General features: G+C 68.1%; 211 protein-coding genes, 1 pseudogene and 1 riboswitch (2 of these 213 only partly in view). Of the genes and pseudogenes, 106 read left to right on the top strand and 106 right to left on the bottom strand.

Features of this window, described 5'->3' with window-relative positions:
- The 5 genes from GON06_RS05015 to GON06_RS04995 all read right to left on the bottom strand — a co-directional run.
- Positions 1-1649 carry the 5' portion of a heavy metal translocating P-type ATPase gene (locus tag GON06_RS05015; RefSeq protein ID WP_198346625.1) on the bottom strand. 433 nt of this gene lie to the left of the window's left edge, so 1649 of the gene's 2082 nt are visible here — the first part of the coding sequence; the start codon lies at positions 1647-1649; the stop codon falls past the left edge of the window.
- A gap of 447 nt (positions 1650-2096) precedes the next feature.
- A complete protein-coding gene (locus tag GON06_RS05010; protein ID WP_157311194.1) occupies positions 2097-4469 on the bottom strand; it encodes a heavy metal translocating P-type ATPase in 2373 nt (790 codons plus the stop codon).
- Between the two features lie 36 nt (positions 4470-4505).
- A complete protein-coding gene (locus tag GON06_RS05005; RefSeq protein WP_157311193.1) occupies positions 4506-4715 on the bottom strand; it encodes a heavy-metal-associated domain-containing protein in 210 nt (69 codons plus the stop codon).
- A 119-nt stretch (positions 4716-4834) separates the two neighbouring features.
- Complete coding sequence (gene putP, locus GON06_RS05000; RefSeq protein WP_157311192.1) at positions 4835-6349, bottom strand: sodium/proline symporter PutP; 1515 nt, start codon at positions 6347-6349, stop codon at positions 4835-4837.
- A gap of 117 nt (positions 6350-6466) precedes the next feature.
- Positions 6467-8215 (bottom strand): FAD-binding protein, encoded by a 1749-nt coding sequence (locus GON06_RS04995; protein WP_157311191.1) that lies wholly within the window; start codon positions 8213-8215, stop codon positions 6467-6469.
- A gap of 71 nt (positions 8216-8286) precedes the next feature.
- Between GON06_RS04995 and GON06_RS04990 the strand changes: the two genes are divergently transcribed.
- Positions 8287-9219 (top strand): LysR family transcriptional regulator, encoded by a 933-nt coding sequence (locus GON06_RS04990; RefSeq protein ID WP_157311190.1) that lies wholly within the window; start codon positions 8287-8289, stop codon positions 9217-9219.
- A gap of 24 nt (positions 9220-9243) precedes the next feature.
- On the opposite strand, the gene GON06_RS04985 is transcribed toward GON06_RS04990, so the two are convergent.
- Complete coding sequence (locus GON06_RS04985) at positions 9244-10023, bottom strand: DeoR/GlpR family DNA-binding transcription regulator (RefSeq protein ID WP_442923183.1); 780 nt, start codon at positions 10021-10023, stop codon at positions 9244-9246.
- 23 nt (positions 10024-10046) lie between these two features.
- Here GON06_RS04985 and GON06_RS04980 point away from each other — a divergent pair, with 23 nt between their 5' ends.
- Positions 10047-10427, top strand: coding sequence for a DUF4406 domain-containing protein (locus GON06_RS04980; protein ID WP_232528161.1), 381 nt, complete (start codon positions 10047-10049; stop codon positions 10425-10427).
- Between the two features lie 38 nt (positions 10428-10465).
- On the opposite strand, the gene GON06_RS18960 is transcribed toward GON06_RS04980, so the two are convergent.
- The 7 genes from GON06_RS18960 to GON06_RS04945 form a co-directional block, all read right to left on the bottom strand.
- Entirely contained in the window at positions 10466-13372 is a 2907-nt protein-coding gene (locus GON06_RS18960) for a helix-turn-helix transcriptional regulator (RefSeq protein ID WP_198346613.1), read from the bottom strand.
- Positions 13373-13529: 157 nt separating this feature from the next.
- On the bottom strand, positions 13530-13751 hold the full coding sequence (locus GON06_RS04970; RefSeq protein WP_157311188.1) for a hypothetical protein: 222 nt from the start codon (positions 13749-13751) through the stop codon (positions 13530-13532).
- A 149-nt stretch (positions 13752-13900) separates the two neighbouring features.
- Positions 13901-15289, bottom strand: coding sequence for a tripartite tricarboxylate transporter permease (locus tag GON06_RS04965; protein ID WP_157311187.1), 1389 nt, complete (start codon positions 15287-15289; stop codon positions 13901-13903).
- Positions 15289-15717 carry a hypothetical protein gene (locus GON06_RS04960; RefSeq protein WP_198346612.1) on the bottom strand — a complete coding sequence of 143 codons (429 nt, stop codon included), beginning with the start codon at positions 15715-15717 and terminating at the stop codon, positions 15289-15291. Before GON06_RS04960 ends, GON06_RS04965 begins: the two co-directional genes overlap by 1 nt.
- Before the next feature lie 11 nt (positions 15718-15728).
- Positions 15729-16673, bottom strand: a complete 945-nt coding sequence (locus tag GON06_RS04955) for a hydroxymethylglutaryl-CoA lyase (RefSeq protein ID WP_157311186.1) — start codon at positions 16671-16673, stop codon at positions 15729-15731.
- On the bottom strand, positions 16670-17947 hold the full coding sequence (locus tag GON06_RS04950) for a hydroxymethylglutaryl-CoA reductase, degradative (protein ID WP_157311185.1): 1278 nt from the start codon (positions 17945-17947) through the stop codon (positions 16670-16672). Before GON06_RS04950 ends, GON06_RS04955 begins: the two co-directional genes overlap by 4 nt.
- Before the next feature lie 184 nt (positions 17948-18131).
- A complete protein-coding gene (locus GON06_RS04945) occupies positions 18132-20003 on the bottom strand; it encodes a helix-turn-helix domain-containing protein (protein WP_157311184.1) in 1872 nt (623 codons plus the stop codon).
- A 189-nt stretch (positions 20004-20192) separates the two neighbouring features.
- Between GON06_RS04945 and GON06_RS04940 the strand changes: the two genes are divergently transcribed.
- The 3 genes from GON06_RS04940 to GON06_RS04930 all read left to right on the top strand — a co-directional run bounded on the left by GON06_RS04940 (position 20193) and on the right by GON06_RS04930 (position 25835).
- Positions 20193-23009, top strand: a complete 2817-nt coding sequence (locus GON06_RS04940) for an immune inhibitor A domain-containing protein (protein ID WP_157311183.1) — start codon at positions 20193-20195, stop codon at positions 23007-23009.
- A gap of 209 nt (positions 23010-23218) precedes the next feature.
- On the top strand, positions 23219-25228 hold the full coding sequence (locus GON06_RS04935; protein WP_157311182.1) for an MDR family MFS transporter: 2010 nt from the start codon (positions 23219-23221) through the stop codon (positions 25226-25228).
- Position 25229: 1 nt separating this feature from the next.
- The gene (locus GON06_RS04930; protein WP_157311181.1) at positions 25230-25835 is read left to right on the top strand and encodes a TetR/AcrR family transcriptional regulator; all 606 of its coding nucleotides are present in this window, start codon (positions 25230-25232) and stop codon (positions 25833-25835) included.
- A 63-nt stretch (positions 25836-25898) separates the two neighbouring features.
- Here the strand turns inward: GON06_RS04930 and GON06_RS04925 are convergent, their stop codons facing one another.
- Positions 25899-26276 carry a VOC family protein gene (locus GON06_RS04925; protein ID WP_157311180.1) on the bottom strand — a complete coding sequence of 126 codons (378 nt, stop codon included), beginning with the start codon at positions 26274-26276 and terminating at the stop codon, positions 25899-25901.
- Positions 26277-26343: 67 nt separating this feature from the next.
- Here GON06_RS04925 and GON06_RS04920 point away from each other — a divergent pair, with 67 nt between their 5' ends.
- A complete protein-coding gene (locus tag GON06_RS04920; RefSeq protein WP_157311179.1) occupies positions 26344-27063 on the top strand; it encodes a TetR/AcrR family transcriptional regulator in 720 nt (239 codons plus the stop codon).
- Between the two features lie 15 nt (positions 27064-27078).
- Here the strand turns inward: GON06_RS04920 and GON06_RS04915 are convergent, their stop codons facing one another.
- Positions 27079-27699: a M15 family metallopeptidase gene (locus GON06_RS04915; RefSeq protein ID WP_157311178.1), complete on the bottom strand. Its 621-nt coding sequence runs from the start codon at positions 27697-27699 to the stop codon at positions 27079-27081.
- An 87-nt stretch (positions 27700-27786) separates the two neighbouring features.
- Between GON06_RS04915 and GON06_RS04910 the strand changes: the two genes are divergently transcribed.
- The 3 genes from GON06_RS04910 to GON06_RS04900 all read left to right on the top strand — a co-directional run bounded on the left by GON06_RS04910 (position 27787) and on the right by GON06_RS04900 (position 30319).
- Complete coding sequence (locus tag GON06_RS04910; RefSeq protein WP_332837164.1) at positions 27787-28452, top strand: response regulator transcription factor; 666 nt, start codon at positions 27787-27789, stop codon at positions 28450-28452.
- Positions 28442-29527: a sensor histidine kinase gene (locus GON06_RS04905; RefSeq protein ID WP_198346611.1), complete on the top strand. Its 1086-nt coding sequence runs from the start codon at positions 28442-28444 to the stop codon at positions 29525-29527. The genes GON06_RS04910 and GON06_RS04905 overlap by 11 nt, the downstream gene beginning before the upstream one ends.
- 123 nt (positions 29528-29650) lie before the next feature.
- A complete protein-coding gene (locus GON06_RS04900; RefSeq protein WP_157311177.1) occupies positions 29651-30319 on the top strand; it encodes a DNA alkylation repair protein in 669 nt (222 codons plus the stop codon).
- A gap of 34 nt (positions 30320-30353) precedes the next feature.
- Here the strand turns inward: GON06_RS04900 and GON06_RS04895 are convergent, their stop codons facing one another.
- From GON06_RS04895 to GON06_RS04885, 3 genes are all read right to left on the bottom strand, one after another.
- Positions 30354-31439, bottom strand: coding sequence for a hypothetical protein (locus GON06_RS04895; protein WP_232528159.1), 1086 nt, complete (start codon positions 31437-31439; stop codon positions 30354-30356).
- A 286-nt stretch (positions 31440-31725) separates the two neighbouring features.
- On the bottom strand, positions 31726-32841 hold the full coding sequence (locus GON06_RS04890) for a hypothetical protein (protein WP_198346610.1): 1116 nt from the start codon (positions 32839-32841) through the stop codon (positions 31726-31728).
- 18 nt (positions 32842-32859) lie between these two features.
- Positions 32860-32936, bottom strand: a riboswitch (ZMP/ZTP riboswitch).
- A 209-nt stretch (positions 32937-33145) separates the two neighbouring features.
- Entirely contained in the window at positions 33146-34891 is a 1746-nt protein-coding gene (locus GON06_RS04885; RefSeq protein WP_157311176.1) for a glycoside hydrolase family 35 protein, read from the bottom strand.
- Positions 34892-34987: 96 nt separating this feature from the next.
- On the opposite strand from GON06_RS04885, the gene GON06_RS04880 reads away from it, so the two are divergent.
- A complete protein-coding gene (locus tag GON06_RS04880) occupies positions 34988-36013 on the top strand; it encodes a LacI family DNA-binding transcriptional regulator (protein WP_157311175.1) in 1026 nt (341 codons plus the stop codon).
- Between the two features lie 208 nt (positions 36014-36221).
- On the opposite strand, the gene GON06_RS04875 is transcribed toward GON06_RS04880, so the two are convergent.
- Positions 36222-40583 (bottom strand): endo-alpha-N-acetylgalactosaminidase family protein, encoded by a 4362-nt coding sequence (locus GON06_RS04875; protein ID WP_332837163.1) that lies wholly within the window; start codon positions 40581-40583, stop codon positions 36222-36224.
- A 167-nt stretch (positions 40584-40750) separates the two neighbouring features.
- Here GON06_RS04875 and GON06_RS04870 point away from each other — a divergent pair, with 167 nt between their 5' ends.
- Positions 40751-41788 (top strand): FUSC family protein, encoded by a 1038-nt coding sequence (locus tag GON06_RS04870; protein ID WP_157311174.1) that lies wholly within the window; start codon positions 40751-40753, stop codon positions 41786-41788.
- A gap of 196 nt (positions 41789-41984) precedes the next feature.
- Here the strand turns inward: GON06_RS04870 and GON06_RS04865 are convergent, their stop codons facing one another.
- A complete protein-coding gene (locus GON06_RS04865; protein ID WP_198346609.1) occupies positions 41985-42635 on the bottom strand; it encodes a TetR/AcrR family transcriptional regulator in 651 nt (216 codons plus the stop codon).
- Between the two features lie 70 nt (positions 42636-42705).
- Here GON06_RS04865 and GON06_RS04860 point away from each other — a divergent pair, with 70 nt between their 5' ends.
- On the top strand, positions 42706-43524 hold the full coding sequence (locus tag GON06_RS04860) for an SDR family NAD(P)-dependent oxidoreductase (RefSeq protein WP_157311172.1): 819 nt from the start codon (positions 42706-42708) through the stop codon (positions 43522-43524).
- A 198-nt stretch (positions 43525-43722) separates the two neighbouring features.
- Here GON06_RS04860 and GON06_RS04855 read toward each other — a convergent pair whose 3' ends face one another.
- Entirely contained in the window at positions 43723-45363 is a 1641-nt protein-coding gene (locus GON06_RS04855) for a SulP family inorganic anion transporter (RefSeq protein WP_157311171.1), read from the bottom strand.
- Positions 45360-45758: an ArsR/SmtB family transcription factor gene (locus GON06_RS04850; RefSeq protein ID WP_157311170.1), complete on the bottom strand. Its 399-nt coding sequence runs from the start codon at positions 45756-45758 to the stop codon at positions 45360-45362. Before GON06_RS04850 ends, GON06_RS04855 begins: the two co-directional genes overlap by 4 nt.
- Positions 45759-45809: 51 nt before the next feature.
- On the opposite strand from GON06_RS04850, the gene GON06_RS04845 reads away from it, so the two are divergent.
- Entirely contained in the window at positions 45810-46169 is a 360-nt protein-coding gene (locus tag GON06_RS04845; RefSeq protein ID WP_157311169.1) for a zinc ribbon domain-containing protein YjdM, read from the top strand.
- A gap of 22 nt (positions 46170-46191) precedes the next feature.
- On the opposite strand, the gene GON06_RS04840 is transcribed toward GON06_RS04845, so the two are convergent.
- A complete protein-coding gene (locus GON06_RS04840; RefSeq protein WP_198346608.1) occupies positions 46192-46605 on the bottom strand; it encodes a protease inhibitor I42 family protein in 414 nt (137 codons plus the stop codon).
- A 66-nt stretch (positions 46606-46671) separates the two neighbouring features.
- On the opposite strand from GON06_RS04840, the gene GON06_RS04835 reads away from it, so the two are divergent.
- The 4 genes from GON06_RS04835 (at position 46672) to GON06_RS04820 (ending at position 50866) form a co-directional block, all read left to right on the top strand.
- A complete protein-coding gene (locus tag GON06_RS04835; RefSeq protein WP_157311167.1) occupies positions 46672-49167 on the top strand; it encodes a DEAD/DEAH box helicase in 2496 nt (831 codons plus the stop codon).
- Positions 49168-49232: 65 nt separating this feature from the next.
- On the top strand, positions 49233-50306 hold the full coding sequence (locus GON06_RS04830) for a M4 family metallopeptidase (RefSeq protein WP_157311166.1): 1074 nt from the start codon (positions 49233-49235) through the stop codon (positions 50304-50306).
- Positions 50281-50634, top strand: coding sequence for a protealysin inhibitor emfourin (locus tag GON06_RS04825; RefSeq protein ID WP_232528157.1), 354 nt, complete (start codon positions 50281-50283; stop codon positions 50632-50634). Before GON06_RS04830 ends, GON06_RS04825 begins: the two co-directional genes overlap by 26 nt.
- 4 nt (positions 50635-50638) lie before the next feature.
- Complete coding sequence (locus GON06_RS04820; RefSeq protein WP_157311165.1) at positions 50639-50866, top strand: hypothetical protein; 228 nt, start codon at positions 50639-50641, stop codon at positions 50864-50866.
- Here GON06_RS04820 and GON06_RS04815 read toward each other — a convergent pair.
- From GON06_RS04815 to GON06_RS04795, 5 genes are all read right to left on the bottom strand, one after another.
- A complete protein-coding gene (locus tag GON06_RS04815) occupies positions 50863-51753 on the bottom strand; it encodes a hypothetical protein (protein ID WP_157311164.1) in 891 nt (296 codons plus the stop codon). The genes GON06_RS04820 and GON06_RS04815 overlap by 4 nt on opposite strands.
- A gap of 48 nt (positions 51754-51801) precedes the next feature.
- Complete coding sequence (locus GON06_RS04810) at positions 51802-52335, bottom strand: hypothetical protein (RefSeq protein WP_157311163.1); 534 nt, start codon at positions 52333-52335, stop codon at positions 51802-51804.
- A 104-nt stretch (positions 52336-52439) separates the two neighbouring features.
- Entirely contained in the window at positions 52440-53237 is a 798-nt protein-coding gene (locus tag GON06_RS04805) for an alpha/beta fold hydrolase (protein ID WP_157311162.1), read from the bottom strand.
- A gap of 170 nt (positions 53238-53407) precedes the next feature.
- Positions 53408-54388: an SRPBCC family protein gene (locus tag GON06_RS04800; protein WP_157311161.1), complete on the bottom strand. Its 981-nt coding sequence runs from the start codon at positions 54386-54388 to the stop codon at positions 53408-53410.
- A gap of 2 nt (positions 54389-54390) precedes the next feature.
- The gene (locus GON06_RS04795) at positions 54391-54765 is read right to left on the bottom strand and encodes an ArsR/SmtB family transcription factor (protein ID WP_157311160.1); all 375 of its coding nucleotides are present in this window, start codon (positions 54763-54765) and stop codon (positions 54391-54393) included.
- 76 nt (positions 54766-54841) lie between these two features.
- Between GON06_RS04795 and GON06_RS04790 the strand changes: the two genes are divergently transcribed.
- Positions 54842-56461, top strand: a complete 1620-nt coding sequence (locus GON06_RS04790) for an SDR family oxidoreductase (protein ID WP_157311159.1) — start codon at positions 54842-54844, stop codon at positions 56459-56461.
- On the opposite strand, the gene GON06_RS04785 is transcribed toward GON06_RS04790, so the two are convergent.
- From GON06_RS04785 to GON06_RS04735, 11 genes are all read right to left on the bottom strand, one after another.
- Complete coding sequence (locus tag GON06_RS04785) at positions 56419-57519, bottom strand: winged helix DNA-binding domain-containing protein (RefSeq protein ID WP_157311158.1); 1101 nt, start codon at positions 57517-57519, stop codon at positions 56419-56421. The genes GON06_RS04790 and GON06_RS04785 overlap by 43 nt on opposite strands.
- Before the next feature lie 166 nt (positions 57520-57685).
- Positions 57686-58597 (bottom strand): family 43 glycosylhydrolase, encoded by a 912-nt coding sequence (locus tag GON06_RS04780; RefSeq protein WP_157311157.1) that lies wholly within the window; start codon positions 58595-58597, stop codon positions 57686-57688.
- A 100-nt stretch (positions 58598-58697) separates the two neighbouring features.
- Positions 58698-59735 (bottom strand): LacI family DNA-binding transcriptional regulator, encoded by a 1038-nt coding sequence (locus GON06_RS04775; RefSeq protein ID WP_332837162.1) that lies wholly within the window; start codon positions 59733-59735, stop codon positions 58698-58700.
- A complete protein-coding gene (locus tag GON06_RS04770) occupies positions 59722-61641 on the bottom strand; it encodes an alpha-L-fucosidase (protein ID WP_157311361.1) in 1920 nt (639 codons plus the stop codon). Before GON06_RS04770 ends, GON06_RS04775 begins: the two co-directional genes overlap by 14 nt.
- Positions 61638-62612 (bottom strand): glycoside hydrolase family 43 protein, encoded by a 975-nt coding sequence (locus GON06_RS18640; protein ID WP_157311155.1) that lies wholly within the window; start codon positions 62610-62612, stop codon positions 61638-61640. The genes GON06_RS04770 and GON06_RS18640 overlap by 4 nt, the downstream gene beginning before the upstream one ends.
- Positions 62613-62647: 35 nt before the next feature.
- On the bottom strand, positions 62648-63640 hold the full coding sequence (locus GON06_RS04760) for a hydroxyacid dehydrogenase (protein ID WP_157311154.1): 993 nt from the start codon (positions 63638-63640) through the stop codon (positions 62648-62650).
- A complete protein-coding gene (locus tag GON06_RS04755) occupies positions 63640-65769 on the bottom strand; it encodes a glycoside hydrolase family 36 protein (protein ID WP_332837161.1) in 2130 nt (709 codons plus the stop codon). Before GON06_RS04755 ends, GON06_RS04760 begins: the two co-directional genes overlap by 1 nt.
- Positions 65766-66578 carry a carbohydrate ABC transporter permease gene (locus tag GON06_RS18955; protein ID WP_198346606.1) on the bottom strand — a complete coding sequence of 271 codons (813 nt, stop codon included), beginning with the start codon at positions 66576-66578 and terminating at the stop codon, positions 65766-65768. The genes GON06_RS04755 and GON06_RS18955 overlap by 4 nt, the downstream gene beginning before the upstream one ends.
- A gap of 149 nt (positions 66579-66727) precedes the next feature.
- On the bottom strand, positions 66728-67702 hold the full coding sequence (locus GON06_RS04745) for a carbohydrate ABC transporter permease (RefSeq protein WP_157311152.1): 975 nt from the start codon (positions 67700-67702) through the stop codon (positions 66728-66730).
- Between the two features lie 32 nt (positions 67703-67734).
- Positions 67735-69066 carry an ABC transporter substrate-binding protein gene (locus GON06_RS04740; RefSeq protein WP_157311151.1) on the bottom strand — a complete coding sequence of 444 codons (1332 nt, stop codon included), beginning with the start codon at positions 69064-69066 and terminating at the stop codon, positions 67735-67737.
- A 250-nt stretch (positions 69067-69316) separates the two neighbouring features.
- Positions 69317-72721, bottom strand: coding sequence for a hypothetical protein (locus tag GON06_RS04735; protein WP_157311150.1), 3405 nt, complete (start codon positions 72719-72721; stop codon positions 69317-69319).
- 174 nt (positions 72722-72895) lie between these two features.
- Between GON06_RS04735 and GON06_RS04730 the strand changes: the two genes are divergently transcribed.
- The 3 genes from GON06_RS04730 to GON06_RS04720 all read left to right on the top strand — a co-directional run bounded on the left by GON06_RS04730 (position 72896) and on the right by GON06_RS04720 (position 75116).
- Positions 72896-73069: a hypothetical protein gene (locus tag GON06_RS04730; protein WP_198346605.1), complete on the top strand. Its 174-nt coding sequence runs from the start codon at positions 72896-72898 to the stop codon at positions 73067-73069.
- A gap of 46 nt (positions 73070-73115) precedes the next feature.
- Positions 73116-74153, top strand: a complete 1038-nt coding sequence (locus GON06_RS04725) for an FUSC family protein (RefSeq protein WP_332837160.1) — start codon at positions 73116-73118, stop codon at positions 74151-74153.
- Positions 74154-74300: 147 nt separating this feature from the next.
- A complete protein-coding gene (locus tag GON06_RS04720) occupies positions 74301-75116 on the top strand; it encodes a hypothetical protein (protein WP_157311149.1) in 816 nt (271 codons plus the stop codon).
- On the opposite strand, the gene GON06_RS04715 is transcribed toward GON06_RS04720, so the two are convergent.
- On the bottom strand, positions 75085-75831 hold the full coding sequence (locus GON06_RS04715; protein WP_157311148.1) for a LuxR C-terminal-related transcriptional regulator: 747 nt from the start codon (positions 75829-75831) through the stop codon (positions 75085-75087). The two genes, GON06_RS04720 and GON06_RS04715, sit on opposite strands and share 32 nt — an antisense overlap.
- 171 nt (positions 75832-76002) lie before the next feature.
- On the opposite strand from GON06_RS04715, the gene GON06_RS04710 reads away from it, so the two are divergent.
- Together GON06_RS04710 and GON06_RS04705 are read left to right on the top strand one after the other, a co-directional pair.
- Complete coding sequence (locus GON06_RS04710) at positions 76003-76674, top strand: hypothetical protein (protein ID WP_157311147.1); 672 nt, start codon at positions 76003-76005, stop codon at positions 76672-76674.
- A 70-nt stretch (positions 76675-76744) separates the two neighbouring features.
- Positions 76745-77668 carry an aminoglycoside phosphotransferase family protein gene (locus tag GON06_RS04705; protein WP_157311146.1) on the top strand — a complete coding sequence of 308 codons (924 nt, stop codon included), beginning with the start codon at positions 76745-76747 and terminating at the stop codon, positions 77666-77668.
- A gap of 24 nt (positions 77669-77692) precedes the next feature.
- On the opposite strand, the gene GON06_RS04700 is transcribed toward GON06_RS04705, so the two are convergent.
- The 9 genes from GON06_RS04700 to GON06_RS04660 all read right to left on the bottom strand — a co-directional run bounded on the left by GON06_RS04700 (position 77693) and on the right by GON06_RS04660 (position 86058).
- Complete coding sequence (locus tag GON06_RS04700) at positions 77693-78532, bottom strand: hypothetical protein (protein WP_198346604.1); 840 nt, start codon at positions 78530-78532, stop codon at positions 77693-77695.
- A gap of 24 nt (positions 78533-78556) precedes the next feature.
- Positions 78557-79429 (bottom strand): 3-methyl-2-oxobutanoate hydroxymethyltransferase, encoded by an 873-nt coding sequence (gene panB, locus GON06_RS04695; RefSeq protein WP_332837159.1) that lies wholly within the window; start codon positions 79427-79429, stop codon positions 78557-78559.
- Between the two features lie 67 nt (positions 79430-79496).
- Complete coding sequence (panD, locus tag GON06_RS04690) at positions 79497-79889, bottom strand: aspartate 1-decarboxylase (RefSeq protein ID WP_157311357.1); 393 nt, start codon at positions 79887-79889, stop codon at positions 79497-79499.
- The gene (gene panC / locus GON06_RS04685; protein ID WP_157311145.1) at positions 79889-80740 is read right to left on the bottom strand and encodes a pantoate--beta-alanine ligase; all 852 of its coding nucleotides are present in this window, start codon (positions 80738-80740) and stop codon (positions 79889-79891) included. Before panC ends, panD begins: the two co-directional genes overlap by 1 nt.
- Positions 80737-81723, bottom strand: a complete 987-nt coding sequence (locus GON06_RS04680) for a DUF2520 domain-containing protein (protein WP_157311144.1) — start codon at positions 81721-81723, stop codon at positions 80737-80739. The genes panC and GON06_RS04680 overlap by 4 nt, the downstream gene beginning before the upstream one ends.
- A 129-nt stretch (positions 81724-81852) precedes the next feature.
- Positions 81853-83709: an ABC1 kinase family protein gene (locus GON06_RS18630; RefSeq protein WP_232528155.1), complete on the bottom strand. Its 1857-nt coding sequence runs from the start codon at positions 83707-83709 to the stop codon at positions 81853-81855.
- A gap of 11 nt (positions 83710-83720) precedes the next feature.
- Positions 83721-84287 carry a PadR family transcriptional regulator gene (locus GON06_RS04670; RefSeq protein WP_157311143.1) on the bottom strand — a complete coding sequence of 189 codons (567 nt, stop codon included), beginning with the start codon at positions 84285-84287 and terminating at the stop codon, positions 83721-83723.
- 74 nt (positions 84288-84361) lie between these two features.
- The gene (locus tag GON06_RS04665; RefSeq protein WP_157311142.1) at positions 84362-85552 is read right to left on the bottom strand and encodes an MFS transporter; all 1191 of its coding nucleotides are present in this window, start codon (positions 85550-85552) and stop codon (positions 84362-84364) included.
- A 146-nt stretch (positions 85553-85698) separates the two neighbouring features.
- Positions 85699-86058 (bottom strand): MerR family transcriptional regulator, encoded by a 360-nt coding sequence (locus GON06_RS04660; protein ID WP_157311141.1) that lies wholly within the window; start codon positions 86056-86058, stop codon positions 85699-85701.
- 56 nt (positions 86059-86114) lie between these two features.
- Here GON06_RS04660 and GON06_RS04655 point away from each other — a divergent pair, with 56 nt between their 5' ends.
- The 9 genes and pseudogenes from GON06_RS04655 (at position 86115) to GON06_RS04620 (ending at position 91652) form a co-directional block, all read left to right on the top strand.
- The gene (locus tag GON06_RS04655; protein ID WP_157311140.1) at positions 86115-87008 is read left to right on the top strand and encodes an aldo/keto reductase; all 894 of its coding nucleotides are present in this window, start codon (positions 86115-86117) and stop codon (positions 87006-87008) included.
- A 34-nt stretch (positions 87009-87042) separates the two neighbouring features.
- Positions 87043-87339 carry a DUF503 domain-containing protein gene (locus GON06_RS04650; protein ID WP_332837158.1) on the top strand — a complete coding sequence of 99 codons (297 nt, stop codon included), beginning with the start codon at positions 87043-87045 and terminating at the stop codon, positions 87337-87339.
- 64 nt (positions 87340-87403) lie between these two features.
- On the top strand, positions 87404-87634 hold the full coding sequence (locus GON06_RS04645; protein WP_157311139.1) for a FitA-like ribbon-helix-helix domain-containing protein: 231 nt from the start codon (positions 87404-87406) through the stop codon (positions 87632-87634).
- Positions 87631-88023, top strand: coding sequence for a type II toxin-antitoxin system VapC family toxin (locus GON06_RS04640; RefSeq protein WP_157311138.1), 393 nt, complete (start codon positions 87631-87633; stop codon positions 88021-88023). Before GON06_RS04645 ends, GON06_RS04640 begins: the two co-directional genes overlap by 4 nt.
- 448 nt (positions 88024-88471) lie before the next feature.
- Positions 88472-88573: pseudogene (locus tag GON06_RS19150) on the top strand (DUF2510 domain-containing protein); the annotation flags it as partial.
- 51 nt (positions 88574-88624) lie between these two features.
- A complete protein-coding gene (locus tag GON06_RS04635; protein ID WP_232528265.1) occupies positions 88625-89140 on the top strand; it encodes a hypothetical protein in 516 nt (171 codons plus the stop codon).
- Positions 89137-89379 carry a hypothetical protein gene (locus GON06_RS04630; RefSeq protein ID WP_157311136.1) on the top strand — a complete coding sequence of 81 codons (243 nt, stop codon included), beginning with the start codon at positions 89137-89139 and terminating at the stop codon, positions 89377-89379. The genes GON06_RS04635 and GON06_RS04630 overlap by 4 nt, the downstream gene beginning before the upstream one ends.
- 296 nt (positions 89380-89675) lie before the next feature.
- A complete protein-coding gene (locus GON06_RS04625) occupies positions 89676-91145 on the top strand; it encodes an SIR2 family NAD-dependent protein deacylase (protein WP_157311135.1) in 1470 nt (489 codons plus the stop codon).
- Positions 91146-91400: 255 nt separating this feature from the next.
- Positions 91401-91652, top strand: coding sequence for a hypothetical protein (locus GON06_RS04620; RefSeq protein ID WP_157311134.1), 252 nt, complete (start codon positions 91401-91403; stop codon positions 91650-91652).
- On the opposite strand, the gene GON06_RS04615 is transcribed toward GON06_RS04620, so the two are convergent.
- Positions 91653-92063 (bottom strand): very short patch repair endonuclease, encoded by a 411-nt coding sequence (locus GON06_RS04615; protein ID WP_157311133.1) that lies wholly within the window; start codon positions 92061-92063, stop codon positions 91653-91655. It abuts the gene before it with no gap.
- Positions 92064-92201: 138 nt separating this feature from the next.
- Here GON06_RS04615 and GON06_RS04610 point away from each other — a divergent pair, with 138 nt between their 5' ends.
- The 9 genes from GON06_RS04610 (at position 92202) to GON06_RS04570 (ending at position 103347) form a co-directional block, all read left to right on the top strand.
- Positions 92202-93356 carry a DNA cytosine methyltransferase gene (locus GON06_RS04610; RefSeq protein ID WP_332837157.1) on the top strand — a complete coding sequence of 385 codons (1155 nt, stop codon included), beginning with the start codon at positions 92202-92204 and terminating at the stop codon, positions 93354-93356.
- 162 nt (positions 93357-93518) lie between these two features.
- Complete coding sequence (locus GON06_RS04605; protein ID WP_157311132.1) at positions 93519-96326, top strand: Z1 domain-containing protein; 2808 nt, start codon at positions 93519-93521, stop codon at positions 96324-96326.
- Positions 96323-97294 carry a PD-(D/E)XK motif protein gene (locus tag GON06_RS04600; RefSeq protein ID WP_157311131.1) on the top strand — a complete coding sequence of 324 codons (972 nt, stop codon included), beginning with the start codon at positions 96323-96325 and terminating at the stop codon, positions 97292-97294. The genes GON06_RS04605 and GON06_RS04600 overlap by 4 nt, the downstream gene beginning before the upstream one ends.
- Positions 97291-99198: a hypothetical protein gene (locus GON06_RS04595; protein ID WP_157311130.1), complete on the top strand. Its 1908-nt coding sequence runs from the start codon at positions 97291-97293 to the stop codon at positions 99196-99198. The genes GON06_RS04600 and GON06_RS04595 overlap by 4 nt, the downstream gene beginning before the upstream one ends.
- A complete protein-coding gene (locus GON06_RS04590; protein WP_157311129.1) occupies positions 99185-100081 on the top strand; it encodes a hypothetical protein in 897 nt (298 codons plus the stop codon). The genes GON06_RS04595 and GON06_RS04590 overlap by 14 nt, the downstream gene beginning before the upstream one ends.
- A 2-nt stretch (positions 100082-100083) precedes the next feature.
- Positions 100084-100809 (top strand): hypothetical protein, encoded by a 726-nt coding sequence (locus GON06_RS04585; protein ID WP_157311128.1) that lies wholly within the window; start codon positions 100084-100086, stop codon positions 100807-100809.
- 49 nt (positions 100810-100858) lie between these two features.
- Entirely contained in the window at positions 100859-101185 is a 327-nt protein-coding gene (locus GON06_RS04580) for a nucleotide pyrophosphohydrolase (protein ID WP_157311127.1), read from the top strand.
- On the top strand, positions 101182-102891 hold the full coding sequence (locus GON06_RS04575; RefSeq protein WP_332837156.1) for a DNA/RNA helicase domain-containing protein: 1710 nt from the start codon (positions 101182-101184) through the stop codon (positions 102889-102891). Before GON06_RS04580 ends, GON06_RS04575 begins: the two co-directional genes overlap by 4 nt.
- Positions 102892-102993: 102 nt before the next feature.
- Positions 102994-103347 carry a VOC family protein gene (locus GON06_RS04570; RefSeq protein WP_157311126.1) on the top strand — a complete coding sequence of 118 codons (354 nt, stop codon included), beginning with the start codon at positions 102994-102996 and terminating at the stop codon, positions 103345-103347.
- Positions 103348-103356: 9 nt separating this feature from the next.
- Here the strand turns inward: GON06_RS04570 and GON06_RS04565 are convergent, their stop codons facing one another.
- Positions 103357-103908: a TetR/AcrR family transcriptional regulator gene (locus tag GON06_RS04565; protein ID WP_232528153.1), complete on the bottom strand. Its 552-nt coding sequence runs from the start codon at positions 103906-103908 to the stop codon at positions 103357-103359.
- A gap of 200 nt (positions 103909-104108) precedes the next feature.
- On the opposite strand from GON06_RS04565, the gene GON06_RS04560 reads away from it, so the two are divergent.
- On the top strand, positions 104109-105104 hold the full coding sequence (locus GON06_RS04560; protein WP_157311125.1) for an SDR family NAD(P)-dependent oxidoreductase: 996 nt from the start codon (positions 104109-104111) through the stop codon (positions 105102-105104).
- 158 nt (positions 105105-105262) lie between these two features.
- On the opposite strand, the gene GON06_RS04555 is transcribed toward GON06_RS04560, so the two are convergent.
- Complete coding sequence (locus tag GON06_RS04555) at positions 105263-106123, bottom strand: SDR family NAD(P)-dependent oxidoreductase (RefSeq protein WP_157311124.1); 861 nt, start codon at positions 106121-106123, stop codon at positions 105263-105265.
- A gap of 116 nt (positions 106124-106239) precedes the next feature.
- On the opposite strand from GON06_RS04555, the gene GON06_RS04550 reads away from it, so the two are divergent.
- The 3 genes from GON06_RS04550 to GON06_RS04540 all read left to right on the top strand — a co-directional run bounded on the left by GON06_RS04550 (position 106240) and on the right by GON06_RS04540 (position 108960).
- Positions 106240-106563 carry a DsrE family protein gene (locus GON06_RS04550; RefSeq protein WP_157311123.1) on the top strand — a complete coding sequence of 108 codons (324 nt, stop codon included), beginning with the start codon at positions 106240-106242 and terminating at the stop codon, positions 106561-106563.
- 76 nt (positions 106564-106639) lie between these two features.
- The gene (locus tag GON06_RS04545) at positions 106640-107161 is read left to right on the top strand and encodes a hypothetical protein (protein ID WP_157311122.1); all 522 of its coding nucleotides are present in this window, start codon (positions 106640-106642) and stop codon (positions 107159-107161) included.
- A gap of 128 nt (positions 107162-107289) precedes the next feature.
- Positions 107290-108960, top strand: coding sequence for a hypothetical protein (locus GON06_RS04540; RefSeq protein ID WP_157311121.1), 1671 nt, complete (start codon positions 107290-107292; stop codon positions 108958-108960).
- A 27-nt stretch (positions 108961-108987) separates the two neighbouring features.
- On the opposite strand, the gene GON06_RS04535 is transcribed toward GON06_RS04540, so the two are convergent.
- Positions 108988-110283 carry a phytase gene (locus tag GON06_RS04535; protein WP_198346603.1) on the bottom strand — a complete coding sequence of 432 codons (1296 nt, stop codon included), beginning with the start codon at positions 110281-110283 and terminating at the stop codon, positions 108988-108990.
- Positions 110284-110414: 131 nt separating this feature from the next.
- On the opposite strand from GON06_RS04535, the gene GON06_RS04530 reads away from it, so the two are divergent.
- On the top strand, positions 110415-111938 hold the full coding sequence (locus tag GON06_RS04530) for an ATP-dependent DNA ligase (protein WP_157311120.1): 1524 nt from the start codon (positions 110415-110417) through the stop codon (positions 111936-111938).
- 57 nt (positions 111939-111995) lie between these two features.
- On the top strand, positions 111996-112655 hold the full coding sequence (locus tag GON06_RS04525) for a hypothetical protein (RefSeq protein ID WP_157311119.1): 660 nt from the start codon (positions 111996-111998) through the stop codon (positions 112653-112655).
- Positions 112656-112698: 43 nt separating this feature from the next.
- Here the strand turns inward: GON06_RS04525 and GON06_RS04520 are convergent, their stop codons facing one another.
- Complete coding sequence (locus tag GON06_RS04520) at positions 112699-113550, bottom strand: LysR family transcriptional regulator (RefSeq protein WP_157311118.1); 852 nt, start codon at positions 113548-113550, stop codon at positions 112699-112701.
- Positions 113551-113620: 70 nt separating this feature from the next.
- On the opposite strand from GON06_RS04520, the gene GON06_RS04515 reads away from it, so the two are divergent.
- On the top strand, positions 113621-114946 hold the full coding sequence (locus GON06_RS04515; RefSeq protein WP_157311117.1) for an FAD-binding oxidoreductase: 1326 nt from the start codon (positions 113621-113623) through the stop codon (positions 114944-114946).
- A gap of 180 nt (positions 114947-115126) precedes the next feature.
- Here the strand turns inward: GON06_RS04515 and GON06_RS04510 are convergent, their stop codons facing one another.
- A complete protein-coding gene (locus GON06_RS04510) occupies positions 115127-115870 on the bottom strand; it encodes a formylglycine-generating enzyme family protein (protein WP_157311116.1) in 744 nt (247 codons plus the stop codon).
- A gap of 107 nt (positions 115871-115977) precedes the next feature.
- Between GON06_RS04510 and GON06_RS04505 the strand changes: the two genes are divergently transcribed.
- Both GON06_RS04505 and nhaA read left to right on the top strand, forming a co-directional pair.
- Complete coding sequence (locus GON06_RS04505; protein WP_157311115.1) at positions 115978-117360, top strand: plasmid pRiA4b ORF-3 family protein; 1383 nt, start codon at positions 115978-115980, stop codon at positions 117358-117360.
- A gap of 124 nt (positions 117361-117484) precedes the next feature.
- A complete protein-coding gene (nhaA, locus tag GON06_RS04500) occupies positions 117485-118786 on the top strand; it encodes a Na+/H+ antiporter NhaA (protein ID WP_157311114.1) in 1302 nt (433 codons plus the stop codon).
- 166 nt (positions 118787-118952) lie between these two features.
- Here the strand turns inward: nhaA and GON06_RS04495 are convergent, their stop codons facing one another.
- Together GON06_RS04495 and GON06_RS04490 are read right to left on the bottom strand one after the other, a co-directional pair.
- Positions 118953-120128, bottom strand: a complete 1176-nt coding sequence (locus GON06_RS04495) for a Cmx/CmrA family chloramphenicol efflux MFS transporter (protein ID WP_157311113.1) — start codon at positions 120126-120128, stop codon at positions 118953-118955.
- A 194-nt stretch (positions 120129-120322) separates the two neighbouring features.
- Positions 120323-120799: a septum formation family protein gene (locus GON06_RS04490; RefSeq protein ID WP_157311112.1), complete on the bottom strand. Its 477-nt coding sequence runs from the start codon at positions 120797-120799 to the stop codon at positions 120323-120325.
- 24 nt (positions 120800-120823) lie between these two features.
- Here GON06_RS04490 and GON06_RS04485 point away from each other — a divergent pair, with 24 nt between their 5' ends.
- Together GON06_RS04485 and GON06_RS04480 are read left to right on the top strand one after the other, a co-directional pair.
- The gene (locus GON06_RS04485) at positions 120824-128020 is read left to right on the top strand and encodes an RHS repeat-associated core domain-containing protein (protein WP_332837195.1); all 7197 of its coding nucleotides are present in this window, start codon (positions 120824-120826) and stop codon (positions 128018-128020) included.
- A 4-nt stretch (positions 128021-128024) separates the two neighbouring features.
- On the top strand, positions 128025-128480 hold the full coding sequence (locus GON06_RS04480; protein WP_157311110.1) for an Imm26 family immunity protein: 456 nt from the start codon (positions 128025-128027) through the stop codon (positions 128478-128480).
- 472 nt (positions 128481-128952) lie between these two features.
- Here GON06_RS04480 and GON06_RS04475 read toward each other — a convergent pair whose 3' ends face one another.
- The 3 genes from GON06_RS04475 to GON06_RS04465 form a co-directional block, all read right to left on the bottom strand.
- Positions 128953-129114 carry a hypothetical protein gene (locus GON06_RS04475; protein ID WP_157311109.1) on the bottom strand — a complete coding sequence of 54 codons (162 nt, stop codon included), beginning with the start codon at positions 129112-129114 and terminating at the stop codon, positions 128953-128955.
- Between the two features lie 908 nt (positions 129115-130022).
- Positions 130023-130379 carry a hypothetical protein gene (locus tag GON06_RS04470; RefSeq protein ID WP_157311108.1) on the bottom strand — a complete coding sequence of 119 codons (357 nt, stop codon included), beginning with the start codon at positions 130377-130379 and terminating at the stop codon, positions 130023-130025.
- Positions 130376-130981, bottom strand: coding sequence for a hypothetical protein (locus GON06_RS04465; RefSeq protein ID WP_157311107.1), 606 nt, complete (start codon positions 130979-130981; stop codon positions 130376-130378). The genes GON06_RS04470 and GON06_RS04465 overlap by 4 nt, the downstream gene beginning before the upstream one ends.
- A 133-nt stretch (positions 130982-131114) precedes the next feature.
- Between GON06_RS04465 and GON06_RS04460 the strand changes: the two genes are divergently transcribed.
- The 5 genes from GON06_RS04460 to GON06_RS04440 all read left to right on the top strand — a co-directional run bounded on the left by GON06_RS04460 (position 131115) and on the right by GON06_RS04440 (position 135432).
- Positions 131115-131408 (top strand): hypothetical protein, encoded by a 294-nt coding sequence (locus tag GON06_RS04460; protein ID WP_157311106.1) that lies wholly within the window; start codon positions 131115-131117, stop codon positions 131406-131408.
- A gap of 721 nt (positions 131409-132129) precedes the next feature.
- Positions 132130-132561 (top strand): hypothetical protein, encoded by a 432-nt coding sequence (locus GON06_RS04455; RefSeq protein WP_157311105.1) that lies wholly within the window; start codon positions 132130-132132, stop codon positions 132559-132561.
- A 327-nt stretch (positions 132562-132888) separates the two neighbouring features.
- Positions 132889-133506, top strand: coding sequence for a hypothetical protein (locus GON06_RS04450; protein WP_157311104.1), 618 nt, complete (start codon positions 132889-132891; stop codon positions 133504-133506).
- On the top strand, positions 133503-134021 hold the full coding sequence (locus tag GON06_RS04445) for an RNA polymerase sigma factor (protein WP_157311103.1): 519 nt from the start codon (positions 133503-133505) through the stop codon (positions 134019-134021). The genes GON06_RS04450 and GON06_RS04445 overlap by 4 nt, the downstream gene beginning before the upstream one ends.
- Positions 134022-134439: 418 nt before the next feature.
- A complete protein-coding gene (locus tag GON06_RS04440) occupies positions 134440-135432 on the top strand; it encodes an IS481 family transposase (protein WP_332837155.1) in 993 nt (330 codons plus the stop codon).
- A 293-nt stretch (positions 135433-135725) separates the two neighbouring features.
- Here GON06_RS04440 and GON06_RS04435 read toward each other — a convergent pair whose 3' ends face one another.
- Positions 135726-135938 carry a hypothetical protein gene (locus GON06_RS04435; RefSeq protein WP_157311102.1) on the bottom strand — a complete coding sequence of 71 codons (213 nt, stop codon included), beginning with the start codon at positions 135936-135938 and terminating at the stop codon, positions 135726-135728.
- A gap of 497 nt (positions 135939-136435) precedes the next feature.
- Here GON06_RS04435 and GON06_RS04430 point away from each other — a divergent pair, with 497 nt between their 5' ends.
- Positions 136436-136741 (top strand): hypothetical protein, encoded by a 306-nt coding sequence (locus tag GON06_RS04430; protein WP_157311101.1) that lies wholly within the window; start codon positions 136436-136438, stop codon positions 136739-136741.
- Positions 136742-136908: 167 nt separating this feature from the next.
- A complete protein-coding gene (locus tag GON06_RS04425; RefSeq protein WP_157311100.1) occupies positions 136909-137226 on the top strand; it encodes a hypothetical protein in 318 nt (105 codons plus the stop codon).
- A gap of 68 nt (positions 137227-137294) precedes the next feature.
- On the opposite strand, the gene GON06_RS04420 is transcribed toward GON06_RS04425, so the two are convergent.
- Positions 137295-137750, bottom strand: coding sequence for an SOS response-associated peptidase (locus GON06_RS04420; RefSeq protein ID WP_232528151.1), 456 nt, complete (start codon positions 137748-137750; stop codon positions 137295-137297).
- A 428-nt stretch (positions 137751-138178) separates the two neighbouring features.
- Positions 138179-138442 (bottom strand): hypothetical protein, encoded by a 264-nt coding sequence (locus GON06_RS04415; protein ID WP_157311099.1) that lies wholly within the window; start codon positions 138440-138442, stop codon positions 138179-138181.
- Between the two features lie 480 nt (positions 138443-138922).
- Here GON06_RS04415 and GON06_RS04410 point away from each other — a divergent pair, with 480 nt between their 5' ends.
- On the top strand, positions 138923-139471 hold the full coding sequence (locus GON06_RS04410) for a hypothetical protein (RefSeq protein ID WP_157311098.1): 549 nt from the start codon (positions 138923-138925) through the stop codon (positions 139469-139471).
- Between the two features lie 116 nt (positions 139472-139587).
- Here GON06_RS04410 and GON06_RS04405 read toward each other — a convergent pair whose 3' ends face one another.
- Both GON06_RS04405 and GON06_RS04400 read right to left on the bottom strand, forming a co-directional pair.
- Positions 139588-140064, bottom strand: coding sequence for a toll/interleukin-1 receptor domain-containing protein (locus GON06_RS04405; protein WP_332837154.1), 477 nt, complete (start codon positions 140062-140064; stop codon positions 139588-139590).
- Between the two features lie 586 nt (positions 140065-140650).
- Positions 140651-141109 carry a hypothetical protein gene (locus GON06_RS04400; RefSeq protein ID WP_157311096.1) on the bottom strand — a complete coding sequence of 153 codons (459 nt, stop codon included), beginning with the start codon at positions 141107-141109 and terminating at the stop codon, positions 140651-140653.
- 144 nt (positions 141110-141253) lie between these two features.
- Between GON06_RS04400 and GON06_RS04395 the strand changes: the two genes are divergently transcribed.
- The gene (locus GON06_RS04395; RefSeq protein ID WP_157311095.1) at positions 141254-141700 is read left to right on the top strand and encodes a hypothetical protein; all 447 of its coding nucleotides are present in this window, start codon (positions 141254-141256) and stop codon (positions 141698-141700) included.
- Between the two features lie 155 nt (positions 141701-141855).
- Here the strand turns inward: GON06_RS04395 and GON06_RS18490 are convergent, their stop codons facing one another.
- From GON06_RS18490 to GON06_RS04375, 4 genes are all read right to left on the bottom strand, one after another.
- Positions 141856-142128 (bottom strand): hypothetical protein, encoded by a 273-nt coding sequence (locus GON06_RS18490; RefSeq protein ID WP_198346601.1) that lies wholly within the window; start codon positions 142126-142128, stop codon positions 141856-141858.
- Positions 142129-142259: 131 nt separating this feature from the next.
- Complete coding sequence (locus GON06_RS04390) at positions 142260-142439, bottom strand: hypothetical protein (RefSeq protein WP_157311094.1); 180 nt, start codon at positions 142437-142439, stop codon at positions 142260-142262.
- 191 nt (positions 142440-142630) lie between these two features.
- The gene (locus GON06_RS04385; RefSeq protein ID WP_157311093.1) at positions 142631-142975 is read right to left on the bottom strand and encodes a hypothetical protein; all 345 of its coding nucleotides are present in this window, start codon (positions 142973-142975) and stop codon (positions 142631-142633) included.
- 312 nt (positions 142976-143287) lie between these two features.
- Positions 143288-143740: a VOC family protein gene (locus GON06_RS04375; RefSeq protein ID WP_157311091.1), complete on the bottom strand. Its 453-nt coding sequence runs from the start codon at positions 143738-143740 to the stop codon at positions 143288-143290.
- 99 nt (positions 143741-143839) lie between these two features.
- On the opposite strand from GON06_RS04375, the gene GON06_RS04370 reads away from it, so the two are divergent.
- From GON06_RS04370 to GON06_RS04360, 4 genes are all read left to right on the top strand, one after another.
- Positions 143840-144811, top strand: a complete 972-nt coding sequence (locus tag GON06_RS04370) for a helix-turn-helix transcriptional regulator (RefSeq protein WP_157311090.1) — start codon at positions 143840-143842, stop codon at positions 144809-144811.
- A 62-nt stretch (positions 144812-144873) separates the two neighbouring features.
- On the top strand, positions 144874-147183 hold the full coding sequence (gene purL / locus GON06_RS04365) for a phosphoribosylformylglycinamidine synthase subunit PurL (RefSeq protein WP_332837153.1): 2310 nt from the start codon (positions 144874-144876) through the stop codon (positions 147181-147183).
- A 27-nt stretch (positions 147184-147210) separates the two neighbouring features.
- Positions 147211-147354, top strand: coding sequence for a hypothetical protein (locus tag GON06_RS18480; protein WP_198346599.1), 144 nt, complete (start codon positions 147211-147213; stop codon positions 147352-147354).
- A gap of 194 nt (positions 147355-147548) precedes the next feature.
- A complete protein-coding gene (locus tag GON06_RS04360) occupies positions 147549-149780 on the top strand; it encodes an esterase-like activity of phytase family protein (protein ID WP_157311089.1) in 2232 nt (743 codons plus the stop codon).
- A 49-nt stretch (positions 149781-149829) separates the two neighbouring features.
- On the opposite strand, the gene GON06_RS04355 is transcribed toward GON06_RS04360, so the two are convergent.
- A complete protein-coding gene (locus GON06_RS04355; protein ID WP_157311088.1) occupies positions 149830-150762 on the bottom strand; it encodes a helix-turn-helix domain-containing protein in 933 nt (310 codons plus the stop codon).
- A gap of 58 nt (positions 150763-150820) precedes the next feature.
- Positions 150821-151936, bottom strand: coding sequence for an alpha/beta hydrolase (locus tag GON06_RS04350; RefSeq protein WP_157311087.1), 1116 nt, complete (start codon positions 151934-151936; stop codon positions 150821-150823).
- Between the two features lie 146 nt (positions 151937-152082).
- Here GON06_RS04350 and GON06_RS04345 point away from each other — a divergent pair, with 146 nt between their 5' ends.
- The 3 genes from GON06_RS04345 to GON06_RS04335 all read left to right on the top strand — a co-directional run bounded on the left by GON06_RS04345 (position 152083) and on the right by GON06_RS04335 (position 153764).
- The gene (locus GON06_RS04345; protein WP_157311086.1) at positions 152083-152403 is read left to right on the top strand and encodes a cupin domain-containing protein; all 321 of its coding nucleotides are present in this window, start codon (positions 152083-152085) and stop codon (positions 152401-152403) included.
- A gap of 84 nt (positions 152404-152487) precedes the next feature.
- Positions 152488-152832: a TraR/DksA family transcriptional regulator gene (locus GON06_RS04340; protein WP_157311085.1), complete on the top strand. Its 345-nt coding sequence runs from the start codon at positions 152488-152490 to the stop codon at positions 152830-152832.
- Positions 152833-152960: 128 nt separating this feature from the next.
- Positions 152961-153764 carry a hypothetical protein gene (locus tag GON06_RS04335; RefSeq protein WP_157311084.1) on the top strand — a complete coding sequence of 268 codons (804 nt, stop codon included), beginning with the start codon at positions 152961-152963 and terminating at the stop codon, positions 153762-153764.
- Between the two features lie 46 nt (positions 153765-153810).
- Here the strand turns inward: GON06_RS04335 and GON06_RS04330 are convergent, their stop codons facing one another.
- Entirely contained in the window at positions 153811-154356 is a 546-nt protein-coding gene (locus GON06_RS04330; RefSeq protein WP_157311083.1) for a hypothetical protein, read from the bottom strand.
- Positions 154357-154527: 171 nt separating this feature from the next.
- Here GON06_RS04330 and GON06_RS04325 point away from each other — a divergent pair, with 171 nt between their 5' ends.
- Positions 154528-155700, top strand: a complete 1173-nt coding sequence (locus GON06_RS04325) for a winged helix DNA-binding domain-containing protein (RefSeq protein WP_157311082.1) — start codon at positions 154528-154530, stop codon at positions 155698-155700.
- A gap of 99 nt (positions 155701-155799) precedes the next feature.
- On the opposite strand, the gene gnd is transcribed toward GON06_RS04325, so the two are convergent.
- The 3 genes from gnd to GON06_RS04310 form a co-directional block, all read right to left on the bottom strand.
- Complete coding sequence (gene gnd, locus GON06_RS04320; RefSeq protein WP_157311081.1) at positions 155800-156861, bottom strand: phosphogluconate dehydrogenase (NAD(+)-dependent, decarboxylating); 1062 nt, start codon at positions 156859-156861, stop codon at positions 155800-155802.
- 57 nt (positions 156862-156918) lie between these two features.
- Complete coding sequence (locus tag GON06_RS04315) at positions 156919-158064, bottom strand: hypothetical protein (protein ID WP_157311080.1); 1146 nt, start codon at positions 158062-158064, stop codon at positions 156919-156921.
- 139 nt (positions 158065-158203) lie between these two features.
- Positions 158204-160465 (bottom strand): glycoside hydrolase family 3 C-terminal domain-containing protein, encoded by a 2262-nt coding sequence (locus GON06_RS04310; protein ID WP_157311079.1) that lies wholly within the window; start codon positions 160463-160465, stop codon positions 158204-158206.
- Positions 160466-160567: 102 nt separating this feature from the next.
- On the opposite strand from GON06_RS04310, the gene GON06_RS04305 reads away from it, so the two are divergent.
- Positions 160568-161146, top strand: a complete 579-nt coding sequence (locus GON06_RS04305; protein ID WP_157311078.1) for a TetR/AcrR family transcriptional regulator — start codon at positions 160568-160570, stop codon at positions 161144-161146.
- Positions 161147-161242: 96 nt separating this feature from the next.
- Here GON06_RS04305 and GON06_RS04300 read toward each other — a convergent pair whose 3' ends face one another.
- Both GON06_RS04300 and uxaC read right to left on the bottom strand, forming a co-directional pair.
- A complete protein-coding gene (locus GON06_RS04300) occupies positions 161243-162484 on the bottom strand; it encodes an alkaline ceramidase (RefSeq protein ID WP_157311077.1) in 1242 nt (413 codons plus the stop codon).
- Positions 162485-162502: 18 nt separating this feature from the next.
- On the bottom strand, positions 162503-163978 hold the full coding sequence (uxaC, locus tag GON06_RS04295) for a glucuronate isomerase (protein WP_157311076.1): 1476 nt from the start codon (positions 163976-163978) through the stop codon (positions 162503-162505).
- A 142-nt stretch (positions 163979-164120) separates the two neighbouring features.
- Here uxaC and GON06_RS04290 point away from each other — a divergent pair, with 142 nt between their 5' ends.
- On the top strand, positions 164121-165443 hold the full coding sequence (locus tag GON06_RS04290; protein ID WP_198346598.1) for a mannitol dehydrogenase family protein: 1323 nt from the start codon (positions 164121-164123) through the stop codon (positions 165441-165443).
- A gap of 11 nt (positions 165444-165454) precedes the next feature.
- Positions 165455-166513: a LacI family DNA-binding transcriptional regulator gene (locus GON06_RS04285; RefSeq protein ID WP_157311074.1), complete on the top strand. Its 1059-nt coding sequence runs from the start codon at positions 165455-165457 to the stop codon at positions 166511-166513.
- 196 nt (positions 166514-166709) lie between these two features.
- Here the strand turns inward: GON06_RS04285 and GON06_RS04280 are convergent, their stop codons facing one another.
- From GON06_RS04280 to GON06_RS04255, 6 genes are read right to left on the bottom strand one after another with little or no spacing between them, the layout of a single operon-like run.
- A complete protein-coding gene (locus GON06_RS04280) occupies positions 166710-168179 on the bottom strand; it encodes a polysaccharide lyase 6 family protein (RefSeq protein WP_157311073.1) in 1470 nt (489 codons plus the stop codon).
- A 50-nt stretch (positions 168180-168229) separates the two neighbouring features.
- Positions 168230-169555: an alpha-L-fucosidase gene (locus GON06_RS04275; protein ID WP_198346629.1), complete on the bottom strand. Its 1326-nt coding sequence runs from the start codon at positions 169553-169555 to the stop codon at positions 168230-168232.
- The gene (locus GON06_RS04270; RefSeq protein ID WP_157311071.1) at positions 169552-170304 is read right to left on the bottom strand and encodes a tyrosine-protein phosphatase; all 753 of its coding nucleotides are present in this window, start codon (positions 170302-170304) and stop codon (positions 169552-169554) included. The genes GON06_RS04275 and GON06_RS04270 overlap by 4 nt, the downstream gene beginning before the upstream one ends.
- Positions 170305-170311: 7 nt before the next feature.
- Positions 170312-171178 (bottom strand): carbohydrate ABC transporter permease, encoded by an 867-nt coding sequence (locus GON06_RS04265; RefSeq protein ID WP_157311070.1) that lies wholly within the window; start codon positions 171176-171178, stop codon positions 170312-170314.
- Positions 171175-172143: a carbohydrate ABC transporter permease gene (locus GON06_RS04260; protein WP_332837152.1), complete on the bottom strand. Its 969-nt coding sequence runs from the start codon at positions 172141-172143 to the stop codon at positions 171175-171177. Before GON06_RS04260 ends, GON06_RS04265 begins: the two co-directional genes overlap by 4 nt.
- On the bottom strand, positions 172140-173462 hold the full coding sequence (locus GON06_RS04255; RefSeq protein WP_157311069.1) for an ABC transporter substrate-binding protein: 1323 nt from the start codon (positions 173460-173462) through the stop codon (positions 172140-172142). Before GON06_RS04255 ends, GON06_RS04260 begins: the two co-directional genes overlap by 4 nt.
- Before the next feature lie 148 nt (positions 173463-173610).
- On the opposite strand from GON06_RS04255, the gene GON06_RS04250 reads away from it, so the two are divergent.
- The 4 genes from GON06_RS04250 (at position 173611) to GON06_RS04235 (ending at position 177758) form a co-directional block, all read left to right on the top strand.
- On the top strand, positions 173611-174618 hold the full coding sequence (locus tag GON06_RS04250) for a hydroxyacid dehydrogenase (protein ID WP_157311348.1): 1008 nt from the start codon (positions 173611-173613) through the stop codon (positions 174616-174618).
- A 90-nt stretch (positions 174619-174708) separates the two neighbouring features.
- A complete protein-coding gene (gene manD, locus GON06_RS04245) occupies positions 174709-175947 on the top strand; it encodes a D-mannonate dehydratase ManD (protein ID WP_157311068.1) in 1239 nt (412 codons plus the stop codon).
- 57 nt (positions 175948-176004) lie between these two features.
- Positions 176005-176949 carry a Gfo/Idh/MocA family protein gene (locus GON06_RS04240; RefSeq protein ID WP_157311067.1) on the top strand — a complete coding sequence of 315 codons (945 nt, stop codon included), beginning with the start codon at positions 176005-176007 and terminating at the stop codon, positions 176947-176949.
- A gap of 113 nt (positions 176950-177062) precedes the next feature.
- Positions 177063-177758 (top strand): SGNH/GDSL hydrolase family protein, encoded by a 696-nt coding sequence (locus tag GON06_RS04235; protein ID WP_157311066.1) that lies wholly within the window; start codon positions 177063-177065, stop codon positions 177756-177758.
- 118 nt (positions 177759-177876) lie between these two features.
- Here GON06_RS04235 and GON06_RS04230 read toward each other — a convergent pair whose 3' ends face one another.
- Positions 177877-178533: a class F sortase gene (locus tag GON06_RS04230; protein WP_157311065.1), complete on the bottom strand. Its 657-nt coding sequence runs from the start codon at positions 178531-178533 to the stop codon at positions 177877-177879.
- Positions 178534-178742: 209 nt separating this feature from the next.
- On the opposite strand from GON06_RS04230, the gene GON06_RS04225 reads away from it, so the two are divergent.
- The 17 genes from GON06_RS04225 to msrA all read left to right on the top strand — a co-directional run bounded on the left by GON06_RS04225 (position 178743) and on the right by msrA (position 193540).
- Positions 178743-181286, top strand: a complete 2544-nt coding sequence (locus GON06_RS04225; RefSeq protein ID WP_157311064.1) for a helix-turn-helix transcriptional regulator — start codon at positions 178743-178745, stop codon at positions 181284-181286.
- Positions 181287-182252: 966 nt separating this feature from the next.
- Positions 182253-184091 (top strand): Ig domain-containing protein, encoded by a 1839-nt coding sequence (locus GON06_RS04220; protein ID WP_157311063.1) that lies wholly within the window; start codon positions 182253-182255, stop codon positions 184089-184091.
- 300 nt (positions 184092-184391) lie between these two features.
- On the top strand, positions 184392-184670 hold the full coding sequence (locus tag GON06_RS04215) for an NADPH-dependent FMN reductase (RefSeq protein WP_157311062.1): 279 nt from the start codon (positions 184392-184394) through the stop codon (positions 184668-184670).
- 9 nt (positions 184671-184679) lie between these two features.
- Positions 184680-185489, top strand: coding sequence for an SDR family NAD(P)-dependent oxidoreductase (locus tag GON06_RS04210; RefSeq protein ID WP_157311061.1), 810 nt, complete (start codon positions 184680-184682; stop codon positions 185487-185489).
- A 39-nt stretch (positions 185490-185528) separates the two neighbouring features.
- Positions 185529-185948, top strand: coding sequence for a DUF1003 domain-containing protein (locus GON06_RS04205; RefSeq protein ID WP_157311060.1), 420 nt, complete (start codon positions 185529-185531; stop codon positions 185946-185948).
- A gap of 65 nt (positions 185949-186013) precedes the next feature.
- Positions 186014-186895: an ester cyclase gene (locus GON06_RS04200; protein WP_157311059.1), complete on the top strand. Its 882-nt coding sequence runs from the start codon at positions 186014-186016 to the stop codon at positions 186893-186895.
- Between the two features lie 41 nt (positions 186896-186936).
- The gene (locus tag GON06_RS18620; RefSeq protein WP_157311058.1) at positions 186937-187416 is read left to right on the top strand and encodes a cupin domain-containing protein; all 480 of its coding nucleotides are present in this window, start codon (positions 186937-186939) and stop codon (positions 187414-187416) included.
- A 49-nt stretch (positions 187417-187465) separates the two neighbouring features.
- Positions 187466-187888 (top strand): DUF302 domain-containing protein, encoded by a 423-nt coding sequence (locus tag GON06_RS04190; protein ID WP_157311057.1) that lies wholly within the window; start codon positions 187466-187468, stop codon positions 187886-187888.
- Positions 187889-187898: 10 nt separating this feature from the next.
- Complete coding sequence (locus tag GON06_RS04185) at positions 187899-188630, top strand: hypothetical protein (RefSeq protein WP_157311056.1); 732 nt, start codon at positions 187899-187901, stop codon at positions 188628-188630.
- Between the two features lie 770 nt (positions 188631-189400).
- Positions 189401-189898, top strand: coding sequence for a carboxymuconolactone decarboxylase family protein (locus GON06_RS04180; protein WP_157311055.1), 498 nt, complete (start codon positions 189401-189403; stop codon positions 189896-189898).
- A gap of 68 nt (positions 189899-189966) precedes the next feature.
- Positions 189967-190299: an antibiotic biosynthesis monooxygenase family protein gene (locus tag GON06_RS04175; protein WP_157311054.1), complete on the top strand. Its 333-nt coding sequence runs from the start codon at positions 189967-189969 to the stop codon at positions 190297-190299.
- A 30-nt stretch (positions 190300-190329) separates the two neighbouring features.
- Positions 190330-190719: a cupin domain-containing protein gene (locus GON06_RS04170; protein ID WP_157311053.1), complete on the top strand. Its 390-nt coding sequence runs from the start codon at positions 190330-190332 to the stop codon at positions 190717-190719.
- Between the two features lie 57 nt (positions 190720-190776).
- Positions 190777-191367: a molybdopterin-dependent oxidoreductase gene (locus GON06_RS04165; protein WP_157311052.1), complete on the top strand. Its 591-nt coding sequence runs from the start codon at positions 190777-190779 to the stop codon at positions 191365-191367.
- On the top strand, positions 191364-192104 hold the full coding sequence (locus GON06_RS04160; protein ID WP_332837151.1) for an FAD-binding oxidoreductase: 741 nt from the start codon (positions 191364-191366) through the stop codon (positions 192102-192104). The genes GON06_RS04165 and GON06_RS04160 overlap by 4 nt, the downstream gene beginning before the upstream one ends.
- Positions 192104-192352 (top strand): DUF6510 family protein, encoded by a 249-nt coding sequence (locus GON06_RS04155; protein WP_157311051.1) that lies wholly within the window; start codon positions 192104-192106, stop codon positions 192350-192352. The genes GON06_RS04160 and GON06_RS04155 overlap by 1 nt, the downstream gene beginning before the upstream one ends.
- A gap of 181 nt (positions 192353-192533) precedes the next feature.
- Positions 192534-192998, top strand: a complete 465-nt coding sequence (gene msrB, locus GON06_RS04150) for a peptide-methionine (R)-S-oxide reductase MsrB (RefSeq protein WP_332837150.1) — start codon at positions 192534-192536, stop codon at positions 192996-192998.
- Positions 192995-193540: a peptide-methionine (S)-S-oxide reductase MsrA gene (msrA, locus tag GON06_RS04145; RefSeq protein ID WP_157311050.1), complete on the top strand. Its 546-nt coding sequence runs from the start codon at positions 192995-192997 to the stop codon at positions 193538-193540. The genes msrB and msrA overlap by 4 nt, the downstream gene beginning before the upstream one ends.
- A gap of 69 nt (positions 193541-193609) precedes the next feature.
- On the opposite strand, the gene GON06_RS04140 is transcribed toward msrA, so the two are convergent.
- Genes GON06_RS04140 through GON06_RS04125 form a run of 4 tightly spaced genes read right to left on the bottom strand, consistent with a single transcriptional unit; the run spans position 193610 to position 195961 of the window.
- Positions 193610-194191 (bottom strand): DUF305 domain-containing protein, encoded by a 582-nt coding sequence (locus GON06_RS04140; protein ID WP_332837149.1) that lies wholly within the window; start codon positions 194189-194191, stop codon positions 193610-193612.
- A 59-nt stretch (positions 194192-194250) separates the two neighbouring features.
- Positions 194251-194685, bottom strand: a complete 435-nt coding sequence (locus GON06_RS04135) for a hypothetical protein (protein ID WP_157311049.1) — start codon at positions 194683-194685, stop codon at positions 194251-194253.
- A 56-nt stretch (positions 194686-194741) separates the two neighbouring features.
- On the bottom strand, positions 194742-195482 hold the full coding sequence (locus GON06_RS04130) for a hypothetical protein (RefSeq protein ID WP_157311048.1): 741 nt from the start codon (positions 195480-195482) through the stop codon (positions 194742-194744).
- 8 nt (positions 195483-195490) lie between these two features.
- Entirely contained in the window at positions 195491-195961 is a 471-nt protein-coding gene (locus GON06_RS04125; protein WP_157311047.1) for a MarR family winged helix-turn-helix transcriptional regulator, read from the bottom strand.
- Positions 195962-196056: 95 nt separating this feature from the next.
- Here GON06_RS04125 and GON06_RS04120 point away from each other — a divergent pair, with 95 nt between their 5' ends.
- The 3 genes from GON06_RS04120 (at position 196057) to GON06_RS04110 (ending at position 198779) form a co-directional block, all read left to right on the top strand.
- Positions 196057-197523, top strand: coding sequence for an MFS transporter (locus GON06_RS04120; protein WP_157311046.1), 1467 nt, complete (start codon positions 196057-196059; stop codon positions 197521-197523).
- A gap of 213 nt (positions 197524-197736) precedes the next feature.
- On the top strand, positions 197737-198096 hold the full coding sequence (cmtR, locus tag GON06_RS04115) for a Cd(II)/Pb(II)-sensing metalloregulatory transcriptional regulator CmtR (RefSeq protein WP_157311045.1): 360 nt from the start codon (positions 197737-197739) through the stop codon (positions 198094-198096).
- Positions 198093-198779, top strand: a complete 687-nt coding sequence (locus GON06_RS04110) for a cation diffusion facilitator family transporter (RefSeq protein ID WP_157311044.1) — start codon at positions 198093-198095, stop codon at positions 198777-198779. The genes cmtR and GON06_RS04110 overlap by 4 nt, the downstream gene beginning before the upstream one ends.
- A gap of 27 nt (positions 198780-198806) precedes the next feature.
- Here the strand turns inward: GON06_RS04110 and GON06_RS04105 are convergent, their stop codons facing one another.
- The 5 genes from GON06_RS04105 to GON06_RS04085 form a co-directional block, all read right to left on the bottom strand.
- Entirely contained in the window at positions 198807-200252 is a 1446-nt protein-coding gene (locus GON06_RS04105; RefSeq protein ID WP_157311043.1) for a lipase maturation factor family protein, read from the bottom strand.
- A gap of 96 nt (positions 200253-200348) precedes the next feature.
- Complete coding sequence (locus GON06_RS04100; RefSeq protein ID WP_116242478.1) at positions 200349-200735, bottom strand: RidA family protein; 387 nt, start codon at positions 200733-200735, stop codon at positions 200349-200351.
- Between the two features lie 35 nt (positions 200736-200770).
- The gene (locus tag GON06_RS04095; protein ID WP_157311042.1) at positions 200771-201502 is read right to left on the bottom strand and encodes an IclR family transcriptional regulator; all 732 of its coding nucleotides are present in this window, start codon (positions 201500-201502) and stop codon (positions 200771-200773) included.
- 3 nt (positions 201503-201505) lie between these two features.
- Positions 201506-203095 (bottom strand): N-acyl-D-amino-acid deacylase family protein, encoded by a 1590-nt coding sequence (locus tag GON06_RS04090; protein ID WP_198346596.1) that lies wholly within the window; start codon positions 203093-203095, stop codon positions 201506-201508.
- A 5-nt stretch (positions 203096-203100) separates the two neighbouring features.
- Entirely contained in the window at positions 203101-204354 is a 1254-nt protein-coding gene (locus GON06_RS04085; RefSeq protein WP_157311041.1) for an alanine racemase, read from the bottom strand.
- Between the two features lie 77 nt (positions 204355-204431).
- Between GON06_RS04085 and GON06_RS04080 the strand changes: the two genes are divergently transcribed.
- Positions 204432-205340, top strand: a complete 909-nt coding sequence (locus GON06_RS04080; RefSeq protein WP_198346595.1) for a sugar kinase — start codon at positions 204432-204434, stop codon at positions 205338-205340.
- A gap of 13 nt (positions 205341-205353) precedes the next feature.
- Positions 205354-205956, top strand: coding sequence for a bifunctional 4-hydroxy-2-oxoglutarate aldolase/2-dehydro-3-deoxy-phosphogluconate aldolase (locus GON06_RS04075; RefSeq protein WP_157311039.1), 603 nt, complete (start codon positions 205354-205356; stop codon positions 205954-205956).
- Positions 205957-206026: 70 nt separating this feature from the next.
- Here GON06_RS04075 and GON06_RS04070 read toward each other — a convergent pair whose 3' ends face one another.
- A complete protein-coding gene (locus GON06_RS04070; RefSeq protein ID WP_157311038.1) occupies positions 206027-207382 on the bottom strand; it encodes an MFS transporter in 1356 nt (451 codons plus the stop codon).
- A gap of 164 nt (positions 207383-207546) precedes the next feature.
- Between GON06_RS04070 and GON06_RS04065 the strand changes: the two genes are divergently transcribed.
- The gene (locus tag GON06_RS04065) at positions 207547-208257 is read left to right on the top strand and encodes a helix-turn-helix transcriptional regulator (RefSeq protein WP_198346594.1); all 711 of its coding nucleotides are present in this window, start codon (positions 207547-207549) and stop codon (positions 208255-208257) included.
- A complete protein-coding gene (locus GON06_RS04060; RefSeq protein WP_157311036.1) occupies positions 208254-208673 on the top strand; it encodes a rhodanese-like domain-containing protein in 420 nt (139 codons plus the stop codon). Before GON06_RS04065 ends, GON06_RS04060 begins: the two co-directional genes overlap by 4 nt.
- A gap of 63 nt (positions 208674-208736) precedes the next feature.
- Here the strand turns inward: GON06_RS04060 and GON06_RS04055 are convergent, their stop codons facing one another.
- The 4 genes from GON06_RS04055 to GON06_RS04040 form a co-directional block, all read right to left on the bottom strand.
- On the bottom strand, positions 208737-209648 hold the full coding sequence (locus GON06_RS04055; protein ID WP_157311035.1) for a glycine betaine ABC transporter substrate-binding protein: 912 nt from the start codon (positions 209646-209648) through the stop codon (positions 208737-208739).
- 53 nt (positions 209649-209701) lie between these two features.
- Positions 209702-210619: an ABC transporter permease gene (locus tag GON06_RS04050; protein WP_157311034.1), complete on the bottom strand. Its 918-nt coding sequence runs from the start codon at positions 210617-210619 to the stop codon at positions 209702-209704.
- Positions 210619-211947, bottom strand: coding sequence for a quaternary amine ABC transporter ATP-binding protein (locus GON06_RS04045; RefSeq protein WP_332837148.1), 1329 nt, complete (start codon positions 211945-211947; stop codon positions 210619-210621). Before GON06_RS04045 ends, GON06_RS04050 begins: the two co-directional genes overlap by 1 nt.
- A 275-nt stretch (positions 211948-212222) precedes the next feature.
- Positions 212223-213509: a class I SAM-dependent methyltransferase gene (locus GON06_RS04040; protein WP_332837147.1), complete on the bottom strand. Its 1287-nt coding sequence runs from the start codon at positions 213507-213509 to the stop codon at positions 212223-212225.
- Positions 213510-213607: 98 nt separating this feature from the next.
- Here GON06_RS04040 and GON06_RS04035 point away from each other — a divergent pair, with 98 nt between their 5' ends.
- From GON06_RS04035 to GON06_RS04025, 3 genes are read left to right on the top strand one after another with little or no spacing between them, the layout of a single operon-like run.
- Entirely contained in the window at positions 213608-213988 is a 381-nt protein-coding gene (locus GON06_RS04035) for a GntR family transcriptional regulator (protein ID WP_332837146.1), read from the top strand.
- Positions 213985-214899, top strand: a complete 915-nt coding sequence (locus GON06_RS04030) for an ABC transporter ATP-binding protein (protein WP_157311032.1) — start codon at positions 213985-213987, stop codon at positions 214897-214899. Before GON06_RS04035 ends, GON06_RS04030 begins: the two co-directional genes overlap by 4 nt.
- Complete coding sequence (locus tag GON06_RS04025) at positions 214899-215585, top strand: hypothetical protein (protein WP_157311031.1); 687 nt, start codon at positions 214899-214901, stop codon at positions 215583-215585. The genes GON06_RS04030 and GON06_RS04025 overlap by 1 nt, the downstream gene beginning before the upstream one ends.
- Positions 215586-215587: 2 nt before the next feature.
- Here the strand turns inward: GON06_RS04025 and GON06_RS04020 are convergent, their stop codons facing one another.
- Entirely contained in the window at positions 215588-215839 is a 252-nt protein-coding gene (locus GON06_RS04020; RefSeq protein ID WP_157311030.1) for a DUF4242 domain-containing protein, read from the bottom strand.
- A 131-nt stretch (positions 215840-215970) separates the two neighbouring features.
- Here GON06_RS04020 and GON06_RS04015 point away from each other — a divergent pair, with 131 nt between their 5' ends.
- On the top strand, positions 215971-218064 hold the full coding sequence (locus tag GON06_RS04015; RefSeq protein ID WP_157311028.1) for a DUF5107 domain-containing protein: 2094 nt from the start codon (positions 215971-215973) through the stop codon (positions 218062-218064).
- A 137-nt stretch (positions 218065-218201) separates the two neighbouring features.
- Here the strand turns inward: GON06_RS04015 and GON06_RS04010 are convergent, their stop codons facing one another.
- Positions 218202-218777 (bottom strand): winged helix-turn-helix domain-containing protein, encoded by a 576-nt coding sequence (locus tag GON06_RS04010; RefSeq protein ID WP_198346593.1) that lies wholly within the window; start codon positions 218775-218777, stop codon positions 218202-218204.
- A gap of 73 nt (positions 218778-218850) precedes the next feature.
- Between GON06_RS04010 and GON06_RS04005 the strand changes: the two genes are divergently transcribed.
- On the top strand, positions 218851-220221 hold the full coding sequence (locus tag GON06_RS04005) for an MFS transporter (RefSeq protein WP_157311026.1): 1371 nt from the start codon (positions 218851-218853) through the stop codon (positions 220219-220221).
- 107 nt (positions 220222-220328) lie between these two features.
- Here GON06_RS04005 and GON06_RS04000 read toward each other — a convergent pair whose 3' ends face one another.
- Positions 220329-220892, bottom strand: a complete 564-nt coding sequence (locus GON06_RS04000) for a winged helix-turn-helix domain-containing protein (RefSeq protein ID WP_198346592.1) — start codon at positions 220890-220892, stop codon at positions 220329-220331.
- A 73-nt stretch (positions 220893-220965) separates the two neighbouring features.
- Here GON06_RS04000 and GON06_RS03995 point away from each other — a divergent pair, with 73 nt between their 5' ends.
- Positions 220966-222306 carry an MFS transporter gene (locus GON06_RS03995; protein WP_157311024.1) on the top strand — a complete coding sequence of 447 codons (1341 nt, stop codon included), beginning with the start codon at positions 220966-220968 and terminating at the stop codon, positions 222304-222306.
- A gap of 15 nt (positions 222307-222321) precedes the next feature.
- Here GON06_RS03995 and GON06_RS19040 read toward each other — a convergent pair whose 3' ends face one another.
- The 5 genes in view from GON06_RS19040 to phnD are tightly spaced (each overlapping or abutting the next) and all read right to left on the bottom strand, a layout consistent with a single transcriptional unit that may run on beyond the window.
- Positions 222322-222930, bottom strand: a complete 609-nt coding sequence (locus GON06_RS19040; RefSeq protein ID WP_332837145.1) for a TetR/AcrR family transcriptional regulator — start codon at positions 222928-222930, stop codon at positions 222322-222324.
- Positions 222927-223688 (bottom strand): tyrosine-protein phosphatase, encoded by a 762-nt coding sequence (locus GON06_RS03985; protein ID WP_157311022.1) that lies wholly within the window; start codon positions 223686-223688, stop codon positions 222927-222929. Before GON06_RS03985 ends, GON06_RS19040 begins: the two co-directional genes overlap by 4 nt.
- Positions 223685-224530 carry a phosphonate ABC transporter, permease protein PhnE gene (gene phnE / locus GON06_RS03980; protein ID WP_157311020.1) on the bottom strand — a complete coding sequence of 282 codons (846 nt, stop codon included), beginning with the start codon at positions 224528-224530 and terminating at the stop codon, positions 223685-223687. The genes GON06_RS03985 and phnE overlap by 4 nt, the downstream gene beginning before the upstream one ends.
- Positions 224514-225350: a phosphonate ABC transporter ATP-binding protein gene (locus GON06_RS03975; protein ID WP_157311018.1), complete on the bottom strand. Its 837-nt coding sequence runs from the start codon at positions 225348-225350 to the stop codon at positions 224514-224516. Before GON06_RS03975 ends, phnE begins: the two co-directional genes overlap by 17 nt.
- Positions 225347-225408: the 3' end of a phosphate/phosphite/phosphonate ABC transporter substrate-binding protein gene (phnD, locus tag GON06_RS03970; RefSeq protein WP_157311016.1), read on the bottom strand. The gene runs 841 nt beyond the window's last position; 62 of the gene's 903 nt are visible here — the last part of the coding sequence; the start codon falls outside the window, past its right edge; it ends in the stop codon at positions 225347-225349. The genes GON06_RS03975 and phnD overlap by 4 nt, the downstream gene beginning before the upstream one ends.

The raw sequence follows: 225408 nt of genomic DNA, 5'->3' as shown, positions 1-225408 counted from the left end.
AACACGCGCTCGATGCCCAGTTCGGATGCCACCGCATGCGCGACGGCCTCGGCGTCGCCGGTGATCATGACGACCTCGACGCCCTTCGCCCGCAGAGCCTCTACCGCCTCGCGCGACTCGGAGCGGATCTCGTCGGCCAGCTTCAGCCCGCCGATCACCTGTCCGTCGCGCACGACGTGCAGGATGATCGCGCCGTCGGCGCGCCAGTCCGCGGCATCCGGCACCTCTGACGCACCGAGTTCCTCGAGCAGACGCGGACCGCCGACGCGCACCTCGTGCCCGTCGACCGTCGCCGTCACGCCGACGGCGGGCGACGATGTGAAGCCGGTCGCCTTCGCGACCGTGAGGTCGGATGCCGCGCGCACGATCGCCTTCGCGAGCGGATGCTCGCTGTCGGCCTCGGCGGCCGCGGCGAGCGCGAGCACCTCGTCCGACGTGTGATCGCCGACCGGCGCGACACCGGTCACGGTGGGCTCGCCCTTGGTGAGAGTGCCGGTCTTGTCGAACAGCACCGCGTCGATGTCGCGCATGCTCTCCAGCGCCAACCGGTCCTTGACGAGCACACCGGCCCGCGCTGCCCGCTCGGTGGCGATCGACACGACCAGCGGGATGGCGAGCCCGAGGGCGTGGGGGCAGGCGATCACGAGAACGGTGATGGTGCGGATGACTGCCTCGTCGGGCAGCCCGATGACCGACCACACGACCGCGGTGATCGCCGCCGCGCCGAGCGCGAACCAGAACAGCCAGGCCGCCGCGCGGTCGGCCAGCCGCTGCGCGCGCGAGCTGGACGCCTGCGCGTCGGCGACGAGCTTGCGGATGCCCGCCAGTGCGGTGTCATCGCCGGTGGCGGTGACCTCGACGCGCAGCCCGGAGTCGGTCGCGACGGTTCCGGCCGTGACCTGATCGCCGGTGCCGCGTGAGACCGTGCGGGACTCTCCGGTGAGCATGGACTCGTCCATGTCGGCGCGGCCGTCGACGATCCGCCCATCGGCAGGGACGCTGCCTCCGGGGCGCACGATGACGACGTCGCCGACGCGCAGGTCGGACGGGGAGACCTTGGTGATCTCGTCGCCGTCGACGCGCTCCGCCTCGTCCGGCAGCAACGCGGCCAGCGAGTCGAGCGCGGAGCTGGTCTGCGCCAGCGAGCGCATCTCGAGCCAGTGCCCGAGCAGCATGATGACGATCAGCAGCGCGAGCTCCCACCAGAACTCGAGCTCGTGATGCAGTATCCCCAGGCTCGCGCCCCAGGACGCGAGGAACGCGACAGTGATCGCGAGACCGATCAGCAGCATCATCCCTGGCTTGCGCGCCTTGAGCTCGGACACCGCGCCGGTGAGGAACGGGCGTCCACCCCAGACGTACATGACAGTGCCGAGCACCGGAGCGATCCACCGCGCCCAGGTCGGAACCTCGTAGCCGAGGATCATCGCGAACATCGGCGACAGGGCGACGACAGGGACGGCGATGATCAGGTTGATCCAGAACAGCCGCCGGAACTGCCCGACGTGGTCCCCGTGACCCGCGTGACCGGCATGGTCACCGTGGCCGGCATGCTCCTCATGGCCGCCGTGATTCTCGTGGCCGGCGTGTGCCGTGTGATCCTCGTGACCGGCGTGGCCGCCATGGGCGTCGTGGCCCGCGTGCCCCATCTCGGTCGTTGAGCGAGCGGTGCGAGACGAAACGTCGTGACCGGCGTGAGCGTCATGACCGGCGTGCATGTCGTGTCCCGCGCCGTGCGAGTGCATGTCATGACCGGCGTGGGCGTCGTCCTCGGCATGCCCGGCGTGATCCTCATGCGCGCGCGGGGAGCGTTTCGTCACTTCGTCTCGCTCCGCTCGCTCAGTACGGCGCTCGTCGCTCAACGACCCGGCGCGCCCGGCGTGCATGTCGTGGCCCTCGTGCTTGTCCATGTTCATCACAACGAACATACCCCCCTGGGGTATTCCCGACAAGACCTTTCCCTCCCAGGTCGCAATTCGTGTCGCTTCGCCCCGCGTTCAGCGACACGAATCGCGACCTGGGCGAAGGAGAGGCGGGCATTCCGACGCGAGCTGCGATCCGAACACGCCGACCACGCCGACCACGGACGCCCCGACTCAGCGGAATCGGCGCAGCCGCAGGCTGTTCCCCACCACGAAGACGCTCGAGAAGGCCATCGCCGCGCCCGCGATCATCGGGTTCAGCAGCCCCAGCGCCGCGAGCGGGATCGCCGCGGTGTTGTACGCGAAGGCCCAGAACAGGTTGCCCTTGATCGTGCCGAGCGTGCGCCGCGACAGCCGGATCGCGTCCGCCGCCGCCCGCAGGTCGCCCCGTACGAGGGTGATGTCGGATGCCTCGATCGCGACGTCCGTCCCCGTGCCCATCGCCATGCCGAGATCGGCCTGCGCGAGCGCGGGAGCGTCGTTCACGCCGTCGCCGACCATCGCGACGATCCTGCCCTCGCCCTGCAGTCGGGCGACGACCGAGAGCTTCTCCGCCGGCAGAACCTCGGCGATGACCTCGGAGATGCCGACCTGTGCGGCGATGTGCCGCGCAGCCGCCTCGTTGTCGCCGGTGAGGAGGATGGGCGTGAGCCCGAGCTTCACGAACGATGCGACCGCCTCAGCCGAGGTCTCCTTCACACGGTCCGACACGACGATCACGCCGCGCGCCTCGCCGTCCCAGGCCACGAGCACCGCCGTCTGGCCGGATGCCTCGGCCTGCGCCTTGGCGTCGAGCAGATCCTGCGAAGGGTGGACTGCCCAGTCCTCGAGGAGTGAGAGCCGCCCGACGAGCACCGCGTACCCGTCGACGACGCCGGTGACACCTCGCCCCTCCACGTTCTGGAAGGACTCGACCTCGGGCAGCGCGACTCCACTCCCGCCACCCGTCGACGCTCCGGTCTCACCTGTTGCGGGTGCGACACCCGAAACACCCGCAACCGGTGAGACCGGAGCAGGAATGGCGCCACCGGCCGAAGGGGTTTCGCCCCGCTGCGCACGCTCAACCGCCGGAGACTGGACTGCGTGCTTCGCGATCGCCTGGGCGATCGGGTGCTCGCTGGCGTCCTCGACCGCGCCGGCGAGGCGCAGCAGCTGCGCAGCATCCGTCCCGTCGGCAGGAATCACGGACGCCACCGACATGCGCCCCTCGGTCACGGTGCCGGTCTTGTCGAGCACGATCGTGTCGACGCGGCGGGTGGACTCGAGCACCTCCGGCCCCTTGATGAGGATGCCGAGCTGCGCGCCGCGTCCGGTGCCGACCAGCAGCGCGGTCGGGGTCGCGAGACCCAGCGCGCACGGGCAGGCGATGATCAGCACGGCGACGGCGGCGGTGAAGGCCATGCTCCAGTCGCCTGTGATCACGGCCCAGGCGACGAGCGTGACCAGGGCGATGCCGATGACGATCGGCACGAAGACGCCCGAGATGCGGTCGGCGAGGCGCTGTACCTCTGCCTTGCCGGACTGCGCGTCCTCCACCATCCGCGCCATCTGCGCGAGCTGGGTGTCGGAGCCGACCCGTGTGGCACGCACCACCAGGCGTCCGCCGGCGTTCACCGTGGCGCCGGTCACGGCGTCACCCGGGCCGACCTCGACGGGCACGGACTCGCCGGTGATCATCGACGCGTCGACGGCACTCGTGCCTGTCGAGACGACGCCGTCGGCGGCGATCTTCTCGCCGGGGCGCACGACGAACTCATCTCCGACGCGCAGCTCCTCGATGGGGATGCGCCCCTCGACGCCGTCCCTCAGTACCGCGACATCCTTCGCGCCGAGCTCGAGCAGGGCTCGCAGCGCTGCTCCCGCCTGGCGCTTGGCGCGCTTCTCGAAGTAGCGACCGGCGAGCACGAACGTCGTCACACCGGCGGCGACCTCGAGGTAGATGTTGCCGGCGCCGTCGGTCGGCGTCACCGTCCAGGAGAAGCCGTGCGTCATGCCCGGCATCCCGGCCGTGCCGAAGAACAGCGCGTACAGCGACCACAGGAACGCCGCCGACGTGCCGAGGCTGATCAGCGTGTCCATGGTGGCGGCGCCGTGGCGCAGGTTCACCCAGGCGGCACGGTGGAACGGCCACGCTCCCCACACGATCACGGGGGCGGCGAGGGCGAGTGACGCCCACTGCCAGTAGGTGAACTGCAGTGCGGGGATCATCGCCAGCAGGATCACCGGCACGCTCAGCACGGCCGAGCCGATCAGTCGCTGCCGCAGCGAGCGCAGCTCGGGATCCTCCGCATCCGCTCCGTCATCGGCGCGCTCCTTCAGCGCCGCAGGCACCTGCGCGGTGTAACCGGCGTTCTCGACCTCGGCGATCAGCACCGCCGGGTCGAGATCGCCGTCGACGCTGACCTGCGCCTTCTCGGTCGCGTAGTTGACCGTCGCGGTGACCCCGTCGATCCTGTTGAGCTTCTTCTCGATGCGCATCGCACAGGACGCACACGTCATCCCGCCGATGGCGAGTTCGATGCGGTTGTCTGCTGCTGCGGTGCTCATGGTTCGGATGCTCCAGTCTCGATGGATGGGTGGGTGTCAGGCGGCGACGGCCGCGTAGCCGGCCTCGTCGACGGCCGCGATCACGGCGTCCGCGTCGACGGATGCCGCGGAGGTGACGATGAGCTTTCCGGTCTGCGCGCTGACGTCGACGCCTTCGACACCGGCGACCTGCTGGACCTCCTTGCGGACGGACATCTCGCAGTGCCCGCAGGTCATCCCGGTCACCTGGAACTCGGTCGTGGTCATGGTTCGCACCTTTCTGTAACTGACTCCAGAGTACCCCCCTGGGGTACCGTCTCACCAGCATACAAGAAGATACCCCCATGGGGTATTCCCGCAGGGGTATCTTCTTTCATGGCGGCAGGTCAGGGAGTGTCGCCCACCGCGTGCGGACGCGGCACTGCCAACATCGTCCCGGTCTGGGTGAACTCGTCCTGGATCTCCTCGTTGTGCTTGTAGGTGAACAGGCTCACCACGATCGCCGCGATGAACGCGAGCACGAACCCCGGCAGCAGCTCGTACAGACCGGTGTTCAGCGGCTTCCAGATGAACACCGTCGCGGCGCCCACGAACATGCCGGCCAGCGCGCCCCAGTTGGTGAGCCGGCGCCAGAACAGGCTCAGCAGGATGATCGGGCCGAACGCGGCGCCGAACCCGGCCCACGCGAACGACACCAGGCCGAGCACCGTGTCGTTCGGCGTGATCGCCAGCAGGATCGCGATGATCGCCACGACCAGCACGGCCATCCGCCCCATCAGCACGAGCCGCTTCTGCTCGGGTGCGGTCTTCTTGAACACCTTGTAGAGGTCCTCGACGAGCGCCGACGAGCACACCACCAGCTGACTCGACACCGTGCTCATGATCGCCGCGAGCACGGCCGCGAGCACCAGTCCGGCGACGAACGGATGCAGCAGGGTGCGCGACATCACCAGCACCACGGTCTCCGGATCGTCGAGCGTGATGCCCTTGCTCGCCATGTAGGCGACGCCGACGATGCCAGAGATCACCGCGCCGACCATCGACACGACCATCCAGGAGATGCCGATGCGGCGCGCGCTCTTCGCCTCCTGCGGCGAGCGCAGCGCCATGAAGCGCACCACGATGTGCGGCTGGCCGAAGTAGCCGAGGCCCCAGGCCAGTGCCGAGACGATCGCCAGCACCGTGCCGCCGGTGACGGTCTCGGTGCCCATCAGTGACAGGAAGCCCGGGTCGCGTTCGGAGTCGATCAGCGTCGCGGTCTCGTCGATGCCGCCGATCGCGATCACCGCCGCCACCGGCACGACGATCAGCGCGACCACCATCATCAGTCCCTGGACCACGTCGGTGAGGGAGGCGCCGAGGAATCCGCCGAACAGCGTGTAGAGCAGTGTGATCCCGCCGACCAGCAGCATTCCCCACAGGTAGTCACCGTTGAAGGATCCCTCGAAGAACTTGCCCGCGGCGACCATGCCCGACGAGATGTACAGCGTGAAGAAGACCAGGATGACGACGCCGGAGAGGATGCGCAGCATCCGCGTCCTGTCCCGCAGCCTGTTCTCGAAGAAGCTGGGGACGGTGATCGAGTTGCGCGACACCTCGGTGTACGCGCGCAGGCGCGGAGCGACCAGCAGCCAGTTCAGGTAGGCGCCGATGGTCAGGCCGATCGCGATCCACGCCTCGATCAGGCCGTTGAGATAGATGACGCCCGGCAGACCCATCACGAGCCATCCGGACATGTCTGCGGCGCCGGCGCTGATCGCTGCGACCCACGGCGGCAGGTTGCGGCCGCCGAGCATGTAGTCCTCGTGATCATCGGTGCGCTTGAACGCGAACCATCCGATCAGGAGCATCCCGGCGAAGTACACCCCGAGAGCCACGTAGGTGAAGATCGAATCGGACATCATCGTCCCTTCCGCGATGCGGCGCACCGCTTCGACCCCCACCCTGCCAAAGCAGGCGGGCGAGCGCGATACCCGAGACGGCGCGGCGGCAGCTCGGCCCGCCGCGCCGCCGCCGGATCACTCGACGAGCTTGCCCTGGACCGAGTCGGATGCCGCCTTCTCGGCGAGCTCGCGGAACGAATCCGGCGCCTCGGGCAGCGGCTCGAACTCGACGCCGCCGCCGGGCGTCCAGATCATGTTGCCGCGCAGCGCGGGATCGGTCTCGGGGAAGTCGGCGCGGTTGTGGCATCCGCGGGTCTCCCGGCGTTCGATCGCCGACTCGAGGGTGGCGCGGGCGGCCAGCAGTGAGCCGAGCAGATCGAAGGCGTGCGCGAGATCGTCGAAGCCTGCGATGTCGGGATGCGCGGTGACGTTCTTCGCGCGCTCCTCGAGGACGGCGAGCTCGGCGAGACCCGCGCGGAGGGATTCCTCAGTGCGGATGACGCCGGCATGCGCGGTCATCAGATCGCGCACGGCGCGCTGCAGCCGCCGCGGCGTCTCGGTGCCGGTGCTGTGCAGGAAGCCCTCCAGCTCGGCGCGCGCCGCGGCGACGGCCTCCGGATCACGTCGCACCTCGGTGCGACCGCGCACGTAGTCGGCCGCGGTCTCGCCGGTGATCCGTCCGTAGACCATGAGCTCGATGAGCGAGTTACCTCCCAGCCGGTTCGCTCCGTGCAGGCCGCTGGATGCCTCGCCGATGGCGTACAGCCCCTCGACTCCGGTGCCGTGGTCCTCGGCTCGCACCCACACGCCGCCCATCGAGTAGTGCGCGGTGGGCGCCACCTCCATGGGCTGCTCGGTGATGTCGAGCATCTGCAGATCGATCATCGCCCGGTACAGGCGCGGCAGCTTCTCGAGGACCTGCTCGCGCGGCAGGTGCGAGACGTCCAGCCAGACGCCGCCCTTCTCGGTGCCGCGACCCTCGGCGATCTCGGTGTAGTTCGCCAGGGCGACCCGGTCACGGGTGGACAGCTCCATGCGCTCGGGGTCGTAGCGCTCCATGAACCGCTCGCCCAGGGCGTTGGTGAGGATGCCGCCCTCGCCCCGCGCCGCCTCGGACACGAGCGTGCCGGCCGCGTCGTCGGGTTCGAGCAGCCCGGAGGGGTGGAACTGCACGAGTTCGGCGTCGCGGATCCGCGCGCCGGCGAGAGCAGCGAGCCGGAACGAGTCACCGGTGTTCTCATCGCGCCGCGAGGACGTGTACCGCCAGATGCGGGTGTGCCCGCCTGCGGCGAGGATGACCGCGTCGGCGTGGATGACGATCGGGGTGCCGTCGACGATGTCGAAGCCGTAGGCGCCGAACACCGTGCCGTCCGCGGTGAGGATGCGCGTGATGTAGATCGTGTCGATGATGGGCACTGCGAGTTCGGCGGCGCGGCGCACGAGCGTGCGCTGGATCTCGAGACCGGTGTAGTCGCCGGCGTAGGCGGTGCGGCGGTAGGTGTGCGCGCCGAAGAAGCGCTGGCTGATGCGTCCGTCGGCCTCACGCGCGAAGGGCATCCCCCACCGCTCGAGGTCTTCGATGCCGCGAGCGGCGTTGCGCGCGACGACCTCGACGATCTCGGGATCGGCGAGGAAGTACGACTCGCGCAGGGTGTCGGCGGCGTGCTGCTGCCAGGAGTCCTCGGGGTCCATGGTGCCGAGCGCGGCGTTGATGCCGCCGGCGGCGAGCGTGGTGTGGGCGTCGTGCTTGCGGCGCTTGCCGACGGCGAGTATCTGGATGCCGCGTTCGGCGAGCTCGATGGACGCGCGGAGGCCCGCGCCACCGGTGCCGATGACGAGGACGGAGGTGGTGAGGTGACGTTCTGCATGCGGGGAGGAGAGCATGCGTTCCACGCTAGGAACCTGCGTTGAATCCCGCCAATGCATAGTTCAACTGGTTTCGATACGTTTGACGCATGAGACTCGAGGAACTGCGCTCGTTCGAGGCAGTCGCGCGTCTGGGGCACTTCACCCGCGCCGCCGACGAGCTGTATGTGACCCAGCCGTCACTGTCACGGCAGATCCAGGCGCTGGAATCCGACCTCGGCGCCACGCTGTTCCAGCGCGACCGCACCGGTGTCGCGATCACCACCGCCGGCGAGGCGCTGCTGCCGATCGCCAGACGGATGCTGGCCGACGCCGACGCCGCACGGCAGGAGATGGACGAACTCGCGGGGCTGCGGCGCGGCCGCATCCGGCTGGGCGCACCGCCGACGCTGTGCGTCTCGGTGGTGGCCGAGGTGATCGCCGAGTTCCGGCGCGCGCATCCCGGCATCGACCTGCACATCACGGAGGCGGGATCCCGGGCCCTCGTGGAGGCGCTCGGAGAGGGCGCGCTCGATCTCGCCCTGACCATCACGCGACCGAACGTGCGCAGCGATGCCGCCGTCGAGCGCGTGCCGCTGTTCACGGAGGAACTGGTCGTCGCCTCCGCCACCGATGCGACAGGGGTCCCCGCCCGCCTCACGGTCCGCGAGCTGGCGGCGCTGCCGCAGGTCGCTTTCAACCGCAGCTACGACCTGCGGGTCGCCACGGATGCCGCATTCGAGGCGGCCGGCCTGACGCCGATGATCGCCGTGGAGGGCGCCGAGATGGACGCCGTGCTGCGCTTCGTGGCCCGAGGGATCGGTGTGGCCGTCGTGCCGGCGACCGTACTGCTCGGCAGGCCGGAGCTGCGCGCCTCGCAGCTGAGCGATCCGTCTCTCACCCGCACGGTCAACCTCTCGCGGCGCGCGACGGTGCGGCCGAGCGCCGCGGTCGCGGCGATCGAGTCGACGATCTTCGAGGTCGTGGCCACCCTCACGCATGAGAGCAGCGCCCTGCGCGATCGCATCACGCCGGTGCGCTGACGCTCCCGAGGTGAAGGGGCGCTCTCAGCCGGCGTGCAGGAGTCGGACGCCGGCCTCGGACAGCTGTCGCGAGATCGGATGCCCGCCGGGCTGATCGGTGATGACCCCGGCGACCTCGGCAAGCGAGAGGACCGTGTAGCGGGAGGCGGTGCCGAGCTTCTCGTCGCTGCCGAGCACGTACGTCTCCGCCGCGCGTGAGGCGAGGTGGCGCTTCATGGCGGCTTCTTCGGCGTCTCCGGTGGTCAGCCCGGCGGTCGGATGGATGCCCGTCACCCCGAGGAAGAACAGGTCGGCACTGATCCGGTTCGCCGCCTCGACGGCGGCAGCACCACAGGCGACGGCCGAGTGCTTGAAGACCTGTCCGCCGAGCAGATAGATCTCGGCCTGATGCTCGAGCAGTGCGGAGGCGACGGTCGGGCTGTGCGTGATGATCGTGCAGGGGAAGGTCTTCGGCAATGCGTGGACCATCGCGAGAGTCGTCGTTCCGCCGTCGAGGATGATCGTCGCCCCCGGCTCGATCAGGGAGACGGCGGCCGCGGCCACGCGCGCCTTGCTCTCGGGTGCGACTCGCGTGCGCGTGGCGTAGTCGACCACCGCAGGCGAGGCGGGCAGCGCGCCACCGTAGACGCGCACCGCCAGACCGGCGGCATCGAGTTCCCGCAGATCCCGACGGATGCTGTCTTCGGACAGACCGAGCTCGGCGGCGATCTCCTTCGCGACGATTCGCCCGTCCGTGCGCAGCCGTTCCAGCAGCAGATCCTTCCGCGCCGCAGCGAGCATCCACATTCCTTCCTGTTTCTGCACGTTTTTGCTGTATCGTGCATGTTATGAGCAAGCCTATGTTGATTCTGATCGCAGGTCCGTACGCCTCGGGGACGAATGGGGACCCCGTGCTGATGGCCCGCAACCTGAAGCGCCTCGAGGAGGCCGCCTGGCCGATCTTCCAGGCCGGCCATGTGCCGATGATCGGCGAGTGGGTCGCACTCCCCGTGCTGTCGAGCGCAGGAGCCGAGGGGCCCGCCGATCCGCTCGCGGCCGAGGTGATGTATCCCACGGCGGAGCGCCTGCTGCAGCACTGCGACGCCGTTCTGCGTCTGCCTGGGGAGTCGCGCGGCGCCGACCAGGATGTCGCCATCGCGCAGGACCGCGGCATCCCCGTCTACTACGCGCTCGACGAGATCCCGAACGCGCAGGCTGCGGCAGCCTGACAGAGGCCGGCCGCGCGGCACAGCCGTTCTCCGTCGGGCTAGACCCCGACCCCGGCGCGCAGCCGCGCGGCGGCTTCGGTGCGGGAGGCGACGCCGAGCTTGCGCAAGATGGAGGAGACGTGCACGCTCACAGTCTTGATGCTGATGAACAGCTGGTCGGCGATCTCGCGGTTGCTGCGCCCCTCGCTGATCAGGTCGAGCACCTGACGCTCGCGCTCGGTCAGCTCAGCCCCGTCGCCGCGCGAGTGGCCGTGGGCGAGACCGGATGCCGCGGTGAACTCGGCCACGTCCCTCGCGAGGCGGACGTGTCCGACTCGCTCGGAGATCGCTGACGCCTCGGCCAGAGCCTCGGCCGCCTCGGCGCGGTCGCCGCGCTCGGCCAAGACGGCCTTCGCGAGCTCCAGCCGCACCAGCACGGCGTGCAGGACCGGCGCGTCCGTATCGTCGGCGTGCGGGAGCGCCCCGCGCAGCGCATCCGCTGTCGGGTGCAGCAGCGCCCGCAGCACGGGGCCCCAGTGCGGGTGCTGCAGATCATCGGGCAGCGCGTCCCACGCGGCGACGAGGCGGTCCGCCAGCGCGGCGGCACGTGCGTGCTTCCCGTCGGCGCGCAGCGCCGCGACCGTCCATCCACTCTCACCGAGCAGCCGTGCGAAGTGCGCGGGCAGGTCTCCTGGTGCGTCGAGCAGCCCGTCGAGGAGGTCCGCCGCCGCGTCGTCGCGCCCCGCATTCAGTTCGATGTCGAGCGCGGACTTCAGGCGGGCGTACCAGACCTGGGTCTCCACCTCGGCGGCCGCATCCACCCTGGCTCGCCACTCGTCCCGCAGCGAGACGGCCTCGTCGATGCGTCCGCGCCAGGCGAGCGCCTTGATGCGCGACGCCGTCGTGTACACCCGGAAGATGCGGTGCGTGCGGACGGCCAGATCATTCGCGAGCAGCTCCTCGGCGCGGTCGATCGCCCCCAGCTGCTGCAGGGGCTCTACGAGGTTCTGAGTGAGGATCGAGCCGCTCGTGCGCTCCAGACCGAGAGCGCGCGCATGCGCAACGCCCTCCTCAGCGACCCTGATCGCTTCGTGGTTTCGCCCCAGCAGACAGAGGGCGTCGGAGTAATTGACCCGATACTTCAGCTTCGAGGAGTTGTCTACGGCGTGCTCCCACGCGCGCCGGAACCACGCGTACGCACTGTCGAGGTCACCGCGCTCCATCTGGCAGACCGCGATGAGGTTCGCAGCGATCGAGATCACAGAGTGGGATCCGATGCTCTCGCCGATCCGGATCGCGTCGGAGGCCGCCTCCTCGGACTCGTCGAAGCGCGCGCTGATCATGAGACGGCCCGCGAGCAGGACCAGCACCGACGCCCGCAGCGCCTGGTCATCGAAATCGTCGTCCATCAGCGCGAGCGACTTCTGGGCGTACTCGATCGCCCCTGGTCGCCCGGCGTTCTGCAGGTACTGTGCCTTGTCGCGGAGGAGTCGCACGCGCAGACCGAGCTCGGTGCGCTCATCCGCCTCGGCGAGGGCGAGGTCGACGACGCTCAGCGCTCGCTCGGTGTCGCCGGCATTCCGCAGGATCGACCCCACCTGTACGAGCAGGGCGATCCTCGGCATGCCGACCAGCTCCTCCGCATCCGGCACCTGATCCCACAGTTCCAACGCGAGTTCGCCGAACCGCGCCGCGGAGGAGAACGCGTACGCGGTGCGCGCCTGGGCCATCGCCCGCACCGCGGCGTCGAGAGCACGGCGCGGGTCATGCGCTTGGTGCCAGTGGAACGCGAGTTCGGAGGCGCGGTTGCACTCGTCGGCCGGTCGCGCCTCGAGGGCCTCCGCATACGCGCGGTGCAGACGCCCCCGCTCCCCGGGGAGCAGGTCGTCGTGCACGGCCTCGCGCAGCAGCGCATGCCGGAAGCCGTACGCGTCGTCGTCCCGTACAGCGAGGATCGACGCGACCATCGCCTCGCGCAGGGCCTCGTCGAGGCGCTCGTCGGGCAGGCCGGCGAGGGTGGCGAGCAGGTCGTGCGACACCGATCCGTCAGAGGCGGATGCCAGTCGCACCACACGCTTCGCGTCGTCGCCGAGCCCGTCGAACCGGGCGAGCAGCACCTCGCGCAGTGTGTCGGGGATCGGCCCGTCGGCGTTGCAGGAGAGTTCCTCCACGAAGAACGGCACACCCTCAGATCGCTCGAGCATGCGGGCGAAGGCGGCGTCGTCGACGCCCCCGCGCAGCGCCTCGGCCAGGATCCGCACCGCGGAGGCGTCGAGGCGCTCCAGGCCGATGCGGTCGAGCAGGCGGGCGCGCTCGGCACCCGCCAGGAAGGACCGCACGGCACCGCCCCTGCCGACCTCGTCGGTGCGGCAGGTGAGTATGAACATCACGCGCTCGCGCGCGAGCGCGCGCAGGAGGAAGGAAAGGATCGAGAGAGTAGCCGGATCGGCCCAGTGCAGGTCTTCGACGACCACGACGAGCGGATGCTGCCGCGCAGCGGCCTCGAACACGTCGGCGATCGCCTCGCCCAGTCCTTCGGGCGCGATCGCCGAGCGGTCGATGGGCCCTTCGCCGAGCTCGGGGAGCAGCAGTCGCAGCGCGGCGCGGCCGGGCCCCGCTGCCTGGGCGGACGGGTCGTCCAGAGCGTCGAGCGCTCCGCGGACGATCGCCGGGAGCGGCCCGTACGGCACCGGCATGGAACCGTAGTCGAGACACCAGCCGGTCAGCAGCGTGGCATGCCCGTCGAGCCGCTGCGCGAACTCCGCCAGCAGCCGGGTCTTGCCGATGCCCGCCTCGCCGCCGACGAGGACGGATGCCGGCTCACCGCCGCCCGCGCGCTCGAACGCCTGCTCGAGCAGCGCGAGCTCTGCATCGCGGCCCACCATCGTGGCGGACGGAGAGATCAGCGGCATCCCCCCATCGTGCCACTGGCCACCGACGTCGGCGCCGGGCGTGACGACGCTCATGGCAGAACCTGCATCCGGTTCGTCGTCGCGGGCCGGGCCGTGCTCCGGTCGCGCGTCGTCCCGGAGCGCGCGCGTCCCCGGCATCCGGGTCGCACCTCGTCACGGAATCCGCGGCGCAGAGCGGGACGAAGCGCGACCTGAGCCTGCTGCGCTCCGGTCATGCCGCCGCGGGGCAGTTCACGCACGGCGTGACGTCGCGAGCGACGGATGCGGCGGTGCGGCGAGCGGTCTTCGCCGGACGCATCCGACGGGTCGTGCCCTGCTCGCGCTCCTGGGCGTCGAGGCGCTCCCGGATGACGCGGCGGCGTTCCGTGGCACGGACCAGCTGCTCGTTCTCGATCGCGAAGACGGTCTGGGTGAAGTAGGGGTGCTCGTACATTGCAACTCCTCGTTTGTTGTGCATCCCTACACTCCGCTCTGAGGCGGGAGGGCTGCATCGGGAGGAATCCCTATCTACGGAGGAGGACCGCCTCAGACGGCGAGAGGGGCCGCCGCGTCCGCGACGACCCCTCTCCGAAAATGCCCTGTTCAGCCTGCGAACAGTGCCGAGATCGCCGGCACCGTGAGCGCAGCGACGTAGTACCCCATGAACTGGACGCCGGTGTGCATCTGGAACAGTTTGCTCAGCAGGCCGCCGACCAATCCGATCGTGATCGAGACGAGCAGGGCGATGATGCCCCCTTCGTACAGGCAGATCACGGCGATCAGGCCGGCGAAGGCGCCGATGATCGCCTCATGCGACACCTTGCGCATGATCCAGGAGGCGGCGCGGTGCGCCTGGGTCATCGCGAACGGATACGTGATCAGCACGGCGATCAGCACGGCGACCAGACCCAGCACCAGGAACTGCCAGGGCTGCAGCATGTCGTGCAGGTTGTTCGTCGCGCCCGTCTCGGCGTCGATCGTGAACACCGGCGGCGCGTTGAAGAGCGGGTTCGCCGGACCGGCCGCCATCGGCGAGAGCGGCAGTCCGATCGCGATCAGCGGGATGAGGGTCTCGGCGATGTAGGTCGACTCCGTGGTGCCGTTCTTCACCGTCATCATCGTGGTGAGACGACGGTAGCCGTTCTTGATGCGCCCGCCGAAGAGCTCGCCCATCAGGACGGTCATCGCGACAGGCGAGAACACGAAGGTGGCGCTGGAGACCACCGCGGCACCCGCCGTGGCGCCGATCTGACCGCGGTCGAGCACGCCGATCGGGTTGGGCATCCGCCCCTTCCAGGTGCGCACGTCGGCAGCCAGCTCGAACGTGCGCGGCGCCTCCCGCCGCATGCTCGCCCGGCCTGCGGGGCTCGAGGCGAGGACCAGGTCGGCGATCAGCGGGCCGATCGCGATGCCGAGGAAGAAACTGATCGACAGCCCCTTGCCGAGCACGCCGGTGGCGAAGGTCTGCAGGCCGACGACGATCAGCACGAACGGGATCAGGGCCATCAGCGCCGCCCATCGTCCCTTCGACAGCACGGCGATCAGCACTGCTGCGATGAGGAACAGCCAGGGCGCGACCGCGCTGATGGCATCCGAGAAGGGCGTGATGATCCAGGCGAAGAGCACGGCGAGGGGCACGGAGATCACGGCGGCGATGACGCCACCCGAGATCGCCTTGCGCAGCGCGATGTGCGGCACGCCGAGTTCGCGCAGCATCTGCGCGTCCCGGAGCAGCGGCGCCGCCATGGTGTCCCCGGGGATGCCGAGCAGCGTGGTGGGGATGGCGTGCGTGATGTGCTTGGCCGAGATCGCCGCCATGAAGAAGGCGAAGACGCCCGCCGGCGGCACGCCGAGCAGGATCACGAGCAGGGTGAGGGGCGCGACCGTGGCGGTCTCGTCGGTGCCGGACACGAGGCCGATGAGAGCGAACACGATCGTTCCCAGGAGGGCCATGCCGATGGCCCAGAGCGCGGGCTCGAGGAAGAGCTCCATCAGGAGGCGCTCCCTTCGCGCTGCTGGTTCTTGCGATGCTGCGCGACGAGGTCGTCGTAGAGCCCGAGTTCCTTCACCTCGTTGAGCGTCGCTGCGGGCAGCTCGTCCGGGTCGCCGAGCGGTCCGAGCTCATCCTCGATCGCGTCCATGACGGCCTCGCGGTTGCCGGATCGGGTCTCGCCGATCACGACGACGCGCTTCGGTGCGAACAGCCGCGCGGAGATCACCGCGGCGACGATGCACGCGGCGAGTCCGACGACCAGCGCGTACGACCGCCCGAGGGCGTCGCCGCCGGTCAGCTGTCCGAACCCCCATTCGGCTACGAGATACACGGGGACGGCGATGCCGGCCCCGATCAGGATCGAGCCGAGGAGATGCCGGCTGTCGACCGTGTCTCCCCATACTTCAATCAGTCGTGATTCCTTCACGAAGTTCCTCTCTATCGGGTCAGCGCCGTTGCGACTCGTGACGTCGGGGCCTTGCCCAGCTCTCGGGTGAGCCAGGCACTCGTCTCGACCAGGCCGTCCAGGTCGATTCCGGTGCGGATGCCGAGCCCCTCCAGCATCCAGACGAGATCATCGGTGGCGAGATTCCCCGTCGCGGACTTCGCGAACGGGCATCCGCCGACTCCGCCGGCCGAGGCGTCGAAGACGCGCACGCCCTCTTCCAGGCCGGCGTAGACGTTGGCGGCCGCCATGCCGTAGGTGTCGTGCATGTGCAGCGCGATGCCGGGAAGCGGGATCCCGTCGGCGACCAGCGCGCGCACGATGCTGCGCACCTGCCCCGGCGTCGCGACGCCGATGGTGTCGCCCAGCGACAGGTGGTGGATGCCCCAGGACCTCATCGTCGCGGCGAGCCGGACCACCTCGGCGGTGCTGACCGGCCCCTCCCACGGGTCACCGAAGACCATGGACAGGTAGCCGCGCACCCGCACGCCGTCGGCGATGGCCCGCGCGACGACGGCCTGGGCGCTCTCCTCCATGCGCTCCCGTGACGCGCCGAGATTCTGCTGCGAGAACGACTCGGTGACGCTGAGGAACACCGCAATGTCCTCCGCTCCGGCTGCACGGGCCAGGTCGTACCCGCGCAGGTTCGGGACCAGCACCGGCGTCCGCACGGGGAGAGTCGACACCCGCTGCAGAACTTCGGCGGAGTCCGCCATCTGCGGCACGCGATCCGGGCGCACGAAGCTGCCCGCCTCGATGATCCGGGCACCGACCGCGGCCAGGCGCTGGATGAGGGCGACCTTGGTGTCGGCGTCGAGGCGGGTCGATTCCGCCTGCAGGCCGTCCCGCGGCGACACCTCCCAGATCTCGACCGCGTCCCTGCCGGCACCGGGTGCCGGCACGACGTCGGGCAGTCCGACCGTTCTGACCGTGCTCATCGCCCGGCCCGGAGTTCTGCCAGCACGCTCTCGGCGACGTCGGCGCGCACGGCCTTGCGCGAGACGAGCTCGGCGGCGACGGCATCGACCTCGTCGCCCGATGCGCCGGCGGCCACGGCGACGTTGCGCGCGTGCAGCCCCATGTGCCCGCGCTGGATGCCCTCGGCGGCAAGCGCTCGGACAGCGGCCACGTTCTGGGCCAGCCCCACCGCGCACACGATCTCGGCGAGTTCCCGGGCGGTCGTCACCTCGGTGAGAGCGACGGCGGCGCGGGCCGCGGGATGCGACTTCGTCGCGCCGCCGACCAGGCCGACAGCCATCGGCAGCTCGAGAGTGGCGACGAGGTTGCCGTCCGCATCCTTCTCGAAGCGGGACAGCGACCGGTACTGGCCGTCGCGGGCGGCGTACGCGTGGGCGCCTGCCTCGACGGCGCGCGTGTCATTGCCCGTGGCAAGCACGACCGCCGAGATGCCGTTCATGATGCCCTTGTTGTGCGTCGCCGCGCGATACGGGTCGTCGTATGCGAGAGCGGCACCGGTGATCATGTCGTCGACGACCTGCGCGCCGCCGATCTCGTCGGGGTGGATCACGAGGCGCGCGCGGGTGAGACGCAGATCGGCGAGGTTCGTGAGGATGCGCAGCAACGAGCGCCCCTGCGCGATCTCGGCGAGCAGAGGTGCGACGGCCTCCGCCATGGTGTTCACGGCGTTCGCGCCCATCGCGTCGCCGACATCGACGATGAGGTGCACCACGAGGTGGTCCTCGATCACGCCGTGCACGGTGCGGACCAGCAGATCACGAGCACCGCCGCCGATGGCGACCAGCTTCGGATCCTGCCGGTCGGCGAGCGCCAGCACCTCCTGCTTGCGCTCCAGGATGCGCGCACGGGCGCCGTGCGGATCTGCGACGTCGAGAAGCTGGATCTGCGCCTGCATCAGCGGCGCCGACGAGGTGGTGGCGATGCCGCCGAGCCGCCTCGACATGCGGGCGATGTTGGACGCCGCGGCGACGACGGAAGGCTCCTCCGTGGCCATGGGGGCGAGCACCTCACGCCCGTTGATCACGAGGTTGGTCGCGACTCCGACGGGGATGGAGATCGTCCCGATGAGGTTCTCGATCATGCGGTCGGCCTGGTCGACGGTGAGCCCGGCCCCCGATTCCGGCGTCAGCGCCGCGAACTGCTCCGCATCGGCTCCGATCGCGTTCGCGACGGTCTCGAGTCGCTCGCTGACGGTCAGGTTGCGCAGTCCGCTGAGTCGGGATGTGGTGGCCATGGATGCTTCCTTCCTGGAGGCGCCTCTGCCGACCGGCGGCGCCGCCAGCGGGTAGCCAATCACGGCAGCGCAACACGCCCATAGGTCCGTTCCGGCCATATCGAGCAGCGATGTCGTGGCTGATCTGCATCTTGATCTCACGGAGCCGTCGACGGCGTCCGCGGCAGCGCCCCGAGCGACGCGCTCAGGTCGGCTCGCGCAGAGCGCGTCGCGCCCCCTCTATGCGCACGGCCAGCTCCAGACGGAAGCGCTCCTCGGGCCGGTCGAGTCCGGCACCCAGCAGCACCCGCATCCGCTGAACACGCTGCTTGAGCGTGTTCAGGTGCACATGCAGGCGCCGGGCGGCCGCGGCGAGCGACCAGTGCTCGTCGAACAGCGCCGCCAGGGTGTCGAGGAGACCGGTGCCGTGCTGCTCGTCCCACGCCAGCAACGGCCCGAGCATCTCGGCGACGTAGGCGGACATCCGGGCGCCGTCCCCGTCGAACAGCAGCGCGTACGGGGCGAACGCCGTCGCGTCGACGACGCCCGACGCGGCGCCGAGGCCCGACGCGAGACGGCAGGTGCGCCACGCCTCGTCAGCCGCGGCGGCGGCGTCGCCGAGCGAGGACGCCGTCGCGACGACGGCGAAGGGCACCTCCACAGCGTGCACGGCCTCATGGACCGCGTGATCGGCTCCGTTCCGGGCGGCGGGGATCATCACGACGACCCCCGCCGGAAGAGTGGCGACCAGCCAGCCGTCCCGGCTGCGCAGGCGTGAGCGGATCCGATTGCGCTCGTCGCCCTCGGCGGGAATGGCCAGCACCGACCACCCCTTCCGCACCGGATACCCGTGGGCGGTCGCGCGGAGCAGTCCTGATGCCCGTCGATCGGGGCTGCTGTCCAGGACCTCGATCGCGAGTTCGCCGCGCACCCGGTCCTCGGCGTCGGCCAGTGCGTCCCGGCGCAGGACGAGCAGCGCCGCGGTGAGGGCCGACCGTTCGACGGTCCGCCGCTCCACGGCGGTGAGCAGCCGCTCGCCTCGCTCCACCAGCAGCGCACCCGGCCGCGTCGAGGCTGTGGCCACCGGTGCGATGAGTTCGTACGGGGTGCCCTCGATCAGCGCACTGCGGCCGTCGTCCCCGAGATCGGCGATGAGCCGGCGCAGTTCGGCCGGCGCGAGTCCTGACACGCGACCGGAATCGTCTTCGGCAGGCCGCCCGCCATCATCCTCGCCGGGATGCCGCAGGGAGATCGGTCCGCCCTCGTCGTCGACCAGCAGCACCGCGCGTCCCAGCGCTTCGGCGAGCGCTCCGACGACTGCGTCCGCTCCGTGTCCGAACACGACGAGCCGGGTCAGCTCTCCGTGCAGGCTGGCGGCCCATTCCGCCTGCTGCTGTCGGGATGCCGCCTCGGCCGTGGCATCCTGCGCCTGCTGCAGCAGCTGCGCGAGGCGCAGCACGAGCGCGGCGTGCCCTGCGAACGCCGTGAGCAGGGCCACTTCATCGGCGCGGAAGACGTGCGACGCCCTACTGGCGGCGAACAGCACACCGAGCACCTCGTCGCCCACGACCAGAGGCGCACCCAGCAGAGAGCGCAACTCCTCCTCCGCGACGATCGCGTCGATGGTCGGATCGTGCGGGACTGTCGACAGCGCGGTGTAGTCATCGACCCACTGTGGGCTGCGCGTTCGCACGGCGAGGCTCGCCAGCCCCACCCCGGCCGGCACGACCATGGCCAGGAACCGCGGCGAGATCGCGCCGCTCGCCGCCCGGACGTAAAGCTCGTCGCGCTCCGGCTCGTACACCGAGAGGTAGGTGATGTCCACGTCCATGAGCTCGTGGGCCCGATCGACGATGCGCTGCAGCAGGAGGTCGGCGTCGGGGATCGCGAGCAGGTCACGGGTCGACGACATCACCGCGCGCAGCTCGGCACTGCGCTGCCTCAGTGCGGAGAACCTGTCGGACAGGTCGATCAGCGCCTCGGCCGCCTCAGGATCCAGCATTCTCCTGGTCGCCTCGGGGTCGAGCCGCTCACCGTCCACGAGCGCGCGCAGTCGCGCGGCGAGTTCCGAGGCCATGGGTTCTATTGTGCCCGCCGCAGCGGTTCGCTCCGCTGTCGTCCGGCTATCGGACGTTCGTCTCGGATTCAGCGAATCCACTTCCCCTGCACAGGACTTTCACGGTAAAAGAGAACTTGTGCGCCTGATCGGCGCACACCGTTCGCGCCGTTGCGACACCCTTTCGCCCGGCGCGTGAAGGGAGAAGCGATGTCAGAACAATCCGCCCGCACACGAAGGCGTGTTGCGGCGACGACCTCGGCGTTCGCGCTCGCGGTCGCCGGTGTCAGCGCCTTCGGCGTGATACCCGCCAGTGGGGCGTCGTCCTCGGAGGCGGCCCCGGCAGCGCCCACCATCGGCGCCGACGAGTACTACATGAACTACGCCGCGCCGAACGTCGAGGGCGCCTTCGACGCATCCGTCGACTCGCCCGTCGCGAGCGCGAACGGCAGCACCAAGGGCTACAGCGGCGCAAAGGCACTCGAGCGCGCCAACGCGTACGACCAGAAGTTCGCGCAGGGCAACCCGAACGCGGCGCGGCAGCTCGCGAAGACCGAGGCGAAGTCGGTGAAGACCGGCAAGAGCCCGAAGAACCTCAAGCAGTCCAAGGGCACCCAGCAGGCCAAGCTCCTGACGATCCTCGTCGAGTTCGACGGCACCGAGGACTTCAGCGACCTGTACGTGCCGACCGAATGGGGCGCCACGACCTGCATGCCCGGCAGTGTGCAGGGTCCGACCCTGCACAACGGCATCCCGAACCCTGCGGATGCCGCGCAGAAGGACAACAACACCATGTGGGTGCCGGACTTCTCGAGCGAGCACTACAACAAGATGCTCTTCTCGGAAGAGGGCATCACCGAGCGCGTCCGCACCGACCTGACCGGCACCGACGGCAAGCCCGGGTTCGACATCTCCGGCTACACCATGAAGAACATGTACGAGGAGATGTCGCGCGGTGCGTACACCCTCACCGGTGAGGCCACCGCCTGGATCAAGGTCCCGCACTCCGAGGGATACTACGGCGCGACCGTCTGCCACCAGAACGAGGCGGGCGAGTGGGAGGCCGGCCCGATGCAGGACCAGCAGGGCCACCCCGACAACCCGCTCGGCCCCGGCCAGCTGCCGATCGACGCGGTGGCCGCTCTCGCAGCGCAGCAGCCCGACTTCCCCTGGGCCGACTACGACATCGAGGACCAGGGAGACCGTGACGGCGACGGAAACGTCATGGAGCCCGACGGCGTGATCGACCACGTCGTGCTCGTGCACGCCGGTGAGGACAAGTCCGGCGGCGGCGGCAAGGAGGGCACCTACGCGATCTGGGCGCACTCCTCCGCTGTGCCCGGCGGAGCGCCGATCCCCGGTACCGACCTGAAGCTGTCGAACTACATCGTGCAGCCGGAGAACTCCGGCGTCGGCGTGTTCGCTCACGAGTACGGACACGACCTCGGTCTGCCCGACCTGTACGACACCTCGAACGCCGGCAACTCCGACATCGACTTCTGGGACCTGATGAGCTCCGGCTCGCACTCCGGCCCGATCTTCCAGTCGATGCCGACGCACATGGGCCTCTGGGACAAGTGGGTGCTCGGCTGGGCCGACCCGCAGGTCATCAACCCCGGTGACGATGCCACGACCGTCAAGGTCGGCCAGACCTCGCGCCCCGCGAAGGGCACGAAGGACGGCATCAAGGTCAACCTGCCCGACAAGGAGATCACGCTCGCGACCCCGCACAGCGGCAGCGAGATGTGGTACTCCAACGCCGACCAGAGCTGGGCGGACAACCGCCTGACCCGTTCCATCGACGACGTGCCCGCAGACGCGAAGTTCTGGATGTGGAACGACTACACGATCGAGGAGGACTGGGACTACGGCTTCGTCGAGGTCTCGACCGACGGCGGCAGCACCTGGGCCGAGCAGAAGGTGTTCGACGCGAGCGGCGCGCTGGTCTCGACGAACGACGGCTACGCCGACCCGAACGGCCGCATGGCGGACTACGGAAACAAGAAGTACGGCCTGACCGGCGACTCCGGCGGATGGAGCCACGACTACATCGACCTGTCGGCGTACGCCGGACAGGACGTGCAGGTCCGCCTCCGCTACGCCACCGACGCCGCCGCTGAGGAGCGCGGCTGGTTCTCCGACGACTTCGCACTGACCTCGGGCGCCACCACCACGTGGAGCGACGATGTCGAGGGCGGCGACAACGGATGGACCGCGACGGTGGGCACCTTCACCGACACCTCGGGCACCGGATGGCAGCGTGACGGCGGCACCCAGATCAAGGCGCAGTACTACCTGGTCGAGTGGCGCAACCTCGACGGCTTCGACGAGGGCCTGAAGTACGGCTACACCACGGTGTACAGCGATGAGGCGTGGAAGGTCGAGAAGGTCCCCTACAACGCGCCCGGCGCGCTGGTCTGGTACCGCGACACCACCTACGGCAACTCGAACCAGGTCACCTCGAATCTGACGAGCCTGCCGAGCTACGGCGCGAAGGGCGGTCTGCTGCTGGTGGACAGCCACTTCGATCCGCTGCGCCGCACCGGTGCTGAGGCCGCGCTCGACCCGTCCGTGCAGAAGAACATCTCCAGCCGCGCGCAGTCGTCGAACGTCGCGTTCGGCCTGCAGCCGACGTACCAGTTCAAGGACTGCCTCGTCGACGCGTCGTACAACGAGGCCTGCACGACCTTCGCCCCGCAGGCGCCGGTGAGCACCTTCACCGACGACAAGGGCTGGGTGGCCGGCATCGAGCCGCTGACCGTCAACGGCAAGGTCGGCCTGTACAACCGTCTGCGCGACGCCTCGGTGGTCGTGCCCTCGGTGGGCAACGCGCCGTACACCACGCGCGTGGTCAACCCCGACGGCACCCCGGCGACGGACTACTACGGTCTCGACCTCGGGTTCACCGTGCTCGGCACGGGCAACCCGGCCGACTCCGGCGTGGGCTACGGCACCGTCATCTCGGTGAAGAAGGCCATGCAGGGCAACACCGCGGCGCTCATCTCGGTGACGCCGCCGAAGGGCTGATCACCCTTCTGAAACACCGGATGCCGGTTCCCGACATGCGTCGGGGACCGGCATCCGTCGTTCCGCCTCGACTCCCAGCCCGCGCAAAACTTGCATGAGCGTAAAATTGCGCGTCTGCAATTATCCGCTCCTCCCGAAGGGCTGACATGTCCACAGTGTCGATCACCGGTTCGACGCCGGTTGTGCCTCCAGAGGCGTCGAAGCCGATCATGACGCATCGGCAGATCCTGTTCGTGATCTACGGCCTCATGGCCGGCATGTTCCTGTCGTCCCTCGACCAGACCATCGTCGGCACCGCGATCCGCACCATCGGCGACGACCTGCACGGTCTGGATCAGCAGGCATGGGTCACCACCGCATACCTGATCACGTCGACGATCTCGGTGCCGATCTACGGCAAGCTCTCCGACATCTTCGGTCGCCGGCCGCTGTTCATCTTCGGCATCTCCGTCTTCATCCTCGGGTCGGTGCTGGCCTCGTTCTCGACCTCGATGCTGATGCTGGCCGGCTTCCGCGCGGTCCAGGGCATCGGCGCCGGCGCCCTGATGTCCCTGCCTCTCGCGATCATGGCCGACATCCTCGCGCCGCGCGAGCGCGCCAAGTACCAGGGGTACTTCTTCGCCGTCTTCGGCATCTCGTCACTCATCGGTCCCCTCGTCGGCGGCCTGTTCGCCGGCGCGAACGAGATCCTCTGGGTCTCCGGATGGCGCTGGGTCTTCCTGATCAACCTGCCGATCGGACTCATCGCACTCGGCATGGTCATCGCCTTCCTGCACCTGCCGAAGATCGCCGCGCACAAGAACCCGCGCATCGACTGGTGGGGCGCGACAGCAGTGATCGTGGCGCTGGTGCCGCTGCTTCTGGTCGCCGAGCAGGGCCGCGAATGGGGCTGGGGATCGGTCACGTCGATCTCCTGCTACGTCATCGGCGGCCTCGGAGCGATCGCGTTCGTCCTGATCGAGATCGCCATGAAGCGCGACGCGATCATCCCGATCCGTCTGTTCCACTCGCACGCGTTCTCGTGGGCCACCCTCATCGGCGTGCTCGTCGGCTTCGGCATGTTCGGCGCGATGATGACCATCCCGCTGTACATGCAGATCGTCGCCGGCCTCACCCCGACCGAGTCCGGCTTCGCGATGCTGCCGATGGTGGTGGGACTGATGATCTCCTCGCTGGCCGCAGGTCAGATCACCGCCCGCACCGGACGATACGGATTCTTCCCGCGCATCGGCACGCTCACGACGGCCATCGGCTTCCTGATCCTGACCTTCGTGTCGAGCGAGACGCCGTTCTGGTACATGCTCATCGGCATGCTGGTGGTCGGCCTCGGCCTCGGCCAGCTCATGCAGTCCCTCACGATGGCGAGCCAGAACGCGGTCGAGGCCCCCGACATGGGCGTCGCTACCAGCGCCGCGACCTTCTTCCGTCAGATCGGCGGAACGCTGGGCACCGCGATCATGCTGTCCCTGCTGTTCACGCTGCTGCCGACGAACATAGTGAACAGCATGGCCGATGAGGACACCCTGACCGCCGCCCTCGACGCGGCCCTCGACCCGACGGTGGCCGAGGCCCCGCAGAACGAGGCGGTCATGGCGCAGCTCTGGACGCCGATCGTCGAGCCGCTGCAGGAGAACATCCAGAAGCAGCTCGACGCCGCGTCGCAGAAGGCCGAGGCCGCGGCATCGGATGCCGTCACGAAGGCCGTGACGGCCGGTGTCGACCAGGCCGTCGCAGCCGGGCAGCTTCCGGCGTCCGCCGCGCAGGGCGTGATCGATCAGAAGGTGGCCGAGGCGCTCCCGGCCGCGCAGGAGAAGGCGCTGCAGGTCGTCGCCGACAAGGCGCACGCATCCGTCGTGGACGGGACCGTGGCGGTTGACTGGGCCGACGACGCGCAGCGCACCTACTGGGTCGACAAGCTCGCGCCCGAGATCTCCGACAAGATCGCCAGCGGCGACTCGAAGGCGTCGGGCGGTTCGAGCAGCGCCGTCAGCGACACCTCCTTCCTGAACGGAGCGGATGCCGCACTCACCAAGCCGTTCATGGTCGGGTTCACCCAGGCCATCGACGTCATCTACTGGGTAGGCTTCGGAGTGCTGATGCTCGCCTTCGTGCTGAGCTGGTTCTTCCGCGCACCGCCGCTGCGCACTCGCTCCGCGCTGCAGGAGCGCGCCGATGAGGCCGGGCTCAGCGAGACCGGAACGATCAAGGTGCAGAACTGACATGACCGACGACCAGGCCGCAGGGGAGCCCGCTGTGGGGCTGCGCGAGCGCAAGAAGAAGCAGCGCAGGGCGGCACTGCATGAGGCTGCCCTGCGCCTGGTCGAACGGCAGGGTCTCGACGGCACGACCGTCGAGCAGATCTGCGAGGAGGTCGGCGTCTCTCCCCGTACGTTCTTCAACTACTTCCCGTCGAAGAGCGCGGCCACGCTCAACCTGCCCGAACAGATCATCTCCCCCGCGGCCGCCGAGCGCTTCCGCAAGGCGGAGGGTGAACTCATGCCGGCCATCTGCGATCTGCTCGCCGACACGATGAGCTCAGGCATGGAGCGGCGGCGGCTGAAGCGACTCATCTCGGAGCAGCCGCAGCTCGTCACGGAGTTCACCCAGTGGATGAGTGCGCTGAAGGCGGAGTTCCAGGAGCTCGTCGCCGAGCGCGCGGAGTCGGAAGAGGTCGCCGATGCCGCGATCATGCTCGCGCTGGCGTCCTTGCGCATGCTGATGCACCGGCCGTCGGATGACACCCGCCCCGACTCCGTCCGCCTGCTGGCGGCGATGGATCGGATGGTGGACGTCCGGCACGCCGGGATGACGACGCCGCAGGGCTGATCCGGATGTGAACCGGAACGCCGGTCCCCGACGCGCGTCGAGGACCGGCGTTCTCTGCTGTCGTCACATCCACTGCACCAGCTGCCAGACCAAGCCGTTGGGGTCGGCGAACTGGCAGTACCGCTCGCCCCACGGCTCGGTCTCGGGAGGGATGACGACCCTCGCCCCCGCGGCCTGGATGCGCGCGAACTGCTCGTCGAGGTCGTCGACGACGAACACGAGCAGAAGGCCCTGCCCGGCTGAGCCGGCGATCTCGGCGGGCTTGAACGTGCCGAGCCCGGTGGCGAGGAAGATGAGGTTCGTCGCCACGGCGGGATGCTGCAGCGACACGAACCCCTCGGCGGCCATCGCCTCCTGATATCCGAAGTGAGTCTTGGCGAAGTCGGCGGAGGCGTCCACGTCCGCGACGTTGAGCGAGATGGCGGTCTGGGTGATGTTCATGGTGTCTCCCGTCATAACTTCGTACAACGTACACTAATATGGATTCTATTCCCGAGGAGGTTCCGTGATGCCGAGACCGCTGATCGATCTGCTCTGGCGCGACGCTCCGGACGCGCCCTCCGGCGGACGTCGCGGCCCGCGGCCGAAGCACTCCGTCGGCGAGGTCGTCGACCGGGCGATCTCATTGGCCGACGACCTCGGGCTCGCCGGTCTCACCGTGCGTGCGCTGGCCGACTCGCTCGGCATGACGACGATGTCCGTGTACACGCACGTCGGCAGCCGCGACGACCTGCTCGTGCTGATGGCCGACCGCGCGCATGCGCGGATGGCCGCCCCGCCGTCCGCCGACACGGGCTGGCGCACCCGGGTGCGCCAGGTCGCCGAGGACAACCTGGCGCTGCTCCGCAGGCATCCGTGGCTGCTCGATGTGCACGACCCTCGCACCGCGCTCGGCCCGGGCACGATCGCGAAGTACGACCGCGAGCTGCACGCCTTCGACGGCACCACCGCCGACGACATCGCCCGGGACGCCGCCCTGTCGTTCGTGCTCGACTTCGTGGGCGCCGCAGCACCACGGATCATGCGGATGCCGGATGACGCCGGGTTCGGCGACGCATGGGAGCAGTCCGCCGGGCCCCTCGCACGCTACATCGGCGAGGACTTCCCGCTCGCGCGCCGCGTCGGCGCCGCCGCGGGTGAGGCGATGGGCGCCCCCTACGACGCTCGTCGCGCCTGGGAGTTCGGGCTGGACAGGGTGATCGCCGGGCTGGCCGACCTCGACCGCTGACAGCGGCGGGCCGGCTCACTTCAGCCGCGGGTCGTAGGTGGGGTCGGGGTACGCCCGCGGGCATCCGTTCTGCGGTGCGGATGCACGGTACTCGAAGTGCCAGCGCTCGTTCGCGTAGGTCTGGCACAGCCCGAACTCCCGCCCGTGGTCACCCAGCCAGATCGCGGCATCCAGATCTCCGATGTCCACCGCCTCGCCATGCACGTGCGAGGACTTGTCGGCCGGGGCCACCCACTTGGCGGCCTCCTCGCGCGAGCCGTAGGTCGAGATCGCCTCGACCAGCAGCTGCTCCTGGCGCTCCGGGGTGCGCCATCCGCTGTTCACGACCATGTCGATGCCGTCCCGCCGCGCGGCCGTGGCAGCCTCGCGCAGCGCCTCCCGCAGCTCCGGATCGAGCTTCGCCACCGTCGGGTTCGTGTCGTCGAACGGCGAAGCCGGACCGTCGACGATCTCCGGTTCGGCGGAGGTCGCCACCGCGGGAGGCGCCGGGTCCCCACCCGGCATCCCCGCATCCGGTGCCGCCCCGGCCACCTGCACGATGACGCCCGTCGCGACCACGACGATGCCCAGCAGGGCGAGGCAGAGGGCTGCGGCTAGGGCGAACGGGGCACGGGGGCGCTGCGCGAGAGTACTCATGCCCTCCACGCTCTCGAACCGGATGTTGCCGGGCTGTATGCCCCGGAGCATACGTTTTCGATACCTCCCGGCTCGTAGACTGCGAGCGTGCGGGTGCTGATCCTTGAGGACGAAGCGCTTCTCGCCGAGGCCATCCGCGACGGTCTGCGGCTGGAGGCGATGGCCGCCGACATCGCGCCCGACGGGAACACCGCGCTCGAACTGCTCTCGTACAACACCTACGACGTCGCCGTGCTCGACAGGGACGTGCCGGGGCCGACCGGCGACGAGGTCGCGCAGTCGATCGTGGCATCCGGTTCGGGGATGCCGATCCTCATGCTCACCGCCGCTGACCGGCTCGACGACAAGCAGACCGGATTCGAGCTGGGCGCCGACGACTACCTCACCAAGCCGTTCGCGCTGCGCGAGCTCGTGCTGCGGCTGCGGGCGCTCGCCCGCCGCTCCGCGCACGCCGCCCCGCCGGTGCGCGAGCTGGCCGGGCTGCGCATCGATCCGTTCCGACGGGAGGTGTTCCGCGACGGCCGCTACGTGCCGCTGACCCGCAAGCAGTTCGCGGTGCTCGAGGTGCTGGTCGCCGCGGACGGCGGCGTCGTCAGCGCCGAGGAGCTGCTCGAGCGAGCCTGGGACGAGAACGCCGACCCGTTCACCAACGCCGTCCGCATCACGATGTCGGGGCTGCGCAAGCGGCTCGGCGAGCCGTGGGTGATCGTGACCGTGCCCGGCGTGGGATACCGGATCGACGATGGCGCGTAGCCGCGGGATGTCGGTGCGGGCGCGGCTCGCACTGAGCTACGCCGCCGTCATCGTGCTGACCGGTGCGGCGCTGCTCACCGTGGTCTGGCTGTTCCTGCTGCGGTACGTGCCGCAGGGGTCCGGGTGGATGCAGGGCTCCGACGGCCGCCCGCGGGTCGTGCCGTCGCAGGGCGATCTCGTGCGTGCGTTCACGCCGCCGACGGTGGCGATGTTCGCGCTGCTGGTCGTGTGCGGGCTGGTCGGCGGCTGGCTCCTCGCCGGACGGATGCTGCGCCCGCTGGGCCGGCTGCACGAGGCTGCGGGGCTCGCGGCGGAGGGTTCCCTCTCGCATCGCGTCTCGCTGCCGGGGCGCGGCGACGAGTTCACCGACCTCGCGGACGCCTTCGACCGGATGCTGGCAGAGCTGGAGCGGCACGTCGGCGAGCAGCAGCGCTTCGCGGCGAACGCCTCGCATGAGCTCCGAACGCCGCTGGCGATCACGCGGACCATGCTGGAGGTGGGCGCGGCCGATCCCTCGGTCGACCGGGACGAGCTGCTGGCGCGGCTGGCTGCGGTGAACGCACGGGCGATCGGGCTGACCGAGTCGCTGCTGATGCTCTCGCGAGCGGAGGGCGCGGTGCGCTCGACCGAGAAGGTGGATCTCGCGCTGCTGGCCGAGGACGCGGTGGAGACGCTGGCGCCGCTCGCCGCGAGCCGATCGGTGGAGGTCGACACCGAGCTGTCACCGGCTGTGACGACCGGGTCGGCGGCGCTGCTGCAGCAGCTCGCGACGAACCTCGTGCACAACGCGATCGTGCACAACCTGCCGTCCGGCGGAGGGGTCGCCGTGCGCACGTCGTCGGAGGCCGACGCGGTCGTGCTGGTGGTCGGCAACAACGGCGCACGGCTGTCCTCGGAGGATGTCGAGCACCTCACCGAGCCGTTCCAGCGCGGCGCCCGCACGACGGAGCACGGAGAGGGTGTCGGCCTGGGCCTCGCGATCGTGGCATCCATCGTCCGCGCGCACAGCGGCGAGCTGTCGCTCGCCCCGCTCGCCGACGGCGGCCTCGTCGTGACCGTGCGCCTGCCCGCCTGACGGTGCGCCTCGGATGCTCCCTCCTCCTCGCTCCGGTCCCAACGGATGCGGGTCCGCCCGGCGAAACACCCGCAACGAGTGAGACCGGAGCCCCTTGGCGAGGCGCCGACGTAGGCTGACGGGATGACGGATGCCACGGTCGACAGCGTGCTCGCGGAGCTCGCCGCCCTCGAAGACCCGAAGGCGCGCGCCGTCAACGAGCGGCACGGCGACGACCACGGCGTGAACCTCACGAAGCTGCGCGCGGTCGCGAAAGCCGCGGGCACATCGCCGCAGCTGTCGCGCGAGCTGTGGGCGACGGGCGACACCGCCGCGCGCCTGGTCGCGCTGCTGATCGTGAAGCCGAAGGAGTTCTCGTCCGACGACCTCGACCGCATGATGCGCGAGGCGAACGGCCCGAAGGTCTCCGACTGGCTGGTGAACTACATCGTGAAGAAGTCGCCGCTGGCCGAGGAGATGCGACTGCGCTGGTTCGACGACGCCGACCCGGATGTCGCGGCATCCGCCTGGGCGCTCACCACGACGCGCGTGATGAAGGATCGCGACGGGCTCGACCTCGACGCGCTGCTCGACCAGATCGAGCGCGAGATGAAGGATGCCCCGGAGCGCCTGCAATGGGCGATGAACGAGACTCTGGCGAACATCGGCATCTACGACCCGTCGCGCCGCGAGCGCGCTCTCGAGATCGGTGAGCGCCTGCAGGTGCTGGCCGACTATCCCACCGCGCCCGGCTGCACGAGCCCGTTCGCGCCGAGCTGGATCGCCGAGATCGTACGCCGCCGCGAGGGCTGACAGCGCCCGCCCCGCCCGCTCGCCCGGCCCCCGCTCAGAGCGCGCGGAGCGGCGAGTGCACCTCGGAGGGGCGTGACACGTCAGGGGCGAGGATCGCCAGCAGGCGCACCAGCGTCGACATCCACAGCAGGGTGAGGCCGACCACGATCGCCTCGAGCGCAGTGATCGGGAACAGGTGCACGGCGAACGAGAGCACCACCGCGAGGATCACCACGGCGACGACGGCGACGGTCGTCGCGCGCAGGGTGCGCGAGCACTCCCTGGGCAGCACCAACGCGGTCGCGACGGCGGCAGCCACGAACAGCACCAGCGCTGCGGTCGCGGCGACGAAGTGCGCGGTGGGCACGCGGGTGATCGGAAGCAGTCCGACCGCGGCGAGCGCCGCACCAGCCAGGGCCCAGGCGATCACGACGAGTGCGATCCGGCGCAGCGCTCCGTCACCGAGCAGCCGGTGCAGGTCGCGGCCGATGTAGGAGCCGACCGTGGCGATCAGCAGGCCGGCGACCATCAGCGTGCCGTTGAACGCCCAGGCCCCCGCACCGCCGCCCAGCTGCGAGAAGTTCTTCTGCCACCAGAGCGGGTCGACGGCGGTGATCATGGCGAACATCGTGCCGATGATGAGGAACCCGAACAGCAGCGCTGCGAGGTCGGTGGTGCGCAGATCGACGCCGGCGGCGAACGCCAGCCGACCCGCGACGGCCGACGCGACACCGGTGAAGATGCCCCCGGCCAGCGGCACGAGCGAGATGTCGTGCAGGCCGTTGGCGAAGACCTCGGCGCCCAGCAGAGTGCCGAGCGCAGCGACGCCGCCGAAGGCGATCGTCACGGCGACCGAGGAGATGTCCGAGACCACGGTCTGCCAGCGCGGCATCCCGGAGGTCTCGCCGCGGCGGTGCATCAGGGTGCTGACCACGAACGCGGCGGCAGAGATCAGTCCCGCGACGAGGGCGGCGGGCATCATGATCGACCCTGGGCCGGCGAGCGGTCGCGGCGGTCCGAGCAGCAGCAGGGTGCCGAAGGCGGCACCGAGCACGAAGGATGCGGCCGTCACCCACAGGCCGCGGTCCTGCTCGCGCAGCGCCCGCTCCTTCTCCGCCCAGCCCCGCGCCTGCCCGTTCATGCCCCCATCGAACCATCGGTCGCCGACGTTCGCGGCCGCGCCGCTCCGCGCATGCACAGCCTGCTGGGGTCGCAGTTCGTCCCGCTTTCCCGCACTCATCGCGGGGCCAACTGCGACCCGAGCGCAGCGGACGCTGGCTGAGCGGGACGAAATGCGACCCGGACGCGGGCGAGCTCGGCACTCCGGCAGACTGACGTCGGCGCCGCCGCATTCGCCGCGACGCCCTTCGTCAGAAACGCCTCGGAGACAGACATCCCTGTCGCGCGCGCCGGATGTTCACCGCGTGTCAGTGCCGGAAGAGCCGCAGCCCGGTCTGCACGTGCGCGATGCCGTGCTCGGCGGCGGCCGCGGCGACCTCGTCGGTGCGCGTCGATCCGCCTGGCTCGACGATCGTCGAGACGCCGAACTCCGCGGCGTGGTCGACGTTGTCGCGGAACGGCAGGAACCCGTCCGACACGAGCGTCACGCCCGTGAGGTCCGCGCACCAGGCCTCGCGCCATCCGGCGTCCGCGTACCGTTCGGATGCCTCAGCGCCGAAGATCTCCGCGAACTCGGCGCGCTGCGCGCCGGTCATCTCGGCTCCGGCGAAGCGGATCTGCCAGTTCAGCCGGTCCTGCCGTCGCATGCCGTCGACCTCGGGCAGGTCACGCACGAACGCGTGCCGGCGCAGCCACCACACCCGCGCCTTCGCCCCGGCCAGACGCACGCAGTCCACCCGGTTCTGCTGCCCCGCTCCGATGCCGACCGCGGCGCCGTCGCGCACCAGCACGACCGAGTTCGACTGCGTGTAGCGCGCGGCGACCATGCCGAGCAGCGCGTCGCGACGGCCGGACTCGTCGAGCGCACCGTCCGGCAGCACGGCCGCGACGTCGGCGGCATCCCGGTCCTGCTCGAGCACGGCGCCGAGCAGTTCGCGGCGCTCCCGGAGCGGCGGCTCCGCGGCATCCGCTTCGAAGACGAGGAACCGTCCGGCGCGCTTCCCGCGGAGCATCTCGACGGCGCCCTCCTCGTACCCCGGCGCGATCACGGCGTCGCAGATCACGCTGCGCAGGAATTCGGCGGTCGCCGCGTCGACCGGCCGCGACAGCGCGACCACGTCGCCGAACGACGACTTCGGATCGGCGTCACGGGCGCGCACGTAGGCCGAGATCAGGCCGCCCTCGTCTGAGATACGCCAGGTCTCGGATGCCACCGCGTCGACCGTTCCGGCCACGGCCGCACCGGCCGGTGAGACGTGCTTGAAGGATGCCGCGGCGGGCAGCCCCGTGGCGGCATCCGCTTCGCGCACCAGCGCCGACGCGTTCAGCGCGTCGAGGTAGTTGATCATCGACGGCTCGCCGTTCAGGACCTTCGGTCCTCCGGTGACCTCGGCGGCCTGGTGCGGATTCATCCCGTAGCGCATGTGTGCTCCCATCGTTCCGATGGGCACCCAGGCGGTCGATGCCGTACTCCACGCTCCCCGCCGGTCACCCGGCCTCGCCAGTCGCGGTTCCAGGCTACCGGTCGAGCCTCGGGTCGCTGTCCCCGGTTGCCACACCCGGCATCCAGGTCGCGATTCGTCCCGGAATCGCCGCCACCCCGGCATCCAGGTCTCGATTCGGCACGCTTTCCCGGCGCCGTAACGGGACGAACTGCGACCCGAACGAACGACGAAAGACCCGAAGCGTGACGAATCGCGACCCGAACGAACGACGGATGCCGCCGCGCTACGCGCCGATGAACTCCTCGGATGCGCCGAAGTCGGGCTGCTCGCGGATCTCGACCGTCGAGCCGAGTCGGTCGGTGTCGAGCACGACGATCTCGTTGCGGCCCTCGCGCCACAGCGGACCGGGGGCGTAGAGCGTGACCTGCGGGCCGCGCTCCCAGTACTTGCCGAGCAGGAACCCGTTCAGCCAGACCATCCCCTTCGCACCGCCGGGGAAGGCCAGCCAGGCGTCGGCCGGTTCGGCGACGTCGAGGGTCGCGGTGGCGACGCCATCCACCCCAGCAGCTCCGTCGACTACCGGAGCCGACTGCGGCACGATCCGGTGCTCCCACCCGTGCGCGTACCGGCGGCCGATGAGCACGCCGCCGAGGATGCCCTTGTGCTGCCCCGTGTGCGCGCCGTAGTTGATGCGCCCGAGGCTCTCGACCACGATGGTGAGCACCGCGGAACCGCCCTCCACCGGCAGCGCCAGCTCCTGCGAACCGTCATGCTCGATCGTGCCGAGCCGCTCGCCGTCGAGGAACACCGTCGCGCGGTCGTGCAGATCGAGCACACGCAGCGTCGCATCCGCGGGGTAGGTCACGGATGCCTCGTACGCGACGATCCCGTCCTCCGCGCCGAGCTCCTCGAAGCTCAGCGGCATCGGCGCGGTCGCCACCACCGGCTGCGCGCGCACCACGTCGAGCAGCGACGCCCCCGGCGTCAGCTCAGCGGATGCCGCGGGCTGCCGCTTCGGGGCATCCGGAACCGGCGGCAGCGGAGCCGAGTGGAACGGGGCGAACGCCGCGCGCAGCGCGTGGAACTTGTCGTTCACCGTGCCGTCCTCGCCGATCGGGGCATCCGAGTCGTAGGACGTGATCGTGGGCTGGATGATCCCGTCGTGGTTCGCGCCTGCCCACAGCCCGAAGTTCGTGCCGCCGTGCGCCATGTAGATGCTGACCGAGCCGCCCTCGTCGAGCAGCTCCTGCACGGTGCCGATCATGCTCTCGGCCGAGCGCACGTGGTGCTGCTCGCCCCAGTGGTCGAACCAACCGCCCCAGAGCTCGCTGCACATCAGGTGGTGGTCGTCCCGGCGCAGCGCGACTGCGTCCTGCACGCCGGTGCCGAAGGTGAAGGTACCCATCGCGCCGTCGACGCTGCCGTTCCTGACCATGTCAGGGAGGGTGCCGTCGGCGGTCGTGAGCATCTCGACCACCCCCCGCGAGCGGAGTCCGTCGCGCAGGTGCTCGAGGTATGCAGCATCCGATCCGAAGGATCCGTACTCGTTCTCGACCTGGATCAGCCGGATGGGGCCGCCGTGCGCTGCCTGCAACGGCTCGAGCTGCGGGATCAGGGCGTCGTACCAGGCGTCCACCGCGGCGAGGAACCCGGCATCCGACGTCCGCAGCGCGCGCACCCGGCCGGACAGCCAGAACGGGATGCCGCCGTTCGACCACTCCGCGCAGATGTACGGGCTGGGGCGCACGAACACGTCCAGCCCCACATCGCCGGCGATGCGGATGAACCGCGCGACGTCGCGCCATCCCTCGAAATCGTAGGAACCCTCGACGCGCTCGTGGAAGTTCCACGCGACGTACGTGTCGACGGTGTTCGCGCCCATCGCCGCGAGGCGGCGCAGGCGGTCCTCCCACTGGTCGGGGTGGATGCGGAAGTAGTGCACGGCGCCGGACAGGATGCGGTGCGACTGACCGTCACGAAGGATCTGACCGTCTCGCCAGGTCAGCGAGGGTGCGGCGATGCTGGTCATGCGTCTCCCCAATAGGCAAATGTTTGCGTTCACACTATCTCAGCAGAACTTACGAGAATCCCCGAATCATCAGGGGTGGACCGCTAGCATTGCCCCATGTCGCCCCGCCGCCCGAGCGCCGATCGCGCCCCCAATCAGCTCGACGTCGCGCGCGCCGCAGGCGTCAGCGCGCAGACCGTCTCGCGCGTGCTCTCGGGCAACCAGAACGTGCGCCCGGAGACCGCCCGGCGCGTGCACGCCGCCGTCGAGTCGCTGGGGTACCGCATCCACGCCGCCGCCGCGTCGCTGGCGTCCGGACGGACCCGCATCCTCGGGATGATCCTGGTCTCGACCGACCGGTACTCCTCCGCTGCGCTGGCCGCGGGCGTCGAGCAGGCCGCAGCGGCGAACGGCTACACGGTGACGATGGCCGCCGTCCCCGACCACGCCTCCACCGATGCGTTCGTGCAGGCGTTCGACCGCCTGGAACGGCAGGGCGCCGAGGGCATCGTGCTCGGCCTGCCGGTCGAGCTGGACTCCCCGGCGATGCGGATGCGCACCGACCGCACCCCGTCGACGCGCACCGAGCGCGCGTCGCTCGACATGGACGCGCCACTCATCGTCGACCAGCATGCGATCGCCCGCCTCGCCGTCGAGCACCTGCTCGACCTCGGGCACAGTACCGTCTGGCACGTCCCTGCCGACGACTACTGGATCGAGTCCCGCCAGCGCCGCGAGACCTGGGAGCAGGTCCTCATCGAGCGCGGCATCACGCCACCGCCGGTCATCCCCGGCGACTGGACTCCCGAGTCCGGCTACCGCGCCGGCCGCACGATCGCCGCGATCCCGGATGCCACGGCCGTGTTCGTCTCGAGCGACGAGATGGCGTTCGGGCTGATCCGCGCCCTGCACGAGGCCGGGCGCCGGGTTCCCGAGGATGTGTCGGTGGTCAGCGTCGACGACATCGCGCTGGCCGCGTTCGCGTCCCCGGCGCTGACGACCGTGCGCCAGCCGTTCGAGGGCATGGGCCGCGCCGCCGCGCAGCGACTGATCGCGCACATCGAGGGCCGCGAGGACGCGAGCGCCCTCGACCTGCATCCCGAGCTCGTCATCCGCTCGTCCACGGCCGCGCCGCGCGCGTAGCCCACGCCGACGCCGACGCGGGATCCGCCTCCTCACGCGAGATCCACGCGAGATCCACGCGAAACCCGCATCCCCGCACGAGACCCATGTTCGGACCGCGGGTCTCGCGCAGAACTCGGGGTCTCGCGCATCCCCGGCTCCGGCATAAGGGAGCGGATGCCGCGCCTGCGGCACCCGCTCCCTGGTTTCACCTGCCCCGCGGGGCCACCTACGAGGCGCAGGTGAGCTTGGCGTCCGCCCAGTCGGCGTGATCGCGGTAGTTGACGCCGTTGGTGTCGACGTAGAGCTCGAGCTTCTCGACACCCGTCACGTCGACCGAGATCGGCGTGGCCGGGTCGTCCCAGGTGATCGACCCGGTGTCGTGCAGCACCTTTCCGTCTCCGATCACCTGGAAGATCACGTCGCCCTCGCCCTTCTCGTCCTTCGAGTCGTCCAGGCCGACCTTCGCGGTGAAGGTCGTGCACTGACCGCCGAGGAACAGGACCACCGAGGAGTCGGCGTGCGTGCCGAGGCCCTTGTCGAAGGTCACGCCGCCGATGGTGAGGGGCGTGCCGTCGCCGGCCGCGTCCTCGCCGTTGGACATGTCACGCTCCACCGGACCCCAGCCGTTCTTCTCGCTGAGGAAGGGCAGGTCGCTGACGAAGACCGTGCCCTTCGGCGCGGTGCCCGCACCGGGGTCCCCGCCGTCACCGCCACCGGGGTTGGTGGTCTCACCGCAGGTGAAGGTCGCGTCGGCCCAGTCGGCGTGGTCGTTGCCGTTGCCGTCGCCGCCGTCACCGACGATCAGCTCGACGTACTGGCCGCCGGTGATGTCCGCGGTCAGGTCGAACGTGGCGCTGGTCGGTTTCATGACCGGCGAGGTGACGACGGTCCTGCCGTCGACCTTCACCGAGAACACCACCGAGCCACGAGTGGGCTGCGCGTCATCGACGCCGACCTTCGCGGTGAACGTGGTGCAGTAGCCGCCGAGGAAGTACTTCACATTGCTCGGCGCGTGCGCACCCAGTCCCTTCTCGAAGACCACGCCGTTCAGGGTAAGCGGCTTGCCGTCGTCCTGCCCCTGCTCACCGTTGGACTGGTCGCGCTCCACGGGACCCCAGCCGTTCGTGGCGCTGACCCAGTCGTGGTCGCTCGCATAGACGGTGCTGGTGGGCGGCTTGGGCAGGGTCTTCACCTGGGTGGTGCTCTGCACGGTCCTGGTGCCGATCGGGTCGACGGTCGTCGTGTACGTCGCCGTCGCGGCGACGTCGTACGAGCCGTCGGCGGATGCCGGTGCCGTGATGCGCCACTGGGTGACCAGCGTGCCCTTGGGCGCGATCGTCGCGGCGGTCGCCGGGGTCACAGCCTCTGCGGTCCACCCCTCGGGCACGGTCAGCTTCACCGAGACATCCGAGATCGCGGCCGACTCGTCGGACGTGAACGTGGTCGTGTACGTGCTCGGCGTGCCTTGCTGGATCACGTCGCCGGTGAGCTTCCCGCTCAACTGCGCGCATGCGGGGATCGCGTCGGACTCGCCCAGGTCCTCGACGAGGAAGTCGTCCAGGATCAGGTCGGCGTCACCGCCCGCGATGCGCTCCAGGCCGACGAAGGTGTCGCCGCAGGTGCTGGCGTCGACGATCTGCTCGAACCGCGTGGTCTCGTGCACGGCGCCGAAGGGCGTGCGCTGGGTGACGCGCGGACCGGTCGCGGAGTCGTAGCCGGTGACCCAGGCGTACTGCCCGGCCTCGGTCGACTGGTGGTCGAACGAGACGCGATAGCGGTGCCCGGACTGGAACGGCACGGTGTACTCGCTGGTGCGGTACACCAGGCCGGAGTTCTCCTGGTGCGCCATCAGCGACCAGTCGCCGTTCAGGATGTTGTCGATCTGGCGACCGTTCCATCCCTTCTGGGTGAAGTCGTTGCGCTTCGCGATGTGGGTGCGAGGGTCGTTGGCGCCGCCTGCGGCGCCCTTGAGGAACGGACCCCATCCGGCATCCACGTCCTCGAAGTCCTCGCTGGCGATCACTCCGTCGCCGAGCTCGGGCGCCTTCGCCTTCACGATGCGCACGTTGTCGATGCGCACGGACGCGTCGCCGTCACCGGCGCCGATCTTCAGCGTCGGGCGGGTGCCGTCGGCCGGGATCGTGAACGGCACCTTCAGGCGCTGCAGCGTGGTGCCGTGCCATTCATCGGCACCGACGTAGTTCTGCGCGTTCGAGGAGTCGATCGCGACATCGGCATCCGCTCCGCCCGGCACCTGCACGCCGAGCTCAACGTCGCGGGTCTTGCCCTTGTCGATGCCGACCCACGCGCTGGCGGTGTACTCGCCCGCGGGCAGCTCGCCGAGGCGCTGCTGGACGGATGCCTCGCCTGCGCCGAACAGCGCCGCGCGGCGGCCCAGCTGATCGCGCTCGATCGTGACCTCGCCGGCCGGGTTCCATGCATCCAGCGTCGTCTCGTTGAAACCGGGGTCGACGACCGGTGTGCTCTGACCGAAGCGGGTCTTCTTCGGCAGGCTGCTGCCGGCGTCCGTCTTCGCGCCGGCGGCGAGCACGTAAGGCTGGCCGGCCTGCGCGTCGATCGTGACCTTTCCGTCCACGACCGGCACGTCGGCGACCTTGGTGCGGCCGCCGTCACCCAGCGAGAACAGCTGAAGCGTCGCGTTGCCTGCGAACTCCTTCGTGAGGGTCCACGTGGTGCTGCCGCCGGCGGGGTTGTAGTGGTAGAGCTTGTCGGTCTTCCCGCCGTCTTTCGACGCCCACGGCAGCAGGTAGCTGCCGCCGTGCAGCACCTCGGCGCCGCCGACCGTGATCGACCGGCTCGCGGCATCCGTGCCCGTGACCCGTACGCCGCCCTCGAGGTCGATCGCCTCATCGGTCCAGCGGGTGATCTCGTGGTGCTGCAGGAACTTGGCCGGCACGTTCGCCGTCCACACGTTCTTCAGGAAGCCGTTGAAGTCGTTCTGGCCGGTCCAGCCCTCGAACTCGACGATGTGGCTGGTGCCGAGTCGCGGGTCGGGGTTCCAGACGTCGGCCTCGGTGTTGTTCACGAACCGCAGGATCTGCGAGTTCACGCCCTTGTTCGACGACCCGCCGTAATTCTCGTCGTTGGCCCAGTGCGACCAGGTGTTGTTGGCCGGCAGCTTGTCGGCCCACTCCGAGCCGACGCGGAAGCCGTGGTCGATCAGCGACTCCTGGATCTTCTTGGCCAGCCATCCGTACTGGTAGTAGACGTCGACGTACACGAAGTCGAGGTTGTCGTTCGTGGCATCCGCCAGCTCGCCGATGCGCTTGTCGAGACGGCCCGAGTTCGTGTCGAAGCGCTGGTCGATGTAGTACGACTGGTCGAGCCAGTTCCAGCCCTTCGCCTTCGGGTCCATGATGTCGTCGCTGAACGAGTTGGCCTCTGGGTAGATCTCGGTGGCGTTGATGTGCACGCCGAAGGAGGCGTTCCACTTCTTGCCCGCCTCGAGGGCGTCGTTGAGCTCGTCGAGGCCGCCGGCGCGCTCGTTGAAGTTGTCGCCGTAGTCGGTGTTCGCCGAGTCGTGGCCCTCGCTGGTGTAGCCCTTCAGCATCGCGACCTGGCCGAGTCCGTCGGTGTTCAGCGCGATGCGCTTGACGTCGTCGAGCGTGCGCAGGAACGGATGCGTGGCCTGCGAGGCGAAGTTGAACGGGATGTGCGTGATGACGTTGTCGGGGGTCTGGTCGCCCTTGAACGGCGCGACGCGCAGGTCGCGCAGGGCGATCGCGCCGTCCTGCCAGTCGACCGCGCCGTCGGCGTTGGCGTCGGGGGTGATGGCGACCTTGACCCAGGGCAGCTCCTCGGGCTCGGGCGCGTCCTTCGCGCGGTACAGCCACTGGCCGCTGGAGATGCCGATCTCGACGTCGTCGCCGTCCTTCACGGCCTGACGCCAGAAGTTGCCGGAGTCCTTGTTCGCCGGGCCGCTCGAGGTGTCGTACATCGCGTTGGTGGTGAACGCCGCGGCGAGCTGGCCGGTGTTCGCGATGACCGTGTTCGACGACACGGGTGCAGCGTCCACGGGGGTCTGCGCGGTCACCGGGATGAAGGTGTCGCCCGACTTCGCGCGGTCGACGGAGAGGTTGGCCGCGGCGACCGCCGAACCGGCGTCGGCGGACGACACGGTCACGAGGTTCTGGCCGGGGATGCGCAGGGTCGCGACCTTCTTGCCGGGGTCCTGGATGTCGGTGAACTTCAGCGTGACGACGTTCTTCTTCACGCTGAGGCGCGCGGTGAGGCGCACGCCGTCGAGGGCGGTCGGGGTGAGGACGTACTCGACCGTGCTGTCGTCGACCCGGCTGGATGCCACGGACACGGGCTGTGCGGTGCCGTTGATCTCGATCGAGGTGAGCGCGGTGTCGTTGCCGCGCATGACTGCGCCGCTGGCGCGATCCACGTACTGGACGACCTGCGGGAAGGCTCCGGAGGCGTGCACCTCGAGCGCGCCGGTGCGCAGCACCAGCTCCGAGTCATCCGCCGCCCATGCGGGGGCCGTGCTGAAGGCCGACAGGCCGGCCGCGACGACCGCACAGGTCAGGCCCACCCCCGCCCAGCGTCTCTGCGTTGTCTTCACCCTGGTTCTCCTTCGAATCGGCGTTCGGTCACGATGATCGCAGATGATGTTTGCGGAAACAAGACCCGATGTTTGTTCGGAGTGTTGATTATCGCGGCGTTGGGGCGGTGACGCTGGCAGCGCTAACAGGAACAATGCGCAACCATGGGGCGAGTACCGTGGGCGGCATGCGCATCACCGCCGCGCTCCGCTCCGCGAAGCGCGCTCCCCTGCTGCAGGTGGTCAAGTCCGCCGTCGCGACGATCGTCGCGTGGCTGCTCGCGGGATGGCTGATCCCGGGGCCGCTGCCGATCTTCGCGGCCATCGCCGCCCTGCTGGCCGTGCAGCCGAGCGTGAACCAGTCGCTGTCGAAGGCGCTGGAGCGCAGCGTCGGTGTGATCGCGGGTGTCGTGATCGCCGTGGTGCTCAGCCTGCTGCTCGGACCGCAGAGCTGGGTGGTGCTCGCAGCGGTCGTGGTGGCGCTCGCCGTCGCCTGGGCGCTGCGCGCCTCGCCCGGCACGGGGAATCAGGTCGCGATCTCGGCGGTGCTCGTGCTGGCGCTCGGTTCGTCGAACCCCGACTACGCGCTCGACCGCATCCTCGAGACGCTGATCGGGGCCACCGTCGGATTCGTCGTGAACGTGTTCATCGTGCCGCCCGTGCTGAGCGGTCCAGCACGGCAGGATGTCGGGCTGCTGGGCCGCGAGGTCGCCGCGAGCCTCGACCGGCTGGCCGCCGCGCTGCCCATGACCCGCACGCCGGCGGAGCGCCAGGAACTCATGCTCGAGGTGCGGCTGCTGCGTCCGATGAAGGATGCCGCCGAGGCATCCGTCAAAGCCGCCGAGGAATCGCTCGCCCTGAATCCGCGCGGGTCCTCGCACCGCGAGGAGCTGCGTCAGGTGCGCGCGCTGCTCGACACCGTCTCGCCGATCGTCACGCAGGTGATCGGCATGACCAGGGCGTACTTCGACCACTACGAGGATTCGCTGTCATCGGATCCGACGGTGCGCGCCATCGCCGAGCAGCTGCGCCGTGCCGGGCACGACGTGCGACTGGCGGTGCAGGACGCCTCCGCCGCGCCGGATCCGGAGGCGCTGACGACGGCCATCCCGGCGCTGACGACTCCGCTCGTGGTGCGCGCGCCGGCATCCGATCACTGGATCCTGGTCGGATCGCTGATGGAGGACCTGCGGCGCATCCACGGCGAACTCGCCGGGGAGGCGTAGGTCAGCCCACCGCGGGTCCCCTCATCTGCTCCGGTCTCAACGGATGCGGGTCAGGCCCGCCCCGCACCCGCAACGAGTGAGACCGGAACCAGCGAAGGGGCGACTTCCATCAGCTCCGGTCTCAACGGATGCGGGTCCGCCCCGCACCCGCAACGGGTGAGACCGGAACCGGCGAAGGGTCGACCCCGAGCATCCGTCAGACCGCACCGCGGAGCACGGCGTCGACGGCGTAGCGCAGCTCGGCGCGCACGTCGGTGACGTCCTGCTGCTCGGCGCCGGCCAGACGCGGGAACCGCTCGGCGACGGCCCGGCCGAGCCAGGCGGGCGGCGGGGTGCCGTTGGTGGTGCGCTCGAGTGTCGCGTAGGTGCGGATGAGACTGTCCAGCAGCATCGCGAGCCGCAGGGCGTCGACCGGCGCGTCGTCGGCGATCGCCGCGAGCAGCGCATCGATCCAGGCGTAGGCGCGCGGCTGGGTGGGCATGCCGGTCGGCTTCACCTCGCAGAGCCACGGATGCTGCGCATATCTGTCCGCGAGCAGCTCGGTCCACGTCCGGCAGCGGTCCTGCCATCCGTCGCCCTCGATCGCGGGCGGGTCGCCCACCGCCGAGTCGATCATCAGCTCGATGAGCGTGGCCTTGGCGTCGACGTAGCGGTAGAGCCCGGTCGTGGTCATGTCGAGGCGCGCGGCGACGCGGGCGAGTGAGATGGCCTCGAGACCGATCTCGTCGGCGAGCTCGACGGCCGCAGCGGCGACCTCGGCGAGAGTCCACCGCGCCTTCGGCCCCTTCGCCGCGGGGGGTTCGATCCCCCAGAGCTGACGAAGTGCGCGATCCCCTTGACTGTGCATGACATTCACTGTAACGTCTCCATTCAGTGAACGACGTTCACAGTAAGACTTTCCGACCAAGGAGCACATCATGACGAACTTCCTCATCACCGGCGCATCCTCCGGGATCGGGGCCCGGGTCGCGGCGATGCTCGCCGCGCAGGGTCACACCGTCATCGGCGCCGCGCGCAACACCGCTGCGATCGCCGAGATCGACGGCGTCCTCCCGGTGCCGCTCGACCTCACCGACGAGACCACGATCGCCGACGCCGTCGCTCTGGCCACCGCCGAGACCGGCCCGATCGACGTGCTGATCAACTGCGCCGGCTACGGCGAATTCGGCAGCGTCGAGGAGACCTCGCTCGAGGACGCCCGCGCCCAGCTCGAGGTCAACGTCGTCGGCGCCGTCGGTATGATCCAGGCCGTCCTTCCCGGTATGCGCGCCGCCGGCCACGGCCGCATCGTCAACGTGTCCTCACTGGCCGGCGAGTTCGCCGCGCCGCTCGGAGGCTGGTACCACGCATCCAAGTTCGCCCTCGAGGCGATCTCCGACTCGCTGCGCGGCGAGGTCGGTCAGTTCGGCATCGACGTCACGCTGGTGCAGCCCAGCTACGTGGCGACCGACTGGCACGACACTGCGATGGAGCGGCTGGAGCAGGCATCCGGCCGCGGGCCCTACGCGGCGATGACCGCCGCGATGCGCACCTACTTCGCCAGCCCGGCGCTGGCGAGGCAGACGTCGAGCGTGGATGCCGTGGCCGAGCTGATCGTGAAGGCCGCGACCGTCGCCCGTCCGAAGACCCGCTACCGGATCGGCCCCGGCGCAGGCATCGCCGTCGCCCTCGCCACCGTGCTGCCGGATCGCGCCTTCGACGCCATGACCCGCAAGCAGTTCGGCTACGCCGCCTGAGCCGTCGCCGCAGCGGCATCCCGGTACGCACTCCCGTCGCAATCCAGCACAGTCACGAGGCTCCACACCGTGCCCGAATGCGACTGGAACCGCACCACACCGCGCCAGCCCGCACTCCCGTCGCAATCCAGCACAGTCACGAGGCTCCACACCGTGCCCGAATGCGACCGGAACCGAGCCGCGACGAGCACCCCGCGCTCAATCCGCTGTGTCAGGCCGCCCCGTCCGCGCGACGTGGTCGCGGGCGTGCGCGGCCGCCGCGGGCAGGTCGTCGAAGAGGTGGTTCTGGTGGCGCAGGGATGCCAGCACGCCGACGCGTTCGGCGACCCGCAGGTGCTGTGGCTGGATGCCCTTGACCAGCGCCGTGATCCCCCGCCGTTCCAGCGAGACGATCATGTCGGTGATCACCTGGGCTCCGGTGGCATCGAGGATCTGCAGCTGCGACATCCTGATCACGACCACCTCGATGTCGCGCAGTGAGCTCACGCGTTCCAGCATCCGCTCCGCAGCACCGAAGAACAGGGCGCCCTCGAGGCGGAACACGGCGATTCGCTCGTCGCCGGGCTGCGCGGCGCCGGGCAGCTCCTCGCGGTGCACGCCGCTGGCCTTCGCCAGCTGGCGCAGCGCGAAGAAGCCCGCCGCGAGCAGACCGATCAGCACGGCGTATATGAGGTCGACGCTCACCGTGACGATCGCGGTGATGACGAAGACCACGGCATCCGACCTGGTGGATCCCATCACGGCGCGCACGGTCGATGGCGCGATCATGCGGCATGACGTGACCATCAGCACCCCCGCGAGCGCCGCAAGCGGGATGTGCGAGACGACGGAGGCTCCGACGAGCACGATCGCGAGCAGCAGCAGCGCGTGCACGATGGCGGCCACCCGGGTGCGCGCTCCAGCACGGATGCTCACCGCGGTCCGCGCGATGGCGCCGGTCGCCGGCATCCCGCCGAACAGACCGGAGGCAATGGATGCCAGGCCCTGGCCGACCAGCTCGCGGTCGGCGTCGTACGGGCCGGTGTCGGAGATGCTCGCAGCGACTCTTGCCGCGAGCAGCGACTCGATGGCGGCGAGCGCGGCGACGGCGAGCGCAGGCCCGAGCAGGGAACCTGTGTGTGAGAAGTCGGGCAGCGTCGGTGCGGGGAGCCCCGACGGCAGTTCGCCGATGACGTCGACGGGGAGACCGACCAGGGCGGCGAGGAGTCCGGTGACGACGATCGCCAGCAGCGACCCCGGGAACTTCGGGGCGATCTTCAGCGAGACCAGCATGATCGCGACGACGATCGCGACCAGCAGCAGCGACCAGCCGGCCTTCGGCCAACTCGCCGTGAGAAGCGATTGGACGGCGGCGACCGCGGCGTTCGTGCTCTCGCCCGGCTTCGTGCCGGTCGCGGTAGGCACCTGCTGCAGGAAGATGATCACCGCGATGCCGAGAGTGAATCCCTCGATCACCGGCCACGGGATGTAACTGATCGTGCGGCCCAGCCGCAGGATGCCGGCAAGCAGCACCATCGCGCCGGCGAGCAGGCAGATCAGCGCCAGGGCGCCCGTGCCCTGCGCGGCCATGATCGGCGCGAGCACGACCACCATCGCGCCGGTGGGCCCGGAGACCTGCACGTTCGATCCGCCGAACACCGCCGCGACGATGCCCGCGATGATCGCGGTGACCAGCCCGCTCTCCGCCCCGGCGCCGGAGCTGACACCGAATGCGAGGGCGAGCGGCAGTGCGACGATGCCGACTGTGAGGCCGGCGAGCAGATCTCCGCGCCAGGTGCGCGGAACCGCGCGGTAGTCCGTCCGCGAGGGGAGCAGCGCGAGGAGCCCGCGGGGGCTCATAACCGGACGGCGCCGGCGAGAGCGGATGCCGGCACCGCAGCATCCGGGATCTCGGGCAGCTCCTCGGCAGCGGCGAACTCGTGCTGCGCGCTCTGCACGATCTCGCCGAGCAGCGCGCGAGCCACGCGCAGCAGGTCGGCGACCTGCGGGTAGGCGAGGCTGTAGTAGACCAGGCTGCCGCGCCGCTCGGACACGACGAGGCGGTTGCGGCGCAGCACGGCGAGGTGCTGCGAGACGTGCGACGCCTCGAGTCCGGTGTCGTCGAGCAGTTCCGAGACGGACACCTCGGGGGCGGCCGAGAGCACCTCGAGGATGCGGATGCGAATGGGGTGCGCGAGGCCCTTGAACAGGCCGGCCTTCACCTCGTAGAGCGGACGGGTCGGGTCGCTCAGCATCGACGCACCTCCTGAAATGATGACTTCATCATATCGCGATATCATCGGGGAATGGCCGATCAGCTTCCCCTGTGCCCCGAGTGCTCCAGCGACCTCGCCTACGAGATGGGCGCACTGCTCGTCTGCCCGATGTGCGGGCACGAGTGGTCGCCTGCCGACGCGGCACCCGCCTCTGAAGAGGTGCCGGCGGAGCGCGTCGTGAAGGATGCCGTGGGCAACGTCCTCGCCGACGGCGACACCGTCGTGGTCACCACAACGATCAAGGTGAAGGGGTCGCCGCAGGGCATCAAGGCCGGCACAAAGGTGCGCGGCATCCGCCTGATCGATCCGGTGAACGGCCATGACATCGACTGCAAGGTCGACGGCTTCGGCGCGATGCTGCTGAAGTCGAGCCTCGTCAAGAAGGCCTGACGCGGCCGCATCCGGCACGCGCTCAGCGCACGGTGATGCGGAAGGTCTGCGTCATCTGCTGGGCGGGGTCGTCGGGAATCTCGCCGCGGAACATGTACTCATAGACCAACGTGACCTCGCCCTCGCCGACGGCCTCGTAGGTGTCCGTCATCTCGGTGCGGCTGCCGGGGACGGCGGCGCCCCCCGACGAAGGCTCGGGCTGCTTCTCGACGAGCACCTCGGGATCGGGCTCCTCGGTCAGCACCCACGCGTCACCCACGCCCGAGCTCCACTCACCGAGGTTCACGAGAACCGTGTCGCCCTTCTTCACCGTCGCGCTCGAGGATCCTTCCCCGACTGTCGCGGCAGGCTCGGGCGTCGGCGTCTCGCTCGTACAGCCCGCCGACCCGATCGCGATCATCAGCACCACGGCCGCAGCGGCGGCGCGCACCCTCATCCGCATCATCGTCCCCCTCCGTGCTCACGCTACTGGAACCGGCCGGCGTGAAAGGATCGAGACATCATGACTCTCGATCCGAAGGCAGTGCGCGGCGCAGACCCGGATGCCGTGTACATGGCATTCGTCGAATGGGCTGAGGGTACCGGGATCAGCCTCTATCCCGCGCAGGACGAGGCGGTCATCGAGATCGTCTCGGGCAACAACCTGATCCTCAGCACCCCGACCGGCACCGGGAAGTCGCTCGTCGCCGTCGGCGCGCACTTCGCGGCCATGGCCGACGGCCGCCGCACTTACTACACGGCGCCGATCAAGGCCCTGGTCAGCGAGAAGTTCTTCGCGCTGGTCGACGTGTTCGGCGCCGAGAACGTGGGCATGGTCACCGGCGACTCGGCCGTGAACGCAGATGCTCCGATCGTGTGCTGCACGGCCGAGATCCTCGCGAACCTCGCTCTGCGCGAGGGGCCCGATGCCGATGTCGGCCAGGTCGTCATGGACGAGTTCCACTTCTACGGCGATCCCGACCGCGGCTGGGCCTGGCAGGTTCCGCTGCTCACACTGCCGCAGGCGCAGTTCATCCTGATGTCGGCCACGCTCGGCGACGTCACCGAGCTGGCCGCGGATCTCACCCGACGCACCGGCCGCGAGACCGCGGTCGTCACCGGCGTGGAGCGACCGGTGCCGCTGCACTACTTCTACGAGGTGACGCCGATCCACGAGACGATCGACGACCTGCTGCACACCGACCGCTCGCCGATCTACATCGTGCACTTCTCGCAGGCCGCGGCGATGGAACGGGCGCAGGCGCTCGCCAGCGCCAAGGTGGCCAGCCGCGAGCAGCGCGACGAGATCGCGGCGCTGATCGGCGACTTCCGTTTCACGACCGCGTTCGGCAAGACCCTGTCGCGGCTGCTGCGGATGGGCATCGGCGTGCACCACGCCGGCATGCTGCCGAAGTACCGGCGGCTGGTCGAGCAGCTCGCGCAGCGCGGGATGCTGCGGGTCATCTGCGGCACCGACACCCTGGGCGTCGGCATCAATGTGCCGATCCGCACCGTACTGCTCACCGCGCTGACGAAGTTCGACGGCACGCGCATGCGGCAGCTGAACGCCCGCGAATTCCACCAGATCGCCGGCCGCGCGGGCCGTGCCGGGTTCGACACCGCAGGCACCGTGGTCGCCCAGGCTCCGGAGCACGAGTCCGAGAACATCGCCGCGATCCGCAAGGCGGGCGACGACCCGAAGAAGAAGCGCAAGATCATCCGCAAGAAGGCGCCGGACGGCTTCGTCTCGTGGGGCGAGCCGAGCTTCAACAAGCTCATCGAGGCCGAGCCCGAGACCCTGACCTCGCACATGCAGATCACGAGCGCGATGATGCTGAATGTGATCGGACGCGGTGGCGACGTCTTCGCCAATATACGCGCGCTGGTATACGACAACCACGAACCGCTTTCGAAGCAGCGGATGCTGGCCCTGCGAGCCCTCGGGATCTACCGGACCCTGCGTGAATCGGGCGTGGTGGAGGACGGCCCAGACGGCATCCGCCTCACCGTCGACCTGCAGCCGAACTTCGCGCTCAACCAGCCGCTGTCGCCGTTCGCGCTGGCCGCGTTCGAGCTGCTCGAGCCGGACCCTTCGTCGGGCTCAGGGACCGGCCAGTTCGCTCTGGACATGATCTCGATCGTGGAGTCGACCCTCGACGATCCGCGCGCGATCCTCTCGCAGCAGGAGTTCATCGCACGCGGTGAGGCGGTCGCCGCGATGAAGGCCGAGGGCATCGAGTACGACGAGCGGATGGAGCTGCTCGAACAGATCACCTACCCGAAGCCGCTCGACGAGCTGCTGTCGGCGGCATTCGACACGTTCAGCGCCGCGCAGCCGTGGATCAAGGACTTCGCGCTGCATCCGAAATCCGTCGTGCGGGACATGTACGAACGGGCCATGTCGTTCGGGGAATATGTCGCCTTCTACAAGGTCGCGCGTTCGGAGGGCGTCGTGCTGAGGTACCTGTCAGACGCCTACCGCGCCGCGTCGCAGACCATCCCCGAGCACCTCAAGAGCGAGGAGCTGCGCGACCTGATCGAGTGGCTCGGCGAACTGGTGCGCCAGGTCGACTCCAGCCTGCTCGACGAGTGGGAGGAGCTCGTGTCCGGGCATCCGGTCGATCACGAGGACGGCCCGGTGGTGCCGCCGGCGCCCAAGCGGCTCACCACGAACGTGCGGGCGTTCCGCATCCTGGTGCGCAACGAGCTGTTCCGCCGGGTGCAGCTCGCCGCCCGCGAGGACCTCGACGCCCTCGCCGAGCTCGACCCGTCGTTCGACGGGTGGGAGGCCGCGCTGGACAGCTACTTCGCCGAGCACGACGAGATTCTCACCGGGGCGGATGCACGCAGCTCGGCGCTCCTGATGATCGAGGAGGGCGCCTCGTCGTGGGCGATCCGCCAGATCCTCGACGATCCGGAGGGCGACCACGATTGGGGCATCTCGGCCACCGTCTACCTCGCCGAGTCGGACGAGGCCGGCGAGGCCGTGATCACTGTGACGGGCGTGAATCGGCTCTGACCCGATGTCGTCCCCCGCGCGTATCGTCGGAGACAACGACAAAGGTGATGGAAAAGACGATGAAGATGACGAAGACGTATCAGTCCCCGATCCACCAGGGCATCGTGCCCGCCTATCTGCTGGCCAAGTTGGCGCAGTCCGAGCGGTACTCGACGGCGGCGGATGCCGCGCGGCAGACGCTCATCGCGGGACGGCCGCCGTTCCGGTCGCGGCTGGAGTTCTCGCTGGACGAGTCCGGCGGCCTCGTCGCCGAGGTGACGGCCGCCCCCGATCGCACGATCTCGGATGCGCAGGGCACCGAGACCCTGCCCGGCACGGTGGTGCGCAGGGAAGACGACGGACCGGTGACCGACGTGACGGTGAATCAGGCCTTCGACGGCCTGGGCGCCACCTTCGACATGCTGCTCGAGGCGTTCGAGCGCAACTCGCTCGACGGTGCCGGCGCCCCGCTGAACGCCACGGTGCACTACGGCCAGAAGTACGACAACGCCTTCTGGGACGGTGCCCGCATGGTGTTCGGCGACGGTGACGGCGAGGTGTTCCAGGGATTCACGCGGTCGGTGTCGGTGATCGGCCATGAGCTGGGACACGGCGTCATCCAGACCTCGTCCGGCCTGGAGTACCAGGGCCAGCCCGGCGCGCTGAACGAGTCGATCGCCGACGTGTTCGGCGCCCTCACCGAGCAGCACCTGCTCGGGCAGACCGCCGATCAGGCAAGCTGGCTGATCGGTTCCGACCTCTTCACTCCTGCGGTCCAGGGTCGGGCGCTGCGCGACATGCTGAACCCCGGCACCGCGTACGACGACGATGAGCTCGGCAAAGACCCCCAGCCCGCGCACATGCGTGACTTCGTCACTACCACCGAGGACAACGGCGGCGTGCACATCAACTCCGGCATCCCGAACCGCGCGTTCGCCCTCGCGGCGACCACGCTGGGCGGCCACGCGTGGGAAGAGGCGGGCACCGTCTGGTACCGCGCGCTCACCGGCGGGCTGTCCACGACGGCCACGTTCGCGCAGTTCGCCGACGCGACACTGGTTGCGGCGCGCGAACTCGGCGATAACGTGGAAGAGGCGGTCCGCAACGGATGGATCGCCGTCGGAGTGATCGAGGATGCCACGAGTCGAATCGCCGGATGACGCGTCTGCCGGCGTACTGGCGGTGCTCGTCGTGCGCACCGGCGGAATCGCCGGCATCCGCCGCCGGTGGCGGGTCGACCCGGCCCCTGACGAGGAGCAGCGCTGGGTGGAGCTCATCGAGAGCTGCCCGTGGGATGAGCCGGAGCCGGAGTCCCCGCTCGGCGCGGATCGGTTCACCTGGCTGATCCAGGCCACAACCCGGCATGACGAGAGACGCCGCGAGATTCCGGAGCCGGCCCTGGTCGGCGCTTGGCGCGACCTCGTCGACGCCGTCCGGGACGCCCCGCGGGAAGACCGGGCCGACCACTCGACGAACGAGGGACAATAGCGGCATGGGTCTTTTCCAGCAGCGTCCTGAAGAGGAACAGAACGAGTGGGCCGGGCTTCCATCCGAGCCACTCGACGCGCAGAGCGCCGCCGAGCAGCTCGATGCCCCGCCCACGGCATCCGATCTCTTCGGCGTCAGCGGCGGCCCGCTCTACACGTCGGTCGTGTTCCCGGTCGCTCCTCCCGCGCCGGAGGCGGCGGATGTCACCGCGAACGGCGACGGCGACGACTAGCCGCGCTGCCGGCGCAGGATCGCAGCCAGCGCCGCACCGACGACGCCGATCACGGCGGCGACGACCACCGGCAGCCATCCGATCGCGAGCGCAGCGGGGAACACCTGCATGCCGGCGGAGGCCATCTCGCTGAGATCGCCCGCCAGCACCCGTGATCCCAGCGCGTACTGGACAGCGGTGAACGCGGCCGGCGCGATCCACAGTGCACTCAGCCCGAGGAACCAGACGATCAGGCGGGTCGGCGGCATCACTCCGCACCAGGCGAGGGCGAGGCCGACGACGACGGCCGGCAGCCAGCGCAGCACCAGCAGCACGCCCTGCGGAATGCCCATCGGTCCCGAGAGCAGCTGCACCCACATCCCGATCCATGCCGCGAGCGGCACCGCGGCGAGCGCGATGCCCAGTGCGGCCGGTCCGCTCGACGGACGGGAGATCAGCCAGTAGCCGACCTGCGCGAAGCCGACGGCGATGATCGCTCCGGCGAGCAGACCGCCGAGATACCACCAGGCCCGCTTGTCGTCGAGGTCGAGTCCGCGTGCGTCTGCGATGAAGCTCTGAGTCACGACGACGATGTGCCCGATCAGCACGCCGAGCGCGATCGGCCAGGCGGCCCAGGTGCGGGCGAGGATACGGCGGGCGAGACCGGCGAAGACGCCGCCCATCACGATCAGCACGAACATGCTGGTCGCGTAGTACTGACTCACCGGCAGCAGTGAGAAGGGCATCTGGAAGCGCTGCACCTCGGTGCGCCACAGGTTCTGCACCGGAAGGATGCCGCCCCCGGCGATCCACGGTGCGATCCCCGCGGCGACCGCCACGATCCCAAGCGCCGTCCCCGCGAGAGCATTGCTCTGCTGCGGGGCGTGCGCCGGGGCATGGACACTCATGCTCCCAAAGGTGTCACGACATGCTGGGGTAGTCCTGGGTGAAGCCGGTCACCGCGCTTCGCCCGGGGAGGGCCACCGGCCGGTGCGCTCCTTGAACCGGATCGCGGCGAGCGTCGGCGACATGTCGAACACCGCCGGGTTCACGCGCAGCCGGGTGCCGTCCGCCGCCCGCAGCTGCAGGCGCGAGCGCCATCCGTTCTCCGAGACAGCGAAGGTGGTGATGTCGCGATACGTGATCGTCCCCTCCCGGCCCAGGAACGTGCGGAAGCGCACACGATCGGCATCCGGCTGCACGTACCGATTGCGGTGCATCAGCAGCACGAGCAGTCCCAGGACGAGGGCGACGACCGAGCCGATCCGCATCGGCACCGGGTCTGTGCCGGGCCGGGCCGAGAACCCGGCCAGTCCGAAGCCGAGCCCCGCGATCAGCAGCAGCCACCCGATGAGGGGCACGACCAGTGGCATCCGCTGCTGTTTCGGCCCGGTGGTCTGCGGGGCGGGCTTGCGGAACATCCGCATGACCATGCCGATCACGAGCGCCACGACGAGTGCGATCAGCAGGAACTTGACGACGATGCCCACGTGCCGACGCTACCAGCGGAGAATGTCGCAAATGGTCGCTTCCCCGCGCCGGATGCGGCAAACAGCGACACTCCTCAGAGACGAAACCCGGGGCAGCAGCGGGCTCACCGGTCCGCGGTGAGGAACTCGGTCGCTGCGTCGCGGAATCCGCGGGATGCCGGAGTGTTGAAGTGGTGGCGGCCGGGGACCTCTATCAGCCGGCCCTCCGGGGTCACCTCGGCGAGGCGACGAGAGCCCTCCAGGATGGTGTCCTCGGTGCCCGTGACGAACAGCACCGGCACCTGCGGCGCGTTCTCGGGGTGCGCGATGATCGCGTCGTTGCGCATGCCCCGGGCGAGCGCGAGCAGGGCGCGCAGATCGTTGCCCGGTACGCGCTCGGTCAGCTCGATGTAGCTCTGCGTGACGGGATCGCTGATCGGGGCGCCCTCGTCGAGGTGGGCCTGCACCTCTTCGAGCACGATGCGGTCGAGGGCGGTGCCGTCGGGTACGCCGCCGAGCACGGCCCGATCGATGCGGTCCTCCAGGTCGAGCATCACCTGCCATCCGACGCGGCCGCCCAGCGAGTATCCGAGGTACGACGCGGTGTCGACGAGGTACGTGTCGAGCACGGTCTCGACGTCGGCGGCGAGGGTCCGCAGGCTGTACGCGCCGGCCTCGTGCGGCTTCTCGCTGCGGCCGTGTCCGCGCTGGTCGATCCCGATCACCCGCAGGCCGGATGCGGCCAGCCGGCGCTCCAGCCCGGTGAGCACCCAGTTGTCGTGGGTGTTGGACGCGAATCCGTGCACCATGACCACGACGGGAGCGTCGAGATCGCCCCAGGTGTACGTCGCCAGACTCGTGCCGTCGGCCGTGTACACGCGCTGTGGATCGGGCATCTGCAGTTCGGAGAGGGGAAGGGCCATGACATCATTCTGCTCCCGTGCCGGGTCGCGCCGGCTCGGGGCGCGGCTGCCCGGCATCCGCTCGCCGGTTTGTCGGAGAAACGCAGGATGTCGGAGGGATTCACAAAATCCCTCCGACATCCTGCCGATCTCCGACGCGGTGCGCGACGGCGCGCCGCGAGAAGCGGATGCTACGCCACGAGCACCGACCGCTCGAGGCGGTCGTAGCCCGCCTCCATGCCGTCGATCATGCCCGTCGCGAGGATCATGTCGCGGGTGTCCTTGTCGGGGTACTCGATGAGGATGGTGATGAGAGTGGCGCCGTCCTCCTCGTAGAGGCTCAGGTCATTGAGGGTGGACGGCCCGTCGGTGCCGATCATCATCTCGGTGGTGACCGCGCGGCGCGGGGCGTCGATGAGCAACACGTCGCCCTCGAAACCGAACGGCTCGCCCTCGGTGTCGCCCACCGGCGCCCACGAGGTGCGGTAGTGCTTGCCGACCGTGTCGGCCGGGATATCCTCCGTCATGACCCAGCCGTCGGGTCCGGTCATCCACTGCTTGGTGAGCTCCGGATCCATGTGCGCGCGCCAGACCATCTCGCGCGGGCCGTTCACCAGGCGGGTGATGCGCACGTGGGTGTCGTCGAGCAGCTCCAGGCGGGTGCCCTTGCCCTGGGCGTACTCGCGCAGGTCCTGCAGCACGGCGTCGAGCTGGCCCATCGCCTGGCGGGTGCCCTCGATGACGCCCATCTCGACGACCTGCTGCAGTGCCTCGACCGAGTCGAAGTGGCTGACGCAGACCATGCGGGTGCCGCCGTCGGTCTCGGTGAAGTCGTATGTCATGCGCATCGCGGGGAAGCCGTCGAGCGGTTCGCCGGCGTCGTCCACGAAGCAGTCCAGAGCCTCGAAGCGGTGCGGCGCGTCGATGGTGAGGAACTCCCAGCGGCCAGAGGACTTCTCCCCCTGCGGGCTGGTCATGTGGTACTGCGCGAAGCCGCCCGGCCGGTGGTCGAAGCTCGTGAACGTGGCCGGCCAGCCCGGAGGGCCCCAGAAGCGCTCGAGCTGCTCCGGCGTCGAGTACGCGTCCCAGACGCGCTCGACGGATGCCGCGAACTCGGCGGTCACGGTGAGGGTGAGGGCCTCGGGGTCGTTGGTGATGTCGATGACGGGCATTGTCATTCTCCTTGTTCCGGTCGTGCGGTTTCGTTGTCGGATGCCGGTGCTGCCAGCAGGTCGTCGAGACGGGCGATGCGTGCACGCCAGAGTTCCTCGTAGCGGGCGAGCAGTGCCTTGGCGCGGGCGATCATGTCGGGATTCGCGCGGACGAGCCGCTCGCGTCCCTCGGCGCGCTTGATGACCAGCCGTGCCTCTTCGAGGACGGCGACGTGCTTCTGGACCGCGGCGAACGACATGTCGTAGTCGCGGGCCAGCTCGGAGACGGACTGCTCGCGATCGATGGTCCGGCGCAGGATGTCTCGCCGGGTCGACGTCGCCAGTGCGTGGAACACACGGTCGATCTCCGTCTCGCTCAGTTCTGTTTGTGCAACCATTTGGTTGTATGTTATGACGAGCGGATGCCGGTGTCAAGACCCTTCTTCTGTCCGGAGACGTCCGTAGTCTCGGACCATGACGGAACTCACCCAGCCCACCGGCCGCGAGCCCGCCGTCCGCGCGATCCCGAGGGACGACGGCACTTCGCCGCGCGCGCTCGTGCTCGGCGCCACCGGCTACATCGGCGGGCGCCTCACACCCCGACTGCTGAACGCCGGCTACGAGGTGCGCGCGCTGGCCAGGGATGCGGCCCGCGCGGCTTCCCTCCCCTGGGGATCGGAGGTCGAGATCGTCGAGGGTTCGGCAGAGGACGAGGATGCCGTCGCCCGGGCGATGCACGACGTCGACGTCGTCTACTACCTGGTGCACGCAATGGGCGCCGGCAAGGGCTTCGAAGAGGCGGATGAGCGGGCAGCGGAGACCGTCGCCTCCGCCGCAGCATCCGCCCGCGTCAGCCGGATCGTCTACCTCGGCGGCCTCCATCCGGACGGCATCCGGCTGTCGCCGCACCTGCGCTCGCGGGTGCGGGTCGGCGAGATCTTTCTCTCCTCGGACGTGCCGACGCTCGTGCTGCAGGCGGGCGTGGTCATCGGATCCGGGTCGGCCTCGTTCGAGATGATCCGCCACCTCACCGACGTGCTGCCGTACATGCCCGCACCGAAGTGGGTGCGCAACCGCATCCAGCCGATCGCGATCCGCGACGTCCTGCACTACCTCCTCGCCGCCGCACGCGTCGATCCGGCGGTGAATCGCGCGGTCGACATCGGCGGACCCGATGTGCTGCGCTATGGACAGATGATGAACGGGTACGCGGTCGAAGCCGGCCTGCCGCAGCGCGCCATCGCAGCGCTGCCCGTCCTCACTCCCGAGCTCGCGTCCCTATGGGTGAATCTCGTCACTCCCGTGCCGCGCACGATCGCGCGGCCGCTGGTCGCCTCGCTGCAGAACGAGTGCGTCGTCAAGGACCGCTCCGTCGACGAGATCATCCCGCCGCCGGACGGCGGGCTGACTCCGTATCGGCGCGCGGTCGCCCTCGCGCTGGGCCGCGTGAAGGCCGACTCGGTCGAGACCAGTTGGCAGGACGCGGAGGTCACCGGTGCTCCGAGCGATCCGCTGCCCAGTGATCCGGACTGGGCCGGCCGGACGGTCTTCACCGATGAGAGATCCCTGGAGACCACCGCGTCCCTGACGAACCTCTGGGCCGTGATCCTCGGGATCGGCGGGGAGAACGGCTGGTACTCGTCCGGATTCCTCTGGGCGGTGCGGGGCTGGATGGACCGGCTCGTCGGCGGGGTCGGACTCAGCCGCGGCCGGCGCAGCCGCAGCCGCCTCATGCCGGGCGACGCTCTGGACTTCTGGCGGGTCGAGGCCGTGCGGGCACCAGACGCGGAAGAAGGTGGCCTGCTGCGACTGCGCGCCGAGATGAAGGTGCCTGGCGCGGCGTGGCTCGAGCTGCGAGCCCGTCGGTCCGGCACCGGATCCAGATACGACCAGCGGGCGGTCTTCTTCCCGCGCGGACTCACCGGGCGGCTCTACTGGCTGGCGGTGCTGCCCTTCCACGGGCTGATCTTCTCGGGCATGGCGGCGCGCATCACGGCCGCGGCGGAGCAGTCGGCCGCACGCGACGAAGCCCGCGACAGCGCACCCGGCACTCAGACGTCTGCGACCTCCAGCGCGGCCTCGACCCCGAGATAGGCGGCGCTGCGACCTGCTGCCTTCTGGATCTCGGCCAGTTCCCGTTTGGTGAGCCGTCGGTACGGCGCGACCTCGAAGAGCACTCTGCGCGCGTCGACGGTCCGACGCATGCCGGCGACGAGCTGGCCGTCGCAGAGCACCATGCCGGTCGAGGTCTCACGCCCGCGCGGCACGATGCCCTCCGCATCGAGGGTCCAGCGGGAGTCCTGATAGCCGCGGTACATCTCGTCGAGGATCTGCAGCAGATGCGCGCGTGCGGGCGTCGGTGCCGGCACGCTCGCCGGAGCGTGCCAGTACGTGCGCTCGTCGTGTTCGAAGAACTCCAACTGCTCCGAGACGGCGGCGATCCCTCGCCTGGCGTCTGTCAGCGTGAGCGTGGCCCAGTACGCCAGGTCGCGGTCGGTGGCCGGGCCGTGCGATCCGAGGTACCGGAACGCAAGGCGCGCGAGAGCCTCGTCGCGATCGATCGTCGAGGATGCCGGCACGCGCTCGTCCATGAGCGCGTAGGTGTGCTGGCCGTCGCGCGGCACGCCGCTGCTCAGCAGCAGGTGGAGCTCGAGTCTGCCCAGCAGCAGGGTCAACTGCTGCGACGGCAGGCCGAGACCGCGATCGGCGAGGGCGGACGCGATCTCGGGGCGGGTGAGGCCGGTACCGCCCGCGACGGCTTCCGCGATCGCGTCGGCGAGCTCGGTCATGCGATCCGCGACCGGTCGCAATTGCTGGTCGAACACCGGCAGCACCCGCGGCGCGGTGAGCTCGATCAGCCAGCGCGCGTCATCCGCATGCACGTAATGCCAGGTGGGGCGGAGCACGTGGGTGCGCACGATCCTGCCGGCCGCCAGCGACTGGGCGAGGTCGTCGCGGTCGGGCGATGCCGTGCGGGTCGCGACCGCCCAGGCGGACTGCGCCGGATTCTCGGCCTGCACGGCGAGCATGGTGCGCACGACGCTCTCGGCGTCGGCCATCGGGGCTTCGAGCAGCTGGGAGCGCAGCCGCCAGTGAGCGATGTCGCGGAGCGTCCTCGCCCCGGTGCCTCCCGCCGGTCTGTTCCTGGTCACGGTGTCATCCTGCCAGCACGCCCCGCGCGGCACGGCAGATTCCACCACGCGACTGGTGGAGAAGATCGCACTCGCCGCCATCGCCGCGGGCGCGACCAATCACCGTCGTCTGAGGTCGGTCGAGAAGACTCTCAACGAGATGGACGGGCCCGATCAGGTCGCAAGCTCATCCGAAGACGTCCTGAGGCGCCCAGGCATCCAGCCATTCGAGTTCTGCGGTGCCGTTGCGGAGCGTGATGGGGAGCCAGACCGCCGGAGATTCGGCGAGAGCATCCCGCTGCCAACGGTCTCCGACGTACAGGTGCCCCGCGCCAACTGGCACGACGACACTGACTTGCGAGTCGAACGTGGCGCTGCCGACGGGCGCGAAGGGACGCCACGGAGTCCAGGGTCCCTCGAGGGACTCCGCAGTGGTGAACATGTTGTCGTTCGTACTCCAGCCGGTCAGGTCGGAGCCGAACAAGTAATACAGCCCGTCGTGGCGGACCAGTGTCGGGGACTCATAACCGATGGCCGGGTTGTTCTGCTGCGTAAGGGTTGCGACGACCTCCTCGACACCGAGGTAATCGGGGCGGAGACGATAGATGTGCAAGCCGTTCTCCCGATCTTCCGAAAGAAGGTAGCCGACGCCGTCCTCCTGGTAGACGCCGATGTCGCGGCTGATGTTCCCGAGCGGCCGCTCGCTGTGCACATAGCGGAAGGGACCGGCCGGGTCAGCCGCGACGGCGTATCCGACGCTCGCGAACGAATAGTCCTCGGAATCGACGTGCAAGAGCATCAACCAGGTTCCGTCGGGGCGCTGCATCACCTTGGGCCGCTCGATGACACGATCGGCTGCGATCTCGCCCTCCCCCGCGGTGAGCGCGTCGCCCTCGTAACGCCAGGAGACCAGGTCGGCAGAGGAATAACAGGCGACCGCGGTGAACGTGCCTCCCGACGCTTTGTCCTCGCCCCAGGCGTACCAGCGGTCTGCGACCCTAGCCAGCCCGATGCCGTGGAGCTGAGCGATGCGGCCGCGATCATCGAGGAAGACCGAACCTGGCGTGATCGATCCCGTGCTCTCTGCAGGTACGTGCATCACTTCTCCGTGCTCCTTTGCATTCTGTGCGCGTTCATGCGCACCAGTCTTGGATGTCGTTCGCCTGTGCGGCCTAGCGCGCCGAAGCCGCCAGCGCGTCTCATCGGATGATCGGCTCGCCGTGAACGATCGGCGTCGCCCGCAACGCGATGCGAGCACCCGGATCGGGGCCGTCCTCGTCCAACGCCAGAGACAGTGCCGCCTCGCCGAAGGCCTCGAGAGGAACCTCCACGGTGCTGAACTGCGGAAGCACGTCCCCCAGCATCGGCACGTGGTCGAACCCGGTGACCTCGAGATCACGGGGTGACTCCACGCCCAGCTCACGGAGACGGGCGATCGCCCCCACCGCCATCGCGTCACTCATGGCCGCGATCACATCCAGCCTCTCAATGCGGTCACCGAGCATGTCGATCGCGGCATACCCGCCGTTCCGGGAGAAGGACTGGTGGATCACATCCGCGTCGGGGACGGTGATGTCGTGCTCAGAGAGTCCCTGGAGGAATCCGTGAACCCGATCCCGCGAGGTGATCTCCATCGGGGGCGCTGCCAGGATGGCGAAGCGCCGCTTGCCGGACCGCGCCAGTGCATCCGCGAGGAGCCGCCCCGCCTCGTGATTGTCCACTGTGACAGCGGGGAAGTCGAGGGCGCTGTCACCGACGATCACAACGCGTGTCCCGTGCTCGTCGAGGGTCCGCAGCTGCGCTTCCAGTGCCCGCTCACGCGGCATGTCGGTTGTTCTTGCGGTGGCGATCACGACCGCGCGATGGCGTTCGCCCCGCAGCGCCGTGAGAAGCTCCAGTTCACGCAACGGGTCGTCCAAGGTCGTGCGCACGGCGACCGACACACCGCGCTTCTCCGCCGCGTGCATGACACCGGAGATCATCGTCGCGGATCCGAAGTCCTCGATGTCGCTGACGATCAGCGCGATCGTGCGTGCGCGGCCGCCCTTCGTCGTCTGAGCGGCGGGGTTCACGGCGTACCCCAGAGCGCGCGCCGCGTCGACCACTCGGCGCCGAAGCTCAGGAGACCCGCTGTTCTTGCCACGGACACCGGGATTGAGCGCGCGGGAAGCAGTCGGCACAGACACCCCGGCCAGCCTGGCGACGTCTGCCAGTGTCGGCGGCTTATCCACGGGCACCTTCGATCTCCTCCGAGCGCTTTGCTGCAAACGCTATCCCATCTGATCGTTCCCGGACGTGCGGCATCGCCTCCCCCGCGGCGGCCACGACTGTGATCTCCCACTTCGTCTCCGCCTCGCCGAGTGAGGGGTCGCGCAACGAGACGGTCGCCCCTTCCGCGCCTGCGCCGAGTGTGAGCATGTTGAACCGATTCGTGAGGATCACCGACCCGTCTTCGATGCGCGTCAACGCCCAGAACTGCCGGTGGCTACGTTCGCGTCGAGCGCAGTGTACGGAGGCGCCCGCCGTGCGACCTGCCCCGTTCAGAGTGAGGGTGAATCCGGTGTTCTCCGCCTCAAGCCACCAGTATCCTTCCTCGGCTTCCCGCAGAATCCATCTCGCCGCCTCATCGACCTGCGCGACGACCCGCCCGTCGTCTGCGAGGTATCTGCCCGATGCGCGATTCCTGAGCTGAATGGTTGTGTCCTTCCGCGGATCAACGGCGCGCTCGGGCTTGACGAGACGACCGCCGACCTTGATCCCGGTGACGTTCGAGTAGCCGCCCGTGCCAGCGAGGATCTCGAATTTGACATAGGCGACATCCCGCGCCGGCCACTCAGCGACCTTCGGAGTCGCGCCGGATGCCCATGTGACGTCTGCGGCGAGCTCGTAGGCGATGCCGTCGACCGAAGTGAGGACCCGTGCCTGCCTGACGTCACCGTCCGTCGCCCCGTTGCGATTCCACTGCTTGGGCAGATACTCGAAGGTCGTCACGTTGGACCACACGCCGCCCAGATCGACGATGAGCGATGCGGGAAGCGCACCACCGGTCGGCATCCAGGTCGACCAGCAGGTCTCGAGATTCTTGTCGCCACGCCCGTCGATCGCGTTATAGGGCACCTCGTACAGGTCGGACGCGCTGTTCCAGAATGTCGCGCAGGCGGCGACGGGGATGACCGGCCACTCCGTCCTGACCTGCTGGGGAGGAAGAGGCTCGCGGGAGAGATCCGGCCCCGCCCAGGCGGTGCCGACTTCTGCAAGACGGTCGACGACATTCTCGTCGAGTCGACCCCGACGGTTCGGTGGACAGTTGAGGAGGAAGGACGTATAGCGCGGCTCGGTCTCGTTCAAGTGATCGATGATGTCGGCGACCGACATCAGCTCCTCGGTGGGTGTCGACGGGTGCCAGAACCACCCGTCGCTGATCGTCTGGCCCTGGACACCCGCGTTGACGTTGCCGGCGGGGACGCGGATCCCCATCGGCTCCTCCCAGAAGATCGCGTCGCCCAGCCATGGCTGGGTGACGGCGCAGATGTCCGCGAGGACGCAATCCGGCTGCAGTCCCTTGACCAGCTCTCGAACGCGGGCGATGCTGACCGCCTGCTGCCCCGCCTGCCAGGTGTATCCGTCGGTCAGGAGGACGTCGATCCGCCCGTAGTTCGTCAGCAGCTCGGTGAGCTGCCCCAGAATCACGTCCACATGGGCAGGTTCGATCTGTTTCGTCGGGTCGGAGACATGGTGGCCACCCTGGGCCTCGAAGCCCGCCGTACGATCCCAGATCGAGAAGTAGAACCCGATCTTCAGACCGGCGGCGCGGAACGAGTCGACATAATTCCGGACGACGTCCTCACGATGACCGCTGTACTGCACATTCTGCGTTCCGTACTGCGTCGGCCAGAGCGAGAATCCGTCGTGGTGCTTGGTCGTCAGCACGGCGTACTCCATCTTCGCCGACTTCGCCGCCGCCGCCCACTGCGCACAATCGACACTTTGAGGCGCGAACAACGCGGGATCCTGATGGGGACGCGCCCACTCCTCATCGGTGTACGTACCCAAGCTGTAGTGCAGGAACATCCCGAAGCGCATGTCGACGAAATCCTGCAGGATCTGCTGTTCGCTGCGACGGCTGATACGCGGCTGAGTCATTCCCGGTGCCCTTTCGCGTCGAAACAGGCGGTGCTGAGTCGCTGGTATTCGTCCGCGGTCACGGGGAGCACGACGCCATGGCAAGGATCTCCGGGCAGCCGGTGGTCCGCCGACGCCGTCCACACTCCGCTCGCCAGGTCCGTCGTCTCGAACGGTACATAGCGACGTTCATTCGTGAACTCGTCGATCCAGAGGAACCACTTCTCCTCGGTGTTCGACTTGTACACCAGCGGGCCCTCGCCCTGACGGATGGTGTCCAAGCCGATGCCTTCAGCGAGCGGCGTCCACGCCGCGGCAGTCAGGGATCCGGAGTGCTCGCAGAATATCGACTTGCCCTGCGGTGCGAGATGATCCCTCGAGCGTTCATCCTTGAGGAATCGGTAGTAGCGGCCGTCGTGCTCGATGACAGTGGTGTCGATCGTCGACCATCCGCGATCGATCCACACCTGCGGCTTCGAGAACTCACGGAAGTCGCGGGTGGTCGCGTACATGATCCGGTTGTAGCTGCGCCCGTCATGCCGTTCGTCGTCGTACAGCGTCGAGGACCAGTGCACGATGAACGCGTTCTGCGCGGCATCCCAGACCGACTCGGGCGCCCAGGTGTTTCCGGCCTCGACAGGAGCGACTTCGACCAGCCGCCCGTCCCCCCACTCGATCAGGTCGGCCGACTCCCAGACGACGATCGAGCGGCTGCCCCAGCGCTGGTGGTGGTCCCAATCCATGCTGTCGTACAGGCGCAGATCCGTCGCGACCATGTAGTAGCGCCCGTTGACGGGCGATCGTACGACGTGGGGATCCCGTACTCCGCGCTGTCCGACCTTCGATCGGACCACCGGTCGGCCGTCGTTGAGGTCGGCGAATCGCAACGGGTCGTTGCCGTCGCTCAACGCGAAGTGGATCTGCTCTCCCTCCGCCGCTTCACGCTTGAAATGCACATAGAGGTACCCCGCGTACTCCCCGGTGGGTGCCATCCGGCTGTCTCGCTCTCTGTCCGTCATGTCGATCGCTACGGCAGTGGGAATGGATTCTCGAACGGGGTCCCTGACACGAAGCGCTCCACTTCGGCGAGGGCGGCGTGACCGAGCCGGCGCAGCTCGACCCCTGTGGATCCGGCCAGATGGGGAGTGAGGAAGACGTTCGGCAGGGCGTACAGTGGATGTCCTTTCGGCAGCACTTCTGGTTCGGTGACGTCGAGGATCGCGCGGATGCGTTTCGCGGTGAGCTCGTCGACGAGGGCGTCCTGGTCGACGAGGATGCCTCGCGCTGTATTGACGAGAGTCGCTCCGTCCGGCAGGGCGGCGAGCACCCGGCGCGAGATCATCCCCTCCGTCCGAGGCGTGACGGGGGCGTGCAAAGACAGAATGGTGCTGCGCCGGGCGAGGTCCTCGAGATCTCGGACGACCTCGACGCCCAGAGCCTCCGCCGTCGGCTCCGCGAGATACGGGTCGTAGACGAGAACCTCGACGTCGCGGTCACGGAGCTGCTCGATGACCAGCATCCCGATGGTGGATGCACCGACCAGGCCGATCGTCGTGCCGTACAGGCCTGTGTGCGGCAGCTCGGTTTCCCGGTCGACGAAGCGCTGATCGCGGCAATACTGCCGCGAGGCCCAGAACGCGTCCTTGGCCGCCAGTGTGATCATCGCCACCGTGAACTCGGCCACCGGGATGCCGTTGGCGGCGCGGGCGGATGAGACCTCGATCCCACGTTCGCGCGCATGGTGATCGAGAAACCCGATGCCACCTCCCCAGTGCACGACGGCGCGCAGAGAGGGAAGACGATCGAGCTGAGACACCCCGAGGAAGGGCGCGCCCCAACCGCTGATCAGGAGCTCCACGTCGGTGAGGCCCTCCAGCTCGGGTTCGCGGTCCTCCTGCCAGGTCAGGATGCGATGCGGGTCGAGATCGAGGAGCTCGTGCAGCCTGCCCATCTCGGTCTCGCCGAAGATGAACGGCACCATCTCGGGCGCCATGGCGAAGGCAGCCTTCACACCCGGCATCAGTTCTCCTCCACAATCGTGAGTACTCGGGCTGTGGGTCCCGCCAGGGTGCGGACGGCGAGTCCGTCCGCACCCTGGGCGAACGACCAGGGCGATGCCTCGCGCGGGTAGCTCGTCCGCACTCGTCCTCGCACCCCGGGTATGAGCACCGATGCCGGCTGGTCACCCCGATCCCAGATGTACAAGGTGACGCCCTGCTCGTGGCGCAGCCCCAGGCAGACAACGGGATCGGTCCACGCGGGCAGGCCCAGCGGCCAGAACGGGGTCGCCGAAGGCAGCAGATGCCGGTCTCGGCGGTGCACGACGAGGGCCTCGTGCACGAGGTCGCGCTGGGAGGGAGCGAGGGAGTCGAGGAAGCCGGAGAGGTACAGGCGTCCGCTCAGTCCAGTGACCATCGTGAACGCGGTCTCCTCCTGCGACATGCCAGCGGCGGGGTAGGCCCAGTTTCCGCATTGCTCCGGAAGGATGTGCGCCGGAGCCGATGCGGCGATCGGCGCGTACAGACGGAAGTCCTGCTGATCACTCGTCGACTGGAGGTGCGTGATCGAGAGAAGGGAGTAGTCGGCGCGCATCGCGCCGGAGCTGCAGTTCTCCACCAGGACGTGCGGATGACGCCGTCCGATGTCGACCAGCCATTCGCGTAGGGCGCGGGTGTGCGCGAGCAGTCCGTCCCCCGCACCGGCAGCCTGCCACTCCGTGCCCGCACCGGGGTTGATGTTGTAATCGAACTTGAAGTAGGAGACGCCGAACTCGGCGATCAGGCTGTCGACGGCGGCATCCAGGTGACGCCTCGCGGCAGGGTGCCGCAGATCGAGGTGGTAGCGGTCGTGTTCGCGCACGCGTTCGCCGAACCTGCGGAAGAACGCTTCCTCCGGCAGGGCATCGGCGACAGCGCTCTTGACGCCGACGACCTCTGGCTCGAGCCACAGTCCGGACCTCATGCCCTGTCGATGGATCTCGTCGATGACGGCGGCGAGCCCTCCCGTGAATCGATCAGGGGCCTCGGTCCAATCGCCGACGGTGTCCCACCAATCGCCGATCTCCGTGTCGGCGAACCACCCGGCATCGATGCAGAACACCTCGGCGCCGGCAGCTGCTGCTTCGCGAATGAGCGGCAGCAGCGCTTCCGTCGTCGGCTGGCCCATCAGGGTGTTCATGAAGTCGTTGTAGACGACGGGCAGCTCCGGGGCCCGGCGCCTGTCGTCTCGCAGCCAGCGGCGATATCCGGTGAGCTGCGCGAGAGCGTCGTCGCGGCCGACTCCGGAACTCGCGACGGCGACGGCGACGGCTTCGAAGGACTCCCCCGGGTCGAGCCGGTGGGCGAAATGGTGCTCCAGGTCCGTCGGCCCCATCAAGGAGATCACGGCGCCGTCGCGGGAAGCGGAGAGGTCGACATGCCATCCGGCACTGGTCTCGATCTGCCAGGCGAATGCCTCACCGCAAGCGGTGTCGACGAGGTATCCGACCGGGAGGTTCTCACCGCTGGACCAGGCTCCGTGGCTGGTGATGCCGTGGTGTCCGCGCGCGTCCTGACCGTGGAAGGCGAGGTCCAGGTGAGGAAGCACGTCGGTGACCGCCGTCTCCTTCCATCGGTTCTCGCCGAGCCACTCGCTGGCGGCCGTGCCCAGGACGATGCCTTCGAGCGCTTCCCTTCTTCCGATACCGAAGGCCATCGCGACGGCTGTCACGGTGACGGGTCGGTCGGAGGTGTTGCTCAGGGTCGTCTCGACGCGCAGTGCACGCAGCCCCTCGGGCCGGCTGATCGTGCTCCGCACCACGAGGCCGGACACGTCGTCCCGCTGCTCGATGATGAGCCGATGCACCCCCGATACGGCCGTCTCGGAGACGTGGTGCACACGAAGTCTGGCTCCGACGGCGGAATGCACGTATGCCTGGCTGGTCCGGGCGCGCTGCTCACGCGCGGTGAACACCTCGACGAGCGGAACGCCCTCACGTCCGAGCAGTTCGGAGCCGTCAAGAGACGACAGGGCGGCCGGGCTTCCAGGCGACCAGTGGATGTCAGCGACCGATGTCTGCAGGCGACCGGATGCGTCTGCGCGCGCGGCGGGTTCGTCGAGGATCTCTACGGTGTCCGTGCTCCCGGTGGCTGCTACGTCGAACGCCGTCACTTGAGACTTCCCATCGTGACGCCTGCGCGCCAGTACCGCTGCATCGCCACCATCAGGAGGACCATCGGGATGGTCGCGACGAGAGATCCGGTGATCACCAGTGTCGTCACGTCGATCTCGGAGTCCGCTCCGCGCCCCAGCCAGGAGTACAGACCCAGCATGACCGGCCACAGGGTGCGGTCGCGGAGCATGATGAGCGGTCCGTAGAAGGAGTTCCATGCGGCGACGAAGTGGAGCAGGAAGATGGTGGCTCCCGCCGTCGTCAGCAGACGAAGACCGATGCTGAAGAAGATGCGGTACTCGCCGGCTCCGTCGATCCGCGCTGCTTCGAGGAGCTCCGGAGGCACCGCGCCCTCGGTGTACACCTTCGCCAGGTAGACGGAGAAGGGCCCGAAGAACGCCGGGATGATCATGGACCAGATGGTGTTGAAGATGCCCAGCTGCACGAAGAGCAGGTAGGCGGGGATGGTGAGGAGCGCCCCGGGGATGAGGAAGGAACCGATGATGAACGCCATCGATGTGGCTCTGCCTCGGAACTGATACATGGCCAGGCCGTAGCCGGCGGCGAGGGCGATGATCGTCTGTCCGATCGACCCGGCAGTGGAGTAGAGGAAGGAGTTCCACAGCCAGACTCCGAAGGAACCGTTCTCGTACTTGAACAGCTCCGTCAGATTGTCGAACAGCCGGAAGTCCGCGAACCAGAGCCCGTTGGTCGTGTACAGCTGCTCTCGAGACTTGGTCGCCGACACGATGAGCCACCATGCCGGTCCCACGGAGTAGATCGTGAAGAGGATGAGTCCGGTGAGCACGAACCACTTCGATGCGCCTCGCGCTGCGCCACCGGTGTCTTCGGCGGCGACTGCCCTCGTCCGCAGCCGGGGCATTCGCCCTGGCGCGCGCCGAGGGAGGACGACCTCTCGCGTCGTGTCCGCAGTCCTGGTGCCTTCGTCTGTGAGGATCATTGCTCGACCTTGTTCGTGAGGCGGTAGATGATGGCCGAGGCGATGCCGACGACGGCCGCGAGGATGATGGACAGTGCTGCGGCGTAGTTGAGATTGCCCACCTGGAAGGCCTGGTTGTAGATCACCATCGCGGGTGTGAAGTCCTTGGTGATCTCCTCCGGGGCGATCGAGCGGAACAGCATCGGCTCGGCGAAGATCTGCAGGGTGCCGATGATCGCCAGCAGCCCCGTGAGGACCAGTGATGCTCGGACGTACGGCACCTTGATCGACAGAGCGATGCGGAGTTCGGATGCACCGTCGACCCGTGCAGCATCGAAGAGCTCGCGGGGTACGGCCTGCAGCGCCCCGTACAGGATCAGCATGTTGAATCCGATCGTCCCCCAGATGTGGAGGTTCCCGATCGACACCCAGATCATCGAGCCCGAGAAGAAGTCGACGTCGAGGCCCAGGAAGTCGAAGATGGGCTGGAACGGGCCGACCGCCGGGCTGTAGAGGTAGATCCAGATCATCGTCGCCACGATCCCGGGAATCATGTACGGGATCAGCAGCGAGAGCCGGAAGCGATTGGCGACGCGTCGGGTGACCGCGTCGACGAGCAGCGCCAGGGTGAGGCTGACGATCTGAGTCAGCGGAACCACGATCACCGCGTATACGCCGACACGGAGCATCGACTCCCAGAACACGTCATCGCTCAGGCCGCGGGCGAAGTTCTCGAGCCCGGTGAAGCTGACCTGTGTTCCGCCGAAGCCGAGGCCCGAGGACTTCTCCGAGAAAAGGCTCTGCTGGAATGCCATGACCACGGGAACGAGCGTGAACAGAGCGAACCCCGCGAAGAACGGCCAGGTGAACGACGCACCCTTGAGCTTCTGGGCTGTTCGCCAGGAAAGGTGAGGAGACGCGGGCCTCCCGCGCTCGGGTTGTTCGGGCAGCGCCCCCAGATCGGGTTCGCGCACCTGAGTCACGGAAGACATCCGCGTCTCCTTCCTTCTTCGTGGCCGTCGGACTACTTGGCGATCTTGTAGTCGATGCCCTTGGCGTCGAGGTCGCTGGCGATGTACTCCTCGACGTTCGTCAGCGCATCTTCGAGAGTGATCTGCTTCGCGACGAACTTGCCCCACTGATCCTGCAGCTGGGGGAACCAGGCATCGTAGTTCGGTCCGCGCTCGAAGGTGCCGATCACGTTGGCCTGCGCGTCGGTGATGACCTCCCCGACCTCAGCGGCCGACTGTCCGAAGAGCTTGTCGGGAACGACCGCCTCGGAGTACTCGGAGACGTCCTTCAACGCAGTCGGGACGCCGACCGCACCCGTGTCCTTGTTGCGGCTCGCCTCGATGCCGTCGGGGTCGGTCGCTGCGAACGTGGCGAACGCCACCGCGGCCTCGGGGTGCTCGCATCCGACCGGAACGATCGACGCGTTCGCGTACCCGCTGGCCTTGTCCCCCTTCGCGCCTTCGAACTGCGGGAGCGGAACGGCCTCCCAGTTCCCCAGCGAATTCACGAAGTTGGTCTGCAGACCCGTCAGAGACCACCACTGCGTGGGCAGCGTCGCCAGCTGACCGCTGTCGAAGTACGCGTACAGGGCCGGGCGATCCTGATAGGTCTGCGTCGAGTTCAGGTCGTTGTCGACGATGTCCTGAAGCACGTCGACGGCCTTCTGGGTCTCCTTGCCGTGCAGGTTGACGATCCACTTGTCACCGTCGATCTTGAACCAGTCCGCACCCGCCTGCTGCGACAGATTCACCAGCGTGGAGGGATCCTCGCCGGCCAGGTTGATGACCTTCACGCCGGAGGGCGCGAGCTCCTTGCCGGTCTCGACCAGCTCCTCCCAGGTCTTCGGCGCCTCGGCACCGCCGGCGTCGAGCGTCTTCGTGTTCACCATGAGGAACTGGGCCGACGCGCCCGTAGGCACGCCATAGTACTTGTCGCCCATCTTCGCCGCGGCCAGGGCACCGGTGCTGTACTTGTCGGCGACCGGCTCGACGTACTCGGTGATGTCCTGCGCCCAGCCGTTGACGAGAGAGGTCGACAGCGGAGCGAAGCCCGCGGCGAGGCAGGGGACATCCTTCTTCGACTCCATCACGTTGCGGAAGTTCGTCTGCATGGCGGTGTTGCTCGGCTGCAGCACGTAATTGACCGTGATCCGGTCCTGTGCCTCGTTGAACGCATCGACGACCTGCTGTGAGAGCGGGTCCCATCCCCAGACATCGATGGTGACGGGCTCGCCGGCCTCGGTCTTCTCGGGCTCGGGGGAAGCTGCAGCAGCGCAGCCTGTGAGCAGAGCCGCAGCGGCCAGACCGGCGGTGAGGGCAAGCGCCCGGCGATTTCCAGATCGCATGAATCACTCCTTTGTGACGCGCACCCACTTCGGTGCGCGGATCGGTGCAAGTAGACGTACGGGGATATCCCAGATTGGATAACGTCATCCAAGTATGTGTGAGGGGCAGAACCCTGTCAATACAGAAGACGGACGGATCTGAGGCGCGCCGCGACCACCCCCCAGACCCACCACTGGGGGAACGCGCAAAGGCACGTTCCCCCACTGGTTGCGACGTCGGACGCAGTCTCACTGCGCCGCCTGGGCTCCGCTACCGGAGGGTGCCGAAGAGCTGGACCTCGGCCATGTTCCCGTTCCACCCGCTCGCATTCGTGATCTTGAAGTAGCGATACGACGCGTCGTCCGCGACCGCACGCTCGGACCACGTGTCGGCTCGGCTCGCCGAGAGGGGCTGAGTGAGAGTCGTCCAGGAAGCGCCGTCGTTCGATCCCTGCACGATCGTGCCATCTGCTCGGGCGGGGTGGCTGGCTCGCGGCAGGAAGAACACGTCGTGCAACTGCACTGACCTCCCGTCGCCGAAGTCGAGCGTGTAGTACGCACCCGCGCCCATCACCAGGTCACCCGCCGTCGCCGCGTCATCGTCGAACAACAGGTATCCGATCTTGTCGGCAGGCAACGGGTTGCTGCCCCACTGCGGAGAAGAGGCAACGACACGAGCGCTCTTCGCCACATCGATGCGATGCTCTCTGTCGCCGCCGACGAACAGGCTCTTGCCGTCGGTGGCACCGTACAGTGTCGGACCCGCCGCGCCGTCGGCCGTGTAGTCGACGCTGAGAGTGACCACGCCCGCCGCGACCCCGTCCAGAGCAACCGGCGCCGACCAGGTGGTGCCGTCGCTCGACGTCGCAGCCTTCTGGATACCCATGACATCGACGGTCACAGCCTGGACCGGCTTCCTCGTGGTGACGGATACGTCGACCGTGTCACCCACCGACACCTTCCCCGCGACAGCGTCCGGAGAGGAGATGACAGCCGAGGCGATCTGGTTGCCGATCTCGTGGCGTTCACCATAGATGTGGAACTCGGTCATCTCGAACACCCCGCGGACGATGCCGTAGAGCACGTCGGGAAGCTGCTGGAGCATCTGCACCTTGAGGTACCGGAACTGCGAATCGACGAACTCCGGCGCCACGTCGAGCGTGTTGTAGTCCTGCGTGAATGCCGTGACTCCCGGCGTGATCCTGGTCCAGTTCACGCCGTCGTTCGAACCGTACATCGTCGAGTTGGCGAGCCTGTCGGCGAAGATGTTGCTCTGGAAGCCGAACTTGCTGGCCGAGACCTTGAAGTCCGCGCCGAAGTCGAAGACGTGCGACATGCCCACGGCCTGGGGGTACGACGTGCCGGTCTGCTCATCCCCGTCGAGCAGAAGTGGAGTTCGCTCCTTCGCCGTAGAGGAGAACAGGACATTCCGGTAGTCCAGGCTGCCGTCGAGCGACGTCTTCGGCGAGACGAGCCGCAGTCCGTCTGCCGCGGCGACCATCTCCGCCAGGGCCGCCCCGTACTCCGCATCCGGGGTACCCCTCAGCGCCTTCTTGGCCGCGTCGCGCGCGGCGACGAAAGCGGCGTCTGTCGCGGATTCGTACCCGAGATCGGGTTTGTAGTCCCTCCCCGCGGCGGCCAGGGCGGCTGCGCGGGTCGGAGCAGTGTCCAACGCGATCTCGCGTGCGGCGACGCTGGTGCCGTCATCAGCCTCGAGGGTGACCTTTGCAGCGACCTGGCCGTTCCACCGGAGGCGGCCGGTGGCCGGATCGAGCGTCGCGCCGTCAGGCAGACCTGTCGCACTGTACGTGATGCCGTCCGCCCCCTTGGCCGCCAGATCGACCTCCAGATCGGCGCCGCTCCATCCGATGATCCGCTTGGCAGAACTCGTCGGGAACGTCGGCCCGTTCAGACCCGCCTGAGCATCTGTGTCGATGTGATCGATGTCGACGGCGGCACCATCCGTCTCGATGAACAGGATGTCGCCCATCGACCGCGTCGCCGTCACGTAGCGCCATTCGCCGTGGGTGTCCGGCACGGTGAGGTGCGTGTCGCGCCGCACGGTGCTGCCATGACTGACGCTCCCGAGATGGATCACCGCCGGTCCCTGGGTTCGCACACGGAAGCCCTGTTGCGGCTTGTTGTTGGCACCGCTGAGATATGCGATCTTCGCGCCACCCGCCATTGTCAGAAAGCCATCCCCCTCGGTGACATCCCCTGCGAGGTGGGTGTAGTGCTGCTCGATTTCGAGGATGCTGGAGTCGGAATTCGGGGTCGCTGCGGCCTCTCCGGCCGCCGCCGCGGGCGCGAACATCCAGGAGTCGCCGCCGCCGTCGTGACCATCCCAGCCGATCTGCTGCGGAGTCAGTCGCTTCTCGTATGCCTCGGCGAAGTAGGGGGCGATCGCCGCGACATCCTCTCCCCGCTGGTAGCGGTAGTAGTAGTACATCTCCCAGAAACTCGCCGTGCTGTAGCGGCCTCGATAACCGTCCGCGATGTGGTCGTAGGTGTCGCGGATCGTGCCGTCCGGTGAGATCGCGTAGCCGACGGGCGTCCACGCCGGGTCGCGTCCGGACATGAACTGCCAGAAGTAGTCGGCGGCCTTGATCATCCGATCGTCGAGGAACTCATAGGGCCCCACCGCGTCTGCGGCGGTGGAGACCGTGCCGTCGACGGGATCCACTGCAGTGCCCTGAGACAGCATCATGCGGGACAGCGCCGCGAAGTTCGTGAGATTGCCGCCGCCGTGGGCTTGATCACGACCCATCTCGACGAGCTGCACATGCGGGTCGGTGATGGCCTCCCCGGTCTTGTCATTCTTGTCGATCCATCGCGCCAGCCGTGCGATGGATCCGTTGAAGCCCTGATCCTGTGCGGTCGCGTTGACGGTGAACCACTCGACCTTCTGCTGGTACAACGGCGCATCGTCCATGAAGATCGAGCCGGCCATCGATCCCAGGAGGGGATAGTTGTGCTGATTCATGAAGCGGTCAGGTGACGACATGAACGTGGCGATCGCCGGTCGGATCAGGTTGTCGCTGAACGCTGTGGCATCGGCGTCGGTCAGCACCATCGCGGGGTCGTCACCACACGTCGTGTACCGGAGCAGTTCCGCCGCCGACGCCATGCGGAACAGCGGCACGCCGTTGTGGATGTGCGAGTCCGTGTAATACGAGAATCTGGTCGGATCCATCTGCTCCCAGTTGCGGATGATCGCCAGAGCATTCGCGCGGTAGATCTGCTTCCCCGTGAGCACATGCATGACGGCTTGTGTGTAGGCCTTCAGCCCATCAGCTTCGAACAGCCCTCGTGTACCCGCGTCGAACGCGGTCGTGCGTGGCTTGGTCGGATCGGCGCCGGCGTTCGAGGGCTTGACGTTCTCGGCCGCCGCGGCAGACCGGGTCAGGGCCTGATAGCCCGACACCCACGGCTCCTCGCCGGCCGCGAGCTGGGTGCGCACGTTCTGGATGATCGGCTCGGTGAGTCCGATCCCTGGATGCGCGAAGCCCTGTGCACTGGTGGTCGAGTGGAATTCGATCTCGCACGTGCCCGATGCCGTCTCGGCGTGCGCGGTCGAGTGCGGAAGCGGGCTCAGTGCGATGCCGAGCGCAGCGCCCAGTGCCAGCGCCCGCTTGAGCAGATGGGAACGTCGGGAGGTGACGCGCGATGGATTCATGATCCTTGCCTTCTCCATTGAGGGGGGACGTGCGGATGACGCAGATTGGCAAACGTTATCCGTACGGGACCATACCGAAACGGCAGTTTCAGGGCAAGGGATCGACTGGATCCCGTCGTTCGCCGGGAGCATCCTTGCGAGGTCGACGAGAATGTCGACGGTCTCTTCAGCCGGTTGAGCTCCGTCCGGAACAGGCTCGCCGACTTCCCTCAGCTCCTCCCGCGATACCGGTACGACAATCTCTTCGACTCCACGAAGTTCGCTGAGCGGTTCCCCGAGTTCCGCACCACCTCGTATCGAGAGGGTCTCGCCACGATCAACGCTGAGCAGTCCGCGGCATCCGCCTGACGGCTCCGACGTCGCTCCCCCGATCCACGGTGTCTACGCTTGAGATGTGGCGGAATCTCGTGGGCGGGTATGGACGGGCGTCATCAGGGTCGCACCGTCCCGCGGTGACCATCGCGTCGCGCTGCGGGCCGCCGTCAGCGTCGGGGTCCCGCTGCTCATCCTGTGGGCTGTCGGACGACTCGACCTCAGCATCTATGCGAGCTTCGGCGCCTTCGCGGCGCTCTACGGACGCACGGACGGCTTCGGAGATCGACTCCGGATGCAGGCAGGAGCAGGAGGCGTCCTGGTCCTGGCAATGCTCGCCGGCACCGGCCTCTCCGTCGTCGGTGCGCCGGCGCTGGTGTCCGTCGTCTCCGTCGCCGCGGTCGCATCATTGGTCACCTTGCTCGCGTACACGATGCGGTGGCATCCGCCCGGTGGGCTGTTCGCGGTGTTCGCGATCGGGGCGACGGCGAACATCCCGGCATCCGGTACCTCATTCGCGAACGTGCTCGTCGTCGGCGTCGGGAGCGTGCTCTTCTCGCTGCTGGTGACCACCGTGCTCGCGGCGGCCGGCGCTCGGCGCCTTCCCGCTGTCGAGATCACCAGGGTCCGGCAGCCGATCGGCGATGTCGCCTGGGAGATGGCGGTCACGGTCGGCCTGGCCACGCTGCTCGGCGGCGCGATCGGACTGCTGCTGGTGGGGACGCACTGGTACTGGGCGATGGTGGGAGCGGCCGCCGCCGTCAGCGGCGCGCACCTCACCGCACGGGTGATCCGCGGACTCCAGCGCCTGGTCGGAACGCTGGCCGGCATCCTGGTCGCCGCAGGCATCCTCGCCCTTCATCTGCCACCGCTCGCCGTGATCCTGATCGCGATCGCCTTCCAGGCCTGCGCCGAGATGTTCGTGGGCCGCAACTACGGCATCGCGATGATCTTCATCACACCGCTCGCGCTGATGATGGTGGAGCTCGCGGCGCCGTCCTCCCTCGAGGTGCTGCTGCGGGATCGGATGCTGGAGACGGTGATCGGCGTGGCCGCGGGAACCCTGATCGCGGTGATCTCCGCGGCGATCCGGCGCAGACAGGCGGCGTCCCGACGCTAGGGGCGCCCGGCTATATCAGATCATTCCTGTCGCGGTACAGTCCTGACCCCGGACGGAGGTCACGAGCGCCGGAGTTGTTGTCGTCGCCGCCTCGGGCTGGGTAACTGAAGAGAGTCCACAGCTGATACTCACGCATGAGGTGACCGCATGTCTGCCAGTTCCACTCCTTCGAGCCGAGCGCACGACCTCGATGCTGCTGCAGGGGATGAAGGTCTGTCCCGCCGCTCCGTGACGAGGGGGATCGCCTGGTCGCTCCCGATCGTGGCTGCTGCCGCCGCGACGCCGCTCGCGGCGGCGTCGACCCTGTGCAGCACGACGATCAGCACCAGTTCCGCCGTCTTCTCAAGGATCAGCGCCACGTCCGCGCTGTTCACCTGGATCGATCTGTTCGGCGACGGCAAGGACTTCACGCTGACTCTCAGCGCCGTCCACAACGGCGCATCGAACATGACCATCAACACCACGAACAACTTCCTGCTGGACTCGTCCCAGCAGGGTGGCGAGAGCCAGCCGAGTGTGCGCCTCTCGTTGGACACCGTGGATCTGCGCAACATCGGCGGCGGCGAGCGAGTGACGTTCAGCTTCGCGCTGAACGGCGCGCCCGTCACCGTCACCGACCTGTCGTACAAGATCAAGGACGTCGACGGATTCCAGGCGCAGGACGGCCGGGGCGGAACCGAGCGCGTCTCCGTGACCGCCGGCACGGGCACCTACAACTCCACATGGGTTCAGGGCCAGGGCACGGGTGCCGACCCGTGGCGCCCTTCCACGACCGCCCCGAACGTAGAAGTCGTTCCGGGCAGCACTGCGGGCAATGTGACGGTGGCAGCCGCCTCTGTCAGCGCGTTCGATCTCACCTTCATCGGCAACAACTCAGGACGGGCCGGCACGGATCGACCCAACCAGAACATCTGGGTGGGACCGTTCACGTTCACCGTCCAGGACCCGGTCTGCGCGCCGTGATGCCCGACATGGATCTCGGCACCGGGAAGTCGGCGCCGAGATCCATGTCGACGTACCCGTCTGTCCAGGCGATGCGGGCGAGGTCGAGCTTGGTGCGTGCGGAACGCCCCGCCGCCGTGTACTTGTCCCGAACCCTGGCCAGATACTTGCGCGCCGTGTCCGGCATGACCTCCAACCGGTCGGCGACTTGCGCGATGGAGAGGCCGGCGGCGTAGAGGGCGAGCACCCGCCGTTCCTGCTGACTCAGCCGCGGTGTGCCGTGCAGGCCTCGGATGGCCTCGTGCGCGCGAGGAGTGAGCGCGGTGCCACCGGCGAGCACCGTCTTGACCAACCCGAGGACCTCTCGTTCACCGTCCTCGACGGACGCGACACCCGCGACGCCTGCATCGAGGAGGCGCAGCGCGATGCTGCGAGATCTCAGCGGTGAAAGAACGAGGATCCGCATCCCGGCTTCCTGGAGCATGGCGACCATCTTCAACTCCCTGCTCGAATCTGGGCCGGTCGAGGGGTTGACGATGAGAAGGTGGGGCCACCGCTCTCGCTCGGTGCGGCGCAGCCATGCCAGGAACCGCCCCAGGGTCGAGGTGTGGTGGACGACCTGGAGCCCTGCGCCCTCCGAGAGCACCTCGCCGATGTGCATGCGCTGGAACGCATACTCCTCGACCACGGCTGCTCGCCTCACGCGCATCGGGCGCGCCCGAGTGGTTCCCATCATGTGCCCTCCCCGAACACCGGAGGCAGGAATCCTCCGTCATCTGTGAAGGTGTCCGCGAGAGCGATAAAGTGACGCGACGACATCGAACCGCTGGCGTCTCGTGCGCGCTCTATGCGGGTGCAGGGAGGACGCCATGACTGTCACCGCGACTGTCTGGAGGGGCTGCGGATCATGACCTCGCCCCTCGACGCGCTCCCGGAGGATGCCGACCATCGCGCTGCCGAGCGCGCGTTCACGGATGCCGGATGGACGCCGGCCGGCGCCGGCGACTGGGCCATCGCGCTGCGCGCGCCGGACGGATCGGCCGCGGTGCGGATCAGCCCGTTCGACCCGACCGGGCCGTACACGGCGGAGCTGTATCGCGCGGCCGCGCACACCCGGTTGGTGCCCGAGCTGTTCGCGCATCGGCGGCTGGCCGGAGGCGGCGACCTGCAGCTGATGGAGTGGCTGACGCCCGTGGACGAGTCGGATGCGCACGCCTTCCACGGGCTGATCGCCGACCGAGACGAGGCCGTGGCCGAGTTGGTCGACATCATCGACGGCATCCACGCCAGGGCGCTGCGCGAGCTGCCCTGGTGCGGTCCCCTCGACACGAATCCGTCGAACGTCATGCGCGGAGCCGACGGGCGTCTCGTCGTGACCGACCTGTTCTACGCCGACGGCCCGGCGCTGTACGCGACGGCCGGCGGCGAGCCGGATCTGCTCGTCGCCCGCATCCCGGCGCCGGAGCGACGCTACCTCACGGAGATCCCGCTCGCGGCATCCGGCCCGTGGCCGGATGAGTCTCGCGAGGACATGCGTCGCGGCATCGCGGAGGCGGATGCCCGGGCGTCCGGTCACTGAGCGCCTTCGTCTCCTGAGGCCCGGTCGAAGTCATCCGTTAGCGACGTGGCTCTGTGATGGACTGTCGGGCATGGGTCCAGAGCAACCGTTCGTCATCCCTGTGGAGGTCCTCGGCGGCATCGAGTCCGGCGACGACACGGACCGCGAATGGGTGCGCCAGCTGCCGTCGGTCGCCCGCGACCTTCTTCAGAAGTGGGATCTTCGTCCTGCCGGCGCGGTCCGAGCCGGCGAAGCGGGAGTGCTCGTGCCGGTGCGGCGCGCCGACGGGACGCCTGCCGCGCTGAAGCTGCAGATGCCGAAGCCGGAGACCGGGGCCGCGATCATCGGACTCGTCGCGTGGAACGGCCGCGGGACGGTTCGGCTCCTGGACAGCGACGCCGACCAGGGCGGGATGCTGCTCGAGCGGCTCCACGCTGATCGCAGCCTCGACGCCGTCGCAGACGACGACACTGCTGTGCGCATCGTCGGCGGGCTCTTCGCGCGCTTGCACGGCGTGCCCGGTCCGGACGGCCTCCCCCGTCTCGGGACGATCGCCGCCGGAATGCTCGCCGACGTCCCCGCAGCCAGACCGGTTCTGGACAGCGGTGACCGGACCCGGCTGGATCGCTGGACGCGCCAGATCGCCGAGGTGGAGGCCGAACCGGGAGATCGCCTGCTGCACTGGGACCTGCACTACGGCAATGTCCTGGCCGCAGATCGCGAGCCCTGGCTCGCGATCGACCCGGAACCCCTCATCGGCGATCCCGGGTTCGACCTCTGGCCCGCACTGGACAGCGGATGGAGTGCCGACGACTCCGTCTCGGACGCACCGCGCATCGTGCGACGGCGCTTCGACATCCTCACCGAGATGCTCGACCTCGATCGGAGCCATGCCGCCGCGTGGACGGCTGCCCGCCTGCTGCAGAACACGCTCTGGGACATCGAGGACGGGCATCACGCCATCAGCGCGTCCGCGAAGACCGTGGACGACGCCCTCGCATCGTTCAGCGTGTAGGCCAGGTCCCGCGATTCCGCGTGTTCATACGCCCCGCAGCCATTCAGCACGGCTGTCGTCGATGCCTCCGCGCCATCCGGACAGCGGGGGCGTGATGTCTGACCGGGGCCCGCCGGACCATGCCTCTTCGACCTCGCGGCGTGAGACGAACCTGTCCCAGCTGGGCGCGAGGGTGCTGGGCAGCACCCCGATCTCGGCGAGGCCGATGAGGATGCCGTAGCGCTGATACTTGTCGGTTCCCGGCACGATCCTGGCGCGGGCCACCGCCTTCTCCAGCGTGCTCGCCGTCGTCCCCGCGGGCTGAGCGGCCACCAGTTCCAGCAGCGCTCGCACCCGTTCGCGATCGTCTGCCGTCGGCGTCGGAAGCCCGGCCGCCGCTGCGGCCTCGAGATCGGGCAGGTAGTTGTACGGCTGTTCGTTCCATGCCCATCCGAGTGCGATGCGCAGGAGCACCTCGGTGGTGTCGATGGCGAACGCGTCTCCGTCGCGGACCTCCAGCCCGCAGTCCGGCAGGCTCATGCCGGCTTCGACGGCGGCCGACAGGTGTCGCGCCCACCCGAACGAGATCGCTATCTGACGGCCGGACGGCGCACTTCCGAGCCCGGCCACGAACGCCGCCAGCACCGTCCCCTCGTCGAGCGCGGATGCCGCGGCGACCGACCTCTCGAAGATCTCGACAGCGGTGAGGCGCTCGACCGCGTGGATGGGCCAGCCCGCGGACTCGGCGATGGTCACGACATCCGGATCGTCTGTCGGCTCGGCGCCCGCGACCCGTCCGGTGCGGGTGAAGCGATAGCCGTACAACCGCATCAGGCTGTCGAGTTCATCTCCGCGAGGAACGCGGCGCGGTGCAGTGGTGGTCACGCCTCAAGGCTAGAGGCGATGCGATCAGGCCCGCTCCGCGAGCGCCTCCTGCATCCGGGCGACCTCGTCGGCCGGCATCCCGTAGGTGTGCTCGACTGCGGGATAGGCGCGCGACCGCACCTCGTCGGCGTACTCCCGCACACCATCGATCGCGGCACTCCGCAGATCGGCGTAGCGCTTCACGAACTTCGCCTGGGGCCCGTCGAGCAGACCGAGCAGGTCGTGGAACACGAGCACCTGACCGTCGGCATCAGCTCCGGCGCCGATGCCGATCGTGGGGATGCGCAGCAGCGGCTGCAGCGCCCGCGTGATCTCGGCGGGCACGGCCTCGAGCACGATGAGCGAGCATCCGGCATCCTGCAGCGCGAGCGCGTCGTCGATCACGGCGAGCGCGCCGTCGGCGGTGCGCCCCTGGGCGCGGTAACCGCCGAGCGCCGTCGCCGTCTGCGGGGTGAGCCCGACGTGGCCGACCACCGGGATGCCGGAGGCCACGATCGCCCGCGCGCGGTCGACGGTCGTGCCGCCGCGCTCGATCTTGACCAGGTCGACGCCGCCCTCCTTCACGAAGCGCTGCGCGGTCTCGATCGCGAGTGCGTCGGATGCCTCGTATGAGCCGAACGGCAGATCGCCGACCAGCAGCGCGCGGGACAGCCCCCGTCGGACGGCGCGCGTGAGCATGAGCATCTCGTCGACGCTGACCGGCACGGTGCTGTCGTAACCGAGCACGGTCATCGCGCCGGAGTCGCCGACCAGCACCATGTCGACCCCGGCCTCCTCGGCGATCTGCGCGCCGGGGTGGTCGTAGGCGGTGACCATGACGATCGGGTCACGGGCATCCTTCTTCGCGGCGAGATCGCCGAGCGTCAGCCGGCGGCTCGGGGCGGGCGCGGCGCTCACTTCGTCTCGCTCCGCGGATCCTGAGCGAGGAGCGCAGCGACGAGACGAAGGGCGCCCAGCACGGCACTCATGCTGCCGCCTCCGTCAGCAGGGCGTCCACGACGTCGTCGACCCGGATGATGCGGTTGCCACGGTCCACGTGCACGACAGTCGGCTCGTAAGAGGCGAGGTCCTTGCGCGAGTACTCCGCGTACGAGATGACGATGATCGTGTCGCCGGCGTGCACCAGTCGCGCGGCGGCGCCGTTGACCTGCATCGCCCCCGATCCGCGCTCACCCTCGATCGTGTACGTGACGAAGCGCGACCCGTTGTCGACGTCGACGACGTGCACCTGCTCGTGCGGCAGGATGTCGGCGGCTTCGAGCAGGTCGGGGTCGATCGTGATCGAGCCGACGTAGTTCAGGTCGCTGCCGGTGACGGTCGCGCGGTGGATCTTGGACTTCAGCATGGTGCGTCGCATCATGCGCCGCCTTTCAGGACGTGGTTGTCGATGAGGCGCGCGGCGCCGACCCGCGCGGCGACGGCCAGCAGGGCCTCGCCGTCGAGCCGGGTGACCTCGTGCAGGTCGTCGTTGTCGCGCAGCTCCAGATAGTCGGGACGGATGCCGGCCTCGTCGAGCACCCGGCGGGCGGCCGCGACGAGCGCCGCGCCGTCGCGCTCCCCGGAGCCTGCGAGAGCGGATGCCGCGTCCAGAGCCCTGTTCAGCGCGGTGGCCTGCGTCCGGGCATCCGCGTCGAGGTAGACGTTGCGCGAGCTCATCGCGAGACCGTCGGCCTCGCGCACGATCGGGCACGCCTCGATGCGCACGTCGAGGTTCAAGTCGCGCACCAGCCGCCGCACGACGAGCACCTGCTGCGCGTCCTTCTGGCCGAAGTACGCGACGTCGGGCTGCACGATGCCGAACAGCTTGGTGACGACGGTGGCGACGCCGTCGAAGTGGTGCGCGCCGCGGCTCGCGCCGTCGAGCACGTCGGTGACCCCGGAGACGTGGATGCTCGTCGCGAACCCGTCGGGGTAGATCTCGGCGGCATCCGGGGCGAAGAGGATGTCGACGCCCTCGGCCCCGGCCATCGCGGCGTCCCGGGCCTCATCACGCGGGTAGGAGCCGAGGTCCTCATTCGCGCCGAACTGGGTCGGGTTGACGAACAACGAGACGACGACGAGGCCGTTCTGCTCACGCGCCCGGCGCATGAGCGAGAGGTGCCCCTCGTGGAACGCGCCCATGGTCGGCACGAGGCCGACGGATGCTCCGGTCCCGCGCGCATCGGCGACGGCCGCTCGCAGCTCGGGGATGGTGCGGATGATCCTCATGCGGTGGCCTTCTGTTGTGCTTCCGGATGTGCTTCGGATCCTGAGCGCCCTTCGTCTCGTCGCTGCGCTCCTCGCTCAGGATCCGCAGGTCCTCCGCCCCCGGATCCTGAGCGCCCTTCGTCTTGTCGCTGCGCTCCTCGCTCAGGATCCGCGGGTCCTCCGCCCCCGGATCCTGAGCGAGCGGAGCGAGACGAAGGACGCTCAGTCTCAGCCCCTTCTTCTCGCTCCGCTCGCTCAGGGTGCGGGGCAAGGTTCGCCTGCTCACGGTGCAGGGTGGCGGCGAGCACGCGAGTCGCGGCGGCGAGCTCGTCGAACAGGGCCACGAGCTCGGGCCGCGCGGCATCGATCGCGGCGCGCTGGCGGGCGACGGTCTGCTCGTCGCCGCGGGCGATGGGTCCGGTCAGCACAGATGCCGCGCCCTGAGACACCCAGTTGTCGACGGTGCGGCGCACCAGCGGGGCCAGAAGTTCGCGCGCATCCTCGAGACCAGCATCCCGTGCGACCTGCTCAGCAGCATCCAGCACGGTGAGCACGAAGTTCGAGGAGAACGAAGCCGCCGCGTGATAGCCCGCGCGGTCGTCGACCGCGAACGGCCGCGTTCCGAGCGCCTCGGCGAGTGAGGTGGCGACCGCGAGCGCCGCCGGTGTGCGCCCGGCGACGGCGGCCCCGATGCCACGGAATGCGTCCGGCCCTTCGGCGCCGGTGAACGTCTGCAGCGGATGCAGGCTGAAGTCGACATCGTCGAGTCCGGTCGCTCCGGAGACGTGGCCGACGAGCCCCGTCGAGACTCCCGCGGCGGCTTCGGCGATCGCGGCATCGGGAACGCACAGCAGCACGACATCGCTCGCGGGGATCTCCTCGCCGCGACGGACAGGGCCGTACACGGTCAGCCCCGCAGCTCTGAGCGCGCGAGCGAGCACGCTGCCGAGGCGGCCGGCGCCGAGGACGGCGACGGTCGAAGCGGGTTCGGAAGAGGTGCGCATGGCGCGTTGAGTATGACGCCGATCGGGCATCCCGTGCAAATTCGCGGATCAATCTGCGCGGTCGTGCGCCACTAAGTAAAGCAGAACAGGCAGATTTTCGTGATTACAGCGTGCACATCGCTCCGGGAGCTATCTGCTCTTGGAAGTGAACAGTCCTGCCGCGAGCGCGTACAGCAGCGGCACCGCCGAGACTCCCATCAGCACTCCGCCCCAGGCTGGACTGGTGGGCAGCAGCAGGACGCCGCCGATCAGCAGACCGGCGAACAGGACCGCTCCGACGGCGCGGCGCACGAGCAGCTCGAGGCGCCCCATCCGCCGCTCCAGCCGGCTGAGGTCGAACGTCAGACTGCCCTGCTCGAGCCTCGTGATCGCGGAGTCGATGCGTCCCGGCATCCGCCACAGCACGGCCGCGTTCTCGAGCGTCTGCTTGGCGAAGTCCTGCACGACGTTGCCGCTCTCTTCGCGCAGCAGGCGCTTGGCGTAGGGCTCGACCGCGTCCCACACGTTGAACGCGGGATCGAGGCCGCTGCACATGCCCGAGGTGAGCGACACCGCGCGGAACAGCATGAGCAGCCCCTCGGGCAACTGGAACGGCATCGTGCGGACGACCTCGCCGAACTCCATGGCGAAGTCCTGCAGCTCGTGCGGGTCGACGTCACGCAGCTCGGCGAAGCCCATGCCGCCGAAGCGCGAGAACAGGGTGGTGAGTGCCCGTTCGAGCTCGGCGTTCTGCGCCGAGGGCAGCAGCACTCCCATGTCCTGCGCCGCCGCGACGAGCTTCTTGCCGTCGCGCGCGGCGACGGCGATCAGCAGCGCACGCAGTCCGTCGCGGATGCCGGCCGGCACCTCGCCCATCATCCCGAAGTCCACGAAGGTGAGCCGCCAGGCGGGCTGGTCCCCCACTTGCTCCGGTCCCACTCGTTGCGGGTGTTCGCCCGCAACACCCGCAACGGTCGAGACCGGAGCCCCGAGGGGGTCAGCCCCCGACAGTTCCGGTCCCACTCGTTGCGGGTCGCCACCTCCCGCGCCCGCCCCAGCACCCACAACCGTTGAGACCGGAGCTGCGGAAGCACCAATCCCGAGGGGCGTCACGAAGATGTTGCCGGGGTGCGGATCGGCGTGGAAGAAGCCATGCGTGAAGACCTGCTCGAACATCACGTCGGCGAACACCCGCGCGACCTCGGACGGGTCGATGCCCGCGGCGCGCAGCGCATCGATGTCATTGATCTTGATGGCCGTGACATCGGCGAGCGTCAGCACCCGGCGGGTGGTCCGCTCCCATGCGACGGCCGGAGCCGCCACCCGCACGTCATCCTCGAAGTCGGATGCGAATCGCTCTCCGCTGGCCGCCTCGTGCAGGTAGTCGACCTCCTCGAGGCTGGTGCGCGCGAACTCCTCCACGAGCGCCGGCGCGTCGACGCGTTCGCGCACGATGCGGATGCGGCGCAGCCATCCGCCGACCTTCCGCAGTGCGGCGAGGTCGGTGTCGATGATGGCGTCGATGCCGGGGCGCTGCACCTTCACGACGACGTCGGCGAATCCGGCATCCGCCGCGGCCGCGGGCGAGAGCCGGGCGCGGTGCACCTGGCCGAGGGATGCCGCGGCGACCGGCGTCTCGTCGAATCGCTCATACGCGAGGGCGAGCGTGGTGCCTAGCTCGGCCTCGGCCAGTGCGCGGATGTCGGCGAACGGCACCGCCGGCACCTCGTCCTGCAGGCCAGCGAGCTCCTGCGTGACCTCGGGCGGCAGCACGTCGAGGCGTGACGAGAGGAACTGCCCGACCTTGATCATCAGGCCGCCGAGGTCGACGGCGAGGCCGTGGAAGCGCCGCGCGATGCGCAGCATCCGAGCCTCCCGCGTGCGATCCGCGGTGCCTTCGAATCCGATCCGCGGGAGCACGAGTTCGAACCACCACACCTGCACGAGCACGCGGGAGGCGAAGGCGAGGATGCGTCGGTAGCGACGGCGATGCGCCGACTGCGCCATGCGGGCTCCGATCAGTCGGCGGCGAGAATCGCGTACAGCTTACGTCGGGCATCCTCCAGTACGGCGACCGCCTGCTGCACCTGCTCGGGCGAGCCGGTGCGGCCGACCTGCGCGGCAGCGGCGGCGAGCTCCATGCCCGCCTTGGGAAGGGCGGTCAGGTGCGCGCCGGGGCGAGAGGCGGAAGCCTCCCACGGGGCCTGCTTGTCTTCGGCGGTCGCCTCGCGGCCGGCCTCGGTCAGCGAGTAGGTCTTGCGGCCGTTGTCTTCGACGGCCTCGATGAGGCCCTCGTCGGCGAGCAGCTGCAGCGTGGGGTAGACCGAGCCGGCGCTCGGCTTCCAGGTGCCTCCGCTGCGCTCGGAGATCTCGTTGATGATCTGGTATCCGTGCATGGGCTGCTCGGCGAGCAGGGCGAGCACGGCCGTGCGCACGTCGCCGCGGCCCATGCGCGGGGTGGGGATGCGCTGCTCGAAGGCGGAGCGCAGTTGGTCCATGGCCTCCCAGAGGGAGCCGGGGCCGCGGCCGCCGGATCCGAGGTCGAAGGGGTTTCCGAACCCGTTGGAAGAGAACGAACCGTTCATGATGGCCTCCTCGGTTCTGGCTGAACGATGGTTAACGATATATCGGTAACTGTCGTTCGGGAAGAGGTTCGCGGTCAGTTCCCAGTCTTCCGACGCCCCTCCAGCACGCCCGCGAAGGCGATCGCGACGAGGCCGGCGATCGGCACGACGAGCAGGCCCGCGCGCAGGCCGGCGTTGTCGGCGACGAGGCCGACCACGGGCGGGGCGAGCAGGAAGCCGAGCCGCAGCAGCCACGACACGATCGTCAGGCCCGCGCCGTGCCGCAGGCCGGGCAGCTCGTCGGCGGCCTGCAGCGCCGCGGGGATCAAGGTGGCGACGCCGAATCCGGCGGCCATGAATCCGACGATCGTGCCGGGCACCGTGGGGAACGCCAGCGCGAGCCCCATGCCCACGGCGACGATCACGCCGCCCACCCGCGCGACGGTGCGCTGCCCGAAGCGGTCGACGAGCCGGTCGCCGACGAGGCGTCCGACGAACTGGGCGCCGACCAGGGAGATGTAGCCGACGGCGGCGAGCGCCGCGGGCGCACCGAGCGAGCTGCCGAGGTAGAGGGTGGCCCACGACATGCCGGCATCCTCGACGACCGCGCCAGCGATGGCGATGAGCACGAGGGCGAGCAGGATGAAGACGGTGCGGGGAGTGATGCGGGGCTTCGTGTTCTCCTGCGAGACGGTGGGTGCCTCCCCTGCCTCGTCGCGGCCTGGCAGGCAGAGTCGGGCGGCGATGAGCGACACGGTCACGAAGATCACCGCCGAGATCGACAGGTGGATGCCAAGGGGCAGCCCGAGCGCGATCGCGGCGGCCGCCATTGCGCCGCCGAGCACGGCGCCGGCCGACCAGATCGCGTGGAAGGAGTTGATGATCGAGCGGGAGTAGCCGCGCTGCACACGCAGGCTGTGCGCGTTCTGGGCGACGTCGGTGATCGAGTCGGCGGCGCCGCCGAGCAGGAGGGCGAGGGCGAAGAGCACCGCCGAGGGCGCGAGCCCCGCGGCGAGCAGGCTCAGGCTGACGATGACTGTGCCGACCACCGCGACCTTCGCCGACCCGAAGCGCCGCACGAACATCGCGGCGGTGAGGCCCGCGGCGATCGCCCCGGCGGGGAAGGCCGCGATGGCGAGGCCGTAGGTGGCGGCATCCAGCCCCAGCGACGACTTGATCTCGGGATAGCGCGGCAGGATGTTCGCGAACAGGGCACCGTTGGTGAGGAACAGCAGCGCGGTGCCGAGCCGGGCGCGGCGCAGGGCGAGGGACGGGGAGGAAGGCATCCGTTCCACGCTATCGAGGCGGATGGACCGCCCGCCGCGTGCCCGACTGCGGATGCCAGGAACGACGCGCCGGAGCGCCCGCCCCCGCACACGGCGCGTCGCGTGTGCGATCCGAAGTTGGGTACGGCTGCGCGACGCGCCGCCGGTCAGACTGCGACCAGCTCCTGCAGCCGGTTCAGGCTGCGGCGCTGGTCGTCGAGGTCGTCGATGCGCTGCTGGACGACGTCGAGGTACTCGCGCAGGGCGTCGGCGACGCACGCGTGCAGGTGGACGCCGTCGTCGACGAAGCACTCCACGACCCGGGCGACGACGGCCAGCGGCATCCCTGCGTCGAGGAAGAGGCGGATGCGGCGCACGTCCTCGACCGCGGAGGGCGCGAAGCGCCGGTGTCCTGCGGTGGTGCGCACGGCGGTGATCAGGCCGTTCTGCTCGTAGTGGCGCAGCGCGCGCACGCTGACGCCGGTGCGTGCGGACAGCTCGCCGATCGTGATCGCGTCGTATGACATCAATTCCTCCGCGGGACTTGCATCTGACACTGGTGTCAGCTCCTACCGTCGTGGGCATGAGCACTGAAACCATCACAACGCGCACCGCCGACGACTTCTTCCTGCTGGGCGGCGATCTGCCGGTGCGGCGGATCGGCCTGGGCACGATGCGCCTCACGGATGCGACCGGCGATCACTCCCGCACGGGTGCGCACATCTGGCGCAGACCGGAGGATCCGGCCGAGCAGATCGCCCTGCTGCGCGGAGCCGTCGAGGCGGGCGTGCAGCTCATCGACACGGCGGATGCGTACGCGCTGGGCGACAGTGAGGAGCTGGTGGCGCGAGCGCTGCATCCGTACGCCGACGATGTGCTGATCGCGACGAAGGTCGGCAACGTGCGGCCGTCGCCGACGGTGTGGGTGCCGCTCGGGCATCCGGCGTATCTGCAGCAGCAGGTCGAGCTGAGCCTGCGGCGCCTGCGGCTGGAGCGGATCGACCTGCTGCAGCTGCACCGGCTCGACCCGAACTTCCCGATCGCCGATCAGGTCGGAGCGCTCGCCGAGCTGCGCGATCAGGGCAAGATCCGGCACATCGGGCTGTCCGAGGTGACCATCGACCAGCTGGACGAGGCGCGGCGCACCGCGCCGATCGCATCGGTGCAGAACCTGTACAACCTGTCGGCACGCGGACACGATGCGGTGATCGACCATGCGGATGCCGCGGGCATCGCGTTCCTGCCGTTCTTCCCGCTCGCTATCGGGTCGCTGGCTTCGCCGGACGGGGCCGTCGCCGGAGTGGCTCGTGAGATCGGAGCGGAGCCATCGCAGGTCGCGCTGGCTTGGCTGCTGCGGCGCTCGCCGAACGTGCTGCCCATCCCGGGGACGGGGTCGCTCGCGCACCTGGCGCAGAACCTCGGCGCGCTGCAGGTGGAGCTCAGCGAGGAGCAGTTCCGGCGGATCTCGGAGGGGTGAGCCGCGAGGCCTCGGCGCGTGCCAGACTGACGGCGTGTGGATCGGGTGGATCGAGTTCGACATCCTGCTCGGCGACGTGCAGTCGCTGAAGGAGAAGCGAAGCGTGATCCGCCCGATCATCGCCGAGCTGAGCCGGCGCACCGAGGCCTCCTGCGCCGAGGTCGGCGCGCAGGACCTGCACCGCCGCACCGAGATCGGCGTCTCGGTGGTCGCCGCGCACGCGACGCACGTGCGCGATGTACTGGATCAGGCCGAGCGGATGCTGGTGGAGAGGCATCCCGAGGTGACGGTGCTGTCGGCGCGGAGAGGGTTGCGGTCGAGCGGGGACTGACGGGTCCTCGACAAGGCTTCGGCATCCACTACCGGATCGGATGACGTGCATGCATACTGTAAGCATGCCTAACGTGCTGATCAGAGACCTCGACCCGGCGGTGCACTCCGTGCTGTCGGCGCGGGCCGAGGCGCGCGGGCAGTCGCTCCAGCAGTATCTGACTGCCGAGCTGACGGAGTTGGCGGCGAAGCCGACGCTGGAGGAGCTTCTTCTGGAGTTCTCTCAGCGCCCGCCGCAGCACATCCCGTCCGAGGCGATCGTCAAGGCCATCCACGACGGCCGACGCGATCGATGATCGTCATCGATGCGTCTGCCGTCGTGAAGCTGATCGGCGAGCACGGCACCACCCCTCGGCTGCACGAGCAGGTCTTCGGCGAGAGGCTCATCGCTCCCGATGTCCTGCCACTCGAGACCGCTTCAGCCCTGCGCGGCCTGAGTCTTGGCGGGCACCTGGACAAGCGCGGTCTTCTCTCCGCCGTCGACGATCTCATGCGCCTGCCGATCGATCTGCATCCGTCGCTGCCGCTGATCCCGCGCGTCATGGCACTGCGTCAGAACTTCTCCGCGTACGACGCGAGTTACGTCGCTCTCGCCGAGCTGTTCGGATGCCCGCTGCTGACCTTCGACAAGCGGCTGGCGAAGGCCGCGAAGAAGCACTGCGTGGTTGAGATCGCGGCGGAGTAAAGCGCCCCCGACCTCGGAGACCACGACGCGATACCTTGTCTCCCTGACCGTCCGACCAGCGCATCGGGCCGGATCCGTCGTCGTAACAGCCCGCCTGTACCTCGACGTTCAGAACGTCTTCTCCCAGCACTCCCTTGTCCGATGCTGTCGGCGGGGAGACAGCGCAGCACGCGGCAACACGCGGACCCGGTCACCATTCGAAAATACCCAGACACAAACTGTCGATGTCTCGCAGACGTCTCAATTCTGCGCAGTCAATGCCCGAAAAGCTGTGTCGCCCGACTGCGCTTATCTGACCGATAACCAGTTCGTCGGACCTCGGAACGCAGTCCGATGCTCCACACCGAGTGCCCTGGGGAGGGGCGTTCGTCTGGGGAGGAAGCGGGACCGTCTTGCGTGCGGCCCCGGCACCCTGACGACAATCGTCAATGAGGAGGAATGGGTTGTCATGAGTCAGCAAGCGCCCGCCGGGTGGTACCCCGATGGGGCCGGTAACGAGCGGTTCTGGGATGGTACGGCGTGGACCGAGCACTTGCGCGTACCGGCCGCTCCTCCCCCGGCGGCACCTCCGGCGGCTGCAGCGGAGACGAAGCCCGCAGGCATGTTCTCCAAGATGGGCTCGGCTGTTCGACGGGCCAGCGTCGACAGGAAGAACGCCAAGGAAGAGGCTGTACGCGACCACGAAGAGCGTGCTCGTGCGGCCGGAGCTCTCGTAACGAGCGGAACTTTCGGGGTGTCGACCATCGAGATCTATGAAGGCGGTTACGTCCGTATCGCAGAGGGTACTGGCGACCATACGAGGCCTGCCGAAATCACAAAGAGGACACCGTACGAGAAGCTGCGCTCCATCACCGTCTCTGCTTCCAAGGCCGAGATCGCAGCCGCGGCGTCAGCGGCCTCGGACGCCGCCCCAGGGTCCGCCCTCGAAGGTGCGGTCATGCAGGCGATGTCGGGGATCATGAAGGGCGGAAAAATCCTGTCGAAGGGCACCGCGGTCGGCCTCGCGACGACAGGGATCGCACAGTTCGCGGCCAACGCGTCCAAGAAGTCAATCTCGTCATCACGACCGATAAGACGATTCACACGCTCGCCAATCAGATGCACAACGGGCTCATGAAGTGGAGTCGCAAGGAAGACGATGCCGTCGCCAAGGCGCTGATCGAAGCCGGCATCACGGTTCTCGGCATCGAGGTCGAACCCGAGCCGCAGGCCACGAGCGAGGTTCAGCCCGCCCATACCTCCGCAACTCCCACCCTTTCTGAGCGCATGCTCGAACTCGCCGAGCTCCACCACGAGGGCATTCTGTCCGACCAGGAGTTCTCAGATGCAAAGGTGAAGTTACTCAGCGGTCTCTGAGCACGAGGCCGCATGAAAGCCGTACGGTGCGCTCGCGCAGGCAGGCGTCTACTGCTGATTCCGGCACCAGAACGCGATGTCCCCGGCTTGCGCAATCGTGACCAATAGCCGGTCCGCTCGGACCACGGAGCAGCACATGCCGCAGCAGTTTCTACGAGATTCCGTGTGGCGCCTCGCGGTGCCATGATCAGCTCATGACAGGACACGTCTTCGTCATCCAGGGGGACATCCGTCGATTCGCCTGCGATGCGTATCTCTACGCGACGGATCGGGATCTGCGCGACGGCGGTGGGTGGATGGAGTCGGCACCGGGTGCCCCTGGCCGGATCAATCCGCAGCGGCGTGCGGACTTCAAGGCGGAGAAGAGTTTCACACTTGCGCTGACCGACCGGCGAGGCCGACTGAACGAACCTGCGACGATTCTGACCGCGGTTCCCTACGACGGAGTCAAGCATCTCGAGGAGTTCGCCCCTCGTCTGCAGGCGTTCTTCGCGGAAGCGTTCGAGATCTCGAAGCGGCGCGGCGCGACGGCGGCCGTGTCGAAACGCGATCGCCCCCTTCTGGCCGTTCCGCTGTTCGGGGTCGGCGGCGGAGGCGCCGGCTCCGTCCGCGGCAAGATGTTCCGAGTCGTCTACCGCGAGGCTCTCGCGGCCGCGGCGCACTACAACGTGGACGTGGCGATCGTGCTGCGGGATCCCCGCGACTACGCGCTCGCACAGATGATCCGGCGCGAGGGCCGTGACGCATGGCCCGAACTGACACCAGAGCTCCACGCGAGCGCACGCGAGCTCGGCGAAATTGCTGCGGAGTCCAAGCTCGTGCCGTTCATGGGCGCAGGAATCAGTCTGTCCGCGGGCGCGCCCGACTGGAAGTCGCTGATCAACCGCCTTGCGATGGATGCCGGGGTCGAGCCTGAAGTCAGGAGGGAACTCGCGAAGCACGACGTCCTGGATCAGGCCGCGTACGTCCAGTACGCGCTCGAGCGTCGAACCGGGGCCGACAAGGCCGCGTTCGGGCGGATCGTGGCGGATGCCGTGAACGTGAAGCGGTATGGCATCGCGCCACCGCTGCTGGCTGCCCTCGAGGCCGAGCAGGCGATCACGCTCAACTACGATCGCCTTTTCGAATGGGCGGCGGGCGACGGGCAGCGCCCGCGTCGGGTCATCCCAGGTGCGCGCGGTGACGAGGAGAGGTGGCTGCTGAAGCTGCACGGCACTGTCGACGATCCCGCTTCCATCGTCCTCACCCGCGAGGATTATCTCGGCTTCAACGCCGACCGAGCTGCGCTCAGCTCGCTGGTCAAGGCGACGCTGATGACGCGCCACCTGCTCTTCGTCGGCTTCGGCGTGACCGATCCGCACTTCCACGAGATCGTCCATGACGTGCGTCGGGCTGTGCCTGACAAGGGACAACCGTTCGGAACTGTGCTGACGATCGGTCACGATCCCGTCAAGCGCGGGCTGTGGGGCGATGATCTGAAGTTCGTGGAGGTCGACACACCTCGAATGGTCGATGTCTTCCTCGACGCGGTGCTGGCGTACGGAGCATCGTCGCACTCCTATCTGTTGGCCAAGGGGTATCTGTCGACGCTCGATCCGGAGGACAGGATCGTCGCGGAGGCGCTGGGGAAGATGATCGACTCCATTCCGGAGGCTGACAGGCGCGGCACTGCGTGGGATGCGGTGGCGGTGGGCCTTCGGGATCTGGGGTGGGGCGCGCGGGTGGAAAAGCGCTCTCGGAGTGCGTTGCCGAAGGGGCTCGACTGATAATAGGGCGAGGCCCCGCCCCCGTGCGCGAGGGGACATGAGATCATTGCTTCCGTCGTGAACGGCCTGATAGCGAAGCCGCTTCAGATACAGCGAGTCAGCTTCGATATCCGACGCCCTGCATATGTTGTTCGCATCTGCCGATTGGAGGTCGAACATGGGAATCTGTCGAACTGGGCTCTCTTTCGCTCATCATTGCCGCAGCCGTGGCTGCGCTCGACGAGAACGGCTGAGCGCAGCCTATACGCTCGAAGGATGGTCAGGATCTCTGCGGTCGAGCCCGGATATCAGAACGTGAAACCCCACACAACGACAAGCGTGTGCTTCACACAGATCGTCGAAGCCGCGGACGGCACTCGTTTTCTCCACATGAGCACCTTTGGTTCTGAGACGCGCGCCTCCGTACCGAAGAGCAGCCAATCAATGCAGTTCGATGTCGATACCGCACGGTCACTCGTCAGGGCATTGACCGACATATTCGGCGCGACAGTTCTGCCCAAGGCTTGATCATCGCTGGGACGGTCGTAGCGCCTCACCGATGCGAGCGACGACATCCTCCGCGTTCTCGTGCTCCCAGAAGCGAAGGACGCACCAGCCGGCCGCGGTGAGCAGCGCATCGGTTTCTCGATCCCGTTCTGCGTTACGCGCGAGCTTCGGCCCCCAGTAACCGGCGTTGGATCTCGGCGCTGTCCCGTGCTCAGGACAACTGTGCCAGAAGCACCCATCGATGAAAACTGCAACGTGCGCCTTCGTGAAGACGATGTCCGCCCTGCGCCGCCCGCCCAGCGGCGCGTAGTCGACGCGGTAGCGGTACCCCTCGGCGTGGAGTCGTCTCCTCACCCGCAACTCGGGCGCCGTGTCCCGCCGCCTATTTGCGCGCATGGTTCTACGAGCCCCACCTGAACTCGCCCACGACATTCCAGCAGACTACCCGCGACCGATCCCGTGTCCGAGGCTCGAACTAGTGTTCGAGACAGCCCCGGAGAGCCGCACCGCCCCCGATCGAGATACCCGGTAGGCTGCTATTTGAGAATCCAATGCGTTGAGGAGTCAGACGTGCCCGAGTTGTCTTTCCGGATGGGAGAGCTGTTCAGCGGCCCAGGAGGCATGGCCCTCGGGGCCCGACTCGCAGCCCAGAACGTGGAAGGTGTTGACCTCCGGCACGCGTGGGCCAACGACTACGACCTCGACACCTGTCGAACCTATAAGCGCAATATCCTGGTCCCCGAGTTCGGCAGGGACGCGAAGATCGTGGAATCATCCACCGAGCTCCCCGCACGTGGCGGCGGGATCGTTCATCAGAACGTGCACGACCTCAACATTGATGCGCTCGGCGATGTCGAGGGGTTCGCTTTCGGTTTCCCATGTAATGACTACAGCCTCGTTGGAGAGTGGAAGGGCCTGACCGGATCGTACGGCCCCCTCTATTCATATGGCGTAAAAGTTCTTGCCTCCAAACAACCCAAGTGGTTTGTTGCTGAGAATGTCTCTGGGCTCCGTGGGGCCAATGAAGGACAAGCTTTCAAACAGATCCTCCAGCACCTTCAAGCACCCGATGATGGCCCCCGCTACACTATCGTTCCTCATCTGTATTCATTTGATGAATATGGAGTCCCTCAGCGTAGACAGCGAATCGTGATCGTCGGCATCCGCGAGGACATCGATGTCGAATACCGTGTGCCTTCCCCTGAGCTATATAAGGATGTGGATGTCAGCGCGAAGACGAGTCTCATGACACCCCCAATCGACCTTTACGCTCCGAACCATGAGTTCACCCGGCAGTCTAAGAATGTCGTGGACCGGCTGAACCTGATTCGCGCTGGAGAGCACGCTTTCTCCCCTCGAGTCCTCGAGGTCCTCCCGGACCATCTGCGCATCAAGACCAAGACGACTATCAGTACTACATATAAGCGGCTGGAGCCGGGCAAGCCTGCTTACACGGTCACCGGCGCGGGTGGCGGCGGGTCGCACATGTACCACTGGTCCGCCAACCGAGCATTGACCAATCGCGAGAAAGCCCGGTTGCAATCGTTCCCTGATGAGTTCGTGTTCGAGGGCCTAAAGGACAGCGTCCGCAAGCAGGTCGGCATGGCGGTTCCGGTCAAGGGGGCCGAAGCAATTTTCACGGCTCTATTCAAATCGTTTGCCGGTCTTCCATATGCGTCAATCGAACCCAACATCGACATGTCCAGGATCCTTGCCTCGGACTGAGAAGGTCATTGCTTCGGGAGAACCGGGGCGTTGCGGTGTGCCATTTCCTCGCTACTCAACCGCAATGAGCTGATCACGCGTCGCGTGCGCCCTACTAGACACTTCGCGCACGAGTGGGGAATCGATCTCCGAGACCCCGGTACGGTAGTCGCAAGCGGATCGATGAGCGAGGCATACCTGCTCGGCGGGACTACTCGGTCGATGCCGACGCTTGTGGCGCCAAAGATGCGCCAGGAACTGGAGGGCACTGTGGCGGGACTCGGATTCGAACAGCTGAAGGCGATGTTCGAGACGTTGCAGGCGATGCAGCCGAACAGAGACCCAATCACTCGCGATGCGGAGTTGCTGGAGAGTCTCGCCGTCTACGACCCTACGTTTCCCGCGGCCTATCGTGCGCACGTGGAGGAGGAACGCGAGCGCATCGAGGACCTAGCCACGACGCACACTCTCATCGGCGATCGCGACAAGGCGCCTTGGTACTCGGGTCCTAAGAGCACCAAAGGCATCTGGCCGGCCTATCGCGCGAAGCTCGAGTCACGCTTGCCAGACGCGGCGGCCAAGGACGTCGATGCTTCGACGAACCAGATCCTCTCGCAGTGCGCGAATCCTTTTGAGCGCGGAGACCGCCGTAAGGGACTCGTCATCGGCTACGTGCAGTCGGGAAAGACCGCGAACTACGCGGGGCTCATCGCCAAGGCAGTCGACGCCGGGTATCGAATCGTCATCGTCCTTGCTGGTATGCACTCCAACCTCCGCGCACAGACTCAGGCGCGCCTGGACGGAGACCTTCACCTGCGCGAAATCAAGGATGGCGGCGTCGCGTGGTATCCGCTGACAGACGTCAACTCTGATATCGCACCCGCCAACCCAGTGGCGCCTGTCGGCAACAGCGGCAACGCGATCGTCATGGTTGTGAAGAAGAACGAAAAGCGCTTGGCGAACGTCTTGGCTTATCTGCGCAACATTTCAAAGCAGCACCCGGACATGCTCCGCTCGCGCGCAACTCTGATCATCGACGACGAATCAGATCAGGCGACCCCGAACACCAAGGGCGCCAAGAGTCTCGTCTCGACGATCAATCAGCGAATTCGTGACATCTGGGCCGAAGTGAGAACCGGCACCTACGTCGCATACACCGCGACTCCATTCGCGAATATCTTCATCGACCCGAACGACGAGGACGAGCTCTACCCGGATGACTTTGCGGTCGTGTTGCCGCGTCCGCACGGATATATGGGTGCGGACACCTACTTCGACACGTCCGGCGTCGACGACGAACAAGGCGTCTCCCCAGACGCGCTGGCGCGAACAATCCCCGACGATGAGGCAGGGGTTCTAGCTCCGCTTGGACGTGATCTCACTGACTATGATCCTCACATCACCGAATCACTCGGGGAGGCCATCCGCTGGTTCCTCATCGCCACGGCGATCCGACAGATCCGCACTGGCGATGCAAATCACTCGTCGATGCTTCTCCACACCTCTCATCGTGTCGACGCTCACGATCGGCTGCGCGATGCAGTCGTCGACTTCTTGCGGGAGATCGCGCTCGCAGATGATCGTCGGAGCGAAAGCTTCAGATCGACGTTCAATTCTGAGATCGACCGTGCGCAGGAGTTGCGCGGCGATGAGATCGTGCCCGAATGGGACGACATCTGGCCTGTGATCGACGACCTGATCTCCCGTGTGCAGGTCCGCGTCGATAACGGCACCTCGAACAATCGAGTTAGTTACCCGGATGGTGACCCGCAGACCGTTATTGCTATCGGCGGCGGCACGCTTTCGCGTGGACTGACACTTGAAGGACTTGTGGTTTCGTACTTCCTCCGCACGTCGAACGCATACGACACGTTGCTGCAGATGGGGCGGTGGTTCGGATTCCGTCCGCGATACGGCGACCTCGCGCGTGTGTGGGCGGCTTCAGGGATGCTTGAGGACTACGCTCACCTGGCGCTCGTTGAACGCGAGCTCCGCGAAGACATCGCGGTGATGATCGACGAGCACATGACACCTCGCGAGATGGCAATCCCAGTTCGCGCGCACAAGGGGCGTCTCCAGATCACCGGCGCAGGGAAGATGGACTTCGTCGATCTCGTTCACAGCGGCCTCGGTGGCACTCGTCGCCAAACGATCTATCTTGACCGATCGGCCAGCGGCATCGAACGAACCCACGCAGCTGCAAAGGCCTTCGTCGCATCAGCGGTTGCGCTGCCGCACCTAACCACGCCGCCCATAACCAAGGAGGGCACCCCCGCCGCGCACCTTTTCGAGGGCGTCTCTCACGCTCAACTCGTTACATTCCTCAAGGACTATGGCGTCTTTTCGGTGGACACCGCGATGCAACCCGCAGCGATGCTCACGTGGACGGCCAAGCATGGCGCTGGGAAGTCATGGGACCTACTCCTCGTGTCCGGCCGCGCTGGTGATACGGATACGTTCGAGTATTCCCCTGGCGTGAGCGTGAACGTCGTGAGTCGCGCGCCTCTCGCTGACGGTTGGGACAAGAGCCGCTTCGAGGACGAGATCCGCGAAGGTGCCGATGTCGTGAACATCCGAGCGCTGATGTCGAGTAATGACTCGACCGGAGACCTTACGATCATGGCTCGTAACGGCGAGCTTGATTCAGCGACATACTCAGATCTTCAATCGCTGAGCAAGAGCAGTGCTGAAGCAGTCAAGACGTTCCGTCGCCGCGCTCGTCCTGACAGCGGTCTCGTGATCCTCTATGCAGTCGGAAAGGCTTCCGAACCGGCAGAGAGCTCCGGGAAGACCCGTGTCCCGATGTCCGCAAGCGACCATCTGATCGGTGTGGCGCTCGTGTTCCCACCGACCGAACTGGAACGGGCCGGCGACTATTACGCAGTCTCGGTCAAGTCCATCTTCGACGCGGGCGACGAGGATGCGGATGATGCCGAGGCCGAGATTCTCGACGATGAAGCCGACTTTGACGTGCAGGAATCCGACTCATGAGTAGCGGGCACTCTCGGGTGGAGGCGGCGCTCGAGGCACTCCTGGATTCGGATCCGACGCTCGAGATCAGCAAGACCCGCCGTTTGGGACCGGATTGGAACATGCGTGAAGCCCTGCTGGTTCGTGACCACCAGGATCACCTCTCGCTCGTAGTCGAACGGCCCGAGCATGCTCCGCGGATCGAGCCTCATCTGGGAGACACGATGCCTATCACCTGGATTGCGGCTTCCACTGACTCCCCATTGGAACGCATGATGATTGGATGCCCCGATCGCGGGCTTCGTACGACATTCCTTTCGCTCATCGGCGAAGTGCTCGACCGGGTCGATGCGACTCACAACTCGGTGTACATCGAGGTGTCAAAAGTCGTCGAAGATTGGCGACGCGTCCTCGAAACAGTCCGGACGAGCACCAGCCGCACCATACTCATCGGGCTTTTCGGCGAGTTGACGATTCTCCGCGATCTGGTCACTCAACGGGGCAGCGGCGCCATCGATTTCTGGCGAGGACCGGACGGACACCGCCATGACTTCTTCGGCACTAATGCGATCGAAGTGAAGACTTATCGCGGCACAGGGAGCCCGCGGGTCTCGATTCATGGTGCTCACCAATTGGACCCGCCAGTGGGCAACGAGCTGCACCTCATCTCGTTGCGCGTCGAGGAGTCTGCTGAAGGTGAGACCCTCGCGGACATAATCCACGATCTCGCGCTGGCAGGAGTCAACTACTCTTCGTTGAGCGGCCGGACTGACGGCGAGGAGCCGCTGGTCCTCGACGCTCGACTTCGATTGGTTGTGATGGACCGCAGAATCCATGCAGTTGATGAGACTTTCCCTGGCATACGCGCGTCGAGGCTGGACGAAAAGTCTCTGAAAGGCGTAGACCGCCTGAGCTATCAGTTGCTGCTCGACGCATGCCCCGAGCCGCTCGATGCTTCCGCGTATGTCCGCATCTTGGGTGACCTGTGAGCGAGCACGAAACGATCACGACACTCAACTGGTTTCCAAAACAGTTTCGAGCGGGTGACATGGACGGAACCGGCGGTGATCGCCTTCTCGGTCGCACCGACCTGGCGCCCCTCGAAGTACTGGTCCGGGAGACCGCACAGAACAGTTGGGACGCCCGTCGCGACGGCGCCACGCCACACTTTGGACTCCATCTGCGTAGGGTAGATTTTCGTCTCCGTGCCGACTTGAACCGCTTGTTCGAGGGAAGCCGTAGGCCTGGGCGGCAGCGGACGCCAGAAGCGACGAACCTCCATGTTCTCGAGGTGTTCGATCGCGGGACAAGTGGTCTGGACGGTCCGACTGATCTGTCGCCGGTCGCCTCCGGTGTACCGTGCAATTATCAGGACCTTATTCTCAAGGTCGGAGTCCCTCGCGATGATGGCAAGGGGGGCGGAACATACGGATTCGGCAAGACCGCCGCGTATGCATTCAGCGAGCAAGGCACAGTCATTTTCTGGACGCGCTGCCACACGCCGGGGGTAGGGCTCGAGCACAGATTCGTGATCTCTGCATTTCACGATTCATATGTGTCGGAGGGTAAGCAGTTCACCGGAAGGCACTGGTGGGGCGACGGCAGAGACGACCTCGTGGAGCCGCTCAAAGGCGAGCGCGCGCGAATGTTTGGCGAGCGGTTCTTCTCCAGAAGATTCGAAGGTGACGAGACCGGCACGTCGTTGCTTATCCTCGACCCGAAGATCACCGTGCCTTGGAACACAGATTCCGATGCCCCAGATGTGATGCTCCGGCGTCACGGTGATTCGTCCTCTCTCGAAGCCACCTTCGCAGCCGAGGCGCGGCGTGCTGTCCGGCAACACCTCTGGCCGAAGCTGGTCCCAGAGCCCGGGCACAACTCACCGCCGATGCCGATCAGCCTGCGAGTGCACGAGGACGAGGTCGATATCCTCGACCTCGCAGCGGGCGCGATCACGTCCTGGGGCGCCGGCCTCAACGCCATACGCACCCGCGTGTCAGGCAGCGACACACAGGTTGTCGCCCCATCAGGCCTCCCCGTCGAGGTTCACGATGTGACCCGCCTCGGCAAGACGATCGGTCATCTTGCTGTGGTGAAGCGGATGAGAGCGCTTGAAGGAGTCGCGCAGGACGATGACCTTGACCCAACGTGGGAAGAAGGAGCCGTCCAGCGGATCGCACTGATGCGCGACCAAGCGGAACTGGTCGTCACCACTGACGATTGGTCTGATCACACCGCATCGCCGGTGTTCGATTGGCTCGCGGTGTTCAAGTCAGCCTCAGACTGGGACTCTGTCTTCGCCGACGCCGAACCTCCGGCCCACGACATGTGGGTCAGCAGTGCTGGCGGAGAGACAGGCCTGGTGATTCGAGCGATGCGCAACAAGGTGCGCGCGATTCTGCGCGACGTATTTGCGGTGCCCGATTCCACCAGCATCGTCAGCCCCGGAGACAACCACCACGGCGTGCGCGCCGTCGCTCGCATGTTCGGGATGCTCCTGCCTGCGGTTGACCAAGGGGCGGAGGATAGTGATGCGGTGCCCAAATCGTTACGAAGCGGCGGGCGGCGAGGTCGCCGCCAAATGATGTCTGTCGACGCGCCTCGGCTGCTCGAGACCCTGCCGGACGGCCGACAGCGTCAGAAACTCACCTTCTCAGTGAGCGAACTGGGCGATCACGTCGTCGAGGTGTCCGTCTCGGTAGTCGGCGATGACGGAGCTCGATCAGAGTTGCCCCCGGCTGATCTCGCACTTGACTGGAGCCACGGTTCGGATCTTGGAGACGGGCGCGCGGTCGTTCCTGGCGAAATCCAACAGGCCGTGGCGCTGACAGGTCCGCCGCGGCGCGCTCTGCGTATTGAGATGAATGCGAGGCCTGTGAATGCCCGCGACTGAATCCCGGCCCTTTCGAGTGCCCGCGCAACACAGCGTCCGTTCCCACATCCGCTGCCTGTCGCCCGCCGTCGATCTTGAAGAGATAGCAGACACCTGGGAGCCCGGACAAGATCTCGTCTTTCAGATCACTTCCGAGCTGTCGCCCGAGTTCTGGGTCGAGACGGGCATCTCCCCCTCCGAAGAGGTCACCCTAGTCGGGACTGTCACTTGCCTGGCAGCCCGAACAAGGTGGCGAGGTTCCGCTTCCTTCGTCCCGCTCGACGGTCAATGGGTGGCAGCCGTTGAAGTGGAAGTGGATGGCTCCGCCGTTGCGGTCGAGGTGCTGATCGACATCTCGGTTGTTGGGCCTGGGCGAACCGGCCACCCGGATCCGGCGCTCGCAACGCACCGCTCTGCGAGGCTCTGGAGCATTCCTTCACCCGTCCGCGTACCGTTCGAGAGGCTGGGAGAGGTCTTTCCTACTTCGGCCGTGAGCTTTTCCGCCACCGGGCGACGGCGTATCCCCTGGTCTGTGGATGTCGCACACGATGCGGAGCCCGCGTGGGGTCTGACGTCGGCCGTTCGTCTCTACGTGAACACCGACTTGCAAGCGGGTGAGCGCATCCTCGAAGGAGATGCGGATCAATCGGTCTATAAGGCAATTCAGGCCGACATCGTCAGCGCGGTCCTCATCCACCTCGCAAGCGTGCGGGATGGGTACTCGACGGCGTCGATCACCGAGAGTGCGGAAGCTGACGTGTCGTCATTCGCAGCTTTCTGCACGCACGTTGCAGCGACGCTCGGCTTCGATATCGAGATTGCGCTTCGACTCGCGATCGAGGAGCCGATGCAGCTGATTGAACGCGCGCGCGAAGCAAGTGGCTTCATGGCCGAGGAGGACTGACCATGGAGTCGATCTATCCACGATTCACCGTCGACGATGCACGACGTGCCTTCGGCGATCTTGAGAGCGCAGCCGCTACCGGACAACCGATCCCGATCTACGCGGGTGGCTCCCACCACCCTCACGCGCACTTCGGCATTGGAGGCAGCGGAAAGGTGAGCTTCGCCGAGCTATCGAGCCTGCGTGACGCGATGAGGGTTCAGCTCCAAACTCTCTCGACCGGATTGCGCAACCAAGACCGCAAGTTCGACCTTCTTGCGGGCGCCGCGCTGGCCCAATGGTTTGCCGATGATCTGCGTGGGCAGGCAGCAAACCCTGGCATGTGGTCCTATCTGACGATCGCTGTTCTACCGGACTTCGCGCTTCAGAGATTCCCTCTCGATGGGAACGGTCGGCTGTCCGCTGAACGCTTCCTTGCGGGGCGCCGCAACGTGTTCTACCGTGCGTATCTACGATCCATCGTCTTGGGGAATCTGCTCAACGATCCCGAGGTCGACCTCTTCGAGGATGATCTCGTCGGCCTCATCGATCGAAATCTCTCCGCGGATCACAGACTGGCGCGCATGATCAGTGCCCGGGTTGCATCAACGCCGCGCGGCCCTGCGCGTCGTGAGATCGTTCGTGAAGGGTTCAAGGCCGTACAGTTCGAGTCCCGCGTCACGGACCTGGCTTCGCTGTCCGACGAAGAGCTTCGCACAATGATCGCCGTGTTTTTCGCAGTCGAGTGAAGGACGGATCAACGTTGACGGCGCTTCACACCCTGCTACTCTCCGACCCATGCCGTCGAAGCAGACCATAGAGACCCTCCGCGCGTTCACCGCCGAACGCGACTGGGCGCAGTTCCACTCCCCAGAGAACCTCGCGAAGAGCATCGTCATCGAGGCGGCTGAGTTGCTCGAGTGCTTTCAGTGGAACAGCACCTCAGACCAGCGCAAGGTCGAGGACGAGCTCGCCGACGTCGTCACGTACTGCATTCACCTCGCCGGGGTCCTCGGCGTCGATCTCGACGAGATCGTGCTGCGCAAGCTCGAGCAGACCCGCGCCAAGTACCCCGTCGAGAAGGCTCGCGGCCGCACCACCAAGTACACGGAGCTCGAGCCGTGACCAGCATCCGTCACGTCGCGTTCAACCGCGCCGACGTCGACGACTGGGCGAAGACCGATCAGCAGCACACGAACTGGCCCGTCGTCTACCTGCTCGATGGCAAGCGCAAGCTCTACGTCGGCGAGACCGTCAGCGCGCACAACCGGATCCGGCAGCACCTCGACGGCCCCAAGAAGGATGCCGGACTCGAAAGCATCCGCGTCGTCGTCGACGACAAGTTCAACAAGTCGGTCTGCCTCGACCTCGAGTCGCACCTGATCCGCTGGTTCCACGGTGACGGGCAGTACGAACTGCTCAACGGCAACGACGGCCTCACCGACGCGCAGTACTACGACCGTGAGCTGTACCGGGAGTCGTTCCGCGACGTCTTCGAGGCCCTCCGCTCGGAGGGGCTCTTCTCGCGCAGCATCCCGCAGATCGAGAACTCCGACCTGTTCAAGCTGTCGCCCTTCAAGGCACTGAACAGCGACCAGGCCATCGCCGTCACCGACATCGTCGAGGGGCTGCTCGAGGATCTGCAGCATCCCGACATCCGATCGACGCTCGTCGTGCAGGGCGACCCCGGCACGGGCAAGACGATCATCGCGATCTTCCTGATGAAGCTGCTCGCCGACATCCGCGACCATCGCGCGCACGACGACCTCGAGCCCGACTCGATGTTCACCGAGTTCTTCGTGCCCGAGAACATCGAGCTGCTCCGCGACCTGCGCATGGCCCTCGTCATTCCGCAGCAGGCCCTGCGGAAGTCGGTCAAGGAGGTGTTCAAGAAGACTCCGAAGCTCGACCCGAAGATGGTCATGACACCGTTCCAGCTCGGCGAATCGGATGTCGAATACGACCTGGTGCTCGTCGACGAGACCCACCGCATCGGACAGCGCGCAAACCAGGCATCCGGCGTGCAGAACAAGAAGTTCACCGAGATCAACCACGCCCTGTTCGGCGACGACGACCCGATACACACGCAGCTCGACTGGATCAAGGCGCGCAGCCGGCACCAGCTGCTGCTCGTTGACGGCGCGCAGAGCGTGCGCCCGCACGACTTGTCGCCGGCGAGCTTGGATGCCGAGTTGCGAGGCGCTCGGGATGCCGGCCGGTGCTACCGGCTCAGCACCCAGATGCGCGTGCGCGCCGGGGCCGACTACGTCGAGTTCGTCCGAGGGATGCTCCGGGGCGAAGACCCTCGGATGCCGGACCTTGGCGAGTACGACCTGCGGCTGTTCGACGACGTCGGCGAGATGCGCGCGGCCATTCGAGCGCGCGATGCCGAGGTCGGGCTGTCGAGGATGGTCGCGGGGTATGCGTGGGACTGGATGTCTCGTCGTGACCCGGCCGCGTACGACATCGAGATCGACGGCGAGCGAATGCGGTGGAACAGCACCGACAAGGACTGGATCAACTCCCCCGGGTCGCTCGACGAAGTCGGATCGATCCACACGGTGCAGGGCTACGACCTGAACTACGCCGGCGTCATCATCGGGCCGGACCTGCGCGTCGTCGATGGCGAGATCGTCGCGGACTGGGACGCATACCGCGACAAGAAGGGCAAGGAGAACACCGGGCATCTGAAGGGCTCGTTCGGGGAAGACCAGCTGCGGGTGTTCATCCGGAACATCTACGGCGTGCTGCTGACGCGCGGGATTCGGGGGACTTATGTGTATGTGTGCGATGACGGGTTGCGGGAGTGGGTGCGGGGGCTGATCAGCTGAGGCGCTGGACCAGGCAGCGGGATTGACCCGGCCGTAGACGGCCCCATCCCAACAGGCTCGGCGTACTCTGACCTCACGCCGCAACCTCGAGGAGCCCGCATCATGCCCACCCGCGAAGTCAAGATGATCGTCCTCTCCACCGACGACCTCGACGAGTCGATCAGGTTCTACAGCGAGACCCTCGGGTTCCCGCTAAAGTTCCGTGACGGCAACCACTTCGCGGCGCTCGACGGTGGCACGATCACCATCGCCCTCGCCACCGAGATCGACCACCCGATCCCCGGGCAGGTCGTCGTGGGCATCAAGACGGAGGATGTCGACGCTGACGCCGCGGCCGTCGACGCGAACGGCGGCGGCATCGTCACCGCCGCGTACAACGACGCGCACGAGCGCCGCGCCGTCGCCTACGACAGCCAGGGCAACGGGATGGTGCTCTACTCGCCGCTGCCGCGCTGAGTCCGCCGCCTACGCGCGACCGATCCCCCGCAGGACCACGTCGACCATCCCCTCGACCCGCGCGGCATCCGTCGGTCCGCCGACCAGGGCCGAATACGAGCCGATCGCGATGAGCTGATCGGCGAGTGCCGCGGCATCCACGTCCGCCCGCACCTCACCGGCATCCGCTGCGCGCGCCAAACGCAGAGCAGTCCACTCGCGAAGCGGCGCCGCCAGGCGCGCATTGAGCTTCAGGCCGAGCTCTGGATCAGTCGCGGTCACCTCGATCAGGGCGCGCGCGAGCGCGACGGCATCCGGGCTCTGGGCCGAGAGCACCGCCCGCAGGTCGGCCCGCAGGTCCGCCGTCGACGGCAGCTCGAACTCCGGCAACGACCCCTCGAGCAGCGCCTCACCCAGGATCGCGGCCTTCGACGGCCACCAGCGGTAGATCGTCTGCTTGGCGACCCCGGCCTCGGCCGCGAGCCCCTCGATCGTGACGTCCGCATAGCTCGACTCGATCACCGCACGGCGCATCGCCGCCAGCACCGACTGGCGGGCCTTCTCACTGCGGGGACGAGCCATGTTCACAGATTAGCGGCAGCCTCTGGAATAACTAGACGCACCGTTGCATTATTAGTAGTGAGCGGGTTGGACGTCCTTCGTCTCGCTTCGCTCGCTCAGGATCCGGAACCTGGGGAAGGCGAGCGGACGAGGCGTCCTTCGTCTCGCTTCGCTCGCTCAGGAACCGCGCAAGGGGCTCCCCAGAGTTACAAGGAGAAGAAATGGCACTCACCGCACACTCCACCATCGGCGACTGGCTGAACGACCCGACCGGCAGCGAGCTCATCAAGGGCCTGCTCGCGCAGTCGGGCGGCGACCCGTCGCAGCTCACCCCCGTGCTCGGCCTGCCTCTGCAGCAGCTCGTCGTCATGAGCCAGGGCGCCATGCCGCAGTCCGTCGTCGACGACCTGGTGCGCGCCGCCAACGGCGGAGAGATCCCCGCCGACGACGACACCGCCGGCTGGACCGAGCAGGTCACCGCCGGACGCTTCACCGGCAAGACCGTGATCGTCACCGGCGCAGCATCCGGAATCGGCAAGGCCACCGCCTCGCGCATCGCCCGCGAAGGCGGTCGCGTGATCGCCGCCGACATCTCGGCCGACAAGCTGGATGCACTGGCCGCAGAGCTCCCGGGCATCGTCACCGTCGCCGGAGACCTCACCCAGCAGGCATCCATCGACGCCGTCATCGCCGCCGCCGGCGACCGCATCGACGGCCTCGCCAACGTCGCCGGCATCAACGACGACTTCTCGCCCGCCGGCGAGACCCCCGACGCCGTCTGGGACCGCGTCATCGCGATCAACCTCACCGCGCCGTTCAAGCTCATGCGCGCAGTGCTGCCCGTGATGGAGGCCGCCGGCCGAGGCGCCATCCTCAACGTCTCGAGCGAGGCCGGCCTGCGCGGCAACGCGTCGGGCAACGCCTACACCGCCAGCAAGCACGGCATCATCGGCGTCACCAAGTCGGCGGCGTTCATGTACGGACCCAAGGGCATCCGCGTGAACTCCGTCGCACCGGGCGGCGTGGCCACCGGCATCCCGATGCCGCCGAACATGTCGGAGTACGGCTCCGGACGCCTCGCGCCGTTCCAGCAGGCGATCCCGACGGTCGCGACGGCAGAGCACCTCGCCGCGTCGATCACGTTCCTGCTCTCGGACGACGCCGTCAACATCAACGGCGCGATCCTCGCGTCGGACGGTGGATGGTCGGTGCAGTAAGAAGGCGGATGCTGCGAGACGAAACGCCCCTGGGGAGCTGGGGGCGTTTCGTCTGCCACCGGATCCTGAGCGCCCTTCGTCTCGTCGCTTCGCTCCTCGCTCAGGATCCGCGGAGCGTACGGAGCGAGCGCCCTTCGTCTCGTCGCTTCGCTCCTCGCTCAGGGTGCGGGGAGCGTGGCCTCGGCGAGCTCCCACAACCGACGCCCCGCGGCCGGATCGCGCAGCGCCCGGAACAGCGGACGCTCCCGCGGACCCCCGGCCAGCCCGAACCACCCGCCGGGAGCGAAGAAGCATCCTGGAGCGGCATCCCGCTCAAGCGCCATCAGCGCAGGCAACGCGCCCTGCGCCGGACTGTTCCCCGGAATCCAGCGCAGCCAGCGCTCCTCGCCGCCGGGCAGCCGGCTGCGCAGCGCCGGCGCGATGTGCGTCGCCGGCGCGACACCCGGATGGCAGAGGTTCACATTGATGCCCTCGCTTCGTCGAGCGAGCTCCAGCGCCCACAGCCCCAGCGCCCGCTTCGACCCGGCATACGCGCGCCACGCGCTGTACCGCCGCTCGCCCTCGAGGTCGTCGAGCCGTCCGCGTGTGGCCGCGATGCTCACCTGCACAGCCACACGAGAGTGACCCGCGACCAGCAGCGGCATCAGCTCGCGCGTCAGCGCCGCGTGCCCGAGGAAATTCGTCTGCAGGCGCAGCTCGTGACCGTCGGCGGTGACGTGCCGCTCGCGGTCGCCGAGCAGCACGATCCCGGCGTTCATGACGAAGCGGTCGATCGGGGTTCCCTCGCTCCGCAGGCGCTCGCCCAGCGCGGTCACGCTGCCGAAATCCGCCAGATCGAGATCGCAGATCTCGAGTGCGGCATCCGGAACCGACTCGCGGATGCTGCGCACCGTCGCCTCCCCGCGTGCGCGATCGCGCACGGGGAGGAGAACATGCGCGCCGTCCGCGGCGAGCGCCCGCGCGATCTCGCGCCCGATGCCGCTCGATGCCCCGGTGACGAGGGCGCGGCGGGTGGGCATGGGAACAGCGTGGCACCATCTCGAACGTCTCGGGAAGCTGAACACGTCCTTCGTCTCACTTCGCTCGCTCAGGATCCGGAGACTCGCTCAGGATCCGGGACGGGCACAATGGCACCATGACCCAGCGCACCGTGATCCTGCACGTCTCCGACCGTCCGGAGGACATCGTGCGCGCCGTCGGCATCGCGAACACCCTGCACGCGGCGCGCCCCGACACCGGCATCCGGATCATCGTGAACGGTCCCGCGATCCCGGGCGTCGCCGCCGGCGCAGCTCCGCTTCCGACCCCGGATGCCGCCACGATCGAGGCCTGCGAAGGCGGACTGCGCGGGCACGGCATCCCGGTAGACGGGCTGCAGCCCGGCATCCTCACCGTGCCGGCCGCCGTGGTCGCGCTGAGCGACGCGCAGTTCGACGGGGCGGCGTACATCCGCATCTGAGCTCACCCACCGGGCGATGCCTCCCCACACGACGGCGCCGCGCCGGTACTCTGGCCCCGAACCGAGAGGGGCCGAGATGACCGACCAGAGCATCGAGATCCGTGAGCTGCGCGCCCGAGTCGACGTGCTGGAGCGCATGCTCGTCGGCACCTACGCCCTCATCGTGGGCGTCGTGCTGGTGCTCGGCCTGACGCTGCCGCTGGCCACCACCCATGCCGGCGGTGAGGATCAGCAGTACTGGAGCGTGATCACCACCACCCTCGCACCGCTGAACGGCGCCGATTCGCCATGGGGCGGCATCGCCTGGCTGCTGATGACGCTCCTCATCCTCATGATCATCATCACGGTGCTCCTGCTCGCGCTGACTCTGATCCCCGCGGCCCGCCGGAGCCTGTCCGACGGACTGCGGGTGTTCGGCATCGTGCTCACCGCCCTCGGCACGGTCGGCGCCGTCGCGATCATGGCCATCATCGGTGCCTCGCTGCGCACCGAGACCGACGACTTCGGCTGGGGCGGCCCGGTGCTGCTGCTCGGCATGATCGCCGTGCTGCCGCTGCTCAGCGGAGCGCTGCGGTCACTCGTCGGCGCCCGCCGCTGAGGCTCACGCAGCCCTCGCATCCGTCCCGCCGGGACTGATTTCGCGACGCGAGTCCCGGATCCGAGGCATCCGCGGACACCTCGGGGCGACTCCGAGGCCAGGCGGCCGGGCCGTCCTAAACTCGCCCCATGCTGTACGCCGACGTCACGACTCCGAGCGAGGCTGAAGCTCTCGCAACCCGCATCCTCACCGTCAGGCAGCGGCCGCTCGTGCTCGTCTCGGCCACGGCGGAGGGCGAGTTCGCGTTCGACGACGACCGGCTGCGGCATGAGCTCGGCGGCATCGCCGACGTCGTCACCATCGCGACCGGCAGGGCGACTCACGCCCTCGAGGAACTGCTCCCGCCCAAGACGCACGCCTTCGGCGGCGCGGCCCGCTCATACCCGGTCGACTTCGGCGACGACCCGGACTGGAGCCGCTCCCGACTCCGGTTCCCCGGCCACGCCGACACCGACGATCTCATCGGCGACGCGAAGGCGCAGTCGGTGCAGCAGGTGCGGCGCACCGTCGAGTCCTCGGCGCCGAACGCCGTGCGCCGGGCCAGCGGCGTCGTGAAGGGATTCCTCGCCGGCGACACCCGCGCGCTCGTCGAACTCGACGACGGCACCACCGTCACCGCGACCGGCGACCTGCTGCCCGCCACGCTTCCGCTCGCCGTCGCACTCGTCCCGGGGGCACCGGTCAGCGGCATCCTCGAACGTCAGGAACTGCATCCAGAACCGTTCCCCGCCGACCTCTCCGCCCTGCCCGACGGCGCGCACACGCTCGCGCTCGTCGTCAAGGTCACCGACCTGCGCGCCACGGTGCACCTGCACCCCGACCATGCGTTCGTGCTGCGCCGCCGCGACGTCAGCGCCGACGAGCGCCCGGTCGGCGACGTGCTCGCCGTCGGCGATGTCATCCGCGTGCGCGTCGCGCACGGCCCGCACGGCGAAGTGCTGCTCAGCCACTCCGGGCGCGACGACAGCGCGCCGCTCACCCCCGCCTTCCCGCTCGTCACCGGCGGCCCGGCCTGGCTGAGCGAGGATCGCCGGGCCACGCGATCGGATGCCGCGGAGCCGGCTGCCGCGGCACCGGCATCCGCTGCGCCCCCGCTACCCGACGACTACGCGACCCGCACCGACGTGCGGATGCTGGCGCAGGCGATCACCGCCCTGCGTGGTGACGTGCTCGCGCTCACGAACCTGGTCGGACGGAGCAGCGGCGAGGCGAGCCCCGCGCCGTCCGCCGAACTCGAGCGCCTGCGCGCGGAGAACGCGCAGCTGCGCGCCGAGATCGCGGACGAGCGCGCCGAACGTGCGCGGGCCGAGGCGCGGCTCAGCGAGACGTCGCAGGACCAGCGCGACTCGGCGCGGGCGCTGCGCGACGCGCGCCGTGCAGCCGAGCGGGCACACGTCGACCCCACCGAGGACGGCATCCGCTTCGAGATCGAGCGCACCTGGGGCAACCGCACCGCACCCGGGGAGCGCGGACGCTGGCCGCTGCGGGAGTTCCGGTTCGGGCCGGACTTCATCCGCTCGCTGGCGAAGCTCGACGAGAACCAGCTGAGCAAGGCCGTGCGCGCCTGCGTCGACGCGATCACCGGACGCGACCGCGAGATCCCCGCCCGCGACCTGCACCGGCTGCGCACCGGCGAGGGCGGCGATGACGCCTACGTCGTGCGGGCCGACGGCGCGAAGTGCTGGCGCGCCGCGATCGAGCAGAACACTCCCGGAGCGCGGCGGCTGCACTACTGGGAACTGCCCGGCGACCTGATCGAGCTCAGCCGCATCGTCACCCACGACGACACGAGGCCGTAGGGCGCCCTGTCTCCGTCGGGGACGGCGTCAGTCCCGCGCCACCTCGAGATCGAGGCCGCTGTTCCGCGCCACGTCCTTCCAGGCGACGAACTTGAAGTTCGTGCTCGACTCCTCCGATCCCTCCGGTGTGTTGTCGCCGTCCTGCACGACCAGCAGACCGCCGGGGAATCCGGGCAGGCTCACGCTCACGGCATCCGCGCCGTCGCTGTGCTGGGTGCTGTCGACCCGGCCGTCGTCCACAGTGAACGACCCGAGGTACTCGCTGCCGTCCTCCAGCCCGTACACGGCGAAGCTGTCGTCGCCCTGGCTCGACGCCAGCAGGTATCCCTCGCCGTCGTCGGTCGAGTAGATCGTCAGGCCCTCGATGTCGGTGTGCAGCACGTCGCCGCCGAAACCGGGGTTCTCGCCGTACACGCATTCATCCTGCTCTGCGTCATAGGTGCCGGGCAGGCCGTACTCGATCGCCTTGTCGATCAGCTGCGGCTCACCGGTCAGATCGGCGTCGACCTTCCAGATGCCGACGAGCTCCTGCCCCAGATACGCCGTGCCGGTCGCCTCGTCGACCACCATGCCCTCGACCTGCGCGTACTCGCCCGGGTCATCGCAGGTGGTCCAGGTCGTGCCGTCCGGCATGGCGAACTCGGCCGGCAGCGACAGGGTGCGCACGAGATCCCATCCGACCGTGCCGTCCTCGCGCGCGGACAGCTCGAGCAGCGCCACATCCGTCTCGGAGTTGCGGCTCACCAGCGCGTACGCGCCGTCGTCGTCCTGCCACGTGGTGAGCCCGTAAGCGGTGTGCTCGCTGTTGACGTCGTCCTGCGACGCGCTGAAGATCCGGCCGGCCGACGGGTCGGTCACCTCGGTCAGCCGGCCGTCCTCGACGGCGAAGATGCCGATGTTGTCGAGGCCCTTGTCCGACACGACCGCCAGGTCGGCCTCGTCGCCGTCCAGTTCGAAGTCGTGGATGAGGTCGACGTTGTTGTAGCGACCGGGGGCGTCGTCCTCGCCCGGCGCGGGCTTCGGATCGATGTGCTGCACGAGGCGGCCACGCAGGTCGTAGACATTGATCCCCGCCTCCTTGGCCGTCGTGATCACGACGCTGCGGTGGGTGTCGTCGTCATCGACCCAGATGGCCGGATCATCGGCATCCGCATCGTCGGCGTCCCACAGCGCGGGGGTCTCCAGCTTCGCCGTGACGCCCTTCGACGCAGCACGGGCGGATGCCGGGTCGTGCGACGGCACCGGAGGCTGGGCATGGGCGGCGGATGCGCCGAGCGCAACGACGGCACCGAGTACGACTGCGGCAAAGGGGCGGATGATCACGCGGGCTCCTCAGATCGGTGTGGCGACGAGGCTCGATCTTTCTGGGCCGCCCTGAACACAGGATGGACAGCGGATGACGCGCAGCTGGACATCGCCGAGCGGATGTCGGTGGGCGGTGCGAGACTGGCGGGATGAGGCTCGAAGAGCTCACAGAGACCGCTGAAGAGGTCGCGGCGACATCGTCGCGGCTGGCGAAGATCGATGCGCTCGCGCGGCTGCTGCAGCGCGCCGCGCCGGAAGAGCTCCCGGTGCTCACGGGGCTCCTGCTCGCCTCACCCCGACAGGGCAGGCTGGGCGTCGGATGGCGTGGACTCTCGGCTCTGCAGGTCGAGCATGCCGAGGCATCCGCTCTGACGATCACCGACGTCGATGAGGCGCTCGATGCTCTCGCGCACGCGTCCGGCACCGGATCGGCCGCCCAGCGCACCGCGCTGCTCGTAGACCTCGCCTCGCGCGCGACGCCGGACGAGTGGGACTTCCTCGCCCGCGCCATGCTGGGCGAGTTGCGCACCGGAGCACTCGGCGGCGTGCTGCTCGACGCGATCGCTCGCGCCGCCGATCGACCCGCGGCATCCGTCCGTCGCGCGGCCATGCTCTCCGGCGATCTCGGCGAGACGGCCGTGACCGCGCTCACCGGCACGGAAGACGACCTCGACGCCGTCGGCCTGCAGGTCGGCCGCCCCGTGCTGCCCATGCTCGCCGCCACTGCGGCGACGCCCACCGCGGCGCTCGAGATCACCGGCCGCGCCTCGGTCGAGTACAAGCTCGACGGCGCCCGCATCCAGGTGCACCGGCACGGCGACGACGTCGGCGTCTACACGCGCAGCCTCGCCGACATCACCCACCGCGTGCCCGAGATCGTCGAGATCGTGCGCGGCCTGCCCGGCCACGACCTCATCCTCGACGGCGAGACGCTCTCGCTCGACGAGGACGGCGGCCCGCGACCGTTCCAGCAGACCATGTCGCGGTTCGGCGCAGACGTCTCGCGCGAGCTCGTCCTCAGGCCCTGGTTCTTCGACCTGCTGCACGTCGACGGTCGCGACCTCATCGACGAGCCGCTGTCGACCCGGCTCGAAGAACTCGAGCGGGTCGCCGGCGAATGGCGGATGCCGGGAATCGTCACCGACGACGCGGATGCCGCGGAGCAGCTCTCCCGCGAGGCGCTCGCCGCCGGCCATGAGGGCGTGCTCGTCAAGGCGATCGACGCGCCCTATGCCGCCGGACGCCGCGGCAAGTCCTGGGTCAAGGTCAAGCCGGTGCTCACCTTCGACCTCGTCGTGCTCGCCGCGGAATGGGGCTCGGGCCGACGCCGCGGATGGCTGTCGAACCTCCACCTGGGCGCGCTCGATCCGGCCGGGGAGTTCGGGGATCCGGGCGCCTTCGTGATGGTCGGCAAGACCTTCAAGGGCCTGACTGACGAGCTGCTGAAATGGCAGACCGAGACCTTCCCCGAGTACGAGACCGAGCGCACGCCGTACGCCGTCCATCTGCGGCCGGCGCTCGTGGTCGAGATCGCCATCGACGGCGTGCAGTCGTCGTCCCGCTATCCCGGCGGCATCGCCCTGCGCTTCGCCCGGGTCAAGGGCTACCGACCGGACAAGACTCCCGCCGAGGCCGACACGATCCAGACCCTGCGAGGCCTGCTGCACGGCTGAAAGCGGGCGCTCCGGAACCCGTCGCGCAGGAGAGCTCTCCGGCGTACCATCAGCCCCATGCACTGGGGGCGCGTGGGGACCGCGCCGCTGCGAGCGTGGGCGCTCGTGGTCGGGTACGTCGGTGCGGCCTCGGCGCTGGCTCTGCTGCTCTTCTTCGCGCTCGCCGACCCGTTCGGCGTGAACCTGCGCACCTGGTCGTGGCTCGGTCCGGCGAACGACGCGCTGTCGATCGTCATGGCACCCGGGCAGGCGGTAGCCATGGTGCTGCTGTGGCAGGCGATGCGTCCGGCGCCGGTGGTCGCCGTGCTCACCTGGCTCACGATCGCCGCCCTCTTCGCCGGAGCGGTCGTCACCGCGATGATGCTCGCCGGCCTCGCCACCCTCGACACCCAATACGTGTTCGCGATCCCGATGATCGTGCTGATGTTCGCCGCTCTGCTCGCGGCCGGCCTGCGCGTGCTCCGCGACCGGGCGCATCAGACGGCGATCGCACCCGGCGCCGCCCGGTGGGCCGTGATCACGGGCGCATCCGGAATCGTCGCACTGCTGATCTTCGCGCTCGGGTTCCTGTTCCCGGCCGGCTCGGCGGTGCAGCTCGTCGTCTTCATCGTCGGCGGCATCCCGGGCGCGATCGCGTACCTCGGCTATCCCGTGTGGTGGCTGGTTCTCGGCCTCCGCCGGGATGCCGTGATCTACCTGCGCTCCCAGATGACCTGACCGCTGCGCGGATCCTGAGCGAGCGCAGCGAGACGAAGGGTGCTCAACGACCGGAGACCGCACCCCGCGCAGCCGCGGCGAGCGCGGCGACGCGAGCCGTCGCCTGGCCGCGCTTCCAGCACAGCACCCATCTCACCGGCGGGGAGCCCTCCTCGAACGGCACCATCACCAGGCTCGGCCGGGCGAAGTAGTCCGCGGCGTGGGCGGCGAGCGGCACCACGCCCTCCCCGGCGGCGATCAGCGTGAGCAGGTCGAGGAACGTCGGCGCCGTGCGGTCGGGCTCGGGCCGGTACGGCGCAGCTCGGCGCCCCGCCCGGAACACGGTCTCGCCGGCCAGGTCGTCGACCGACACCGTCGAGCATGCCGCCAGCGGATGCTCCCGCCCCACAGCCAGCACCACCGGCTCGGAGTACAGCAGCGGCCCCTCCTGGAATCCGTCCTCGTCGACCGGCCCGTTCGTCACCGTGACGTCGACCTCGCCCGCACGCAGCAGGTCGAGCGGATCGGAGAACCCCGCCTCGCGGAACACCAGTTCCACCCCGGGATTCTCCGCCCGGAACCGGTCGAACACCGGTCCCGCCAGTTCGGCGATCGCCGGCGCCTCCAGCCCGATTCGCAGCGTGCCCACGACTCCGCGTCCGGCCGCGATCGCCGCCGTGATCCCGCGCTGGATGCGATCGTGCCCGGCTCGCACGTCGGCGTACAGCGCCGCGCCGACCGGCGACAGCTCCACCCGGCGGCTGGTGCGATCGAACAGCGTCACACCGAATCGACGCTCGAGGTTCGCGATCGTCTGACTCACTCGCGACGGCGAGATCAGCAGACGGTCGGCGGTCCGCCCGAAATGCAACTCCTCGGCGAGCGTGAGGAAGATCTCGATATCACGGCGTTCCATGCGCTCTATGTTAACGATCCATCCGTGTTCTGTCCTTGTTCGGCTGTTATCCCACGCCGACGATGGATGCATGACCGATTACCTCAACGCAACAGATCCCGCCTACGACACCGCCCGCGGCGGCTACAACCTCGCCGTCCAGCACCACCCGGCATCCATCGCCGTCGCGCGCACGGCCGACGACGTCGTGCATGCCGTGCGCGAGGCACGCGCCCGCGGACTGGGGGTCGCCGTGCTCGCCACCGGGCACGGTCCGTCGCGCCCCGCCGACGGCCAGTTGCTCATCAACACCTCGGCGATGAAGGGGATCACGATCGACCCGGCGATGCGCTGGGCGCGCGTCGAGGCCGGCGTCCGCGGCGGCGAGCTCGTGCAGGCCGCCGCGATCAACGGGCTCGCCCCGCTCTCGGGCTCGTCCCCGGAGGTCGGCGTCGTGTCGTATCACCTCGGCGGCGGCCTGGGACTGCTCGGTCGCAGCCTCGGCTGGGCTGTCGATCACGTACGGGCGATCGAGGTCGTCACCGCCGACGGCGTGCTGCGCCGCACCACTCCCGACCGCGAGCCCGACCTGTTCTGGGCGCTCCGCGGTGGCGGCAAGGGAACCCTCGGCGTCGTGACCGCGATGGAGATCGACCTGCATCCGATCGCCCGCCTCTACGGCGGCGGCCTGCACTTCGCGGCCGACCGCGTCGAGGACGCGCTCACGCTCTGGGCGGACTGGACCCGCACCGTGCCGGAGGCGATGTCCTCCTCCGTCCTGCTGATCCGGATGCCCGACATCCCGGTGCTTCCCGAGCCGCTGCGCGGCCGGTACGTCATGCACCTGCGCATCGTGTTCACCGGCTCGGCCGACGAGGGCGCGCGGCTCATCGCACCGTTCCGCGCGCTCGGCCCGATCACCGACACCGTGGTCGAGATGCCGTACTCGGGGATCGGCACGATCCACGCGGAACCGACGACGCCGGTCGCCTTCCACGCCCGCAATCGGATGCTGCGGACTCTCGACGCCGACGCGGTGCGGGCTGTGCTCCGGCACGCCGGACCGGATGCCGGTGCGCCGTTCCTGCTCGAGCTGCGTCACGCCGGCGGGGCCTTGGCACGACCGGCGGAGCGACCCAGTGCGCTCGGACGTCGCGACGGCGAGTTCGTGCTCTACGTCGGCGGAGCGGCCGGACCGGACCAGGCCCCGGCGTTGCAGGTACGGTTCTCGGAGCTGTTCGCTGCAATCGAGCCCTGGACCACGGGCGGAGTGGTCGTGAACTTCCTCTCCGGACCGGACGTCACGGCGGAAGAGCTCGCGAGCGGGTACCTGCCCGACGACGTCGAGCGGCTCGCGCAGATCAAGCGCGCGTACGACCCGGAGAACCTGTTCCGCACGCACCACGGCCTGGCGTGACGCTGACTCACCGCATCCTGAGCGAGGAGCGCCAGCGACGAGCGCCGTGCTGAGCGAGCGCCAGCGAGACGAAGTGACGAAGGACGCACACGCGAGACGCCCTTCGTCTCGCTCGTGCCTCGCTCGCTCAGGAGCCGGGAGACGAAGGACGCCACCCGCTCACCGGACGACGCTCCTCGCTCAGGAGCCGCCTGACGCGTCGGCGGCGAGGCGGAAGCCGACGCCGATCGCGCGCAGGTCTTCCTCATAGGCGGCGTGGCGGCGCGCGCAGCGCGCGAGATCCCGGTCGTGCCGGAAGGCGCCGCCACGGGTGATGTGCGGATCGAAAGCCCACTCCTCGAGGACGGGGACCTCGGCCGGAGCATCCGGATACGGGGCGTAGAGCGTCGAGGTCCACTCGTCGACGTTCCCGGCCATGTCCAGCACGCCGAACGGACTGGCCCCCTCGGGGAACGACCCGACGGCGGTCGTGGTGCCGGCTCCGAGGTCCCAGAGGTTCGCGAGACCGGGGCGGTACTCGTCGCCCCACGGGAACTCGCGAGCGTCGTCACCGCGTGCGGCGCGCTCCCACTCGGTCTCGGTGGGCAGGCGCACCTCGTAGCCGACGAGGTCGGTCATCCAGGCGCAGAACTCACCGGCATCCGCCCATGTCACGCCGAAGACCGGATGCTCGGCTGGCTCCGCCGGCAGAGGCCGGCCGGTCTCGGTCGCGAACGGCGCCCACTGCGCGACCGTCACCGGGGTGCGCGCGATCCGGAAGGCGGCGACCGGAACGGAAGCCCGCGGTGCCTCCTTCAGGTACCAGGCGGCGGGCACGCCCGTGTCGGCGTACCGTGCGACGACGACGTCCAGCTGATCCGCGGGCGTACCGCGCTGCAGCATCCCGGCGGGGATGTCCACCCAGTCGATCAGGGTCTCGGCCATGCGTCCTCCTCGTCGTTCCATCCTCCCGGGTTTGGAGAGGCAGGCGGCGTTGAGCGTGTCCACTCCTCGCCCGCCGGCGACCGGGAGGTCCAACGTACGCTGTCCGCATGACACGGTTCCGCCTGCGCGCGACGCTCGCCGGAAGCGATCCCGGGATCTGGCGCGAATTGGAGACCGACGGCTCGCTGCGCCTCGCCGATCTGCACGACGCGCTGCAGCTGATGCACGGCTGGCGTGACTCCCACCTGCACCGGTTCACCGACACCGATCCGAGCGCGCCCGGCGGCGGGGGACGCCGCTGGGAGTCGCCATACTCTCCGGTCGCGGGAGACGACGCGCTCTCAGAGCTCGAGTTCCCCGTGGAGGACGTGCTCGGCGCGACGGACTCCCTCTGGTACTTGTATGACTTCGGCGACGACTGGGTCATCCGCATCGACGTGCGGGGACGACGTGAGAGCGACCCGATGCTCGCGCCGATCGTGCTGCAGGACGGCGCCCGTCGCGGTCCCTTCGAGGACTCGGGCGGTCTCGACGGGTACGCCGAGAAGCTCGAGATCGCTGCCGATCCGCAGCATCCGGAGCATGCCGAGATCGCCGACTGGATGCGTGCGACGGTCGGGCCCTGGGCCGGAACGGCCCCCGGCGTGTTCGACCTGGTCGGTCTCCAGTCCGAGCTGAACCTGCGGTTCGCGGCGCAGCAGTCCGGGTATGCGCCCGACGACCTGTCGGGGATCGTCAAGGCCGACGCACACCGCGGGCCGGGGGATGTCCAGCCGGACTCGCCGCTCACGACGTTCGTCGGGCAGCTGCCGCCGCCTGTCCGCTCCGAGTTGCGCCAGCATCTGCACGCCACCGGCGTCCTGGACCCGGTCGACATCGCGCCGGAGGACGCGGCACGCATCATCCGGCCGTTCGGCTGGCTGATGGGCGCCGTCGGACGCGACGGGCTCGCGCTGACCGCGGCCGACCGGATGCCCGGAGGCGCTGTGCTCGACGGAATGACGCAGCTCGGCTGGATGACGGAGTGGGAGGGGATCGGCAAAGGCAACCGCGAGGACGTGACCCCGCCCATCCTCGTGCTGCGCGAGACCGCCCAGCGCATCGGCCTGATCCGCGTCGAGAGCGGCCGGCTGGCGCTGAGCGCCGCCGCGACGAGGGCACTCAGCGATCCGGTGCAGCAGCTGCGGCTGGTCGCCTCCGGGCTGTACCGAGGACTCGCCGAGGCCGAGACGGATGCCGCCGTGCTGCAGCTGCTCACGATCGCCGACGGCACGACGCCGGCTCAGCGCTGGGAGGCGATCGCGTTCGGCATGGAGATGTGCGGCTGGGCGTCGTCGACGGGCTTCGCGTTCACCGAACAGGATGTCGACCACGTGACCTTCCAGGCGAACCAGGCGCTGATGTACGTCGCGGACGAGTACTGGAAGCTGCCCTCCGAGCGCGGGGCGAGCGATGACGTGAGGCTGTTCGCGCGGGCGGCGCTGCGATAGGCCGCCTCGCGGAGCGGTCACACCCGGCTCGCGATCAGCGACCGTGGGACCACGACCGGTAAACTCGTCCGCGGAGTGTCGGGAAGCCTGGTCGACGACGTTGTCCGTCGACCGAAAGGCCGCCATGTCGCCTGCTCGCTTCCGCTCGTCCCGCCTCCGCGCGGTCTTCCCCGTCGTCTCTCGGGCCGAGGCCCGCAGGATCGGCGAGATCCTGCGCAAAGAGACCATCGGCGGGATGCTGCTGGTCTGCTTCGCCGCCCTCGCGCTGGTGTGGGCCAACTCCCCCTGGGCGGACGGCTACTTCGCGCTCCGCGACACCGAGATCGGCTACGAACCGTGGCATCTGAAGCTCTCGCTCGGTGACTGGGCAGCGGACGGCCTGCTGGCGATCTTCTTCTTCCTCGTCGGCCTCGAACTCAAGCGCGAGTTCGTCGCCGGCGACCTCCGATCCGCCCGTACGGCCGTCGTGCCCGTCGTCGCCGCGATCGGCGGCGTGGCGGTGCCGGCGCTGCTCTACCTCGCCGTCGTCGGCGCCTCCGCCGACGAGGCGACCGGCTGGGCGATCCCGACAGCCACCGACATCGCCTTCGCCGTCGCGGTGCTCGCCCTCGTCGGCTCGCACCTCCCGGGTGCCCTGCGGATCTTCCTGCTGACGCTCGCCGTCGTCGACGACCTGATCGCGATCAGCATCATCGCCGTGTTCTACACCGACTCGATCGACCTGATCCCACTGCTGCTCGCGCTGCTGACGATCGCCGTCTACGGCGTGATCGCGCAGCTGTCGCGTCGGCTCTTCCACGCCCGGCCGGCCGCTGCCTGGCTGATCCTGCTGCCGATCGGCTTCGTCGCCTGGGCGCTGATGCACGCCTCGGGCATCCACGCGACGATCGCCGGAGTGCTGCTCGGCTTCACGATCCCCGTGATGCACAAGCGGGCGGATCGGGCGGATGACGCCGGCCCCGGCCTGGCCGAGCTCTTCGAGCACCGGTTCCGTCCGCTCTCGGCCGGATTCGCCGTGCCGGTCTTCGCGTTCTTCTCGGCGGGCGTCGCCATCGGCGGCGTGGACGGGCTCGCGTCGGCCGTCGCGGATCCCGTCCTCGTCGGCATCGTCATCGGTCTGGTGCTCGGCAAGCCGCTGGGCATCACCGCGGCGACCTGGCTCGTGACCCGCGTCCGGCGCATCGATCTCGACCCGTCGCTGCGCTGGATCGACATCGCCGGCGTCGGCGTGCTCGCCGGCATCGGCTTCACCGTCTCGCTGCTGGTCACCGAGCTCAGCTTCGCCGCCGGCAGCGGTCAGGCGGATCACGGCAAGGTCGCCGTGCTGACCGCATCCGTCATCGCCGCCCTCGCGGCGGCGGCGGTGCTCGGCACCCGGAACCGGCGGTACCGACGCGCGGCGCGCCAGACCGACGGCGCGCGCTGACGCGCTCGCGACCTCCTCGGGTGCCCGTGGACCGGCTGCGCTCTTCGCGTTCGACTCCCGCTCGGCCGCACCGCCGCGCGGCTGCTGCTCGACCGGTTCGAGGGCGACGGGAAGGATGCTGCGCCTCGGAGTCCGGTGAGAACGGTTCACCGCGGGATGCCGGGCATCAGTCCGCCGCTGCCGTCACCCTTGTCAGCGACCGTCTCGCGATGAGCATGATGACGAGAGCGACCGCCGTCATCGCCGCGGCGATCCAGACCGGCGCGAGCGGCCCGGATCCGCTCGCGAGCCCGATCCCGCCGAGCACCGGCCCCACGGCGGCTCCGAGGTTGAGCGCCGAGGTCGCATACGAGCCGCCCATCGTCGGCGCACCCGACGCCGAATACAGCACGAGCGTGATCAGAGTGCTTCCCACGCCGAACGCGAGGAGGCCCTGAACGAGGACGAGGGTCAGGAGCGCGGCGGGATGGGATGCGACCGCTGCCAACGCGATCCAGCCGGCCAGCAGGAGCGGGCCTCCGATCGCGAGAGCGAGGCCGGGCCGACGATCGGAGAGTCGTCCGGCGATGGTGACGCCGAGGAAGGATCCGATGCCGAACACCACCAGCGCGACGGAGACCCAGCCTCCCGCCAGACCTGCCGACTCCGTCACGACGGGCGCCAGGAACGTGAACGCGGCGAAGGTCGCTCCGTTGATCAGCGCCCCGAGCACCATCGTCAGGATGAGCCGCGGCGCCTTCAGCTGCCGGAGCTCCGCGCCGAGGTCCGGCGAGGACACGCTCCTCGCCGATCGACCGTCATCGTCCGCGATGCCCCGGATGACGCCGACGAGTGCGGGAACACAGAGGATGGCGATCGTCCAGAACGTCGCTCTCCAGCCCATCGCCGTACCGAGCAGCGCTCCGGCGGGGACTCCCGCGACGGTGGCGATCGTCGTACCGGAGAGCAGGATCGCCAACGCGCGCCCCTTTCGGCTCGCCGGCACGAGCATCGTCGCCGCACTCAGCGCCACGGCGAGGAAGCCGGCGTTCGCGAAGGCACTGAGCACACGTGTGGCGAGGAGGAGGGAGAACGCGGGTGCCAGCGCGCCGATGACGTGACTCCCCGCGAACACGAGGAGGCAGACGGCCAAGGTCACCCGCGGTGGCCAGCGTCGAACGAAGGCGGCCATCATCGGCGCGCCGATGACCATCCCGACCGCGAAGGCGGAGGTCAGCAGGCCCGCGGTGCCGACCGGGATGTCGAGGTCGGTCGCGATCGCGGGGAGCAGCCCCGCGAGCATGAATTCGGACGTGCCCATGACGAAGACGGCCAGGGCGAGCATGTAGAGAGCGAAAGGCATCGAGTGCTCCGAGGTGAGGGATCAAGAACTGGTTCTTCTTGTCACCACGGCCGGCGCCCGGGTGCGTCAGACGGCCGCCTGCATCGCGGGCGGCGTGATCAGTGGTTCACGGGGCTGGCGGTGTGACCGACAACCCCTGACCTGTCCGATTCGGGACTCGACATGCTCGGAACTCTACACGCGGTCAGGTGGCCTTATCGCTTGGTGCCCTGGAGCGATCCTGTTGTCTGTTTGCCGTTTTCGTATACGTAGCAGAGAGTGCTGCGGTCACCGGCGCTCCACGTCTCCGGCGAGGGGTAGATGTAGGAGAACCGGAGGGTCGAGCTCTTGTAGGCAACGCCGACGAAGGTCTTGAAGGACGTTAGGCAGGCTGTATCTGCTTCGGCTTGGAAGTCGGCGACGCTTGGAGTCTTCCCCTTCTTGTGTTGGAGGACTGCGTAGATCTCGCCGTCGTGGGGTGAGTCGCAGGGGACATCTGGCTTGTTCTTGTCGAGTGAAGCTTGGGTGAAGCAATCGCCGACTTGGAGGGTGTAGATGCCGCTTTGGAGATCGATGTCCACTTTGAATGTGGGGGTCGGGGTGGGGGCGGGTGTCGGCGAGCACCCCGCGAGTACAGATGCCAGCACCATCCAGCCAAGGATGAGCGGGATGGCGGTAGGGCGTCTTGTCATGGGTATATTGTGGCCTCGTTGCGCATGTTGATACTTCGCTCTTTCTCTTGGGCGAGGTGGGTGGGGGCCCCGATTCTGGTGCAACTTTCCGGAGGAGGGCTTATGCGTGGTGTGTCTCGGCGGCTGATTGTCGCAATTTTGGTAGTGGCGTTGTCGCTCACAGCGGCTCCTGCGGCGTCCGCGCAATCGCCTTCGCTGGCTGGCGGCGCTACGCATCAGCAGACAGGGCATAAGCCTGATCCCGCGGTGTTGCGGACCGCCCAGGCGGCTTCGTCGCGGGAAGTCACCGAATCGGAAAAGCCCGCGAAGAAGGTCGCGCTTGCGCCTTTCGGGCAGAGTCCGATTCCGGTAGCGCCGCAGCCGAAGAGTCCTCAGCGCGTAGATGTCGTGGGCGATCAGCTGATGGTGCCTTATCGTGCCGACGGGGTGTCCCTGTATCCTGCGTTGCCCTTGGTGAAGAGGGTCGGCGGTGTTGGCATGGACCGGGCTGTTATCGTCCCGAAGACGTCGCCATCGCCGTCGCCCTCATCGAGCAGCGATGTAGCGATGTCGACAAACTCTGGGCAAGGCACGGCGAGTACTGTGATGGCCCAGCCTCGCCATGCATCGTTGTCGGCGGTCGCTGCAGTGGACTACTCTGCGTCGACGGCATCGATCCGGCAACGCGCGCTGCTTGTTTCGCCTGCAGACGGAGCGAAGTCGGTGGGGACGACACCGACGTTGGTGGCCTCTAGCGAGGGGTTCGCCCCGGAGGAGTATGAGGACTTTTGGTACGCGTTCACAGTCTGCAAGGGGTATGGGTCCGAAGGGCGCTCGAACGAATGCAATGATGCAGACCCTGTGGCGTACTCGGGCTGGGTGCGTTCGTCTTCTTGGCAGGTGCCTGCGGGGGTGCTCGCGGCCTCCGGGACGTACACGTGGAGCGTCTCGGTGGGGCCCGGTTGGATCGACGATGACGGGCCCCTGCTCGGGACCATGTTCGGGTCTACGCATGCGTTCGCGACCGGGGCAACTCTGGCAGGTCCTGGGGCGAAGGACTATGAGGTGAGGTTGACATCCCCGGGCAACGGGACGTCGCTGACCACACTGCAGCCAAAGCTATCGATGTCTTTGGTACATGCGGCAAATCAGGCGTATTCGTACCGGTTCACCATCTACGCGTGCTCGGACGCGACCTGCCAGTTCAAGGGTAAAGAAATCGTGGACTCCGGGTCTCAGCTGTCTACTTCGTGGACCGTGCCAGCGGGAGTGCTCCGTTGGGGCGGCATATATATCTGGACCGCATCGGCGTTGTCCGCAGGTTCTTATATCGGGTCTTTGAATAACCCAGAGTATTCGATGGCACCTGTCGTGCCGTCACCGCCCGGGGCAAACCGGGGCTCAGATGGCCTGTCCCCGCAGGTCAGAAGCGTGGACCTAAGAGACAGGCACCTCACGCTTGACGCGACCGACGCGGCGGTTGCGGCGCCGGGCGGGCAGCTCACTTTGTCTCGCACCTATTCTTCGACGAACGTCACGGTGGGCGGGTTCGGCGCTGGTTGGTCCAGTGTGCTTGACATGCACACCTCGGCCTCCAGCACGGGGACCGTCGTGACCTTGGCCAACGGTCAAGAAGCCGCGTTCGGACGCAACGCTGATGGTACATATGGTCCGGCCCCAGGCGCGGGCGGGACGACGCTGTCCGGTGACCCCACCAAGGGGAACTTCACCTTCACAGATACCTCGGGCAATGTTTTCACGTTCACAGGTAACGTGCTGTCCCAGATCGCAGACCGTGACGGACGCGTCACCACGATGACTCTGTCCGGCGGGAAGGTCGTGGGCGTTACGGACAGCACGTCGGGGCGTTCCTTGGGTGTGCTCTGGTCGTCCGGGCGGGTCGCCTCTATTTACTCGGCAGCAAGGGGTATAGCGGTGGGGGGTTCCACCGTTCCGTCGCTCACCGGGACGAACTTCAAGTGGGACTACAGCTACTCGGGGACGACCCTCACGTCCGCATGCCGGGTCAGCGCCGACGGTTCTTCCTCGTGCACGCGGTATGGCTATGATCCGGCGGCTCCCTACCCTCTGACGAAGATGACTGCTCCGAGCGGCGCTACCCGTGCCGCTATCTCCTATGCGGCTGGCTCGGGGACTGTCACATCAGTCACGGATGGCCGCGGGACAACACGCTTCTCTGCCGCAGCGACCAGTGGGGGGCAAGACGTCTCTGTAACGACACAGAGTGCCGTCACCGATGTCTACACGCTCAACAGCGGCGGGCAGGTCACCGAGTTGAAGCATCCGGATGGTTCCTCGGAGCTGTGGAATTACAACCCACTGGGACAGGTGGCCCAGTTCAAGGACGCCAACGGGGGCGTGCTAGTCCTCGAATATAACGACGACGGTGCGCTGACTTCCAAGACAGTCAATGATTCCTTGGGTTATGTTGACTACTGGTACGACTATCACTACGCCACTTCCGGAGCTGCCAAAGGGCGCATCGACGTCTCAGGCCAAAGCCCAGTTGGTGAGTACTACAAGAAGCCTGACACGTTCTACACCTACACAGACGGCGGGCAACTCGCCAGCGTGGTGAAGGGCAGCACAGCTGATTCACCGTCCAAGACGTCCTACGCGTACAGTACGGGTTCCGAGGCAGCTGTCGGTGGCGGAACGGTACCCGCCAGGTTGTTGATCTCGCAGACTGATCCTGTCGGCCGGAAGACCTCGTACAAATATGATGCGCAGGGGAATCTGCGGGAACAGACCAGTCCCGCGGGTGTTACCACCACGTACGCATATGACGCACTCGGCAATCTGCTCGAGACAAAACTGACCGACGCCACCGGCACTACCGCTGGCAAGAGCACCTACGCTTACGCACCGGACGGCAGGCTTTCGTCGGTTACCAGGGCTGAGGTGACCGATCCGATATCGGGCGTAAAACGACAGACGAAGACCAGTTACACGCGGGACGTAGATGGCAATCTGACTGCATCGACAGTTGCAGACGCCCTTTCAGATCAGCATCAGACGAGTACGACGGACTACGACCAGTACGGCCGCCCGATCACCGTCACCAGCGCAGATGGCAGCACTGTCGTTACAAAATACGACGATTCGGGGAACGTTGCGTCCACAACCGATGCTCGGGGGCAAACCACCGCCTACAGCTACACGCCCCGGGGCCTGCCGTCGAAGGTCACCAAGATCGGCTACACGACGCCTGCAGCTACCGCTCCGGCAGTGGATCTGGTCATCGAGCAGAACACGTACGACGCGGGCGGACGCCTGGCGACGCGGACGGATGCCCGTGGCCAGACCTACGTGTACGGTTACAGCCCGGCGAACTGGCTCACCTCAGTCACTGCTAAAGATGTTCTGCAGAAGGATGGGGCCACGAAGGACGAGCTTGTCGTGGAATACACCTACGACTTCGTCGGCCAACGGAGTACGGTGTCGACCCCCCTCGGCAAACAGATCTTCTCGTTCACCGATAGGAAGCTGACGACCTCCACGTATACGACTCCGGAGCGAGCATACGTGTCTTCTACGGCGTTCTCGTACAACGCCGACGGCAGCATTGCGGCGATCTCAGAGGGCTCAGCCGAGACAGGGCAGCGATACACCGCCTACACGTATGATGCGACGGGCCAGGTGTCATCGATGTCGCGCGGAGCGACCGCCGATGATGAGGCGCCCTCGACAACCTGGTATCAGCACGACTCCTTGGGACGTCTGACAGGGGTGACCGACCCTCGCGGGAGTAGTGCTGGTGATTCGGCCTGGACCACAACATACGCGTACGACCTCGACGGGAATGTCACCAACGTCACAACGCCATCAGTTGACGGCATACAAGCCAGCGTTGCATTTGAGTACGACGCGCTCGGACGGCTTTCCACCCAGGTCGACGCGACCGGGCAGAAGAGCACCTACACCCGCAACAACGCCGGCCAGATAACCAGCATTACGACCCCCACACACACGACCGGCGGCACCTCACCGAAGACCACGTACGCGTACTCCTCTGCTGGGGATCTGTCGAAAGCCACAGACCCTGAGGGAACGGTCACGACGTACGAATACGACAGTCTGGGAAACATCGCCACACGGACCGATCCTCCGCTTGCCATCGGCGAAGCTCCCCGGACCAGCACCTTTCTCTACAACCCTGCTGGCGACGTGACATCCATCACCAGCTCCGCAGGGGCGACGGTCACTACCGCGTACGACCCGCTCGGAAGAGTCGCCAGCTCGGCGACCACCGTTACCGCACCGGGTAAGCCGAACCAGCAGCGTTCGATCACATACTCATACGACAACAAGGCCGGAACGACGACCGTCACCTCCGGGACGGGGCAGACGCAAACAGTGACCCGAGACATTCTCGGACATGTAACCAGCTCGGCAACTGCCGCTGGCACCACTACGTACGCATATGACGCTCAGGACAACCTGACGTCGGTCACCGATCCCAACGGAAACCAAACCATCGGCGAGTACAACCCGCTAGGAAGGATGACCTCGGCAACGTTGAAGTCTGCCGACGGTACGGCGCTGCGCAGTTGGGCAGTCGGCTACGACAAGGCAGGCAATCAGATCTCGCAGACTGACCCGAACGGGAACACCACCAAGACCGCGTTCAGCCCGCTTAACCAGGTAACCTCCATCACTGCACCCGATGGATCTGTACAGAAGTTCGGTTACAACGAGGGTGGGATGCCGGTCTCCTACACCGATCAGCGCGGCAACAAGACGACAGCCACCTACACCCCTGCCGGTGACCTCGCCTCACTCATCGAGCCGTCTACGAGTGCGCATCCGGGCGCCGCTGACCGCACCACGACCTGGGAATATAATTCGCTGGGCCTCCCCACGAAGAAGACCGCGCCTGGCGGTGCCCAAACCGAGTACGCCTACAACGCCGACGACCTCATCACTGGCATCACCGCAGGTGGTCAGACCCGCAGATTCATGTACGACCAAAGTGGCAACCTTGAAAAAGCCACCGACGCGTCGGGCACGAATAGCTACGGTTACAGCAGCGCAGGGGACCTCGTATCAGCCACCGGCCCCAGCGGCGACGCAACATTCACCTACACCGCAGATGGGTACCTTGCATCGCAGAAGGACGCGACCGGAGTTACTAACTACGCGTACGACAACGCAGGGCAACTTGCCTCGCTGACCTCCAGCACAGCAGGTCAGCCCGTCACGTTCACATATGATCCTGCGGGTCAGCTCACCAAGCAGACCTGGGGCAATATCACGCGCGCCCTGAACTATGACGCCTCCGGTGCTGTCACCAGCGACACCACGACCGATGGCGATGCCACCGCGTATGCCGCAACGAACACTTACGACGCTGCCGGGAACCTTTCGTCGCAGAACATCGCCCCGGCAACAGCGAGCGGCGGTGGCGTGACCCAGTATCACTACGACAGCCGCAACCGGATCACCGGGTGGACCACGCCTGACGAGAAGATGCACACCGTAGGTTGGGACGAGGCGGGAAACCTCACCAACCTCGACGGCACTGCGCAAGTCTTCGATCAGCGGAATCGAATCCTCAGCTCCGGAGCGATCAAGCGCACCTACAACGCTCAAGGACAGCTCACCACCCTCACCGACGAAGCTAACAAGACCTCATACGAGTGGGACAGCTTCGGCGATCTCATTGGCGACGGGCAATCCAAGAACACATACGACGCACTCGGACGGGCACTGACGGAGGGCGACGCCACGCTCAACTACGCCGGGCTCGCTCGCACCCCCGTGACCGTGGGCGAACACACGGCTGTGACGGGCGGCGTCGGGCTCCCGCTGCTCAGCGACGGCAACCTGACTGTCACCAACCGACACACCGACGTCACTGCGACCATCACTGCAACCGGTGAAGCCGGAACTGCCAGTTACTCGCCATTCGGAACCCCAGCCGCAGAGGAGCCACCAGTCTCCAGCGGGCTCGGGTATCAGTCAAACACCACTTCCAGCAGCGGACTAGTCCACATGGACGCTCGCTGGTACGACCCCAGCGCCGGAGTATTCGCCAGCGCCGACACCGCTACCGTCCCCACGACGGACCTGAACCTGTACCAGTACGCCACCGGCAACCCTGTCAACAACATCGACGCCACCGGGACCACCAGCATCCCCTGGGACGGAGGGTTCAGTTTCGGCGCAGGGCTGAGCGCGCTCAGCGCCGCGGCAGGGAGCCTCTTAAACGGGCTTGGGGCGGCCGCGCTCTCTTCCAGCGGGTTCGCCGCGGTCGGGGCGGGCGGGGTACTCATCAACACCGTCAAGTTCGCCTCAAGCACAGGCGGCGCAGCAGTATCGCCAGTCTTCACCAACCTCTACGCCGTCGCAGCTACCAGCACCGTCGGCACCTCAACGACGACGAAAACCGGCACGAGCACCACAACGAAGAGCACCGCACCCGCAAGCGGAGCAACAAGCGCTGTCAGCGCAGCGAGCACTTCGTTCTCGAACGCAAGCGCGTCTTTAGCGCAAGCGAACAGTTCCATTGCGCAGATGAACACGTCTATCGCGCAGATGAACACGTCTATCGCGCAGATGAACACGTCTATCGCTCAGATGAACGCCACGATCGCGGGGATAGACGCCACGATCGCGGAAGCGAATGCGCACATTGACGCATTCCTACACCCGGGGCCGACAATTACCAACGGCACTTACACCCCAGGAGTCGTCGCCCCCGCGTTCAATCTGCCTTCGGCCGCTTGTATTGGACCAGCAGGCGACGTCAGCACGGCCTGCGCCGCCGCCGTCCCGGCCGCTGCCATCGGCGCCGGCACCGCAGCCGTGCCCGCAGCTGCCGGGGCCACCACTACCGCTACGCCACCGGAGGATTGCGGACCAGGAGAACTCGAGGACCCACTTGACTGCCTCGCCCCGCAGCAGCAAGCCAAAGGCGGCGTGTACACGCTCCGCGACGAGCTCGGCAACGTCGTGCGCACCGGCCGTTCCAAGGACCTGGCAGCGCGGAGGAGCGTGCATCGGCGGGATCCGGTACTTGGTCAGTACGCGTTCAGGATCGAGCAAAGAACCGACGTCTACGCTGAACAGAGAGGCCTTGAGCATATGCTCTACGAGCAATTCCCCGGGGCGCGCGCAGCGAACGGCGGCTACAACAAGATCCGTGCAATTAGTCCGTTTAACCCCAAAAAGCAGAGCTATCTCGACGCGGCTCGGGACTTCTTCCTAAGAATGGAATAGCGACATGACGACGATCAACTACTCCGAGGGAGACTGGTATGCAGTCCCGATCGGCGAGAAGAGTTATGGAATCGGATTAGTTGCCCGGCTTAGCGGAACAGGCGAGGTGCTGAGCTACTTCTTCGGTCCCCGATGCGACGAGGTGCCCACCCTCGACGACGTAGCCGGCTACGATCCGAGCGATGCCGTGCTTGTCGGGCACCATGGTGATCTGTCGCTTTTGGACTCCCGGTGGCCCATCCTTGGCAAGCTTCCCGGCTGGGACAGGAACTTGTGGCCGATGCCGGTGTTCCTTCGCCGAGAAACGCTCAGTGGGCGCGTCTTCAAGGTGTTTTACGATGCGGATGATCCATCGCGTTGGATTGGTGATGCGCGGACTTCGGATGATGCCGAGGGCCCAGAAGACGGTCTGATGGGTGCAGGGTTCGTCGAGGCAAGACTCTCGCGCCTTCTGAAGTAGCGCTTCTTTCGGTTTCGCTCGCACCCATCACCATGATGAACGTGAGTTCTGGGAGATCGTACATTCGTGCCGCGGTCGTCTGACGATCAACGGCACGCCAGAGCCCCATCGCGTATTGCGAAGGTCGACAGGCTCCTCGACTTCTCCGACATGCTCGGTCCTGCCGTCGAGGTCGAAAGCAGGGGAGCCGCTGTGCCTGCCCGAGTCACCGATCAGATCGCGGCCGACGAAGACCGAAGCCAATTGTCGAGGTCAATGGAGTTACCCCAGAGCTCGTACAGCTCAGAAGATCCGTCGTTAGGCAGCGTCCGCTCACATCAGCCGTTGTGATCTCATCCGGCGCCTATTGGCAGATGCCCTGCCAGATGCAGCAGCGCTGGTTCTCACTGTCGGCGATGGGCAGCTCCACGCCGACGGTGTCGGCCGTCCAGCGGCTCACCAGGACCGCGCAGCGAACGTCGGTGTCGCCGAACTAGACCCATGCGTGGCCCCGCAGGTGCATCCCGTCCTGCACGACGGTCACGGGCTGCTCGCGCAGGCGCAGCTGCTCCGGTGTCAGCGATTGCAGCGGGCCGCGGCGGCGACGTTGCTGCCGCTCCTCGAGGCGCTGCATCGCCAGATGCGGATACCTCACGTTCGTTCCTACCCTTACCACGATAGTTCAGATGTACTAAACTCATGATCATAGATCGCTCAATCAGTCGCCGATAATCACGATTATGTCAGCTTGTAAGGTGACTATTCGCATGATCTGCAGATCGTCCTCCCCTGTTGCCCACGCCAGCCGCCGAGTTGGCGTGGGCGCGCTCACTGGAGCAGACACTGAAGCACACCGGAACAGGCTGACTCTTCCCCAGCACGCGAGCCGGGCAGCATCTGCACGCCGCCACTCTGTCCGAGCGTCTGAAAGTGCTCGGCATCGACGCTCAGCGAGCACGCAACGCAACGTTGCGCGACCTCACCCACGACGTGGACGCGCGAACGCTGATGGACCTACTCGGATACAGCAAGCCCGTCGTCGCCCGATATGCCGCTCGCGCAGGGGCACCGAGCGGATCATCCCCTGCCGGATGTCGGTCTGGCTGGGTGTTTCGAGGCCGGCGAGAGCGCCGGTCAACCCCTGTCTATGTACACGCTAGGTGAGAGGCGCGAGTACCCCTTGGGAGCGTAGGGCCCTGCGAATGCGACCGAGAAACCAGCGCCACCGGGGCCAATTGTGATGGGTAAGGATGCAGCGCATTGATAGGCGAAGTCCTCATCTTCGATCACAATCAGACAATAGGTGCTGTTCTGGGGATCGGTTCCCTTTGCTATGAAGATGTCCCATCCTGACTCGGAGAGTATGTGACGAGATGTATCCTTCTGAAATTCAGAGGGATCAAACTCCGTGGGCATCTTTGGGAACCGATCAGCCGCCGTCTGGGCCTCATCAAATTCAGGGATATCCGTGTTTCCTACTGCACATCCCGCCAGAACAAGAAGTGGAAGGATGCAAACGCCTGCAAACAAGCGACTCGGCTTTAACATCCAGCCCACGATACCCTATTTGAGGTACCAGCAGGTAAGAAGGAACTTGTTGGTGCCCTGATTATCGACTGCCTTCCATTGACAGTATGACTCCGTATATACGGGATCGTGAGTCATCGTGACCAGGTTGCCGCCGTTCTGCGAGCCGATGCCACGCTGGGTAATGCGAGCGTAACTCAGAAGGACGATGCTTTGCGCACGGCCGCCACTCATGGTGTGGTAGCCCGAAAATTCAGTTTGATTCTGAAAAGTATAGCCGTTGAAATACTGAGTCCAGGTCGCGGCAGAAGCAGCTGCTGGGAAACCGAGAACCAGAACGGCTGCCGCCGCTGCTGCAATCAGTGCAGATCCAAATCCACGCAGGGTTTTCATTTCGGCAGATCTCCGAAGTCTTCCGGTGCTCCGAATGCGGGGAGAACCACGCTCGCCCCGGTAGCAGCTGACGTCAGCTTCTCAGGCTTTCTGCCCTGTGTGAAGGGATCACCTACCAGAAGGCTCGGCCCAACTGACTGCAGCTTCTGGGAAGAACCCACTCCGGCGACTGCGTCCGGAAGGAGATAGGCGAGGACTGCACCGTCGACGGTGTTGGCTTGCATGCCCAGTCCATTCGTGGTGAACGCTTCCTCGTCGGTGCACGAACTCGCGGCTACCCGAGCTGGCCCTTCGAACGTTGCCAGGAGACAGATCTGCCCAGTCGTATCCGTGCCGGCCCACAGTGTGGACGTCTTGTACTTTCCCATCTGGTGAGCTGTCGCACGTAGCTGCGGGTCGATCGAGAAGCGATCAGGAACCTGATCGCTTGCACCCCGTGGCTCCTCGATGGTCTTGAAGACCTTGGACCAGTCTCCTGACTCACTTGTAGCTCGTGCTGAGGGAGTCGAAAGGGCTGATCCAATCGCGATGGCCGAGATGGCGACCGCTACGACCCCAACTGCTGCTGTTGAGGCCAGCGAGATTTTCTTCTGGCTATTCATCTTGTGCGCCCCTCAATACGTGTACTTGCAGGTCATGGTGTATTTGGTGCCTTTGGGTGGCACGTAGGTATCGGGGTTGTCCGCCCGCCATCCGCAATACACCTGGGTCGTCGTCCGCGCATGGGTGTACGTCATGGTTGAGCTTGCGAGACCCGTGAATGTCGCAATCCCCATGACCGTTGCCTTCGTTTGGATGAGTGGTGTTCCGGCACTCGACCAGACGCTTCCGCCGTTCATCGATGCAGTCTTCGAGAATTCAACTTCATTCTGGAACATCAAGCGGTTGACGTATGTAGAAGAGGCTGCTTCCGCGGGGACGCTGATCCCGATCACAAATAGGGCGGTCAAAAACACCGTAGCCAGGATCGAAGACAGTTTGTTCCGGGAGCCCATATCTGAGGACATTTTCGTCCGGACAGAACCCTGATGGTTCACGCCAATCGGCATACCATACACCCCCCTGTGTCTGATGGCGGATAAGCTACATGCCCGCCTTGGCTACTGTCAAGAGATTTTCGATCCTCGAAGTCAGGTCACCGACAAGGCGCAGAGATCGCGAGACGCAAGTGTCTTGATCATTGGCGCTGCCCGCGAGGCGTTGGATCTCGGATACGACGTCATCTTGGACGGAATATTCAACCTGCGCGACTACTCGGCGCTGTTCAAGCGCCTGCACGAGGGCCACCGCGGGCAGACTCGGATTTACCAGTTCGACATCGGGCTCGATGAGACGATACGACGCCACGCAGGGCGGCCGTTGTCGATCGCCACCCTGGATCACACTGGCCGCGATTCAGTTATAGCCCGCCCTGTGCACCTGGGAGACTCGGAGCATGGGAGCTAAGCAAAGGCCGCGCGTCGGCATGATCCGAGTTAACAGGGCGAACGGATCCTCATACGACGTCGACGTTCAAGCACCCGGCTCCGCGGTGCGGTTCGCAATCGGCACCCCCGACGGCCACGGATTCGTATGGCGTCTGTGGTCCTCGGTGCACACGCCTGACTTCTACCTCGCCGTGCGCGATGGACGCAAGGGGAACGATTCTAAGTATTCGTTCCACGCTTCTGGGGACTGGCGACTGCAATACGAGCGCTCGGAGGCTCAGGCCCTTGGAGTGCATCGGGTACTGGAAAGCTGGGAGCGCCCCATGCCTGCTGCCCATGGCGCGATCGAGGTTCTACGAATCATGACTCCGGCTGACGACGTAGTGGAGACCGGCGCCACAGAGCCGGACGCGGGAAAGATCATCTGGGTTGAACCGGGACCGACGCGAACCCTAAACGTCTTCTTCCTGCAGCTCCTCCCCACCGGCGCGTCCTTCTCTCCACCACCTAATGCAGATCTTGTTGCTGCGCTGCAACTGGCCGACGGATCGACAGTCCTCCTGCTCCACAGCATCGGAAAACCCACCCATATCGAGGACGACATGTTCCGTCGTCTCCGACAACTTACGAGTGAGAACCCGCCGCCAGGCACCTCAGCAAAGTACGTGCCGCGATCCGACCCCACGTACAGGAGCCTGGGTTTCTTGCGAGCGGCAAATGCCCATGACATCGTCCTCACGGATCTCCTGATGTGAACCTGTCGAGCTCGTCGTGCACACGTACCCCGAGTTCGCCGGCATCCATTCCCCGGCCCTGCGTCGCGTGTGGACTTGTTGGCCGGCCCGTCGACCGCACCAGGTCGGCGGCGACGTTGGCGAACAGCTCAGGCTCTCCGGCCCGTGCGCTGCACAAACTCCTCCGATTAGTCCTCGAAACGATAAGCCTGTTATCCAGTCGAAACGTCACCGGGTGCGTCCCTCGCAGTCGTGAACTTCACGTGGCACTCCCCCTCTCGCTCCACCTGCAACATTTCGGTCTCGTCCGGTCATGTTCTTGATGAGACACCATGGACAAGGAGCAACATGAACGATCAAGAACTCGATGAACGGCTGCGGGCCGGCGACCCCGCTCGTTCTCGGTCGGACGTCCTCAATCCGATGATCGATCGACTTGTCTCAGGCCCGGTGCCCCGTCGCCCGCGACGGGGTTGGCGCCCGGTGGTTGTGGTAGGTGGCTCTCTGGCGCTGGTCGGCGCACTCGTCGCAGGCACCGACCTGGGAACCGTGCTTCTCTCCATCCCTCCGTTCGCCCAGCTCGAACACGGGGCGACCTTCCGTCCAACTGACGGACTGTCGTTTGTGCCAATGGAAGGAGACGACCGCGGGAAACAGTGCAAGCTCTACATCGACCTCGGAGGTCTCACCGATTCGCAGGCGTCGGAGGTGCGCAGCTACTGGTCATCCGCGGATCCCGCCGCCTTCGCCATCGCGGTTCGAGAGCGAATCGCGAAACAGGATTCGGACAGCGGCGAGACTGCAGAAACGATTGAGTTGCAGGCCTCCGTAGATCAGATCCTTGCTGATCTCGCGACAATCGCGCCCGACATCAAATGGGGCACGGCAGTACCGGGGCAGTCCTTTGCCCCGGGCGATCCCCATCTCGCGGCAGTCACCCGATCGTGTGATGAGCCCGACAAATGACCTCGGAAGTGTCGTCGCGTCCGATCACTATCTCCGCGGATGCGCAGCGGGTCGAAGTGGTGATCAGACGGGAAGCACCTGCGCTGCTCGCCTACTTCGAGCGACGGTGCACTCCGGAAGATGCCGCAGATCTTCTCGGAGAGACCCTCCTCGTCACCTGGCGGCGAATCTCAGCCCTCCCCGACGACGATGAGGGTGCCCGGATGTGGCTGTTCGGCGTAGCGCGACGCGTGCTCGCGACAGGCCGTAGGAGCGGAATCCGACGCTCCGCGCTGGTCGATCGCCTGAGGGAGGACGCGCGGCAGCGGCCCACCTCGTCAGACTCCGTCGATGACGAACTGCACGCGGCGTTGGCAAGTCTTTCAACTCTCGATGCCGAAATCATCCGCCTGCTCCACTGGGACGGGTTCAGCCTCACCGAGATTGCGCAGCACCTCAACAAGCCGGCCAGCACGATCCGAAGTCGCTACAGCCGCGCCCGTGCTGCCCTGCGAACCGAGCTTGAGAGGCGATAGTGGTCCGCTGAACCGACTCGTGTCGGGGCACTAGTGAAGAACCGGGTAACGCGATTACCCATCAGTAGGAGGACTATTCGCATGATCTGCAGATAGTCCTCCCCTGATACGACCTACGCCGTACGACATGGACTCTCGGCCGTCTTGGAGGATGACGAAGTGTCTTCTCGATCAGCGCAAGTTGCAACTGAACGTCCGTTTTACGCTGCCCATGCAGACGCCTATGACGCACTCATCAGCGACCCGGTTGAGCCGTGGTGACCGCGGTCCATGACCAACTGGTCAGTGCAGGGCTAGATGTACTGTCCGGGCACGTTGGTTGGTTTGCGAAGACGCGCTGTAGTCGTCCGGGTGTGAAGAGGACCTCCGGTCGAGAGTGGAGCTGTTCAGGTTCCGTCTCGTCGACCAGGAGGTCCTCGTGTCCCACGCTAATGCTGCTCTGACTCCGATCCAACGCCTGCGGATCGGGAAGCTCATCGTCGATGAGGGATGGCCGATCGCGCACGCGGCGGTGTTCTTCCATGTCTCCTGGCCGACCGCGAAGCGGTGGGCTGGCCGATACGCCGCGATGGGCGCGGCGGGGATGCAGGACCGTTCATCGCGACCGCATCGCTCCCCGAACCGCACACCGCAGACGATGGTGCGTCGGATCGTGCATCTGCGGTGGAAGAAGCGGCTCGGCCCGGTCGCGATCGGCGGGAAGCTGCAGATGCCCGCCTCGACCGTCCACGCGGTCCTGGTCCGCTGCCGGCTGCACCGACTGCGTCACGTCGACGTCCGCACAGGGGAGCCCGTCCGCCGCTACGAGCACCCCTACCCGGGATCGATGATCCACGTCGACGTGAAGAAACTCGGCAACATCCCCGACGGCGGCGGCTGGCGCACCGTCGGCCGCCAGCAGGGCAACAAGCACCGGGCTGCCACGCCGGGCAAGGACCGCAGCAAACATCGGGATGTGCTGATGCGGCACGCGTTCGTGCACACCGTCATCGACGACAACTCCCGCGTCGCCTACGCTGAGATCCACGACGACGAGACCGCAGCGACCGCAATCGGCGTCCTCCGCCGCGCGACGTCATGGTTCGCATCACGCGGCGTCGTCGTCGAACGAGTTCTCTCCGACAACGGATCGGCCTACCGCTCGCACGCCTGGCGCGATGCCTGCGCCGAGCTCGGCATCCACCCGAAACGGACCCGCCCCTACCGGCCGCAGACGAACGGGAAGATCGAGCGATTCCACCGCACCCTCGCCGACGGATGGGCATTCAGCCGACACTACAACTCGGAATCAGCCCGCCGAAACGCGTTGCCCGCGTGGCTGCATCACTACAATCACCACAGGCCCCGCACCGCCATCGGCAAGGTCCCACCGATCACCCGGTTAACCAACCTGCCTGGGCAGTACAGCTAGAGCGAGCGATAAGCCGGGTATCCAGTCGGTACGCCGCACCCAACCCGGCGCCGACCCGCTCGCAATGCCGCACGTCACCGCTCAGGCATCCGGCGCGTGGGTGGGCATGGCCGCCGATCACCGTCGGAATCTGGTCTACGTGCAGTTGAGCGCGAATACGCCCTTCCCTGGCAGCACTTGGAGCGGCCGTGGCGTGGGAGGAACGCATCCCTAGATCAGTCGTAGTCGTCGGCAGCCCATCGGCTGCCGGCGACTACGACCGGTCGATCACGACCTGGTCCGAGATGCGCACATCAGGTGTCGTTGCTCAACCATTCGAGGATGCGCGGGTCGAGCTTGGCCGAGCCCTTCCAGAGCGACACAGCGGGCTCGAATCCCGAGATGAACGCAGCGAAGTTCAGTTGACCAAGCGCCGCTAAGTCCTCGACAGTGACATCGCCACCGTGAGCAAGCTTCTGAACCGCGCTCTCAGAGCTGCTCTGATCGAGCAGCGTCTCGAACTTCATCTTGACTCTCCAGTCCGCGACATCCCAAGAATGCAACGGCTGACCGGGGCCCGGGACCAGAAGCGGAGACGTTTCATCAACCATGATGGGCCCCAGGTGTGTTCGGATCGGTTACGGGCAAGGCTTGGACATCTTTCGCCCATGGTAACCGCCGATGGTGACGTTGACCCACTGGTCAGGGTATGGGGAGTTGATGGCCTCGGTGTTTGTGCTTCCGATGCCCAACTGCCCGGTCCACACCACACCCAGAGAATGTTCCGTCCCACCACCGATGTTGTACGAGGCCTGGAGCTGGCTCTGCGCCGGAACTCCCACGATGGTCGCGGAGATCCCCATCAGATGCGTCGTGGAGCTGCAGTTGATGTAGACCGTAACCTCGGGGTAGCCCTCCTCGGTCGCTTGGACGGGGGTATTGATTGCCACCGCTTGCAATGAAGGCGCATCTTGTGCGATTGTTTCGCACAAGATGCCTGACGGATTCCATAGACGGAGGATCGATGAAGATCATCACTCGCGCGGGTGCGGCCGCTCTCATGTCAGGCGGACTGATCGCCGCCGGCCTCTTCCTCGGCCCATCAGCGCATGCGGAGACAGGTCCAGACGCTGGGCCGACTTCCGAAGTAGGAGTTCTGAGCGTCTGGCATTACAACTATTACGAGGACTACTTCTACGAGTTCGAGACGTGCGAAGCTCGCGGGTGGCAGATGAAGTATGTCGATCACGTCTATGGCATGGTCAACTGGAACTGCCATAGGAAGCCAGGGTGGCCGAAGTGGTCGATGGACGTTCTGTTCAGCATTTAGTCCTCAAGACCGGTACGCGCGTCAGCGCGGTGGGACACTTCGAGATAGCTCCCTCTGGTGAACCTCTTTTGTGGGCAGCGTTTCCATGGTCTCCGAGGCGCTGGCCGTACCGACCACACAACGGTGCGGTGCCTCTTCAGCTAGGGACGCCTGAGCCGGATATCTCGGTGACGGACCTGGTCCGCGTCCACGGCACATGGAACGGTGTAGGGCTTTCGCACGCATCGGTGAGTGTGCTCGACACCGACCCGACAATAGAACGCTGTTTCGGCGGCGGGGAACTTCTCCCCGAAGATCTGGATCAGCAGGGTGTTAAGCAGATCTTCAACGATGTCGCTGGAGCTGACGCGGATACGTTCATTAGCGGTGGTGGCATGGAAGGCGCATTCTGGTCGCATGTTCGACACGTCACACCCGAGTTCGCCGAGGTTCTAAACCAACTGCCGGTCCGACATGCAGTGGTCGCCGCGGTTACTCCGGACTGAATTCTTTCGTCGACAGTCAGACCTTGCCTAGTCTGCTGCGGAACGACCACTACAGGCAGCAGCACGCCTCACCCGCTGACGGGCTGGAGCAGCTGCGGTCCATCATCCTTCGTGCCGAACGTGCGCACCTGGTCGATGCGCAGTTGTTCCGCCTCCGCGACGCCTGCGTGCACGGCCTCGTCGACGAGGGCCTGGTCACCGAGCACGCTGGGGTCGATCCACTGTAGCCACATGTGCTCCGGGAGGATCACCGGGTTGCGATCGTGGATGCCGGCGAGGGTCCGCACGGCGTCGGACGTGACGATCGTGGCCGTGAGAGTCCACCGCTCCGGGTCATCCTTGTCCCTGGAGGGGTCCGGCCACCACGAGTACAGGCCGGCGAAGCCCATCGGGTTGCCGTCTGGGTGGCTCATGAACCAGGGCGTCTTGCTGCCCCTCTCCCCCGTCCACTCGAAGAAACCGCGGGCGAGGACGATCGCGCGGTGCGACTGCAGCGGCTTCCGCCACGTCGTCTTATCCGCCATAGCGGGCAACGGCCTGGCCGACATGAACGATCCCACGGGACTCACTGGTAGATTCCGCGCAGCATCGACGACAATTACCGTTCACGCGCCGTCGCGACTCTCACCGGCGACGCGAAGCGCGTTGCAGAGGCAATCGAGCTCGAGAAGGCCGGGAGGCGAGCGAAAGCCTTCGAAAGGCTTGCCTACGTCTTCGTCGGTACGGCTTTCCCGGCACAGTTCTACTGATGAGCCGCGGCCGACCACACTAGGACGGCCGAGCGATCTCTCCGGGATACGGCTCGACGCCTTCCCTCTTCTGGCGAGCGTTCCCCCTCAGCTGCGCGCAGATGCCTGGCGATGCCGAAGCCAGAACTACGCCGACCCCAACGCTCGAGCCAATCGGCGAGGAAGTCCTGCTGTGACGGAGGTCGACGCCCTGCGAGCTGTCGTCACACGCCCAAATCATGGGCAATGACGTGGATCTCCACGACGGAGCCTTTCGTCCTCCAGAAGATGGTCAGATCCGTTCCCGGGACCTTGGTGCCCCACAGATCCTTGGTAGAAACGTAGCTGTTCCGCGCGCGCGCCTTGGCCTCGGCGGGATCCGACATCAGTGCATCCAGGACGTCCCAGAGCTTGCCGTAAGCTCGCAGATCCTGTTCGAGCAGCTGTCGCTCGAACGCATCAGTCTCTCCCACGAAGTCGATGTCCATCGAGACCAGGATACCACAGGATTGGGGCAAATGGGCGTCTGCCCACTGTGGGTAATTACCCCACTACCCCGAACTCGTGTTAGCTTTGTGTATGACGGAATCCTTTAAAGCACGCACGGGCGCACGGTCCGGCAGGGTTCCGAAGAGAAGAGAGAGACCATGACACTCGTGCACTCTGATGCCCGAGGCCGTCTCAGCCTCGGGAAGATTGTCGAAGCCAACCGCGACTACCGCGTACAGACTGGCCCTCATGGCATAGTCACCCTCGAACCGGTCACCGTAATCACTGACTACGAGCGAAGTATCCTCGCTCGACCGGAGCTGGTCGATGCCTTTGATCGGGCGGCGGAAGCACTAGCGCGTGGAGAAGTCGTCCGCGGGAAGCGCCGACAAGACGTCTGAATTTCGCAAGTGAGAGGGGTCGGTTCTTCCGCCCCTCTCACTTGCCCCGCGAGCTGACTGACCATGAAGGGCGAGGGAATGTCGACAGCGAACTTTCCGTCCCTCGTTCGAGCGGTCGTCTCGTCATCGGTGTCCAACTCGTGGCATGTCGCCAAGGACGAGTGGGCCGTCACTGGCGTTGAAGAAGATCCTCAGGGCGATGGCGTGTGCGTGTGCGGCCAGATGGGACTAGTCAGCCTCTTCACGATCACGAACACTCACAACGGATCGGAGCTGTTCCCCATTGGCAGCACGTGCGTGAATCAGTTCGGCCGTAAGGACCTCAACAGCGCAATCAACGTGCTGGCCGATCTACTCAAACTTCGCGGCCTGGTTCGCGCTGGCAAGAGTATCCCGTTCACTGCGGAGTACTTCTCCAGAGCGATGCTGGAGGACCTGTACGAAGAAGGCGCCTTCACCCCTGACCAGTACAACAGCGGTGACGGCCAGAAGGACTACGACTTCTTGCTGAAGATGTTCAACAAGCGCAATAAGGACGACATCAGTACCGCGCAGCGGAGGAAAATCTCCGTCTTGGTGAACCAGAAGATCCGCCCATTCCTCGACGCTGACCCTCGATTGGGCTGAGACCTGCACCCGCCGGCGCTGGCGCTGATGACAACGCCGGCCCAGCGTATGGCTCCGCATGCTGGTGTCCCGGCCACCGGAGATGAGGAGTTCGGCGTGCTTGGACGCCGAGTGGCTTACGCGGCAGCCGTGCTCACGAGATCGACGAGCTCGGCGATCTTGAGGGCAACTTCAGCCATCGAGTCCTCGGACGTGTCCAAGCCGCTACGCGAGGCGAGAAGGGGGCTGATCTCGCGCAGGTCGTCGTAAGTGGTGTTGTGCACCACCGGGATCAGAAGGTCGCGCGCCAGCAGCGCGGAGAGCTCCTTGTCGGCGATGCCCTCAGCCTCGAGGCGCTTGAGGAGGGCCGGGGTGACAAGGACGATGCCCGCCCGCGACTTCGCCAACCCCTTGTCGATCGCGCGCAACAATGGCACTCCGAGTGCGACGTCCTTCTCGCTGAACCAGACCGACACGTTCTCGGCCTCCAGCTCGTCGTGGAGATCCTTCGCGGCATCCTTTCGATCGTCCCAGGCATGACAAAGGAAGACGTCCCGGAGGTCATGTCCGGTCCGCTTCTCGATCGCGCTGCGGATCGGCGCAAGCGCCGTCACCTCGGTGACGGTATACGTCGCGGAAGATCCCCGAGGCGACCAGCGAGGTCGTGCATTAGACCCACGACCTCCCCCGCTGCTGCGGACAGCCGGTGTTGAGTACGACGGAGTCGCAGGATAGGCAGGATAGTAGGTCTGGCTGCGCCGCCCGTATCCGCCGCGGCAGGCGGGACAAGCGGCGGCACCGCTTGCAGTTCGGTGCCCCTGTACGGGGGCGGTACATTGCGTCATAACAGAAGCATAGGCAAGCCCGACGACACCATCCCGGCACCTATCGCCGTGCTCGGCACCTGGTACCGCTGAGCTGTACCACTCCGTGGTCGGATGCCCCGGTTTCACCGATGAATCGGAGGAAGCGCCGTGCCCTGCGACGGGTCTGCGGTGCGAACTGTCGGCGATCGCCGACGCTCTCACTCAGATCGAAGGAGCCAAGCATCATGTCCCGCTGCAAGTCTTCCATCGCCGCCCTCACGATGCTCATGTTCAGGCTCATGGGGCTTACTCGCAGCGCGGCTTGCAACGGCTCGTCCCTTTTCCCTCCTCGAATCCCTGGCGCGGCAGCTGCGCCCATGCCGTTGGCTTCAAGTCATGCCGCGGGGTCGGAGTAAAACGCCAGCAGCCACACGTGAAGGTCGCTGTACCTTTCGGTGAGTTCGAGGAACATGTCGTTCTCCGTCCCCTTGATGCCTCTGAGAAGGACAGCGGAGGCTGCGGCTCTCGCAAGACGGGCTCGTTTCGTCTCACTTGCCGTTTCGGACGCTGCGCGGGCGCACCGTTCGAAGGCAGCAAGGTATTCGTCCGAGTCGAAGACTTCCTCGATCGACGGGCGGTTCTCCGATTCTTCCCACAGCTTCTTGATCGCAGCCACAACGGCGATCTGGAACTCGCGATCTCGCGCAGCCTTTCGACGTGCCATCTTGTAGTCGATGGCACGAGCCGCAGTCGGTCCCACTCCCGGCACGAGTTCGACAATCGATGACACGAAGTGAGCCGTCATTTCGCCCGCGTCGCCGTCCGCAGGAACCGTCAGGTCGCTATCAGTCACCGCTCGAGCATCCCACGCCTCCCGCCGCGAGGGCACGCTCCGGCCGGCGCACTAATGCTCTCGGTGCTCGGCTACCTGCCATGATCAGGGCACCCCGTGTCGGGCCCTGCTCCTATCGTGGAGGGAGAACGAGAGGACGCACATATGACCGACCCGACTGCTGCTGGCGACTATGCCTCGGCCGAATCCGAGAACCTGGATTCGCTCTACGAACCGAAGGACTGGCTGCTCGACGGACTGATTCAGATCATGAGTGGCGACGACTCCGCGATGTCGCTCACGATCCAGAGCGCGGGTGCCACGATCACCGGCACGCTCATCAGCCGCAACCAGTACTTCAGCCGTCTGTCCGAGCAGATGGGTGATTCCGGTTCCCCCGAGATGAAGGACGTCATCGAGCTTTGGAGGACTGAGATGATGGCCGGCGACGCGCGAGACAGTGAGCGCAGAGCGAACGGCGGAGGCTTGCGCTCCTTCCATTGCATCCACATGCGTGACGTCAAGATCATGAGCGGCGGTACGACGCTGAACGCACCGCTGTGGCGGGGCACTACTGAAGACATCACCGGGTGGACTCTCGGCAATTTCTAGGCCGGCTACGAGAGGGGGCAGGGAACCAAGTCGGTTCCCTGCCCCCTCTCGTATCTCCGCACAGGCCAATCCTCGGGACAGGTTGCACACGACCTCATCAGAGATCCGCGCATCAGGCATCTTTGATCAACTGCCCGATTGCGGGGCTTGTTCGATTACGGAACAGAGAGCGCTTCGCCCATGATCGCATTCGTGATGATCAGGGTGATCAGTGTGATCGTGATACCAGCTGCTGGGAGTAGCCACGCGCGCGCAAACCGAGACTTCAGGATGAAGTAGGACACCGTCGCCGCGATGAACACGAGGACGCTCGTGATCCAGAATGCTCGGGTAGCGACTTCGAGAACCGAGAAGTTGCATTGGTCGCCGCATCCCGCAATCGGTGCCGTCAGAGGGGCTGATCCCGCGGGGATCCCGGTCTTGGCCACGGATAAGCATCGACGCGTTCCCATGCCTCAGCTGCGGTCATCGACATTTCCCAAGGGGAGTTCGGGTCTGCCTTGGCCTGCGCACAATCGAGGAACCATGCTGCAGCGTTTAGCGCGTCCTTGTAGGCATCCTACCCATACACGACGGCGCCCATGATCGCGGAGATCTTGAGCGCTTGCCGTTTCGTGATCTGAACTGGAGCGTCGTCGCCAGGTCGAGGGGTATTCACCTTCGCCTGATACCACTCGGCAACGTTCATTTCGTACTCCGGATCAGCCGGATCGATCAGATCATCGTGATCACTGTCCATATTCGTTCCTTCGCTCTTTGACATGTCTACGCGCGGTCAGTCGCCTTGACGACTACCACGATCACCAGGATCACGATCCCGGCGAAGAGCATCCCCACGGGCATGGGGATGCTCGCGGCGAGCCGTGTCAGGGAGTCGTTCACTGTTCCGAGCACGAGACCGACGACGATCGCGCCGGCCGGCACAATCGCTCACCAGATATCGATACGGAGGTAGCTGCGCCACATGAAGAGCCCGGCGATCACGATCAGGCATCCGAGCGCCACCCACCAGTTCGAGGCCTGCTCCGGCTGACGGCGCATAATCATGCCCGGCAGGATCAGGAACGCTCCGAGTGCCCCGAGGGAGAGGGCTCCATATAGGACCAACGTCAGGAGGTTCACCAATCCTGGCCAGTGGTAGGGATCGCTGCTGTCCAGCCACTCGAAGATCGGTTCCGCGAACGCCGTCCAAGCCAGCGCTGTGACGATGATCGCCCCCACGATCAAGACCGACCAGATCGTCCAGTCGGTCTCATACTCCAATGCGACCTCCATGCCGCTCCCTCCGTTGCTTCGTTGATCGGCCGACGTCGCCGCTGCAGGTTCTTACCTCGAGCTCTTGTCGATGCGGCGGTGTGGTTCGTGCCCGTCCTGGTCGCACTTGGCGAACACGCCGAAGTCTCGACTCGTGAGATACGGCATGTGATGGTCCAGGACCTCACGGATGAACATGTGCAGCGACGGAGCACCCTTCCCGCCGAGCAGCAGATATTGCCACTCGTCATACATCCCAGCCAGTCGCGAGCAGGCGTCGTTCTCGACCAGGGCGCCCCTCCGGAACCACGTCCACCAGAGGGGCGCACGGGCTCAGGCGGCCGCCCGCACGTCCAGCACCCAGGTCACCCCGAAGCGGTCGGTGAGCATGCCGAATCCCGGCGACCACGCCGACGCCGCGAGCGGCTCGACGACGACCGCACCGTCCACGAGTCGCTCCCAGTACGCGGTCAGCTCGTCGAGGGAGTCGGCCTGCAGCGACTGGAAGAACGTGCGGTCGGTGAGAGTCACGCCGTTCTCGCGGGTGGTGGAGCCGGCGGTCGCCTCGGGATCGTCCGCTCCGGGGATGTCGTAGGCCATGAGCCGGATGCCGTTCGGCGTCTGCAGCTGGCCGAAGACGATCCTGTCGAACCCGGGCGCGCCCTCCGGCATGCCGAACTGCCCGTACGTGGCGGCCGTGACCTCTCCGCCGAACACCTCGCGGTAGAACTCGAGGGCCTGCCGCGCGGTGCCGCGGAAGTTGAGGTGTGTGGTGGTGGTGATCATGTCGTTCTCCCTGTCCGCGCCCTGCTTCTCAGGACGCTGTGATCACAGTCACAGCAGTAGAGGTCTGTTCTCGTCCTCTACTCGACACACAATGGACGCATGACCACCCCGACCGCCCGCCTGCTCACCCTGCTGTCGCTGCTGCAGACCCCGCGCGACTGGCCGGGGAAGGAGCTCGCCGACCGGCTCGGCATCGCCCCGCGCACAGTGCGCCGCGACGTCGACCGTCTGCGTGAACTGGGCTACCGCATCGGCGCGGCCAAGGGACCGTACGGCGGCTATCGGCTCGAGGCCGGGTCGGAGCTGCCGCCGCTGCTGTTCGACGAGGAGCAGGCCGTGGCGATCGCGGTGGCTCTGCAGGGCGTCCGCGCGAGCGGTGTCGACATCGAGGAGGCCGCCGACCGTGCGCTCGCGACCGTGCGCCAGGTGATGCCCTCCCGGTTGCGGCATCGCGTCGACGGCATCCGCTTCACCGGCGCCGGCAGCGACACCAGGGTCGATCCGGCCGTGCTCGAGGCCGTCAGCGCCGCGGTCCGCGACCGTCACGTGCTGCGCTTCGGCTATCGCGACGAGGACCGTCCGCCGCGGCGCACCGAACCTCACGCGGTGGTGCTGCGGGACGGGCGCTGGTACCTGCTGGCCTGGGAGCTGGACGCCGGCGACTGGCGCATCTTCCGGCTCGACCGGATGTCTCCGCGCATCCCGACCGGGCCGTCGTTCGTCCCGCGCCCCCTTCCCGCCGCCGACGCCGCGACACATCTGGCGGCCAGGGCCAAGGGATCCGAGACCGAGGACCGGTGGCCGTGCGTCGGCGAGGTCGTGCTCGATCTGCCCGCCACGGAGGTGGCTCCCTGGGTCGGCGACGGCGAGCTGGAGCCGTTGACCGAAGGGACCTGCCGCCTGACCGTCGGCTCCTGGTCGTGGACCGGGGTCCTCGCCGCCGTCGCCCGCTTCGACGCATCCTTCACCGTGGTCGGCCCCGACGCGCTGCGGGGTGCGGCGGCGACGCTCAGCGCGCGCTTCGCCCGGGCATCCGCCTCCCGCCCTCAGCCCCGAGTCACCCCGGGCTGAGCGGTCCGGATGCGCCGGTAGACTGGAGCCGCCCCGCTTCTCCCTTCTCTTCAGGAGCCCGCGTGACCACCACACACATCCCCGACTCCGTCGAGAACGCCCTCGCGACCCCCGAGAAGGAGCAGCCGTACGCGGCGCTCGGCCTCAAGGACGACGAGTACGCCCGCATCCGCGAGATCCTGGGCCGCCGTCCCACCTCGGGTGAGCTGGCGATGTACTCCGTGATGTGGTCGGAGCACTGCTCGTACAAGTCGTCGAAGAACTACCTGCGCCGCTTCGGCCAGAAGGTCTCCGACGAGATGAAGGAACGGCTCATGGTCGGCATGGGCCAGAACGCCGGCGTCGTCGACGTGGGCGAGGGCTGGGCCGTCACCTTCAAGGCCGAGAGCCACAACCACCCCTCCTACATCGAGCCGTTCCAGGGCGCCGCGACCGGCGTCGGCGGCATCGTGCGCGACATCATCTCGATGGGCGCCCGCCCGGTGGCCGTCATGGACGCCCTGCGCTTCGGCGCCATCGACCACCCCGACACCGCCCGCGTGGTGCACGGCGTCACCGCCGGCATCAGCTTCTACGGCAACTGCCTCGGCCTGCCGAACATCGGCGGCGAGACCGTGTTCGACTCGGTCTACCAGGCCAACCCGCTCGTGAACGCCCTCGCGGTCGGCGTCCTGCGCCACGAGGACCTGAAGCTCGCCAACGCCACCGGCACGGGCAACAAGGTCGTGCTGTTCGGCGCCCGCACCGGCGGTGACGGCATCGGCGGCGCCAGCATCCTGGCATCCGACTCCTTCGACGACGGTGGCCCCACCAAGCGGCCCGCCGTGCAGGTCGGGGACCCGTTCGCCGAGAAGGTGCTCATCGAGTGCTGCCTCGAGCTGTACCGCGACGAGCTCGTCGAGGCCATCCAGGACCTCGGCGCGGCCGGCATCTCGTGCGCGACCAGCGAGCTGGCCGCCAACGGCAACTCCGGCATGCACGTCTCGCTGGACAACGTGCTGCTGCGCGACCCCACCCTGACCGCTGAGGAGATCCTCATGTCGGAGTCGCAGGAGCGCATGATGGCGATCGTCGCCCCCGAGAAGCTCGACGCCTTCATGGCCGTCGTGAACAAGTGGGAGGTCGAGACCAGCGTGCTCGGCGAGGTCACCGGAGACGGACGCCTCATCATCGACTGGCAGGGCGAGCGCATCGTCGACGTCGACCCGTCGACCGTCGCCGTCGACGGCCCGGTCTACGACCGCCCGGTCGCCTACCCGACGTGGATCGACGCGCTGCAGGCGGATGCCGCCGAGGAGCTGCCCCGCTCGAACGACCCGGCCGAGCTGCGCGAGCAGTTCCTGAAGCTGATCGCGTCGCCGAACCTGGCCGACGTCAGCTGGATCACCAACCAGTACGACTACTACGTCGGCGGCAACACCGCCCTGGCCTTCCCCGATGACGCCGGCATGATCCGCGTCGACGAGGAGTCCGGTCTGGGCTTCGCGATCGCCACCGACGCGAACGGCCGCTACAGCCAGCTCGACCCGTACCGCGGGGCACAGCTGGCCCTCGCCGAGGCGTACCGCAACGTCGCCGTCACCGGCGCGACGCCCACCGCGATCACCGACTGCCTGAACTTCGGCTCGCCGGAGAACCCCGAGGTCATGTGGCAGTTCGGCCAGACCGTCGACGGCCTCGCCGACGGCTGCTACGCCCTGGGCACCCCGGTCACGGGCGGCAACGTGTCGTTCTACAACCAGACCGGCGACGTGCCGATCCACCCCACCCCGCTGGTGGGCGTGATGGGCATCATCGACGACGTCTCGCGCCGCATCCCGTCGGGCTGGCAGGACGAGGGGCAGAACATCTACCTGCTCGGCGTCACCTCGACCGAGCTGTCCGGCTCTGCCTGGGCCGATGTCGTGCACGACCACCTCGGCGGCCTTCCGCCGCAGGTCGACCTCGAGGCCGAGCGCCGTCTGGCCGGTCTGCTCGGCGCCGCCCGCGACGAGTGGCTGATCTCGTCGGCGCACGACCTCTCCGAGGGCGGCCTGGCCGTCTCGCTCGCCGAGGCCGTCTCGCGCTTCGGCGTCGGCGCCCGCGTCTGGCTCACCGAGCTGATGGAGCGCGACGGGGTGGATGCCGCATCCGCGCTGTTCTCGGAGTCGACCGGACGCGTCATCGTGACCGTGCCCCGTGAGGACGACGTGAAGTTCCGCGGCCTGTGCGAGGGCCGCGACTACCCGGTGCTGCGCATCGGCGTCACCGACAGCGAGCCCGCCCTCGAGGTGCAGGACGTCTTCACGCTCACCGTCGACGAGCTGCGCGAGGCCGCGCGCGCCACCCTTCCCGCGGCCTTCGGCCCGACCGTCACCGAGCCCGCCGCCTGACGGCCCTCACCACCACAAGGACCACTCATGAACCAGCACGAAGAAGCCGAAGACCTCTCCGTCTACAGCGAGCGCCGCCAGAAGCGCATCCGCGTCACCGCATGGGTGACGATCGTCGCCCTCATCCTCGTCGGCGGCGGCGCCACGGTGATCGGCCTCATCCTCAACTGAGCCCGGCGCGGGGCCGCGCCGGGCGCGGCATCCCGCCGGATCTCCTCAGAATCGCGGATGCTTCGGTGCCGAAGCATCCGCGATTCTGCCGATCTCCGTGATACTGCCGCGGCAACGCGGCGTTCATGAACGTGTCATCGGCGGGTCACAGCAACGTCACGGGCATTCCAACGTGCGCCGATTGACTCGCGGGCATGAGACGACTCCCCCGTGCGCTCGCCGCCGCCACCGTCGTGGCGACCGCAGCAACTCTGCTGCTCACCGCGCCGGCGAACGCCGCCGGCAACCAGACCACTCCCACTTCGCCGAACCACGCCTTCCAGCCGACGCTGGTCGCCTGGGCGCAGCTGTCGGCCGACTTCCTCGCCGAGGGACCGGCGTCGGGCGCCCTGGCCAGCGCGGGCAACGGACGCCAGGGCCCCTGGGACGGCCAGGTCATCCCCGGATTCTCGGCGGTCATCGACAACGGCGACGGCACGTTCTGGGCCCAGCCCGACAACGGCTTCGGCGCCAAGGGCAACTCCGCCGACTTCCTGCTGCGCAGCTACCTGGTGCGTCCCGACTGGCAGACCGCCAAGGGCGGCACGGGCGAGATCAAGGTCGAGCGCTTCCTCTCGTACAACGACCGCAACGGGCTGCTCGACTTCCCCATCGTGAACGACGGCACAGCCGAGCGGCTGCTCACCGGCGCCGACTTCGACATCGAGTCGGTCGTGCGTGCGAAGGACGGCACGTTCTGGGTCGGCGAGGAGTTCGGGCCGTTCCTGCTGCACTTCGACGCCGAGGGCACCCTGCTGCAGAAGCCGTTCTCGCTCGAGGGCGCGAAGTCGCCGCAGAATCCGTACCTGAAGGCCGGTGAGACCCCGCGCGTGCGCGCGAGCCGCGGCTTCGAGGCGATGGCCGGCTCGAAGAACGGCCGCTACCTCTACCCGATCCTCGAGGGTGCCTACGCCGACGACCCGGATCATCGCCGTCGCGAGATCCGCGAGTTCGACACGAAGACCGGCGCGCACACCGGCCGCACCTGGAACTACCAGACCGACCAGGAACCGAACGTCATCGGCGACGCCTTCACGGTGAAGAACGACGTGCTGCTGGTCGTCGAGCGCGATGACTTCGAGGGCGATCAGTCGGTCACCAAGCGGGTCTACCAGATCGACCTCCGCCGGACGGATGCCGAGGGCTACGTCGAGAAGAGCCTCGTCCTCGACGCCCTGCGCATCGCCAACCTCGACGGGCTCGCCGCCGGAGAAGGCTACGGCACGGGCGAGGTCTTCTCACTGCCGGTGCAGTCGTTCGAGACGATCGTGCAGCTGCGCAACGGCGACCTGCTCATCGCCAACGACAACAACTACCCCGGCAACGACGCCCGTGTGCCCGGCACCCCGGATGACACCGAGTTCGCCGTGATCGACCTCGACCGCACCAAGATCGAGAAGGAGCAGGTGACCGTCATCGGGCACCGCGGCGCGAGCGGCTACCGCCCGGAGCACACCCTCGCCTCGTACGAGCAGGCGATCGTGCAGTGCGCCGACTACATCGAGCCCGATGTCGTGTCCACGAAGGACGGCGTCCTCGTCGCGCGCCACGAGAACGAGATCAGCGGCACCACCGACGTCTCGACCCGCCCCGAGTTCGCCGGCCGCAAGGCGACCAAGACGATCGACGGCGCGAAGGTCACCGGCTGGTTCACCGAGGACTTCACGTTCGCCGAGCTGCGCACGCTGCGCGCCAAGGAGCGGATGCCGCAGACGCGGCCCGCGAACACCGCCTTCGACGGCCTGTACGTGATCCCGACGCTGGACGAGGTCATCGACCTGGCCCGCCACTCGGTCAGCTGCGACGGCCGTCAGGTCGGCGTCTACCCCGAGACGAAGCATCCGTCGTACTTCGACTCGATCGGGCTCTCTCTCGAGGAGCCGCTGGTCGCACAGCTGAAGGCGAACGGCGTGGACTCGGCCGACGCCCCGGTGATCGTGCAGAGCTTCGAGGTCGCGAACCTGCAGGAGCTGGCCGGCCTCACGAACGTGAAGCTCGCCCAGCTGATCAGCTCGTCGGGTCGCCCGTACGACTTCACGCTCGCCGGTGACGCGCGCACCTACGCCGATCTGGTGACGCCGACCGGCCTCGCCGGGATCGCGCAGTACGCCGACGGCATCGGCGCCGAGAAGTCGGTGCTGATCCCGCGCACGCCCAAGGGTCGTCTCGCGGCACCGACGCCGGTGATCGCCGACGCCCACGCTGCCGGCCTCGACGTGCACGGCTGGACGTTCCGCCTGGAGAACCAGTACCTGCCGGTGGAGTTCCGCTCCTCGGCCGACCCGATCGCGCCCGGTGACCTCGCCGGCGAGATCCAGGTCTACCTGAACGCGGGCATGGACGGCATCTTCAGCGACCAGCCCGACGTCGCCGCGACCGTCGGCTGAGCCGGCATTCGCAGCGCCCGTCGCCCTCACGAGGGGCGGCGGGCGCCTCTCACTCTGCGAACTGCTCCGCGACCCAGAACCGCGGGTCTCCCCATCCGAGCTCGCCATGCCCGGCGGCGTTCAGCGCCAACAGCACCAGAACCCGGCGGTACGCGGCGAAGGTGAGGATGTGCGCGAGGTTGCCGCCGTAGCTGATCACCTCGACGGGCTCGCCGGAGGCGTCCACGAACGTCTCGTCGAGTCGCTCGCCAGCGGTGACCTCCCGGACGTGCTCGTGGAACGCCGGCCCCTCGACCGCGAGGATGTCGCGCAGGTCGCCGAGCGACTGATGCTGCTCGACCTGCAGGTCGTAGGACCTGCCGGCCATCACGGCGTTCCACATCGCGAGCTGCCCGACCAGCCGTGCCAGCAGTGACCTGACGCTCTGCTCATCATCATCGTCGTCGACGTCGACCTCGATCGGCCGATTCAGCTCGTCGTCGCCGAGCTCGCCGGCCACGCGGATCATCTCCCCGGTCAGCCAGATGTGATGCGCGGTCATGCGCTCCAGAAGTTCCATCTCGCTCTCCTTGTCTCTCATGGGAAGCCGGATGCTCCCCGGCGGGTGGAAATGCACTCCGTTGCCGGCCGGCAGTCGGAACGTCGCCGCGGTGTGCCGCCACTGCGCCGGAGGCTCTCCGAACTCGCGCGCGAACGCGCGGGTGAAGGCCTCATGAGACGAGTAGCCGGCATCGACGGCGACATCGAGCAGCGGCATCCGCGTCGTCAGCATGCGGAACGCGGCGCGCTCCAGCAGGATGCGGCGGCGGAACGCCCCCGGGTTCTCGCCCGCCACCGACCGGATGATCCGGTCGAGGTGGAACCGCGAGAATCCGACCCGTGCGGCCAGCTCCGCGCCGTCGATCGTGCCGGCCTCGTCGTCGCGCAGGGCGTCGGCGAGCCGGTCGACGAAGGTCGCGAAGGTGTCCGCGGGGCTGCTCATGTCACCATGGTGCTCCTCCGCAGAGTCTCGCGCTTGATCGTCCTTGCGCAGTCGCGCGCTACCGGACCGTCGCCCTGCGCGCGACGACCACCCGGGCGAGGAACGCCTCGACGCCGTCGATCACCGCGGTGAAACGCCAGGACTGCATGGCGTCGAAGCCGTGTTGCCCGCCGGGCAGCTCGGCGTACCAGATCTCCTGCTGCGATCCCTCCTCGAGATGCCTGTGCAGGGCGCGGGCGTCCTCGACGGGCACGTAGCAGTCGCGATCGCCATGCACGAGGAAGAACGGCGGAGCCTTCGAGGCATCCATCGCCAGGGCCGTCGACGGCTGGGCCTCGTCCGGCCCTCGTCCGTAGTACCGGCCGTAGAACGCGTACAGCGAGACAGCGGCATCGACCCGCGGATGCCCCGGGTCGGACCGGTCCTGGCTCAGCGCGCACAGCGCGGTGAGGTGGCCACCGGCCGAGCTGCCGGCCATGACCACGACGTCGGTGTCGCCGCCGTGGATGTCGGCGTTCTCGTGCGCCCAGGTCAGCGCGGCCCTGGCGTCGGCGAGGTGCTCATCGAACCCGTACTGCGGGCGCAGCCGGTAGGTCGCGCTGATGCAGGTCCAGCCCTGTGCCGACAGCCGGTACAGCAGGGCCCGCGCCTCCCAGCGGTTGCTGCCCGAGAAGTACCCACCGCCGTGGAAGTACACGAGCACCGGGCCCGGGGCATCCGATCGCCGGGGACGGTAGACGTCGAGGCGCTGGCGCCGGTCGTCGCCGTAGAAGATCGGGCCGGTGCGGATGACGGAGCGCGGCCGCCAGGGCAGCGGGAGGATCAGCGGCCGCAGCCACCAGAACGGTCGCCGTGCCGGAGGCTCGGCACCGTGCTCGCGCACCATAGCGTCGATCACCGGACGCGCGCGCAGGGCGCTCGCCAGCAGCACGAGCAGTGCCACCCCCACGAGCACGGCGATGACGAGCAGCACCGTGCCCGGTCCACCGCTGAGGTCGCCCTCGTCCCAGGCCAGCAGCGAGATCAGCAGCAGGTAGACGAAGAGGATGTGCGGGATCTCGTCGGCCGGCAGCGCGACCGCGAACAGCACGTTCCCCCAGCGACGGATGCGGATCAGCGCCAGCACTGTGGTGATCACGATGAGCGCGAGGGGCAGAACGTATCCGAGCGGCATATCGATGCTCTCCTCAGCTGTGTATGGCGTTCACAGACAACCGACCCTACGGTGAACGGCATTCACGGTCAAGGGTGCGGGTGGCACCAGGGTCTCGCGTCGGAGCGGATCGCGGCGTACTCTCGGCGTGCACCGGGAGGCACAGCATGACGATCCAACCGATCGACGTCGCGCGCGACGCGAACATCGAGGGCCACCTCATCGGGTCGCCCGTCAGCATCATCCGCGAGTACGCCTCGCCGGGTGCCGGGCCGCGACTGCACCGTCATCCGTATGCGGAGACCTTCGTCATCCACCACGGCAGGGCGCTGTTCACCGTCGGCGACGAGCAGCTGGTGGGCGTCGGCGGTCAGGTGCTCGTGGTCCCCGCCCTGATCGCGCACCGGTTCGAGGTGCTCGACGGCGGCATCTACGAGGCGACCCATATCCACGCCAACGACCGCTTCATCACCGAGTGGCTGGAGTGAGGCTTCGGCGGTCGGCGCCCGCCGAGCATGACGGATCCATGCTGCGCGGGCGCGCCCACGCACGCGCGCGACTAGGCTGTCCGGATGCCTGATCAGCGGGAGAATCTGCAGCGGCTGCGTGTCGAGGCGGCCGCGCGCGCCGCGTCCGCGGCATCTGCTCTTCAGACGCTGGTGCGCGATCGCGAGGGATCGAACGACGACGACGAGCACGACCCCGAGGGCGTGACACTGTCGTCGGAGTGGTCGCGGCTGTCGGGCCTTGCCGACGCCGCCGACGACGAACTGCGGCAGGCCGACGATGCGCTGGCGCGGGTGGATGCCGGCACCTACGGCATCTGCGTCGGATGCGGGAAGCCGATCCCCGCCGCGCGGCTCGAAGTGCGTCCCTTCGCCGACCGGTGCGTCGCGTGTGCGGAGGCGGGGCGCTGAGACGACGCACCGCGTCGCAGAAATACGCCATGTCGCACGAACAGAGCCGAACATCTGCGACATCCGGTATTTCTGCGAGGGGATGCGCGAGTACCGCGCCGCGCCGACCGGATTAGGCTGAACGCATCATGGAGGAGTTCTGGAAGTTCGTCGGCGGCTACTGGTGGCTGATCTTCCCGATCATGGGGATGGCCGGCGGCATGGCGCGTCGGTGGCAGGTCATGTCTCGGGAGCGCCACGAGCGCCGCTTGGAGACCCTGCGACTGAAGGGCGAGATCAAGGCTGCCCAGATCGCCGCGCGCGGTGGGAAGACCGGCCCGGTGCCCACGAGAAAGCAGCAGGAGAAGGCGCAGGCACAGGACCATGCCGACCTGCTGACCCGGCTGTTCGCCGAGCACGACGAGATCACCGCGCGCTGGCTCGACTACGAGCTCGACGTGGCGAAGCTGATCGCCTTCCCCACGATGAGCGACGGACGGCAGCCGCTGACCGCCGCGTTCCTGAGGGCCAAGAAGACTGCGGACGCCCTGCGCCCGGCATCCGCCGACGCGAAGGCGAGCGAGCAGCAGGTCAGCGAGTATCTCGATGCCGTCGGCAACTACTCCGTCGCCTTCGAAGTCGCCGAGCAGGAGGCCCGGCGCGTGCGCAACTCGACCTTCACCGAGGACGAGCGCAAACGCCTCGACCGCGCACAGCAGCTGCTGAAGGTCGCCGTCGACGAGTCCGCCACGCAGGCAGAGCGCAACGTCGCCTACAAGCGCGTCCGCGAGGAGCTCGACGGACTGATCGTGCTCTCGGAGCAGGCCGTACAGGTACTGGAGAAGCAGGTCGCCCGGGAGCTTCCCTCCCAGCCGGATGCTGCGCCGGCGGCGCCGCCCACGCAGCCCGAGCCGGAGCGGATGCCGCTGCGCAAGCCTCTTCCCGGCGAATAGGCCCGGAGGGACCGGCTCCTGAGCGAGGAGCGCCAGCGATGAGCGCTCAGCCCAGCGCCGCCGCACCCACCGCGGCGCAGACCGCCCCGGTGATCAACAGGATCGGCCCGGCGAGAATGCCGCACCAGAAGCTGCGCGCGGCGGTCTTCAGCGGCGGTCGGGTGGCGAACACGGCCACGGCCGTGACGAGCACGCCGACGAGAGCGAACACCGGCTGCGCGAACACCCATGCCAGCGGCACGAAATGGATGCCGACCACGGCGAGGATCAGCGGGGCGATCAGGTCGGAGCGCTTGCGGCGCGCCGCGACGACCGACAGCACGATCATGACGATCACCTCGACCCAGAACACGACGACGTAGGCGATGAAGGCCGGACCGCCGACCTCGATCGCGGTCGGGCCGTTCCAGTTGCGGATCGCAGCGGGCAGGCTGAGGCCTGCCAGCGCCGCGCCGCCGAGTCCGATCACCGCCAGCAGCACCCGCCAGATGACCTGCTTCGGCGGTCGCTCCTGCGCCCAGCCGGCCCAGACGAACGCCGCCATCCCGAAGATCACTCCGGTCATGAGCAGGTCGCGGGGGAACTCCGTCACGATCATTCCGACCTCCCGTCCCGGACACCCTACGGGACGACAGCCGACGCCCGCCTCCTGAGCGAGGGGGAGCGAGACGGAGGGCGCCCTTCGTCACTTCGTCTCGCTTCGCTCGCTCAGCACGGCGCTCGCTTCGCTCGCTCAGGACCCGGGAGAGGTAGCGTGAGGCCCATGAAGGCCGAACGAAGCGAGATCATCGCCTTTCGCCTGGCCGCACACCACCTGACGGAACGGCTCGATGGCGGCCTGCTCGAGGCCGCCGCCGCGTGCGGCGTGCAGAACAGCCCGCCGGGTTCGGCCCTGCTCGCCCTGAACGCACGCGTCCGCTCTCTCACGCCCCAGAGCCTGGATACCGCCGTCGAAGACCGCTCGATGCTGCAGACCTGGGCGATGCGCGGCGCGCCGTTCTACTTCCCCATCGTGGACGCGGAGATCTTCACCGCCGGAGCGCTTCCGACGACCGAGGCCGCCCTGCGCCGGTTCATCCTCGGGATCGGCCCGTCGGTCGACGAACTCGGGATCACTGTCACCGACGCGGTCGACCTGATCGGCCGCCACCTCGACGGAGCCCTTGCCGGACGACGGCTCGCGATCGACGAGCTCGGCAAAGAGCTCGCCCGGCGGACGGCCCCCGACCTGACTGCCGCCCAGCGCAAGGTCTGGGCGCGCGAGGGTCCATACGCCCCCGGCCAGCCCGTCGGCGAAGCGGTCGCACATTTCTGCCTGCGCATCCTCATGCTGCGCGGGAGCGTCTGTATCGCCCCGCGCGACGGCGATCAGGCGCCGTTCGTACTGACCGAGGAGTGGCTCGGGCATCCGCTTCCCGTCGTCGATGCAGAGCAGGCGCGCGCCGAACTGCTGCGCCGTCACCTGCACTGCTATGGGCCGTCGACGCGCGCGGACTTCGCCGGCTGGCTCGGCGTGCGCGCCGGCGACGTCGGGCCGTGGTGGGAGCCTCTCGAAGGGGAACTCGCCGAAGTCGACACCGGTCGCCGTACCTGGATGCTGGCAGCCGACCTCGACGCTCTGCGGGCGGCGGCCATGCCCGAGGGCGTGCGGCTGCTGCCGCCGCGCGACCCGTACACACAGGCCCGCGACCGCGGCATCCTGGTGGATCCGGCGCATCAGCGCGAGGTCTGGAAGACCGTCGGCGACCCGGGGACGCTTCTGGCTGACGGTGAGATCGTCGGCGTCTGGCGTCCCCGCAAGAAGGGCCGCGCACTTACGCTCTCGGTCACGCCGTTCGGCACCCTGACCGACCGGATTCTGCGTCTGCTGCAACCCGAGGCGGAGCAGGTCGCCCTGCTCCGCGGCGCGTCGACCGTGGAGATCGTCGTGGCGTGAGAACGACCGTCCCGAGGAATGTCGCAGATTGCCGCATCCGACGCCGGGATGCGGCATAGAGGGACATTCCTCAGAGGGGTCAGCCCTCCAAGGGGGGGGTCATGCAGGAGTTGAGTCCGACTTCCGGCCGCCGGCTTCGAGCACGTCGCCGGCGGGCAGCTCCTTGTGGCCGCCGAACTGCAGGCGCATCGCCGAGAGGACCTGATTGGCGAAGTGGTCCTCATCGCGCGAGGCGAACCGCTCGAAGAGCGATGCGGCGAGCACCGGCACCGGGACGCCCACGTCGACCGCGGCCTTCACCGTCCACCGCCCCTCGCCCGAGTCGGACACGCGTCCCGCCAGTCCTGTCAGCGTCGGGTTCTCGTTCAGCGCGGCGGCCGTCAGGTCGAGCAGCCATGACGACACCACCGATCCGCGGCGCCACAGCTCGGTGACCTTCCCCGTGTCGATCGGGAACTGGTAGAACTCCGGCTCCTCCAGCGGGGCGATCTCGGCGGAGTGCTCGGCCTCGCGCACTCCGGCATCCGCGTTCTCGAGCAGGTTGAGGCCTTCGGCGAGCGCGGCCATGATGCCGTACTCGATGCCGTTGTGCACCATCTTCACGAAGTGCCCGGCGCCCGACGGGCCGCAGTGCAGGTAGCCCTGCTCCTCGGGCGCGAGCTCACCGGTGCGTCCCGGCGTGCGCTCGATCTCGCCGGCTCCGGGCGCGATGGTCTTCAGCAGCGGCTCGATGTGATTCACCGCGACATCCGTTCCGCCGACCATCAGGCAGTAGCCGCGCTCCAGGCCGAAGACGCCGCCGCTGGTTCCTGCATCCACGTATTCGATGCCGCGCTCGCGCAGCGCCTTCGCGCGGCGCACGTCGTCGCGGTAGTTCGAGTTGCCGCCGTCGATGATGATGTCGCCCGGCTCGAGCACGGCCGCGACGTCGTCGACGACCTTGCCGGTGAGCGAGGCGGGCACCATCAGCCAGACCACGCGCGGCGTCTGCAGCTTCGCGGCGAAGTCGGCGAGATCGGATGCTCCGGTCGCCCCCTCCGCGGCGAGCGCGGAGACCGCATCCGGGCTGACGTCGTAGACGACGCAGTCGTGCCCGTCGCGCATCAGCCGGCGCACGATGTTGGCGCCCATCCGGCCCAGTCCGATCATTCCGAGTTGCATGGTCTCTCCCTCACTCAGGTCCGGTTACATCGTCCTGCACGGTCGGCCGCAGGGCAATCACCCCGGATTCGAGTTGCCGTCGCTCGGGATCTCCATCGGCACGTCATAGCCGAACTCCTCGCGCAGTGCAGGGCCGATCCGCTCCAGCCGCGCCCGCAGCCAGAGCAGCAGGATCATCCCCAGCAGCCACAGCGCCAGGACCACCGGGGCGCCGACGCCGGGAAGCTCGACCCCGACGGCGAAGAGAGCGACGAGGGTCCACACGGCCATCGTCGTGACCGCGTGGCCTCGCAGGTCGATCGTGAGCGAGTGGCCGCGCTCCTGTTCGGCATCCGTGGGGGCCGGGCCGCGCAGCCGGCGCGGCAGGCGAGTGAGCTCGAGCCAGTCGGCGAGATGCAGCACGATCAGCGCCACCACGCACGCGGCCAGAAACAGCCACGCGACGGTCAGCGGTGCACGCCCGATCGTGTCGCGCAGCAGGCCAGCCGCACCGGTGACGACGATGCCGGCGACCAAGCACCAGCCGACGATCACCCACAAGGGGTGCAATGGGGTGCGGCGCCGACGATCGCGTTCACGAAGCACGCTGCGGCTCGTCCTGTCATCGCGCAGGATCACCGTGGCCGGGCCGTGCACGCCGACGGCACCCTTCGGAAGTGCGGCGATCGTGGCCGCGACCGGTCCGTGGGTGCGGTTGCGTGTGACCAGCACTGCGAGCAGGAGGACGACGACCAGAGCGATGCATCCGAGTGTCACCGCCCGGAACACGGGGCCCTGCGACCACAGGATGCCGAAGACGATCGCCATGGTCGCGGCGAATCCGGCGACGCAGAACAGGCTCACCTGCAGCGGGAAGAAGGGCGTGGCCGTGGCCTGCCCGCGGAACTCGACGGCGTTGCGCAGCTCTGCTGATCCGGCCACGGCGCCGTCGTACATCCGCATCCGAGCGAGGTGCACCGATGTGAACGCCGGTCCGAGCAGTGCGCTGAAGGCGGCCGCGGTCACTGCGGTGACGAAGAGCAGGCGGAGTCCGCTCGAGTTCATCACGTCGCCCAGCCCGCTCATCCCGCTGAGCAGCATGAGCACGCCGGTGAGTCCGACGCCGACACCGCCGGCGATCGCCACGGCGATCACGGCATCGAGGATGCTGCTCGACCAGACCACGCCCGTGGTCGGTGGCAGCTCGGGCCTCCGCGCTCTCATCCTGATTCCCCCTGCCCCAGGCTATCGAGGCCGAAGCACGGGTACGGATGCAGGAACGACGAACGCCTGGCGGCGGGTCATGCGGGTAACCTGCCGCCAGGCGTTCAGTTCGCCTGCATCCGTACCGAAGGGAACCGGGTCAGCCCGCGGCGGCGTTCGCACCGGCGATCAGCGCGGCGATCTGCTCGCGCGTGACCGGGATGCCCGGGAAGCCGACGATGCGGCCGATCGGGAACGACGCCATCATCTTCTCCATGCCGTCGCCCTCCATCATCGAAGCGCCTGCGGCATCCGTCGGCGCGGTGAACTGCGCGAGCGCCTGCTGCACGATCGGTCCGGCGAACGGGTCGGCCAGCACCTCGCCGATCGACGAGTTCATGTCCAACGGCAGACGCACGGCGTCGCCCTCGACGGCGACCGTGGCGGACGACCGGATGTCGCGGCTGGACGCCCCGACCTCGATCGCGTACTCGCCGCCCTCGACGACGAAGCGATCGACGCGGATGTCCCAGTACGCGAGGTCCTCCCGGCGCACGACCAGCTCGACGGGCACGGTCGCCCCGGCCTGCACCGACACCGACGCGAACGCCTTCAGCTCACGCGGCGCGCGCTGCACGGTCGACCCCGGCAGCGAGGTGTACACCTGCACGACCTCACGCCCGTCACGATCGCCGGTGTTCGTGATGCCGACGGTCACGACGACATCTCCGGCGGCGTTCACGGACGCCGCGACGGGGCCGTACGCGAACGTCGTGTACGACAGGCCGTGGCCGAACGGATACACGACCTCAAGGCCCTTCGCGTCGTACCAGCGGTAGCCGACCAGCAGGCCCTCGCCATAGCGGACGTGTCCGTGCTCGCCGGGGAAGTTCCCGTACGACGGGTTGTCCTCCAGGCGCACGGGCACGGTCTCGGTGAGCTTGCCCGAAGGGTTCACCACGCCGTACAGCACGTCGGCGACGGCGCCCCCGCCGGCCTGCCCGAGCAGCCACGACTCCACGATCGCCGGCACGCGGTCGGCGAAGGGCAGCGCCACGACGCCGCCGTTCGAGAGCACCACGACGGTGTTCGGATTCGCGTCGTGCACGGCGTCCAGCAGCGCAAGCTGCTCGGCGGGCAGATCGATGTGCTCGCGGTCGAAGCCCTCCGACTCCTGCGAGGCGGGCAGGCCGAGGAAGACGACCGCGACCTCCGCAGCGGATGCCGCGGCGACCGCCTCGTCGCGCAGGTCCTCGGCGGAGCGCCCTGATGCCGCGATCGCGCCGCCCTTCACCGCAAAACCGGGTGCGTAGGACACGGCGTCCCCGCCGACCTCGCGGATCGCGTCGAGCGCGGCATCCAGCCGGGTCGGGTTGATCAGCGACGAGCCGGCGCCCTGGAAGCGCGGCTCGGTCGCGAAGGCGCCGATCACGGCGACCTTCTGCGTCGCCGAGAGCGGCAGGATCGATCCCTCGTTCTTCAGCAGCACGATCGCACGCCCGGCTGCCTCGCGCGCCAGCGCGTGGTGCGCGTCGACATCCAGCGGGCCCGCGACGGCGGACCGCTCACCCGCCTTGCGCACCAGGTCCAGAGCGCGGGATGCCGCCGTGTCGAGCACGCTCTCGGCGAGCTCTCCGGACTGCACGGCGGCCACGAGCTGAGCATCCGTGCGCCCGCCGGAGGAGGGCATCTCGAGATCGAGGCCGGCGGCGACGCCGACGACGCGGTCGTTGACCGCGCCCCAGTCCGAGACGACGAGGCCGTCGAAGCCCCACTCGTCGCGCAGCACCTTGGTGAGCAGCCACGGGTCCTCGCTGGTCCACACGCCGTTCAGGCGGTTGTAGGAGCACATCACCGTCCACGGCTGCTCGTCCTTCACCACCCGCTCGAACCCGCGCAGGTAGATCTCGCGCAGCGGGCGCGGGTCGACGTCAGAGCTGGCCCGCATCCGGTCGAACTCCTGGTTGTTCGCCGCGAAGTGCTTGAGCGAGCTGCCCACGCCCTGCGACTGGACGCCGCGCACCGACGCCGCGCCGAGCACTCCCGACACGATCGGGTCCTCGGAGAAGTACTCGAAGTTGCGACCGCACAGCGGCGAGCGCTTGATGTTGATGCCGGGACCGAGCACGACCGCCACGTCCTCGATCGCGGCCTCCATGCCGATCGCCGCGCCGACGCGCTCGATGAGCTCGGGGTCCCACGAGGATCCGAGACCGACGGCGGGCGGGAAGCAGGTCGCGGGCACGCTGTCGGCGATGCCGAGGTGGTCGCTCGCGCCAGCCTGCTTGCGCAGCCCGTGCGGGCCGTCGGTCATCATGATCGACGCGACGCCGGCCCGCTCGACGGGCTTGGTGGTCCAGAAGTCCGCGCCGCTGGTGAGCGAGGCCTTCTCCTCGAGGGTGAGATCGGATGCTTCAGTCATGGATTCTCCTTGGCAGCGGGCCGGGTGACATCTCTGTCCTGCGAAAACTGTATGCGATTCAGTTTCCAAAAATCAAACGTCGTTAAGGATTAAGCTCGGTGCATGGCACGCAGAGGTTCGTACGCGAAGGGCATCGCCCGGCGTGAGGAGATCCTGGACAGCGCGCTCGACGTGATCGGCCGCCGTGGCTACCAGAACGCCTCGCTCAAGGACATCGCCGAGGTGGTCGGAGTGACCCCGGCCGCGCTGCTGCACTACTTCGGCAGCAAGGAGGACCTGTTCACCGCCGTGCTGCGCCGGCGCGACGAGCGCGATGAGATCGGCGCCGGCACCGACATCGACACCGCCCGCGCCGCCTTCCTCGCCACGATCCGGCACAACGCCGAGGTGCCGGGGCTGGTCGAGCTGTTCTCGCGACTGTCCGTCGACGCCGTCGACCCCGAGCACCCGGCGCACCAGTACTTCCTCGAGCGCAGCGAGCGGCTGCGCACGGCGGTGGCCGAGGGACTGGCCCATGACCCGTCCCATCAGGGCGCGCTCGACCCCGACACGATGGCCAGGGTGGTGCAGGCCGTCTCCGACGGGCTTCAGCTGCAGTGGATGATCGACCCCTCCGTCGACATGGCCGGGATCGTGGAGAAGCTCATCGACGCGCTGTCGCCGCGCGGCGCCACCGACTGACCGCCGACGTCAGCGCGACGCCGCCGCGATGTCATCGGCTCAGCCTACTCAGCAGTGTTCCGCGGCCGACAGGGCTGCCCTGCGGCTCGGTGGAGGTCAGGAGAGGATCTCCGCCGCCGCCTCGATGACGCGCTCGAGGGAGCCCCGCGCGAACGGCGCCGGCATGCCGTAGTAGCGGTGCGCGTCGGCGACCTCGTAGCCGCCGTGCGCATACTCCGCCTCATCGGGCAGGTAGCCGGCCACGCCGTCGCAGTAGCCGAGCACGAGGACGGGTCCGTCGTGCGCGGCGCGCAGGCGATCGGATGCCGCGAGGAACGGTTCCCCGGGCAGGCACGCGATGCGCAGCGCGCCGGCCGAGATCGTCGACACGCGCCCGGTCCATCCGGTGCCCTGCGGGCGGTTCTCGGCCCAGCGCAGCCACTCCTCGAGCAGCGTCGTGCGCGCGGTGCCGCGGGCGAGCTCGTCCCGCCAGGCGCGCACGTCGGCGTCGACGTCGGCCTCGGGCTGCAGGTCGAGAGTGACGGGTGCGGTCGCGAATGCCGCACCCTGTGCATCGATCCGGCGGACGGGCGCCTCGAGCGCGGCTTCGGCCAGGATGCCGCCGATGCGCGCCGCCTCCGCGAAGGTGTGCCCCTCGCCCCCTGGTACGTACGACGACTCGGGGCTGAAGTCACCGGGGTTCACATCGCCCGCAGTGCCGGTGGCGTAGATGCACACGCTGCCGGGGTGAGCCTGCTCGACCCGGTCGCGAAGCGGTGCGATGAAGTCACCGCTGATCAGGGTGTTCGCCGCATCCAGGACCACCGGGTGGCAGGCGTACGTCACCAGGGTCGCGACGCGGCGACCGTCGTGGTCGAACCCGACCGACTGCACCGGCGGGTCGATGCGGCGCTCCGGATGCCGGCGATCGCGGGCGACGTCCGCGCCGAACGTCTCCGAGAACCAGACGGTGCACGGCACCCGTCGGCCGGCGGCCTCTGCGACCGCCGCGACGACAGCCGCGGTCACCGCGACGCGCACCTCCGCCTCATCGACGCCCGCGCGCCCCCACCCGACGCAGGGGCCGGAATGGGTGTGCGTCGCGTGCACCACGACCTCGTCGACGTCACCGCCGGCGATCGCCGCCGAGCGCGCGGCGGCGCAGGTGTCCTCGTGCAGCACGCAGCAGTCCACTGCGACCAGCGCGATCCGGCCGATCACCAGGGCGCGGACGGTGAGCGGGTCGTGAGTCCCGGTGCTGCCCGAGGTGCGGGCGGCGTAGCCGGACATCGCGGTGCCCTCGGGCACGGCCACGGTGCGGACGGCGGCGCCGACCAGGAGCATCCCTGTCTGCGGCATCCGCGACCTCCCCTTCGTTCAGGTCGCAGAATACGTCAGTTCGCCGACGTCGGAGCGACGAGGACTGCGACCCGAAGCAGAGCCTTCGGAGATCCGGAACGTCTCGTAGGGCACGCGCCGCACGAGATCGTCGGCGATCTGCACGGCGTCCTCCTCGTCGAGCCGATGCGTGGCCACCAGCGACGCCAGATAGCCGGCATCCACGCGCCGGGCCATGTCGTGTCGTGCGGGGATCGAGCAGAACGCCCTGGTGTCGTCGATGAACCCCGACGTCTTCGCGAACCCGGCGCTGTCGGTGATCGCGCGCCGGTACCGCTCCATCGCATCCGGAGTGTCCAGGAACCACCACGGAGCGCCCACGTACACGCTGGGGTAGAAACCCGCGAGCGGCGCGAGCTCGCGCGAGAACGACGTCTCGTCGACCGTGAACAGCACCAGCCTGAGCTCGGTGCCCGTGCCGAAGTCGTTCAGCGCCCGGCGCAGCGGCTCGGTGTACGTCATCGGGATCGGCAGGTCATGCCCCGTGTCGGTGCCGAAGCGCTCCAGCGTCGGCCGGTGGTGGTTGCGATGGATGCCGGGATGCAGCTGCATCACCATGCCGTCCGCGGCCGACATCTCCATCAGCCGGTACAGGATGTCGCGGCGGTACGCCTCGCCCTCGGCGTCGGTCGCCTCGCCGCGCAGTCCTGCGGCGTGGATGCGCTCCGCCTCAGCAGCGGGCAGCGGGAGCGCCCACGCGTCCGGCACGCCGGAGTCGGTGGCCGTGCCGCCGGCCGCGCGGAAGGCCGCCCGGCGCACGCGCAGGGCGTCGAGCATGCCGGCGTAGGTGCTGCACGGGATGTCGGCGGCCGCTTCGAGCCGGTCGAGCGCGGCGCGCCAGCCGTCCGCAGCAGGATCCATGACGCGGTCGGCGCGGAAGGTCGGCAGGACCCGCCCGCGGAACGAGGGGTCGGCCGCGAGCGCGCGGTGCGCCGCGAGGTCGGATGCCGGGTCGTCGGTGGTCGCGAGCACGTCCACGCCGAACTGCTCGAACAGTGCGCGCGGACGGTACTCGTCATCGGCGAGGCGCTCCGCGATGCGGTCGTAGATCCCGTCCGCGGACTCCGGCGTCAGCCGCTGATCGATGCCGAACACCTCGGCGAGCTGATGCTCGAACCAGTACTGCACCGACGTGGCGCGGAACAGGTGCCAGTGCGCGGCGAGCACCTTCCACGCCTCGCGCGGATCGATCGGGGGCAGCCCGGCCGGCGCCTGCACGCCTCCGAGCGACACCCCGGCTCCGTGCAGCACCCTGGTCACGTAGTGATCGCCGGTGAGCAGCAGCTCGGTCGGCGAGGCGAACGGCTCGTCGGCAGCGAGCATCTCCGCCCTCACGTGTCCGTGCGGCGAGCAGATCGGGGCGTCGGCGACACGGCGGTACAGCCCGCGGGCGATCTCGCGCACGGCGGGGTCGGCGGGCAGGAGCCGGTCTGGATGCATCCTGAGGTTGCGCATGTGGTCCTTCTGGGTCGTGCGACGCGTCGGTCTCGGCCGACCGTCCTGATGCACGCTACCCGGATGTGCAACAGTTTGGCAACCGCTTGCCACTAGGATGGTTCCGGAGGGGCGGTGGTTCCGCCCCGAGAGGGGGCGGACAGTGGCGGACGAACGACGCGACGACGGACCGACGGTCGTGCACATGGGCGTCGGCGCCTTCCATCGCGCCCATCAGGCCTGGTACACGCACCGGGCGCGCACGGACGAGGATCCGTGGGGCATCGTGGCGTTCACCGGCCGTTCCCCCGCCCAGGCGCGCCTGCTGCAGGCATCCGGATGCCGCTACACGCTCATCACGCGCGACACCGGCGGCGACACGTTCAGCGAGATCCGCAGCATCCGTGCCGCGCACGACGGGGCAGACCGCACCGCGTGGGAGGGCGCGCTGGCGCATCCTCGCACGCACGTCGTGACGATGACGATCACAGAGTCGGGGTATCGCACCGACCGGCACGGGCGCCTCGACCTCACGGACGCGCACGTCGCCGCCGACCTGCGCGCCGTACGCACCGGCGCCGCCGCTCCGATCACGACCGCCCCGGTCCGTCTCGCCGTCGGCCTGGACGCGCGGCGCCGCGCCGGCGGCGGGCCGCTCACCGTGATCAGCTGCGACAACCTCTCCGGCAACGGCGATGTCGCACGCTCGGTCGTGCTGGCCGCCGCCACCGAGATCGACCCCGCCCTGCCCGGATGGATCGACGAGAACGTCGCGTTCCGCTCGTCGATGGTCGACCGGATCACGCCGCGCACCCGCCCGCAGGACATCGACGATGTCGAGCGGATGACCGGCATCCGCGATGAGGCGGCGGTGGTCGCCGAGCCGTTCTCGGAATGGGTCATCGAGGAGGGCTTCGCCGCCCCCGCACCGGACTGGCCGAGCGCAGGCGTGCGCCTGGCCGCCGACCTCGCCCCGTTCGAGCAGCGCAAACTGCGCATCCTCAACGGCGCGCACTCCCTGCTCGCCTACCGGGGTCTGCTCGCCGGGCACCGCGACGTCGCCGCGGCCTTCGCCGACCCCGCGATCCGCGACACCGTGGAGGCGTACTGGCGGGTCGCCGGCCCGAGCTGCCGGCTGGCCGGCGACGAGGTCGCCGACTCGATCGCCGCCACCCGGGCGCGGTTCGCGAACCCCCGCATCCGGCACGAGCTGACGCAGATCGCCGCCGACGGCGAGCGCAAGCTGCGCGAGCGGATCCTGCCCGTGCTCGCGCACGCGATCGACGCCGGAGACGACACGGGCGCCCCGGCGACCGCCGTCGCCGCGTGGCTGATGACGCAGGAGCGGCATCCGGATGCGCTGGACGACCTGCTCTCCGGTGTGACGGATGCCGGGATGTCCGACGCCATGAGCGCCGCCATCCGCCTCGGGATCCGTAGGCTGGGGGACATGCCCGTCGGCGCCGCAGCGCGCCCCGCGCAGTGAGGAGCAAGCCGATGGCTGAGGACGGAGCCGGCGACCCCGTGGCGCCCGACGTCGAGAGCGAGCAGGGCGGGCAGGTGCGCCCTGGCGAGAGCGCCACGATCTACGACGTCGCGAAGCTCGCCGGCGTGAACCCGTCGACCGTGTCGCGGGCCCTGAACCGTCCGGGACGCGTGAGCGCGGCGACCGAGAAGCGCATCCGCGCTGCGGCCGAGACCCTCAACTACCAGGTGAACCCGATGGCGCGCGCGCTGCCGACCGGACGCACCTCGATCATCGGTCTCGTCGTCTCGGACATCACCAACCCCGTCTTCTTCGACATCGTGCGCGGCGCCGAGACCGCGGCCACGCGCAGCGGGTACACCCTGGTGCTCACCGAGTCCGAGGAGTCCGAGGAGCGGGAGTACGAGCGCGCCGAGCGGATGATGCGCATGCTCGACGGCCTGCTGCTCGCCACGCCCCGCATGTCAGACGAGCACATCCGGGCGCTCGCCGGGCAGAAGTCCGTGGCCGTCGTCAACCGCGAGGTGACCGACGTGCTCTCCGTCGTGCCCGACGCGACGCAGGGAATCGCGGAGGCCGTCCGGCATCTGCGCGGCCTGGGGCACAGCCGTCTCGCCTACGTGCCCGGCCCTGCGCTGTCATGGATGGCGCGGCGCCGCGGCGAGCTGCTCGCTCGACGCTGCGAGTGGGCGCACATCGAACTGGTCGAGCTCGACCCGGTGGCACCCACGGTCGCCGGCGGCCGCACCGCAGCACGGGCGGTCCGCGACAGCGGAGCGACAGCCGTGGTCGCCTACAACGACCTGATCGCGATCGGCCTGATGCAGGAGCTGGTGGAGGCCGGCGTCCGCATCCCCGCCGACCTCAGCGTGATCGGCTTCGACGACATCTTCGGCGCGGACTTCACCTCGCCCTCGCTCACCACGATCAAGTCGCCGCTGCGCGAGGCCGGCGACCACGCGATGACCGCCCTGCTGGCGCTCGTCGCCGGTGACCGCGTGCCGCACCTCGGCATCGACCTCGACACGACCCTGGTCGTCCGCGGGTCGACCGGCTCGGCGCCGGCCTGACCCGCGGGCCCGGGCGGCGTAGGGCCGCCCCGTTGCGCGCCGCCGCCGTGCCCGACCTCGGAGCCGACGGGCGACGCGCCGCACACCGGAGCCCGAGACCGGCGTGTCGGGCCGCGGGCCCCGAAGTCGCGCACGCCGGAGTCGCGGGCCGCCCCGCCAGGAGCGACCCGCGACAGCATGGCAAGCGGTTGCCAGATCAGGCCACGAGAGGCCCGACATCCGCCGTCGTCAGCGGCTCACGGCGCGCCATCGCCGCGCTCACCTCGTGCGCGCCGACATCCGCCTTCACGAGACGCTGCTTCCCGTCGATGTCCTCGCGCACCCACGCCGAGTGGTCCTGGGTCGAGGCGTTCACCGCCGGGCTGCCCGCGGTGATCCGCCACACATCGGCGGCGTCCTTCGCGAGGCGCGGGTCGACCCTGGTGAACCCGGCCGCCGGGATGTCGCCGTCCGGAGCGGCACCCCAGAACAGGTTCCCCGCCCAGGTGAAGCCGATCGAGTTCGAGACCGAACTCAGCGTTCCGGCGTCGCCCTGGAAGATGTTGTCGACGATCACGCAGTCCATCGGCGTGATCGGCCGGTGCGTCTCGCAGGAGATGCCGCCGGCGGCGTTCACCACGGTGTTCAGGGCGATCCGCACGCGATCGGCGGCGTCGTTCTTGGTGCGCGACGACGAGGGCTCGCCCTCGTAGTGATCGCGCACCGTGCCCGCGCCCAGCACGAACGCCGTGTCGGCGTTGTCGCCGATGTAGTTGTTCACGATGACGTGGTCGTTGCCGTAGATCCGGATGCCGCGCTGGCCGCGGATGATGTGGTTGGACTCGATCCGGTTGCGGTTGCCGTGCCGCAGCACGATGCCGCCGCCGCTGTCGCGGATCGTGTTGAACCTCACGATGTTGTCGCTCGACTTCACGGAGATCGCCTCGGGGTCGCCGTTCGCCCGTTCGAAGAGGTTGTACTCCACCACCGCGTGCGCGCTGCTGAGGGCGCGGGGGCTGACGCCGAGGCGGATCGGCTCGCCGCCGTTGTCGCCGGCGAAGCTGTGGTCCGAGAAGTGGTTGTGGTGGATGTGCACCCGCTGCGCCATGTCGGTGCTGCCGCCTCCCTCGACGCCGAGGTAGATGCCGAGCGTCGACTTGCCGTGGAAGTGGTTGTACTCCACGACCGTGTCGTCGGCCCGGATCATCACGTTGTGCAGACCCTCGATGTCGGCGAGCACGAACTCGTTGCGACTGAGCGTGATCGCCTGGCTGTCGGCGGGGATCTCGAAGGTGGTGGACTGCGTGAAGACGAAGCCTCGCAGGTTGATGTGGTGCGCGTCGGCGAACACGAAGCTCTGCGCCCCGGTGAAGGTGACGCCGCCGACGGACGCCGCGGTGATCGTCAGGTGCTTGTTCCAGCGCCCGCCGACTCCCGCGAGGCGGATCGGGGCGCCGTCCGGCACCGCGTACGTGCCGTCGGCGACGATGATCGTCGCCCCTTCGACCGCGGTGTCGATCGCCTTCTGCAGTGCGGCCAGCGACGAGACGGTGGTGTACGGCCCCGTGCCGACGAGCGCCGGCAGCACGCCTCCGGCGGGTCCGACCGATGCGCCGGCGGCCTGGACGCCGACGAACGCGGTCGCGGCGCCTGCCAGTCCGGACAGGATGAACGTCCTTCTCTTCATGGTTTTCCTCCTCGTTGAGGCCCTTCGTCTCGGGCGCCGCGCGCCCTCGCTCAGGAACCGGGGTGTTCGGCCGCGGTCGCGGCCTGACTCAGGACTCGGGGGTCTCGATCCAGGAACAGCTCGATCACCGGTACCGCCGTGTCGGGACGACGCACCGGCAGCTGCAGGGTGAGCGTGCCCTCGGGCAGCCCGCCCATCAGCGTGTTCTGCGCGGTGCGCTTCGGGTCGACGTGCAGCGGCAGGATCTCCGAGGCATCCGTCATCAGCTGCGCGTACCGCACCTTTCCCGCGAGACCGGGCAGGTGCAGGTGCCGGAACGGCCAGTCGAACAGGTGCACGTAGAGCCGGTCGCCGCGCAGCGTGTACCGGGTGTCGGTGGGCGCCTGCCAGGGCGCGGGACCTGCACCGTGGATCGAGCGCGCATGCGCGTCCATCCACTCGGCGAAGCCGGCGAAGGTCTCGCGGGCCACCTCGTCGAGCCGGCCACGCCCGTCGGGTCCGACGTTCAGCAGCAGGTTGCCGTCCTTGGACACCCCGTCGATGAGCAGCCGGATCAGCGCGCCCGTGCTCTTGCGGTCGAGGTTGTCGCGGTCGTAACCCCAGCTGCCGTTCAGCGTCTGGCACGCCTCCCACGGCACGGGAACGCCGTCGCGTCGCATGGGCTCCAGCGGCTGGTACTGCTCGGGGGTCACGATGTCGCCGGGGATGCCGAGCCGGTCGTTCACGATGACCTCGGGCTGCAGTTCGCGGATCAGCGCCATCAGCTCGTCGGCGGCCCAGTCCTCGGCGCCCTTGCCGCCCCAGTAGTCGGGACGGTGCGTGTACGAGAAGTCGAAGAACAGGTAGTCGATCTGCCCGTAGCGGGTGAGCAGCTCGCGCACCTGACCGTGCAGGTAGGGCTGGTAGTCGCGGATGTTCCGGCTGGCGGTGGCCGCCTTGAACTCCTCGTCGTCGCGCTGCGGGTGCGTGCCGTCGACCGGGAAGCCCTCGTGGTGCCAGTCGATGAGCGAGTAGTAGAGCCCGACGCGGAGCCCCTCTGCGCGGCACGCCTCGACGAACTCGGCGACCACGTCGCGGCCGTAGGGCGTGTTCATCACGGTGTAGTCGGTGAGCTCCGAGTCCCACAGGCAGAAGCCGTCATGATGCTTCGCGGTGAGCACCACGTACCCCGCGCCCGCCTCGCGGGCGGTGCGGGCCCAGGCCCGCGGGTCGTAGCGGTCGGGGTCGAAGTGCTCGCGGTACCTGTCGTACTCGGCATCCGTCATGCGCTCGCGGTTCTTCACCCATTCGTGCCGGGCAGCGAGCGAATACAGCCCCCAGTGCACGAACATGCCCAGGCGCGCCTCGGTGAACCAGTGCAGATCGGCGGTCGTCACAGGGATGCTCCTTCGGTGTCGGATGCGGGGATGCCGGGCGCGCCCCGTTCGATGAGCGCGTGCCGCAGCGCTGCCAGTTCGTCCGATGTCAGGCCGTGGGCACGGAGGTAGTCGGCGGCACCGCCCCATCGCTCCTCGACGCCGGCCAGCGTCGCGGCCATCACGGGCGCGGGCGACTCGGTGACGAGCGATGCCGCGTTGCGGGAGTCCGGATACTTGGCGCGCAGTCGCACGACCTCGGCCGAGCGGTGTTCGTCCGAGATGAGCTCGCCGGTCAGGGCGTAGTCCGCGACGACAGCACCGCGGTCGGTTCCCGCCGCTGCCAGCGCCAGCGCGATCGTGAGCCCGGTGCGGTCCTTGCCCGCGGTGCAGTGCACCAGCGTCGGCTCGCCCCGCGCGATCATCCGCACGGCCGTCACGAGGGATGCCGCGGACTCGGCCAGCATCCGCTCGTAGACCTCGCCCAGGGTGAGGTCCTCGAAGAAGAACGACGCGGGAGAGCCGAGGAACAGCGGGACCCGCACGATCTCGACGCCGGGGACGGAGGTCGCGGCGGAGGCCACCTCATCGTCGGAGCGCAGGTCGACGATCCGGCGGATGCCGGAGCGCAGCATCCTGGCGCCGGCGTCGTCCACGCCGGACAGCTCGCCGGAGCGGAACAGCCGCCCTCGACGGGTCCGGCCGCCGGCCGCGGGCATGCCTCCGATGTCCCGGAGGCCGAAGACCCCCGGGATGCTCTCGATCGTCATCGTCGCGTCAGCCCTTCAGCGCGCCAGACGTCAGGCCACGGGCGAACGAGCGCTGGAACAGCAGGAACACCACGACGGACGGCAGCAGCGCCAGCAGCGACGCGGCCATGATCACACCGGGCGTGACCGCCGGGTCGATGCGCAGCGTGCGCAGCGCGAGCGGCAGCGTGTACGTGTCGCTGCTCTGCGAGACCAGCAGCGGCAGCAGGTACTGGTCCCAGATCATCGTGAAGCCGAAGACGCCGATCACGCCGAGGGCGGGCTTGCACAGCGGCACGATGATCTGCGCGAACACGCGCAGTTCGCTGGCGCCGTCGATGCGGGCCGCCTCTTCGAGCTCGAGCGGCACGTCCTTCATGAACTCGGTCATCACCAGGATCGAGAACGCCCAGGCGCCGAGCGGCACGATCATTCCGGCCAGGGTGCCCATCAGGTTGATGTGCAGCAGGGGGATGTCGGAGAGCAGGATCGACAGCGGCAGGGCCAGGATCTCCTCGGGGAGCATCATGGTCGCCAGGATCGCCACCATCACCAGGGCCGAGAAGCGGAAGCGCTTCCGGGCGAGGGCGTAGCCTGCGAGCACCGACACCACCACCTGCAGCAGCAGGCCGAAGCCGACGACGAAGAACGAGTTCGCGAGATAGCCGAGCACGCCGTAGTCGAACGCGACTCCGAAGTTCTCCAGCGTGGGGCGGGTGGGGATCACGCTGAGGTCGGTGGGGTCCGACACCTCGCTGAACGCGCTGGCGAGCAGGGCGATCAGGGGCCCGGCGAAGAGCACGAACACCAGGGCGTAGAGGAAGATCTTGACGATGATCCCCGCGGGGGTGCGGCTCTCAGTCAGACCGAGGGCAGTGTCCGTTCCGACGCTCATGCGTCCTTCCTCCTTCGCACCGCGACCTGCACGAGCACGGTCAGGACCAGCGTCGCCAGGAACAGCAGCACCGCACCGGCCGAGCCGACGCCGAGCTTGCCCTGTTCCAGGCCGAGTTTGTAGAGCAGGGTCATGATCACCTCGGTGGCGCCGTTCGGCCCGCCGTTGGTCATCAGGAACACCTCGGTGAACACCCGGAAGCCGCGCACCGCGGCAAGGATGAACAGGATCGCGAACACCGGCCGCAGACCCGGCAGGGTCACGTGCAGGATGCGCTGCCAGCGGTTCGCTCCGTCGACCGTCGCGGCCTCGTACAGCCCGCGGTCGATGCCGGCGAGGCCGGCCAGGATGATCATCATGTCGTACGGCGCGCCGCGCCAGATGCCCATCAGCATGATGGAGCCCATGGCGGTGTCGGGGCTGTTGATGAACTCGCTCGGCCCGAGGCCGACCATGACGAGGATCGAGTTCAGGAAGCCGTCCGCGGCGGGGTAGTACATGATCCGCCACAGCTCGGCGACCACGGCCATCGGCACCACCACGGGCAGGAAGGCGGCCGAGCGGATGAAGGACAGCTTGCGAGTCTGCCCCTCGAGCAGCAGCGCGAGCATGAAGCCCAGCAGCAGGCATCCGGCGGTCTGGCCGATCGCGAGCACGAGGGTGTTGATCGCGGCGTCGCGGAAGTCGGCCGACGAGAGGATCGTCTGGTAGTTCTGCATCCCGACGAACTCGTTGCCCAGGTACGGGCGCACGTTCTCGACCGACATCGAGACGGCCTGGACCATCGGGATGTACCGGAACACGAGGAACAGCAGCAGCGCCGGAGCGAGGAACGCCCACGGGATCCACCACTGTCCCTGCACGCGGTGGCGTCGCCGGCGGGCCGGTGACGGAGACGACTTGGTCTCCGTCACCGGCTGCGGAGCGTGAGCCGCGGGTGCGGCATCCGCCATGTGAACAGTCACTTGTCGAGGATCCCCTGGGTCAGCAGCTCGGCGGTCAGCTTGCCGTCGAGCTTGGTGAGCTCGTCCTCCACGTCCAGCGAGCAGTCCGCGAGCAGGGCGTTGATCGTGTCGGCCGTCATCTGGCGCACGGGGGTCCAGCTCGGGATGGTCGGGGCGTAGTGGCCGCTCTCCTGGTAGGCGTCCTCGAAGATCGTCCAGCGCGGGTCGTCGCGCACGTCGGAGACCTTGACCTTGGTGTTGACGGGCAGCTGGATGGCGAACGCCTCGGTGCCCTCCATGCCGTACTCCTGCGCCTTCGGGCTGACGTACCAGTCGGCGAACGCGGTCTGGCCCTTCTCGTTCTCGGAGCCGGCCATCAGGTAGACGGTGCCACCCTCGGCGAGCACGGACGAGTCCTTCGGACCCTTCGGCGCGGTGACGATCTCGTACTTGTCGGCGCCGAGCACTCCGTCGAAGCGCGGCATCATGTACGGACCGGTGAGGTACATGCCGGTGACGCCCGACTCGAAGGTCTCATTGGTCGGAGGGGTGTCCATGCTGGCCGCGCCGGGCTGCATGACGCCCGCATCGCACTGCAGACCGCGGAACCAGGTGGTCGCCTCGACGGACTCGGGCGTGGTCATCGACGGCTTGTAGCCGTCACCGGACGGCGTGATGAAGTCGCCGCCGGCGGCCCACAGGAAGTTCGAGAAGTACCAGGAGGCGTAGCCGCGCTTGGTGGACCCCGGCACGGCGAGACCGTAGGTGTCGTCCTTGCCGTTGCCGTCCGGGTCCTGCTTGGTGAAGGCCTCGGCGACGGCGACCAGCTCGTCCCAGTTCGTCGGCGCCTCGAGGCCGAGCTTGTCGAGCCACTCCTTGTTCACGTACAGGGCGTTCGCCTGGGCCGAGTACGGGATGCCGTACGTCTTCCCGTCGACGGCCTTGCCCGCTTCGAGCGCCTGCTTCGTGAGGTCCTTCGCGTTGGTGATCTCGTCGAGGTCGATCTCGCGCAGAATGCCCTGGGTCTGCATGGTGCCGAGCTGGCTCACATCGTTGAGCACGATGTCGGGCAGATCCCGCTGGCCGGCGCGCTGGGCGAGCTTGGTCTCGAAGTCGTCGAAGATCGCGGTGACCTCGGCCTTGTAGCCGGTGGCCTTCTCGAAGGCCTCGACCTGACGCTTCGTGGCGGCCTCGCTGGGGCTGCCCGGGGTCGTGCGGGTCCAGATCTCGAGAGTGGCCTTCTCGTCCTGCTCGACGCTCGATCCGCCCGCTCCGGGGGCGGCGCTCGAGCAGCCCGCGAGGGCCAGCGTGGCGACGCCGATCAGTGCGGCTGCTTTCATCCTTGTGTGCATAGGACTCTCTCCGGGTTGGCAAACGCTTGCCACTTTGCAAGACGCTGTTCGCGAATCTAACCTAGGGGCGCGGGGACTGTCAACAAATCATCGGATGTCTGGCTGAGGCGCTCCCGCAGAAGGAGACGACGTGGGCATGGAGAACGAGCGCATCCGGGTGCGCCTGGTGATGGAGGAGGACCGCCGGGGCGAGGTCTATCCCCCCGAGGTCCTGGCGGCAATAGACCGTATCGCGGATGTCGTCCTCCCTCCGCTCACTGCGACTCAGCTGGCCGAGGATCCCGACGCCCTCGAAGACGTGGACGTCCTGCTCACCGGATGGGGCGCACCCGTCCTGGACGCCGCCCTGCTGGCCAGGGCACCCCGGCTGCGCGCCCTGCTGCACGCCGCCGGCTCGGTCAAGCACATCGTCACCGACGCGTCGTGGAGCAGGGGCGTCGTCGTGGTCTCGGCGGCTGCCGCGAACGCCGAGCCCGTGGCCGAGCTGACCGCCGCGCAGATCGTGCTGGCCGCCCGTGGCGTGCCCGCCTCGCGTCGCACCTACCACGCACGCCGCGATTTCAGCGCGCGCGAGAGCACGGCATTCGGCGCCTCGGGCCGCACGGTCGGCCTGCTCGCCCTCGGCGAGATCGGCCGGCGCGTGGCCGGGCGCCTCGCGGGCACGGCCCTGACACTGCTCGCGCACGACCCCTACGCCGATACCGCGCAGGCGGCGGCTCTCGGCCTCGAGCTGGTGGATCTCGGGGAACTGTTCGAGAGGTCGGACGTGGTCAGCCTGCACGCCCCCCTGCTGCCGGCGACGACGAGCCTCGTCGGCCGTGAGCTCATCGAGCGGATGCCGCGGGGCGCCACGCTCATCAACACCGCCCGGGGCGGCCTGATCGACGAAGCCGGACTCATCTCGGCGCTGCGGGACCGCCCTGACCTGACCGCGCTGCTCGACGTCACGGTCGAAGAGCCGCCGCGGGCCGATTCGGAGCTCTGGGAGCTGCCGAACGTCGAGCTCACCCCGCACCTCGCGGGGTCGATGGGCGGCGACAGGGCGGCCATGGGCCGGCTCGTCGCCGAGGAGCTGGAACGTCTCATCCAGGGGGTTCCACTGCAGCACGAGGTGGCCCGCGATCGTCTCGATCTGCTGGCCTGAACTGGCAACCGCTTGCCAGACCTGGGCGGGCTGTGATTGCATAACGATGCCCGCCCGTCGCGCCTCGTGCGCCCTGCAACCGGAGATGACATGACCATCGACAAGGCCGAGGTGATCGTCACCAGCCCCGATCGCAACTTCGTCACGCTGAAGATCACGACCGCCGACGGAGTGACCGGGCTGGGCGACGCGACGCTGAACGGCCGCGAACTGGCGGTGGTCGCCTATCTGCAGGAGCACGTCGCCCCGCTGCTGCTCGGCGCCGACGAGGACCGCATCGAGGACACCTGGCAGTTCCTGTACCGCAGCGCGTACTGGCGCCGAGGACCGGTGACCATGGCGGCCGTCGCCGCCGTCGACATGGCGCTGTGGGACATCAAGGGCAAGAAGGCCGGGATGCCCGTGTACCAGCTGCTCGGCGGAGCATCCCGCAACGGGCTGATGGCCTACGGACATGCCTCCGGCAAGGAGCTGCCCGAGCTGTTCGACTCGATCCGCGCCCACCAGGAGCAGGGGTACAAGGCGATCCGGGTGCAGACCGGGGTGCCGACTCTGAAGGCGATCTACGGCATCGCGGCCCAGGGTGCCGACGTCGGCGACGCCACCGTGCGCTACGACCACGAGCCGGCCCGGCGCGGCGCCAGGCCCGTCGAGGAGGACTGGGACACCCGCGCCTACCTGAACCACCTGCCCGGGGTGTTCGAGGCCGTGCGCAACGAGTTCGGCCCCGACATCCCTCTGCTGCACGACGGCCACCACCGGATGACGCCGATCCAGGCCGCCCGGCTGGGCAAGGATCTCGAGCCCTACGACCTCTTCTGGCTCGAGGACTGCACCCCGGCCGAGAACCAGGAGGCGCTGCGCCTGGTGCGGCAGCACACCACCACCCCGCTCGCCATCGGTGAGATCTTCAACACCGTCTGGGACTTCAAGGACATCATCTGCGACCAGCTCATCGACTACGTGCGCGGCGCCGTCACGCACATGGGCGGCATCAGCCCGCTGAAGAAGACGCTCGACTACGCCGCGATGTACCAGATCAAGTCGGGCATTCACGGGCCGACAGACATCTCCCCCGTCGGCATGGCCGCCGCCATGCATCTGGGCCTGGCCATCCACAACTTCGGCATCCAGGAGTACATGAAACACGGCGAGCGCACAGATCAGGTGTTCCAGCAGTCCTTCACCTGGACGGACGGTTACCTGCACCCCGGCGACCAGCCAGGCCTCGGCGTGCAGCTCGACCTGGACGAGGCGGGGAAGTACCCGTACGAGCAGGCCTACCTGCCGTTCAACCGTCTGCTCGACGGCACCGTGCACGACTGGTGAGCGCGGCGCCGCCGCCGCGATTGCGACCTGGAGGAGCGCGGACGGCAGGATGAACCCATGAGCAAGACACTGCGGGTGGGACTGATCGGCGCGGGCGGCATCTCTCGTTTGCATGCGGACGCCTGGCGAGCACTCGGCGCGGAGGGGTTCGTGACCTCTCCGCGCAGCGCGGGCGCACTGGCATCCGAGTACGGATTCCACGAGGTCACCAGTGTCGACGAACTCATCGAGCAGGTGGATGTGGTCGACATCCTCACCCCGAGTCCGTTGCACGTCGATCATGCGCTGCGTGCGATCGCCCGGGGCAGGCACGTGATCTGCGAGAAGCCGCTGGCCGTGACGTCGGAGGATGCCGCGGCGATCGTGCGCGCGGCGGCGGATGCGAGCGTGCGGCTGTTCCCCGCGCATGTGGTGCGGTACTTCCCGGACTATCTGGGAATCAAACAGAAGGTGGATGGCGGGATGGTCGGTGATGTCACCGAACTGGCGCTCAGCCGCGTCGGTGCCGGCCCGGACGCCTCCTGGTTCTTCGATGAGAACGCCGGAGGCGGACTCATCCGCGACCTGATGATCCACGACATCGACCAGGCTCTGTGGCTCGCCGGCCCCGTGGCATCCGTGACGGCGGTGCAGGATCCACCTTCGGCGGCCGGCATCCTGCCGCGCGTCGTGACCGCCGACGTCGTGCTCACCCACCGCGGTGGCGCCGTCAGCCGCATCCACGGCGGCTGGCTCGGGCCAGGCACGCCTTTCCGCACGGCAATCGAGGTGATCGGCACGAAGGGGCGGCTGCGGCACGACAGTGCTGAGACTCCGCCCGACGGGTATCTGCCGCCCGACGGCGCGGGCGAGAGTCCCTACCTCGCCCAGCTCACCGATTTCGTCACCGCCCTCGAGAACGGCACTGATGCCCGGATCTCCCCCAGCGAGGCCGTCAGCGCTGTGACCGTCGTCGACGCCGCCTACAGGTCCCTCGCCCTGCATGCGTCCGTCCCCCTCTGATCCGCCGCAACCCCGCTGCACCCGTCGAGAAACGCGGCAACGCGCGAGAAACACCGTGACGCAACGTTTCTCGCGCCGGCAGACGTTTCTCACCGACCCGGAAGAATAGCCACATGACCACCGCCGAGAACGCTCGACTGCAGGCCGCGCTCACCGCCGAAGAACCCCTGAACTGGGTGATCACCGGCGACTCGATCACCCACGGTCTCGTGCACACGCACGGAGGACGCACCTACCCCGAGCACCTGCACGAGCTGGTCCGCGGCGAGCTGGCCCGCACCAGGGACATCCTGATCAACTCGGCGATCAGCGGGCACAAGATCGTGCAGATCCTTGCCGACTTCGACCGCCGCGTGGCGTCCTGGAACCCCGACATCGTCACCCTGATGATCGGCACCAACGACTGCTCGACCCTGGTCGCGACGCTCCCGCCGGCGGAGTTCGGCGCCTCCATCGCCGAGTTCGTCGCGCGCGTGCGGGCCCTCGGCGCCGTGCCCGTGCTGCTGACGCCGCCGTCAGTCGACGTGGCCGCGGCGCCGGAGCGGGCGCGGATCGGCGAGTTCGCGCAGGCGATCCGCGACGTCGCCGCGCGCGACGACGTGCTGCTCGTCGACCAGCACGCCCGCTTCAGCGAGATCGGCCACGGCGGCGTGCCGTGGGGACTGATGAACGACCCGTTCCACCCGAACGAGGCAGGCCACGCCGCGCTCGCCCTCGAGCTGGCGAAGGTGCTCGGCATCCGCCCCGAACCGTCGCGCACACTGCCGCTGCTACAGGCGCAGGTCACTGCGGGTTCGCTCAATCCCTGAGCACCCTGGCGTCAGCCTGCTGACACGAGGCGCGCGATGATCACCGTGACGGCGATGAGGACGCTGAGGATCGCGAAGGCGACGAAGACGCGCACCATTTCACCCGGGGAGCCGTCCGTCACTTCCCGACCTCGAGATGGGCTTCGATGACGACGTTCTCACTCGACGGCGAATTGGCCGGGTTCTGCAGGCAGGTGATGAGAACGAGCCGATTCGGAGTGTCGGCCCAGAGATCCGTCTGCGCCGGCAGCGCCTTCTTGGAGACCGTGTACGCCTTGTCCACGACGAAAGATGTGCCGTCGACCTCGATCGTCGCACCGATCGCGATCGTCGGCTTTCCGGAATCCACGTCGAAGAGATAGTTGCCGGGAGCGACGCCGCCGTTCCGGAGCGAGTGCGTCACCGCGTACGTCGTACCGTTCGCGACGTCCGCCGGCGCGACGCCCCGATTGCGCACGAGATAGGCGGAGGTGAATCCCGGGGGCGTGATCACGCCGTCGACCTCGTTCATCTCTCCGAGCGGGACGTCCAGCCCCACGGACTCGGCGATGAGACGCCCGCCCGCATCCGGCACGGCGTCCATCGCCTTCTCCGCCGCAGGGGTGAGCTCGCCGTCGTCGAGGACGACGCTGTTGCCCTTCATGTCTTTCACGACCGGACCGGTCCCGGATGCGGGCGCGCTGGAGGTCGCCAGTGCGATGAAGATCGCCAGCGCAGCGGATGCCAAGACGATCACGGCGAGCCAGAGCACGCTGCGTCGGATTCGTGTGGACATAGTTCCCCTCCAGAGACTCACCTTAGGTCGGGCGAGAGTCGGCGGCGCGTTCCGGGACGCCGTTGGGGGACCTCCGACCTCCACTTGGGTACCCCACAGCGTCATCTGAGTAGTCAGCGGGCATCGATTGAGTGCAGAACGGGCGTTCTCGCAATTGACCCGGCGGTCACCTATAGCCATCGCCGCTCAGCGCAGGCAGACTGAACGTCATGATCGGAAGGACCGCGGAGCTCGCCGACGCCCTCGCGTATCTCGAGCAGGGCGTCGACGTCACGATCTCCGGTGCGCCGGGCAGCGGACGCACCCTCTTCCTCAGCGCACTGCACGATCACCTGGTCGACCGTGAATACACGGTGCGGCGCTTCGCCGGCATCGGCTCGCTGCGCGAAGTCGCGCTGGGAGCGCTGCACCAGGTGAGCGGCGATTCCGCCGGGCGGAGCGTGCCCGGCGTCGCACGCGCGATCAGGGCGCTGTCGGACGAGACCGCAGGACGACGTGTCGTCGTCCTCATCGATGACGGCGACCTGCTCGACGACTCCTCCTGGGGGGCCGTGCTCGCTGCGCAGTCCGAATCGGGATTCCGCATCGTCTCGGCGCAGTTGCCGGTGAGGATCGAAGCGCGGACCGACCTGGATGTGCCACGGCGGCGCGCCTACGTGGTTCACCTCCATCCGCTCCGCCTGGATGAGATGGAGACCCTGCTGGGCGGACGTGTCGACGGTCCGCTCGACCCGAGTTGTGTGAGCCGCATCTTCGCGAAGTCGGCAGGGCTGCCTGGGCTGGCGATCGGCATGCTCGAGATCGGGATGCAGGAAGGCGCGATCGTTCGACGCGACGGTGTCTGGACGGCCATCGGCAGCCTGTGGAGCCCGGCTCTCGATCGCCTGATCGAGCGTCAGATCCGTATCCGGGGCCGTCGCACCCGCACGGCGCTCGAGCTGCTGAGCCTCAGCGGCCCGATCGACCTGGGAGCCGCGAGTGACCTGGTGGGGCACAAGACGATCGAGAAGCTCGAGGCACGAGGGCTGCTGCGCTTCTCCATGTTCAACGGCATGCTCTCGGCGACCGTAACTCCACCACTGGTCGCGGAGTACTTCCGCCATTCGCCGCTGCGAGCGCGTTCGACGCGACTCACCCAGCGGAGCGAACCACGCACCCTTCCCCTCGTCGCCTCATTCTCGTCCCCGGGTGAGAACTCTACGCCCGAGCCCGATGCCGTGTTCGCGCGCGTCGTGCAGGAGCAGGTGAGCCGTGCCATCCGGGAAGGCGAGCGGGCTTGGCGCGAGACAGCGGAGCCGGAGGCACTGCTGCGATACGCGAGGGCGCTGTGCCAGAGCGATGCCCCTCCCCAGCAGATCTCGGCGCTCCTCGGCACGCTACCCTCGGGCGACACTGTGGTGCACGCGCAACTGCAGGCCCTGCGCGGACGCTGGCTGGTCGAGGAGACAGGGCATGAGAAGGCCCTGCAGTATCTCGACGAGCAGGCCGAGGGCGCGGGGGTCCATGCTCCGATCCTGCGGGCCACGGCACTGCGAATCCGGCTCGACGACCCCGGCTATCACGGAGATCCCAGGTCCGATCTGCCGGTGTCCGACGACATGCCGGCGGAGGTGCAGCGCGAGGTGCGCGCCACACGTGCGCTCGCGTTCCTCACTGCGGGACGGATCTCCGATGCGAGGACGGAGCTCGACGCCCTTCCCGTCGCAGACGCACCGTCGACGGCGGAAGGCAGTGAGCTCACCGCGCTGCGCGCCCTCCAGCGCCTCGGCGCGGGCGACCACGAGGGTGCGACCCGAGCCGCGTACCGGGCCTTCCAAGAGGCTCGCGAATCACTCGACGGCGAGCGCATTCGGGCGGCCGCTTACGTCGCCGCCTACTGCCAGATCCTTCGCGGCGACTATCGCGAGGTCACCAGCCTGGCCGAGACCGCCCTGGCATTGGGCTATCCGCGCGTCGGCTCGCGGTCTGCCGTTCTGGGCCTGCTGTGCATGGCCAGCATCGTGGCGGGACGGGCCGGCAGCGCAGAGCTCGCCGTGACCCGGCTCGAGCAGGCCGAGCGGCTCACGACCTCCGACGGGCCCCTCCCGACGATGTCCACGAGCTGGCCCCGAAGCCAGCTGCTGATGGGCGAAGGGCACACCGACGATGCGATCGCCGCGCTGCGGGAAGGCGCGGAGCGGCTGTGGCAGAAGGGGGCGCGCTGGTCGGCCGTGCAGGCCTGGCTGATCGAGCTCGAGCTCCAGCCGGACGCCGGGCGCTTCGAAGAGCTGCGCCCCCGACTGGAAAGCTCCGACGGGGAGCTCGTCGCCGCGTTGCGTGACTTCGTGTACGCGCTCTCGCATCAGGACGCGGATGCGATCGCCGATTCCGCACCACGCCTGACCGCCACCGGACGGCCGGGCTTCGCGATGAGCGCGCTGCAGGCCGCCGCACATCTGCACGATGCACAGGGCCACACCGACGAGGCGGACCGCCTGCGACGCGCGTCCGCGGAACTGGCTGCCTCGCTGACGCCCGGCACCTACGACCCGACACGCTTCCGCAGCGCCGACATCCTCCTCACCCGGCGCGAGCTCGAACTCGCGCGGCTGGCCGCGGCCGGCAACACGAACGCCGAGATCGCCGCCAAGCTCGTGCTGAGCGTGCGCACTGTCGAGAGCCACCTGCACCGGGTCATGCGTAAGGCGAAGGTCACGAGTCGCGCCGAACTCGGCGCGTTCCTCGCCAGCGGAACGCCCATCGTACGGGGCTGAGCGGTCGAGGGGAGGCAGAGCGCCTGCCCCTCGACCAGGGGCGATCCGGATCTGCTCCCTCGTGGTCCCACCCTCCGCTGGGGGCGGAGTCGCGCAGGGGAGGGCGCAGTGGAACCGGTCACCATGTTCTCAAGAACGCTGCGACCTGACGTCCTCATCGCCACGGCTTACGTATCCCACGTCAGCATGTTGCGTACTGCCGGGGCGATGCATGCGGGTCGATGTCAGTCGAACGCGGTCGGCGCTCGCAGAGGAGGTGACCTTCATCGGCTCCTGTCGCATTTGTCACGGTGCGCAGCTGTGCGTGGTCGATGTGCTTCGACTAGCGTCGCGATGATCATCACACGACGTCGATGCTGACAGATCGGACAGATCATGGCGGGTCACCGCAGGAGCAGTTGGTTCGCCTTCTGGCCACCGATCGTCGCTCGGCCGGATTCTCACCCCGAAGCGACGTGCTGCATCAGGGAACTGCACCACGCCCACACCTGGCAGGTGAGCCTCACGGTATACGTGGCGTGCTCCGGTCATGTCGGAGACACACAGTCCGACGTGACGTCCAGCTGAGACCGGGCCCGTCGCGATCGACCGGCGGTGACGACGACTCTGGCCGCTTCGCCGGACGGCGGTGGAGCGGCCCTCGCCGGCGACGGAGCCAGCCGGACAGCACGGCTCTGCGAACCGTTGAACGTCGCATTTCACGCAACCGACAACGCGACGCCTCTTAATGCTCCATACCCGACCACTGCAGTCGAATGCGCCCACTACGTACTCGTGGAACCCCCCGCCAGGATGTCCTGGTCCGAACGTCTAGCGTCGAACATCTGAGCAGGACGCCGTCACCCGAGCGGCGTCCGCTCGTAATCACTCTCGCACCGATCGAGAAACGCGCATGCGTGGATCGTTTCGGGGCGCCGAGGGGCGGCGATCTGCCGCCCCTCGGGTATGCACTTAGGGGGAAATCTGATGAAAAAGAAAAATCGCTGGATCGGCACGGCCGCTGTCGGAGCGCTGCTGGGCACCGCATTCATGGCGAGCACCGTCGCGAGCGCTTCCGCTGCGGAGGGTGATGCACCGCAGCCCTTCTCTTGCACGGCGACGGGCTTGCTGACCCAGGAAGATGAGGTGTGGAGTGTCGACCTCGCCTCCGGCGATGTCACCAACAGCGCGACGCTGCCCGTCTCGATCAACGGCGGCGGGTTCAACGTGCTCGATGGATACGTGTACGCGTGGGACTACACCGACAACGGCATCGGGCGCTACGGCTCCGACGGGTCCTTCGAGTTCCTCGGTCTTCCCGAGGGGATGGTGGACTCGAACTGGAACATCGGCGATGTCAGCGCGGACGGATATCTCTGGGTCTCGGACAGCCAGCACACGTACGTCAAGATCGACGTCCGGCCTGGATCCTCTACGTTCATGACAATCGTGGACTCCGGAGCTCTCACGCTTCCTGCGGACATGAAGGGCCGTTCGGCAGACTGGGTGTTCGTGCCCGGCCATGACGGATACCTCTACACCGTGGCCCAGCGTCCTGACGACCACACCGTGCTCGTCTTGTGGCGCATGGACACCACGACACACGAGTTCGAGCGCATCGGAGACCTCGGCCGGCTCAAGAGCGGCAAGTCGGGTGCATTCGGTGCGATGTACGCAGACGCCGATGGCTTCATGTACGGGTCGGATAACTTCTCGGGCGAGATCGTCCGCATCGACGTGAATCGTCCGAAGATGTCGCACTTCACCACGGGACCGGCAAGCCACACGAACGACGGTATGCGCTGCGCACAGGCTATCCTGCCACTGGACTTCGGAGACGCCCCGGACACCTACGGCACCACGTTGGACGCGGATGGAGCGCGCCACTCGCTCGTGAACTGGTCATCGGATTCAGCAGAGCTGATGCTCGGGACGAGCGTCACGCGCGAGACGGATGCCAATCTCGACGGCGACCAGGATGACGCGCTCAGCGAGGCACCTGCGGCGACCGCTGGGAAGCCCACCTCTGTGGATGTGGCAGTGACGAACACGTCCGATCAGGACGCGAAGCTGTACGGCTGGTACGACACGAACATGAACGGCAAGTTCGACGAAGGGGAGAACATCGCGCCCGTCGCCGTTGCGTCCGGCTCCGGCCAGACGACGGTTCCCCTCGACCTTCCGGCCACGGACAAAGCCGGTGACACCTGGTTGCGCCTGCGAATCAGCTTCGACGCCGCCGTCACCCCGACCAGCGATGCGAACGGTGGCGAGATCGAGGACTGGCCGGTCTCGGTGGCCGAGGCACCCGCTCCCGCACCCGCGACAGCCACAGTGGCGGTCGATGACCAGGCCAACACGGTCGGCGACAAGGTGTCGGTGCCGGTTGAGTCATCGTCGAGCGATGGCTCCTCCCTGGAGTTCGCCGCCGAAGGGCTTCCCGACGGCGTGGTGATCTCCCCCGCCACGGGCGTGATGACTGGCGTCCCCACGACCGCCGGAACGTACTCGGTGACGGTAACCGCGACTTCCGAGACGGCCGGCACCGTCGAGACCACCTTCACCTGGACCGTCAACCCCGCGGCCACCCCTACACCTGCTCCCGACAATGACATCCCGTCGACCGACGGCATGGACACGCCGTCGAGTGACGTCAACTCTGGCGGCGATGGAACGATCGCGGACGTTGAGGGCGCAGCGGTGCACACCGGTGGGGCTCTGGCCGCCACGGGCGGAGAATCCGCGTTGTGGGGCCTCGGAGCAGTCCTGCTTGCAAGTGCCGCCACTGGCCTGACGCTGTTGCTGCGCCGCCGTCGCACGAACTGATCATCACAGTAGCGCTCTGACGGCGCGGGTCCCCGAGCCTCATCGGCTCCGGGACCCGTGCCGGCGTCTCGTCATGTGGTGAACTGGCAGAGGGGGATCAGCGCGATCGGTGAAGTTCGGTGAGATCGGGCGCGCCATGCGATCCGTCGCCTCCCGTCCCATCGCGACGAGCGGCACATCCGCAGTGGGCCCCGCTACGCAATTCGAGTGGTGTTGATACTCAATTCATCTCCATGACTACCCATCCTGTTCTCCGCGGGCGGGACCGGACCACCTGGCTGTATAGCCTGGCGCAGCGAAATGAGCAGCCAGGAAAGCAGGAGCGTCGTGTCACGAACCATGATCATCGTCGGCAGCGTCCGACCGGGCCGTATCGGACTCCCGATCGCCCGGTGGGTGGAGCGGCGTGCGGTAGAGGCCGGACTCGACGTAGATTTTGCCGACCTTGCGGAGATCGATCTGCCCTTTCTCGACGAGCCTTCGGTGCCCGAGCTGAATCTGCCTCAGGAAATGGCTGCCAGCTTGGCCGAGTGCCAGCAATCGCCGGGCGCACCTGAGCCTCTACCGATCCCTTCCTGAAAGGACAACATGCCTGCTCCCGATATCACTAGCCTGTCGATCGCTGAGATGCTCGACTTCCGCGACAAGGTGGTCGTCATCACCGGTGCCGCGAAAGGCATCGGCCTTGCATGTGCGCGCCGCTTCGCCGAAGCGGGTGGAACTCTGGTGCTGCTCGACATCGACGAATCCGGCCTGGTCACGGCAGTGCAGGAGCTGCGCGACAGCTTCGACGTCACGGTCAGCGCGCAAGTCCTCGACATGGCGGATGCGGATGCGGTGAAGTCGACGATCGCGACGATCGTCGACGCCTATGGGCGTATCGATGTCTGGGTGAACAACGCTGGGATCTTCCCGATCATCGACACCCTCGATCTCACGGACGACGAATACGACCAGCTCCACGCACTGAACCAGAGGGGCATGTTTCTCGCTGCGCGCACCGTGGCGCAGCAGATGACCCGGTCCGAACGACCGGGAGTGATCATCAACATGGTGTCCGTGTCCGGGTTGATCGCCGCGACCAACGCGGCACACTATGTCGCGGCGAAGCACGCGATCGTCGGCGCGACCAAGGCGTTCGCTCGCGACCTCGCACCGCACGGCATCCGGGTCCTCGCGATCGCGCCGACGCTCATCGAGACTCCGGGGGTTCAGACCGGGCTCGCGCAGAGCGCAGAGGGCAAGGCTGCTCTCGATGCGTACCTGACCCGTATTCCCCTGGGACGAGCGGGGGCACCTGACGAGGTGGCCCGCGTGGTGCTGTTCGCCGCGTCCGGCCTCTCCGGATTCATGACCGGGACGACCCTCGTCGTCGACGGCGGTGAGCTCGTCCTGTGAGCGCGCTCGCGCGCTGAAGGTCGAGGAGGATGCTGTCGGATGACGCGAGTGCCCTCTTCTGACGACCGGGGCGCCGGTACCTGCCCCTTCTGCGGCGCGCAGGCACCTCCTCACGTCGCAACCGACATCACGCGTGCGGAGCGCGCGGCCATCCGGGTCGCGAAGGTCGTCGCGAGCTGGCGGTTCGTCGGTTCCGTGCTCGGGGCGGCGCTCGCCTGGGTGGTGCTGAACGTCGCCGTCATCCGGATACCGCCGTTTCCTGCGGTGATGATCAGCGGATTGGCGGCCGGCCTCGCACTTCTCGCCGCTCTCTACGGCCCGGTCGTCCTGCTCACCCAGCGCGTCGAAGGTCAGCGGGACCGAGAGCGGGCTCGGGCGACGCTCGCCGCGGTGCTCGAAGTCGAGGCCGTATGCATCGACGGCAGGTCCCGTTCCGGGGCTCATCCACCGCAACGATGAGCTCGCTGGTCCCACGGCGGTCCGACGTCGCCGTGACCGTTCCCTGATCACCTGAAGGAGTCCCCATGTCCGATCATCACGACACGATCCATGCCATCGCGGCCCAGTTCCACCGCAACTTCAGCAACGGCGCCTTCGAGGTGAACGGTGGCCTGGTCACCGACGACATCGAGGTGAACTCCAACGCTTTCGTCTTCAGCGGGCGTGACGCCTTCGTCGAGCGTCTCCGCCGCTATGAGGCCTCGTTTCCCGGGCTTCAGCTCCGAGATCAGGTCATCGTCGTCGACGGTCGATCCGCGGCAGTGCAGTACGTCTTGCAGGGACGCCACGACGGGCCGTACGGCGAGATCGAGCCCACGGGTCGGCTCATCGAGATACACAGCGGCGAAGTGTTCGACTTCGATGAGCACGGGAAGATGGAACGCCTGCTCACGATCACACGACTGGATCGCATACCGTCGCAGCTGGTCGGTCCGGACGTCATCCAGCAGCATCAGGAGATCGACCTGAAGCACCCCTCGGGTCCGGCGACTCTGCGGATCGACACGCACGAGCTGTACGCGTCGCTGGCAGCGGGAGAGTTCGGCATGCTTCGTGAGATGTCGGATGAGCAGGTCAAGACCTCCGTCCGTACTCACGAAGACCCCGATCGGCTCGAGGCATTCATCGGCCTCTGGAAGAACCGGAGCACCGCCTTCCCCGCCGCTGTGGTGACCGTCGACCGGACGCTCCGCGACGGCGCATGGACAGCCGTCTCCTACACTCTCACCGGAACCCACTCCGGCCCCCTCCGCGATCCCGAGGGCCGGGTCCATGAAGCGACGGGGATGCCGGTCATGCTTCGCGGGATCGATTTCCTGCGCACCGACGACGGGAAACTCGTCGAGATCATCGCGATACACAACGGAGACGACGCTGCCGTCCAGATCGCCCCCGGAGAGCATTGACGAACCGTTGACAGAGTCGACGGCGTGTTCCCCGAGCGAACGTGTTCATCGAGGAACCTGTCCGGCGCAATGAAGTCAGATCCGACCATCACATACAGGAGACGAAGATGAACGACGAAGACCAGCCGAAGGTGGACAAGTACGCCACAGTGGACGAGAAGTCAACGCATCTCGCTGCGATCCGGATCAGTGAGATCCCGTTCAAGCCGGGAACGCTGCCCCTCGCTGATCGCGCCATGAGAGTGCGCCGGCTCGACGTCCACCCGGGCGGTGTCATCGGGGTGCACGACCATTCCGACCGACCGGCGATTCTCTTCGTCCTGCACGGGAGCATGACGGTCCACGACGAGAATCTGGGAACAGCTGCGATCGTGAACGAGGGCGAAGCTGTGGCCGAGTTCGGCGACCTCCAGCACTGGGCGCAGAACAACTCCGACAAGCTGCCGCTGGCGTTGCTCACGTTCGACCTGCTCGACGACAGCGCAGAGCCGTTGGCCACGACCCCGCCCCCGGGCCGCTGAGAGGTCTGGGATGTCGGACAGGGACGTGTCACGATGGCGGCGCACGAGCGTGCATGACGTTGCGACGACGATCGATCGATTGGAGTCCGCGGTCGCCGAGTTCGGCGGAATCAAACGGATCGCCCGCGTGGATCAGGCGGAGGTGGCGCGCCTCGGCGGTGCACGAGTAGCGCCCGCGGAGGTCCTCATCATCGAGAACCCCGGCCTGGTGGCGGAACTCGCCGCCGTCGATCCGGAACTGCTCAGTGAACTGCCGATCCGTGTGTTCGCCTGGCAGGACGCGGAAGGGCAGACATGGGTGCGCACCGCGCCGCCATCTCGCATCGGGGATGGCGACAGCGATCACCCAGAAGTTCAGGAAGTGCGTGCTGCAATCGACCGGATCCTCGGCGGCTGGCTCGATCTCGCTGTCGCTGCGGACGGAGAACGGTCGTGCGACCGCGACCTCGGTCATCGCGGAGAGGACTGGTAAGGTGTACGGCATGCGCTCCTGGTTCACCCGAAGCAGAGGAGAAGCGGTCGGAGATCGACCCGACGTGGTCCGTCGCCACGGCACGGACGACCATTCCGCTGCCGCATCTGGCATCTCACGGCGAAACGTGGTCACGGGCGGCATCTGGAGCGTACCCATCATCGCGGCCGCCGTCGGCACTCCGCTCGCCGCAGCCTCGGCCGTCGCCTGCCCTGAGATCTCGGATGGAGCGACATGGGCGACCGCTGTACCCGCTGCAGGCACATCGGTCGGCTTCACCGGCGCAGGCGTCAACGCCTGGGGAACGGTGAACGAACGGCGGGTATGGCGGATCTCGCGCGACGCCGACAGCACGACAGAGGACGCCTACGCGGAAACGTACACGACCATCGACATGGTCGCCGGAGTCGAGTACACGTTCTCGCTCGAGATCAGCGCCAACTACGCCTACTACACCGAGCCGATCGACCCAGCCGCCGGCGGACACGAGGTGCAGGTGCAGATCAATGGCCAGGTGGTTCAGGAGTACACCACCCGCACCGCCTGGTCGCCGAGAACCCAGATTCCGTTGAGTCCGCCGTCAGGTGCACGTGTGTGGACGACCTTCACCTTCACTTACACGGCCACGAGCACCGGTCCCGCCGTGTACAGGTACCTCAATCGTCTGGGCGCCACCACTACGGCATCCAGCAGCGACGACGTCTTCATCTCACAACCCGTGCTCGTCGCGTGCATCGCGTAAAAGGTATCAACGGTCCTCGACGTGGTACCGCTACGGCTGCCGTTCTGCGAGTGCATGCTGCTGGCACCGTCGACGGTGCCTCCTAGCCCATCACTTCGTCGCGGGGCTTGATCGATCAGCTCGCGGGCGGTGCCTGCGGCCGGCGTCGCGATCGATGGTGAGGGCCGCTTGCTCGCGCAGCCGACCAAGCTGGTGGTTGAGTCCACACTGGAAGCGTGAGCTGACAGCGCATTTCGCTACGAGAAGCGCGAGCGTGCTGTCAAGGACCCGTTCAAGGCGGTCCGCACCCGCGGCCATCTCCCGAACGATCAAGCCTTACAACGATCGCCCTCGCCGCGATCAGCCGGTTCGCGCGCCCCCGGCGCCCAGCGGCCAAGACCGCTGTTGCCCCTGACCAGCACAACCCGAAGACCGGAGAAGCGCCACGCGGCGCCACGCGGCGCTCTGTCGCACCCTCATGCCAGAGTCACAATCAAGCAGGCGCGACGACGCCCGGACAATCCAGCTCGAACGGCCGAAGAAAGATCGAGAACTCATCTGACACGATCCGGGTCCAAGCCGCCGTCGCGGCGAGCCCCCGCCGTGGCCGGTGAGACAGCGTCGCCCGCATGAGGCGTCGATCAGCTCGCGGAACGCCGCCGGTGCTGCACCGCACTTCCCGTAGTACTTAATCGCCGACGATGAGTACTCAAGTCTCCGCATCTCCGTCCTCGCGCGCCCTTCGACGTGCTTTCATCTGGGTCAATGGGACCCCGAGGAGAGGGAAGCGCATGAGCACCGGGATCACGTCACGCACGTTCGAGGGGATCGAGTTCGTCGACACGCGTATCGATCACAACGAGACGGGCTTCGACGCCCTCCCCAAGGCCATGGCCGAGGCGTACGGCACGCCTGCGGGCCCGGTGCTGCCCCTCGACCAGGAGCTCGGCGAGCTGGTGCGCCTCCTCATCGCGGTGAACAGCCGCTGTGCGTACTGCACGATCCTGCATGCCGGCGAAGCGCGGAAGATGGGCATCGCCGCCGTCAAGATCGACGCGATCTCGGCGTGGCGCACATCCTCGCACTTCACGGAGCCCGAAGCAGCGGCATTCGCGTACGCCGAGGCCCTGTCCGGTCTTCGCGAAGGCGACATCGCGGGTGCGCATGACGGCCTGCGTCCGCACTTCGACGAAGCGGCGATCGAAGCGCTCACCATGGCGATCATCAACATGGATGTGTGGACGCGGTTGTTCCTTGCTCGCGGACACACCCCGCGGAGCACGCGCTGATCCGCGTGACCGATCCTTTCGTCGAGGGCGGCGAACTCGTACTCTGATCACATCCGAGGAGAACCGACATGATCGTCACCGTCTTTCGCCAGAAGACCGACCCGACATTCCTCGATGAATACCGGGAACTCGGCAAGGCCGTGGTGGACGTCGCGCCCACGATCCCGGGATTCGTCTCCTTCAAGCGGTTCCAGGCCGACGACGGCGAGAGTTGCACCATCGTCGAGTTCGAGGATCTGGAGGCGCACAACCGGTGGATCGCCGATCCTGTGCATCGCAAGGCGATGTCGCGCGGTCGTGAAGCCTACTTCACCGAATACACGATCACTGTCTGCGAAGCGATCCGCGTGCTCAGACAGCATCCTGATCAGCACGTGACCGTGCTCGACACACACGGCTGATCCCCGCGATCGACGACCTGGAAGCGACCCTTGAGCGAACCCAACGACATCGACATCGACATGCCCTTCCATTCCGCCGGGGAGACGATCGAAGTGCTCGCCGCCATCCCCCTCGCCGATCGTGCGCTTCCCGCCGGGAGCACACCGCTCAGCGATCGGACCATGCGGATGCGTCGCATCACCGTGGAGCCCGGTGGCGTGATCGCCGCCCATCCCCACGACAACCGTCCCACGATCCTGTTCGTCATGACCGGCGCCCTGCTCGAGTTCTCCGTCGGCAATGATGTCGCCGTCGAGCACGCCGCGCCCGCCGTCGTGACTCCCACGGCCACGCACTGGTGGCGGAACGCGGGCGATGAGGCGGCCGTGATCATCGGCGCCGACCTGCTCGATCCTCACACCGACGCCGCGCAGGGATGACTTCGGCGCGACGGCGCTGCGCAACAGAAATCCGACGCTCTCAGGGAGGCAGGGAAGATGTCATTCATCACGAGAGGTTTCACCGGCCGGGGACGTGACCGCGATGAGGGGCTGCCGCCTGGGCAGACTCTCGCGCGTGACTTCCCCGTGCTGTCGTACGGCCCGACTCCGCAGATCGACACCGACGAGTGGGACTTGACGATCCGTACCGAACAGGGAACGCACAGCTGGAGCTGGGATGAGTTCCTGCAGCTGGATGCCGAGGACATCACCACGGACATCCACTGCGTGACGCACTGGTCCAAGCTCGGAACGAACTGGCGAGGGGTGTCGCTGGACACCCTGTTCGAGGAGATCGAGACTCAGCACGACTTCGTCATGGCGCACTCCTTCGGCGGGTACACCACGAACATCGCGCTCGATGAACTGCTGGATGGTCAGGCGTGGGTCGCGTTCGAGTACGAGGGCGAGCTGCTCGATGCGGAGCACGGCGGTCCGGCGCGGCTGCTGGTGCCGCACCTGTACTTCTGGAAGAGCGCCAAGTGGCTTCGCGGGCTGGAGATGATGCCGGATGATGTGCCGGGGTTCTGGGAGCAGAACGGCTACAACATGCACGGTGATCCCTGGCGGGAGGAGCGGTACTGGTGACCGGATCCCGCGCGGGATGGCACGTCGCCACTGTCCTGGAAGCACAGCCCGAGGGCCGAACAGGACGGCGCATCACCCTGAGGATCGACGGTTGGCCGGGCAACCTCGCCGGTCAGCATGTGGATCTGCGGTTGACCGCCCCGGACGGGTACACGGCGACACGGTCCTACTCCCTCGCCTCATCTGGGCAGGGTGACCGAGTGGTGCTCGCTGTCGATCGGGTCCGCGACGGGGAGGTCTCTCCCTTCCTCGTCTACGAGCTCATGGTCGGCGACAAGCTGGAGGTGCAGGGGCCGCTCGGCGGGTACTTCGTGTGGCGTCCGCCCACGGACGGCGCGGCAGGGCGCCCGGTGCAGCTCATCGCCGGTGGATCGGGCAGCGTGCCGCTGATCGGGATCGCTGCCGCGCACGCCGCCGCCGGAGATGCGACCCAGATGCGGATGCTGTACTCGGTCCGCAGTCCCGAGCGGCTCTTCTTCCCGGACGACCTGGCGAGCTTCGAGCAGGGGGACGCGCCGTTCCACCTCGACCTGGTCTACACCCGCTCAGCACCGGACGGAGAACCTGTGGGGCGGATCACCCGCGACTGGCTCGCGCAGGTCGTGCTGCCGGCGGACTCCGATCCGCTCGTCTACGTCTGCGGATCCACCGGCTTCGTCGAGACCGTCGCCGGGTGGCTCATCGAACTCGGGCACGACGCACGCTCGATTCGGACGGAACGATTCGGAGGAAGCTGATGGACATCGTGGACGGCAACGCACTCGCTGGGACGCTGAGCCAACTCTTCGCCTTCGAGGCGACAGAAGCACGAGCCCGGTGCAACAACTGCGGGCACATCGCGGAGCTCGGAGAACTGGTCGTCTACCTGAACCCCGCGAGCAGCACTGGGCGCTGCCGGAGCTGCGGGCACGTCCTGCTCGTGTTCGTCCAGGCGGACGGTCGCAGATTCGTGAACTTCACCGGCATGGGCGCCATCGAGTTCTGAGACCCCGCTGTGGGCCCTTGCCCGTGCTGAGAGTGAGCGCGCGGGGACCAGTCATCCGAGCACCCGCTGGAGAGGATTCTCCGAACTCACAGTCCGTTTCCAGGCCCGAGGGACCAGAAACCCTTCGCACCTTGTTCTCATCAATGACGCCGCATCCAGCGACGTCGGACAAGGAGAAACCGTGTCACACGACTACCGCAAGACCGAGGACGCCCTCGCCCGTCTTACTGAAGCCCAGTTCCGCGTCACCCAGCAGGACGGCACTGAGCCCGCTTTCCGCAACGTGTACTGGGACAACCATGCGCTGGGCATCTACGTCGACGTGGTCTCCGGGCAGCCGCTGTTCTCTTCGACTGACAAGTTCGACAGCGGCACCGGCTGGCCGAGCTTCACACGCCCTATCGACCCGGATGTCGTCACGACGCGCACCGACCGGAAGCTGTGGATCGAACGCACCGAAGTGCGCTCCACCGGCGCCGACAGCCACCTCGGGCACGTCTTCCTCGACGGTCCTCCTGCTGAGGGTGGTCTGCGCTATTGCATGAACTCCGCCGCTCTGCGCTTCGTCCCCGCCGCACAGTTGGCGGATCAGGGTTACGAAAACTACCTGCACTTGTTCACCGACCCGAAGGGAGCCGCATCATGACCAGCGGCATCAGCGACACCGGAACCATCACCCGCCAGGAGGGCGCGGAGACCGCCGTCCTCGCAGGGGGCTGCTTCTGGGGCATGGAAGATCTCATCCGCCGCCAGCCCGGCGTGCTGGGCACCCGCGTCGGCTACACGGGCGGCCAGAACGACCACGCCACCTACCGCAACCATCCCGGGCACGCCGAGGCGGTCGAGATCGTCTACGACCCCGCGAAGACCACCTACCGGGACATCCTCGCGTTCTTCTTCCAGATCCACGATCCGTCGACGCTGAACCGCCAGGGCAACGACATCGGCACCAGTTACCGTTCGGCGATCTTCCCGCTCGATGCGGACCAGGAGCGCGTCGCGCGCGAGACCATCGCCGACGTCGACGCCTCCGGCCTGTGGCCCGGCCCGGCCGTGACGACGATCGAGGCACCAGGACCGTTCTGGGAGGCCGAGCCCGAGCACCAGGACTACCTGATCCGCTACCCCGGCGGCTACACATGCCATTTCCCTCGCGCGGGATGGGTCCTGCCGCACCGCACCGCCTGATCGTCGACAGAGGGGTGGACCATCGCCGATGCGCTGGTCCGCCCCTCCTGAGCTCCGCCCCCGAAGGCGTCAGCCCGCGAGCATCCCCTTCATCTCGGCGATCTCTTCGGTCTGCGCGTCGATGATCTTCTGCGCGAGGGCAGTGGCGTCCGGGTTCCTGCCGTTCTCGACCTCGTCCTCCGCCATGTCGACGGCGCCCTCGTGGTGCACGATCATCTGCTCGAGGAACAGCTTCCCCGCATCCGCTCCGGACGCCGCCTCGAGGGCCGCCATGTCGTCGGCGCTCATCATGCCGTCGTCGTGACCCATCGAGTCGTCGGCGGCCGGTACGTCCCAGTCGTCGAGCCAGCCCTTGAGCTGTTCGATCTCGGGGCCCTGCGCCTCCTTGATGCGCGTGGCGAGGTCGGCGACGTCGGGGTCGAGTCCCTCCTTGCCGAGCACGAGATCGCTCATCTCGATCGCCTGCTCGTGGTGACCGATCATCATGCTCGCGAACATCGCATCGGCGTCGTTCGCGACGGCGTCGGATGCCGGCGACTGCGACATCCCCGGCATGTTCTCGTGCCCCGACGGCGTCGGAGTGCACGCGGCGAGCGTGGTGAGTGACAGGACGACTGCGCCCGTGATCAGGGCGCGGCGAATGGTGTTCATGGTTTCTCCTTCAGTGTTCGATGACGGTGCTTCGGCGCGCGGGCGCGCCAGAGCACGGGTCATCTGCGACTGATGCAGAGAACGTCGAGAGAGGGCGGCTGCGGGGCGACGGGGACCGCGGCGGGCGCGCGCAGCAGGATGCCGGGCGCCGGCAGTCCGCCGCGGAGAGACGGCGCACGCAGCAGCAGGATGCCGGCGAGCAGTGCGAGCACGCACAGCGCGGCCATCGTGCCGCCGGCGCCCGTTCCGTGCCCGGCGGGCGCCTGCAGGACGGCGGATGCGTCAACGCCGTGACCGGCATCCGCGTGCCGGACGACGGAGGCCTCTGCAGCCGTCGGCTGCGCAGCATCCGCCGTCATCGCGTGGGTGACCGCGGTCTCGGACATGCCGTGGTGATCGGAGGTGCCGTGCAGTCCGAGCACATGCATGCCGAGCAGGCCTGAGAGCAGGACGATGACGGCGATCAGCCGCCCTGTCCTCAGTGAGTACCCCACCTGGGTATCGTAACGGGCGACGACGCGTCACGCATCCGAACCGACCGAGGCGTCGGTCAGCGGGCGGGTCGACCGTTCCTGCGCCGCTGGATCGAAGCCCATCCACAGCCCGCGAGCGCGAAGACTCCGAGCGTCGCGACGATCATGCCGAAGAGCGCGAACGCGACGGGCGCCAGTCCGTCGGCCGGACTGGCATCGACCGTACGCCCGCCGACCGACCACAGCCCGACGAAGATCGGTCCCGATGCGCGCAGCCCTCCGCCGAGCATCACGGCCCCGACGGCGGCGACCGCCGTACTGATGGCGAGAGTGCCGATCGGCCGCCTGCCGGACTTCTCGACGCTGACGCCGAAGACACCGATCCCCAGGAATCCGGCGGTGAGCACGACCGCGCACACCATCCAGCCGATCCGCGTGAACGGCACCGCACCGGCGGCGTCGAGAACGGCGAAGTACATCACGCCGCCGACCGCCAGCGATGAGCAGATGAACACCCACCGGGGCTTGACGCCGAGCATGCCGACGATCCCGGCGGCGGCGAGCAGAGCGGAGACGCCCCCGGTGAGCGCACCGGTGGCGATGGCCGTCACCGGATCGGCGTCCGGCATCAGCGACGGCGTCACCACCCAGCCGATGCCGGCGCCGAGAAGCGCCGCGGCGATCAGGATCGCGGCAGTCGTCCCCGCCGACAGTTTCCATCGAGCCTGTTCACGCTCGCGATCCTCACGCTCGCGGCGGCGGATCTGCCGCGCCTTCCGGCGCTTCTGCTGCTCAGCGGTCGACAGCTGCCTGGACACGGCCGCCCTCAGTCCTCGGCCGACGTGTCGGCCGCAGTCGGCGCATTCATCGCGGCGAAGTAGCGCGCGACGACTTCGAGCTCGTCGAGAGTGAATCCCGCGTACACCCGATCCATGTGCGCCGAGACCTCGGCATACGGAGACCCTTCAGCGGGCGAGCTGATCAGCGCGAGCTTCTCCTCATCGACCCGCACCACCACGCGGCGGCGGTCGGCGGGATCGGAGATCCGGCTCACCAGTCCCTGCTTCTCGAGCCGGTCGATGACGCGGGTGGTCGTGCTGCTCGGCAGCTCGGTGCGCTGGCTGAGTTCGCCGGCGGTCAGGGGGCGTCCGGCGCGGGCGAGCACGCCGAAGGCCTGCAGGTCGACGACGTTCAGGCCCAGAGTGCGCGCGATGCGCTCGTTCCGCAGCACGGCATCCGCGATCAGCACCTGCATCTCGCCGTTGAGGCGGCCGATCACCTCGGACCTGCTTGACATCGCGTCCTCCCCTGCCTATTCTCTCCGTTGTGGAATTATCCCGATTCGGAAATATTCCATGAAGGAGACATCACCAGTCTAAGGAAGGACACCTCATGGCCACCACCACGCGACGAGGACTTGCCATCGGCATCCTCCTGTTCGCCTCATTCATGGACCTGCTCGACGTGACCATCGTGCAGGTTGCGCTGCCGTCGATCGGGACAGGACTCGACGCCGGGCCCGCCGCCCTCGAGTGGATCGTCTCGGGCTACATCCTCGCGTTCGCCGTCGCCCTCATCACGGGCGGCCGGCTGGGCGACATCTTCGGCCGCAAGCGGCTGTTCCTCATCGGCATCATCGGCTTCACCGCCGCATCGGCGCTGGCCGCCTCGGCCTGGTCGGGCGAGGCGCTCGTCGCCTTCCGCATCATCCAGGGACTGTTCGCCGCGCTCATGGTGCCGCCGCTGCTCGCCACCGTCCAGGCGCTCTACACGCCTCGAGAGCGCGCGCCGATCTACGGCCTCGTGGGCGCGGTCACCGGCCTGGCCGCCGTCATCGGACCGCTTCTCGGCGGCTGGCTCGTCGACGCCGACATCGCCGGACTCGGCTGGCGCTCGATCTTCTTCATCAACCTGCCCGTCGGCATCGTCATCGCGGTCCTCGCGGTGCGCTTCGTGCCTGAGACCCGGTCGGAGCGCCCGCTGCGCACCGACTTGTGGGGCGTGGCGCTGCTCACCGCGACACTCCTGTGCCTGATGATCCCGCTGATCGAGGGCCGCTCGCTGGGCTGGCCGGCCTGGCTGTGGGCGGTCGTCGGCGCAGGCGTCGTGCTGCTGGCGCTGTTCATCGGCCACTCCCGCCGCCGGATGGCACGGGACGGCTCCGCCCTGCTGCCGCTGCCGTTGTTCCGCAACCGCGGGTTCTCGGCCGGACTCGTCACGCAGGCGATGTTCCAGGGGGCGATGAACGCCTTCACGCTGCCGTTCCTGCTCTACCTGCAGCTCGCCCTGGGCTTCGACGCCCTGGGGGCGGGTCTGAACCTGCTGGCCTTCAGCATCGGCGCGATGCTCGGCACCGGACTGGCCGTCCCGCTGACGGCCAAGCTCGGCAAGGCGCTGATCGCCGCGGGCTGCGTGCTGATGGGCGCCGGCATCTGGTGGACCTACGCCGTACTCGTCGCCACCGGCGCCGGGTTCACGGGCTGGGCGGCGATCGGCGGAATGCTCACGGCCGGCGTCGGTCTCTCACTGATCATCATCCCGCTCGTCGACGTCGCGCTCGCGACCGTTCCGGTCCAGGATGCGGGTGCGGCATCCGGCACCTACAGCACCTTCCAGCAGATCGGAGCGGCCGGCGGCATCGCCGTGTCGACGACGATCTTCTTCGCCCGGATCGGCGACGACTGGAGCCGCACGTCGATGATCGACGCGCTGGGCGCCTCGGTCGCCGTCGCGCTCACCGGCCTGGCCATCGCGGCAGTGGCGAGCCTGCTGCTGCCCGGCGTGCGGGCGGTGCGCGCGCACCTCGCCGAGGAGAAGGCGCTGGCCGAGGCGGATGCCGCGGAGGCGGTCGCGGCCTGAGGCGCGGGCGTACCCGACTGGGATGCCAGGATCCGACGTCCCGGTCGGGGTCCGACTCCCCGGCATCCGTCCCCAGCTTCGGATGCCGGCCCGCGGCGCGCCGGAGCAGCGCAGCCCGCCCCGGCGTGTCGCCCGGCCGCTCCGCAGTTTGGGCACGTAGCGGCCGAATCGGCCACCCTCTGGAAAGGTCAGCGATTGCTGTATGGTCAGTACATGCTGACCATTGCTTCGCGAACGGACGTGATGAACCGGCTCGGGCGGGCCATGTCCGACCCGACCCGCTCCCGCATCCTGCTGTCCCTGCTGGACGGACCGGGATACCCCGCGAAGCTCGCCCGCGATCTCGACCTCACCCGCACGAACGTGTCGAATCACCTGGCCTGCCTGCGCGGCTGCGGCATCGTCGTGGCCGAACCCGAGGGCCGGCAGACCCGATACGAGATCGCGGACCCCCATCTCGCCGCGGCACTCACCGCACTGGTCGAGGTGACCCTCGCCGTGGACGAGAGCATCCCGTGCATCGACCCCGCGTGCACGGTGCCCGGCTGCTGTGACACGGAGCAGGCGTCATGACGACCGCGGTGCTGACCCCGGCGAGGACGGCGGTGCTGCGGCGACGGATCAGGATCGTCGTCGCCATCACGATCTCCTGGAACGTGATCGAGGCCGTCGTCGCGCTCGCGGCGGGAGGCGCCGCCTCCTCGGCCGCGCTGATCGGGTTCGGGCTGGACTCCGTCGTGGAGGTCCTCTCGGCCGCCGCGGTCGCCTGGCAGTTCGCCGCGCCGGATCCCGAGCGGCGGGAGAAGACCGCGCTGCGCGTGATCGCGATCTCGTTCTTCGGACTCGCCGCCTACGTCTCCGTCGACGCCATCCTGTCGCTGGCCGGACTGCGCGAACCCGAGCACTCGCCCGTCGGCATCGCGATCGCCGCACTGAGCCTGCTGGTGATGCCGTTCCTGTCCTGGTTCGAGCGCCGCACCGGACGGGAGCTCGGCTCGGCGTCCGCGGTGGCGGACTCCAAGCAGACCCTGATCTGCAGCTACCTCTCGGCGGCGCTTCTCGTCGGCCTCGTCCTGAACAGCCTGCTCGGGTGGGCGTGGGCGGATTCCCTCGCAGCCCTCGTCATCGCCGGCTTCGCTGTCCGTGAGGGGATCGAGGCGTGGCGCGGCGACGCGTGCTGCGCGGCGCCCGTTGCCGTGCTCACCGGAGAGCGCGAGGCCGAGCACTGCGACGACGACTGCTGCCGGCCGCGCTGACCAACGACCCGCGCAGACCGACGGGCGTCAGCGCCCGATCGGGTACACCACGACCCTGCGCCGGTCGCGCACCCAGACATCGCCGGACGCGCGGTGCTCGGCTCGCGTGGTGAAGCGGTACCGGTACGCGACGGCCCGAATCCAGCGCGGCTTCCGCCCGCCGAACGGATCGCGGGCGAGCAGGCGCAGCGTCGGCGCATCCGCCTCGAGCAGCCGGACCAGGAACACCGTGAACCAGTCGTCCAGCGAGTAGCCGAGCGGCAGGAACCACATCAGCCAGTCCAGCCGCAGGTGGTACGGCGCGAACTGCCGCGGAATGCGACCCAACTCCCCCGGCTTGCCCTTGAAGGGGTACTCGACCCACTCCGCGGCATCCGGATCCTCGTCGAGCGTTCCCTCGACGACGATCTCGATGCGCTGCTTCGTGACGGTGCCGAACGCGCCGTAGGCGTTCGCGAGCTGCCAGCGGTTGAAGCTCGCGTTCATCAACTGCCGGCGCGCGAACAGGTTGTGCAGCGCCGGCCAGCTGACGGCGATGTACAGGATGCCGACGGCTGACGTGATCACCAGCCAGTAGAGCGGCTGGGGCGCTGAGCCTGTCGAAGGGATTCCGACCGCCGAGAACGCCAGCACGATCGTCGCCCAGTTCAGCCAGGCGAAGTTGCCGGTGATCACCAGCCAGCACTGCGTGGCGATGACGATCGCGGCGGCGACGGCTCCGACGATGAGAGGCCCTTCGACAAGCTCAGGGGCCCAGTTCGCGAGAAGCGACAGGATCGGGGCGAACAGGAAGAACGGCACCACCAGCTGGGCGAAGTGGTTGCCGAGCACCTCGTCCTTGTGGAACCACCGCGGCAGCAGGTGCGCCTGACGGCTCAGCGGTCCAGGCATCGGCTGGGTCTCGTGGTGGAAGGTGAGCGCGGTGAGGTCGCGCCACTCGCGCCCGCCGCGGATCTTGATCATCCCGGCACCGAACTCGAGCCGGAACACCAGCCACCAGAACAGCACGATCACGACGGTCGGCGGCGGCTGGTCGCCCGAGCCCAGGAACGCGGCGAGGAATCCTGCCTCGAGCAGCAGCATCTCCCAGCCGAAGCCGTAGAAGGTCTGCCCGATGCTGACGATCGACATGTATCCGATCCAGAGCAGCAGGAAGGCGATCATCGGCACCCACGGCGGGCCGAGCTGCGGGATGCCGGCGACGAGCAGGGCCGAGACCGCGATGCCCATCCCGCACAGCGCGACGAGGCGCCGGTCCGTGTAGGTCACGTAGCGGAAGAGCGTGGGGCGCAGCATCCGCTTGCGTCCCCGCGCCCAGCGCAGGAGATCGGATGCCGGCAGCAGACCGTGCTCGCCGAGCAGCGGCCGGAACTGGTTCAGCGTCGAGATGAACGCGACGAGGTACAGCGCCGCGATGCCGCGCTGCAGCACCTCGCGCGCGAAAACGAAGTCGACGGCGGCGAACCCGTCCATGGGGACAGGCTACGTCCCCACACACCTTCGAATCGCGCAAATGGCTCGATTCTCGCCGAGAATGCAGCCAGTTGCGCGATTCGAAAGGGGAAGGCGTCAGGCCTGGGGCAGCGCGGCGACCACGTCGATCTCGACGAGGATGTTCGCCAGCTGCGAGCCCACCGTGGTGCGCACGGGGTACGGAGCCGTGAAGAACTCCTCGTACGCCGCGTTGAACTCGGCGAAGTCGGCGAGGTCCTGCAGGTGCACCGTCGACTTGACCACGTCGTCCATGGTCAGGCCGTGCACGGCGAGCACCTTCTGGATGTTGCGCAGCACCTGGCGGGTCTGGTCGCCCACGTTGTCAGCGATGGCGTGGTCGTTCGCGGCGTCCTGCGGGCCGAAGCCTGCGGTGTACAGGAATCCGTTCGCGACGACCCCGTGGCTGTAGGGGCCTGCGGGGGTGGGGGCACCTTCGGCGTAGAAACCGGTCTTGTTCGGCATGGTGTTCTCCTTCTTCTCGGTTCGGTCGGTTCGGTTCATCCCAGCTGGTGGGAGATCTCGGCGGCGGCCTCGCGCAGCACGGGCACGCGCTGCTCCAGCTGCTCACGGTTCTGGGCGGCGCGCAGCGCCGTGAGCGACAGCGCTCCGACGACGCCGGCGGATGTCACGATCGGCACGGCCACGCAGCCCACGAAGTCCTCGAATTCCGCGTCGTCGAACGCGTATCCCCGGCGGGCGGTGAGGGCGAGGTCGGCGTCGAGGGCGGCGCGGCTGGTCAGCGTGTTCGCGGTGTGCGGATGCCAGTCGCATCCGGCGAGCAGCGCGTCGCGACGATCGACGGGCAGCTCGGACAGCACGGCCTTGCCGATCCCGCTGCAATACGGCAGCACCGAGGCGCCGACGCGCGAGTACATCCGCACCCCCGCGGCATCCTCGACCTTGTCGACGTAGACGATCTCGTCGCCGATCAGCGCCCCCACGTGCACGGTGTTGCCGACGATGCGGTGCAGCCGGCGCACCTGCGCGAAGGCCGCGCCGCGCAGATCGAGCTGCTCGAGCGCGGCACCGCCCAGCACGGCGAGCTGCATGCCGACCGCGTAGCGTCCGTCGGGCTGCTTGCGCACGAATCCGACCTGCTCCAGGCTCTGCAGCTCGCGGAACATCGTGGTGCGGTGGATGCCGAACTGCGCGGCCAGCTCGGCCGCAGACAGGGGCTCGGCGGCGATGGATGCCAGCACGGCCGCGGCACGGGTGACGCTCTGCGACATCGGTCAGGCACCTCCCCGGCGCAGCCCGCGGCCGGGAAGCGCCCCGGTCGGCTCGCCGCCGGCGAGTACGCGGACGCCGGCGACGAACACGTCGTCGATGCCGATCGCGAGCTCACGCGGATTCTCGTAGGTGGCCCCGTCCGCCACGGTCGCGGAGTCGACGAGCAGCACGTCGGCGACCGCCCCCGGCTCGATCGCGCCGCGCCGGCCGAGGCCGAAGCGCTGCGCCGGGCCCGTGGACAGGTGTTGCACGGCATCCGCCCACGACCAGGTGCCGAGTTCTCGGACGAACTCGCGCAGGTACCGGGCGAACGAGCCCGCCGCGCGCGGATGCGGATGCTTGCCGATGAAGATGCCGTCCGACCCGCCGAGGTGACCGGGATGCGAGAAGATGCGCGCCAGTTCGGTCGCCGGGCGCGGGTTGTGCACCGCCATGACGGCGCTGCTCTCCATGCGGGATGCCGCGAGCAGATCGAGCGCGAAGTCCATCGGGTCGGCGCCGGCGCGGGCGGATGCCTCGCGCAGGGTCAGTCCGTGCGCCCAGTCGTACTCGGATGCCGCGATGTGCGCGAGCGTGATCATGTCGGGCCAGTCCGGCCCGAGGCTGGGGCTGTTCGACGCGCGCTGCACGCACGCCGCCCGCAGCGCCTCGCGGCCGGCGGCGTCGGTGAGGCGCGCGACGGCCTCGTCGACGGTCAGAGCCGACACCTCGGGCGGCAGCAGCGGCATCCCGAGCAGTGTGCAGCCGCGGATGTAGGGGTACGCGTCGAAGGTCGCGTCGACACCCTCGGCGGCGAGCGCGTCCAGCTGCGCGAGCACGATGTCGGCGTCGGCGTGCAGATGGGACACGTGCACGGGCAGCGGTGCGCCGGCATCCGCTGCGACGAGCCACGAGATCTCGGCCATCTCGGAGATGCCGGCGGCCGTGTTGTCCTCGTAGCCGCCGCGCATGTGGCTGACGTAGACGCCGCCCGCAGCGGCGACCGGGGTGCACAGCGCCGCGATCTCGTCGGCGTCCTGGAAGATGCCCGGCACGTAGTCGAGCCCGGTCGACAGGCCCAGCGCCCCCTCCGACATGCCCTGCGCCACGAGATCGGCCATCCGTGCGCGCTCGTCGGCGGATGCCGGGCCGCTGCGACGACCGCAGACCTCGTAGCGCACGGTTCCGGCGGGTACCAGGTAGCCGACGTTCAGCGGGGATGTCCCGTCGACGGATGCCAGCAGCGCGGCGACCCCGCCGCCGCGGTAGGCCGGGTGCGGTCCGTTGATCGCGGCGAAGTACTCGCTCGCGTAGGCGCCGTCGCCGGGGGCGTACGAGATGCCGTCCTGCCCGCCGATGATCGTGGTGACGCCCTGACGCAGCAGCGCGGTGGTGACGTCCAGGTCTCGGAGCAGGCCATCGGCGTGGGAATGGGCGTCGATGAAGCCGGGCAGGATCAGCCGGCCCGTCGCGTCGATGACGACGTCGCCGGGCTGCTCCGGGACATCGCCGACTGCGGCGATCGTCGCACCGTCGATGACGACGTCGGCGCGCGTCGCACCGGACGGCGTGACCACCGAACCACCGCGGAGAACTGTACGACCGGACATCATGCTCCTCAGAAGTACGTGCGGACGAGACCGGTGACCACGCCGGACTCGAGCGAGTCGACGACGGGCAGCACACGCCACTTGTCGAAGGCGGTGCAGGGATGCGAGAGGCCGAACCGCACGACGGAGCCGACCGCGAGAGGCTCGGCGGGGCGCACGTACGAGTGCTGGTCGTTCATCGCGGAGAGGGTCGCGTCGACCGGATGCCAGGGGCCGGCGAGGTCGTCGGCTGCGGCGCGCGGGATCGGCAGACCCTCGTCGTAGGGGAAGTCGCGCTTGCCGGCATCCACCAGTGCGAGACCCGGTTCGGGACTCGAGACGACGCGGGCGATGCCATGCATCGCGTTCACGAAGTGCGGGCCATCGCCACTGCCGCCCTCGTCGAACGGCGAGATGCCGCGGTAGAAGCCGTCGTCGTGCACGGTGTAGGCGCCGGAGCGCAGCACGAACCGGGTGCGTCCGTCGCGCTCGGCACCGGCCCAGACGTCGGCGACGATCTCGAAGTAGGCGCTGCCACCGGCCGTGACGTACACGTCCCCGTCGCCGTAGAGCGGGGTGATCGCGCGGTGCAGCGCGAGCTGCGCCTCGAGGTAGGTGCGCACGGCGGCGAGTCCGGCATCGGAACGGTCGTGGGCCAGGCTGCCCTCGTAGCCGGCGACGCCGGCCAGTCGCAGCACGTCGGATGCCGCGATCCGCTCCGCCACAGCCACGGCCTCGTCGTGCGACCGCGCACCGGTGCGGCCGCCCTCGGCGCCGAGTTCGACGCACACGTCGACCGGACGCGGCACCCCGGCCGCGCGCAGACCGCGCTCCATCGCATCCACCGTCGCGAGCGAGTCGGCCCAGCACACGAACCGGAAGCCGGGGTCGGCGAGCTCGCCGGCGAGCCAGGCCAGCGACCGGGCGTCGACCGCGGCGTTGGCGAGCATGATCGAGTCCAGACCAAGGTCACGGCCGGTGCGCACCTGTCCCATGGTCGCGAGCGTGATCCCGAGGGCGCCGGCGTCGAGCTGGCGCTGCCACAGGTCGGGAGCCATCGTCGTCTTGCCGTGCGGCATGATCTCCAGGTCGCGCTCCGCGCACCACTCGGCCATGGTGGCGACGTTCGCCTGCATCGCGGCGTCGTCGAGCACGATCAACGGCGTCCAGAACTCGTCGAGGCGCGGCTTCGTCGCGAGGAAGGCGGATGCGGTCATGCCGATCGCGCGCACCGGGATGCCCTTGTCACGTGCTGTCAGCAGCTCGTCGTTCAGATCGCTCATCTCACACCTTCCTCTTGGTGTGCATATACTGCAACGTCAGTTGCAATCTGCGCACACTCCGTCTCATCATGGTAACCATGTCCGACGCCTCCGCACCACGCCTCATCGCCATCGGCGAGACCATGGCCCTCATCGCTCCCGCTCATGCGGAGCCGCTGGCCACCGCCGCGGAGGTGCGTCTGCTCATCGGCGGCGCCGAGTCGAACGTCGCGATCCACGCCGCGCAGCTCGGCGTGCCGACGGCATGGGTCAGCGCCGTCGGTGACGACGCGCTCGGCGTGCGCGTGCGCGACGAGATCGCCCGCCACGGCGTCGACGTGGGCTGGGTCACCGATGACCCGGATGCACCGACCGGCGTCTACTTCAAGGACCCAGGGCACGGCGTGCTCTACTACCGTCGCGGATCCGCTGCCTCGAAGATGAGCCCGGCGACCGTCGCCGACGTGCCTCTCGAGCAGGCCGAGATCGTGCACGTCTCGGGCATCACGCCGGCGCTGTCCGCCACCTGCTTCCGGCTGCTCGACGCCGTCATCGACCGCGTCGACGGCGGGCCCGGCATCCTGAGCTTCGACGTGAACCACCGGGCCGCCCTCTGGGAGCCCGGCGCGGCCGCGCCGGCCCTTCTCGCGCTCGCGCGGCGCGCCGGCATCGTCTTCGTCGGCCTCGACGAGGCCGAGGGCCTGTGGGGAACCTCCGACGCGGATGCCGTGCGCGCCCTGCTTCCCGAGCCGGAGCTGCTCGTCGTCAAGGACGGCGACATCGGCGCGACAGAGTTCCAGCGCAGCGGCGATGCCGACGTGCGCACCTTCGTGCCCGCGATCAAGACCGAGGTGGTCGAGGCGGTCGGCGCCGGCGACGCCTTCGCCGCCGGCTACCTCGTGGCCCGTATGCAGGGTGCGGAGGCCGCCGAGCGACTCGACGCCGGCCACCGCAGGGCGCATCTCGTGCTGCAGTCCACCGGCGATCTTCTGCCCGACAACCTGTGAGAGGCCCCCGACCATGACCGACAACTCCGTATTCGACGAGATCTTCCGCGACGTCCCGCTGATGGCGATCCTGCGCGGCATGGGTGTCGAGCGCACGCTCGCCACCGCCACCCGCGCCTGGGATCTCGGCATCACCGCCGTGGAGGTGCCCGTACAGACGCCGACCGACGTCGAGGCGCTGCGCGTGCTCGCCGAGGCCGCCCGCGAGCGCGGGCTGACCGTGGGTGCCGGCACCGTCGTCTCCCGCGAGCACGTCCGCCAGGCCGCCGAGGCAGGCGCCGCGTTCACGGTGAGCCCCGGCTTCGACGTCGACGTCGTGCGCGCCTCGCACGAGGCCGGTATGCCGCCGCTCCCCGGCGTCTCCACCGCCTCGGAGGTGCAGGCCGCACTCGGCGAGGGACTCACCTGGCTGAAGGCCTTCCCGGCGTCCTTGCTCGGAACGGGCTGGTTCCCCGCGATGCGCGGACCCTTCCCGCAGGCGAAGTTCGTCGCCACGGGCGGCATGGATTCCGCAGGCGCCCGGGCGTACCTGGATGCCGGAGTGCGGGTCGTCGCCGTCGGCTCCGCCCTCGAGGACGAGACGCAGCTGCCCGCGCTGGCCGCGCTCCTCGGCTGAACGCACGGGAGCAGCCCCGGGCGCGAGTCCGCACTCGGGGCTGCTCCGCGCTGTCGCAGCATCCGCTCGCTCAGACCGTCGTCTTCACCGTCGTCGTGGCGGCGAGCTCGTGCAGGCGTCCGGCGCCCTCCACGTCGGGGATGATCGACGCCTTGAGGGTCGCGATCACTCCGACGATCGAGATGACCGCGGCGTAGACGACGACCGGCCAGAAGGATCCGCCGGCCCACGCGACCAGCGCCGTGCAGATGAACGGTGCCAGGCCGCCGCCGAGGGTGTTCGAGATCTGGTAGCCGATGTTCACACCGGTGGTGCGCGCCTCGGCGTCGAACATCTCAGCGAGCATGGTCGCGAGGGTCGCCTGCATGGCGACGCCGAACACCACGAAGCCGAGGATCTGACCGAGCCAGATCAGCCACATGTTGCCGGTGGTGAAGAGCGCGAACGCCGGGTAGACCATGGCCGCGAAGCCCAGGCATCCGATGATGTACACCGTGCGCCGGCCGATGCGGTCGGAGATGTGCCCCCACAGCGGAGCGACGAAGATCTGCAGCAGACCGACGATCATGGTTCCGGCGAAGCCCATCCATGCCGGCAGGTGCTTGTTCGACACCATGAAGCCGAGGCCGTAGGTGAGGATGACGTAGCCCGCGATCGACTGCGGCAGACCGATCAGGATGCCCATGATCGCGTTCTTCGGGTGCCGGAACGCCTCGACCAGCGGGTTGGCCTTCTTGCCGGCGGCGGCGATCTGCATGGCCTGGGTCTCGGTGAACTGCTCGGACTCCTCGAGCTGGCGGCGCAGGATCACGGCCGCGATCGCGAGCACGATGGAGAACACGAACGGGATGCGCCATCCCCACTGCAGGAACCACGACTCCGGCGTGAGGCCGAGTCCCGCCATCAGACCGCCGGAGACGACGTTGGCGACGCCGGCGCCGCTGATCAGGAAGGCGCCGTAGAGGCCTTTCCTGCCGGTGGGCGCGGCCTCGACGACCATGGTCGCCGCGCCGCCCATCTCACCGCCGACGAAGAATCCCTGGAAGAGGCGGAACAGGAGCAGCAGCAGGGGCGCGGCGATGCCGATCGCCTGGTCGGAGGGGATGAGGCCGATGCCGGCTGTGGCGATGCCCATGCCCACCACGGTGGTCATCAGCACGACCTTGCGGCCCACGCGGTCGCCGACGATGCCCCAGACGACACCGCCGACCGGACGGAGGAAGAACCCGACCGCGAACGTCGCGAACGACGCCAGCTGCGCGACCACCGGGTCGTCCGTCGAGAAGAACACGGCGGGGAAGACGGCCGCGGAGGCCAGACCGTACAGGTAGTAGTCGTAGTACTCGATGAGCGTGCCGATGGCGCCACCGGCGACCGTCTTGCGCTGACGGGGCGTCAGCCCGCCCGTCTTGACGGCTGTGGACATGGGAGCCTCCTTGCTCGGGGAATGCGGGGGAGAGAGTTCGGGTGAAGCGGGTTCAGCCCTCGACCTGGAGGGCTGTGGTGGATAAACTAACCCCGACATAGACATTCTGTCCAGTGGTAAGATTTTTTGTAAAGCTGAGGTGGACGATGGGGACACAGTCGACGATGGATACGACGGCGAGCGCGCTGGCAGGCGCTGCCGCCCGCCAGACGTACGAGAGCGCCGAGGAGGTCCTCCGGCTCTACCAGCCCGTGATGCGTGCCCTGGCCTCCGCCGCCGGACCGTCGGTCGAGGTCGTCCTGCACAACCTCGACGGCGCGGACGTCGACCTCGGGCACACGATCATGGCCATCGAGAACGGGCACGTGACCGGACGCTCCGTCGGCGGGCCGTCGACGTCGCTGGGCCTCGACGTCATGAAGGACCGGCAGGCCGACCACGACGCCTTCGGGTACCGGGGCACCACGAGTGACGGCCGCGAGCTGCGCTGCTCGTCGGTCTACTTCCGCAACGCGGCCGGCGACATCATCGCCTCGTTCTGCATCAACGTCGACCTCAGCCCGATCCAGCAGGCCAGGAACATGCTCGAGGCGCTGCTGCCGGCGGCCGGTGCTGCCGTCGGCGACGAAAGCGGCCCGCACGAGCACTTCGGCACCGATCTCGTGTCGGTGATGGACTCGATGATCACCGCCGCGATCGCCGAGATCGGGCGCCCGGTCGAGCAGATGTCGCGCGACGACAAGATCGCCGTGCTCGAGCGCCTCGACCAGCGCGGGGCGACCCAGATGCGCAAGTCCATCGAGGCGATCGCGAAGCGGCTGGGCATCTCGCGGGTGACCGCGTACTCCTACCTCGACGAGGCGCGCACGCGATGACGACATCCGCCGAGATCATCGCCGCACGGCTCGCGCACGTCGACGCGCGCCTCGCCTACGAGATCGACGTGGTCGCCGCCGCGGAGGCGGTCGAGCGCGGCGAGGCCGTGCTGGTCGACACCCGCCGTCAGGAGTCGTGGGATCACGGCCACATCGCCGGCGCTCTGCACCTGCCCAACAAGACCCTGGATGCCGGCATCGCCGGCCTCCCCCGCGACCGCACCCTGATCGTGTACGGCTGGGGGCCGGGATGCAACGGCGCCACCGCGACGGCCCGAGTGCTGCTCGCGGCAGGACTCGACACCCGAGAGCTCTTCGGCGGGTACGAGTACTGGGTGCGCAACGGCTTCCCGACCGAGGCGGACGGTGTCATCACGCGCCGGACGCCCGATCCGCTCGTCACCGCAGAGGTCTGAAACGCCGAAACCCCCTCTGAATGACGTCATTCAGAGGGGGTTCCGACGAACCGGCGGTGAGGGTCAGCCCTTGACGACCCAGTCGAACTGGTCGCCGTTCTCCTTCAGCCAGGCATCCACTGCCTCGGCCTCCTTGCCCTTGCCGTACTCGTTCACGACCATGTCCTCGAGCGAGCCGTACTGGTCGTCGTCGAGCTTGATCTTGCCGGCCAGCTCGGCCGCCTCGGGGAACTCCTCCGCGAAGCCCTTGTGACCCATGAAGTTCAGGGTCTCCGGGGTGCCCATGGCCCCCTTCGGGTCCTCCAGCGTCTTGACGTCGTACGCGGTGTTCGCCCAGAACGGCTTCCACAGCGTGACGACGACGTCCTTCTTGCTGTCGATCGCCTCACCGAGCACGGTGAGCATCGCGGCGGTCGACGACGTCTCCAGCTTGTACTCGCCGTCCAGGCCGTACTCCGGGATCATCTTGTCCTGCGTGACACCGGTGAGGCCGGCGCCCGGCTCGATGCCGATGATCTTGCCGTCGAACATGTCGCCGTTGCCCTTGAGCTCCTCGATCGAGTCGATCTTCGTGTAGCTGGGCACCGCGATGGTCAGCACGGCGTTCTCGTAGTACGCGCCGATGTCTTCGAGGTCGTCGCCGTACTTCTTCATGTACTCGGCGTGCGTGACCTCGGGCCAGGCCGACGGGTACATGTCGACGTCGCCCTGGGCGAGGCCGGCGTACAGCGGGCCGGCCTCGGTGAGCGTGGTCATCTCGACGTCGTAGCCGAGCTTCTCGTACTGGTCCTGCAGCAGGTAGGCCATGCTGAGGCCGTCGGTCCAGGACGGGATGTAGCCGAGGGTGATCGTGCCCTTGGCGCCGTCGCCGGAGCCGCCGGGATCCGAGTCCCCGCTGTTGCCCGCGCAGCCCGCGAGGGCGAGGGCGGCGGTGACTCCGAGAGCGGCGACAGCTGTGATGCGTCCGTACTTCATGGTGTGGGTCCTTCCGTATGTTTCTTCTGCTGTGTTTCGTATGGGTTCGGGTATCAGGCGGGGACGGATGCTGCGGCATCCGCTCGCCGGCTCCGCTGCGCGGCGCGCCGGCGTGCGGCGGAACCGAGCAGGGAAGAGGGGTACTCGCCGGGCGTGCCCAGCGCGGCGGTGACGCGGTCGAGGTAGACCGCGATCAGCACGACGCCCAGGCCGGCCTCGACACCCAGCGGGATGTCGACGGTCGAGATCGCCTGCACGACGTCCTTGCCGAGGCCGTCCGCGCCGGCCATGCCGGCGATGACCGCCATCGACAGGGCGAGCATGATGACCTGGTTGACACCGGCCATGATCGTCGGCATCGCGAGCGGCAGCTGGATGCCGCGCAGGATCTGCCCCTTCGTCGCGCCGAAGGCCTGCCCGGCCTCGACCGTCTCGGAGTCGACTCCGCGGATGCCCAGCTCGGTGAGCCGCACGCCCGGCGGGAGCGAGAAGATCACGGTCGCGACCAGACCCGGCACGACGCCGATGCTGAAGAACACGATCGCCGGGATCAGGTACACCATGGCGGGCATGGTCTGCATGAAGTCCAGCACCGGCTTCATGATCGCCCGCACGGTGGAGCTGCGGGCCGACCAGATGCCGAGCGGGATCGCGATCGCGATCGCCACGATCGCCGACACCAGCACCAGGGCGAGAGTCTGCATCGCGGACTCCCAGGCGTCCATGCTGACGATCAGCACGAACGAGATGATCGTGCCGACGGCGAGCTGCCACGAGCGCACCAGCCAGGCGATCAGGGCGAAGATCAGGATCATCAGCGGCACCGGAGTGTTCACCAGGATGTCCGTCAGGCCGTTCACGAGGAACTTCACGACGAAGGAGATGACGTCGAGAAGGCCTTCGAGGTTGTCCTTGACCCAGTTGATGACGTTCTCGACCCAGTCGCCGATCGGAATGCGGAAACCGTCCATCAGAGCACCTCCTCCTCGGTGGCGTCAGCCGCGAAGGCGGCGCCGCCACCCACCGGAGTGCCGACGGTGTCGGCGGGCTCGCCGAGCACCTCGTTGATCGTCGCCTGCGGCATCGGCTGCAGCGGCAGGGTGAGCTCCTCGGTCGCGGTCGTGCCGGGGCCGAGTGCGGCGAGCAGCGTGATGCGCGGAATGACGCCGACCAGGCGGTTCTGGTCGTCGGTGACCGCCAGCGGCAGCACCGACTCGACGGCCGGCACGAACAGGTCCATCAGCACGGAGTCCTCGTTCACGGCCTGCGGCGCCGGCTTGATCACCGTCTTGAGGTCGCTCGCCCCCTTGCGCACCAGCTTCACGGCATCCCGGTCGGTGACGATGCCGAGCAGCGTGCGGTCGCGGCCGACGACGTAGGTCGCCGACATGTAGGCGTCGCGCATCTGGCGCAGCGCCGTGCGCGGACCCGCCGACTCGGAGATCACCGGACGCGGACGCTCCATGACGTTCGCGGCGGTGAGCACGCGAGCGCGGTCGACGTCCTGCACGAACTGCTCGACGTAGTCGTTCGCCGGGTCCGTGAGGATGTCCTCCGGAGTGCCGATCTGCACGATACGACCGTCGCGCATGACCGCGATCCGGTCGCCGAGGAACATCGCCTCGTTCAGGTCGTGCGTGATGAACACGATGGTCTTCTGCAGCTTGGCCTGCAGTTCGACGAGCTGCTCCTGCATCTCGCGGCGGATCAGAGGATCCAAGGCCGAGAACGCCTCGTCCATGAGCAGGATGTCGGTGTCTGCGGCGAGCGCACGGGCGATGCCGACGCGCTGCTGCATACCGCCGGAGAGCTCGCCGGGCAGCTTGTCGCCCCAGCCCGAGAGACCCACCAGGGCGAGGATCTCTTCGGCCTTCTGCAGGCGTTCGGCCTTGCCCACGCCGCGCAGCTCGAGCGGGTAGGCCACATTCGCCGACACGGTGCGGTGCGGCAGCAGCGCGAAGTGCTGGAACACCATCGAGATGCTGTCGCGACGGATCTCGCGCAGGCGCGATGACGACGCCTTGGTGAGCTCCTCGTCGCCGATGAGGAGCTCACCGGCGGTGGTGTCGTGCAGGCCGTTGAGCATGCGGATGAGTGTGGACTTGCCCGATCCGGACAGTCCCATGATGACGAAGATCTCGCCTCTGTTGACCGTGAAGCTCGCGTCGATGACAGCTGCCGTTCCGGCATCCTTCACATCGTCGCGGCTCTCGCCGGCCTTCAGCCGTTTCACGGCCTGGTTCGGATTCTTGCCGAACACCTTGTACAGATGACGCGCTTCAAGAGCGGTTTCAGACACGCTTCCCCCGTGGCTCACCTCGGGTGGGTGAGCCCACTTCGGTTACGCCCGGGTGGTGATCACGAGGCCGTTCGACTGCGTCGTGCTGGCGGCACTGGCCCGGATTTCGGATCCGGGCAGAGATCACCGACCATACGCCCGCATCTCACACCAGTAAGCACAAAAATTCGAAGGAAGACACGGTCGCGGACTGGTCTTCGGGCCGTCAGGCCCGCATTCCAACGTAACGAGTGGCTGATCGGGTGGCAAATTCTGTCACCCGATCGTGACCGGCGTCAACGCTTCGTGGACTTTGTGACCGTGAATTTCGAGGTGCGTTCGACCTGCTCCGTCGGCCCCACTTCGCGCTGCAGGACACGGCGGTGGTCGAGGTGCGAATTGAACACGGTCCACACCTCTCCGCCGGGGTTCGTGAGACGCGCGGCGGCCTCGATCAGGCGGTGCCCAGCCGCCTCGTCGACGGCGTTGCCGAGGTGGAACGGCGGGTTCAGGAGGACGAGGTCCGCGGTGTTGTCCGGCAGCTCGGAGCCGGCGTCGTCGATAGTGACCTCGACGTTGGTGATGCCGTTCGCGGCCATGGTCGCGCGCGCCGAGCGCACGGCCGCGGCCGAGCGATCAGTCGCGATCACACGGGATGCCGGATGAGCCAGCGCATAGGCTGCGGCGAGCGCCCCGGTGCCGCAGCCGAGATCGATGACGACCTCCGAGCTGCGGATGTCAGGGAGCACGCCGAGGAGCACCCGCGTGCCGATGTCGATGCGGTCGCCGGCGAAGGCGCCGCCGTACGCGCAGAGCGTGAGTCCGTCCGCCGACCTCCCGACTTCTGCACGAGATCCTGCCGAGACCCCGAGTTCTGCCCGAGATCCCTGTTCAGCACGTGGGTCTCGCGCCGAGGTCGGGGTCTCGCCGGCGAAGGAGTGACGCGTCGAGACGGGGAAGGGTGGGGGCGCGTCGGGGCGGCGCAGGATGCGCGCCATGATCAGGCGCGACTTCCGCTCGGCGCGCTGCGGCTGCACGTTCTCGAAGTGCCGTGCGAGCACGTCGTTCTGGCCGAGGGCCATGTGCTTGACCCTCCCGCCGGCGATCAGCATCGCATCGGGCTCCGCCCAGCGGGCGATCGCGTCGGCGATCTCGTCCAGTTCGGCCAGCGACTTCGGCAGCTGCAGCAGCACGAGCCGGGTGCCGGAGAGCAGGCTCTCGTCGAGTTCATGCTGTGCGAAGGCCGGATTCTCCAGATCGTCCGCTTTGTCACCGGCGTGTCCAGGTGCGGCGCGCCGCGCAGCATCCGTTCCGTCTGTGATTCCCAGCGTGGCGGCGTTGCGCGCCAGCGCGCGCCGGCCGGTCACCAGGTCCTGATGCACGCGGATGCCGCGCATCCCCGCATCCGCGAGAGCGAGCGTGATCGCACCGTAGGCGTCGCCGATGACGGCGATCTCGTCACCGGGGATGCCGCTCGCGAGCGCCTCGCGCACGAGCAGCTCGTCGGTGGCATCCCAGGCCTGCAGGTTCGGCGCCTCCACGTCGGGCGCGCGGCGCAGGCGCGTGAAGTCGAACTCGGGCACCCGCTCAGCGTATCCGGCCGCGACCGGAGGCCTCTTGACTTCGTTCAAGTTAGATGGTTACTTAGTCAAGTAACTAACCACCTAACCGGAGGCGACGTGTGATCGACGAAGGCAGGCCGCTGTTCCTCCAGATCGCGGAGGCGATCGAAGGGTCCATCCTCGACGGCACGCTCGCCGAGGACGGGCAGGCCCCGTCGACCAACGAACTCGCCGCGTTCTACCGGATCAATCCGGCCACGGCCGCGAAAGGCGTCGCCATGCTGACGGACAAGGGCATCCTGCTCAAGCGCCGCGGGATCGGCATGTTCGTCGCTCCCGGCGCTCGCGCCATCCTGCTCGCCGAGCGTCGCACCGCCTTCGCCGAGAAGTACATCGACCCCCTCATCGCCGAGGCCCGCACGCTGGGACTCGGCCCTGACGACCTGACCGCACTGCTGCAGGAGCGCGCCGCAGCATCCACCGAAGGGAGCTCCTCATGACCACAGTCATCGACGTGCAGAACCTCACCAAGCAGTACAAAGACAAACTCGCCCTCGACAGCGTCTCGCTGAGCATCGAGGAGAACACGATCTACGGCCTGCTCGGCCGCAACGGCGCCGGCAAGACGACGCTCATGTCGATCCTCACCGCGCAGAACTTCGCCAGTTCCGGCGAGGTCCGCGTCTTCGGCGAGCACCCCTACGAGAACACCGGGGTGCTCAGCCGGGTGTGCTTCGTGCGCGAGAGCCAGAAGTACCCCGACGACTCCACCCCCACCCACGTGTTCCGCGCGGCCAGGCTGTTCTTCCGCAACTGGGACCAGGAGTTCGCCGAACGCCTGATCGACGACTTCCAGCTGCCGATGCGCACTGCGGTCAAGAAGCTCTCCCGCGGGCAGACCTCGGCGGTGGGAGTGATCATCGGACTGGCCTCGCGCGCCGAGATCACCTTCTTCGACGAGCCCTACCTGGGGCTCGACGCCGTGGCCAGGCAGGTGTTCTACGACCGGCTGATCGAGGACTACGCGGAGTTCCCGCGCACGATCATCCTGTCGTCGCACCTGATCGACGAAGTCGCGAGCCTGCTCGAGAAGGTGATCGTCATCGACGGCGGACGGATCCTGCTGAACGAGGACACGGATGCCGTGCGCGGTCGCGCCACGACGATCGTCGGCGACGCGACGAAGGTCGACGCCTGGGTGCGGGGCCGCGAGGTCATCCATCGCGAGGGTCTGGGACGCGTGGCATCCGTGACCGTGCTCGGCCACCTCGACCCCGCCGAGCGCGCGGCGGTCAAGGAGGACGGTCTCGATCTCGTGCCCGTCTCGCTGCAGCAGCTGATCGTCCGCCTCACCCAGAACGCCGCATCGCCGGCATCCGATTCCGCCGCACTCGCCGAGGAGGTCCGCTGATGCGACGCACGCTCAACGTGGTCAGGCTCCAACTGATCAACAGGTACACCTTCATCTGGATTCCGCTGATCATCCTGGCCAGCGCCGTGCTGGTGTCGGTGGTCATCTACGCGCTGATCCCCGTCGACACGCCGAAGTACGGTGGCGGCAGCCAGGCCCCGCTCTGGATCTATCTGGCCGTCGGCATCTCGGCGATGACGTCGACCTTCCCCTTCTCGCAGGCCATCAGCGTCACGCGCCGGGAGTTCTTCCTCGGCTCGATGGTCGCCGCAGCGATGAGCAGCGCGCTGATGGGCATCCTGTTCATCATCGGCGGCGGTATCGAGCTGCTCACGCATGGATACGGTGTGAACGGCTGGGTCTTCCACCTGCCGTGGGTCTGGGAGGCCGGGCCGATCGGCGCCTTCACGGTGTACTTCACGCTGGCGCTGCTCTTCTTCGTCATCGGCTTCACGTCGGCGACGATCTTCAAGCGCTGGGGGCCGCTCGCCCTCACCGTCGTCGGCATCGTGCTGGTGGCCGCTCTGGCAGGAGCGGCGCTCCTGATCACCCGCCTCGAGCAGTGGGGACAGGTGTGGGAAGGCATCATGCAGCTCGGCGCCTTCGGCCTGGCACTGTGGGGACTGGTGGTCACCGTCGGGTTGATGGTCGTCTCGTTCCTCACCATCCGCCGGGCGATCCCGTAGCGTCAGGCGCCTTCCTGCACCGGATGGATCTCATCGGCGACGAGGCCGTGCGCCTCCCGGTGCACGGTGATCGCAGCCTCCGCATCGGGCGCGTCGACCAGGCAGAAGATCTTCCCGCCCGCTTCGTCGACCCAGTACTGCAGGTAGTTCACGTCGTGCTCGCCCTGAGTGGCGAGATCGGCGGCGTGCGCTTTGGCGACATCCTCCATGCTCACGGCGTCGCCGAGCGTGTGGACATCCATGTACAGCGGCATGATCGCACTCCCCTTCGTGATGGCCGCCCCAGCGGCTCGATGCGACGGATGGTACGCCCCTCCATGAGCCGCGCGGAATAGGGCGAATCCCGTAGGGAGAACACGCTCCCGGATGCCGGATACTTGTGCGCATGGCCTCATCGTTGACCGTCATCGACCACATCCTGCCGACCGCCCCTCTCGGCGCGGTGAACCCGCTTCCCGCTGTGGCTGCGATGCCGCAGGCGCCCTATGAGGCGTCGACCGACGGGCTGCCGGCGCGGATCGCCCGCGGCATCCGATATGGGCAGGTGACGAGCATCCACCCCTACCTGCTGCAGGACCAGTATGGCCGTTCGCGGTCCGAGGCGCCGATGCGCCTCGCGGTGCTCGAGAACGAGCACCTGCGTGCGGAGTTCGCCCTGGATCTCGGCGGCCGGCTGATCGGGCTGGTCGACAAGGCCACCGGCCGTGACCTCGTCTATCGCAACGAGATGCTGCAGCCGGCGAACCTCGCGCTGCGCAACGCCTGGTTCTCGGGCGGCGCGGAGTGGAACATCGGCATGCGCGGGCACTGGCCGCTGACGTGCGACCCTCTCTACGCCGCCGCGCTGACCGGACCGGACGGCGAGCCCGTGCTGCGGATGTGGGAGTACGAGCGCGTGCGCGGTCTGATCGTGCAGATCGACGCGACTCTCGCTGCCGACGCCCCGGCGCTGCACGTGCACGTGCGGGTGCACAATCCGAAGGATGCCGAGGCCGGCATGTACTGGTGGACCAACATCGCGGTGGCGCAGTCGGCAGGCAGCCGGGTGTTCGCCCCGGCGACGACCGCCTACAGGACCGACTACGACGGATCGCTGAAGGCCGTCGATTTCACTGTTGACGACGCGTCGCGCCCGGCGGCGGCACCGGCCGCGGCGGACTACTTCTTCGACATCCTGCCGAGCGAGATGCCGTGGATCGCGGCATTGGATGCCGGAGGCGCCGGGCTCGCGCACGTCTCGACCGTCCCGCTCACCGGTCGCAAGCTGTTCGTCTGGGGTGACACCACCGGAGGACGGCGCTGGTGCGACTGGCTGGGTGGTGCGACCGGCGAGTACTTCGAGATCCAGGCCGGCCTCGCCACCACGCAGTACGAGCATCTGCCGATGCCCGGCGGGGCGACGTGGGAGTGGACCGAGACGTTCCTGCCGGTGCAGGTCGACGCCGGGTTCGAGGGCGAGTGGACGGACGCGACCGCAGCCGTCGGCGCGGTGGTGCGCGGCGCGTACGGGGAGCTCGGATCAGCCGGTCTCGACCGCCTCTCGGCGGTGGCGGATGCGGAGCCAGGCACGCTGCTGTCGACCGGATCGCCGTGGGGCGCGCTGGAGCAGGAGCTCGCCGCCTGGGCGGGCGAGATGTTCGACGGGCTGCCCGGGGTGCGGTTCTCGCGCGACGGTGCCGAAGGCGCCTATTGGGCGGAGCTGCTCGATGCGGCGTCGGAAGTCACGGATGAAACGGATGCCGCGCGGCGCGCCACGGGCGGACACGCCGGCCCCATCACGGACGATCCGTCGAATCCCGCGGACGCGCAGGACACCGGGCCAGCGCACGCGCCCGCCGCGTCGGAGATCACAGACGAAACGGATGCCGCAAGGCGCGCCACGGGCGGACACGCCGGCCCCGACACGGATGATCCGTCGATTCCACCGGCCTCGTACGTCGCCGGCGCGAGCTGGGACCGGCTGCTCGCAGCATCCGCTCCGTCGTGGCAGGTCGCGTACCACCGTGCCGTCATCGCGCACGCGGCGGGCGATCTCGACCGGGCGCTCGCACTGTATGCGGAGTCCGAGGCGCAGCATCCGACCGCCTGGGCCGCGCGCGGTGCCGCGCAGGCGCAGCAGGCGAGAGGCGACGACGCGATCGAAGCATTCGAGCGGGCGTACGGGCTGGCGCCCGACAGCATCCCGCTCGCGCTCGAGTTCGGCGCGATGCTGCTGGCCGCGGGACGGAGCCGCCGGTTGCGCAGTCTGCTCGACGGGCTGTCGAACGACGTCGCCGAGCTCGGGCGCTTCCGTGTGCTCGCCGTGCAGGCAGCCCTGGCTTCCGGTGACCGCGTCGAGGCCGGGCGCATCCTCGAGGCCGGCTTCGAGGTGCCCGACCTGCGCGAGGGCGAGCTGAGCATGTCCGCGCTGTGGCACGAGGCGTTCCCGGGCCGGCCGGTTCCCGCGCAGTACGACTTCGAGATGGCGCCGGAGGCCTGAGGCGCCTGAGACCCTCGGATCCTGAGCGAGCGAAGCGAGACGAAGGGCGTTGGCGTCCTTCGTCTCGTCGCGGGCGCTCCTCGCTCAGGAGCCGGAAGGCGCGCTCCCGGACCCTGAGCGGGCGCCAGGGAGGATGGTCAGATCGTGTCGTCCGCCGCGACGATGTCGAGCTGCCAGGCCCGGCCGTCCGGGTCGGAGCGGTCGTGAGCCTCTTCGGCTGCACGGATCTCCCGTGACAGCCGCTCGGTGAGCGCGGTGAACTCCGCCTGCGTCAGGCGCAGGTTGTTGACCATGAGAGTGCCGTGCTGGCCGTGCTCCTCGTCGGTCAGCGTCGCGACAGCATGCGCGACCACGCGCTGCATCAGCGCGGCATGATCCTCGGCGAGCGCCGCGACGACGGCGTTGCCGAGCGCGATGTCCTCGTCGTTCGCCGCCGCCCCGATGTTCAGGGATTCCTTGATCGGGGTCCACACCCGGTCCCGGCCGTCACGCGCCTGCTCCGGCGCCTCGACGATCAGCCCTGCATCGGCCATCACCCGCAGGTGGAAGCTGATCTTGTTGGCGGGCTGACCGAGCTCGTCGGCGATGTCAGCCGCGCGCAGGAACTCCTTCTTCGCGAAGACCCGCATCATGTCGCGGCGCAGCGGATTGGCGAACACCTTGAGCATCGCCGTCGTCATGGTCCGCGACGTACGTTCCTCCTGCTCAGCCATGCCCGCAGTCTACTCAGAGAAAATTGCGCGATTCTACTTGCGCAACTTTATTTGTGGGTTTAGATTCATCCTCATGACCTCCCTCTGGCGCAATCTGCAGTACGTCTCGTGGCTCGTGAGCGACACGAGCAAGGGACTCGCCGCCGCACTGTTCCGGTTCGCCGTCCCGCTGATCGCGCTGTTCGTCACGAACGACCCCGCCCAGGCCGGCATCATCGGCGGCGTCGGCGTGGCCGTGAGCGTGTCGCTCACGCTGTTCGGCGGCGTGCTCGCCGACCGGCACCGCCGCATCACGCTGATGGTCCTGGGCGCGTCGCTCGGCATCGCGCTGTCGCTCGCGTTCACGCTGCTCGCCCTCGGCGATGCGCTCACCTTCGGCACCCTGCTCCTCCTCCAGGTGCTCCTCGCCGCCCGCGCCGGACTGTTCGACCCGTCCGGCGAGGCGGCGCTGAAGGATCTCGTCTCGGCTGACACGATGGGCCGCGCGCAGGCCGCGAACCAGGCGCGGGATGCCGCGCTGCAGCTCGCCGGCGGACCGATCGGTGGCGCACTGCTGGTCGTCGGCGGGTGGCTGGTCGGCGCCGTCATGGCCGTGTGCCAGCTGGTCTCGGCGATCGCGGCGGCGCTGATCCCTCGGCTGCGTGGCGCGGCCGCGTCGGAATCCACAGACGAAACGGATGCCACAGGGCATGTCTCCCCGGAACACGCCGGCCCGGTGACCGACGGTCTGCAGATTCCGACGTCGGATGCCGCACCCCAGGCATCCGGTCCCAAGCCCAATGCCCTCCGCGAGATCCGCGAGGGATTCGCCTGGCTGTTCTCGCGTCCCGACCTGCGCGGCGTGCTGCTGATCACGACGGTGATCAACCTCGGCATCAACACTGTGATGACGACGATCGTCTACTCGCTGCAGCAGGACGGGCAGTCTCCGACGACGATCGGCTGGCTCAGCGCCGGCATGGGCGTGATGATGCTCGCCGGCGCGCTGATGGCGACGCCCCTGGTGAGCCGGATCGGCGCCGGCAAGCTGATGATCATCGGCCTGATCCTGCTGACGATCGGCGCCGCCGCGACGATCCTCACCCGTGAGCCGTGGGGGATCGTGCTGGTGATGGCCGTGCCGAGCCTGCTGCTCGCACCGTTGAACGCGGGCCTCGGGGGCTATTTCATGGTCGCGACGCCGTCGGAGGTGATGGGCCGGGCCGCCAGCGCGTCGGCCGTGTTCGGCATGGGCGCGATGCCGCTGGCTCCGCTGATCGCCGGCTTCGGGCTGTCCTTCCTCGGACGCACCGGCACCATCACCATCGGCGTCGCACTCTGCGTGATCGCCAGCGCCATGGCGGTCACGAGCCGCTCGCTGCGCTCGCTGCCCGCCGAGGCCGGCTGGGCCGCGCACGCCGCGAAGTTCACGGATGCCGGCCGGGTTCCGGCATCCGTCCGCTGAGTCCGCCCGTCACACCTGCAGGCACGATTCACGGCCGTAGACCCGGATGCCGCGGATCTGCCTGCATCCGTTGCGTCCGCCTGCAGACGTGACGGGGTCAGCCGGCTTCAGACGGTCTCGTCGCCGGCCAGCAGGTGCACCTGCCAGAGCGGTGCATCCGGGTTCTCTCGGTTCGCGACCGTGAGCTCCTCGATCCGGGTGCGGAAGTCGTGCACCAAGGTGCGGAACTCGGCCTCCGTGAGCCGCGCGTTCATGAACATGAAAGTGCTGTGCGCATCGTCCTCGCCGGAGTGCGCACTGTGGAACGCGTTGACCCGGCGCATGAGGTCGAGGTGGTCGTCGTCGAAGCCCCGAGCGATGGCGGCGTCGAGTTCGGGATCGCCGGTCGCGCCGACGGTCATCGTCCCGGGGATGGCTTGCCAGACCCGGTCGCGGCGGTCGCGCGCGTGCTCGGGAGCCTCGCGGATCAGCCCGGCTTCGCCGAGGACTCGCAGGTGGAAACTGACCTGATTCGCGGGCAGCTCGAGGTCGGCGGCGAGGTCCGCCGCGCGCGCGAAGTCGCGTGCGGCGAGCCGGCGCAAGATGCTGCGCCGCGTGGGATGCGCGACCGCCCGCAGCATTCCGAGCGACATGGCTGATACCGGATCACCCGGCTGTGGCTCGTCGACCATCTCCCCATGATAGACACCATCCATTGCGCACCGACTGTTGCGCAATGGATGGCGCGAAACTATGGTGAGTGCCATGAGCACACCGTCACGCCTCTGGTCGAACTCCCGCTACGTCACCTGGCTGGTCAGCGACACGGCGAAGGCGCTGGGCGGCGGGCTGGCCACGTTCGCCCTGCCGCTGATCGCTCTCCAAGTGACCGGCGAGCCCGCTCAGGCCGGCATCATCGGCGCCGTCGGCATGGTGGTCATCCTGTTCGCCTCGCTCTATGGCGGCGTGCTCGCCGATCGGCACGACCGCGTGCGACTGATGGTGATGGGAGCTGGTATCGGTGGCGCACTGATCGCGGGGATGACCGTGCTGATCGTCACCGGCTCCTTGAACTTCGCGGTGTTGCTCGGCGTCGAGATCGTGCTGTCCACCTTCTACGGATTGTTCGACATCGCCGGAGAGTCCGTGCTGAAAGACATCGTTCCTGCCGACGCGCTCGGCCGAGCGCAGGCGGCCAACCAGGCGCGCGACGCGATCCTGCGCCTCGGTGCGACACCGCTCGGCGGCGTGCTGCTCGCCACCGGCGCCTGGTTGATCGGAGTCGCGATGCTCGTCAGCTCGGCGGTCGAGGCCATCGCCGCGGTCGCGCTCGGGCGGATGCGGCGCACCGACCGCATCTCGTCCCGTTCCGCGGTTCCTGATCGACGAACCGAGCGACGAGACGACGAGGGGTCGACGACCGCGGTGACGGCGAGGTCGGGCGCGCTCGCCGAGATCCGCGAGGGGGTGAGCTGGCTGATGCGCCGACGGGATCTGCGGCCGATCCTGTTCACCATGACGGCTGTGAACCTGGGGTTCAGCACGGCCACCACGACGATCATCTATCTGCTGCAGCAGCGAGGCGAGTCGCCGGCCGTGATCGGTCTGCTCGGCTCCGCGATCGGCGCGGCGACGCTGATCGGGGCGCTGCTGGCGACTCCGCTGGTCTCCCGCGTACGCGCCGGCACCATCACGATCGTCGCGCTGGTCCTGCCGGTGGCGACCGTCGGGATCCTGCCCTTCACCGACTCCGTGCCAGTGATGATCGCAGCCCCGGCGATCGCCCTGCTGTTCACTCCGCCACTGAACGCTGCTCTCCTCGGCTACTCGATGGTCGCGATCCCGACCGAACTCGTCGGGCGGGTGCGCAGTGCGATGACGGTGATCGTCAGCGGAGCGATGCCCCTCGCGCCGCTGATCGCCGGTGCGGGCCTTTCGACGGTCGGTCCCGCGGTGACGCTCGGCATCGCCGCGCTTCTCTGCGCGGCGACCTTCGTGTTGGCGCTGTGCACCCCCGCGCTGCGCTCGCTGCCCGCCGAGGCCGGCTGGGCCGCGCACGCCGCGAAGTTCACGGATGCCGGCCGGGTTCCGGCATCCGTCCGCTGAGCCGGCCTGCCCGCGTCAGGCCGTCATGCCCCGCCAGATCACGTCGAGCGCGGACCGCAGCCGGGCGCGGGTGTCCTCCGCCGACAACGACTCCCCTCGGACCACGATCTGGTAGTACGCCACCCCGGCGATCGCATCGAAACAGGCCTCGACGTCGAGATCGGCACGCAGGATGCCGCGCTCGACGCCCGCGCGGAGCGCGCTCTCCAGCGGCACGCGGCGCCGCGCGACGTGCGAGCGCCAGTACGCCCGCTGCAGTGCACGATCGGCCATCACCAGCCGGATGCGCTGCCGGAACCTCTGCTCGGAGTAGCCGGCGGCGTCGGCCGGGTCCATCAGCCCGGCGAACACCGCCTCGCGCAGGTCCACGTCCGCGGGATACGCCTCGGGAACGGTTCGCCCGACATCGAGCGCTGCGGCGATCAACACGGTCAACGACTCCCATCTCCGATACAGGGCCGCCCTGCTCACCCCGCTGCGCGCGACGATCCGGGAGACGGTGACCTGCTCCTCCGCATCGATGAGCTCCAGGGTCGCCGCGATGATCTGCTGATCGATGTCCTCGTCGCGCGGGCGACCGGGGCCGCGCCGCACCGCGACCCCCTCCGTCACGAGCGTGCTCACGACGCGAGCGCCCTCTCCCGAAGGCGTGCGATCGTGGCGTCCGAGAGTCCGGCGTCGCGCAGCGGCTGCAGCGGGTCGCCGTGCCGCTCGCGCAGCTCGCCGAGCATCCGCCGCATCGACACCGACATGTCGCCCTCGGCCAGTGCGTTCCCGCCGAGCCGTTCCAGGTCCATCCCCAGACTCGCGAGCAGCGGCCCCATGACCGAGCTCGTGCGAGTCATGATCGCCGGCATGTTCGGCGCGGTCCGCGCGTAGTCGACGACGATGTCGTCGTCGGAGGCGCCCAGCGCGAGCAGCAGCGCTGCCGCGAGCACGCCGGTCCTGTCCCGGCCGGCAGCGCAGTGGAAGGCCGTCGCCCCCGGCGCATGCGCGATCACGTTCAGCGCCGAGACCAGTTGCCCCGAGGCGTTCTCGACCATCGCGACGTACATCTCGCCCATCGACTCATGGGTGAGCGCGACGCCCTCGCGCATGGGACCGCGCACATCGGACATCAGCGGGAGGTGGTGGTACGAGACGGCGCGTGCCCCGAGAGGGCCGCGCCCGGTGATCAGGGCCTCGTCCGTGGAGCGCAGGTCGATCACGGCCGTCAGGCCGTCGCTCAAGAGGGCGTTCGCAGCATCCGTCGTGACGAGCGACAGGTCGTCGGCGCGGACCGCCAGGCCCTTCCGCAGGACGCCGCCGTCGATCGGGATCCCTCCGAGATCGCGCAGATTCACCGGTGCGCTGAGCACGATGTCGATGGTGGCCGTGGTCATGTGATCCTCCTCCGGATCAGGGCGCTGCCCTGGTCGATCGCCGTGACGAGCACGATGATGCAGATGATGATGGCGCTGAGATGTCCGTAGTCGTACATCCGCATCGCCGTGGTGAGTTCGAGGCCGATGCCTCCGGCACCCACGAGGCCGAGGATCGTCGCACCTCGCACGTTGCCCTCGAAGAGCAGCAGCGTGTACGAGACGAGCAGGGGCGCGGCCTGCGGCAGGATGCCGTACTGGATGACCTGCCTGGGCGAGGCACCGACCGCCTGCATCGCCACGATCGGCCCTTGATCGGCCGACTCCATCGCCTCGGCGAAGATCTTGCCGATCGAGCCGATCGACCCGAGCGTCATCGCCAGGATGCCGGCGAACGGTCCCAGTCCGACCGCGGAGACGAACATCAGCGCGAAGACGAGGTCGGGGACGGAGCGGATGATGTTCATCATCCAGCGCGACGGATAGTACAGCCATTTCGGGGCGATGTTCGACGCTGCGCCGAACGCGATCACCAGTGACAGCACCGCTCCGAGCACGGTGCCGACGATCGCCATCTGCAGCGTCTCGACGAGCAGGCGCAGGATCACGTCGAAGTGCGAGAAGTCCGGCGGGAACAGCCGGGACAGGAACTCGCCCATGTTCACAGCGCCCTCGCCGAGCTTGACGAAGTTGAACTCGGCGCCGGCTGCCGACCAGATCAGCACGATGACGGCGATCGGCAGCCCGATCAGGAACCGGGTGCGCGGCAGATGCACCGCGCTCTCCAGCCTGTGCCGCTGCGCAGCGGACAGCTGCGGGCGATCGGCACGCGTGCGGCCGCGGGGCTCAGCGGTCGTCGTCATCACGGTCCTCCTCGTCGTAGAGCGTCGCGAGCACGCCGGCATCCAGTCGCGATGTCGCGTCGGAGACGACCATCTCGCCGTGCCGCAGGCCGACGATCCGGTCGCTGTGCGCGAGCGCGAGCGGCAGCACGTGCAGGCTGACGAGCACGGGGATCCCGTCCTCCGCGGCGATGCTCCGCAGCAGGCTCAGCACCGAGTCGGCGAGCTTCGGGTCGAGCGATGCGACGGGTTCGTCGGCGAGGATCAGCCTGGGCCGCTGCATGAGCGCCCTGGCGATCGCGACCCGCTGCTGCTGCCCTCCGGACAGCGAGCGTGCCGGCTCTGACGCCTTGTACGCGATCCCGACCCGGTCGAGCAGCTCCATGGCACGGCGCCGCTGGGCGCCGGTGAAGCCGCCGACGAGGTTGAACGGACCCGCGCCGTGCAGGGCCCCGGTGAGCACGTTGGTGAGCACGCTCAGCCGCGGGATCAGATTGAACTGCTGGAACACCTGACCAACATCGGACCGCAGCGTGCGCAACTGTCCGTGTCGCAGGTTGGTGACGTCGTGCCCGGCGACCCGCACAGTGCCGGCGCTGATCGGGGCGAAACCGGTCAGGCTGCGCATCAGCGTGGACTTCCCCGACCCCGATGCGCCGAGCAGAGCCACGGTCTCGCCGGGGAACAGGTCGAGGTCGACGCCGTCGAGCACCGTGGTCTCGCCGTAGTCCACGCGCAGCCCGCGCACCGTCACCAGAGGCAGTGACTGCCGGATCTCCGCTGTCGTGGGCACTTTCGCGGGCTCGGTGACCGCGTTCGCGGCGTCCGCCGTCACGCTCATTTCAGGTCCTTGAGTTCGACGCCGGCCACCGAGGCGATCTCGGCGAACGAGGCGAACA

This window comes from Microbacterium sp. MAH-37, from assembly GCF_009758255.1.
GTDB lineage: Bacteria > Actinomycetota > Actinomycetes > Actinomycetales > Microbacteriaceae > Microbacterium.
The sequence above is the reverse complement of the archived record's forward strand: the minus strand, read 5'-3'. Positions and strand labels throughout refer to the sequence as shown.

What these genes read in the sequence shown, in the direction of transcription:
- GON06_RS05010 (WP_157311194.1), bottom strand. Translation starts at nt 4,469, where the DNA reads ATGAGCACCGCAGCAGCAGACAACCGCATCGAACTCGCCATCGGCGGG.
- GON06_RS05005 (WP_157311193.1), bottom strand. Translation starts at nt 4,715, where the DNA reads ATGACCACGACCGAGTTCCAGGTGACCGGGATGACCTGCGGGCACTGC.
- putP (WP_157311192.1), bottom strand. Translation starts at nt 6,349, where the DNA reads ATGTCCGATTCGATCTTCACCTACGTGGCTCTCGGGGTGTACTTCGCC.
- GON06_RS04995 (WP_157311191.1), bottom strand. Translation starts at nt 8,215, where the DNA reads ATGCTCTCCTCCCCGCATGCAGAACGTCACCTCACCACCTCCGTCCTC.
- GON06_RS04990 (WP_157311190.1), top strand. Translation starts at nt 8,287, where the DNA reads ATGAGACTCGAGGAACTGCGCTCGTTCGAGGCAGTCGCGCGTCTGGGG.
- GON06_RS04980 (WP_232528161.1), top strand. Translation starts at nt 10,047, where the DNA reads ATGAGCAAGCCTATGTTGATTCTGATCGCAGGTCCGTACGCCTCGGGG.
- GON06_RS18960 (WP_198346613.1), bottom strand. Translation starts at nt 13,372, where the DNA reads ATGAGCGTCGTCACGCCCGGCGCCGACGTCGGTGGCCAGTGGCACGAT.
- GON06_RS04970 (WP_157311188.1), bottom strand. Translation starts at nt 13,751, where the DNA reads ATGTACGAGCACCCCTACTTCACCCAGACCGTCTTCGCGATCGAGAAC.
- GON06_RS04965 (WP_157311187.1), bottom strand. Translation starts at nt 15,289, where the DNA reads ATGGAGCTCTTCCTCGAGCCCGCGCTCTGGGCCATCGGCATGGCCCTC.
- GON06_RS04955 (WP_157311186.1), bottom strand. Translation starts at nt 16,673, where the DNA reads ATGAGCACGGTCAGAACGGTCGGACTGCCCGACGTCGTGCCGGCACCC.
- GON06_RS04950 (WP_157311185.1), bottom strand. Translation starts at nt 17,947, where the DNA reads ATGGCCACCACATCCCGACTCAGCGGACTGCGCAACCTGACCGTCAGC.
- GON06_RS04945 (WP_157311184.1), bottom strand. Translation starts at nt 20,003, where the DNA reads ATGGCCTCGGAACTCGCCGCGCGACTGCGCGCGCTCGTGGACGGTGAG.
- GON06_RS04940 (WP_157311183.1), top strand. Translation starts at nt 20,193, where the DNA reads ATGTCAGAACAATCCGCCCGCACACGAAGGCGTGTTGCGGCGACGACC.
- GON06_RS04935 (WP_157311182.1), top strand. Translation starts at nt 23,219, where the DNA reads ATGACGCATCGGCAGATCCTGTTCGTGATCTACGGCCTCATGGCCGGC.
- GON06_RS04930 (WP_157311181.1), top strand. Translation starts at nt 25,230, where the DNA reads ATGACCGACGACCAGGCCGCAGGGGAGCCCGCTGTGGGGCTGCGCGAG.
- GON06_RS04925 (WP_157311180.1), bottom strand. Translation starts at nt 26,276, where the DNA reads ATGAACATCACCCAGACCGCCATCTCGCTCAACGTCGCGGACGTGGAC.
- GON06_RS04920 (WP_157311179.1), top strand. Translation starts at nt 26,344, where the DNA reads ATGCCGAGACCGCTGATCGATCTGCTCTGGCGCGACGCTCCGGACGCG.
- GON06_RS04915 (WP_157311178.1), bottom strand. Translation starts at nt 27,699, where the DNA reads ATGAGTACTCTCGCGCAGCGCCCCCGTGCCCCGTTCGCCCTAGCCGCA.
- GON06_RS04905 (WP_198346611.1), top strand. Translation starts at nt 28,442, where the DNA reads ATGGCGCGTAGCCGCGGGATGTCGGTGCGGGCGCGGCTCGCACTGAGC.
- GON06_RS04900 (WP_157311177.1), top strand. Translation starts at nt 29,651, where the DNA reads ATGACGGATGCCACGGTCGACAGCGTGCTCGCGGAGCTCGCCGCCCTC.
- GON06_RS04895 (WP_232528159.1), bottom strand. Translation starts at nt 31,439, where the DNA reads ATGAACGGGCAGGCGCGGGGCTGGGCGGAGAAGGAGCGGGCGCTGCGC.
- GON06_RS04890 (WP_198346610.1), bottom strand. Translation starts at nt 32,841, where the DNA reads ATGCGCTACGGGATGAATCCGCACCAGGCCGCCGAGGTCACCGGAGGA.
- GON06_RS04885 (WP_157311176.1), bottom strand. Translation starts at nt 34,891, where the DNA reads ATGACCAGCATCGCCGCACCCTCGCTGACCTGGCGAGACGGTCAGATC.
- GON06_RS04880 (WP_157311175.1), top strand. Translation starts at nt 34,988, where the DNA reads ATGTCGCCCCGCCGCCCGAGCGCCGATCGCGCCCCCAATCAGCTCGAC.
- GON06_RS04870 (WP_157311174.1), top strand. Translation starts at nt 40,751, where the DNA reads ATGCGCATCACCGCCGCGCTCCGCTCCGCGAAGCGCGCTCCCCTGCTG.
- GON06_RS04865 (WP_198346609.1), bottom strand. Translation starts at nt 42,635, where the DNA reads ATGCACAGTCAAGGGGATCGCGCACTTCGTCAGCTCTGGGGGATCGAA.
- GON06_RS04860 (WP_157311172.1), top strand. Translation starts at nt 42,706, where the DNA reads ATGACGAACTTCCTCATCACCGGCGCATCCTCCGGGATCGGGGCCCGG.
- GON06_RS04855 (WP_157311171.1), bottom strand. Translation starts at nt 45,363, where the DNA reads ATGAGCCCCCGCGGGCTCCTCGCGCTGCTCCCCTCGCGGACGGACTAC.
- GON06_RS04850 (WP_157311170.1), bottom strand. Translation starts at nt 45,758, where the DNA reads ATGCTGAGCGACCCGACCCGTCCGCTCTACGAGGTGAAGGCCGGCCTG.
- GON06_RS04845 (WP_157311169.1), top strand. Translation starts at nt 45,810, where the DNA reads ATGGCCGATCAGCTTCCCCTGTGCCCCGAGTGCTCCAGCGACCTCGCC.
- GON06_RS04840 (WP_198346608.1), bottom strand. Translation starts at nt 46,605, where the DNA reads ATGAGGGTGCGCGCCGCCGCTGCGGCCGTGGTGCTGATGATCGCGATC.
- GON06_RS04835 (WP_157311167.1), top strand. Translation starts at nt 46,672, where the DNA reads ATGACTCTCGATCCGAAGGCAGTGCGCGGCGCAGACCCGGATGCCGTG.
- GON06_RS04830 (WP_157311166.1), top strand. Translation starts at nt 49,233, where the DNA reads ATGACGAAGACGTATCAGTCCCCGATCCACCAGGGCATCGTGCCCGCC.
- GON06_RS04825 (WP_232528157.1), top strand. Translation starts at nt 50,281, where the DNA reads ATGCCACGAGTCGAATCGCCGGATGACGCGTCTGCCGGCGTACTGGCG.
- GON06_RS04820 (WP_157311165.1), top strand. Translation starts at nt 50,639, where the DNA reads ATGGGTCTTTTCCAGCAGCGTCCTGAAGAGGAACAGAACGAGTGGGCC.
- GON06_RS04815 (WP_157311164.1), bottom strand. Translation starts at nt 51,753, where the DNA reads ATGAGTGTCCATGCCCCGGCGCACGCCCCGCAGCAGAGCAATGCTCTC.
- GON06_RS04805 (WP_157311162.1), bottom strand. Translation starts at nt 53,237, where the DNA reads ATGGCCCTTCCCCTCTCCGAACTGCAGATGCCCGATCCACAGCGCGTG.
- GON06_RS04800 (WP_157311161.1), bottom strand. Translation starts at nt 54,388, where the DNA reads ATGCCCGTCATCGACATCACCAACGACCCCGAGGCCCTCACCCTCACC.
- GON06_RS04795 (WP_157311160.1), bottom strand. Translation starts at nt 54,765, where the DNA reads ATGGTTGCACAAACAGAACTGAGCGAGACGGAGATCGACCGTGTGTTC.
- GON06_RS04790 (WP_157311159.1), top strand. Translation starts at nt 54,842, where the DNA reads ATGACGGAACTCACCCAGCCCACCGGCCGCGAGCCCGCCGTCCGCGCG.
- GON06_RS04780 (WP_157311157.1), bottom strand. Translation starts at nt 58,597, where the DNA reads ATGCACGTACCTGCAGAGAGCACGGGATCGATCACGCCAGGTTCGGTC.
- GON06_RS04770 (WP_157311361.1), bottom strand. Translation starts at nt 61,641, where the DNA reads ATGACTCAGCCGCGTATCAGCCGTCGCAGCGAACAGCAGATCCTGCAG.
- GON06_RS18640 (WP_157311155.1), bottom strand. Translation starts at nt 62,612, where the DNA reads ATGGCACCCACCGGGGAGTACGCGGGGTACCTCTATGTGCATTTCAAG.
- GON06_RS04760 (WP_157311154.1), bottom strand. Translation starts at nt 63,640, where the DNA reads ATGCCGGGTGTGAAGGCTGCCTTCGCCATGGCGCCCGAGATGGTGCCG.
- GON06_RS04745 (WP_157311152.1), bottom strand. Translation starts at nt 67,702, where the DNA reads ATGTCTTCCGTGACTCAGGTGCGCGAACCCGATCTGGGGGCGCTGCCC.
- GON06_RS04740 (WP_157311151.1), bottom strand. Translation starts at nt 69,066, where the DNA reads ATGCGATCTGGAAATCGCCGGGCGCTTGCCCTCACCGCCGGTCTGGCC.
- GON06_RS04735 (WP_157311150.1), bottom strand. Translation starts at nt 72,721, where the DNA reads ATGAATCCATCGCGCGTCACCTCCCGACGTTCCCATCTGCTCAAGCGG.
- GON06_RS04720 (WP_157311149.1), top strand. Translation starts at nt 74,301, where the DNA reads ATGTCTGCCAGTTCCACTCCTTCGAGCCGAGCGCACGACCTCGATGCT.
- GON06_RS04715 (WP_157311148.1), bottom strand. Translation starts at nt 75,831, where the DNA reads ATGATGGGAACCACTCGGGCGCGCCCGATGCGCGTGAGGCGAGCAGCC.
- GON06_RS04710 (WP_157311147.1), top strand. Translation starts at nt 76,003, where the DNA reads ATGACCTCGCCCCTCGACGCGCTCCCGGAGGATGCCGACCATCGCGCT.
- GON06_RS04705 (WP_157311146.1), top strand. Translation starts at nt 76,745, where the DNA reads ATGGGTCCAGAGCAACCGTTCGTCATCCCTGTGGAGGTCCTCGGCGGC.
- panD (WP_157311357.1), bottom strand. Translation starts at nt 79,889, where the DNA reads ATGCGACGCACCATGCTGAAGTCCAAGATCCACCGCGCGACCGTCACC.
- panC (WP_157311145.1), bottom strand. Translation starts at nt 80,740, where the DNA reads ATGAGGATCATCCGCACCATCCCCGAGCTGCGAGCGGCCGTCGCCGAT.
- GON06_RS04680 (WP_157311144.1), bottom strand. Translation starts at nt 81,723, where the DNA reads ATGCGCACCTCTTCCGAACCCGCTTCGACCGTCGCCGTCCTCGGCGCC.
- GON06_RS18630 (WP_232528155.1), bottom strand. Translation starts at nt 83,709, where the DNA reads ATGGCGCAGTCGGCGCATCGCCGTCGCTACCGACGCATCCTCGCCTTC.
- GON06_RS04670 (WP_157311143.1), bottom strand. Translation starts at nt 84,287, where the DNA reads ATGAACGGTTCGTTCTCTTCCAACGGGTTCGGAAACCCCTTCGACCTC.
- GON06_RS04665 (WP_157311142.1), bottom strand. Translation starts at nt 85,552, where the DNA reads ATGCCTTCCTCCCCGTCCCTCGCCCTGCGCCGCGCCCGGCTCGGCACC.
- GON06_RS04660 (WP_157311141.1), bottom strand. Translation starts at nt 86,058, where the DNA reads ATGTCATACGACGCGATCACGATCGGCGAGCTGTCCGCACGCACCGGC.
- GON06_RS04655 (WP_157311140.1), top strand. Translation starts at nt 86,115, where the DNA reads ATGAGCACTGAAACCATCACAACGCGCACCGCCGACGACTTCTTCCTG.
- GON06_RS04645 (WP_157311139.1), top strand. Translation starts at nt 87,404, where the DNA reads ATGCCTAACGTGCTGATCAGAGACCTCGACCCGGCGGTGCACTCCGTG.
- GON06_RS04640 (WP_157311138.1), top strand. Translation starts at nt 87,631, where the DNA reads ATGATCGTCATCGATGCGTCTGCCGTCGTGAAGCTGATCGGCGAGCAC.
- GON06_RS04635 (WP_232528265.1), top strand. Translation starts at nt 88,625, where the DNA reads ATGTTCTCCAAGATGGGCTCGGCTGTTCGACGGGCCAGCGTCGACAGG.
- GON06_RS04630 (WP_157311136.1), top strand. Translation starts at nt 89,137, where the DNA reads ATGAAGTGGAGTCGCAAGGAAGACGATGCCGTCGCCAAGGCGCTGATC.
- GON06_RS04625 (WP_157311135.1), top strand. Translation starts at nt 89,676, where the DNA reads ATGGAGTCGGCACCGGGTGCCCCTGGCCGGATCAATCCGCAGCGGCGT.
- GON06_RS04620 (WP_157311134.1), top strand. Translation starts at nt 91,401, where the DNA reads ATGGTCAGGATCTCTGCGGTCGAGCCCGGATATCAGAACGTGAAACCC.
- GON06_RS04615 (WP_157311133.1), bottom strand. Translation starts at nt 92,063, where the DNA reads ATGTCGTGGGCGAGTTCAGGTGGGGCTCGTAGAACCATGCGCGCAAAT.
- GON06_RS04605 (WP_157311132.1), top strand. Translation starts at nt 93,519, where the DNA reads ATGAGCGAGGCATACCTGCTCGGCGGGACTACTCGGTCGATGCCGACG.
- GON06_RS04600 (WP_157311131.1), top strand. Translation starts at nt 96,323, where the DNA reads ATGAGTAGCGGGCACTCTCGGGTGGAGGCGGCGCTCGAGGCACTCCTG.
- GON06_RS04590 (WP_157311129.1), top strand. Translation starts at nt 99,185, where the DNA reads ATGCCCGCGACTGAATCCCGGCCCTTTCGAGTGCCCGCGCAACACAGC.
- GON06_RS04585 (WP_157311128.1), top strand. Translation starts at nt 100,084, where the DNA reads ATGGAGTCGATCTATCCACGATTCACCGTCGACGATGCACGACGTGCC.
- GON06_RS04580 (WP_157311127.1), top strand. Translation starts at nt 100,859, where the DNA reads ATGCCGTCGAAGCAGACCATAGAGACCCTCCGCGCGTTCACCGCCGAA.
- GON06_RS04570 (WP_157311126.1), top strand. Translation starts at nt 102,994, where the DNA reads ATGCCCACCCGCGAAGTCAAGATGATCGTCCTCTCCACCGACGACCTC.
- GON06_RS04565 (WP_232528153.1), bottom strand. Translation starts at nt 103,908, where the DNA reads ATGGCTCGTCCCCGCAGTGAGAAGGCCCGCCAGTCGGTGCTGGCGGCG.
- GON06_RS04560 (WP_157311125.1), top strand. Translation starts at nt 104,109, where the DNA reads ATGGCACTCACCGCACACTCCACCATCGGCGACTGGCTGAACGACCCG.
- GON06_RS04555 (WP_157311124.1), bottom strand. Translation starts at nt 106,123, where the DNA reads ATGCCCACCCGCCGCGCCCTCGTCACCGGGGCATCGAGCGGCATCGGG.
- GON06_RS04550 (WP_157311123.1), top strand. Translation starts at nt 106,240, where the DNA reads ATGACCCAGCGCACCGTGATCCTGCACGTCTCCGACCGTCCGGAGGAC.
- GON06_RS04545 (WP_157311122.1), top strand. Translation starts at nt 106,640, where the DNA reads ATGACCGACCAGAGCATCGAGATCCGTGAGCTGCGCGCCCGAGTCGAC.
- GON06_RS04540 (WP_157311121.1), top strand. Translation starts at nt 107,290, where the DNA reads ATGCTGTACGCCGACGTCACGACTCCGAGCGAGGCTGAAGCTCTCGCA.
- GON06_RS04530 (WP_157311120.1), top strand. Translation starts at nt 110,415, where the DNA reads ATGAGGCTCGAAGAGCTCACAGAGACCGCTGAAGAGGTCGCGGCGACA.
- GON06_RS04525 (WP_157311119.1), top strand. Translation starts at nt 111,996, where the DNA reads ATGCACTGGGGGCGCGTGGGGACCGCGCCGCTGCGAGCGTGGGCGCTC.
- GON06_RS04520 (WP_157311118.1), bottom strand. Translation starts at nt 113,550, where the DNA reads ATGGAACGCCGTGATATCGAGATCTTCCTCACGCTCGCCGAGGAGTTG.
- GON06_RS04515 (WP_157311117.1), top strand. Translation starts at nt 113,621, where the DNA reads ATGACCGATTACCTCAACGCAACAGATCCCGCCTACGACACCGCCCGC.
- GON06_RS04510 (WP_157311116.1), bottom strand. Translation starts at nt 115,870, where the DNA reads ATGGCCGAGACCCTGATCGACTGGGTGGACATCCCCGCCGGGATGCTG.
- GON06_RS04505 (WP_157311115.1), top strand. Translation starts at nt 115,978, where the DNA reads ATGACACGGTTCCGCCTGCGCGCGACGCTCGCCGGAAGCGATCCCGGG.
- nhaA (WP_157311114.1), top strand. Translation starts at nt 117,485, where the DNA reads ATGTCGCCTGCTCGCTTCCGCTCGTCCCGCCTCCGCGCGGTCTTCCCC.
- GON06_RS04495 (WP_157311113.1), bottom strand. Translation starts at nt 120,128, where the DNA reads ATGCCTTTCGCTCTCTACATGCTCGCCCTGGCCGTCTTCGTCATGGGC.
- GON06_RS04490 (WP_157311112.1), bottom strand. Translation starts at nt 120,799, where the DNA reads ATGACAAGACGCCCTACCGCCATCCCGCTCATCCTTGGCTGGATGGTG.
- GON06_RS04485 (WP_332837195.1), top strand. Translation starts at nt 120,824, where the DNA reads ATGTTGATACTTCGCTCTTTCTCTTGGGCGAGGTGGGTGGGGGCCCCG.
- GON06_RS04480 (WP_157311110.1), top strand. Translation starts at nt 128,025, where the DNA reads ATGACGACGATCAACTACTCCGAGGGAGACTGGTATGCAGTCCCGATC.
- GON06_RS04470 (WP_157311108.1), bottom strand. Translation starts at nt 130,379, where the DNA reads ATGAAAACCCTGCGTGGATTTGGATCTGCACTGATTGCAGCAGCGGCG.
- GON06_RS04465 (WP_157311107.1), bottom strand. Translation starts at nt 130,981, where the DNA reads ATGAATAGCCAGAAGAAAATCTCGCTGGCCTCAACAGCAGCAGTTGGG.
- GON06_RS04460 (WP_157311106.1), top strand. Translation starts at nt 131,115, where the DNA reads ATGGTTGAGCTTGCGAGACCCGTGAATGTCGCAATCCCCATGACCGTT.
- GON06_RS04455 (WP_157311105.1), top strand. Translation starts at nt 132,130, where the DNA reads ATGCCTGCTGCCCATGGCGCGATCGAGGTTCTACGAATCATGACTCCG.
- GON06_RS04450 (WP_157311104.1), top strand. Translation starts at nt 132,889, where the DNA reads ATGAACGATCAAGAACTCGATGAACGGCTGCGGGCCGGCGACCCCGCT.
- GON06_RS04445 (WP_157311103.1), top strand. Translation starts at nt 133,503, where the DNA reads ATGACCTCGGAAGTGTCGTCGCGTCCGATCACTATCTCCGCGGATGCG.
- GON06_RS04435 (WP_157311102.1), bottom strand. Translation starts at nt 135,938, where the DNA reads ATGAAGTTCGAGACGCTGCTCGATCAGAGCAGCTCTGAGAGCGCGGTT.
- GON06_RS04430 (WP_157311101.1), top strand. Translation starts at nt 136,436, where the DNA reads ATGAAGATCATCACTCGCGCGGGTGCGGCCGCTCTCATGTCAGGCGGA.
- GON06_RS04420 (WP_232528151.1), bottom strand. Translation starts at nt 137,750, where the DNA reads ATGGCGGATAAGACGACGTGGCGGAAGCCGCTGCAGTCGCACCGCGCG.
- GON06_RS04415 (WP_157311099.1), bottom strand. Translation starts at nt 138,442, where the DNA reads ATGGACATCGACTTCGTGGGAGAGACTGATGCGTTCGAGCGACAGCTG.
- GON06_RS04410 (WP_157311098.1), top strand. Translation starts at nt 138,923, where the DNA reads ATGTCGACAGCGAACTTTCCGTCCCTCGTTCGAGCGGTCGTCTCGTCA.
- GON06_RS04395 (WP_157311095.1), top strand. Translation starts at nt 141,254, where the DNA reads ATGACCGACCCGACTGCTGCTGGCGACTATGCCTCGGCCGAATCCGAG.
- GON06_RS04390 (WP_157311094.1), bottom strand. Translation starts at nt 142,439, where the DNA reads ATGGACAGTGATCACGATGATCTGATCGATCCGGCTGATCCGGAGTAC.
- GON06_RS04385 (WP_157311093.1), bottom strand. Translation starts at nt 142,975, where the DNA reads ATGGAGGTCGCATTGGAGTATGAGACCGACTGGACGATCTGGTCGGTC.
- GON06_RS04375 (WP_157311091.1), bottom strand. Translation starts at nt 143,740, where the DNA reads ATGATCACCACCACCACACACCTCAACTTCCGCGGCACCGCGCGGCAG.
- GON06_RS04370 (WP_157311090.1), top strand. Translation starts at nt 143,840, where the DNA reads ATGACCACCCCGACCGCCCGCCTGCTCACCCTGCTGTCGCTGCTGCAG.
- GON06_RS18480 (WP_198346599.1), top strand. Translation starts at nt 147,211, where the DNA reads ATGAACCAGCACGAAGAAGCCGAAGACCTCTCCGTCTACAGCGAGCGC.
- GON06_RS04360 (WP_157311089.1), top strand. Translation starts at nt 147,549, where the DNA reads ATGAGACGACTCCCCCGTGCGCTCGCCGCCGCCACCGTCGTGGCGACC.
- GON06_RS04355 (WP_157311088.1), bottom strand. Translation starts at nt 150,762, where the DNA reads ATGAGCAGCCCCGCGGACACCTTCGCGACCTTCGTCGACCGGCTCGCC.
- GON06_RS04350 (WP_157311087.1), bottom strand. Translation starts at nt 151,936, where the DNA reads ATGCCGCTCGGATACGTTCTGCCCCTCGCGCTCATCGTGATCACCACA.
- GON06_RS04345 (WP_157311086.1), top strand. Translation starts at nt 152,083, where the DNA reads ATGACGATCCAACCGATCGACGTCGCGCGCGACGCGAACATCGAGGGC.
- GON06_RS04340 (WP_157311085.1), top strand. Translation starts at nt 152,488, where the DNA reads ATGCCTGATCAGCGGGAGAATCTGCAGCGGCTGCGTGTCGAGGCGGCC.
- GON06_RS04335 (WP_157311084.1), top strand. Translation starts at nt 152,961, where the DNA reads ATGGAGGAGTTCTGGAAGTTCGTCGGCGGCTACTGGTGGCTGATCTTC.
- GON06_RS04325 (WP_157311082.1), top strand. Translation starts at nt 154,528, where the DNA reads ATGAAGGCCGAACGAAGCGAGATCATCGCCTTTCGCCTGGCCGCACAC.
- gnd (WP_157311081.1), bottom strand. Translation starts at nt 156,861, where the DNA reads ATGCAACTCGGAATGATCGGACTGGGCCGGATGGGCGCCAACATCGTG.
- GON06_RS04315 (WP_157311080.1), bottom strand. Translation starts at nt 158,064, where the DNA reads ATGAGAGCGCGGAGGCCCGAGCTGCCACCGACCACGGGCGTGGTCTGG.
- GON06_RS04310 (WP_157311079.1), bottom strand. Translation starts at nt 160,465, where the DNA reads ATGACTGAAGCATCCGATCTCACCCTCGAGGAGAAGGCCTCGCTCACC.
- GON06_RS04305 (WP_157311078.1), top strand. Translation starts at nt 160,568, where the DNA reads ATGGCACGCAGAGGTTCGTACGCGAAGGGCATCGCCCGGCGTGAGGAG.
- GON06_RS04300 (WP_157311077.1), bottom strand. Translation starts at nt 162,484, where the DNA reads ATGCCGCAGACAGGGATGCTCCTGGTCGGCGCCGCCGTCCGCACCGTG.
- uxaC (WP_157311076.1), bottom strand. Translation starts at nt 163,978, where the DNA reads ATGCGCAACCTCAGGATGCATCCAGACCGGCTCCTGCCCGCCGACCCC.
- GON06_RS04285 (WP_157311074.1), top strand. Translation starts at nt 165,455, where the DNA reads ATGGCTGAGGACGGAGCCGGCGACCCCGTGGCGCCCGACGTCGAGAGC.
- GON06_RS04280 (WP_157311073.1), bottom strand. Translation starts at nt 168,179, where the DNA reads ATGAAGAGAAGGACGTTCATCCTGTCCGGACTGGCAGGCGCCGCGACC.
- GON06_RS04270 (WP_157311071.1), bottom strand. Translation starts at nt 170,304, where the DNA reads ATGACGATCGAGAGCATCCCGGGGGTCTTCGGCCTCCGGGACATCGGA.
- GON06_RS04265 (WP_157311070.1), bottom strand. Translation starts at nt 171,178, where the DNA reads ATGAGCGTCGGAACGGACACTGCCCTCGGTCTGACTGAGAGCCGCACC.
- GON06_RS04255 (WP_157311069.1), bottom strand. Translation starts at nt 173,462, where the DNA reads ATGAAAGCAGCCGCACTGATCGGCGTCGCCACGCTGGCCCTCGCGGGC.
- GON06_RS04250 (WP_157311348.1), top strand. Translation starts at nt 173,611, where the DNA reads ATGGAGAACGAGCGCATCCGGGTGCGCCTGGTGATGGAGGAGGACCGC.
- manD (WP_157311068.1), top strand. Translation starts at nt 174,709, where the DNA reads ATGACCATCGACAAGGCCGAGGTGATCGTCACCAGCCCCGATCGCAAC.
- GON06_RS04240 (WP_157311067.1), top strand. Translation starts at nt 176,005, where the DNA reads ATGAGCAAGACACTGCGGGTGGGACTGATCGGCGCGGGCGGCATCTCT.
- GON06_RS04235 (WP_157311066.1), top strand. Translation starts at nt 177,063, where the DNA reads ATGACCACCGCCGAGAACGCTCGACTGCAGGCCGCGCTCACCGCCGAA.
- GON06_RS04230 (WP_157311065.1), bottom strand. Translation starts at nt 178,533, where the DNA reads ATGTCCACACGAATCCGACGCAGCGTGCTCTGGCTCGCCGTGATCGTC.
- GON06_RS04225 (WP_157311064.1), top strand. Translation starts at nt 178,743, where the DNA reads ATGATCGGAAGGACCGCGGAGCTCGCCGACGCCCTCGCGTATCTCGAG.
- GON06_RS04220 (WP_157311063.1), top strand. Translation starts at nt 182,253, where the DNA reads ATGAAAAAGAAAAATCGCTGGATCGGCACGGCCGCTGTCGGAGCGCTG.
- GON06_RS04215 (WP_157311062.1), top strand. Translation starts at nt 184,392, where the DNA reads ATGAGCAGCCAGGAAAGCAGGAGCGTCGTGTCACGAACCATGATCATC.
- GON06_RS04210 (WP_157311061.1), top strand. Translation starts at nt 184,680, where the DNA reads ATGCCTGCTCCCGATATCACTAGCCTGTCGATCGCTGAGATGCTCGAC.
- GON06_RS04205 (WP_157311060.1), top strand. Translation starts at nt 185,529, where the DNA reads ATGACGCGAGTGCCCTCTTCTGACGACCGGGGCGCCGGTACCTGCCCC.
- GON06_RS04200 (WP_157311059.1), top strand. Translation starts at nt 186,014, where the DNA reads ATGTCCGATCATCACGACACGATCCATGCCATCGCGGCCCAGTTCCAC.
- GON06_RS04185 (WP_157311056.1), top strand. Translation starts at nt 187,899, where the DNA reads ATGCGCTCCTGGTTCACCCGAAGCAGAGGAGAAGCGGTCGGAGATCGA.
- GON06_RS04180 (WP_157311055.1), top strand. Translation starts at nt 189,401, where the DNA reads ATGAGCACCGGGATCACGTCACGCACGTTCGAGGGGATCGAGTTCGTC.
- GON06_RS04175 (WP_157311054.1), top strand. Translation starts at nt 189,967, where the DNA reads ATGATCGTCACCGTCTTTCGCCAGAAGACCGACCCGACATTCCTCGAT.
- GON06_RS04165 (WP_157311052.1), top strand. Translation starts at nt 190,777, where the DNA reads ATGTCATTCATCACGAGAGGTTTCACCGGCCGGGGACGTGACCGCGAT.
- GON06_RS04155 (WP_157311051.1), top strand. Translation starts at nt 192,104, where the DNA reads ATGGACATCGTGGACGGCAACGCACTCGCTGGGACGCTGAGCCAACTC.
- msrA (WP_157311050.1), top strand. Translation starts at nt 192,995, where the DNA reads ATGACCAGCGGCATCAGCGACACCGGAACCATCACCCGCCAGGAGGGC.
- GON06_RS04140 (WP_332837149.1), bottom strand. Translation starts at nt 194,191, where the DNA reads ATGAACACCATTCGCCGCGCCCTGATCACGGGCGCAGTCGTCCTGTCA.
- GON06_RS04125 (WP_157311047.1), bottom strand. Translation starts at nt 195,961, where the DNA reads ATGTCAAGCAGGTCCGAGGTGATCGGCCGCCTCAACGGCGAGATGCAG.
- GON06_RS04120 (WP_157311046.1), top strand. Translation starts at nt 196,057, where the DNA reads ATGGCCACCACCACGCGACGAGGACTTGCCATCGGCATCCTCCTGTTC.
- cmtR (WP_157311045.1), top strand. Translation starts at nt 197,737, where the DNA reads ATGCTGACCATTGCTTCGCGAACGGACGTGATGAACCGGCTCGGGCGG.
- GON06_RS04110 (WP_157311044.1), top strand. Translation starts at nt 198,093, where the DNA reads ATGACGACCGCGGTGCTGACCCCGGCGAGGACGGCGGTGCTGCGGCGA.
- GON06_RS04105 (WP_157311043.1), bottom strand. Translation starts at nt 200,252, where the DNA reads ATGGACGGGTTCGCCGCCGTCGACTTCGTTTTCGCGCGCGAGGTGCTG.
- GON06_RS04100 (WP_116242478.1), bottom strand. Translation starts at nt 200,735, where the DNA reads ATGCCGAACAAGACCGGTTTCTACGCCGAAGGTGCCCCCACCCCCGCA.
- GON06_RS04095 (WP_157311042.1), bottom strand. Translation starts at nt 201,502, where the DNA reads ATGTCGCAGAGCGTCACCCGTGCCGCGGCCGTGCTGGCATCCATCGCC.
- GON06_RS04090 (WP_198346596.1), bottom strand. Translation starts at nt 203,095, where the DNA reads ATGATGTCCGGTCGTACAGTTCTCCGCGGTGGTTCGGTGGTCACGCCG.
- GON06_RS04085 (WP_157311041.1), bottom strand. Translation starts at nt 204,354, where the DNA reads ATGAGCGATCTGAACGACGAGCTGCTGACAGCACGTGACAAGGGCATC.
- GON06_RS04080 (WP_198346595.1), top strand. Translation starts at nt 204,432, where the DNA reads ATGTCCGACGCCTCCGCACCACGCCTCATCGCCATCGGCGAGACCATG.
- GON06_RS04075 (WP_157311039.1), top strand. Translation starts at nt 205,354, where the DNA reads ATGACCGACAACTCCGTATTCGACGAGATCTTCCGCGACGTCCCGCTG.
- GON06_RS04070 (WP_157311038.1), bottom strand. Translation starts at nt 207,382, where the DNA reads ATGTCCACAGCCGTCAAGACGGGCGGGCTGACGCCCCGTCAGCGCAAG.
- GON06_RS04065 (WP_198346594.1), top strand. Translation starts at nt 207,547, where the DNA reads ATGGATACGACGGCGAGCGCGCTGGCAGGCGCTGCCGCCCGCCAGACG.
- GON06_RS04060 (WP_157311036.1), top strand. Translation starts at nt 208,254, where the DNA reads ATGACGACATCCGCCGAGATCATCGCCGCACGGCTCGCGCACGTCGAC.
- GON06_RS04055 (WP_157311035.1), bottom strand. Translation starts at nt 209,648, where the DNA reads ATGAAGTACGGACGCATCACAGCTGTCGCCGCTCTCGGAGTCACCGCC.
- GON06_RS04050 (WP_157311034.1), bottom strand. Translation starts at nt 210,619, where the DNA reads ATGGACGGTTTCCGCATTCCGATCGGCGACTGGGTCGAGAACGTCATC.
- GON06_RS04030 (WP_157311032.1), top strand. Translation starts at nt 213,985, where the DNA reads ATGACCACAGTCATCGACGTGCAGAACCTCACCAAGCAGTACAAAGAC.
- GON06_RS04025 (WP_157311031.1), top strand. Translation starts at nt 214,899, where the DNA reads ATGCGACGCACGCTCAACGTGGTCAGGCTCCAACTGATCAACAGGTAC.
- GON06_RS04020 (WP_157311030.1), bottom strand. Translation starts at nt 215,839, where the DNA reads ATGCCGCTGTACATGGATGTCCACACGCTCGGCGACGCCGTGAGCATG.
- GON06_RS04015 (WP_157311028.1), top strand. Translation starts at nt 215,971, where the DNA reads ATGGCCTCATCGTTGACCGTCATCGACCACATCCTGCCGACCGCCCCT.
- GON06_RS04010 (WP_198346593.1), bottom strand. Translation starts at nt 218,777, where the DNA reads ATGGCTGAGCAGGAGGAACGTACGTCGCGGACCATGACGACGGCGATG.
- GON06_RS04005 (WP_157311026.1), top strand. Translation starts at nt 218,851, where the DNA reads ATGACCTCCCTCTGGCGCAATCTGCAGTACGTCTCGTGGCTCGTGAGC.
- GON06_RS04000 (WP_198346592.1), bottom strand. Translation starts at nt 220,892, where the DNA reads ATGGTCGACGAGCCACAGCCGGGTGATCCGGTATCAGCCATGTCGCTC.
- GON06_RS03995 (WP_157311024.1), top strand. Translation starts at nt 220,966, where the DNA reads ATGAGCACACCGTCACGCCTCTGGTCGAACTCCCGCTACGTCACCTGG.
- GON06_RS03985 (WP_157311022.1), bottom strand. Translation starts at nt 223,688, where the DNA reads ATGACCACGGCCACCATCGACATCGTGCTCAGCGCACCGGTGAATCTG.
- phnE (WP_157311020.1), bottom strand. Translation starts at nt 224,530, where the DNA reads ATGACGACGACCGCTGAGCCCCGCGGCCGCACGCGTGCCGATCGCCCG.
- GON06_RS03975 (WP_157311018.1), bottom strand. Translation starts at nt 225,350, where the DNA reads ATGAGCGTGACGGCGGACGCCGCGAACGCGGTCACCGAGCCCGCGAAA.